The sequence below is a fragment of the Pseudomonas sp. B21-010 genome (genome assembly GCF_024749325.1).
GTDB lineage: Bacteria > Pseudomonadota > Gammaproteobacteria > Pseudomonadales > Pseudomonadaceae > Aquipseudomonas > Aquipseudomonas kilonensis.
Window position 1 is genome coordinate 3,898,030 of the sequence record NZ_CP087198.1, and the last position, 225,601, is coordinate 4,123,630.

223 protein-coding genes and 1 pseudogene (1 of these 224 cut by a window edge) are annotated in these 225,601 nt (G+C 60.6%); 132 read left to right on the top strand and 92 right to left on the bottom strand.

What is annotated here, in order from left to right; all coding sequences use genetic code 11:
* Positions 1 to 2: 2 nt before the first annotated feature.
* Complete coding sequence (gene hppD, locus LOY50_RS16975; RefSeq protein WP_258688580.1) at positions 3 to 1,079, bottom strand: 4-hydroxyphenylpyruvate dioxygenase; 1,077 nt, start codon at positions 1,077 to 1,079, stop codon at positions 3 to 5.
* 250 nt (positions 1,080 to 1,329) lie between these two features.
* Complete coding sequence (locus LOY50_RS16980) at positions 1,330 to 2,274, bottom strand: DMT family transporter (protein WP_258688581.1); 945 nt, start codon at positions 2,272 to 2,274, stop codon at positions 1,330 to 1,332.
* 278 nt (positions 2,275 to 2,552) lie between these two features.
* On the opposite strand from LOY50_RS16980, the gene LOY50_RS16985 reads away from it, so the two are divergent.
* The 3 genes from LOY50_RS16985 (at position 2,553) to LOY50_RS16995 (ending at position 5,670) form a co-directional block, all read left to right on the top strand.
* On the top strand, positions 2,553 to 3,416 hold the full coding sequence (locus LOY50_RS16985) for a LysR family transcriptional regulator (protein WP_214511982.1): 864 nt from the start codon (positions 2,553 to 2,555) through the stop codon (positions 3,414 to 3,416).
* Between the two features lie 132 nt (positions 3,417 to 3,548).
* Complete coding sequence (locus LOY50_RS16990; protein WP_258688591.1) at positions 3,549 to 5,093, top strand: EAL domain-containing protein; 1,545 nt, start codon at positions 3,549 to 3,551, stop codon at positions 5,091 to 5,093.
* Positions 5,094 to 5,304: 211 nt separating this feature from the next.
* Positions 5,305 to 5,670: a histone-like nucleoid-structuring protein, MvaT/MvaU family gene (locus LOY50_RS16995; RefSeq protein WP_013693615.1), complete on the top strand. Its 366-nt coding sequence runs from the start codon at positions 5,305 to 5,307 to the stop codon at positions 5,668 to 5,670.
* Between the two features lie 110 nt (positions 5,671 to 5,780).
* On the opposite strand, the gene LOY50_RS17000 is transcribed toward LOY50_RS16995, so the two are convergent.
* The gene (locus LOY50_RS17000) at positions 5,781 to 6,308 is read right to left on the bottom strand and encodes a DUF4946 domain-containing protein (RefSeq protein ID WP_258691251.1); all 528 of its coding nucleotides are present in this window, start codon (positions 6,306 to 6,308) and stop codon (positions 5,781 to 5,783) included.
* A gap of 195 nt (positions 6,309 to 6,503) precedes the next feature.
* Between LOY50_RS17000 and gloA the strand changes: the two genes are divergently transcribed.
* Positions 6,504 to 7,025: a lactoylglutathione lyase gene (gene gloA / locus LOY50_RS17005; RefSeq protein WP_253475902.1), complete on the top strand. Its 522-nt coding sequence runs from the start codon at positions 6,504 to 6,506 to the stop codon at positions 7,023 to 7,025.
* 240 nt (positions 7,026 to 7,265) lie between these two features.
* On the opposite strand, the gene ahpF is transcribed toward gloA, so the two are convergent.
* The 4 genes from ahpF to galU all read right to left on the bottom strand — a co-directional run bounded on the left by ahpF (position 7,266) and on the right by galU (position 12,308).
* Positions 7,266 to 8,828: an alkyl hydroperoxide reductase subunit F gene (gene ahpF, locus LOY50_RS17010; RefSeq protein ID WP_253475904.1), complete on the bottom strand. Its 1,563-nt coding sequence runs from the start codon at positions 8,826 to 8,828 to the stop codon at positions 7,266 to 7,268.
* A 125-nt stretch (positions 8,829 to 8,953) separates the two neighbouring features.
* Entirely contained in the window at positions 8,954 to 9,517 is a 564-nt protein-coding gene (ahpC, locus tag LOY50_RS17015; protein ID WP_024617781.1) for an alkyl hydroperoxide reductase subunit C, read from the bottom strand.
* Positions 9,518 to 9,811: 294 nt separating this feature from the next.
* Entirely contained in the window at positions 9,812 to 11,167 is a 1,356-nt protein-coding gene (gorA, locus tag LOY50_RS17020; protein WP_258688595.1) for a glutathione-disulfide reductase, read from the bottom strand.
* Positions 11,168 to 11,468: 301 nt separating this feature from the next.
* The gene (gene galU, locus LOY50_RS17025) at positions 11,469 to 12,308 is read right to left on the bottom strand and encodes a UTP--glucose-1-phosphate uridylyltransferase GalU (RefSeq protein ID WP_003182953.1); all 840 of its coding nucleotides are present in this window, start codon (positions 12,306 to 12,308) and stop codon (positions 11,469 to 11,471) included.
* A 234-nt stretch (positions 12,309 to 12,542) separates the two neighbouring features.
* On the opposite strand from galU, the gene LOY50_RS17030 reads away from it, so the two are divergent.
* Together LOY50_RS17030 and LOY50_RS17035 are read left to right on the top strand one after the other, a co-directional pair.
* Positions 12,543 to 12,758 carry a hypothetical protein gene (locus LOY50_RS17030; protein ID WP_214511978.1) on the top strand — a complete coding sequence of 72 codons (216 nt, stop codon included), beginning with the start codon at positions 12,543 to 12,545 and terminating at the stop codon, positions 12,756 to 12,758.
* Positions 12,759 to 12,873: 115 nt separating this feature from the next.
* Positions 12,874 to 13,155, top strand: coding sequence for a hypothetical protein (locus LOY50_RS17035; RefSeq protein ID WP_014337812.1), 282 nt, complete (start codon positions 12,874 to 12,876; stop codon positions 13,153 to 13,155).
* Here the strand turns inward: LOY50_RS17035 and LOY50_RS17040 are convergent, their stop codons facing one another.
* Together LOY50_RS17040 and LOY50_RS17045 are read right to left on the bottom strand one after the other, a co-directional pair.
* On the bottom strand, positions 13,156 to 13,386 hold the full coding sequence (locus LOY50_RS17040) for a hypothetical protein (RefSeq protein WP_018605985.1): 231 nt from the start codon (positions 13,384 to 13,386) through the stop codon (positions 13,156 to 13,158).
* A gap of 109 nt (positions 13,387 to 13,495) precedes the next feature.
* Positions 13,496 to 13,846 carry a hypothetical protein gene (locus LOY50_RS17045; protein ID WP_003203007.1) on the bottom strand — a complete coding sequence of 117 codons (351 nt, stop codon included), beginning with the start codon at positions 13,844 to 13,846 and terminating at the stop codon, positions 13,496 to 13,498.
* Between the two features lie 203 nt (positions 13,847 to 14,049).
* On the opposite strand from LOY50_RS17045, the gene LOY50_RS17050 reads away from it, so the two are divergent.
* From LOY50_RS17050 to ada, 5 genes are all read left to right on the top strand, one after another.
* Positions 14,050 to 14,352 carry a DUF1883 domain-containing protein gene (locus LOY50_RS17050; protein ID WP_014337810.1) on the top strand — a complete coding sequence of 101 codons (303 nt, stop codon included), beginning with the start codon at positions 14,050 to 14,052 and terminating at the stop codon, positions 14,350 to 14,352.
* Between the two features lie 29 nt (positions 14,353 to 14,381).
* Entirely contained in the window at positions 14,382 to 14,552 is a 171-nt protein-coding gene (locus LOY50_RS17055; protein WP_014337809.1) for a hypothetical protein, read from the top strand.
* A gap of 384 nt (positions 14,553 to 14,936) precedes the next feature.
* Positions 14,937 to 15,656, top strand: a complete 720-nt coding sequence (locus LOY50_RS17060) for a 2OG-Fe(II) oxygenase (RefSeq protein WP_258688596.1) — start codon at positions 14,937 to 14,939, stop codon at positions 15,654 to 15,656.
* Complete coding sequence (gene alkB, locus LOY50_RS17065; RefSeq protein ID WP_258688598.1) at positions 15,643 to 16,323, top strand: DNA oxidative demethylase AlkB; 681 nt, start codon at positions 15,643 to 15,645, stop codon at positions 16,321 to 16,323. The genes LOY50_RS17060 and alkB overlap by 14 nt, the downstream gene beginning before the upstream one ends.
* An 88-nt stretch (positions 16,324 to 16,411) precedes the next feature.
* Complete coding sequence (gene ada / locus LOY50_RS17070) at positions 16,412 to 17,485, top strand: bifunctional DNA-binding transcriptional regulator/O6-methylguanine-DNA methyltransferase Ada (RefSeq protein ID WP_003203015.1); 1,074 nt, start codon at positions 16,412 to 16,414, stop codon at positions 17,483 to 17,485.
* Here the strand turns inward: ada and LOY50_RS17075 are convergent.
* Positions 17,449 to 17,937, bottom strand: a complete 489-nt coding sequence (locus LOY50_RS17075) for a GyrI-like domain-containing protein (protein ID WP_258688601.1) — start codon at positions 17,935 to 17,937, stop codon at positions 17,449 to 17,451. The two genes, ada and LOY50_RS17075, sit on opposite strands and share 37 nt — an antisense overlap.
* 149 nt (positions 17,938 to 18,086) lie before the next feature.
* Between LOY50_RS17075 and LOY50_RS17080 the strand changes: the two genes are divergently transcribed.
* From LOY50_RS17080 to LOY50_RS17125, 10 genes are all read left to right on the top strand, one after another.
* Positions 18,087 to 19,157 (top strand): nitronate monooxygenase family protein, encoded by a 1,071-nt coding sequence (locus LOY50_RS17080; protein WP_258688603.1) that lies wholly within the window; start codon positions 18,087 to 18,089, stop codon positions 19,155 to 19,157.
* A 1,343-nt stretch (positions 19,158 to 20,500) separates the two neighbouring features.
* A complete protein-coding gene (gene modA / locus LOY50_RS17085) occupies positions 20,501 to 21,253 on the top strand; it encodes a molybdate ABC transporter substrate-binding protein (protein WP_258688607.1) in 753 nt (250 codons plus the stop codon).
* Positions 21,254 to 21,934 carry a molybdate ABC transporter permease subunit gene (gene modB / locus LOY50_RS17090; protein WP_014337803.1) on the top strand — a complete coding sequence of 227 codons (681 nt, stop codon included), beginning with the start codon at positions 21,254 to 21,256 and terminating at the stop codon, positions 21,932 to 21,934. It abuts the gene before it with no gap.
* A gap of 3 nt (positions 21,935 to 21,937) precedes the next feature.
* Positions 21,938 to 23,017: a molybdenum ABC transporter ATP-binding protein gene (gene modC / locus LOY50_RS17095; protein ID WP_214511971.1), complete on the top strand. Its 1,080-nt coding sequence runs from the start codon at positions 21,938 to 21,940 to the stop codon at positions 23,015 to 23,017.
* Between the two features lie 173 nt (positions 23,018 to 23,190).
* Positions 23,191 to 23,496 (top strand): transposase, encoded by a 306-nt coding sequence (locus LOY50_RS17100; protein ID WP_038858942.1) that lies wholly within the window; start codon positions 23,191 to 23,193, stop codon positions 23,494 to 23,496.
* Positions 23,493 to 24,329 (top strand): IS3 family transposase, encoded by an 837-nt coding sequence (locus tag LOY50_RS17105; protein ID WP_258688422.1) that lies wholly within the window; start codon positions 23,493 to 23,495, stop codon positions 24,327 to 24,329. Before LOY50_RS17100 ends, LOY50_RS17105 begins: the two co-directional genes overlap by 4 nt.
* A 182-nt stretch (positions 24,330 to 24,511) precedes the next feature.
* On the top strand, positions 24,512 to 25,567 hold the full coding sequence (locus tag LOY50_RS17110) for a DNA topoisomerase IB (RefSeq protein WP_253475924.1): 1,056 nt from the start codon (positions 24,512 to 24,514) through the stop codon (positions 25,565 to 25,567).
* A 116-nt stretch (positions 25,568 to 25,683) separates the two neighbouring features.
* Complete coding sequence (locus LOY50_RS17115) at positions 25,684 to 26,247, top strand: ATP-dependent Clp protease proteolytic subunit (RefSeq protein WP_014337800.1); 564 nt, start codon at positions 25,684 to 25,686, stop codon at positions 26,245 to 26,247.
* A gap of 128 nt (positions 26,248 to 26,375) precedes the next feature.
* The gene (locus tag LOY50_RS17120) at positions 26,376 to 26,555 is read left to right on the top strand and encodes a general stress protein (protein WP_003203031.1); all 180 of its coding nucleotides are present in this window, start codon (positions 26,376 to 26,378) and stop codon (positions 26,553 to 26,555) included.
* Positions 26,556 to 26,696: 141 nt separating this feature from the next.
* On the top strand, positions 26,697 to 27,167 hold the full coding sequence (locus tag LOY50_RS17125; RefSeq protein WP_253475927.1) for an arsenate reductase ArsC: 471 nt from the start codon (positions 26,697 to 26,699) through the stop codon (positions 27,165 to 27,167).
* A 4-nt stretch (positions 27,168 to 27,171) separates the two neighbouring features.
* On the opposite strand, the gene LOY50_RS17130 is transcribed toward LOY50_RS17125, so the two are convergent.
* Complete coding sequence (locus LOY50_RS17130; RefSeq protein WP_214511968.1) at positions 27,172 to 27,705, bottom strand: DUF3087 family protein; 534 nt, start codon at positions 27,703 to 27,705, stop codon at positions 27,172 to 27,174.
* Between the two features lie 217 nt (positions 27,706 to 27,922).
* Between LOY50_RS17130 and ppnN the strand changes: the two genes are divergently transcribed.
* The gene (gene ppnN / locus LOY50_RS17135; protein ID WP_253475930.1) at positions 27,923 to 29,296 is read left to right on the top strand and encodes a nucleotide 5'-monophosphate nucleosidase PpnN; all 1,374 of its coding nucleotides are present in this window, start codon (positions 27,923 to 27,925) and stop codon (positions 29,294 to 29,296) included.
* Between the two features lie 129 nt (positions 29,297 to 29,425).
* On the opposite strand, the gene LOY50_RS17140 is transcribed toward ppnN, so the two are convergent.
* Together LOY50_RS17140 and LOY50_RS17145 are read right to left on the bottom strand one after the other, a co-directional pair.
* Positions 29,426 to 30,094, bottom strand: coding sequence for an HAD-IA family hydrolase (locus LOY50_RS17140; RefSeq protein WP_258688618.1), 669 nt, complete (start codon positions 30,092 to 30,094; stop codon positions 29,426 to 29,428).
* 171 nt (positions 30,095 to 30,265) lie between these two features.
* A complete protein-coding gene (locus LOY50_RS17145) occupies positions 30,266 to 31,612 on the bottom strand; it encodes an MATE family efflux transporter (RefSeq protein ID WP_214511966.1) in 1,347 nt (448 codons plus the stop codon).
* 504 nt (positions 31,613 to 32,116) lie between these two features.
* On the opposite strand from LOY50_RS17145, the gene LOY50_RS17150 reads away from it, so the two are divergent.
* Genes LOY50_RS17150 through LOY50_RS17190 form a run of 9 tightly spaced genes read left to right on the top strand, consistent with a single transcriptional unit; the run spans position 32,117 to position 40,824 of the window.
* Positions 32,117 to 33,334, top strand: a complete 1,218-nt coding sequence (locus LOY50_RS17150) for a methyl-accepting chemotaxis protein (RefSeq protein WP_258688620.1) — start codon at positions 32,117 to 32,119, stop codon at positions 33,332 to 33,334.
* A gap of 11 nt (positions 33,335 to 33,345) precedes the next feature.
* Positions 33,346 to 33,714, top strand: a complete 369-nt coding sequence (locus tag LOY50_RS17155; protein ID WP_003203044.1) for a response regulator — start codon at positions 33,346 to 33,348, stop codon at positions 33,712 to 33,714.
* A 15-nt stretch (positions 33,715 to 33,729) separates the two neighbouring features.
* On the top strand, positions 33,730 to 34,014 hold the full coding sequence (locus LOY50_RS17160) for a lipid asymmetry maintenance protein MlaB (protein WP_258688622.1): 285 nt from the start codon (positions 33,730 to 33,732) through the stop codon (positions 34,012 to 34,014).
* 39 nt (positions 34,015 to 34,053) lie between these two features.
* Positions 34,054 to 36,153: a chemotaxis protein CheA gene (locus LOY50_RS17165; RefSeq protein ID WP_258688624.1), complete on the top strand. Its 2,100-nt coding sequence runs from the start codon at positions 34,054 to 34,056 to the stop codon at positions 36,151 to 36,153.
* Between the two features lie 33 nt (positions 36,154 to 36,186).
* Positions 36,187 to 37,845 (top strand): methyl-accepting chemotaxis protein, encoded by a 1,659-nt coding sequence (locus tag LOY50_RS17170; RefSeq protein WP_258688626.1) that lies wholly within the window; start codon positions 36,187 to 36,189, stop codon positions 37,843 to 37,845.
* A gap of 39 nt (positions 37,846 to 37,884) precedes the next feature.
* Positions 37,885 to 38,421 (top strand): chemotaxis protein CheW, encoded by a 537-nt coding sequence (locus LOY50_RS17175; protein WP_258688631.1) that lies wholly within the window; start codon positions 37,885 to 37,887, stop codon positions 38,419 to 38,421.
* The gene (locus LOY50_RS17180) at positions 38,418 to 39,254 is read left to right on the top strand and encodes a protein-glutamate O-methyltransferase CheR (RefSeq protein ID WP_258688633.1); all 837 of its coding nucleotides are present in this window, start codon (positions 38,418 to 38,420) and stop codon (positions 39,252 to 39,254) included. Before LOY50_RS17175 ends, LOY50_RS17180 begins: the two co-directional genes overlap by 4 nt.
* A complete protein-coding gene (cheD, locus tag LOY50_RS17185) occupies positions 39,251 to 39,748 on the top strand; it encodes a chemoreceptor glutamine deamidase CheD (protein WP_258688634.1) in 498 nt (165 codons plus the stop codon). Before LOY50_RS17180 ends, cheD begins: the two co-directional genes overlap by 4 nt.
* 2 nt (positions 39,749 to 39,750) lie before the next feature.
* A complete protein-coding gene (locus LOY50_RS17190; RefSeq protein ID WP_214511958.1) occupies positions 39,751 to 40,824 on the top strand; it encodes a chemotaxis response regulator protein-glutamate methylesterase in 1,074 nt (357 codons plus the stop codon).
* Between the two features lie 475 nt (positions 40,825 to 41,299).
* Here LOY50_RS17190 and LOY50_RS17195 read toward each other — a convergent pair whose 3' ends face one another.
* Complete coding sequence (locus tag LOY50_RS17195) at positions 41,300 to 41,833, bottom strand: REP-associated tyrosine transposase (protein WP_258688635.1); 534 nt, start codon at positions 41,831 to 41,833, stop codon at positions 41,300 to 41,302.
* A 502-nt stretch (positions 41,834 to 42,335) separates the two neighbouring features.
* Positions 42,336 to 42,569, bottom strand: a complete 234-nt coding sequence (locus tag LOY50_RS17200; protein WP_258688636.1) for a hypothetical protein — start codon at positions 42,567 to 42,569, stop codon at positions 42,336 to 42,338.
* Between LOY50_RS17200 and LOY50_RS17205 the strand changes: the two genes are divergently transcribed.
* The 6 genes from LOY50_RS17205 to LOY50_RS17230 all read left to right on the top strand — a co-directional run bounded on the left by LOY50_RS17205 (position 42,568) and on the right by LOY50_RS17230 (position 48,398).
* Positions 42,568 to 44,316: an ABC transporter permease gene (locus LOY50_RS17205; protein WP_408980814.1), complete on the top strand. Its 1,749-nt coding sequence runs from the start codon at positions 42,568 to 42,570 to the stop codon at positions 44,314 to 44,316. The genes LOY50_RS17200 and LOY50_RS17205 overlap by 2 nt on opposite strands.
* Before the next feature lie 11 nt (positions 44,317 to 44,327).
* Positions 44,328 to 45,632: an AAA-associated domain-containing protein gene (locus tag LOY50_RS17210; protein WP_258688638.1), complete on the top strand. Its 1,305-nt coding sequence runs from the start codon at positions 44,328 to 44,330 to the stop codon at positions 45,630 to 45,632.
* A 46-nt stretch (positions 45,633 to 45,678) separates the two neighbouring features.
* The gene (locus tag LOY50_RS17215; protein WP_258688639.1) at positions 45,679 to 46,755 is read left to right on the top strand and encodes a sensor histidine kinase; all 1,077 of its coding nucleotides are present in this window, start codon (positions 45,679 to 45,681) and stop codon (positions 46,753 to 46,755) included.
* Complete coding sequence (locus tag LOY50_RS17220; protein ID WP_258688640.1) at positions 46,742 to 47,380, top strand: response regulator transcription factor; 639 nt, start codon at positions 46,742 to 46,744, stop codon at positions 47,378 to 47,380. Before LOY50_RS17215 ends, LOY50_RS17220 begins: the two co-directional genes overlap by 14 nt.
* Before the next feature lie 77 nt (positions 47,381 to 47,457).
* The gene (locus tag LOY50_RS17225; protein WP_258688641.1) at positions 47,458 to 48,000 is read left to right on the top strand and encodes a hypothetical protein; all 543 of its coding nucleotides are present in this window, start codon (positions 47,458 to 47,460) and stop codon (positions 47,998 to 48,000) included.
* A 38-nt stretch (positions 48,001 to 48,038) separates the two neighbouring features.
* Entirely contained in the window at positions 48,039 to 48,398 is a 360-nt protein-coding gene (locus LOY50_RS17230; RefSeq protein WP_258688642.1) for a hypothetical protein, read from the top strand.
* Positions 48,399 to 48,481: 83 nt separating this feature from the next.
* On the opposite strand, the gene LOY50_RS17235 is transcribed toward LOY50_RS17230, so the two are convergent.
* Together LOY50_RS17235 and LOY50_RS17240 are read right to left on the bottom strand one after the other, a co-directional pair.
* Positions 48,482 to 48,679, bottom strand: a complete 198-nt coding sequence (locus LOY50_RS17235) for an MbcA/ParS/Xre antitoxin family protein (RefSeq protein WP_253475968.1) — start codon at positions 48,677 to 48,679, stop codon at positions 48,482 to 48,484.
* Between the two features lie 237 nt (positions 48,680 to 48,916).
* On the bottom strand, positions 48,917 to 49,807 hold the full coding sequence (locus LOY50_RS17240) for a DMT family transporter (RefSeq protein ID WP_258688643.1): 891 nt from the start codon (positions 49,805 to 49,807) through the stop codon (positions 48,917 to 48,919).
* A 102-nt stretch (positions 49,808 to 49,909) separates the two neighbouring features.
* On the opposite strand from LOY50_RS17240, the gene LOY50_RS17245 reads away from it, so the two are divergent.
* Together LOY50_RS17245 and LOY50_RS17250 are read left to right on the top strand one after the other, a co-directional pair.
* Positions 49,910 to 50,776, top strand: coding sequence for a LysR family transcriptional regulator (locus LOY50_RS17245; protein WP_258688644.1), 867 nt, complete (start codon positions 49,910 to 49,912; stop codon positions 50,774 to 50,776).
* 113 nt (positions 50,777 to 50,889) lie between these two features.
* Complete coding sequence (locus LOY50_RS17250) at positions 50,890 to 51,411, top strand: HIT family protein (protein ID WP_258688645.1); 522 nt, start codon at positions 50,890 to 50,892, stop codon at positions 51,409 to 51,411.
* On the opposite strand, the gene LOY50_RS17255 is transcribed toward LOY50_RS17250, so the two are convergent.
* Positions 51,365 to 52,036 (bottom strand): DUF2268 domain-containing protein, encoded by a 672-nt coding sequence (locus LOY50_RS17255; RefSeq protein WP_258688646.1) that lies wholly within the window; start codon positions 52,034 to 52,036, stop codon positions 51,365 to 51,367. The two genes, LOY50_RS17250 and LOY50_RS17255, sit on opposite strands and share 47 nt — an antisense overlap.
* A 287-nt stretch (positions 52,037 to 52,323) precedes the next feature.
* Here LOY50_RS17255 and LOY50_RS17260 point away from each other — a divergent pair, with 287 nt between their 5' ends.
* Positions 52,324 to 52,596 (top strand): hypothetical protein, encoded by a 273-nt coding sequence (locus tag LOY50_RS17260; protein ID WP_018601122.1) that lies wholly within the window; start codon positions 52,324 to 52,326, stop codon positions 52,594 to 52,596.
* Between the two features lie 145 nt (positions 52,597 to 52,741).
* On the opposite strand, the gene LOY50_RS17265 is transcribed toward LOY50_RS17260, so the two are convergent.
* From LOY50_RS17265 to LOY50_RS17285, 5 genes and pseudogenes are all read right to left on the bottom strand, one after another.
* Entirely contained in the window at positions 52,742 to 53,053 is a 312-nt protein-coding gene (locus tag LOY50_RS17265) for a hypothetical protein (RefSeq protein WP_018601124.1), read from the bottom strand.
* Positions 53,054 to 53,165: 112 nt separating this feature from the next.
* Positions 53,166 to 53,786, bottom strand: a pseudogene (locus LOY50_RS17270) (tyrosine-type recombinase/integrase).
* A gap of 154 nt (positions 53,787 to 53,940) precedes the next feature.
* Positions 53,941 to 54,114, bottom strand: coding sequence for a hypothetical protein (locus tag LOY50_RS17275; RefSeq protein WP_258688648.1), 174 nt, complete (start codon positions 54,112 to 54,114; stop codon positions 53,941 to 53,943).
* Positions 54,115 to 54,269: 155 nt separating this feature from the next.
* Positions 54,270 to 54,602: a hypothetical protein gene (locus LOY50_RS17280; RefSeq protein ID WP_258688649.1), complete on the bottom strand. Its 333-nt coding sequence runs from the start codon at positions 54,600 to 54,602 to the stop codon at positions 54,270 to 54,272.
* A gap of 313 nt (positions 54,603 to 54,915) precedes the next feature.
* The gene (locus LOY50_RS17285; protein ID WP_258688650.1) at positions 54,916 to 58,734 is read right to left on the bottom strand and encodes a CHAT domain-containing protein; all 3,819 of its coding nucleotides are present in this window, start codon (positions 58,732 to 58,734) and stop codon (positions 54,916 to 54,918) included.
* 752 nt (positions 58,735 to 59,486) lie between these two features.
* Between LOY50_RS17285 and LOY50_RS17290 the strand changes: the two genes are divergently transcribed.
* Complete coding sequence (locus tag LOY50_RS17290; protein WP_258688651.1) at positions 59,487 to 59,915, top strand: hypothetical protein; 429 nt, start codon at positions 59,487 to 59,489, stop codon at positions 59,913 to 59,915.
* Between the two features lie 115 nt (positions 59,916 to 60,030).
* Complete coding sequence (locus LOY50_RS17295; RefSeq protein WP_258688652.1) at positions 60,031 to 60,498, top strand: DUF6678 family protein; 468 nt, start codon at positions 60,031 to 60,033, stop codon at positions 60,496 to 60,498.
* 267 nt (positions 60,499 to 60,765) lie between these two features.
* Here LOY50_RS17295 and LOY50_RS17300 read toward each other — a convergent pair whose 3' ends face one another.
* Positions 60,766 to 61,557 carry an NAD(P)H-dependent oxidoreductase gene (locus LOY50_RS17300; protein WP_258688653.1) on the bottom strand — a complete coding sequence of 264 codons (792 nt, stop codon included), beginning with the start codon at positions 61,555 to 61,557 and terminating at the stop codon, positions 60,766 to 60,768.
* An 85-nt stretch (positions 61,558 to 61,642) separates the two neighbouring features.
* Here LOY50_RS17300 and LOY50_RS17305 point away from each other — a divergent pair, with 85 nt between their 5' ends.
* From LOY50_RS17305 to LOY50_RS17320, 4 genes are all read left to right on the top strand, one after another.
* Positions 61,643 to 62,560 (top strand): LysR family transcriptional regulator, encoded by a 918-nt coding sequence (locus LOY50_RS17305; RefSeq protein ID WP_258688654.1) that lies wholly within the window; start codon positions 61,643 to 61,645, stop codon positions 62,558 to 62,560.
* 82 nt (positions 62,561 to 62,642) lie between these two features.
* Entirely contained in the window at positions 62,643 to 62,897 is a 255-nt protein-coding gene (locus tag LOY50_RS17310; protein WP_053180412.1) for a hypothetical protein, read from the top strand.
* Positions 62,898 to 62,941: 44 nt separating this feature from the next.
* Positions 62,942 to 63,328, top strand: coding sequence for a hypothetical protein (locus LOY50_RS17315; RefSeq protein ID WP_258688655.1), 387 nt, complete (start codon positions 62,942 to 62,944; stop codon positions 63,326 to 63,328).
* 168 nt (positions 63,329 to 63,496) lie between these two features.
* A complete protein-coding gene (locus tag LOY50_RS17320) occupies positions 63,497 to 63,982 on the top strand; it encodes a GNAT family N-acetyltransferase (RefSeq protein WP_077508705.1) in 486 nt (161 codons plus the stop codon).
* 259 nt (positions 63,983 to 64,241) lie between these two features.
* Here the strand turns inward: LOY50_RS17320 and LOY50_RS17325 are convergent, their stop codons facing one another.
* Positions 64,242 to 64,826, bottom strand: coding sequence for a DUF805 domain-containing protein (locus LOY50_RS17325; protein WP_253476000.1), 585 nt, complete (start codon positions 64,824 to 64,826; stop codon positions 64,242 to 64,244).
* Between the two features lie 296 nt (positions 64,827 to 65,122).
* Here LOY50_RS17325 and LOY50_RS17330 point away from each other — a divergent pair, with 296 nt between their 5' ends.
* Positions 65,123 to 65,884, top strand: a complete 762-nt coding sequence (locus tag LOY50_RS17330; RefSeq protein ID WP_258688656.1) for an SDR family NAD(P)-dependent oxidoreductase — start codon at positions 65,123 to 65,125, stop codon at positions 65,882 to 65,884.
* Positions 65,885 to 65,969: 85 nt separating this feature from the next.
* Positions 65,970 to 66,665, top strand: coding sequence for an HAD family hydrolase (locus LOY50_RS17335; RefSeq protein ID WP_258688657.1), 696 nt, complete (start codon positions 65,970 to 65,972; stop codon positions 66,663 to 66,665).
* A 14-nt stretch (positions 66,666 to 66,679) separates the two neighbouring features.
* Here LOY50_RS17335 and LOY50_RS17340 read toward each other — a convergent pair whose 3' ends face one another.
* Positions 66,680 to 67,573: a LysR family transcriptional regulator gene (locus LOY50_RS17340; RefSeq protein ID WP_214511932.1), complete on the bottom strand. Its 894-nt coding sequence runs from the start codon at positions 67,571 to 67,573 to the stop codon at positions 66,680 to 66,682.
* Positions 67,574 to 67,667: 94 nt separating this feature from the next.
* Between LOY50_RS17340 and LOY50_RS17345 the strand changes: the two genes are divergently transcribed.
* Complete coding sequence (locus LOY50_RS17345) at positions 67,668 to 68,834, top strand: MFS transporter (RefSeq protein WP_258688659.1); 1,167 nt, start codon at positions 67,668 to 67,670, stop codon at positions 68,832 to 68,834.
* Positions 68,835 to 68,897: 63 nt separating this feature from the next.
* On the opposite strand, the gene LOY50_RS17350 is transcribed toward LOY50_RS17345, so the two are convergent.
* Positions 68,898 to 69,752, bottom strand: a complete 855-nt coding sequence (locus LOY50_RS17350; RefSeq protein WP_003203143.1) for a LysR substrate-binding domain-containing protein — start codon at positions 69,750 to 69,752, stop codon at positions 68,898 to 68,900.
* A gap of 101 nt (positions 69,753 to 69,853) precedes the next feature.
* On the opposite strand from LOY50_RS17350, the gene LOY50_RS17355 reads away from it, so the two are divergent.
* Positions 69,854 to 70,498: an FMN-dependent NADH-azoreductase gene (locus LOY50_RS17355; RefSeq protein ID WP_258688661.1), complete on the top strand. Its 645-nt coding sequence runs from the start codon at positions 69,854 to 69,856 to the stop codon at positions 70,496 to 70,498.
* An 85-nt stretch (positions 70,499 to 70,583) separates the two neighbouring features.
* Here the strand turns inward: LOY50_RS17355 and LOY50_RS17360 are convergent, their stop codons facing one another.
* Positions 70,584 to 70,928, bottom strand: coding sequence for a cupin domain-containing protein (locus LOY50_RS17360; RefSeq protein ID WP_013693659.1), 345 nt, complete (start codon positions 70,926 to 70,928; stop codon positions 70,584 to 70,586).
* A gap of 191 nt (positions 70,929 to 71,119) precedes the next feature.
* On the opposite strand from LOY50_RS17360, the gene LOY50_RS17365 reads away from it, so the two are divergent.
* The gene (locus LOY50_RS17365) at positions 71,120 to 71,569 is read left to right on the top strand and encodes a GNAT family acetyltransferase (protein ID WP_258688663.1); all 450 of its coding nucleotides are present in this window, start codon (positions 71,120 to 71,122) and stop codon (positions 71,567 to 71,569) included.
* 103 nt (positions 71,570 to 71,672) lie between these two features.
* On the opposite strand, the gene LOY50_RS17370 is transcribed toward LOY50_RS17365, so the two are convergent.
* Positions 71,673 to 72,560 (bottom strand): LysR substrate-binding domain-containing protein, encoded by an 888-nt coding sequence (locus tag LOY50_RS17370; RefSeq protein WP_258688664.1) that lies wholly within the window; start codon positions 72,558 to 72,560, stop codon positions 71,673 to 71,675.
* A 108-nt stretch (positions 72,561 to 72,668) separates the two neighbouring features.
* Between LOY50_RS17370 and LOY50_RS17375 the strand changes: the two genes are divergently transcribed.
* The gene (locus LOY50_RS17375) at positions 72,669 to 73,043 is read left to right on the top strand and encodes a tautomerase family protein (protein ID WP_258688666.1); all 375 of its coding nucleotides are present in this window, start codon (positions 72,669 to 72,671) and stop codon (positions 73,041 to 73,043) included.
* 164 nt (positions 73,044 to 73,207) lie between these two features.
* Positions 73,208 to 75,376, top strand: coding sequence for a TonB-dependent siderophore receptor (locus LOY50_RS17380; RefSeq protein WP_258688670.1), 2,169 nt, complete (start codon positions 73,208 to 73,210; stop codon positions 75,374 to 75,376).
* A gap of 107 nt (positions 75,377 to 75,483) precedes the next feature.
* On the opposite strand, the gene LOY50_RS17385 is transcribed toward LOY50_RS17380, so the two are convergent.
* Genes LOY50_RS17385 through LOY50_RS17400 form a run of 4 tightly spaced genes read right to left on the bottom strand, consistent with a single transcriptional unit; the run spans position 75,484 to position 79,543 of the window.
* Positions 75,484 to 75,888: a thioesterase family protein gene (locus tag LOY50_RS17385; protein ID WP_018601181.1), complete on the bottom strand. Its 405-nt coding sequence runs from the start codon at positions 75,886 to 75,888 to the stop codon at positions 75,484 to 75,486.
* Between the two features lie 54 nt (positions 75,889 to 75,942).
* Positions 75,943 to 77,028 carry an aromatic ring-hydroxylating dioxygenase subunit alpha gene (locus tag LOY50_RS17390; protein WP_253476032.1) on the bottom strand — a complete coding sequence of 362 codons (1,086 nt, stop codon included), beginning with the start codon at positions 77,026 to 77,028 and terminating at the stop codon, positions 75,943 to 75,945.
* A complete protein-coding gene (locus tag LOY50_RS17395) occupies positions 77,013 to 78,614 on the bottom strand; it encodes a GH3 auxin-responsive promoter family protein (RefSeq protein ID WP_258688671.1) in 1,602 nt (533 codons plus the stop codon). The genes LOY50_RS17390 and LOY50_RS17395 overlap by 16 nt, the downstream gene beginning before the upstream one ends.
* Positions 78,614 to 79,543: a fatty acid desaturase gene (locus LOY50_RS17400; RefSeq protein WP_258688672.1), complete on the bottom strand. Its 930-nt coding sequence runs from the start codon at positions 79,541 to 79,543 to the stop codon at positions 78,614 to 78,616. Before LOY50_RS17400 ends, LOY50_RS17395 begins: the two co-directional genes overlap by 1 nt.
* A gap of 89 nt (positions 79,544 to 79,632) precedes the next feature.
* Between LOY50_RS17400 and LOY50_RS17405 the strand changes: the two genes are divergently transcribed.
* Positions 79,633 to 80,511, top strand: a complete 879-nt coding sequence (locus tag LOY50_RS17405) for a metal-dependent hydrolase (RefSeq protein WP_253476038.1) — start codon at positions 79,633 to 79,635, stop codon at positions 80,509 to 80,511.
* Entirely contained in the window at positions 80,508 to 81,434 is a 927-nt protein-coding gene (locus tag LOY50_RS17410) for a hypothetical protein (protein WP_258688673.1), read from the top strand. The genes LOY50_RS17405 and LOY50_RS17410 overlap by 4 nt, the downstream gene beginning before the upstream one ends.
* Here LOY50_RS17410 and LOY50_RS17415 read toward each other — a convergent pair.
* A complete protein-coding gene (locus tag LOY50_RS17415) occupies positions 81,422 to 82,537 on the bottom strand; it encodes a hypothetical protein (protein WP_258688675.1) in 1,116 nt (371 codons plus the stop codon). The genes LOY50_RS17410 and LOY50_RS17415 overlap by 13 nt on opposite strands.
* The gene (locus LOY50_RS17420; RefSeq protein WP_258691252.1) at positions 82,531 to 83,196 is read right to left on the bottom strand and encodes a hypothetical protein; all 666 of its coding nucleotides are present in this window, start codon (positions 83,194 to 83,196) and stop codon (positions 82,531 to 82,533) included. Before LOY50_RS17420 ends, LOY50_RS17415 begins: the two co-directional genes overlap by 7 nt.
* A gap of 171 nt (positions 83,197 to 83,367) precedes the next feature.
* Here LOY50_RS17420 and LOY50_RS17425 point away from each other — a divergent pair, with 171 nt between their 5' ends.
* From LOY50_RS17425 to LOY50_RS17440, 4 genes are all read left to right on the top strand, one after another.
* Positions 83,368 to 84,828 carry a fatty acid desaturase gene (locus LOY50_RS17425; protein ID WP_258688679.1) on the top strand — a complete coding sequence of 487 codons (1,461 nt, stop codon included), beginning with the start codon at positions 83,368 to 83,370 and terminating at the stop codon, positions 84,826 to 84,828.
* 896 nt (positions 84,829 to 85,724) lie between these two features.
* A complete protein-coding gene (locus LOY50_RS17430) occupies positions 85,725 to 86,039 on the top strand; it encodes a type II toxin-antitoxin system RelE/ParE family toxin (RefSeq protein WP_408980870.1) in 315 nt (104 codons plus the stop codon).
* Between the two features lies 1 nt (position 86,040).
* Positions 86,041 to 86,535, top strand: a complete 495-nt coding sequence (locus LOY50_RS17435) for an addiction module antidote protein (RefSeq protein WP_258688681.1) — start codon at positions 86,041 to 86,043, stop codon at positions 86,533 to 86,535.
* A gap of 715 nt (positions 86,536 to 87,250) precedes the next feature.
* Positions 87,251 to 87,823 carry a hypothetical protein gene (locus LOY50_RS17440; protein ID WP_258688682.1) on the top strand — a complete coding sequence of 191 codons (573 nt, stop codon included), beginning with the start codon at positions 87,251 to 87,253 and terminating at the stop codon, positions 87,821 to 87,823.
* Between the two features lie 60 nt (positions 87,824 to 87,883).
* Here LOY50_RS17440 and LOY50_RS17445 read toward each other — a convergent pair whose 3' ends face one another.
* Together LOY50_RS17445 and LOY50_RS17450 are read right to left on the bottom strand one after the other, a co-directional pair.
* Complete coding sequence (locus LOY50_RS17445) at positions 87,884 to 90,583, bottom strand: EAL domain-containing protein (RefSeq protein ID WP_258688683.1); 2,700 nt, start codon at positions 90,581 to 90,583, stop codon at positions 87,884 to 87,886.
* Between the two features lie 114 nt (positions 90,584 to 90,697).
* Positions 90,698 to 91,447 (bottom strand): ABC transporter substrate-binding protein, encoded by a 750-nt coding sequence (locus LOY50_RS17450; RefSeq protein ID WP_258688684.1) that lies wholly within the window; start codon positions 91,445 to 91,447, stop codon positions 90,698 to 90,700.
* A gap of 217 nt (positions 91,448 to 91,664) precedes the next feature.
* On the opposite strand from LOY50_RS17450, the gene LOY50_RS17455 reads away from it, so the two are divergent.
* The 4 genes from LOY50_RS17455 (at position 91,665) to LOY50_RS17470 (ending at position 94,632) form a co-directional block, all read left to right on the top strand.
* A complete protein-coding gene (locus LOY50_RS17455) occupies positions 91,665 to 92,465 on the top strand; it encodes a hypothetical protein (RefSeq protein ID WP_258688686.1) in 801 nt (266 codons plus the stop codon).
* 161 nt (positions 92,466 to 92,626) lie between these two features.
* Positions 92,627 to 92,779, top strand: coding sequence for a hypothetical protein (locus LOY50_RS17460; protein WP_258688688.1), 153 nt, complete (start codon positions 92,627 to 92,629; stop codon positions 92,777 to 92,779).
* Positions 92,780 to 92,818: 39 nt separating this feature from the next.
* On the top strand, positions 92,819 to 93,466 hold the full coding sequence (locus tag LOY50_RS17465; protein WP_258688689.1) for a VOC family protein: 648 nt from the start codon (positions 92,819 to 92,821) through the stop codon (positions 93,464 to 93,466).
* A 212-nt stretch (positions 93,467 to 93,678) separates the two neighbouring features.
* Positions 93,679 to 94,632, top strand: coding sequence for an alpha/beta fold hydrolase (locus LOY50_RS17470; RefSeq protein ID WP_258688691.1), 954 nt, complete (start codon positions 93,679 to 93,681; stop codon positions 94,630 to 94,632).
* Between the two features lie 263 nt (positions 94,633 to 94,895).
* Here the strand turns inward: LOY50_RS17470 and LOY50_RS17475 are convergent, their stop codons facing one another.
* From LOY50_RS17475 to gabT, 3 genes are all read right to left on the bottom strand, one after another.
* Complete coding sequence (locus tag LOY50_RS17475; RefSeq protein WP_003203167.1) at positions 94,896 to 95,384, bottom strand: Lrp/AsnC family transcriptional regulator; 489 nt, start codon at positions 95,382 to 95,384, stop codon at positions 94,896 to 94,898.
* Between the two features lie 45 nt (positions 95,385 to 95,429).
* Positions 95,430 to 96,086, bottom strand: a complete 657-nt coding sequence (locus LOY50_RS17480; protein ID WP_018601222.1) for a hypothetical protein — start codon at positions 96,084 to 96,086, stop codon at positions 95,430 to 95,432.
* Between the two features lie 87 nt (positions 96,087 to 96,173).
* On the bottom strand, positions 96,174 to 97,466 hold the full coding sequence (gene gabT, locus LOY50_RS17485) for a 4-aminobutyrate--2-oxoglutarate transaminase (protein ID WP_253476082.1): 1,293 nt from the start codon (positions 97,464 to 97,466) through the stop codon (positions 96,174 to 96,176).
* Positions 97,467 to 97,754: 288 nt separating this feature from the next.
* Here gabT and LOY50_RS17490 point away from each other — a divergent pair, with 288 nt between their 5' ends.
* From LOY50_RS17490 to LOY50_RS17510, 5 genes are all read left to right on the top strand, one after another.
* Positions 97,755 to 98,681, top strand: a complete 927-nt coding sequence (locus LOY50_RS17490) for a glyoxylate/hydroxypyruvate reductase A (RefSeq protein ID WP_258688695.1) — start codon at positions 97,755 to 97,757, stop codon at positions 98,679 to 98,681.
* 131 nt (positions 98,682 to 98,812) lie between these two features.
* Positions 98,813 to 99,919: a hypothetical protein gene (locus LOY50_RS17495; protein ID WP_258688697.1), complete on the top strand. Its 1,107-nt coding sequence runs from the start codon at positions 98,813 to 98,815 to the stop codon at positions 99,917 to 99,919.
* Positions 99,916 to 101,004 carry a DUF6161 domain-containing protein gene (locus tag LOY50_RS17500; RefSeq protein WP_053177693.1) on the top strand — a complete coding sequence of 363 codons (1,089 nt, stop codon included), beginning with the start codon at positions 99,916 to 99,918 and terminating at the stop codon, positions 101,002 to 101,004. Before LOY50_RS17495 ends, LOY50_RS17500 begins: the two co-directional genes overlap by 4 nt.
* 260 nt (positions 101,005 to 101,264) lie before the next feature.
* Positions 101,265 to 102,122, top strand: a complete 858-nt coding sequence (locus LOY50_RS17505; protein ID WP_258688701.1) for a GNAT family N-acetyltransferase — start codon at positions 101,265 to 101,267, stop codon at positions 102,120 to 102,122.
* Between the two features lie 43 nt (positions 102,123 to 102,165).
* Positions 102,166 to 102,873 (top strand): cupin domain-containing protein, encoded by a 708-nt coding sequence (locus LOY50_RS17510; RefSeq protein WP_258688704.1) that lies wholly within the window; start codon positions 102,166 to 102,168, stop codon positions 102,871 to 102,873.
* A 269-nt stretch (positions 102,874 to 103,142) separates the two neighbouring features.
* Here the strand turns inward: LOY50_RS17510 and LOY50_RS17515 are convergent, their stop codons facing one another.
* The 15 genes from LOY50_RS17515 to LOY50_RS17585 all read right to left on the bottom strand — a co-directional run bounded on the left by LOY50_RS17515 (position 103,143) and on the right by LOY50_RS17585 (position 120,174).
* The gene (locus LOY50_RS17515) at positions 103,143 to 104,222 is read right to left on the bottom strand and encodes a tartrate dehydrogenase (protein ID WP_253476096.1); all 1,080 of its coding nucleotides are present in this window, start codon (positions 104,220 to 104,222) and stop codon (positions 103,143 to 103,145) included.
* Between the two features lie 40 nt (positions 104,223 to 104,262).
* Entirely contained in the window at positions 104,263 to 105,720 is a 1,458-nt protein-coding gene (locus LOY50_RS17520) for an NAD-dependent succinate-semialdehyde dehydrogenase (protein ID WP_053177699.1), read from the bottom strand.
* A gap of 374 nt (positions 105,721 to 106,094) precedes the next feature.
* Entirely contained in the window at positions 106,095 to 106,931 is an 837-nt protein-coding gene (locus LOY50_RS17525; RefSeq protein WP_258688422.1) for an IS3 family transposase, read from the bottom strand.
* Positions 106,928 to 107,233 carry a transposase gene (locus LOY50_RS17530; protein WP_038858942.1) on the bottom strand — a complete coding sequence of 102 codons (306 nt, stop codon included), beginning with the start codon at positions 107,231 to 107,233 and terminating at the stop codon, positions 106,928 to 106,930. Before LOY50_RS17530 ends, LOY50_RS17525 begins: the two co-directional genes overlap by 4 nt.
* A gap of 167 nt (positions 107,234 to 107,400) precedes the next feature.
* Positions 107,401 to 108,558, bottom strand: coding sequence for an acetylornithine deacetylase (gene argE, locus LOY50_RS17535; RefSeq protein WP_258688705.1), 1,158 nt, complete (start codon positions 108,556 to 108,558; stop codon positions 107,401 to 107,403).
* On the bottom strand, positions 108,555 to 109,709 hold the full coding sequence (locus LOY50_RS17540) for an FAD-binding oxidoreductase (protein WP_258688707.1): 1,155 nt from the start codon (positions 109,707 to 109,709) through the stop codon (positions 108,555 to 108,557). The genes argE and LOY50_RS17540 overlap by 4 nt, the downstream gene beginning before the upstream one ends.
* Positions 109,706 to 111,082 carry an NAD(P)/FAD-dependent oxidoreductase gene (locus tag LOY50_RS17545; RefSeq protein ID WP_258688709.1) on the bottom strand — a complete coding sequence of 459 codons (1,377 nt, stop codon included), beginning with the start codon at positions 111,080 to 111,082 and terminating at the stop codon, positions 109,706 to 109,708. The genes LOY50_RS17540 and LOY50_RS17545 overlap by 4 nt, the downstream gene beginning before the upstream one ends.
* Positions 111,064 to 111,372, bottom strand: a complete 309-nt coding sequence (locus LOY50_RS17550; protein ID WP_258688710.1) for a (2Fe-2S)-binding protein — start codon at positions 111,370 to 111,372, stop codon at positions 111,064 to 111,066. The genes LOY50_RS17545 and LOY50_RS17550 overlap by 19 nt, the downstream gene beginning before the upstream one ends.
* A complete protein-coding gene (locus LOY50_RS17555) occupies positions 111,369 to 113,213 on the bottom strand; it encodes an ABC transporter ATP-binding protein (RefSeq protein WP_214511900.1) in 1,845 nt (614 codons plus the stop codon). The genes LOY50_RS17550 and LOY50_RS17555 overlap by 4 nt, the downstream gene beginning before the upstream one ends.
* 1 nt (position 113,214) lies before the next feature.
* Positions 113,215 to 114,090, bottom strand: a complete 876-nt coding sequence (locus LOY50_RS17560; protein ID WP_014337748.1) for an ABC transporter permease — start codon at positions 114,088 to 114,090, stop codon at positions 113,215 to 113,217.
* Positions 114,087 to 115,043, bottom strand: coding sequence for an ABC transporter permease (locus tag LOY50_RS17565; RefSeq protein ID WP_003203201.1), 957 nt, complete (start codon positions 115,041 to 115,043; stop codon positions 114,087 to 114,089). Before LOY50_RS17565 ends, LOY50_RS17560 begins: the two co-directional genes overlap by 4 nt.
* A gap of 43 nt (positions 115,044 to 115,086) precedes the next feature.
* On the bottom strand, positions 115,087 to 116,730 hold the full coding sequence (locus tag LOY50_RS17570; RefSeq protein WP_258688713.1) for an ABC transporter substrate-binding protein: 1,644 nt from the start codon (positions 116,728 to 116,730) through the stop codon (positions 115,087 to 115,089).
* 85 nt (positions 116,731 to 116,815) lie between these two features.
* Entirely contained in the window at positions 116,816 to 118,090 is a 1,275-nt protein-coding gene (locus LOY50_RS17575) for an FAD-binding oxidoreductase (protein ID WP_258688715.1), read from the bottom strand.
* Positions 118,091 to 118,126: 36 nt separating this feature from the next.
* Positions 118,127 to 118,795, bottom strand: a complete 669-nt coding sequence (locus LOY50_RS17580) for a haloacid dehalogenase type II (protein ID WP_003203206.1) — start codon at positions 118,793 to 118,795, stop codon at positions 118,127 to 118,129.
* Positions 118,796 to 119,289: 494 nt separating this feature from the next.
* A complete protein-coding gene (locus tag LOY50_RS17585) occupies positions 119,290 to 120,174 on the bottom strand; it encodes a LysR family transcriptional regulator (RefSeq protein WP_258688717.1) in 885 nt (294 codons plus the stop codon).
* A 95-nt stretch (positions 120,175 to 120,269) separates the two neighbouring features.
* On the opposite strand from LOY50_RS17585, the gene LOY50_RS17590 reads away from it, so the two are divergent.
* The 5 genes from LOY50_RS17590 (at position 120,270) to LOY50_RS17610 (ending at position 125,406) form a co-directional block, all read left to right on the top strand.
* Positions 120,270 to 121,406 (top strand): DSD1 family PLP-dependent enzyme, encoded by a 1,137-nt coding sequence (locus LOY50_RS17590; protein ID WP_253476125.1) that lies wholly within the window; start codon positions 120,270 to 120,272, stop codon positions 121,404 to 121,406.
* The gene (locus LOY50_RS17595) at positions 121,396 to 121,800 is read left to right on the top strand and encodes a RidA family protein (protein ID WP_258688720.1); all 405 of its coding nucleotides are present in this window, start codon (positions 121,396 to 121,398) and stop codon (positions 121,798 to 121,800) included. The genes LOY50_RS17590 and LOY50_RS17595 overlap by 11 nt, the downstream gene beginning before the upstream one ends.
* Positions 121,801 to 121,966: 166 nt before the next feature.
* Positions 121,967 to 123,148, top strand: a complete 1,182-nt coding sequence (locus LOY50_RS17600; RefSeq protein WP_258688721.1) for an FAD-binding oxidoreductase — start codon at positions 121,967 to 121,969, stop codon at positions 123,146 to 123,148.
* A gap of 204 nt (positions 123,149 to 123,352) precedes the next feature.
* A complete protein-coding gene (locus LOY50_RS17605; RefSeq protein WP_258688723.1) occupies positions 123,353 to 124,801 on the top strand; it encodes an aldehyde dehydrogenase family protein in 1,449 nt (482 codons plus the stop codon).
* Positions 124,802 to 124,908: 107 nt separating this feature from the next.
* On the top strand, positions 124,909 to 125,406 hold the full coding sequence (locus LOY50_RS17610; protein WP_214511892.1) for a DUF3916 domain-containing protein: 498 nt from the start codon (positions 124,909 to 124,911) through the stop codon (positions 125,404 to 125,406).
* A gap of 25 nt (positions 125,407 to 125,431) precedes the next feature.
* Here LOY50_RS17610 and LOY50_RS17615 read toward each other — a convergent pair whose 3' ends face one another.
* From LOY50_RS17615 to LOY50_RS17625, 3 genes are all read right to left on the bottom strand, one after another.
* On the bottom strand, positions 125,432 to 125,824 hold the full coding sequence (locus LOY50_RS17615; RefSeq protein WP_258688727.1) for a GFA family protein: 393 nt from the start codon (positions 125,822 to 125,824) through the stop codon (positions 125,432 to 125,434).
* A 74-nt stretch (positions 125,825 to 125,898) separates the two neighbouring features.
* Positions 125,899 to 126,633, bottom strand: a complete 735-nt coding sequence (locus LOY50_RS17620) for a CPBP family intramembrane glutamic endopeptidase (protein WP_258688728.1) — start codon at positions 126,631 to 126,633, stop codon at positions 125,899 to 125,901.
* On the bottom strand, positions 126,630 to 127,559 hold the full coding sequence (locus LOY50_RS17625) for a LysR family transcriptional regulator (protein WP_258688730.1): 930 nt from the start codon (positions 127,557 to 127,559) through the stop codon (positions 126,630 to 126,632). The genes LOY50_RS17620 and LOY50_RS17625 overlap by 4 nt, the downstream gene beginning before the upstream one ends.
* Positions 127,560 to 127,691: 132 nt before the next feature.
* Between LOY50_RS17625 and LOY50_RS17630 the strand changes: the two genes are divergently transcribed.
* Positions 127,692 to 128,093, top strand: coding sequence for a RidA family protein (locus LOY50_RS17630; RefSeq protein ID WP_253476139.1), 402 nt, complete (start codon positions 127,692 to 127,694; stop codon positions 128,091 to 128,093).
* Between the two features lie 217 nt (positions 128,094 to 128,310).
* Here the strand turns inward: LOY50_RS17630 and LOY50_RS17635 are convergent, their stop codons facing one another.
* The 4 genes from LOY50_RS17635 to LOY50_RS17650 all read right to left on the bottom strand — a co-directional run bounded on the left by LOY50_RS17635 (position 128,311) and on the right by LOY50_RS17650 (position 131,332).
* Positions 128,311 to 128,790, bottom strand: coding sequence for a VOC family protein (locus LOY50_RS17635; protein ID WP_258688733.1), 480 nt, complete (start codon positions 128,788 to 128,790; stop codon positions 128,311 to 128,313).
* 69 nt (positions 128,791 to 128,859) lie between these two features.
* A complete protein-coding gene (locus LOY50_RS17640) occupies positions 128,860 to 130,161 on the bottom strand; it encodes an Nramp family divalent metal transporter (RefSeq protein ID WP_258688736.1) in 1,302 nt (433 codons plus the stop codon).
* Between the two features lie 153 nt (positions 130,162 to 130,314).
* Positions 130,315 to 130,551, bottom strand: a complete 237-nt coding sequence (locus tag LOY50_RS17645; RefSeq protein WP_253476145.1) for a hypothetical protein — start codon at positions 130,549 to 130,551, stop codon at positions 130,315 to 130,317.
* Entirely contained in the window at positions 130,544 to 131,332 is a 789-nt protein-coding gene (locus LOY50_RS17650) for a VacJ family lipoprotein (RefSeq protein WP_258688741.1), read from the bottom strand. The genes LOY50_RS17645 and LOY50_RS17650 overlap by 8 nt, the downstream gene beginning before the upstream one ends.
* 380 nt (positions 131,333 to 131,712) lie before the next feature.
* On the opposite strand from LOY50_RS17650, the gene LOY50_RS17655 reads away from it, so the two are divergent.
* The 4 genes from LOY50_RS17655 to kefC all read left to right on the top strand — a co-directional run bounded on the left by LOY50_RS17655 (position 131,713) and on the right by kefC (position 136,428).
* Complete coding sequence (locus LOY50_RS17655; protein ID WP_253476149.1) at positions 131,713 to 132,423, top strand: response regulator; 711 nt, start codon at positions 131,713 to 131,715, stop codon at positions 132,421 to 132,423.
* Positions 132,420 to 133,766, top strand: coding sequence for a cell wall metabolism sensor histidine kinase WalK (locus LOY50_RS17660; RefSeq protein WP_258688742.1), 1,347 nt, complete (start codon positions 132,420 to 132,422; stop codon positions 133,764 to 133,766). The genes LOY50_RS17655 and LOY50_RS17660 overlap by 4 nt, the downstream gene beginning before the upstream one ends.
* A 312-nt stretch (positions 133,767 to 134,078) precedes the next feature.
* The gene (gene kefF / locus LOY50_RS17665) at positions 134,079 to 134,600 is read left to right on the top strand and encodes a glutathione-regulated potassium-efflux system oxidoreductase KefF (protein WP_258688743.1); all 522 of its coding nucleotides are present in this window, start codon (positions 134,079 to 134,081) and stop codon (positions 134,598 to 134,600) included.
* 1 nt (position 134,601) lies between these two features.
* The gene (gene kefC / locus LOY50_RS17670) at positions 134,602 to 136,428 is read left to right on the top strand and encodes a glutathione-regulated potassium-efflux system protein KefC (RefSeq protein WP_253476155.1); all 1,827 of its coding nucleotides are present in this window, start codon (positions 134,602 to 134,604) and stop codon (positions 136,426 to 136,428) included.
* Positions 136,429 to 136,434: 6 nt separating this feature from the next.
* Here kefC and LOY50_RS17675 read toward each other — a convergent pair whose 3' ends face one another.
* Positions 136,435 to 137,403, bottom strand: coding sequence for a GlxA family transcriptional regulator (locus tag LOY50_RS17675; protein WP_253476157.1), 969 nt, complete (start codon positions 137,401 to 137,403; stop codon positions 136,435 to 136,437).
* A gap of 91 nt (positions 137,404 to 137,494) precedes the next feature.
* Between LOY50_RS17675 and LOY50_RS17680 the strand changes: the two genes are divergently transcribed.
* On the top strand, positions 137,495 to 138,277 hold the full coding sequence (locus LOY50_RS17680) for an MBL fold metallo-hydrolase (protein WP_253476159.1): 783 nt from the start codon (positions 137,495 to 137,497) through the stop codon (positions 138,275 to 138,277).
* On the opposite strand, the gene LOY50_RS17685 is transcribed toward LOY50_RS17680, so the two are convergent.
* The gene (locus LOY50_RS17685; protein WP_258688744.1) at positions 138,274 to 139,137 is read right to left on the bottom strand and encodes an aldo/keto reductase family oxidoreductase; all 864 of its coding nucleotides are present in this window, start codon (positions 139,135 to 139,137) and stop codon (positions 138,274 to 138,276) included. The genes LOY50_RS17680 and LOY50_RS17685 overlap by 4 nt on opposite strands.
* 100 nt (positions 139,138 to 139,237) lie before the next feature.
* On the opposite strand from LOY50_RS17685, the gene LOY50_RS17690 reads away from it, so the two are divergent.
* From LOY50_RS17690 to LOY50_RS17715, 6 genes are all read left to right on the top strand, one after another.
* The gene (locus LOY50_RS17690) at positions 139,238 to 140,191 is read left to right on the top strand and encodes a LysR family transcriptional regulator (RefSeq protein WP_258688745.1); all 954 of its coding nucleotides are present in this window, start codon (positions 139,238 to 139,240) and stop codon (positions 140,189 to 140,191) included.
* A 289-nt stretch (positions 140,192 to 140,480) separates the two neighbouring features.
* The gene (locus tag LOY50_RS17695; RefSeq protein ID WP_258688746.1) at positions 140,481 to 141,164 is read left to right on the top strand and encodes an SOS response-associated peptidase family protein; all 684 of its coding nucleotides are present in this window, start codon (positions 140,481 to 140,483) and stop codon (positions 141,162 to 141,164) included.
* 17 nt (positions 141,165 to 141,181) lie between these two features.
* Positions 141,182 to 142,060: an NmrA family NAD(P)-binding protein gene (locus LOY50_RS17700; RefSeq protein ID WP_253476165.1), complete on the top strand. Its 879-nt coding sequence runs from the start codon at positions 141,182 to 141,184 to the stop codon at positions 142,058 to 142,060.
* Between the two features lie 74 nt (positions 142,061 to 142,134).
* Positions 142,135 to 142,515, top strand: a complete 381-nt coding sequence (locus LOY50_RS17705) for a RidA family protein (protein WP_253476167.1) — start codon at positions 142,135 to 142,137, stop codon at positions 142,513 to 142,515.
* A gap of 615 nt (positions 142,516 to 143,130) precedes the next feature.
* The gene (locus LOY50_RS17710; protein ID WP_258688747.1) at positions 143,131 to 143,475 is read left to right on the top strand and encodes a DUF6124 family protein; all 345 of its coding nucleotides are present in this window, start codon (positions 143,131 to 143,133) and stop codon (positions 143,473 to 143,475) included.
* A gap of 231 nt (positions 143,476 to 143,706) precedes the next feature.
* Complete coding sequence (locus LOY50_RS17715) at positions 143,707 to 145,470, top strand: L-lactate permease (RefSeq protein WP_253476171.1); 1,764 nt, start codon at positions 143,707 to 143,709, stop codon at positions 145,468 to 145,470.
* Between the two features lie 167 nt (positions 145,471 to 145,637).
* Here LOY50_RS17715 and LOY50_RS17720 read toward each other — a convergent pair whose 3' ends face one another.
* A complete protein-coding gene (locus LOY50_RS17720) occupies positions 145,638 to 145,973 on the bottom strand; it encodes a hypothetical protein (protein WP_100264074.1) in 336 nt (111 codons plus the stop codon).
* A 245-nt stretch (positions 145,974 to 146,218) separates the two neighbouring features.
* Between LOY50_RS17720 and LOY50_RS17725 the strand changes: the two genes are divergently transcribed.
* Entirely contained in the window at positions 146,219 to 146,875 is a 657-nt protein-coding gene (locus LOY50_RS17725) for a polysaccharide lyase family 7 protein (protein ID WP_253476173.1), read from the top strand.
* Positions 146,876 to 146,899: 24 nt separating this feature from the next.
* Here the strand turns inward: LOY50_RS17725 and LOY50_RS17730 are convergent, their stop codons facing one another.
* The 3 genes from LOY50_RS17730 to LOY50_RS17740 form a co-directional block, all read right to left on the bottom strand.
* On the bottom strand, positions 146,900 to 148,132 hold the full coding sequence (locus LOY50_RS17730) for a nucleoside permease (RefSeq protein ID WP_258688748.1): 1,233 nt from the start codon (positions 148,130 to 148,132) through the stop codon (positions 146,900 to 146,902).
* A gap of 265 nt (positions 148,133 to 148,397) precedes the next feature.
* On the bottom strand, positions 148,398 to 149,477 hold the full coding sequence (locus LOY50_RS17735) for a sugar phosphate isomerase/epimerase (RefSeq protein ID WP_258688750.1): 1,080 nt from the start codon (positions 149,475 to 149,477) through the stop codon (positions 148,398 to 148,400).
* Positions 149,474 to 150,649, bottom strand: coding sequence for a Gfo/Idh/MocA family protein (locus tag LOY50_RS17740; protein WP_253476179.1), 1,176 nt, complete (start codon positions 150,647 to 150,649; stop codon positions 149,474 to 149,476). The genes LOY50_RS17735 and LOY50_RS17740 overlap by 4 nt, the downstream gene beginning before the upstream one ends.
* Positions 150,650 to 150,815: 166 nt before the next feature.
* On the opposite strand from LOY50_RS17740, the gene LOY50_RS17745 reads away from it, so the two are divergent.
* Positions 150,816 to 151,820, top strand: coding sequence for a LacI family DNA-binding transcriptional regulator (locus LOY50_RS17745; protein ID WP_253476181.1), 1,005 nt, complete (start codon positions 150,816 to 150,818; stop codon positions 151,818 to 151,820).
* A gap of 212 nt (positions 151,821 to 152,032) precedes the next feature.
* Here LOY50_RS17745 and LOY50_RS17750 read toward each other — a convergent pair whose 3' ends face one another.
* Positions 152,033 to 153,124: an SMP-30/gluconolactonase/LRE family protein gene (locus LOY50_RS17750; RefSeq protein ID WP_253476183.1), complete on the bottom strand. Its 1,092-nt coding sequence runs from the start codon at positions 153,122 to 153,124 to the stop codon at positions 152,033 to 152,035.
* Between the two features lie 96 nt (positions 153,125 to 153,220).
* Positions 153,221 to 154,351, bottom strand: a complete 1,131-nt coding sequence (locus LOY50_RS17755; RefSeq protein WP_253476185.1) for a sensor histidine kinase — start codon at positions 154,349 to 154,351, stop codon at positions 153,221 to 153,223.
* A 1,267-nt stretch (positions 154,352 to 155,618) separates the two neighbouring features.
* On the opposite strand from LOY50_RS17755, the gene LOY50_RS17760 reads away from it, so the two are divergent.
* Together LOY50_RS17760 and LOY50_RS17765 are read left to right on the top strand one after the other, a co-directional pair.
* Positions 155,619 to 156,584 carry a DMT family transporter gene (locus LOY50_RS17760; RefSeq protein ID WP_253476189.1) on the top strand — a complete coding sequence of 322 codons (966 nt, stop codon included), beginning with the start codon at positions 155,619 to 155,621 and terminating at the stop codon, positions 156,582 to 156,584.
* A gap of 295 nt (positions 156,585 to 156,879) precedes the next feature.
* On the top strand, positions 156,880 to 157,740 hold the full coding sequence (locus LOY50_RS17765) for a CAP domain-containing protein (RefSeq protein WP_258688753.1): 861 nt from the start codon (positions 156,880 to 156,882) through the stop codon (positions 157,738 to 157,740).
* Between the two features lie 152 nt (positions 157,741 to 157,892).
* On the opposite strand, the gene LOY50_RS17770 is transcribed toward LOY50_RS17765, so the two are convergent.
* The 4 genes from LOY50_RS17770 to ggt form a co-directional block, all read right to left on the bottom strand.
* Entirely contained in the window at positions 157,893 to 158,525 is a 633-nt protein-coding gene (locus tag LOY50_RS17770) for a DUF5074 domain-containing protein (RefSeq protein WP_024616063.1), read from the bottom strand.
* Positions 158,526 to 158,559: 34 nt separating this feature from the next.
* The gene (locus LOY50_RS17775; RefSeq protein WP_253476193.1) at positions 158,560 to 159,780 is read right to left on the bottom strand and encodes a helix-turn-helix domain-containing protein; all 1,221 of its coding nucleotides are present in this window, start codon (positions 159,778 to 159,780) and stop codon (positions 158,560 to 158,562) included.
* Positions 159,781 to 159,952: 172 nt separating this feature from the next.
* Positions 159,953 to 160,486 (bottom strand): cysteine hydrolase family protein, encoded by a 534-nt coding sequence (locus LOY50_RS17780; protein WP_253476195.1) that lies wholly within the window; start codon positions 160,484 to 160,486, stop codon positions 159,953 to 159,955.
* A 40-nt stretch (positions 160,487 to 160,526) separates the two neighbouring features.
* Positions 160,527 to 162,254: a gamma-glutamyltransferase gene (gene ggt / locus LOY50_RS17785; protein WP_258688754.1), complete on the bottom strand. Its 1,728-nt coding sequence runs from the start codon at positions 162,252 to 162,254 to the stop codon at positions 160,527 to 160,529.
* Between the two features lie 164 nt (positions 162,255 to 162,418).
* On the opposite strand from ggt, the gene LOY50_RS17790 reads away from it, so the two are divergent.
* The gene (locus LOY50_RS17790; RefSeq protein ID WP_258688755.1) at positions 162,419 to 162,850 is read left to right on the top strand and encodes a GNAT family N-acetyltransferase; all 432 of its coding nucleotides are present in this window, start codon (positions 162,419 to 162,421) and stop codon (positions 162,848 to 162,850) included.
* Positions 162,851 to 162,955: 105 nt separating this feature from the next.
* On the opposite strand, the gene LOY50_RS17795 is transcribed toward LOY50_RS17790, so the two are convergent.
* Complete coding sequence (locus tag LOY50_RS17795; RefSeq protein WP_013693699.1) at positions 162,956 to 163,306, bottom strand: hypothetical protein; 351 nt, start codon at positions 163,304 to 163,306, stop codon at positions 162,956 to 162,958.
* A gap of 142 nt (positions 163,307 to 163,448) precedes the next feature.
* Between LOY50_RS17795 and LOY50_RS17800 the strand changes: the two genes are divergently transcribed.
* The 8 genes from LOY50_RS17800 to LOY50_RS17835 all read left to right on the top strand — a co-directional run bounded on the left by LOY50_RS17800 (position 163,449) and on the right by LOY50_RS17835 (position 167,742).
* Positions 163,449 to 163,709, top strand: a complete 261-nt coding sequence (locus tag LOY50_RS17800) for a hypothetical protein (RefSeq protein WP_014337702.1) — start codon at positions 163,449 to 163,451, stop codon at positions 163,707 to 163,709.
* 2 nt (positions 163,710 to 163,711) lie between these two features.
* Positions 163,712 to 164,047: a DUF6388 family protein gene (locus LOY50_RS17805; protein ID WP_258688756.1), complete on the top strand. Its 336-nt coding sequence runs from the start codon at positions 163,712 to 163,714 to the stop codon at positions 164,045 to 164,047.
* 230 nt (positions 164,048 to 164,277) lie between these two features.
* Positions 164,278 to 164,670 (top strand): sulfurtransferase complex subunit TusD, encoded by a 393-nt coding sequence (gene tusD / locus LOY50_RS17810; protein ID WP_258688757.1) that lies wholly within the window; start codon positions 164,278 to 164,280, stop codon positions 164,668 to 164,670.
* A complete protein-coding gene (gene tusC, locus LOY50_RS17815) occupies positions 164,670 to 165,032 on the top strand; it encodes a sulfurtransferase complex subunit TusC (RefSeq protein ID WP_014337699.1) in 363 nt (120 codons plus the stop codon). Before tusD ends, tusC begins: the two co-directional genes overlap by 1 nt.
* Positions 165,032 to 165,325, top strand: a complete 294-nt coding sequence (gene tusB / locus LOY50_RS17820; RefSeq protein ID WP_003203312.1) for a sulfurtransferase complex subunit TusB — start codon at positions 165,032 to 165,034, stop codon at positions 165,323 to 165,325. The genes tusC and tusB overlap by 1 nt, the downstream gene beginning before the upstream one ends.
* Complete coding sequence (locus LOY50_RS17825) at positions 165,322 to 165,657, top strand: TusE/DsrC/DsvC family sulfur relay protein (protein WP_253476205.1); 336 nt, start codon at positions 165,322 to 165,324, stop codon at positions 165,655 to 165,657. The genes tusB and LOY50_RS17825 overlap by 4 nt, the downstream gene beginning before the upstream one ends.
* Positions 165,654 to 166,655 (top strand): glycosyl transferase family protein, encoded by a 1,002-nt coding sequence (locus LOY50_RS17830; protein ID WP_258688758.1) that lies wholly within the window; start codon positions 165,654 to 165,656, stop codon positions 166,653 to 166,655. Before LOY50_RS17825 ends, LOY50_RS17830 begins: the two co-directional genes overlap by 4 nt.
* A gap of 88 nt (positions 166,656 to 166,743) precedes the next feature.
* On the top strand, positions 166,744 to 167,742 hold the full coding sequence (locus LOY50_RS17835) for a glutathione S-transferase family protein (RefSeq protein WP_258688759.1): 999 nt from the start codon (positions 166,744 to 166,746) through the stop codon (positions 167,740 to 167,742).
* 68 nt (positions 167,743 to 167,810) lie between these two features.
* Here LOY50_RS17835 and cysG read toward each other — a convergent pair whose 3' ends face one another.
* The 6 genes from cysG to LOY50_RS17865 form a co-directional block, all read right to left on the bottom strand.
* Entirely contained in the window at positions 167,811 to 169,205 is a 1,395-nt protein-coding gene (gene cysG / locus LOY50_RS17840; RefSeq protein WP_063320496.1) for a siroheme synthase CysG, read from the bottom strand.
* Positions 169,206 to 170,486 carry a serine--tRNA ligase gene (gene serS, locus LOY50_RS17845; RefSeq protein ID WP_003203323.1) on the bottom strand — a complete coding sequence of 427 codons (1,281 nt, stop codon included), beginning with the start codon at positions 170,484 to 170,486 and terminating at the stop codon, positions 169,206 to 169,208.
* A 15-nt stretch (positions 170,487 to 170,501) separates the two neighbouring features.
* Positions 170,502 to 170,876: a fluoride efflux transporter CrcB gene (gene crcB / locus LOY50_RS17850; protein WP_013693703.1), complete on the bottom strand. Its 375-nt coding sequence runs from the start codon at positions 170,874 to 170,876 to the stop codon at positions 170,502 to 170,504.
* On the bottom strand, positions 170,873 to 172,198 hold the full coding sequence (locus LOY50_RS17855) for a replication-associated recombination protein A (RefSeq protein WP_024619721.1): 1,326 nt from the start codon (positions 172,196 to 172,198) through the stop codon (positions 170,873 to 170,875). The genes crcB and LOY50_RS17855 overlap by 4 nt, the downstream gene beginning before the upstream one ends.
* 199 nt (positions 172,199 to 172,397) lie before the next feature.
* Complete coding sequence (lolA, locus tag LOY50_RS17860; protein ID WP_123341670.1) at positions 172,398 to 173,021, bottom strand: outer membrane lipoprotein chaperone LolA; 624 nt, start codon at positions 173,019 to 173,021, stop codon at positions 172,398 to 172,400.
* A 57-nt stretch (positions 173,022 to 173,078) separates the two neighbouring features.
* Positions 173,079 to 175,484, bottom strand: a complete 2,406-nt coding sequence (locus LOY50_RS17865) for a DNA translocase FtsK (protein WP_003203332.1) — start codon at positions 175,482 to 175,484, stop codon at positions 173,079 to 173,081.
* A gap of 308 nt (positions 175,485 to 175,792) precedes the next feature.
* Between LOY50_RS17865 and trxB the strand changes: the two genes are divergently transcribed.
* The 4 genes from trxB (at position 175,793) to infA (ending at position 178,621) form a co-directional block, all read left to right on the top strand.
* Positions 175,793 to 176,752: a thioredoxin-disulfide reductase gene (gene trxB, locus LOY50_RS17870; RefSeq protein WP_018608516.1), complete on the top strand. Its 960-nt coding sequence runs from the start codon at positions 175,793 to 175,795 to the stop codon at positions 176,750 to 176,752.
* A gap of 81 nt (positions 176,753 to 176,833) precedes the next feature.
* Entirely contained in the window at positions 176,834 to 177,514 is a 681-nt protein-coding gene (aat, locus tag LOY50_RS17875; protein WP_214511858.1) for a leucyl/phenylalanyl-tRNA--protein transferase, read from the top strand.
* A 57-nt stretch (positions 177,515 to 177,571) separates the two neighbouring features.
* Positions 177,572 to 178,279 (top strand): arginyltransferase, encoded by a 708-nt coding sequence (locus LOY50_RS17880; protein ID WP_014337689.1) that lies wholly within the window; start codon positions 177,572 to 177,574, stop codon positions 178,277 to 178,279.
* Between the two features lie 123 nt (positions 178,280 to 178,402).
* Positions 178,403 to 178,621, top strand: a complete 219-nt coding sequence (gene infA / locus LOY50_RS17885; protein ID WP_002553999.1) for a translation initiation factor IF-1 — start codon at positions 178,403 to 178,405, stop codon at positions 178,619 to 178,621.
* A gap of 545 nt (positions 178,622 to 179,166) precedes the next feature.
* On the opposite strand, the gene clpA is transcribed toward infA, so the two are convergent.
* Both clpA and clpS read right to left on the bottom strand, forming a co-directional pair.
* The gene (gene clpA / locus LOY50_RS17890) at positions 179,167 to 181,437 is read right to left on the bottom strand and encodes an ATP-dependent Clp protease ATP-binding subunit ClpA (RefSeq protein WP_053123178.1); all 2,271 of its coding nucleotides are present in this window, start codon (positions 181,435 to 181,437) and stop codon (positions 179,167 to 179,169) included.
* Positions 181,438 to 181,466: 29 nt separating this feature from the next.
* Positions 181,467 to 181,829: an ATP-dependent Clp protease adapter ClpS gene (gene clpS / locus LOY50_RS17895; protein ID WP_003180089.1), complete on the bottom strand. Its 363-nt coding sequence runs from the start codon at positions 181,827 to 181,829 to the stop codon at positions 181,467 to 181,469.
* 226 nt (positions 181,830 to 182,055) lie between these two features.
* Between clpS and LOY50_RS17900 the strand changes: the two genes are divergently transcribed.
* Positions 182,056 to 182,325, top strand: a complete 270-nt coding sequence (locus LOY50_RS17900) for a cold shock domain-containing protein (RefSeq protein ID WP_253476213.1) — start codon at positions 182,056 to 182,058, stop codon at positions 182,323 to 182,325.
* A 77-nt stretch (positions 182,326 to 182,402) separates the two neighbouring features.
* Here LOY50_RS17900 and icd read toward each other — a convergent pair whose 3' ends face one another.
* Positions 182,403 to 183,659 carry an NADP-dependent isocitrate dehydrogenase gene (gene icd / locus LOY50_RS17905; RefSeq protein ID WP_018609234.1) on the bottom strand — a complete coding sequence of 419 codons (1,257 nt, stop codon included), beginning with the start codon at positions 183,657 to 183,659 and terminating at the stop codon, positions 182,403 to 182,405.
* A gap of 482 nt (positions 183,660 to 184,141) precedes the next feature.
* On the opposite strand from icd, the gene LOY50_RS17910 reads away from it, so the two are divergent.
* The 22 genes from LOY50_RS17910 (at position 184,142) to nuoN (ending at position 210,993) form a co-directional block, all read left to right on the top strand.
* Positions 184,142 to 186,367, top strand: a complete 2,226-nt coding sequence (locus LOY50_RS17910; RefSeq protein WP_253476215.1) for an NADP-dependent isocitrate dehydrogenase — start codon at positions 184,142 to 184,144, stop codon at positions 186,365 to 186,367.
* Between the two features lie 568 nt (positions 186,368 to 186,935).
* Entirely contained in the window at positions 186,936 to 187,382 is a 447-nt protein-coding gene (locus LOY50_RS17915; protein WP_258688761.1) for an NUDIX hydrolase, read from the top strand.
* 59 nt (positions 187,383 to 187,441) lie between these two features.
* On the top strand, positions 187,442 to 188,566 hold the full coding sequence (gene mnmA, locus LOY50_RS17920; RefSeq protein ID WP_057450008.1) for a tRNA 2-thiouridine(34) synthase MnmA: 1,125 nt from the start codon (positions 187,442 to 187,444) through the stop codon (positions 188,564 to 188,566).
* Positions 188,563 to 189,186 (top strand): high frequency lysogenization protein HflD, encoded by a 624-nt coding sequence (hflD, locus tag LOY50_RS17925; protein ID WP_214512763.1) that lies wholly within the window; start codon positions 188,563 to 188,565, stop codon positions 189,184 to 189,186. The genes mnmA and hflD overlap by 4 nt, the downstream gene beginning before the upstream one ends.
* A gap of 330 nt (positions 189,187 to 189,516) precedes the next feature.
* Positions 189,517 to 190,887, top strand: coding sequence for an adenylosuccinate lyase (gene purB, locus LOY50_RS17930; RefSeq protein ID WP_258688764.1), 1,371 nt, complete (start codon positions 189,517 to 189,519; stop codon positions 190,885 to 190,887).
* A gap of 84 nt (positions 190,888 to 190,971) precedes the next feature.
* Positions 190,972 to 192,138, top strand: coding sequence for a cupin domain-containing protein (locus LOY50_RS17935; protein ID WP_003203358.1), 1,167 nt, complete (start codon positions 190,972 to 190,974; stop codon positions 192,136 to 192,138).
* A complete protein-coding gene (locus tag LOY50_RS17940) occupies positions 192,131 to 192,556 on the top strand; it encodes a GNAT family N-acetyltransferase (protein WP_214512765.1) in 426 nt (141 codons plus the stop codon). Before LOY50_RS17935 ends, LOY50_RS17940 begins: the two co-directional genes overlap by 8 nt.
* 192 nt (positions 192,557 to 192,748) lie before the next feature.
* Entirely contained in the window at positions 192,749 to 193,510 is a 762-nt protein-coding gene (locus LOY50_RS17945) for a secretin N-terminal domain-containing protein (protein WP_253476221.1), read from the top strand.
* 455 nt (positions 193,511 to 193,965) lie between these two features.
* Positions 193,966 to 195,291 carry an isocitrate lyase gene (aceA, locus tag LOY50_RS17950; protein WP_053123202.1) on the top strand — a complete coding sequence of 442 codons (1,326 nt, stop codon included), beginning with the start codon at positions 193,966 to 193,968 and terminating at the stop codon, positions 195,289 to 195,291.
* A 760-nt stretch (positions 195,292 to 196,051) separates the two neighbouring features.
* Positions 196,052 to 196,465, top strand: coding sequence for an NADH-quinone oxidoreductase subunit A (locus tag LOY50_RS17955; protein ID WP_003203367.1), 414 nt, complete (start codon positions 196,052 to 196,054; stop codon positions 196,463 to 196,465).
* Positions 196,466 to 196,475: 10 nt separating this feature from the next.
* A complete protein-coding gene (locus LOY50_RS17960; protein ID WP_013693708.1) occupies positions 196,476 to 197,150 on the top strand; it encodes an NADH-quinone oxidoreductase subunit B family protein in 675 nt (224 codons plus the stop codon).
* 73 nt (positions 197,151 to 197,223) lie between these two features.
* Positions 197,224 to 199,008 (top strand): NADH-quinone oxidoreductase subunit C/D, encoded by a 1,785-nt coding sequence (gene nuoC, locus LOY50_RS17965; RefSeq protein WP_214512768.1) that lies wholly within the window; start codon positions 197,224 to 197,226, stop codon positions 199,006 to 199,008.
* A 2-nt stretch (positions 199,009 to 199,010) separates the two neighbouring features.
* Positions 199,011 to 199,508: an NADH-quinone oxidoreductase subunit NuoE gene (gene nuoE / locus LOY50_RS17970; RefSeq protein WP_214512769.1), complete on the top strand. Its 498-nt coding sequence runs from the start codon at positions 199,011 to 199,013 to the stop codon at positions 199,506 to 199,508.
* On the top strand, positions 199,505 to 200,860 hold the full coding sequence (gene nuoF, locus LOY50_RS17975) for an NADH-quinone oxidoreductase subunit NuoF (protein ID WP_003203373.1): 1,356 nt from the start codon (positions 199,505 to 199,507) through the stop codon (positions 200,858 to 200,860). The genes nuoE and nuoF overlap by 4 nt, the downstream gene beginning before the upstream one ends.
* Positions 200,861 to 200,998: 138 nt before the next feature.
* The gene (nuoG, locus tag LOY50_RS17980) at positions 200,999 to 203,713 is read left to right on the top strand and encodes an NADH-quinone oxidoreductase subunit NuoG (protein WP_258688766.1); all 2,715 of its coding nucleotides are present in this window, start codon (positions 200,999 to 201,001) and stop codon (positions 203,711 to 203,713) included.
* Positions 203,710 to 204,717, top strand: coding sequence for an NADH-quinone oxidoreductase subunit NuoH (gene nuoH, locus LOY50_RS17985; protein ID WP_253476225.1), 1,008 nt, complete (start codon positions 203,710 to 203,712; stop codon positions 204,715 to 204,717). Before nuoG ends, nuoH begins: the two co-directional genes overlap by 4 nt.
* An 11-nt stretch (positions 204,718 to 204,728) precedes the next feature.
* Positions 204,729 to 205,277, top strand: coding sequence for an NADH-quinone oxidoreductase subunit NuoI (gene nuoI / locus LOY50_RS17990; RefSeq protein WP_003180051.1), 549 nt, complete (start codon positions 204,729 to 204,731; stop codon positions 205,275 to 205,277).
* Between the two features lie 9 nt (positions 205,278 to 205,286).
* A complete protein-coding gene (gene nuoJ, locus LOY50_RS17995; RefSeq protein WP_003203382.1) occupies positions 205,287 to 205,787 on the top strand; it encodes an NADH-quinone oxidoreductase subunit J in 501 nt (166 codons plus the stop codon).
* A gap of 4 nt (positions 205,788 to 205,791) precedes the next feature.
* A complete protein-coding gene (nuoK, locus tag LOY50_RS18000; protein ID WP_003180046.1) occupies positions 205,792 to 206,100 on the top strand; it encodes an NADH-quinone oxidoreductase subunit NuoK in 309 nt (102 codons plus the stop codon).
* Positions 206,097 to 207,950 (top strand): NADH-quinone oxidoreductase subunit L, encoded by a 1,854-nt coding sequence (nuoL, locus tag LOY50_RS18005; protein ID WP_253476227.1) that lies wholly within the window; start codon positions 206,097 to 206,099, stop codon positions 207,948 to 207,950. Before nuoK ends, nuoL begins: the two co-directional genes overlap by 4 nt.
* A gap of 39 nt (positions 207,951 to 207,989) precedes the next feature.
* Positions 207,990 to 209,522 (top strand): NADH-quinone oxidoreductase subunit M, encoded by a 1,533-nt coding sequence (nuoM, locus tag LOY50_RS18010; protein WP_253476229.1) that lies wholly within the window; start codon positions 207,990 to 207,992, stop codon positions 209,520 to 209,522.
* 7 nt (positions 209,523 to 209,529) lie between these two features.
* A complete protein-coding gene (gene nuoN / locus LOY50_RS18015; protein ID WP_253476231.1) occupies positions 209,530 to 210,993 on the top strand; it encodes an NADH-quinone oxidoreductase subunit NuoN in 1,464 nt (487 codons plus the stop codon).
* 77 nt (positions 210,994 to 211,070) lie between these two features.
* Here the strand turns inward: nuoN and LOY50_RS18020 are convergent, their stop codons facing one another.
* Positions 211,071 to 211,631, bottom strand: a complete 561-nt coding sequence (locus LOY50_RS18020; RefSeq protein WP_258688767.1) for a TetR/AcrR family transcriptional regulator — start codon at positions 211,629 to 211,631, stop codon at positions 211,071 to 211,073.
* A gap of 126 nt (positions 211,632 to 211,757) precedes the next feature.
* Between LOY50_RS18020 and LOY50_RS18025 the strand changes: the two genes are divergently transcribed.
* From LOY50_RS18025 to LOY50_RS18050, 6 genes are all read left to right on the top strand, one after another.
* Positions 211,758 to 212,402 carry a DJ-1/PfpI family protein gene (locus tag LOY50_RS18025; protein ID WP_214512773.1) on the top strand — a complete coding sequence of 215 codons (645 nt, stop codon included), beginning with the start codon at positions 211,758 to 211,760 and terminating at the stop codon, positions 212,400 to 212,402.
* Between the two features lie 24 nt (positions 212,403 to 212,426).
* Complete coding sequence (locus LOY50_RS18030) at positions 212,427 to 212,963, top strand: DUF2867 domain-containing protein (protein WP_214512774.1); 537 nt, start codon at positions 212,427 to 212,429, stop codon at positions 212,961 to 212,963.
* Positions 212,964 to 213,166: 203 nt separating this feature from the next.
* Positions 213,167 to 213,439 carry a CopG family ribbon-helix-helix protein gene (locus tag LOY50_RS18035; protein WP_014337668.1) on the top strand — a complete coding sequence of 91 codons (273 nt, stop codon included), beginning with the start codon at positions 213,167 to 213,169 and terminating at the stop codon, positions 213,437 to 213,439.
* On the top strand, positions 213,439 to 213,714 hold the full coding sequence (locus tag LOY50_RS18040) for a type II toxin-antitoxin system RelE/ParE family toxin (RefSeq protein WP_258688768.1): 276 nt from the start codon (positions 213,439 to 213,441) through the stop codon (positions 213,712 to 213,714). The genes LOY50_RS18035 and LOY50_RS18040 overlap by 1 nt, the downstream gene beginning before the upstream one ends.
* 63 nt (positions 213,715 to 213,777) lie before the next feature.
* Complete coding sequence (locus LOY50_RS18045; protein ID WP_258688769.1) at positions 213,778 to 214,887, top strand: NAD(P)/FAD-dependent oxidoreductase; 1,110 nt, start codon at positions 213,778 to 213,780, stop codon at positions 214,885 to 214,887.
* 197 nt (positions 214,888 to 215,084) lie between these two features.
* Positions 215,085 to 215,561, top strand: a complete 477-nt coding sequence (locus tag LOY50_RS18050) for a hemerythrin domain-containing protein (RefSeq protein WP_003203396.1) — start codon at positions 215,085 to 215,087, stop codon at positions 215,559 to 215,561.
* 56 nt (positions 215,562 to 215,617) lie between these two features.
* On the opposite strand, the gene LOY50_RS18055 is transcribed toward LOY50_RS18050, so the two are convergent.
* From LOY50_RS18055 to LOY50_RS18085, 7 genes are all read right to left on the bottom strand, one after another.
* On the bottom strand, positions 215,618 to 216,496 hold the full coding sequence (locus LOY50_RS18055; protein WP_013693714.1) for a LysR family transcriptional regulator: 879 nt from the start codon (positions 216,494 to 216,496) through the stop codon (positions 215,618 to 215,620).
* A gap of 245 nt (positions 216,497 to 216,741) precedes the next feature.
* The gene (gene ycaC, locus LOY50_RS18060; protein WP_030141308.1) at positions 216,742 to 217,371 is read right to left on the bottom strand and encodes an isochorismate family cysteine hydrolase YcaC; all 630 of its coding nucleotides are present in this window, start codon (positions 217,369 to 217,371) and stop codon (positions 216,742 to 216,744) included.
* Between the two features lie 145 nt (positions 217,372 to 217,516).
* Positions 217,517 to 219,355, bottom strand: a complete 1,839-nt coding sequence (locus LOY50_RS18065; RefSeq protein ID WP_253476251.1) for an amidohydrolase — start codon at positions 219,353 to 219,355, stop codon at positions 217,517 to 217,519.
* Between the two features lie 158 nt (positions 219,356 to 219,513).
* Positions 219,514 to 220,140 (bottom strand): antibiotic biosynthesis monooxygenase, encoded by a 627-nt coding sequence (locus tag LOY50_RS18070; RefSeq protein ID WP_253476253.1) that lies wholly within the window; start codon positions 220,138 to 220,140, stop codon positions 219,514 to 219,516.
* Entirely contained in the window at positions 220,133 to 220,546 is a 414-nt protein-coding gene (locus LOY50_RS18075; protein WP_253476255.1) for a DoxX family protein, read from the bottom strand. Before LOY50_RS18075 ends, LOY50_RS18070 begins: the two co-directional genes overlap by 8 nt.
* Positions 220,543 to 221,490 carry a LysR family transcriptional regulator gene (locus LOY50_RS18080; RefSeq protein WP_253476257.1) on the bottom strand — a complete coding sequence of 316 codons (948 nt, stop codon included), beginning with the start codon at positions 221,488 to 221,490 and terminating at the stop codon, positions 220,543 to 220,545. The genes LOY50_RS18075 and LOY50_RS18080 overlap by 4 nt, the downstream gene beginning before the upstream one ends.
* A 140-nt stretch (positions 221,491 to 221,630) precedes the next feature.
* A complete protein-coding gene (locus tag LOY50_RS18085; RefSeq protein WP_253476259.1) occupies positions 221,631 to 222,452 on the bottom strand; it encodes an alpha/beta fold hydrolase in 822 nt (273 codons plus the stop codon).
* 412 nt (positions 222,453 to 222,864) lie between these two features.
* Here LOY50_RS18085 and LOY50_RS18090 point away from each other — a divergent pair, with 412 nt between their 5' ends.
* On the top strand, positions 222,865 to 225,601 hold the 5' portion of the coding sequence (locus LOY50_RS18090) for a helix-turn-helix transcriptional regulator (protein ID WP_258688770.1). The gene runs 53 nt beyond the window's last position; the window shows 2,737 of its 2,790 coding nt (coding positions 1-2,737); it begins with the start codon at positions 222,865 to 222,867; its stop codon lies beyond the right edge, outside the window.

Here is a 225,601-nt window from a genome sequence, read left to right on the forward strand (position 1 = left end):
CCTTACTCGGTCGCCAGCACACCACGACGCACCTGGTCGCGCTCGATGGATTCGAACAGCGCCTTGAAGTTACCTTCGCCGAAACCATCGTCGCCCTTGCGCTGGATGAATTCGAAGAACACCGGCCCCATCAGGGTTTCCGAGAAGATCTGCAGCAGCAGGCGCTTGTCGCCCTGCTCGGAAGCACCGTCCAGCAGAATGCCCCGCGATTGCAGTTCATCCACCGGTTCGCCGTGGTTTGGCAGGCGGCCTTCGAGCATTTCGTAGTAGGTGTCCGGCGGCGCGGTCATGAAGCGCATGCCGATGCTTTTCAGGTGATCCCAGGTCTTGATCAGGTCGTCGGTGAGGAAGGCCACGTGCTGGATGCCTTCGCCGTTGAACTGCATCAGGAACTCTTCGATCTGCCCGGCGCCCTTGGACGACTCTTCGTTCAACGGGATACGGATCATGCCATCCGGGGCGGTCATGGCCTTGGAGGTCAGGCCGGTGTATTCGCCCTTGATGTCGAAGTAACGGATTTCGCGGAAGTTGAACAGCTTCTCGTAGAAGCCGGCCCAGTAGGCCATGCGCCCGCGATAGACGTTGTGGGTCAGGTGGTCGATGATTTTCAGGCCCGCGCCCACCGGGTTGCGGTCAACGCCCTCGAGGAACACGAAGTCGATGTCATAGATCGAGCTGCCTTCGCCAAAACGGTCGATCAGGTACAGCGGCGCGCCACCGATGCCTTTGATCGCCGGCAGGTTCAGCTCCATCGGGCCGGTCTCGATGTGGATCGGCTGGGCGCCGAGTTCCAGGGCACGCTTGTAGGCCTGTTGCGAATCCTTGACCCGGAACGCCATGCCGCACACCGACGGACCGTGCTCGGCGGCAAAGTACGACGCCACGCTGTGGGGTTCGTTGTTGAGGATCAGGTTGATCGCGCCCTGGCGATACAGGTGCACGTTTTTGGAGCGGTGGGTGGCCACTTTGGTGAAGCCCATGATCTCGAAGATCGGCTCCAGGATGTTGGGGGTCGGGGATGCGAATTCAATGAATTCGAAGCCCATCAGGCCCATGGGGTTTTCGTATAGATCTGCCATGTCGGCGCCTCATCAGTCGGGTCAATTAACAAAAAACGTTAGTTGCTGGCGATGCTGAGGACACGGGGCGGCGCGCAGGAAATGCCACGAACGCTGCGGGCGAGGAAATCGCCATAGATCAGTTGAAACCCAAGTATCTTCATTGTCGACCCAAGGCTCTTGCGGGCGAGGCTTCTGCTGCCAGAAGACGTTATTCTTATATGCGTAACTCGATTCTACACAGCGTAACCAGGTTTGTCCGCCTTCTGTATCAAATCGCCTTTTCCTTCGACCGCGCAAGGGGTTTGTTGCACAGGAAAATGCCCACCAGGATCACGCCCCCGCCGACACACATCAAGGCCGTGAGCCGTTCGTCCAGCAGCAGCGCCCCCAATAGCACCGCCGTCAGCGGATTAAGCGCGATGAACACCCCGGAACGGGTCGCGCCAATCCGACGAATGCCGTCATACCAGGCGATATAGGCCAGGGCCGAGCCCAGCACGCCGAGGTACAACAGGCTCAGCCATTGCTCCACGTCCAGCGCGCGCAGGGCTTGGACACGAATCTCGCCCGCCGCCGCGCAGGCCAGCCACAACATCAGCGTGCCCAGCAGAATCGACCAGGTCACGGTCTGCAAGGGGCCGAGACTGTCATTCAAACGCCTGGAAAACAGCGAATAGATGCCCCAGCCCAGCACGCAGCCAAAAATCAGCAGGTCGCCGATCCAACCCTGCGCTGCGCCTTGCAACAAGGACGGATCACGACTGACGATCACCAACCCCGCCCCACCGATGCAGAGCACGATGCCCGCCACTTTCAAGCGGCTCAGCCGCTCCTTGAACAACCACCAGGACGCCAGCCCGATCACCGCCGGGTTCAAGGCCACGATCAGCGAGGCGCGCGAGGCATTGATGTACTGCAAGCCATAGAAGAAGCACAGGTTATAGAAAAAGATGCCGAAGAACCCCAGCGCGGCCAATTGCAGCCCCTGCTTCACACTGGGCCTGACCAACGGGATCCCGGCCAGGGCGAGAAACGCCAGCAGCGCGATACTCGCCAGCAGGAACCGCAGGCTGGCGGCAAACATCGGCGCCAGGGCATCGGCAAGGATCCGGCCGGCGACGAAGGTCCCGCCCCAGATCATGGTGACCATGGCGAGCTTCAAGTAGACCGGCAGGTCTGACGGGGTTGGGAGGGTTTGTTCGAGGGTTTTCATGGTTCACCACATTGAAATAAGACGAATTACCTGTGGCGAAGGAGCTTGCTCCCGCTGGACCTGTAGGAGCTGTCGAGCGAAGCGAGGCTGCGATCTTTCCCCAGACACTTGAGTCTCAAGCGAAAGATCAAAAGATCGCAGGCTTCGCCAGCTCCTACAGAACCCAGCGGGAGCAAGCTCCCTCGCCACAGAAAAGCACCTGGGCCACGGTTCCGTGCACGGTTGAGATGTCGTATTGTTCGCCTCATGTTTGATCATCGTAAAATGAGCAATCCCTCATGACTCTCACCCAACTCGAAATCTTCTCCCTGGTCGCCGAGCTGCGGGGGTTCACGGCGGCGGCAACGCGCCTGGGCATCGGCCAGTCAGCGGTATCCCACGCCATCAAGTCCCTGGAACAAGAATTGGGCGTGGAATTGCTCAGGCGTCATCAATCCCAGGTGGAACTCAGCGATATTGGTCAGCAATTGCTGCTGCGGGCCCGGGCCATGCTCGGGCTGGCCAACACCTTGCGCCAGGAAGCCGCCGATGCCCGGGGCATGCGCCGCGGCACCTTGCGCATCGGCTCGTTCGGGCCAACGTCATCGATGAAACTGTTGCCCGGTATCCTGCGGCGCTATCGAGACTTGCACCCGGGCATCGAAGTGCACATCGACGAAGGGCCCGACAGGCAGGTCCTCCAATGGCTGGACGAACGGCGGATCGACGTCGGCTTCGTGGTGCTGCCCGAGGAGCGTTTCGATACGTTCATGCTGATGGAAGATCAGATGGTCGCCCTCCTGCCCACTAACCATCCCCTCGCCGCCCAGGCCAGCCTGAGCCTCAAGGACCTGTGCAACGACCCCTTCGTGCACACCGAGGCCGGATCGTCGGAGCTGGTTTCGCGCCTGTTCAATGCCGCCCGGCTGACCCCGAACGTGCGTTTTCGTTGTTCGCAACTGCTCAGCACCCTGGACGTCGTCAGGCGCGGTGAGGCGGTGAGCGTGGTGTCCGAAGGTTCGTTGCCGGAGGGCGAAAGCCTGGGTTTCGTCGCGCGCCCCTTGTCGCCGCGGGTGCCGCGCCAGATTGGCCTGGCAGTCCTGGACAGCCGCCAGGCCTCGCCCGCCACCCTGGCGTTTATCGAGCTGGCCCGGCAGTCATGAGCCTGGCATTGAACCTATGGGAGCAAAGCTTGCTCCCATAGTCACGCTGCGATCAGCAAGCACCCGGCAAGCCATCTATCATGGTCGGCATCCGACGTTTCCCCTCACCCCTTTTCCTCTCAGGTTGTGCCGATGCCCTTGACCGCCACCCGCTCGCACACCCGGCCCCGTCGCTATCTCGTCACCCTGCTGTGCGGCCTGGTACCGATGCTCTCAGGGCTGACCATTTTGTACATGCAGGCCGAGCGGACGCTGGCGCAACACACCCGGCAGACCGCCGAGGAGCTGGTCAGGCAGATCGAGCTGATGCTCGACAACACCGCCTTGGCGGCCCGTGAACTATTACCCCTGGCCGGCCAGCCCTGCGAAGCGGTGAAGCTGGCCTTACGCGAACAAGTGACGCGCCGGCCCTTTGTCCGTTCGACCAACCTTATCTGGGACAACAACCTGTATTGCAGCTCGCTGTTCGGTGCCTTCGAGGAACGCGTCAACCCGAGCGACTACCATCAAGACAGCTTGTGGCTCATGGGCGGCAACCCGGTCACGCCGGACACCGCGCTGCTGATTTACCGGCTCAACGAGGGCCATCAAGGCGCCCTGGCTACGCTCAACGGGTACCACCTGACGAACGTCTTGCGCTTGATCGGCCGCCAGACCCGGCTAAGGCTGCAAGTCGGGACGAACTGGCTGGCGGCGGACGGCAAGGTCCGGCCAGCGCCCATGCCCGGGCTGCCGGTCGCCCAGAATGAGCTGGGGTCATCGCGCTATGCCTTCAATGTAGAAGCCGGCTTCGACGAGGGCGAGACCTGGCGCTACATGGCCAGGGAATATCCGCCGCTGTTCAGCTTGCTGATCTTCTTCGGCGTCGTGGCCGGGACCCTCGGGCACTGGCTGCAAAAGCGCGCCTCCTCGCCCAGTCGTGAACTGCAACGGGCCCTGGAAGCCGGCGAGTTCGTGCCCTATCTGCAACCGGTCGTACACAGCGACAGCAAACGCAGGGCCGGCGTCGAAGTGCTGATGCGCTGGAACCACCCCAAGGAAGGCCTCGTTTGCCCGGACCTGTTCATTCCATTCGCCGAACACAGCGGCCTGATCGTACCGATGACCCGGGCGCTGATGCAGCAGACCATGCACCTGCTGGCACCGCTGGCGCCTCAACTCGAAGTGCCGTTTCATGTTGGCATCAACATCACCGCCCGCCACTGCCAGGATCTGGCGCTGGTGGACGATTGCCGCGAATTTCTCGCCGCCTTCGCGCCCGGTACGATTGCCCTGGCGCTGGAGTTGACCGAGCGCGAGTTGATCGAACCTACGCCCGTTACCCGGCAACTGTTCGACCAGCTGCGGGAGCTGGGCGTCAAGATCGCCCTCGACGATTTCGGCACGGGTCATTCCAGCTTGGCGTACGTGCGCCAGTTCAACGTGGACCTTTTGAAGATCGACCAGAGTTTTGTCGCGAGGATCGGTGCCGATACGCTGTCACGGCACCTGCTCGACAGCATCATCGAACTGTCAGGCAAGCTGGGCCTGGACATGGTGGCCGAGGGCGTCGAAACCGTCGAGCAAAGTGACTACCTGAGCGCCCATGGGGTGAACTTTCTACAGGGTTATCTATTTGGTCGACCGATTAGCGGGCAGGCGTTCATTGAGACCTTGACCGACCTTAATGGCAGTTAACCGCCGCCGATCTATTGACGACGATGCCCAACTGATAAAAAATTTTGCTGTTGTTACATAACGAAAAAGTTACGATTTACACTTCCCGGATTAACTACTACAATTTTTCTACCTGTGCCAGATAGCAGGAGAGTCATTAACACCAAGGCGCTCGGCTTATAGCTTTGTTTGCGGTTGGTATCAGCCAAATATTTTGAATGGAGTAACGATTTTGTCCAGACTCGCTGAATTTCGTGCAGCCGAAAAGGCCCTTCAAGAACAGCTCAAGCAGTTGGAATCACTGAAGAACGATGCCGGGCTCAAGAAGGAAATCGAATTCGAGGAAAAGCTCCAGGGACTGATGAAAACCTACGGCAAGAGCCTGCGCGACATCGTCGCGATCCTCGACCCGAACCCGTCCAAGGCGAGCCTGCAATCGAGCAAACCCATCAAGACCCGCCGTGCGCGAGTGGTAAAGGTTTACCAGAACCCGCACACCGGCGAGTTGATCGAGACCAAGGGCGGCAATCACCGCGGCCTGAAAGCCTGGAAAGAACAGTACGGTGCAGCTACCGTCGACTCCTGGTTGCGTGGTTGACACGTGCGCGGTTGACAGCGTCCATGATGCAAAAAAGCCCTGAATACACTCAGGGCTTTTTTATGGGCTAAACTTTTGGAGTAAACCCCGAGCGTATTACGCTGACGGCGTTATAGTTTCAAACTGTTTCGCACCGACTGTATTTCATCCTGGCTTTCAACAAACACCTGCGCCTGCCCTGCATAGGACAGCACATAAGCCTTGCCCTCATTTAGTGCCGCGACGAGTGCCTGAGACAATACATGTCGTCCGTTTTGCGTGATCGTGCAAGTGGTTTCCAATGCAGTTACGCCGCCCAACATGGAAGCATGGATCTTATTGCACACACTTTGGTAACCGCCCTGGAAGAAATCCTTCTGGATCGATTTGCGCATTTCCAGCAACACGCCTTGCAAGTTGACCTGGTGACCGGGTTCGACGGTAGTCGTGGTCAACTCCATGACCATCACGGCATTGCCTGCCGAATCGCTCTTGGTTGCACGTTGTCGCAAGGGGCCCGGTGCCGCGGCGTCGGCGGGCAGTGGCTCGACAACCCAACCTTGGGGCCAGGCGATCTGCGGTTCGTCCGCCTGGACGCCGCCGACACTCGCAATGCCGGCAAACAGCAGGACAAACAACGAAAGGAACGGTCGAATCATTGCGTTGGCACTCAAGGGCGAATCGTAAAGTCTGAAGCCCGAGACAGAAGCAGGCAATAGCCACACGCGGTTTGGCGACACCGCGTCCCTTGCGTATCATGCTCGCACCTGCAAGGAAGCCGTCTGACGCAAGCCCAGGAACCGTCGCAACCACACTTGCGACGCCGTTTGCCCCACTTATTTTCCGGAGGGCCCATGAGCCTGCACGAACTCAACACTTTCCCTGGCGTCACCGCACAACCTGATGCCGCCACGGCCAAGTTCGTCTTCAACCACACCATGCTGCGCGTCAAGGACATCACCCGGTCCCTGGATTTCTACACCCGCGTGCTGGGTTTCTCGCTGGTGGAGAAACGCGACTTCCCGGAAGCCGAGTTCAGCCTGTATTTCCTGGCGCTGGTGGACAAGCACCAGATCCCGGCGGACGCGGCGGCGCGGACCGAATGGATGAAGTCGATCCCGGGCATCCTGGAACTGACCCACAACCACGGCACCGAAAGCGACCCGGCCTTCGCCTACCATAACGGCAACACCGACCCACGCGGCTTCGGCCATATCTGCATCTCGGTACCGGACGTCGCCGCCGCCTGCGAGCGCTTCGAAGCACTGGGCTGCGATTTCCAGAAACGCCTGAACGACGGGCGCATGAAAAGCCTGGCCTTCATCAAGGACCCGGATGGCTACTGGGTTGAAATCATCCAGCCTGCGCCGCTGTAAACCTCACCATAGCTCCCATATTTGATTGTCAGTGACGTGGATTTTTCGCCCAGCACAAATCCCCTGTGGGAGCGAGCCTGCTCGCGATGACGGCGGCACATTCAGCATTGATGCTGGCTGATCCACCGCTATCGCGAGCAGGCTCGCTCCCACATTGGTTAGTGGTGAGTGCGTGAAATAGCCAATAAAAAACCCCATGAGCCAGGCTCATGGGGTTCTGTTTTTTCCGCTATCGGCTATTCAGGCCGGCGCAGAGGTACGGATCAGGTGGTCGAAGGCACTCAGCGAAGCCTTGGCGCCCTCGCCTACGGCAATCACGATCTGCTTGTACGGCACGGTGGTCACGTCACCGGCGGCGAACACGCCAGGGATCGAGGTTTCACCCCGGGCATCGACGATAATTTCACCCCGCGGCGACAGCTCGACGGTGCCTTTGAGCCAATCGGTGTTGGGCAACAGGCCGATCTGCACGAAGATCCCCTCCAACTCCACATCCCGCACGTCACCGCTCGGACGGTCCTTGTAGCGCAAGCCATTGACCTTCTGACCGTCTCCGGTCACTTCGGTGGTCTGGGCGTTGGTAATCACCGTCACGTTCGGCAGGCTGTGCAGTTTGCGCTGCAATACCGCGTCGGCACGCAATTGCACATCGAACTCCAGCAACGTGACGTGGGCGACGATACCGGCCAGGTCGATGGCCGCCTCGACGCCGGAGTTACCACCGCCGATCACCGCCACGCGCTTGCCTTTGAACAGCGGACCGTCGCAGTGCGGGCAGTACGCCACGCCCTTGTTGCGATACTGCTGCTCGCCCGGCACGTTCATTTCACGCCAGCGGGCACCGGTCGCCAGGATCACGGTCCTGGCCTTGAGGCTCGCACCGCTGGCGAACTTGATTTCATGCAACCCGCCGTCCTTGCCCGGCACCAGGCCGTCGGCACGTTGCAGGTTCATGATGTCCACGTCGTACTGCTTGACGTGTTCTTCCAGGGCGACGGCCAGTTTCGGCCCTTCGGTTTCCTGGACCGAAATGAAGTTCTCGATGGCCATGGTATCGAGCACCTGGCCGCCGAAACGTTCGGCCGCCACGCCAGTGCGGATGCCTTTACGGGCCGCGTAGATCGCCGCCGAAGCGCCGGCCGGGCCACCGCCGACCACCAGCACATCAAAGGCATCCTTGGCGCTGATTTTCTCGGCCTGGCGTTCGATGCCGCTGGTGTCGATCTTGGCGAGAATCTCTTCCAGGCCCATGCGGCCCTGGCCGAAGTTCACACCGTTGAGGTACACACTCGGCACGGCCATGATCTGGCGTTCATCAACTTCGGCCTGGAACAGCGCGCCGTCGATGGCGACGTGACGAATGTTCGGGTTCAGCACCGCCATCAGGTTCAGCGCCTGGACCACGTCCGGGCAGTTCTGGCACGACAGCGAGAAATAGGTCTCGAAGTTGAACTCGCCCTTGAGGGAACGGACCTGTTCGATGACGTCGACACTGGCCTTCGAAGGGTGACCGCCCACTTGCAGCAAGGCCAACACCAGCGAAGTGAATTCGTGGCCCATGGGAATGCCGGCAAAACGCAGGCTGATATCGGCTCCCGGGCGGTTCAACGAAAACGAAGGCTTGCGCGCATCGCTGCCGTTGTCGAGCAAGGTAATCTGGTGGGAAAGACTGGCAACGTCCTGGAGTAACGCGAGCATTTCCTGGGATTTCGCACCGTCGTCAAGGGAAGCGACGATCTCGATCGGCTGGGTGACCCGTTCCAGGTATGACTTCAACTGAGCTTTAAGATTGGCGTCCAACATACGGGCGATTTCCATTTTTTGAATTTCAGAAAAAACAACGCCCGAGCGAATCTCGCCCAGGCGTTTTTTTGGGGCGAAGCGGCTTACTTGATTAAGAGCGGATCGCCCTCGGATGACTCACAGACTTAGATCTTGCCGACCAGGTCCAGGGACGGAGCCAGGGTGGCCTCGCCTTCTTTCCACTTGGCTGGGCAGACTTCGCCTGGGTGAGCGGCAACGTACTGAGCGGCCTTGACCTTGCGCAGCAGTTCGGAAGCGTCACGGCCTACACCGCCGTCGTTGATTTCAACGATCTTGATCTGGCCTTCCGGGTTGATCACGAAAGTGCCGCGGTCAGCCAGGCCAACTTCTTCGATCAGCACGTCGAAGTTGCGGGAGATAACGTGGGTTGGGTCGCCGATCATGGTGTACTGGATCTTGCCGATGGCTGGCGAAGTGTTGTGCCAGGCCGCATGGGCAAAGTGGGTGTCGGTCGATACGCTGTAGATCTCGACGCCCAGTTTCTTGAATTCGGCGTAGTTGTCAGCCAGGTCTTCCAGCTCGGTTGGGCAAACGAAGGTGAAGTCGGCTGGGTAGAAGAACACGACAGACCACTTGCCTTTCAGATCGGCGTCCGATACCGGAACGAATTCGCCGTTTTTGAAAGCGGTAGCGTTGAACGGTTTAACTTGGCTGTTGATGATAGGCATCGATGTTTCTCCATCAGGGTTGAAAAGTTGATGGAGGGAATCTTAACCACTCGTCCCCGGGCTGGCTCATTGGCAAACCTGATGTGAATGATTGGTTTTGGCTATCAGGAATCTATATAGATAGAAAAAATCTGTAGGAGCTGGCGAAGCCTGCGATCTTTGGATCTTTCTTTTGATCTTTCTTTTGATCTTTCGCTTGAGATTCAAGTGTCTGGGGAAAGATCGCAGCCTCGTTGCACTCGACAGCTCCTACACAGCTCCTACACAGCTCTTACGCAGCTCTTACGGGTAGCTTCAGGCGACGGGCGTACGCATCGTCACGAACTCTTCGGCGGCGGTCGGATGCACGCCGATGGTTTCGTCGAAATCGCGCTTGGTGGCGCCAGCCTTGAGCGCAATGGCCAGGCCCTGGACGATTTCCCCGGCATCCGGTCCAACCATGTGGCAACCCAGTACCTTGTCAGTCCGGGCATCCACCACCAGTTTCATCAGTGTGCGCTCCTGGCATTCGGTCAAGCTCAGTTTCATCGGCCGGAAGCGGCTTTCGAAAATCTCAACCTCATGGCCCTCCTCCTTGGCCTGCTCTTCCGTCAGACCCACCGTGCCGATGTTCGGCAGGCTGAACACGGCGGTGGGAATCATCCGGTAATCCACCAGGCGATATTGCTCGGGCTTGAACAGACGTCGCGCAACCGCCATGCCCTCGGCCAGGGCAACGGGGGTAAGCTGCACACGACCGATCACATCGCCAATGGCGAGGATCGACGGTTCAGCGGTCTCGTATTTTTCGTTGACCTGGACAAAGCCCTTCTCATCCAGCGTGACACCGGTGGTTTCCAGGCCCAGGTTGTCGAGCATCGGCCGCCGACCGGTGGCGTAGAACACGCAATCGGTGATCAACGTCTTGCCATCCTTGAGCTCTACCCTGAGGCTGCCATCGTCGAGTTTTTCGATGGATTTGATGTCCGCGTTGAATTGCAGATCCAGGCCACGCCGAGTCAGTTCTTCCGCCAGGTGCTTGCGCACTGCACCGTCAAAGCCGCGCAGGAACAGCTCACCGCGATAGAGCAAGGACGTCTGCGCACCCATGCCGTGGAAGATCCCGGCGAACTCCACCGCAATGTAGCCACCGCCCACCACGATGACGCGCTTGGGCAGTTCCTTGAGAAAGAACGCCTCGTTGGAGCTGATGGCATGCTCGCGCCCCGGAATGTCCGGGATCACCGGCCAGCCGCCGGTGGCGATCATGATGTGCTTGGCGGTGTAGCGCTGGTCGTTGATCTCGACCTCATGGGGCCCGGTGATTTTCGCGTGACCTTCGTGCAGCACAACGCCGCTGTTGACCAGCAGGTTGCGGTAGATGCCGTTGAGGCGATTGATTTCCCGGTCCTTGTTGGCGATCAACGTGGCCCAGTCGAAACTCGCCTCGCCCGCCGTCCAGCCATAGGCCGATGCCTGCTCGAAGTCCTCGGCGTAGTGCGCGCCGTAGACCAGCAGTTTTTTCGGCACGCAGCCCACGTTCACGCAGGTCCCGCCCAGGTAACGGCTTTCCGCCACGGCCACCTTGGCCCCGAAACCGGCGGCAAACCGCGCAGCCCGCACACCACCGGAACCGGCGCCAACCACATACAAGTCAAAATCGTAGGCCATTTTCTATCTCCTTCGGCAGGTCATCAGCATACCTGCTGTTTTCACCTGAGGCAGCGTTGCAGCGCAATTCCTGTGGGAGCGAGCTTGCTCGCGATAGCGTCGGCACATTCAGCACCGATGCAAGCTGACCCACCGCCATCGCGAGCAAGCTCGCTCCCACAGTTGTTTTGGGGTGGGCTCAGGATTTTCATACCCCACAGGGTTTTGTTTGTGTGATTGGGGCGTTGCGAGAGACTTTTCCGCGAGCCAAAAAAAACGCCCCGAACCAGTCGGGGCGTTTTTCAAGGCGTGGCGCAGGCTATCAGTAAGCCTTGCCCGTCTTGTAGAAGTTCTCGAAGCAGAAGTTGGTCGCGTCGATGTAGCCTTCGGCGCCACCGCAGTCGAAACGCTTGCCTTTGAACTTGTAGGCCATGACGCAGCCGTTCTGGGCCTGTTTCATCAGGGCGTCGGTGATCTGGATTTCGCCGCCCTTGCCTGGCTCGGTCTGTTCGATCAGGTCGAAGATGTCTGGGGTCAGGATGTAGCGACCGATGATCGCCAGGTTCGACGGTGCGTCTTCAGGTTTTGGTTTTTCAACCATGCTGTGAACGCGGTAGATGTCGTCGCGGATCATTTCGCCGGCAATCACGCCGTACTTGTTGGTTTCCTGCGGATCGACTTCCTGGATCGCCACGATGGAGCAGCGGAACTGCTTGTACAGCTTGACCATCTGGGTCAGTACGCCGTCGCCTTCGAGGTTGACGCACAGGTCGTCCGCCAGGACCACGGCGAACGGTTCGTCACCGATCAGTGGGCGGCCGGTCAGGATCGCGTGGCCCAGGCCTTTCATTTCGGTCTGGCGGGTGTAGGAGAACGAGCACTCATCCAGCAGTTTGCGGATACCGACCAGGTATTTTTCCTTGTCGGTGCCCTTGATCTGGTTTTCCAGCTCGTAGCTGATGTCGAAATGGTCTTCCAGGGCGCGTTTGCCGCGGCCGGTGACGATGGAGATTTCCGTCAGGCCCGCATCGAGGGCTTCTTCGACGCCGTACTGGATCAGTGGCTTGTTCACCACCGGCAGCATTTCTTTGGGCATGGCTTTAGTCGCTGGCAGGAAGCGAGTACCGTAACCGGCTGCTGGGAACAAGCATTTCTTGATCATATAAGTCCTTGAAAAGGCGGTGTGTACAAGTTTCGGCGCAGTCTAATCAGGCGACGGGCACCTTACAATGCCCGCACTGGCCAACCGGTGCCATCATAGAGAAATAAAAAACGGCAGATAGTTCAATCGCCTTTCGTTTCGATGGCTGCAGCGGACCCACTGTACGCCAGTAGGCGCTGTTTGCGAGCATTTGACGTATCATGGTGCCCTTGATCACGCCAATGAGGCAGCTAGATGTCGGCAACAAGAAACGCAAACGGTTATTCGGTCAGCCAGGGCAAGGACGGCCAGTGGTGGATTATCAACTACCACGGCGAGCAGGTCGCCGGTCCCTTGCCCAGCAAGGCCATGGCGGTGGAAGTGGCCGCGGTATTCCAGGATGAGCGCGCTGCCCCGGCGGAGAAAGAACGCGCCACAGCTCCCGCACGCAGCCCCCGCCGCAAGAAATAACCAGACGAGCCTCTAGTAAATGTCTCCCCGGCATTGAGCGAGGCTGGTTTAGCTGTACCGCAATGGCCATTCGCTATAATCTCGCCGTTGCCCTTCCCTCCTTGATGACGATCCCATGAAGACACTTCTGGCACTGTTTACAGTCCTGGCCTTGGCGGGCTGTGCCTCGGCCGAAAAAACCTACCTGAACAACGGCGAGCAAGGCCTGGCCATTGACTGCTCGGGTGAGGCCAACTCCTGGGCGACGTGCTACGAAAAGGCTGACGCTTCCTGTGCCGGCACCGGCTACCGCATCGTCGGCACCGACGGCACGCCCCAGGCCAAGGAAAGCGAGAAGACCCTGGGCGTCGACGTCGGCAACTTCACCAGCCGCAGTGTCGTGGTGGTCTGCAAGTAATCAAATGTGGATCTCGGCAAACTTGATACCCAGCCCGCGCAAGGTTTCGATCAGTTCATCGAGACGGGCGAAGGACTCGACTTCGTCCAGGTCATCCACCAGGAAAAAACTGCGCCCGGCGCTTTTCTTGAAGAACACGATCCATTCGCCCGGGCTCGCCGGGTTCTGAATCACGTGGGTGGCACAGATAAGACCTTCTGCATGGCGCTCGCGCACCTGCTCGCGTTTCATCGACTGGCTCCATAAATGACAATGCCGCCAACGTGAACCGTGGCGGCATTTTTTGTCGAGGGCAGTAGTTTAGCCGATGCCCGGTCCGCTCGTCAGGCGCGCAATGTGATCAGCCGGAAATGCAGGCGTTGGCCGCATCCTGCACGTCGCCCGGACGCACCGGTACATTGGACATGCTTTCGTGCAGCTTGATGCTGCTGCCGCTGGAGCGTTCGTCAATGTCGAACACCGCCGCCGGCAGGGTCGACAGTTTGCCCGGGACGATCAATCGGACGCCATTCTTGTGTGGCTCCACTTGCAGCGGACCACGGCTTTTGGCCAGTTTGTCGGAAACACACTTGGCATATTCGTGAGGTTTCTTTCCGGAGATGACGCTCATGGTGGGGGGCGTCTGGTTGATGTCCGATACCGATGCACATCCACTCATGGCCAATGCCAACACCCACACGCTGCGCTTCATATGATTCCTCCAATAAAGATCCTCCGACAGTGCAGGCACCGTTTTTCTCCGGCGCCACACCGCTTTATTTTTCCCGCAACCTGCAATAAATGAACAAAGCCTGGAGCGCGGGCCGGATATTAACACTCGGGGCTGATAAACTGCGCATCATTGCCCCTTGCTATCGTTTTGATTTTGTAGAAAAAGCCCTTCTGGAGGCGCCCATGAAATTCATCCACCAGCGCGAGCACCTGAACGAAGACGACATTGTCGTCATCGAATGCTCCCAAATGTGCAACATCCGTTTGATGAACGACGCCAACTTCCGTAGCTTCAAGAACGGCGGCCGGCACACGTATCACGGCGGCGCGTTCGACACCTTCCCGGCCCGGATCACTGCCCCTAGCACCGGTTTCTGGAACATCACCATCGACACCGTCAGCCACCGTGCAATCAGCGTCACGCGCAAGCCGACCCTGACCCACAAGATCAAAATCATCCGGCGTTCCAGCTCGAAACTGAGCTGAATCGCCCCTTATTCAAGACAGGCAAAACCGTGGCCCAGACGACCAAATACGTCATCAAGTACAAGCTCAACGACGAACGCCGCTTCGAATTCGCGCAACTGGAAACCGGCACCGAGGAAGAAGCCAGGGCCGCATTGCAAAAGCTGCACGGCGAAACTGACGATGTGATCAGCGACGTCAAGGTCAGCAAGGCGCTGTAACAACACACCCTGATTGTTTTTTGTGGCACCGAGGTGAGCGCGATGCTCTTGTGGCGAGGGAGCTTGCTCCCGCTCGGCTCTGTAGGAGCTGTGTAGGAGCTGTGTAGGAGCTGTGTAGGAGCTGTCGAGTGCAACGAGGCTGCGATCTTTCCCCAGACATTTGAGTCTCAAGCGAAAGATCAAGATCAAGATCAAGATCAAGATCAAGATCAAGATCAAGATCAAGATCAAGATCAAGATCAAGATCAAGATCAAGATCAAAAGATCGCAGGCTTCGCCAGCTCCTACAGAGCCCACAGGGATGGCTGCGTACCGCAAGAATCGGGGTGCCCTGCAACGCAGCACTGCGCAGACTGAACAGTCCTTCCAACAAGGATTGCCATCGTGCCCCCTACGCCTTCCCTGCCCCAACACCTCGCCAACCTTGACTGGCCCACCCTGGAGCAAAATCTCGATCAGAACGGCAGCGCCATCATCCGCGACCTGCTACCGGCCACGCCGTGTCGCGAACTCAGTGGCTTGTACGCCGAACCCGGGCTTTTTCGTTCGCGGGTGATCATGGCCCGCCATGGGTTCGGGCGCGGCGAGTATCAGTATTTTCGCTATCCGCTGCCCGACCTCATCCAGCAGTTGCGCCAGTCGTTGTATCCGGCGTTGGTACCGCTGGCGAACCGCTGGAATGAACACATGGGTATTGAAGTGCGCTACCCCCACGAACACCCTGACTTCATCCGGCGCTGTCACGCCGCCGGGCAATCGCGACCTACGCCGTTGTTGCTGCAATACGGTCCGCAGGACTACAACTGTCTGCATCAGGATCTGTATGGCGAACAGGTGTTCCCACTGCAGGTGGCGATCCTGCTGTCGGAACCGGGCCGGGATTTTACCGGCGGCGAATTTGTCCTCACCGAACAGCGCCCGCGCATGCAATCGCGGCCCCAGGTCTTCGATCTGAAACAGGGCGATGCCGTGGTGTTTGCCGTGCACCAGCGGCCCGTCAAAGGCGTTCGCGGGTATTATCGGGTGAACATGCGCCATGGCGTCAGCTGCGTGCACAGCGGCAGGCGACACACCTTGGGAATCATTTTTCATGATGCGCAGTAATGACACACCGCTCACATTGGACCTGTTCGCCGACCATGCACCCACCACGCCTGGCCAGGTCGAGCAGATCGGCCAGCAAGCGTATGTGCTGCGCGGCTTCGCCCTGCCCTGGCTCGAACGCTTGCTGCCGGCGCTGGAAAGCGTCTTGCAGGCGGCGCCGTTCCGGCAAATGGTCACGCCCGGCGGCTTTACCATGTCGGTGGCCTTGAGCAGTTGCGGTGCGCTGGGCTGGACCACCGACCGCAGCGGCTATCGCTACACCGCCCACGACCCGCAGACCGGCCAACCCTGGCCCGACATGCCGGCGGTGTTTCGCGAACTGGCCCAGGCCGCCGCCCGGCAGGCGCACTTCGAGCATTTCGAGCCCGACGCCTGCCTGATCAACCGCTACGTGCCCGGCGCGCGGATGTCGCTGCACCAGGACAAGAACGAACGCTCCCTCGCCGCCCCCATCGTCTCGATGTCCCTGGGCTTGCCGGCGGTGTTCCAGTTCGGCGGCTTCGAGCGCAGCGACAAAAGCCTGCGCATCCCATTGTTCCATGGCGACATCGTGGTCTGGGGCGGCGTCGACCGGTTGCGCTACCACGGCGTGTTGCCGCTCAAGGAAGGCCAGCACCCGCGCCTGGGCGCCCAGCGGATCAACCTGACGTTTCGCACCGCCGGGTGAAGGTGCAGAATTCAACCGCAAGACCCGGAGTGTCGTCACTTGGATGGCTCGCTACTGTAGCCAAAACGGGCCAATGGACATAACGACCATGAACAGCACTTCGAACAATCTCGCCCCTGAACTGGATCCTCGCTGGGCCGCCGTGCTCGCCCGCGATCCACGCGCCGACGGTACCTTCGTCTATGGCGTGAAAACCACCGGCATCTATTGCCATCCCAGCAGCCTGTCACGCCTGCCCAACCCACGTAACGTCGAGTTCTTCGACACGCCGGAACAGGCCCAGGCAGCCGGTTACCGGCCCAGCAAGCGCGTGGCCCGCGACCAGACCCAGATCGCCGCCCAACAAGCGGCACGGGTTGCCGCCGCCTGCCGGCAGATCGAGGCGGCTGAGGAACTGCCTGGCCTGAATGAACTGGCAGAAAGCGCGGGCTTGAGCCCCTTCCATTTTCATCGGGTCTTCAAGGCAGTCACCGGCCTGACCCCCAAGGGTTATGCCGCCGCCCACCGCTCACGCAAGGTGCGCGAACGCCTGGCCGATGGCGGCACGATCACCGAGGCGCTGTACGACGCCGGTTTCAACTCCAACAGCCGCTTTTATGAGGCAGCCGACAAGGTGTTGGGCATGAAACCCGCCGACTACCGCGCCGCCGGGCAGAACACCGACATCCGTTTCGCCGTCGGCCAATGCTCCCTCGGGGCAATCCTGGTGGCGCAAAGCGAGCGTGGCGTGTGCGCGATCCTGCTGGGGGACGACCCGGACGCGTTGGTGCGCGACCTGCAAGACAAATTCCGCCGGGCCAACCTGATCGGCGCCGACCGCGAGTTCGAGCAATTGATCGCCCAGGTGGTTGGCTTCATCGAAGCGCCGGCCCTGGGCCTGGACCTGCCCTTGGACCTGCGCGGCACCGCCTTCCAGGAGCGGGTCTGGCAAGCGTTGCGGGACATTCCCGCGGGCAGCACCGCCAGCTACGCCGAGATCGCCCAGCGCATCGGCATGCCCAAGGCCGTGCGCGCCGTGGCCCAGGCCTGCGGCGCCAACAGCCTGGCGGTGGCGATCCCTTGCCACCGGGTGGTACGCAGCGACGGCAACCTGTCGGGCTATCGCTGGGGCGTGGAGCGCAAGCGTCAGTTGCTGGCGCTGGAACGCTCGTCCGGGGATTGAATGCCGATGTAGATCGCCACCGAATCGGGGCCACTGTAGACCTCGAAATCGGTGGTGAAACGCCGCACAGCTTGCGGGTTGTCGGCGAAGTACGCCCAGATCAGGCCCCAGGTCTGGATCACGCAGTCGGGCATCGGCCCCTTGGCCGCAAACATCAGGTAATCCCCGCCCTCGATGTCCACGGCGGGATAGCCTGCGCTGGTCGCATCCACCTGCACCCCGGCCGTCACATCGAAGTGGCCGGTGGCATCGGACTCGTAATTGGAATACACCCCGTAGACGAACGACTCCGACTGCCGGGCCGGAATCGTGTCGAACAGCCCTTCGTTGAAGAACTGCTGCCACATCGGGCCGATCCGGGCGGTGTCGGGCTGCTGCTCGTCGGTGTTGCGGGTGCGCACCTGCAAACCGGCCACGGTGAAGGGTTCGACGGTCTTGAGTTTCACGTCCATGGGTTGGGCTCCTTTATGTATGAAGCGCGCATGGTAACCCTCCCACCGTCGGGATCAAGTCGCAGCGCTCGATTGAAAAACTCGACTGGCCCTCGCCGGCCCACACCTGCTAAAAACGCTGTTTCCTTCTGCCGTCGGAGACCCCGCACATGAGCCAGTGGCCAGACACTCGCATTCTTGACCTGCTTGGTATCGAGCTGCCCATCATCCAGGGGCCGCTGGCCGGGGTGACCGGGCCGGCCATGGTGGTCGCGACGTGCAATGCCGGCGGGCTGGGTTCGATGCCGGCAGCGATGCTCGATGTCGAGCAACTGCGCCAGGCGCTGACGACCATCGGCGAACAGACCGACAAACCGTTCAATGTGAATTTTTTCTGTCACCAGCCGCCGGCCTTCGACGAACAGCGGGCCGCGGCCTGGAAGCAACGGCTCAAGCCGTACTACCAGGAACTGGGCGTCGACTTCGAGGCGCCGACCCCGGTGTCCAACCGCACGCCCTTCGATGATGCCGCCTGCCGGGTGCTGGAAGAGATGCGTCCCAAAGTGGTCAGTTTCCATTTCGGCCTGCCGGAAAAATCCTTGCTGGATCGGGTGAAGGCCACTGGCGCGAAAATCCTTTCCTCGGCCACCACCGTCGAGGAGGCCATCTGGCTGGAACAGCATGGTTGCGACGCGATCATTGCCATGGGTTACGAAGCCGGTGGTCATCGCGGGATGTTCCTCAGCGACGACCTCAACACCCAAGTCGGGCTGTTTGCCTTGCTGCCGCAGGTGGTGGATGCAGTGAAGGTGCCGGTGATCGCCACCGGCGGCATTGGCGATGCGCGGGGGATCGTCGCGGCGTTCGCCCTGGGAGCCTCGGCGGTGCAACTGGGCAGCGCCTACCTGTTCACCCCCGAGGCGAAGATCAGCGCTTCCCATCAGCGCGCGTTGCGCACGGCCAAGGAAAGCCAGACCGCTGTGACCAACCTGTTCACCGGTCGCCCGGCCCGAGGCATCGTCAACCGGGTGATGCGCGAAGTGGGCCCGATGAGCCCACTGGCCCCGGCATTCCCCCTGGCGGGCGGCGCGTTGATGCCGTTGCGCGCCAAGGGCGAAGCAGACTTCAGCAACCTCTGGGCCGGCCAGGCCTTCCCGCTGGGCCGCGAACTGTCGACGGCCGAGCTGACGCGGCGGCTGGCCGAAGAGGCGTTGGCCCGACTCCACAAAACAGACTCCTGAAAACTTTCATCGCCTGATCGGACGCTATCGCGAGCAAGCTCGCTCCCACAAGGTTCGGTGGTGAACATAAATCCGGCGACCACCTCAGGCCCCATGTGGGAGCGAGCTTGCTCGCGATGGCGGTAGCACATTCAAAATGGATGCAAGCTGACCCACCGCCATCGCGAGCAAGCTTGGCTCCCACAGGGAATAGGGGGCAACCGGCACATCCAGGCACACCACCGGACCTGTGGGAGCTGAGCTTGCTCGCGATGGCGGCAGCACATTCAAAATGGATACCAGCTGACCCACCGCCATCGCGAGCAAGCTTGGCTCCCACAGGAAATAGGGGGCAACCGGCACATCCAGGCACACCACCGGACCTGTGGGAGCTGAGCTTGCTCGCGATGGCGGCAGCACTTTCGAAATGGATGCAAGCTGACCCACCGTCATCGCGAGCAGGCTCGCTCCCACAGGGAATAGGGGGCAACCGGCACATCCGGGTACACCACTGGACCTGTGGGAGCTGAGCTTGCTCGCGATAGCGGTAGCACATTCAAAATGGATGCAAGCTGACCCACCGTCATCGCGAGCAAGCTCGCTCCCACAGGGAATGGGGGCAACCGGCACATCCGGGTACACCACTGGACCTGTGGGAGCCGAGCTTGCTCGCGATGGCGGCAGCACATTCAAAATGGATACCAGCTGACCCACCGTCATCGCGAGCAAGCTTGGCTCCCACAGGGAATAAGGGGCAACCGGCACATCCGGGTACACCACTGGACCTGGGGGAGCCGAGCTTGCTCGCGATGGCGGCAGCACATTCAAAATGGATGCAAGCTGACCCACCGTCATCGCGAGCAAGCTTGGCTCCCACAGGGAATAGGGGGCAACCGGCACATCCGGGTACACCACTGGACCTGTGGGAGCTGAGCTTGCTCGCGATGGCGGCAGCACATTCAAAATGGATGCAAGCTGACCCACCGTCATCGCGAGCAAGCTTGGCTTCCACAGGGAATAAGGGGCAACCGGCACATCCGGGTACACCACTGGACCTGGGGGAGCCGAGCTTGCTCGCGATAGCGATAGCACATTCAAAATGGATGCCAGCTGACCCACCGTCATCGCGAGCAAGCTTGGCTCCCACAGGGAATAGGGGGCAACCGGCACATCCGGGTACACCACAGGGGGCCTGAGGTGGCAGCAGGATTTATGTTCACCACAGAACTCTGTGGGAGCGAGCCTGCTCGCGATGGGGCCAGCCCCTGCATCCACACTCCCCAGGCAAAATGCCGCGTTCCGTTTGTCGGTCATTCGCTATATATTCCGGTATATAGCGAACCTGACCCCACGGAGCCTCACCCATGCCCCTCACCCGTTTCGCACCGTTGCTGCTGACCACGCTCTTCACCGTTGGCGCCGTCCAGGCCGCTGAGGTGCAGGTGGCGGTCGCTGCCAATTTCACCGCGCCGATCCAGGCCATCGCCGCCGATTTCGAAAAAGACACCGGGCACAAGCTGGTGGCGGCTTACGGGGCCACCGGGCAGTTCTACACCCAGATCAAGAACGGCGCGCCATTCGAAGTCTTCCTCGCCGCCGACGACACCACCCCGGCCAAACTCGAAAGCGAAGGCGACACCGTCAAGGGCTCGCGTTTCACCTACGCGGTCGGCACCCTGGCGCTGTGGTCAGCCAAGGACGGTTATGTCGACAGCCAGGGCCAGGTGCTCAAGCGCAACGACTTCCAGCACCTGTCCATCGCCAACCCGAAAGCCGCACCCTACGGCCTGGCCGCGACTCAGGTGCTGGACAAGCTCGGCTTGAGCGCGCAGGTGAAAAGCAAGCTCGTCGAAGGCCAGAACATCACCCAGGCCTATCAATTCGTCTCCACCGGTAACGCCGAACTCGGTTTCGTCGCCTTGTCCCAGGTGTACAAGGACGGCAAAGTGACGGGCGGCTCGGCGTGGATCGTCCCGGCTGAACTGCACGACCCGATCAAACAGGACGCGGTGATTCTCAACAAGGGCCGGGACAACCCCGCTGCCGCGGCCCTGGTGGATTACCTCAAGGGCCCGAAAGCCGCCGCCATCATCCAAACCTACGGTTACCAACGCTAAATGCCACTGACCAGCGCCGACTATGCCGCCATCTGGCTGACCCTGAAACTGGCGTCATTGACCACGGTGATCCTGCTGCTCATCGGCACGCCCATCGCATTGTGGCTGTCGCGCACCCGCTCCTGGCTACGCGGGCCGGTGGGTGCGGTGGTGGCGTTGCCGTTGGTGCTGCCGCCCACGGTGATCGGTTTTTACCTGTTGCTAGCGCTGGGGCCGAACGGCTGGATCGGCCAGTTCACCCAAGCCCTCGGGTTGGGCACCCTCACCTTCAGCTTCACCGGGCTGGTGATCGGCTCGGTGATCTATTCCATGCCGTTTGTGGTGCAGCCGTTGCAGAACGCCTTTGCCGCCATCGGCAGTCGCCCCCTGGAAGTCGCCGCCACCCTGCGGGCCGGGCCTTGGGATACGTTTTTCAGCGTCATCCTGCCCCTGGCCCGCCCCGGCTTCATCACCGCGGCGATTCTCGGCTTTGCCCACACCGTCGGCGAATTCGGCGTGGTGCTGATGATCGGCGGCAACATCCCGGAGAAAACCCGGGTGGTGTCGGTGCAGATCTACGACCATGTCGAAGCCCTGGAATATGCCCAGGCCCACTGGCTGGCCGCGGCGATGCTGGTGTTTTCATTCCTGGTGCTGCTGGCGCTGTACTCCAGCCGTCGAACCCGTGCCGGTTGGAGCTGATCGATGATTCACGCGCGTTTTCAGCTCGACCACGGGGCTTTTTCCCTGGACCTGGATGTGCAACTGCCGGGCCGTGGCGTGACCGCCCTGTACGGGCCTTCCGGCTCCGGCAAAACCACCTGCCTGCGCTGCATTGCCGGATTGGAGCGGCCGGCCCGGGGTTTTATCGAGGTCAACGGCCAAGTCTGGCAAGACAGTGAGCACGGCGTGTTCGTGCCGCCTCATAAACGGTCGGTGGGGTATGTGTTCCAGGAGGCAAGCCTGTTCGCCCATCTGTCGGTACGGGCCAACCTGGCGTTCGGCCTCAAGCGCATCGCGCCGGCACAACGGCGGGTGGACATGCAACAGGCGACCGAACTGCTGGGCATCGGGCACTTGCTCGATCGGCAGCCGCACAACCTGTCCGGCGGCGAACGCCAACGGGTGGGCATCGCCCGCGCCCTGCTCACCAGCCCGCAACTGCTGCTGATGGATGAGCCGCTGGCGGCGCTCGATACCCGGCGCAAAAACGAAATCCTGCCGTACCTGCAACGGCTCCACGATGAGCTGGACATCCCGGTGCTGTATGTCAGCCATTCCCAGGACGAAGTGGCGCGCCTGGCCGATCATATCGTGCTGCTCGACGGCGGCCGCGCGCTAGCCAGTGGGCCGATCGGCGAAACCCTGGCCCGGCTCGACCTGCCATTGGCCCTGGGGGATGACGCCGGAGTGGTGATCGAGGGCAAGGTCAGCGGTTATGACCCGGCTTATCAATTGCTGACCCTGAATCTGCCCGACAGCCAACTGAACGTACGCGTGGCCCACACCTCCCTGGCCCTCGGCCAGCCGCTGCGTTTCAAGGTCCAGGCCCGGGATGTCAGCCTCAGCCTGGCGAACGATGCCCAGACCAGCATCCTCAATCGCCTGCCGGTCACCGTGGTCAGCGAACAGGCGGCCGACAACGCCGCCCATGTGCTGATCCGCCTGGAAGCCGCCGGCACCCCGCTGCTGGCGCGCATCACCCGCTATTCGCGCGATCAGCTGAAATTGCATCCAGGGCAGGTGTTATGGGCGCAGATCAAGGCGGTGGCGGTGTTGGCGTAGGATTCGAGCTTCTCAGGTGACCCCAAACCTGTGGGAGCGAGCTTGCTCGCGATAGCGGTGAGTCAGCTTGCATAAAGGTTGAATGTGCCGGCGCCATCGCGAGCAAGCTGAACTGGCCTAATAATTCCGGACACCTCTTAAGGGCGATATGATTTCGCCAATTTGGAGGTTCCATGAAAGAAAGAAGAGTCTTTTCCCGCGAGTTCAAACATCGTGCGGCCAGCATGGTGATTGATGACAACTGTTCAGTACAGGAAGTCTGCGCGTCGCTGGACATCAGTGCTACCGCGTTACGACGGTGGGTGGACCAGGTTCGCAAGGAACAAAAAGGTCAGCCAGTTCAAGGCACCAAGGCCATTACTGAGGATCAACGGCAGATTCAGGATCTGAAAGCCAAGATCAAACGCATGGAAATGGAAGCCGAAATCTTAAAAAAGGCTACCGCTCTCTTGATGTCGGATCCCGATCGTTTTCGATGATCGCGGAGCTAAGAGAGTCATTCCCGACCGCCATCCTGTGTCGCGTTTTCGATGTGAAGCGCAGCAGCTTTTACGAGTGGCTACAGCGGCTCTCGCGGCCTAAGATCGAGCGCGAAGAACTCAAGGGGAAGGTGGTTGAACTGCACAGCGAAAGCCGGGAAGCCATGGGGTCCAGAACGATCAGCAAGCATCTGAAGGCCCAAAACATAGCGGTCGGCAGAAGCCTTGTTAGAACACTGATGAGGGAAGCCAACATTGTCAGTAAACAACGCCAGCCTCATCCATTCAGGTCCAAAGGAGTTGAAGCATTTGTCGCACCCAATCTGCTCAAGCGTAATTTCAAGCCGACCGTGGTCAATCAGGTCTGGTGTGGCGACGTTACAAGCTTGATGGTGGGTAAACGCTGGGTTCATCTGGCCATCGTTATCGACTTGTTTGCTCGCCGGGTCATTGGTTGGGCATTTTCGCTGATCAATGACGCCAACCTGGTCAGCAAGGCGTTACGCATGGCGATAGAGCTTCGAACATGCCCACCTGGATTGATGTTTCATTCGGATCAGGGCTGTCAGTACACCAGCCGCAAGTTTCAAGAAGAGTTGATGCGCAATGGCATTTTGCAAAGCATGAGTCATCGCGGGCAGTGCTGGGACAATGCTCCAACAGAACGTTTTTTCGGCACCCTGAAGTCAGAATGGGTCCCTCGCAACGGTTACAGCACGAGCGAGGAAGCACAAACCGATATGGTGCGCTTCTTCATGTACTACAACCGCACCAGGCTCCACAGCTACAACGACTACCTATCGCCAATAGCCATGGAGCAAAAAGCAGCATAAACACCGTAACTGGTGTCCGGATTTACTTGACCAGTTCAAGCTCGCTCCCACAGGTTCGGTGGGGACAGCCCCAGAATCTCCCACAGGTTCGGCGGCGGCAGCCTCAGAATCTTGGCACGACGGCAACAGCCTGCGGTCAATGAATTCACAGGCCACCGGATTCGTTGCCAAGGACTCTTTTCATGCCCGACACCCTGCCGCCGGATGCGCTGCCGGCCGACCTGCATTATGTCGATGACACGGCCCCGGGCATCACCCGCAAAAAGCAGCGGGGCAAATTCTGTTATTTCGACCCACAGGGCCAGCGCATCACCGACGCGGCCGAGATCCAGCGCATCAATGCCCTGGCGGTGCCACCGGCCTACACCGATGTCTGGATCTGCACCGACCCGCGCGGCCATCTCCAAGCCACCGGGCGCGATGCCCGCGGGCGCAAGCAGTACCGTTACCACGCGCGCTGGCGTGAGGTCCGTGATGCGGACAAGTATTCGCGGATGCTGGAATTCGGACGAGCCCTGCCGCGCTTGCGCAAACGCTTGGAGGAAATCCTCGCCACGCCCGGGTTCAGCCGCGACAAAGTCATGGCCACGGTCATCACCCTGCTGGACGTGACCCTGATCCGCGTCGGCAACAGCCAATACGCCCGGGACAATCGCTCCTATGGCCTGACGACCCTGCGCAACAAGCATGTCGAGGTCAACGGCAGCGCCATCGCCTTCCAGTTCCGCGGCAAGAGCGGCATCGAGCACCAGATCACCGTGAAGGACCGGCGCCTGGCGCGGATCATCAAGCGCTGCCAGGAGATCCCCGGGCAAAATCTGTTCCAGTACCTGGACGAACACGGCGAGCGCCACGCCATCAGTTCTTCGGACATCAACGCCTACCTCAAGACCCTCACTGGCGCTGACTTCACCGCCAAGGACTACCGCACCTGGGCCGGCAGTGCTGCCGCTCTGGCCGGGTTGCGGACGCTGCGCTGGGAAACCGAAAGCGAGGCCAAAAGGCATGTCGCCGAGATGGTCAGGCAAGTCGCCCGACAGCTGGGCAACACGCCGACCGTCTGTCGCAAGTGCTACATTCATCCTGCGGTGGTGGAGGGTTTCCTGCTCGGTGCCCTGACCCAGTTGCCCAAACCCCGGGCACGTAAAGGCCTCAGCGCAGAAGAAGCCGGGCTGACGCTATTTCTGCAGCGCATGACCCAAGCCGCCCAGAAATGCGAACAACAGCAACCGGCTTGATGCGCTCACCGGCAGCCAGCCACGGATGAGGAACATCCGCAGACCGCTGGACTCCCAACTGTACGGCACAGCCGATCCGCAGGCACTTCAAAGGGTGAAGTCGACAGGAGTTTCAGATGTCCGAACACATTGTCCATTTTCATTGCCAGATCGATCAGGGCACCACCGAACGCTTTCGCGACAACTGCCTGGAGGCCATTGAGAAAGGCGCCGACTCGCTGATGCTCAATCTCTCCACAGTCGGCGGCAGTACCAACTTCGGTTTCACCCTCTACACCTTCATCAAGTCCCTGCCGGTACCGGTACGTGCGGTGAACGCCGGCAACATCGAGTCGATGGGCATCGTCATGTACCTGGCCGCCAGCGACCGCACCACCACCCCGCATTCGCGGTTCCTGATTCATCCGATGAACTGGTACTTCGGCCAGAAATCCGTGGACCACTCACGCTTGCGCGAGTACCTGTCCAGCCTGGACAACGACGTGGCGCGCTACGTGGAAATCTACGTCAAGGAAACCGCTGGCGCGGCGACGCAGCTGGATATCTTCAAATGCCTGTGCGCCGAAGAGCGGGTGATTCCGGCGGAAAACTCCCTGGCTTTCGGCATTGCCCATCGGGTCGAGCAAGTGGTATTCCCGGCAGATGCCAAGCATTGGAAAGTCAGCGGCGGCGAGGATTAGAAGTGAAGTCGGGCGGCCGACCATTCGTCGCCAGCAAGCGGTTTTTTTTTAAACTTCCCCCGGCCAATTTCTTTCCCAACTAATGCGAGGCACGTTGCTCGCTCAACCAAAAATGAGGATTCTCGAAAATGGCCAGTAGCGGAAACAAAAACCCAGGCAACTTCGCAAATGATCGTGAAAAAGCATCGGAAGCCGGCAAGAAAGGCGGACAGGCGTCGGGCGGCAACGTTGCCAACGACCGGCAAAAAGGCACTGGAGCCGGTAACAAAGGTAGCGAACGCAGCCAAGGCGGCGGCAGAAAATCGTAACCACCCAGATCGTTGGGGCGCAGACGTACTGCGCCCCGGCGCTATCCGCTCTCGCCCTCGCTACAAATACGAAATTCCATATATTCGATTGTCCGCATATACTCCGGCGCAGCCCAACCTTGCGCTTATCGGAGCCGATCGATGAAAGTCCTCTTCATGTGCACAGCCAACAGTTGCCGCAGCATTCTCAGCGAAGCGATGTTCAACCATCTGGCCCCGGCCGGGTTCGAGGCCGTCAGTGCCGGCAGTTTCCCCAAGGGCCACGTGCTGCCGCGCAGCCTGAGCACCTTGCAAGAAGCCGGTATCAGCATAAAAGGCTTGCGCAGCAAGGGTAACGACGCGTTCGAGGACAGCCCGCCGGACATCGTCATCACCGTGTGCGACAGCGCCGCCCGCGATGCGTGCCCGGTGTACTTCGGCCCGGCCATCAAGGCCCACTGGGGCCTGGTCGATCCATCGAACGTCAGAGGCAGCGACGATCAGATCGGCCAGGCCTTCCATGCCACCCTGGATCGTATCGAAAGCCGCTGCCGGGCCTTTTTTGCCCTGCCCTTCGACCAGCTCGATGCCCAGGCCCTGAAAGCCGAACTCGACCGCATCGGCACCCTCTGACCGCTCAACCTGCGCGATAGGCCTGCTTCACCGTCTCGATCCAGCTCGCCTCCAGGCGCGACTGTTCGGTGTCCAGGCCCAGCGCCTGCATCTTCGCCAGGTGCGCGTCGGCCTCTCGCGCCAGGGAGCCCTGGGCGCTGGAGTTGGCGTCCAGCTGATGCATCTGGGCCAGCCCCAGGTGATAGAAACGCAGCAGCTTCATGGCGATGGGGTCCTGGGCCTGCACGCCAGCTGTCACCTGGTGCATCACGTTGGTGATTTTCATCAGGCTGCGCTTGAGCTGCCAGCCGTACACGGCAGCGGCCATCCACGGCTGCGACCAGAAATACAGGCGCATCAGCGCAGCCATCGCCAGCACCGCGACAATCACCCCGCCGAGATTGAAACGAAAGTTATCGCCCCCGGGCGTGCCCAGCAGCATCACGCTCAGGCTGGACAGCAGCATCGCCAGGGCCAGGAACACCACTGCGATGATCAGGGTGCTGCGGCGAGTCTGCTTGCGGTACGTGTCGCCATCCCACGGTTTGATCTCGAACATCGCGGTGCAATTTCCTTGTACGGCATCAAAAGAGTCACGCATTATCGCCTGCCCGGTCGATTTAGCTATGCTGGAGCTCATTTTGTAGCGCAACCGACTCGCCGGGTCCGGATCAAAGTCCATGGCGATAGCGCAAGGATCGTGCGATCTTTCTACGTGGACGTTTTTTTCAAGATGCCGTCGTTGTGTGCATGGCATCGTTTTCAAGGAAAGCTGAATGACTCAAAGACATGTAATCAACGCCTCGGTAAGCCCCAAAGGCAGCCTGGAGACCTTGTCCCAGCGCGAAGTCCAGCAATTGAGCGAAGCCGGTTCCGGCAGTATCTATACCCTCTTCCGCCAGTGCGCCCTGGCCATCCTCAACACCGGCGCCCATGTTGATAACGCCAAGACCATCCTGGAAGCCTACAAGGACTTCGAAATCCGTATTCACCAGCAGGACCGGGGCGTGCGCCTGGAGCTGCTGAACGCGCCGGCCGACGCGTTCGTCGACGGCGAAATGATCGCCAGCACCCGGGAAATGCTGTTCAGCGCCCTGCGCGACATCGTCTACACCGAGAACGAGCTGGACAGCCAGCGCATCGACCTCAGCTCGTCCCAGGGCATCAGCGACTACGTGTTCCACCTGCTGCGCAACGCCCGCACCTTGCGTCCAGGCGTGGAGCCGAAAATCGTCGTGTGCTGGGGCGGTCACTCGATCAACACCGAAGAATACAAATACACCAAGAAAGTCGGCCACGAACTGGGCCTGCGCAGCCTGGACATCTGCACCGGTTGCGGCCCTGGCGTGATGAAAGGCCCGATGAAAGGCGCCACCATTGCCCATGCCAAGCAGCGCATCCACGGCGGTCGCTACCTGGGCCTGACGGAACCGGGCATCATCGCCGCCGAGGCGCCGAACCCGATCGTCAATGAGCTGGTGATCCTGCCGGACATCGAGAAACGCCTCGAGGCTTTCGTACGTGTCGGTCACGGCATCATCATCTTCCCGGGTGGCGCTGGTACGGCGGAAGAGTTCCTCTACCTGCTGGGTATCCTGATGCACCCGGCCAACCAGGACCTGCCGTTCCCGGTGGTTCTCACCGGGCCGAAAAGCGCCGCGCCGTACCTCGATCAGTTGCATGCGTTTGTCGGTGCGACCCTGGGTGAGGCGGCGCAGAAGCACTATCAGATCATCATCGACGACCCGGCCGAAGTGGCGCGGCAGATGACCCAGGGGCTCAAGGAGGTCAAGCAGTTCCGCCGCGAGCGCAACGACGCCTTCCACTTCAACTGGCTGCTGAAGATCGACGAGGGCTTCCAGCGCCCGTTCGACCCGACCCACGCCAACATGGCCAGCCTGGGCCTGAGCCGCGACCTGCCCGCCCACGAACTGGCCGCCAACCTGCGCCGGGCGTTCTCGGGGATCGTGGCCGGTAACGTCAAGGACAAGGGCATCCGCCTGATCGAAGAACACGGCCCGTACGAGATCCACGGCGACACCGCCATCATGGAACCCCTCGACCGCCTGCTCCAGGCCTTCGTCGCCCAGCACCGCATGAAACTGCCGGGTGGCGCGGCGTATGTGCCGTGCTATCGCGTGGTGACCTGACCTATCTGAGGACTACAAATCCAATGTGGGAGCGAGCTTGCTCGCGATGACAGCGGCACATTCAGCACAGATGCAAGCTGAACCACCGCTATCGCGAGCAAGCTCGCTCCCACAGGAGTTCTGCTGTGGTCACAGAGTCGGGGTCAGCCGCATCAGGCCGGCTTCATCCACTTCAATGCCGAGCCCAAGGTAATCCTTGATCTGCGGATGAAGGGTGACCACCGGGTGCGTATGCGTCGCCGTCACCACCAGCACATCCGCCTCGGCCGCCTCGCCTGCCTGGATGCCCGCCTCTGCGTCTTCAAAGACCAGGCATTCCTGCGGTGCCACTTGCAAGCGCTCGGCGGCCAGGCGATAGCAGGCGGGGTTGGGCTTGCCGTCGCTGACGTCTTCGGCCGTGACCATGACCAAAGGGCGTGGAATTGCGGCGGCTTCCATGCGGCGCAAGGCCAATGCCATGGGCGCTGAGGTGACGATTGCCCAGCGCTCTGGCGGCAGGCTGTTCAGAAAGGCCTGCGCACCGAGCACCTGCACCACCCCTTCAACGTCTTCGATTTCCTCGCGGGTAATCTGCTCGGCCTCGGCCTGGGCATCCACCCCCGGCAAGCGCTGGCGGGCGATGGTGTCGATGGCGCGCACGCCATGGATCGTCGGCAGGAACGTCGCCACGTCCACGCCATGGCGCAGGGCCCAGCGCGTCCAGATCCGCTCGGCGGCGGCGATGGAATTGAGCAGAGTGCCGTCCATGTCGAACAGGAAGGCGCGGTAGGCAATGTGGGTGGGGAGACTGGCAGGCATCGGATCCTCGGTGGCGGCGTGGCGGGTGATGGCCACTGTAACATCGCCAGAACCCAATCCCCTGTGGGAGCGAGCTTGCTCGCGATAGCGGTGGGTCAGCTTGCATCGATGCTGGATGTGCCGGCGCTATCGCGAGCAAGCTCGCTCCCACAGGGTTTAGTGGTGGGTGGGTTACACCAGCCGCTCGATCGACTGATGCTGCCACACCCGCTTGTAGTACAGCGTCTGCAACAGCAGCATGCTCAAGTAGGCCACCGGGAACGCCATCCACACCCCTTGCAGCCCGAAGTGAGCGTCCAGCAGATACGCCGCCGGCACTTGCACGGCGACGATGCAGAAGATCGAGATGGCGACCGGCACCAGCACCGTGCCGCTGGCGCGCATGATGCCGCCGACGATCGCCTGGAAGCCGAACACCAGCAGGCTCCAGAGCATGATGTGCAGCAGGTGTTCGGCCTGGACCCGTGCCGCCGGATCGGTGATGAACAACCCCAGCAGCCAGTGGGACAACAGATAACCCAGGACCACCAGCCCACCGGTAAGCCAGAGGTTGATCAACAACCCCGTGCGCAGGATCGGCCCCAGGCGCTCCAGGCGTCCGGCACCGATGGCCTGGGCGCCGAGGATCGAAGCGGTGATGGCGATCGACAGCGCCGGAAACTGCACGTAGTTGACGATCTGCGTCACCGCGCCGTAGGCCGCCGTGGCCTGGGAGCCATGGCTATTGACCAGCGTCAGGATGACCAACTCGGACAACGAGATCACCACCATCTGCAACCCGGTGGGCAAGCCAATGCGCAGCACTTTGCCAAGGATCTCCGTGTCCAGGCGCATCGCCGCGAACAACGCCCGGTCCGGTGCCAGGGCATGCTCGCGACGGTTCAGGCGCCACGCCAGCATGGCCATGGCCGAGGCCGTCCCCACCAACCCCGCCAGCGCCGCGCTCTGGATGCCCATCGGCGGCAACCCCAGCCAGCCACGAATCAATGCCGGCGTGAGCAGCAGCCCGACACTGGTGGAAATCAGCAGCGCCAACATCGGTGACACCGTATCGCTCACCCCGCGCAGCAGCTGGGTAAACAGCACAAATACCAGCAACATCGGCAGGATCCACATCATGACCCGGGCATAGGAAACGGCGTCCTCCAGCACATCGGCCGGCGTGCCGAGCCCCTGCAACGCCTGGCGCGCAAAGACACTGCCAAGCACCGCCGCCGTCAGGCCGATGATCGCCCCCAACAACAACGTCGAACCGGCAATCGCCTTCACCGTGCCGGTTTCTCCGGCACCGTAGGCCTGCCCGATCAACACCCCCGCCCCCGCGCCGAGGCCAATCACCAAGGCGATAAAGAAAAACACGATGGGAAACATGCCCGACACCGCCGCCAAGGCCTGGGTACCGAGCATCTGGCCGATGTAGATGCTGTTGAATGTGCCAGACATGGACTGCAGGAAATTGGACAGGACCATGGGGGCCAGGAACAGGAGATAGGTTTTCCAGAGGGGCTGGGTGGGCATGGGGGCTCTGATGGCAGGTTCGAAAATCCAATGCGGGGTAATTTAGCGCAATCCATTCAGTCTGTTTCAGAAGAATCAGCGCGCACCGGCCTTTGTGGCGAGGGAGCTTGCTCCCGCTGGGCTGCATTGTAGGAGCTGCCGAGCGAAGCGAGACTGCGATCTTCCAAAGGCCAGTTGAGTCGCAAGTGAACGATCAAAAGATCGCAGCCTTCGGCAGCTCCTACAGAGCCGCGCGGGAGCAAGCTCCCTCGCCACAAAGGCCGGTGCGCCATCCACAAAGGCCCGTGCGCCATCTCCCTCGCCATGCGGCTTATACCTTCGTCGGGTGCATTCGACATTTCACAGACTGCGTCTAATCTGAAGTAGCACAGTGCCACGCGCTGTGTAGGCCAATGCCTACAGCAATACCGGTATCGGACAGCCGGTCTTAAAGTCCGAGTAGGGGTCGCAGATAACCAGTTATTCGCAAATAACCTGTTAGCAACACTGTTCAAGGACCGAACCATGACGTCGTACTCTCACGGTCATTCCCTTTCCCAAGCCCAACCCCGCATCCTCTGGAATGCCGTGCTGGTGGCCGTTGCCGCGAGCATCGGCGTGCTGGCGCTCAATGGTGCGAGCGCACAAAACATCGGTTTGAGTGTGGCGATCCTGGCCGCAGGCGTCGGTGCCGGCGTATGGGGTGCGCGTTCGCAACGCCGGCAGTTCGACAGCGCCATCGCCGCCGCCCTGGCCCGCCACGACCTGCAAGCCGGCGAGCACCTGGCCCATAAAACCCGCGAGCAACTCAACGAAGTCATTCTTGGTGCCATGCCGATCTGGGCCAAGCAGGTCGAAAGCTCCCGACAGCAGACCGAAACCGCAATCGTCTCGCTGACCAGCCGCTTCACCGGCATTTCTTCGCGCCTGGAAGAAACCGTGCAAGCCTCGCAACTGGCCGCCGGTGAGTTGGCCGGCAGCAGCAGTGGCGGAGCCGTGCAGGTGCTGGCCAAGAGCGAAAGTGAACTGGTCAAGGTCATCGATTCGCTGAAGGCCACCCAGGCCAGCCGCGATGAAACCCTGGCCCAGGTACGCAACCTGACGGCCTATACCGGCGAGCTGCGGACCATGGCCGCCGATGTCGCGGCGATTGCCGCGCAGACCAACCTGCTGGCCCTCAACGCCGCCATCGAAGCCGCCCGTGCCGGCGAGGCCGGGCGTGGGTTTGCCGTGGTGGCCGACGCCGTGCGCAGTCTCTCGAGCAAGTCCAGCGAGACCGGCCAGCAGATGTCGGCCAAGGTCGACATCATCAACACCGCCATCACCCAACTGGTGCATGCCGCCTCCAGCGGCGCGGACCAGGACAGCCATTCGGTCACTGCCTCCGAGCAAAGCATCCAGCAGGTGCTGGAGCGCTTCAAGAGTGTCACCGGCAGCTTGGCCGACTCGGCCGACATGCTGCAGCGCGAGAGCTTCGGCATCCGCGATGAACTCACCGAGGTGCTGGTCAGCCTGCAATTCCAGGATCGGGTCAGCCAGATCCTCAGCCACGTGCGCGACAACATCGAGGACCTGCATGTGCACATGCAGCAGGCCAACCAGTCGCCCGAACAGGCTGTTTCCATCGACGCCCGCCAATGGCTGGCGCGCATGGAAACCACCTACGCCACCGACGAGCAACGCCGTAATCACCACGGCGACTCGAGCGCGCAACAGACTTCACAGGAAATTACCTTCTTTTAGGAGCGCCGTTCATGGCTAAAAGTGTATTGGTTGTCGACGACTCCGCGAGCGTTCGACAGGTGGTCGGCATCGCGTTGAAAAGTGCCGGCTATGACGTGATCGAAGCCAGCGATGGCAAGGACGCACTGGGCAAGCTCAATGGCCAGAAAGTGCACCTGATCATCAGTGACGTGAACATGCCCAACATGGACGGCATCACCTTCGTCAAGGAGGTCAAGAAGCTGGCCAGCTACAAGTTCACGCCGATCATCATGCTCACCACCGAATCCCAGGAATCGAAGAAACAGGAAGGCCAGGCCGCCGGAGCCAAGGCCTGGGTGGTCAAGCCGTTCCAGCCAGCGCAAATGCTGGCGGCGGTATCCAAGCTGATTCTTCCTTGATCGCCGGAGGCTCCCATGCCGTTGCAATACGAGACACACGATGACACCGCCCAGGTGCACATCGACGGCGAGCTGACGATCTACACCGCCGCCGACCTGGCCGCGCAATGGTTGCCGCACCTGGGCGCAACGCCGCGGATGGCCCTTGATCTGTCGCAGATCACCGAGATGGACGGCGCCGGCCTGCAACTGCTGCTGATGGTACAGCGCGAGGCCGCCAAGGCCGGCACCCAACTGACATTGACCGGCCAAAGCAAAGCCGTCACGGAAACACTTGCCCTGTGCAACCTGCTTGCCTAGGGCTGTTGCAATACGTCGGACACGACAAAGGATATGAGCGTGAGCATCAATCTCGATCAGGCACAACAGACCTTCATCGTCGAGGCACGGGAACAGTTGCAGGCGATGGAAGAGTCGCTGCTGCAACTGGAAACCGACCCCGGTGACGATGACGCCATTGGCGCGATCTTCCGGGCGGCGCACACGATCAAGGGTTCGGCCGGATTGTTCGGCCTGGAACCGATCGTCAGCTTCACCCACATCGTCGAAGACGTGCTCGATCGCCTGCGCAACGGCAGCGTCGAGGTGGACGCCGGCCTGATCGCGGTGCTGCTCAAGTCCAGCGATCACATGCTGGAACTGATCAACGTGGCCGCCAACCAGGGCGGAGCGCTACCGCCACCGGCCCTGCAACGGGAAGTGGAACTGTGCCAGATCCTGCAGGAGTACCAGGCGCCCTCGCCCGCTGCGGCCCCGACGCCAGCCCCTGAAACCAACACCCGCGAACCCGGCGAAACACGCCTCTGGCACATCTCCCTGCGCTTCGGCCAGGACGTGTTCCGCAACGGCATGGACCCGCTGTCGTTCCTGCGCTATCTGCAAACCCTGGGTGACATCGTCGACCTCACCACCCTGATCGACGCCCTGCCCGCCGCCGACGCCTGGGACGCCGAATCCTGCTACCTGGGCTTCGACATCGAATTTCGCTCGACCGCCAGCCACGGGGCGATCAACGAAGTATTCGATTTCGTCCGCGAAGATTGCGAGATCGAGATCGTTGCCCTGGATGACGACATCGCCCCCGCGGCAAACACTGGCCTGGTTGCCACGTCGCCGGAACCGGCCGAGGAAAACACCGCACTGGTCACCACCGGCGAGTTGCTGTCCGACCAGCGCAAGACCCCGCGCGTGCCCGCCCAGATCGCCAGCGACAAACAAGCGGTGACCAGCGACAAGGCCAAGGACGGCACCTATGTGCGGGTCAATGCCGACAAGCTCGACGAGTTGATCAACCTCGTGGGCGAACTGGTCATCGCCAGTGCCGGCGCCAGCCTGCTGGCCCGCACCTGCAACAACGATCCATTGCAGGAATCCACTTCGACGGTGTCGTCATTGGTGGAGGAAATCCTCGACGGTGCCCTGCGCCTGCGCATGATCCCCATCGGCGAAACCTTCAACCGCTTCCGTCGGGTGGTGCGCGATGTCAGCCAGGAACTGGGCAAGGACATCGACCTGATCATCAGCGGTGCGGAGACCGAGCTGGACAAGACCGTGGTGGAAAAAATCGGCGACCCGCTCATGCACTTGCTGCGCAACGCCATGGACCACGGCATTGAAACTGCTGAGGCGCGCCTGGCCGCCGGTAAGCCGGCCAAGGGGCATCTGCACCTCAACGCCTATCACGACTCGGGCAGCATCGTGCTGGAAATCGCCGACGATGGCGCCGGCCTGAACCGCGACCGGATCCTGGAAAAAGCCCAGGAACGTGGCCTGGTGACACCCGGCGCAAACCCGACCGACCAGGAAATCTACAACCTGATCTTCGAACCTGGCTTCTCCACCGCCCAGGCCGTGACCAACCTTTCGGGGCGTGGCGTAGGCATGGACGTGGTCAAGCGCAACATCACCCTGCTGCGCGGCACCGTCGACCTGGACAGCCAGCCCGGCAAGGGCACCGTGGTGCGCATCCGCCTGCCGCTGACCCTGGCGATCATCAATGGTTTTCTGGTGGGCATCGGTCAGTCGACCTATGTCATTCCGCTGGACATGGTCCAGGAATGCATCGAGCTGAGCGAAGACGATGGGCTCGCCAGCCGCGAACAAGGCTACCTCGACCTGCGCGGCGAGGTGCTGCCGCTGGTCTACCTGCGCGATCACTTCAGCCACGAAGGCCCGGCCGCGCGCCGGCAGAACGTGGTGGTGGTGCGCTACGCCGAACTCAAGGCCGGGCTGGTGGTGGATGATTTGCTAGGTGAATTCCAGACCGTGATCAAGCCGCTGGGCAAGCTGTTTGGCGCCCTTCGCGGCATCAGTGGCTCGACCATCCTGGGCAGTGGCGCCGTGGCGTTGATTCTCGACGTGCCAGCGCTGCTCACCCAGATCACCCAAGTGGAAAACCGCTACACACCGACTCAATTCCAACAAGCCAACGCTCGCTGACGCTTTAGCAATTCCATGGAGAGGTACTTCCCAATGAAATGGTTCTACGATCTTAGAATCGCCACCAAACTGATCACTTCATTTCTTGTGGTGCTGGCGCTGACAGCCGTCATGGGGGTGTTCTCGATCATCCAACTGGGCCAGGTGAACGGCACCACCATTGAGATCCGGGAAAACTGGATGCCTTCGATGCGTGCGGCGTCGGGCATGCGCTTCTACGGGGCGAACTATCGCCTCAAGGAAAACCGCCATATTACCGCTGACTCCGAGCAAGAGCGCGCCACCACCGAGCAAGAAGCCGACGAGGCCAAGAAAGCCTTTGAAACGCGCCTGGCGACCTACGAAAAACTGCTGTCCAACGCCGAAGACCGTCAACTGTTCGAAACCACCCGCAATGACTGGAACGCCTACCTCGCGGTGAGCAAGGACCTGCTTGCACTGTCTCGGCAAAACCTGACCGAACAAGCCCATGCCCTGCTCAAAGGCGAGTCCAAGCGTCGATTCGACCTGGTAACCAGCGACCTGCAAAAGCTGGTGGAACTCAATGATGTCGGGGCCGGTGCGGCCAGCGAACGTGGTACGGCACTGTTTGAAAACGCACGCCTGTCGATCATTGTCGCGCTGGTTGCCGCCCTGCTGGTGGGCCTGGGCCTGGCGCTGTTCATTTCGCGGATCATCTCCCGCCCATTGAAACAGGCCGCGACCGTCGCCGAGCAATTGGCCGAAGGCAACCTGAACGCCAAAATCGAGAGTGGCTCCAAGGACGAAACCGGCATGGTGCTCAATGCCATGCAGAACATGGTCGGCAAGCTCTCGCACATCATCGGTGAAGTGCGCAACGCGGCGGACAACCTGGCCAGCGCCTCCGAAGAAGTCAGCGCCACCGCGCAATCGATGAGCCAGGCCACCAGCGAACAGGCGGCCAGCGTCGAGGAAACCAGCGCCTCCATCGAGCAGATGAGCGCCAGCATCAACCAGAACACCGAGAACGCCAAGGTCACCGACGGCATGGCCAGCAAGGCCGCCAAGGAAGCCACCGACGGCGGCGAATCGGTGCAGCAGACCGTGGTGGCGATGAAGAAAATCGCCCAACGCATCAGCATCATCGACGACATCGCCTACCAGACCAACCTGCTGGCGCTCAACGCTGCCATCGAGGCCGCCCGCGCCGGTGAACACGGCAAAGGTTTCGCGGTGGTCGCCGCCGAAGTACGCAAGCTGGCCGAACGCAGCCAGGTGGCCGCCCAGGAAATCGGCGAGCTGTCGTCCAGCAGCGTCGACATGGCCGAGAAGGCCGGGAACCTGCTCAACGAGATGGTCCCGTCGATCAACAAGACCTCGGACCTGGTGCAGGAAATCAGCGCCGCCTCCGAAGAACAGGCCGCCGGTGTGGCGCAGATCAACACCGCCATGACCCAGCTCAACCAGGTGACCCAGCAAAACGCCTCCAGCAGCGAAGAACTGGCCGCTACCGCCGAGGAAATGAGCAGCCAGGCCGAGCAACTGCAGCAGGCCATGAGTTTCTTCACCTTGGACACGCCGCCCAAATCCGCCGTCCAGGTCGCTCGGGGCGACAACACCCCCGGCCCGTCCAGCCGCAAACCGGCCCGGACTCCGGCACCGGTCATGCCCAAGGCGTTTGCCTACAACATGGCCAGCGCCCCGGACGAATCGGAATTCACCCGGTTCTGATGGCCCGGATCCACTGGCTTGCTTAAAGGAGAAAAAGCAATGGGCGCCATCGCGACCACCCGTCAAACCGCCATCGCGGTCGAGGAAGAAGCGCAATACCTGACGTTCATGCTCGGCACGGAGATGTTTGCCATCGGCATCCTGTGCATCAAGGAAATCATCGAATACGGCAACCTGACCGTGGTGCCGATGATGCCGGCCTTCGTGCGCGGGGTGATCAACCTGCGTGGCGCGGTCGTGCCGGTGGTGGACCTGTCGGCCCGTTTCGGCCGGCCGAATTCGGCGATCAGCCGCCGCAGCTGCGTGGTGATCATCGAGGCGGCCGGCGCCGACGGCCAGGCCCAGGACATTGGCCTGCTGGTGGACACGGTGTCGGCGGTGCTGGAAATCCCGGCCTCGCAGATCGAGCCGCCACCGAGCTTCGGCGCGAAGATCCGTGCCGATTTCATCAGTGGCATGGCCAAGGTCGATGGCAAGTTCGTCATCGTGCTGGAGGTGGGCCGCGTGCTGTCCATCGACGAAATGTCCCAACTCGCAGAAACCAGCCCGAGTGCGCTGGAAATGGATGCCCCGTGAACGCCGATAGCTGCAAGGAACGCACGGTCAATTCACTGGCGCTCACTGACCGAGAGTTCGGTCAGTTCCAGTCCTGGCTGTACCAGGCCGCCGGCATCAGCCTGTCAGAGGCCAAGAAAGCCCTGGTGGCCGGGCGTTTGTTCAAGCGCCTCAAGCACTACGGGCTGGACAGCTATGGCGAGTATTTCAAGCTGATCATGAACGGCCAGCGCACCGATGAGTTGCAGGTGGCGCTGGACCTGTTGACGACCAACGAGACCTACTTTTTCCGCGAGCCCAAGCATTTCGATTTCCTGCGCCAACACGTGCTGCCCCACGCGACACCGGGCAAGACCTTCCGCCTGTGGAGCGCGGCCAGTTCATCGGGGGAAGAACCCTACAGCCTGGCCATGACCCTGGCCGAAGGGCTGGGCACCACGCCCTGGGAAGTCATCGGTTCGGACATCAGCAGCCAGGTGCTGGCCAAGGCGCGCGCCGGGCATTACCCGATGGAACGCGCCCGCACCCTGCCCCAGCCGCTGCTGGTGAAATATTGCCTCAAGGGCACCGGCAGCCAGCAAGGCACGTTCCTCATCGACCGGGCATTGCGCAACCGGGTCAATTTCATCCAGGTCAACCTCAACGACACCCTGCCGGAGCTGGGGGAGTTCGATGTGATCTTCCTGCGCAACGTCATGATCTATTTCGACCAGCCCACCAAAAGCAAAGTGGTTGCCCGCTTGTTCCCCCGGCTCAAGCCCGGCGGGTATTTCATCATCAGCCACTCGGAAAGCCTCAACGGTGTGTCCGACGCATTGAAACTGGTGACGCCATCGATTTACCGCAAACCATGAACACCGCCATCAGGGAAGTGGCCGAGGTGTACCTGGCGCCCGGGGAGTTTCGTTTCGCCACCTGCCCGACGCGCCTGCGCACGATCCTCGGTTCTTGCGTGGCGATCACGCTGTGGCATCCGGAACGCAGGATCGGCGCCATGTGCCATTTCATGTTGCCCAGTCGAGTGCGCTGCTCCACCGCACTGAACGGCCTCTATGCCGACGAAGCCATCGAACTGTTCATCCGCCAGGCCCGGGCCCACCACACCGAACCCGAGGATTACCAACTCAAGCTGTTCGGCGGCGGCGAGATGTTCCCCGAGCTGCAACGCCACGTGCCCTACGGCGATGTGGCGCGGCTGAACGTCAATGCCGCGCTGGAAATTGCCGCCCTCTATCGCCTCGACCTGATCGCCCAGGACATGGGCAGCACTGGCCACCGCAGCATCATCTTCGACCTTTGCAGCGGCGATGTGTGGGTCAGGCACCAACCTATAAGGACCCGGCACTGACTATGTCAAAAAAGATCAATGTACTGCTGGTGGATGACTCTGCCGTGGTTCGCCAGGTGTTGCTGGCGATCCTCAGCGACACACCGGACATCCACGTCATGGGCGCGGCGTCCGACCCGATTTTCGCCATGGACAAACTGGCCAAGGAATGGCCCGACGTAATCGTGCTGGACGTGGAAATGCCGCGCATGGACGGCATCACGTTCCTGAAAAAAATCATGAGCGAGCGCCCCACACCGGTGGTGATCTGCTCGTCCCTGACGCCCCGGGGCGCGGAAACCACCTTGCAGGCGATGGCCGCCGGCGCGGTGGAAATCATCACCAAGCCCACCACCGGCCTGAAGAATTTTCTGTTGGAGTCGGCGCCGGAACTGGTGTCGGCGATCCGTGCCGCCGCCCAGGTCAACGTGCGCAACCTGGGCAAGCGCCCTGCCCCGACCGCGCTGACGCCCGCGACCAAACTCACCGCCGACGCCATGCTGCCCGCCGCCAACGGCCACGCCATGGCGCAGACCACCGAACGCATCGTCGCCCTGGGCACCTCCACCGGTGGCACCCAGGCCCTGGAAGCGGTGCTCACCGCTCTACCGCGAGTGTGCCCGGGCATCGTCATCGTCCAGCACATGCCGGAAAAATTCACCGCCTCGTTCGCCGCACGGCTCAACAGCCTGTGCCAGATCGAAGTGCGCGAGGCCCGCAACAACGACCGCATCCACCCGGGCCTGGCGCTCATCGCACCGGGCGGCAAGCACATGATGGTGACCCGCAGCGGCGCGTTCTATCACGTGCAGGTGGTGGACGGCCCACTGGTCAACCGCCATCGCCCTTCGGTGGATGTGCTGTTCCGCTCCGTAGCCAAATTCGCCGGCCGCAACGCCACCGGCATCATCATGACCGGCATGGGCGACGACGGCGCCCGCGGCCTGAAGGAAATGCTCGACGCCGGCAGCACCACCGTGGCCCAGGACGAAGCCAGCTGCGTGGTCTTCGGCATGCCCAAGGAAGCGATCAAGCTCAATGCTGCGCAACGGGTGATGGGGTTGCAGGAGATTGCGCAGGTGATTTTGCACAAGTAACAAGAACCGACCCCACAGTGGCGCTCGATCAGGGCGGTGAAGATCGTTCCTCACGCTCCGCGTGGGAATGCCGCCAGGGACGCTCCGCGTTCCGCTTCTGGACGGTGACGCAGAGCGTCACGGGATGCATGCCCACGCAGAGCGTGGGAACGATCAGCGTGTGGAGGCCGGAAGATCGTTCCTCACGCTCCGCGTGGGAATGCCGCCAGGGACGCTCCGCGTTCCGCTTCTGGACGGTGACGCAGAACGTCACGGGATGCATGCCCACGCGGAGCGTGGGAACGATCAGGTTGCGGGGGCTGGAAGATCGTTCCTCACGCTCCGCGTGGGAATGCCGCCAGGGACGCTCTGCGTTCCGCTTCTGGACGGTGACGCAGAGCGTCACGGGATGCATGCCCACGCAGAGCGTGGGAACGATCAGGTTGTGGAGGCCGGAAGATCGTTCCTCACGCTCTGCGTCCCAGCTTCGCCGCGGTCAATACCATCGCTGGATCTCAATCAACCCTTCCATCCCTGCATAATTGCGTGCACTGGAGTAGCGCCAATGCTCCGGTAACTCCACATACCCGCGCTTCACTGGGTTGAAATGGATGTAATCCAATTTCTGGCGCATGACCGCTTCACTATAGATTTGCTCCGCATGTGAGCCTTCTTGCCATAGCTGATAGACCCGGTCCTGCTTATGCGCTCGCTTGCTGAACCGCAGGCGTTGCAATGCCCGCTCAGCACCCTTGCTTTGTAGATCGTTGATGATCTGACGCGCCGTAAAGGATTTGAACTGACGCAAGCACGTGCTCAGATTCGGCGCTTGGGCAACGAAATGCAGATGGTTTTCCAGAACGACATAACCGAACAACTGCAAGTTTTGATGGATTTGCTGATAGCGCCAGCACCCAAGCAGGTGGTCAACGAGATAGGGCCGTATGAACAGCGGCAACCACTCCATCAATGTGCAGGTGAGAAAGTGGGGTTTTTCGGGTTCGGTGATGACGTAGCGGCTCCGGCCCATGGGATGCCTTCCTTTGCGGCGTGGGGAATGACCATGCTGCCGGTTTCGAGGCGTTTGGGGATAGACGAACAGGACTCGGAGCGTGTGGGAAGGGTCGGTAAACCTTCGATGATCGTTCCCACGCTCTGCGTGGGAATGCAGTCTGGGATGCTCTGCGTCCCTTCAAGAGCCGAACGCGGAGCGTCCGTGGAGGCATTCCCACGCAGAGCGTGGGAACGATCAACAGTGGAGTTGTGGCAGGGATGAATTCCTCGCCACAGTTGCTTCATCAGCTTGTGCCTATACCGGTGAAATCGTCGCCAACACGCCGATCAACAGGGTCAGTGCCAAAAACCCACCCAAAAAAATCGCCATCTTCGCCATGAGCACTCCTGGACCAAAAAATTGCAGTACACGGGCCGTCCGATAGGCAAACCGCGTGATTATTCTGGGGTGGGGCCCGGGTTCATGACAGAGGCACCTGACGCAGGAAAATACGGATCAGACGAACGCCCTCCCGCCTTCATCGCGCAACTTTCAATAGGCGACAAATACGGCGAAGTTCTTTCATCGAAGGGAAACGGATATACCAAAGTATATTTTCATGTCCCAAGTCAGCATGGTCTTCAGCCCAGGCAGCACTTAATCTTGCCGGGCATTTAACGCCCCCGTTCAAGTGCGCTTCAACTTCATGACAGCCAATGATCGCAAGTGTGGTCGCAGCCCTGGTTTTCAAAGAGTAATAGAGGTGATCCATGCGCCCTTCTTTCCTTGCACCTGTATTGACGCCCTTCAAAAACCGGGAACAACTTCCTGCTAATTCCTGGCGGGCCGATATAGCGCTGCTGGGCCTTCTGGTGCTCTTGACTGCATTTGTCTTCCATGGCCTGGATCAAATGAACCAGCCCCTCGGCGTGCTTGATGCTTCACCGCTGTCCCTTGATCTGGTGCACCTGCCGGAATATACCTTGCGCACGACGTTGCGCATGTTCATCGCCTTGTTCGCTTCGTTTGTTTTTTCCTTGGTCGTCGCCACGTTGGCCGCCAAAAGCCGCAAGGCTGCAATCGTTATCCTGCCCGCCTTGGATATTCTCCAATCCGTGCCAGTCCTTGGCTTTCTTACGTTTACCGTGGTGTTCTTCATGGGACTTTTCCCGGGCAAGGAAACCGGTGTGGAGTGCGCGGCCATCTTCGCCATCTTCACCAGTCAAGTCTGGAACATGACTTTCAGCTTCTATCAATCGCTGAGAACCGTGCCCAACGATCTCTACGACGTCAGCCGACAGTTCGCGTTTTCGCCATGGCAACGCTTCATCAGGCTGGAACTGCCCTTCGCCACGCCGGGCCTGGTGTGGAACATGATGATGTCGATGTCGGGCGGCTGGTTTTTCGTGGTCGCGTCCGAGGCCATCACCGTCGGCGACACCACCGTCAGCCTGCCGGGGATCGGCTCATGGCTGGCGCTGGCGATCGAGCAGCAAAACATCGCCGCGATTGCTTGGGCGGTGCTGGCCATGGTCGCGGTGATCATCGCCTATGACCTGCTGTTTTTCCGACCTATCGTCGCCTGGGCGGATAAATTCCGCTTCGAGCAGACCGCCTCCCAGAAACGCCCACGGTCGAGGGTCTACGACCTGCTGCGCTCGACGCGCCTGGTGCCCTTGTTGCTGCTGGCGCTGGGCAGCATCAAGGCCTCGTTATTCCTGGAGAAACTCCCCCGGCTGCCGTCCATCCGCTTCAAGACCAGTGCCCGCGTCAGCCGCGCAGCCGACCGGGTCTGGCTCGCCCTGGTCGCCGCTGCCTGCATCGCCGGCATCCTGCAGTTGTCGCGGTTCATCGGCAGCACGTTAGGTTGGGAGGACGTGGCCAGTACGTTTGGCCTGGGCCTGATCACCCTGGTGCGAGTCAGCGTGCTGATCGTGCTGGCCAGCGTGGTGTGGGTGCCCATCGGCGTCTGGATCGGCTTGAACCCGCGCTGGGCCGAGCGCCTGCAACCCATCGCGCAGTTACTGGCAGCCTTCCCGGCCAACGTGCTGTTTCCGTTCGCGGTGATCGCCATCGTCGCCCTGAAACTCAACCCCGATGTCTGGCTCTCGCCGCTGATGATCCTGGGCACCCAGTGGTACATCCTGTTCAACGTGATTGCCGGCGCCAGCGCCCTGCCGACTGATTTGCGAGAAGCGGCGCGCAGCTTCCACATACGCGGCTGGCAGTGGTGGCGCCAGGTCGCGCTGCCCGGCGTCTTCCCTTACTACGTCACCGGCGCCCTCACGGCAGCGGGTGGCTCATGGAACGCCAGCATCGTCGCCGAGGCGGTGTCCTGGGGCGACCACCATTTGTACGCGTCCGGCTTGGGCGCCTTCATTGCCCAGGCGACCACGGCCGGGGATCTGCAACGAGTGGCGCTGGGCGTCGTGGTCATGTCGATTTTCGTGGTGGGTTTCAACCGGCTGCTGTGGCGCCCGCTGTACGGTTTCGCCGAGCGTCGGCTTCGAATTGATTGAGGGGTGATCCAATGCAAGTGATGGACAAACGCTGCCTCGTGGATGTGCAGCAAGTCGGCCACGTCTACGGCACGGCTGGCGTCGCCGAGCGCCGGGTTCTGGACAATGTCTGCATGCGCCTGGACGAGGGCGAAATCGTCGGCCTGCTCGGGCGCTCGGGCTCCGGCAAATCGACCTTGCTGCGCTCCATCGCCGGCCTGATTTCGCCCACCAGCGGCGTGGTGGATTTTCCGGCCAATGCCCAAGGGCTGGCGAGCTCGGTGCGCATGGTGTTCCAGAGCTTCGCCCTGTTCCCCTGGCTGACGGTGCTGCAAAACGTCGAGGTCGGCCTCGAGGCCCTCGGCGTGGCGGCACCTGAGCGACGTCGGCGGGCGCTGGCCGCCATCGACATGATTGGCCTCGACGGCTTCGAAAGCGCCTTCCCCAAAGAACTGTCGGGCGGCATGCGCCAGCGCGTCGGCCTGGCCCGTGCGTTGGTGGTCAACCCGGACGTGTTGTTGATGGACGAGCCGTTTTCCGCGCTGGACGTGCTGACCGCCGAAACGCTGCGCACCGACCTGCTGGACTTGTGGCGCGAGGGGCGCATGCCGATCCGGTCGATCCTGATGGTCACCCATAACATCGAAGAAGCCGTGCTGATGTGTGACCGGATACTGATTTTCTCCTCCAACCCGGGGCGGGTCATGAGCGAGATCAGCGTGGACCTCAGCCAGCCGCGCAATCGCGCCGACCCGGCGTTCCAAGCCCTGGTCGAGCACATTTACGTGCAGATGGCCGGCGGCGCGAATGCCGGCTCCGCACGCCAGGAAACCTTTGCCGGCAGCGGTGTGGGCATGGTCCTGCCATCGATTTCCAGCAATGCCCTGGCCGGGCTGATCGAAGCGGTGCAGGACCAGCCGTTTGCCGGCCAAGCGGACTTGCGCGAGCTCGCCAGTGCATTGCGCTATACCGCCAGTGACCTGTTGCCGGTCGCCGAGGTGCTGCAACTCATGCGCCTGGCCGACCTGCAGGACGGCCACATCACCCTCCTGCCGGCCGGGCAGCGCTACGCCGATTCAGCGGTGGATGAGCGCAAGCAACTGTTTGCCCAGCACCTGCTTAAATACGTGCCGTTGGTGGGGCATGTGCGCCGGGTGCTGGACGACCGCCCTACCCGCACCGCACCGGCCAGGCGTTTCCGTGACCAACTGGAAGATTTCATGTCCGAGCACGACGCCGCCATTACGCTGGACTGTGTCACGCAATGGGGCCGCTACGCCGAGTTGTTCGCCTACGACGAAGTGGCCGATCAGTTCAGCCTGGACAATCCATCCTGAGACGCTGCGGTATAAACTGCGTGGATCAGGCCTGGTCGTTGGAGCAATGCGCGATGGACATTCAATGAGAAGAACGGCGTTGACCCTGCGTCTACTGCTTCTGCTGGGGCTGGCCCTGGGCATCGCGGCAATCGACACCGTCACCGACCTGGAAATCGCGGTCGGGGTCTTCCAGATCGTGGTGGTGCTGATCGCCGTGAGAATCCTGCCGGCACGCGCCGTGGCCGGGGTCTCGGTCCTCTGCATGGTCCTGACGATCCTCAGCTATCGCTTCACTCGTTTTGGCGACACAGAGGCCGGGTTGATCAACGTGCTGATCAGCCTCGCCGCCATCGCCGGCACCACGTACCTGGCGCTGCGTCTCTCGGCCGCCGTGCGCACGGTGCATCAGACCCGCGCCCACCTGGCGCACATCGCCCGCATCAACATGCTCGGCGAACTCGCCGCCTCGATTGCCCACGAAGTCAACCAACCGCTGGCCGCCGTTGCCGCCAGCGGCAGTGCCAGCCTGCGCTGGATGGCCACCGAGCCGCCCAACCTGCCCAAGGCCCGGCAGGCGGTGGAGCGGATCATCGCCGACACCCATCGAGCCAGCGACATCATTGCCCGGCTGCGCGGCATGGCCCGGCATCAAGCGCCGACGAAGCAGTGGCTGAACGTCGCCGACACGGTCCATGCCGCGCTGCGACTGTTGGCCGGAGAGCTGAACGAGCAGAACATCACCTTGCGCGTACAGGTCCAGGACGGGCTGCCGCCGATGCTGGCGGATGAAGTGCAAATCCAACAAGTGCTCCTGAACCTGGCGATGAACGCGCTCGACGCCATGCGCCAGGTTGACGTCGATCAGCGGATTCTGCAGTTTCAGGTGACGCTTGAGTCGCCCCAGCAACTGCTCTTTTCGGTGTCCGACCAGGGCAACGGCTTGTCGGCAAGCGACCGCGAACGGGTGTTCGACGCCTTCTACAGCACCAAGCAGGACGGCATGGGGATGGGGTTGGCCATCAGCCGCTCGATCATCGAGGCCCATGACGGGCGGATCTGGGCCGCCAGCAATCCACCGTCCGGCTCGACGTTTCACTTCACCCTGCCCGCCGTTACAAGGGAATCCGATGAGCCAAACTGACATTCATGACCAGGCCGATTCGATGATCTATATCGTCGACGATGACCACTCGGTGCGTGCCTCACTGCAAGACCTGCTGGCCTCCGTGGGCCTGGCAAGCATGGCATTCGGCTCGGCCCGTGAGTTCATCGACGCCCAGCGGCCGGACGTCCCGGCGTGCCTGATTCTGGATGTGCGCATGCCGGGCTTGAATGGGCTGGACTTCCAGCAGGAAATGGCCCGCTTGAACATCCTGGTCCCGGTGGTGTTCATCACCGCCCATGGCGACATCCCCATGTCCGTCAAAGCCATGAAGGCCGGGGCGCTGGAGTTCCTGACCAAGCCATTTCGCGAACAGGACCTGCTCGATGCCATCACCCAGGGCCTGAACCGCGACCAGGAACGGCGCAAGGCCGCAGCGAGTATCGAGGAGTTGAAACGCCGGTATGACACCCTGACCGACGGCGAACGCGAGGTGATGGACTTGGTCGTGTCAGGGCTGCTGAACAAGCAGGTGGCCGGCCAACTGGGTTTGAGCGAAGTGACCGTGAAAGTGCGCCGCGGGTCGTTGATGCGCAAGATGAATGCGGACTCGTTGGCAACGCTGGTGAAGATGTCGGAAAAACTCAAAGAGGTAAATCGCTAACGGTCCTCGATCACGGCTATCATTGCCGCTCGCCCTTCTGACAGGCGATGTCGCAGGCCACCCTCAAGGATCCAGGTATGACTTTTCTGCCGTCACGCTCCACCCTCTTCGTCTCCAGCCTCCTGCTCAGCGCCCTGTGCTTTGCCGAAGGCGAGCCAACCGACGGCAGCCTCATCAAGGACTCGACCAAGGCAGCCGTTTCAACCTTCATTACCGCCGGCAAGAACCTGCTGGGCGGTGTCAGTGAAGGCGTGCTCGATGGCCGCGAGTCGGCCCAAGGCACCGATGGCGCCGCGATCATTTCCTCCAACGAGCAAATGAAAGACCGCATCGCCGTTGAAGTGCTGAAGCTCGAACCCGGCGACGACAACGTCAGCATCACCCTCGGCTTCAAGAACAGCACCGACACCCAACTGCGCGTGGTCAACCTCGGCCAGACAGGCGTACTGCTGGCCATTGACCAGGCGGGCTACTCCAACCGCCTCACCGGCCTGGGCAACCCGGATGAAGTCACCATTCCGGCGAAGACCGCCGTGCGCCAGAAGTTCGTGTTTGAAGGCATGAACGAGGCGGTCAGCACGGTACGGGTGTGGGGGCAGGATTATCCGGTCAAGAAGTAGTGCGGCAGCGTGTCTGGCAAACGTGCCTGGTTCTCGCCATGGGCACGCTAGCGGCTTGCGAGTACGGCTCAGAGCCAGACCCGCTAAAAACCGCACTGCTCGACGCGCCACCTGAGCTCGTTTTCAAGGGACTGCTTGCAGGGCAGTTTGCTCACTTGGTTGTTCACGATTGTGCGGTTTACAAGATCGAGGGCCAGTCCGCGAAAGACATGGCCTGGACCGTGGTGCTGGAAACGGAGCCCTACCCTTTTTTCACCAGTTGCGATCGGCAGTCGCTGAGCAAGGGAAAGGAAACTGTCACGGTTGAGCTGGGGCGCATGGCATTTGGAGCCGGAGGATGCTGCGCCACTGGGGGAACCTACCGCACGACCGATGGCCGTGGATGGAAAAAGTTGTAGGTGTAAACGCAACCTGTGGCGAGGGAGCTTGCTCCCGCTGGGCTGCGCAGCAGCCCCAAAAACCGCGCAGTAGAACACAGGATTCATTGATAAACCCCAAGCTCAACCCGGGTCAGGTATTCCTCTACTAACTTGAAGCCCTGCGCGTTATCGATCAGTTCCAATGGCACCTTCCCGTCCAGGTACATGCAGGGTTTTCTCAACCAGTCTTCAGCCAACTGCTGGCTGCCGAAAACATTGGCGGCGTGTTCCAAGGCCTTGGCGTATGGGGCTCCAGGCATCGATCTGTCCTCACGATATAAAACCAAGCTGAGCGCGCCGGATGCCACGCTGAGCACTGAGACAATCCAGATCGTAAGGCCGGTACTTCCGAAGGCCAACCCTAAAAAGTTGTCAGAGACTTCTGTGATTTATCCCAAAGCGGTCACCTTTCTGTAGGACGGTGTTTCGTTGCCCCCCATCCAACCTCATTGCCGACACCCACAACAGAATCAACCGACTTTTGCCCCACTCCCCGGCTAAAGCCTCAACGCCAGCACACTCACCAACACAATCGCCGCCCCAACAATAACCATCGCTGACGGGCGCTCGGCCAGCACCAAAGAAGCCATCAACATCGCCGTGGGCGGTATCAGGTAAAGCGCCATGGAAGCGCGGCTCACGTTGCTGTGCGCCAGCACGTAAGCCCAAGCAAGGTACGCCAGCGCGCTAGGAAAAATACCCAGAACCAATACCGCCAGATTCACCGAAGCCGAAGCCTGTCGCGCCGCGCTCAACATCCCTGGCGCAAAAATGAACAACAGAATCGTGCCCGACCAAACGGTGTAACAAACCAGGGTCAAACCGTCATAACGATGGGCATGGCGCTTCTGCAAAGCGAAATACAAACTCCAGGACAGCGCCGCCAACAGGATCAATAGCCCATGGGCGTCCATGCCACCCAAGCCACGATCCCCCGCGACCATCACGCCTGCGCCAAGCAAGCCGCACAGCACACACCCCCACTGCCAACCACTGACCCTGTCCTTGAAGACAAAATGCGCCAGCAGCGTGCTGAACAACGGCGTGGACTGGGCCAGCACACTGGCCGCCCCGGCGCTGACGCCCCGCTGACCGTAATTGAGGGCGATGTGATGCAGGCTGACGGCAAAGAAACCCAACACCGCCAGCAACGGCAAATCCCTGAGACGCGGCCAGGAAATACCCTTCACCATCGCAACGAGGGCCATGAACACTGAAGCGATGAGAAAACGCACCAACGCCAGGTGACCGGGTTCGTAAGCCTGCAGGCCAATGCGAATACCAATCGGCGAATAGGCCCAGCAAACGATCACCAACAGCGTCGCCAGGATAACCTTCACACCGGTTTTGCCGGAGGAACCTTCAACCAGCGCAAAACGCGTTTCCATCTAAAGTTCCTGCTCACTGGCCGATTTGCCTCGAAGTATCGAAACCACCCCACCTCAGCACAAGTGACTTAAACTCAGTCAACCATTCACTTTTGGTGAGCCATGGAACTGTCCCAACTGCGCATGCTCAAGACAGTCTGCGAAACTGGCAGCATCGCCCGCGCCGCCGAAGTGCTGCACTGCGTGCCGTCCAACATCACCGCACGCCTCAAGTCCCTGGAACGAGAACTCGGCACGCCGCTGTTTTTCCGCGAAGGCCGCGGGCTGCGGGTCAGCCCAGCGGGCGAAGTGTTTCTGGAGTACGCGACAAAAATACTGAGCCTGACAGAAGAGGCCCGCCGCGCGGTCGCCCCCACCCGCGCACCGAGTGGCCCACTGCGCATAGGCGCAATCGAGTCCAGCGCCACCGGGCGCCTGCCGCAGTTGCTCGCCAAATACCACGCGCAGTATCCGCAAGTGTCGCTGGAACTGAGCACCGGAACCTGGGCGCAGTTGCTGGACGATATCCAGCATCACCGGCTCGACGGCGTGATCGTGGCGGTGGACATCGAACGGCCTGGACTCAAGCGAGCCGTGATGTACCGCGAAGACCTGGTGCTCATCGCCTCCGAGTCCCACGGCCCGCTGCGCAGCGCCGCCGATTTGCAAGGCAAGGCAATCTTCATGTGGCCCACGGGCTGTCCGTACCGCTTGGCGCTGGAACAGTGGCTGCTGCGTCATGGTCAGGTGCAACCGATCACCAGCATCGCCAGTTATGGCGCCATCGTTGGTTGTGTCAGTGCGGGTGCTGGCGTCTCACTGGTGCCCCGAGGGATCTATGAGCAATATCGCCAGGGCGCTGGTTGGACAGGGTATGAGTTTCCCGAGCTGACGGGCATCGATAACCTTTTCTACTGGCATGAAAACGCTGGGAGGCATCCTGCCAGAGAGGCGTTTTTGGCGATGCTGCAAACGGAGTTCGAAGGCTAGTTGCGCCCCTCTCCCCTGTGGCGAGGGAGCTTGCTCCCGCTGGGCTGCGAAGCAGTCCCAATACCCGATCATCCTGATAAACGAAGATTCCAATCATTAACAAGGAGTCCGCTTTGGAATTACTCCCCCACTTCATCCTCCACGAAACCACCCACTGGCTAGTCAACCACCACCTGGCATCCGCCCTGCCCGGCTACCTCATGCTCGGCTCCAAGCACCACGTTAACTCACTGGCCCAATTGCCCGAACTCGCACTCGCGGAGCTGGGCAGCCTGATGGCAAACATCCAGAGCGTCGTTGAAACACAACTGAACCCCAAATGGCTGTACATCAGCCGCTTCGGCCATGATCCCCGCTACCCCATCCACTTCCATTTCATCCCGGTGTACGACTGGGTCGAGGCACTGTTCTGGAAAGATGCGCGGTACAGGCTGCTGGAGACCTTTGGCACTCAAGAGAACGCCCAGACATTGACCGATGGCGCAGAGCTGACGTTGTTCATCTGGCGTGAATTCGGTGAGAGCCCGATGCCGCCAGCAACCCAAGGGCCTTCTATCAGCCAGGTAATTGAAAAGTTGCGGCAAGCGTTCAGGACTCAGCCAATACCAAACCTTCCTCCAGCGCGTTGGCCATGATGTCTGCTGCAGGTGCGTTGACCCAGGTCGAAATATCAGTTTCGCCCCTCGACGCAAGCCAACGTCCGACCATTTGATAGCCCAACGAGTAACCGAGCCATTTGGGTTTGTCGCCAAAACCAAAGAACCACTCGTTGTGATCGTAATACCTCGACTCGATAATTTGCAGTCCAACCGGTGAGCGCAATAGATCAGCAGATGCGATGGCATGCTCCCAAGGCTCCGGATCGCTACCAAGCACACGCCGAACAAACTGACCGGCAAGCCCTTCGCTGACCAACGCCTCGCCTAACGTCCAGCCATAACCAGGACCGCCCATGCGCAGGCAATGGTGAACCTCATGAACAACCTGTCGACGCAGTGCGCCGGTGCGCAGGCTGGAAAAGAAATTCGGATTGTCGGGATCAAGGGTCATGGTAAACATGGAACTGCGATACGCCCGCCCTACCAGACCCATTTCCGGAATGGTTTCGCCCGGTAGCCGCTGAATCAGGACATCGAGTCGCGGCGGGGTCATTAGGCAAGCAATAGCCTCGTAAGCGGCGTCAAACTCATCAACCAGCTCGCGGCGAAGCTCGGCAAGACTCCCCGAGGCCTCCAGCCAGTGCAGCGTCCATTTCTCCATGTCCCCTCTCCTTTATTAATCAAATCACCTGGCTCGATGACTCCGGGCCGCTCGCGACGGTAGATCCCCGCCGGGCAACTGTCCAGTGTCGATCAGGTTTGACTGCGCCTCTGTCTGCCCGGTTATCTCTGGCAAAAAACTGTCTCGATTCCTACAAGGCTCTCGGAAACAGGTGTCTTGCCCGTCGTGTCTGGTGAAATCTATAGTCATTCCCATCGCCGAATAGGGTGATCAGGTTTGGCGACCTGCGTATCGGATCAGCCCTTTAAATTAATTGGAGCAATCCCATGCAAAGATACACACCCATCACCGGCATCGACTGCACTCCCGCTTCCCTGCTCATCGACACCCAAGCCCCGCTTGACGTACTACACGCCACAGCTGATTACCGCATCCGTGTGGTGACTCAGGTACTTGAGAACATTGCGTTTCGCTCTGAAATCACCAGCGATACGGTTGTGCTTTCGGACTTTGCACAGCTTTTGGTGATTCCGTTGCGGGATGGGTGCGATTTGCTGGAGGTGATTGGTCGGCGGCTTCAGGCGCAGGTTGAAAGCTGATGGAATGACGGGCGCCTGAAAGCGCCCGTTTTACGTAATTCAAGATGGTATCTGCGCCGAACCTCAAATCTGGCTACCTAGTTCAAAGGTTCCAACCGGCAGAGATCGGCCAGAATCTGCCTCCCAGAAAGCTGATGCTTAGCGGTCACTCGTCAAACAAGGTCCAGCCATGGCAAATGCCGACAAAGTCTTTTGCCGTAAAAAATAATGTCAGTTCCTCTGGGTCAAATTCTTTGTAGAGCCAGTGCCCAGGAACTGGGCCTCTCGTTATCACGTATTCCAAGCGGTATTTTTGAACAGGTCCAAAACTGAAGGAGCGTGAGTTCAACTCAAACCTGTCACCTCTGTTGAGCGCCCATAGCTTTTCAACAAGGCAATCATCAAGCACCACCTCTCCCGCTATCTCAATGAGATGCTTTGAATGAAGTTTCTTTTGAAGCCTAACGCTTCTGGCCATATATAAGCCTACCTATGAACAGTCCGGGCATCGGCATAATAATACTGGAACATGATGCTGACCAATTTGGGTCGGTTAGCGACGGCCTGACTTCGACCGTCGCTATGCATAGTCAAACCTCAGTCTGTTCCGCCATCTCCAGGGCGTCATCGACCTCAATCCCTAGATATCGAACGGTGCTTTCCAGCTTCGTATGGCCGAGCAGCAGCTGATCCGCCCGCAGGTTCTTCGTCCTGCGATAGATGATGATGCCTTGGTACGTCTCATTGTGTGAGTGCCATACATGGCTGGATCAAGGCCAACGGCTTTCACGCAGTCTTTGACGATACGAGCGTATTGACGAGTGAATAGATGGTTTGAGGTATGCAGCCGGCTGGGAAAAAGACAGTCCTCGCTGCGTAGCTGGGCCTGATGTATCTAGGCCGTGAGAGACATACCGTGTCTGCTCAGTGATCTCGAATTGCACTGGCCGCTGCGTTTTCTGCTGCATCACCATGGCTCGTGATGATATGTACTCACCATGGGCAATGTCGCGCACGCGGAGCTTGGTTAAGTCGCAGGCTCGAAGCTTGCTGTCGATGGCCAGATCGAAAAGAGCTAGATCCCGGGTTCTTTTTGCGATTTGAAGCCTTACTCGGATGGCCCAGATATCTCTCAGTCGTAGCGGGGGTTTCTGCCCGACCAATTTTTCTTTGTTCCAGGGCTGACGGCTGCGGGTAGCGATGATGTTCATGACATGTCCACGTGTGGAAGGACAAGGATCGCTAACCAGAGCGGTCGCTAACCGGCCAAAAGTGGTCCCGCGAGCTATGCCTGCATGCGAAGCATGTCCATGAACATCGGACCTGAGAGATCACGTATCTCTCCGTCGTCAGCAACCAAGCAACCTAAGGCAGGGATGGGGCAGTCTTGTGGTGCAAGGCATACCACTCGCCGACCTGCCGCATCTGGTCTTCACTGGCGCCAGTTTCAGCCAACGGCGCCGACCAAGTGTCGAATGCGCTCTTGGGGACCTGTTCCTTCTCAGGGAAGCTGCTCAGGCAGGCTGCGAACGCTTTCACCAGCTGGTAACCAGCCAAGCTCACGGGCTCATCGAAGATATTTAATTGGTGGTCCTCACTTCACAAATTCGGTATTTCGGAAAACCCAGGTGCGCTTCTAATGGCTCAGCCCGCTCGACGGCGAGCTTGCCCGGCCAAGCCACCAGCGAGACTGATCAGACAGCAATTTTGGCCAACGCCTTACCGATGCTAAAGATGGAGCGCTCACCAGAAGGAGAAACAACTGCGAACGTTTTCGTTTGAGCATATTGACCTGGCCCACGTGGCCTGTTGTCCCAGACTGCAACCACATCAACAGCGTCTTTCACCTCACCACCCCAACTGTCCAATTGGCAATACCGATGATAGACGTCGAGTACGTCAGACCGATCAGGATCTGAGAGCTTGTGTTCAATGCCCGTACCCTCTCGTAAAGCGTCGAAGTAAGCTTGAGCAGCGCCGAGGGTGTTATAAACCGTACCGCTTTTCACAACGACTTTCTTTGCCATGCTGATTTTTCCACTGTGTTTGTGACTGTCGGCAGACGCCCCGCTGAATCGGTTCTCGACATGCCCGCTAGCGGGCATGCAACAACTATTCTTTGATCAACGCACCTAGAGCTTCTCAGCAGTTACCCGCATATTTACCTTGCCCGCAGCGCTAGGCAAGACCAGAGACAAATACTGTCGCGCCTCGAAGTCAGAAAGCTCGATCCATGCGCCGGTTTGCTTGGCGAAAGTGAGTCCGTTGATGATGGTATTAGTCAACACCTCCAGGTCGGTCCACACGGTATCAGGAACCACCTAGACCTTACCGAATCGTTCACTTAGTAAGCAAAACATCTCCATATGCAGTCATTCCAAGCGAATATTGCGGACGCTCACCTAGCCTATGAGCGACCTCCTCGTTAGCCTTTTTTGTCGCTTGAAGAACTGTCGAACCTGCCTCCCACTCCCGAAGGAATGGCTCAAGCCAGTTGTAGGTCACTTTTACATCCAGTGGCCAAGGCGAAGCGATAACTGCACGGCAGCCTTTGTCCAAAAGCAGCTTAGGCAGACCTACAGTTGTATTTCCCCACGGATGCTTGTCAATTCGGCCTCCGCTGCATACGAAGAGAATCACCACCTCCACCCCTGCAAGCGCAGCGGCGAGTGCTGTAGGTGCCTCGAAGAGGCAATCCTCATCTCGAATACTGTGGATGTACCGCCCCTCTGCGGTCAGTCCGCCATGCGCAGTAATCACCGCAAGATTTGCATCAGACATGTCAGGCGGCAACTGCCGTCCATTATCGACGGTGAATCCAAACTCATCGAAGGTCCCGCCAAGTCTTTCCAGCGCCCTGCCCAGTGTACCGTTTGCCTCAGGGCCTTCTTGAGTAGAGATCCAAGCTCTATAGGCTGTTTTGCCACTGCGTTCACTGGCCCGGGCCATTGAGAGCCAGGTGAGCGAAGGCATCATCCCTACCGCTGTTGTGGTGCCCAAGAGATATGGGAATCCCCCCTCCTCGGGAGTTACTAGCCCGAGATTCATGGTCAATTGCTGTAACAACGGCTCTGCTATAACTAGGAGCGATTCAGGGGCAGGAAGCCGCACATCTAAACGCTCCATCGTGATAAAGAACTCATCATCTCCGTCCTCGGCATCAATATAGCCATATTGACGAGGATAATCCTCCAGCCACCTCAGCATCCGCAAACGGAAGGAACGGTCATGGCGAGGTTGCTCAATGGACTGAGCGTGTCCGTTAGAAACGTGTGTTACGACCAGCTCGTCGGCACTGTCCAGCCCCATGAAAACCACATCTATTCCCGCGTTGTTAAGCGATTTTGAGTAGTAGACCGGCCAACCGACTTGAATGGCAGGCGGGGGCTTTGGCAATGCAACAGCGTGATCGGCGAGAATCTCGACGGCTAGCGCTTTATCCTCAGCAGAGGCAGGTTGTCCTACCTGGTCATTCAATAGACGACGAGCCGCCACTCCAACAAATTCAAAATCACCGGCGACATCCGCTGCGTAGAGCGCTCGCTGTACTTGATTGAACATCGCGGTAACGTTCGCTGCAGATGGCGCGTCAGTTGAGACAGTGTCCACCAATTGAGACGCCTGTCGTCCTAACAACGCGAGCCCGGTCTTAAGCAGGTCAAGAGTGCTTTCGTCCACATGTACAGCTGCTGCTTTGGCTTTCTGAACTGCCTGTCCCAACATGATTATTAAGGGAAGTAGCAAGCTTCGGTCAGTCATGGCGCGCCCACAACCGTCAGACAATCCACTAACAATCGCTGCGATTTCGTCATGCTGGTTGCTACTGACCTCCATTAGTCGGAGGCTCATTTCAGCTGCGACGATTCGCGGATCGTTCTCCGCATCAAGGCCCAGATCGCTAGCTAGCTTTTTCAGTGTTGGCAGAAAATCATGTGCTATTTGGAATAGCCCAAGGTCACGTAGAACTCGGATTGCAGCATAAATCTCTTGCCATAGATCGGCCTTGCTCACCGGAGCATCGGTTGCCAAGGCACATGCGAGTCCGACTAATGCCTCCGTCATATTGCGGCAGCGGTGATAGGTATCTGCGAAACCCAGCCAAGCCAGCCTCTGGCGAAGCGGATTCCCCTGCCCTATCACTAGAATTTGCTCGGCTAGATTTCGAGCTCGTTGAAACTGCCCCGCTACAGCACAATTTCCTGCTACGAGTCGCATGGCACGCAGATCTTCATCTCGCGCACTCATTGCATGCGGACTTATCGCACAAACCAGCATGGCTAAGAGCTCCAAGAATCTTAGATCGACGTCCTCCCCCTTCGGTGCACTCATGAGAATCATCCGGACAAGATAGCGGATCGTTATGTCGGGATGAGGCACCAATTCCGCAGGTAGGACGGTCACCCCGTACTCCGCAGCACCATGGGCTCCCAGCCACTTCAGTCCACTCTCGATAGACGCTTTAATTTCGTTCTCGTCCGGTTCGACGCTGCCACCCTGATCGCGATCTGGCGTATGCGCCTCTTCATCAAATGTGGCAAGCCTCGCACCGTCCTCGGCGATATCCAACATCGTTGTGGCAACCATGGGAATCCCGATATCTCCGCAGGAGTCCACAGAGAGCAGTCGTGAAAGTTGAGATCTTATGCTTCCGTCCTCTGGATGGAGGGCCAGGAAACGTATCGCCGCCTGCAGTGGGGCACGATAATAATCTCGGTCGTTCCGACTAACCTGTTCCTTCAGCATCAAGGAACGTACCGACCACATTACAACCTGAGTGGCTTGACGACCGTACAGATCAGAAGTTGTAATTTGCCTCGCAATGTCAGCCGCATACCGGGACTGACCGATGCTCCACGCATGCACGGAACAGCAGATTGCAGCGAGTTCCAACCAGTCCGCACCCCATTCCCTAGCCTGCTCTATGATCCGCTCGTAGTCTGGATTCTGAGACATAACGGCGCTCAGTATTCCCAGGTGTTTTTCAGTGAAGCCAGCTGTAGTAAAGGCCAGCCCCTCTTCCTCTGTTTTCGAGGAGCAGTTCCACAGCAATCGGCGATCACGATTCTCTCGTAAGCGATCCGAACCTGGATACATCTGGGCGAGACGTGCGTCGTAACGCTCGATCAGATTGCTATCCTCAATAACCGTCGCTAACTCAAGTCCTTGCTCGATCCAAATGACGCTAGATACGAGCTCAGCATCGTCGGGCAAGAATTTCAGTGCGAGCGAGTCGTCCCCGCTCTTGTGAGCTAACCACGCCAACTGGACCAGGCTCGATGGATCCAAGGCCGAAGTATGTGGCAGTAGCTGTGTGATTGCGGCGATTGCATCGTCATGCATTGCCGCCCGAGAAAACAGCTGAGCACGCACGTGGTACCGATTTATCTCAGACAACTGAAGGCTATCGATCTCAGTGATAGCTACCGAAATATCCCCGCCCAGCGCGAGGGCAAGCCACCTATGTGCACGACGACCAACCTCTTCCTTTTCATCGTGATCGATTGCTAAGCAAGCGACGTAGCAACCATCAATTGCAACTAGCTGCTCAGTATTGTGCGGCCGAGTCGCAGTGGGCTCTTCAACATGAATTAAGGAATATCCGTCCATGCCCTTCACAGCAGCCACGCACCGCCGACATAGAGAAGCCACATGAGGAACCCAAAGATCCTCTGATGTCAGAACAGCTGAGACCCCAAACGCGCCTGGAGACTCTATGTCCAGGTCTCGATAAATACTGGCTGAGGCAACCGCCACTAGCCGGCGCGCCCCCTGCCTCAGGACGAACGCTTCAAGATCGGCCGTATCAAGAGTGGGGCAATTCAGGATGCGTACTCGCCGCCTCAAGTACTTGAGTTCCTGCGCACTTGGTTCAGAACCACGCAAAAATTTAGTACCAGCAACCAGAGCGTCAAAAACAGCTACGTCATTCAAGCTGGTCGCCGAGGCAGGCGGCAAAATGACGGTGACACCAGAAAACGGTCTTTTGCCGTTTGCATCGGTCAGCCCCATCAAGAGAGCGATGACTGTTCGCCCAATCACCTCTGAAAACGAGCCTCCTTGTATGAGGTCTGCGGTCCCGAGGTTAAAGCCTTTGGCGAATAGCTCTCTAGGGTCATATCCCTGGACGTTTGTTGCCTGTGACATGTTCGACTCATCCATAACCCGCTTCCTTGATACGACGATGCAGAGCATTAATACTGATCCCAGTTAATGCAATCACCCACATGACTTCGAGGTACTTAATGGCTGCTTTTGGCCGATTGTGTTGAAAAAGTCGGTTTTTCCAGGCAGCCCGCGTACTGACTGGTGAAAACGCCTTTCTTACGCGTAGCTACGTGAAATCTGAGCCCGTAACCTTCTGCTCAAAATAAAGATTTCAATCTGAGGCGCGTACTTTTCTGCTGTGGAAGCGGTGGTGGGCTTTTTCAACACAATCGGCCGATTGCGGACATTCAGTGTAGCCAAGGATAGGGCGGCCTCTCTATTTCATATTCAGAAAGTGCAGCAGCGACACAACATCGTTCCCCCAAGTGCGGTAGCCCACTCCCATCCGCCTTTGGCCGGACATCAAAAACCTGCACAATTGCCGACTTTTTCGCGATAGGAAGTTCCCATGCAACGGATTGTGATTCTGGGCAATACCAGTAGCGGCAAATCTCCCCGCGTCCGCCTCCTCGGCAAGCGCCTGAGCTGCGCCTGTCCATAGGACCGGACATTCCCTCTGTGCATTTGCGCGGCAGTCGGCAGGTTGCAGCATTTCTCAATAGCATGCCCCCAACGTCTCAAGTCTGCTTTGAGTAAGGTGAATGCCATCCCGGCAGTCGAACCGCGCATTGAGCGTTAGCCCAGTGCCTGGGGCTCAAGAGTGGGAAGAACAACTTCAAATGCGAGTTACCGATAGGTCTGCGAAGATGAAGAAACTAACCCGGCTCCCAACGTTAGCCCTCATTGGACTCGTGTTCTGCGCGGCGCTATGGGCCGTTTCACAGTGGTGGGAAAAGGCTCTGGCGAAGCCCGTCGGCGCCGCTAGGATCAGCCCCAACGGCTGCTACCGAGTTCAGGAGTTCCAACCTTTTTGGTTACTGCCCGGCCTCTTTCACCCCCAGTCGCCCCCGGATGAACCAGAGCAGCTACAGTGGTTTGCTCGCTGGGAGATTCCAGCCTTTTTTCGCTTGTACGATAATCGCAACGGCCAGCTGATTGGCGAAAGCGCGATCTACGATCTGGTGAATTATGGGGGTCCTCTGTCTTGGGGCTTCGGTAACCACCCTACAGTTTCCGTCGAAATGATCACGATTGGCACCGACCTGCCTGCCTGTGCAGGTAATCAGCCGGACTAGCGGGGCGGAATGAATCGCCTCCGCGTTTGTATAAATACATTGGAACGTTTGCTTCTGGCCGATAACTGCCGGTGTCGGCCGGTTGCATCCACATCCGAAAAACAGGCATTCATTCTTGAAGACCAAAAAATCGATAGGACTGAATATGAGCGAGCTACCGAGGTCCGGCGCGGGCCATGATGATGCAACACGGAAGAAAATCCATGCTGCCGTTGCGACGAGAAACTTGGCAAGTGCATCGAACAATACCAAGTGGGATGAGCTGATCAACCATTTTCGTCAGCGTCAGGGTTGGCGTCCGTCTTACCGCTCCAAGTCCGTCACTGGATATGTCTCAGAGTGGGATGTCGAGTGGTTTTACCATCTGCCGTTTCCATTTGCGTCTGTCGAATGGTTCGACATTGGCTTGTCAGAAACCGCCCCCTCAAAAGGAAGGTTGCTTACACGTACAACCATTGACCATACAGAAGAAATATCAAAGGTAGTCGCACAAATTGGATTCGAGTTTGAGGTGCGCGCTGACGTTCTGAGAATTTGGGGATACTTCCCAAAATCGTATGAAGATTTTCCGCCGGTACAATAGCCTGAGATCGGTCAGCCGCCGCCGCGCATGAACAACTGCTTCTGAAATGAATAATGGCAGGGCCAATTGCTGGTTATATGACCGACTGGCAGCTTTCGACAAAAAGGACAAAAAGGGGACGGATCTATTTAAGCAAATAAATCCGTCCCTTTTCTCGTTCTGAGCATCGCCGGGACCGTCATTACTGACATCCAGGAATGATTAATCCCGAGGCGCACGACCCGACTACCAGCACCTTTGGGCTCAAGCCTCCGATCGAGTTTCACCTCAAACCCTCTCACCGTCACTGACATGAATACCAAGATCGCAACGCCCAGCCGCAAGATGCGATTTAAGCGTCAACGCCGGGATTTCGTAATCGCCGTGATTCTGGCGACGAAATGGCAAGGGTTGATCACTGAAGAGCGTATTCAAGCGAGCGGCATAAGCCGTGCAAATGGATTGGAACCGGGCGGCGTCCATCTTGCTGGTCTTGTAGATTGGGAAGGCCGGCATGACCGTGAAGCCAGGATAGAAAAGCACCCCATGCTGGATAGGAAATAGCAGGTCATCCAACGCGCCGTTCACCCCTCGGCCACTGTAGTGGGATTCCCAACCGCCCATTGTGACCACCAACATGGCGCGCTTGCCGGTCATGCTGCCTTCGCCGTAGCGATCGCCCCAGTGGTTTTCGCTATGTTCGCCGACACCATAGGCAAACCCGTAAGCGTAGACGCGTTCGATCCAGCCCTTGAGAATCGCGGGCATCGAGAACCACCACAGCGGAAATTGAAAGATGACGGCATCGGCCCAGAGCAATTTGGCCTGCTCTGCCTGGATGTCCGCCGGTTGGCTGTCAGCGGCAAATACACGCTGGGATTCAAGCGCCGGGTTGAAAGGCGTTTCTGCGTCATAACCTGGGGCGTCGTCTGGATCGAGGGATGCTTTCCACCGCATGCCGTAGAGATCTGAAACTTTGACCTCGTGGCCTGCTGTTTCCAGGTGAGTGATCGCAAAGTCCTTGAGCGCGCCATTGAGCGAACGAGGTTCGGGGTGGGCGTAGATCAGCAGTATTTTCATGAGGGTCTCCGTGTTGAATGTGTCCCTCACCGTAAGCTTGCATCCGCTATGATAGAAATGAATTCCCGAAACACATGGTATTGGCATGCACAATAGCTTGCGCCGTCTGGATCTTAATTTGCTGGTCACATTGGATGCCTTGCTGGCCGAGCAGAATGTGACGCGGGCAGCGCGCTTGCTCAATCTCGCGCAACCGACCGTCAGCCTGCAACTGGGCAGGCTGAGGGATCTTCTTGATGATCCGCTTTTGCTGCCTGGCCCCCGAGGGATGTCGCCCACCGAGCGTGCTCGCGAATTGCAGGGGCCCCTGCGTGACGCGTTGGCCGCGCTGGAAAGCGCACTGAGTCCTGTTGCCGCTTTTGAACCCGGACGGTCCCATCAAACGTGGAAGATCGCTGCCAGTGATTATGCGACGACTGCCTTGATCTGGCCGTCGCTCTCGCGGCTCAGGCGCCTGGCCCCATACACGCGGTTGGCGCTTATGAATAAACCGACTGTCGACTTTGCCAAGGATCTGGAAAACGGCCTTATCGATCTGGCGCTGCACACCCGCGATGAAGCGCCGCCCAAGTTGCGTCAGCGCTCCTTGATTCACGAACGCTATGTGCTGGCGGCGCGGCGCAGCCATCCCGCGCTGGCAACCAAACTGTCGCTCAAAGCGTTCTGCGCGCTTGAACATGCGGTCATGTCACCAGATGGCGCCGGCTTCGTTGGCAGTACCGACCACGCGCTGGCAGCTGAAGGTCTGGAACGGCGAGTGGTATTGTCCGTGTCCAATTTCAACTCGCTGGTCTCAGCATTGGTGCACAGCGATTTGGTTGCGGTGGTGCCGGAAAGGCTGGTGAAACATGAGCCAGCGCTTCACGTCCAGGCACCTCCGCTGACCATTCCCGGGTTTGAAATGCTGATGTTATGGCCCGAGCGACTGCATCGCGATCCTGCCCATATGTGGCTACGCGACCTTATTGCTTCGACGTTGGAAACAACCGGCACGCAGAAATAAATGGACCGGACCATGAAACGATGACGACGCCCCTGCCCCGTGTCCCGTTAATAATGTCCAATTCACTCCAAGGAAGAAGCTAATGTCCTCCGATCCCCTATGCCTGGTTTTCGTACCCGCCCTTGCAGCTGTACTCACAGCAGCCGAGTCCAAAAAAGGCGCCCCACTCACCGAACTCGAAGTCTGCAACATCCGAGACCAAGCCACCTGCATTGCAGTCACCTTTGCCACCGCACTGGCGATGGAACAAGAGCGGGGCTATGCGGATATCGTTGCCGAGGATTGCTGGAATGAGTGGCAACGGTTACGCCTCTCGATTCAACAAAGCCCACGTTGAGGGGCTGACACCTCAGCCATTGAACACCCCGCCTGGAGCCTTTTATGCCACCCACCTCACGTGACGACGCCCGTATTGAGCGTCGTCTCATCGCCACCCTGACCGAAGCCTGTGAAACCGCCAAAACTGAAATCCCGGGCTTCGCCTGGCTGACCCACACCGTCGACTATCGCGCCTTTCCTCAAAGCCTGCGCGTGATCTGGATTTTCGACAGCCGCGCCAGCCAGGAACACGCCCTCTCAACGGGGGCAGACAAACGCATGCGTGAGCTGACCGCCGCCGCCCTGAACGACGCCGACGTACACGTCCCCCATATGGCCCGCTGCGTCAGTTTCGACTCCGAAGAAGAATGCCGCCTCCGGCATGGCGGCGACTGGCGCCTGCGCCTGGCCAAAGTACACACGACCAACGCGCCTGCGGGCCATCGATGACTCACTGCTGTGGACTCATTCTCGACGGCATCCGAGAGGACATCCGGACAATCTTGCAAGCTGGAAGTCAGCTACGCCCGGAGTAACGGGTTGCTTTCGGCCAAAAGCGGACGATGTCTCCCCCCTTTTTTCTGATCACATGAGGCAGGCTTACAGCCAACACGACCGATGATTGTTTCCATTAGAAATTTCTTTCCAGAAGACAAGCCGCTGGTCGATCAGGTAGTGCGTGATGCCTGGATAGAGCTGGCCACCGCCATGCCGGGGTGGAATGAGCTCGCTCCGCGACTCGGGGCGCTTACCGCCAATGCTGCTCTCAGCGAAGTACTTGTCGCAGAACTGGACGGCGAAATAGTCGGCGCGGCCGGCTACGTCGGTCCAAACCAGCCCAAGCCCGACTTTTTTGCGCCCGAATGGCCGATAGTACGGTTGATGTCAGTTGTGCCGAAAGCACGGGGCCATGGCGTTGGCCAGGCTCTACTCGACGAATGCATCAACCGCGCGAAGCGCGATAGCACGACGTTAATCGCGTTACATACAACCCCGATAATGGAAGCTGCGCAGCACTTATACCAGCGAGCCGGCTTCGGGGTGGTACGTAATCTGCCAGACATGTTTGGCGTGCCTTATGTGCTGATGACCCGACTGTTTTGACCTGTTGGAATAGTCACGAAGTAGGTAAAAACGGCACGCTGCAAGGTCCGCAAGAGTCGATTGCAGCCCTTCGCGACAGGCAGAAATCGGCCAGGAGCGGACGTTTAGAGCAGAGAAATAAATCTGTTCTCTTTTCCCAATGGACATCACCGCGGCGTACGCAGGGCTATCGCGTGGTGCGCGCAGCGCTCTCTACAAAGGCACCTGAGCACTTGGCGCCGCGCAATGAGGTGAAGCATGGACTTCGCGTACGCTAATGTTATGCCTGAACCAATGCATTAAAGAACCACTTGTAGAGTTCCGGTGGGTGGTATTGGGGAAAATACGCAACTAGCACGGTTGAAGTTACAAGCACCAGCACCACCAACAGCGCGGTAAGTAGCTTTACCAACGTCGAGAGAGGTGGATTGGGCGGGCCGTATTTATTGATCGCTTTACGCCCCGGCAGCATGATGAGCGGAAGCGTTATCACAAAGCCGATAACAGGGAACACGAAGAGAATTCCCCATATCGGACTCCAGCCTAGATCACGTGCCCTGCGTACCAGTAGAGACACATCGAGCAGGATGGCAGGAACGACAACGGTGACACCGACTATCAGCAAAACCACCAGTTGATGGCGCAACCCCACCATAAAGAACCACAGCAAAATGCCCGGAAGAACCAGCACCAAGGGCACACGAATCAGCCAGAAGCGCGTCAGAGAAATACGCCCGGAAAAATCCAAAATCTTGGGGTTTGAAAACGTGACAACCTCGTCGTCAATCAGTTGAGCGTCGCCCAGTTGGTATGGGTTTTCGATTTCGCTGCTGATACTGCCGAAAACGGGTTCTATCCTGGCCATTTAGTGCTATTCCCTTGTGTTTGATGGTGCTATTCACGTCACAACGTTTTCGCCTCATATCTAATCGAAGGCCGGCATCAAACTCAAGGGAAAAGACGCTATCGTGTAAGGGGGGCTGTGTGCACCACAGCATGTGTGGGTCTGTCGCATGGTGCGCACAGTACACCTGATGAAGTGTTTTGCCGCTAGTAAGAAGGCGGGTCATGTCCCAACTCTGAACGACGGCTTCTGGCCCAAAGCCACCAGTCACGAACGGCACCGTGATGGCTTTCTAGCAACCAAGTCGAGATATCCATATGAAACCCAATCCGACAATCGATAACGTATTACGCGTCGCGTTGGTGACAGGATCCACTTCCGGTATCGGCGCAGCCATTGCACGTGTACTAAGCCGGGCAGGCTATGCCGTGGTGCTCCATTCGCGAAATTCCGCAGATACAGGACGCGCTATGGCTGCCGACATGAAGCAGGCTATTTACGTGCAAGCTGATCTTGCTTTAGAAGCTGACAGGGTCAGGCTTATTAACGAGGCGATCGCCGCGTGGGGGCAGCTCGACGTATTGGTCAATAATGCCGGTATTAGCAGAGTCATTCCGCACAGCGACCTTGCCTCGGCCAACTCGACGGTGTGGCACGAACTTAACGAGGTTAATGTCGTGGCGCCGTTCCACCTGGTCGCATTGGCCGAGTCGGCATTGCGCGATGCCGCCCGTTACCGTCGAGCAGGTTGCGTCGTAAACATCAGTTCCCATGCCGGTATCCGTCCTAAGGGCGCATCGATTCCCTATGCGGTAAGTAAAGCTGCGCTTAATCACATGACCCGCTTGCTCGCGGTATCGCTGGGGCCAGAAATTCGCGTAAACGCTGTGGCGCCTGGCTTGGTCGACACGCCTCTGACCGCAGAGTGGACAGGTGCCCAAGAGTTGTGGCGAACTCGCGCACCTATGCGCAGGGCCGCTAGCCCAGACGACATCGCAAAAGCTGTTGTCATGCTGGTCGAGTCGGACTACTTGACCGGCGAGATACTCCTCTCAGACGGCGGGTTGAATCTGACCTAGGCTAGCGTGCTGCGGTGTAGCAGGTGAGAAGACGGGTCACTCTGTAATCAAGTTAGCCAATGCATCGTGATCGCTGGGAGGGAACTTGGCACCGAAAGCTATTCTGTTCGATCTGGACAACACACTCACCCATCGCGCGCTCAGCATTGACCGCTACGCTGAGCGGTTTCTGCATGAGTTCAAGATTGAAATCGCTGAGGCAGACGCCCGTCAGATCTCTCATCTGATCGCGCGCATCGACAACGGTGGATATTTGCGACCGGAATCGGAATATTCTTCCATCCGTGAGGCGGTTGGGTACACGTTAGCCCAGGGGCTGAAGTGGACTGGGCCAGTCGATCCCAAGCGATTAATTGCACACTGGATGGATCACTTCCCGAGCGCTGCGGTTGAAATGCCAGGCGCTAGCGCGATGGTTCAAGCGCTGCATCGCAAGGGTATCGCCATGGGCGTCATTTCCAACGGCGCCGAGCATTCGCGACGGCAGACTTTGGCGGCACTACCTTTCGGCGAAACCATTGAAACGATGATTTGCTCTGAGGCGTGCGGCATTGCGAAACCGAAGTCTGAGATATTCCATCTGGGAGCCCAGGCGCTGGGCGCTCGTCCTGAGCATTGCTGGTTCGTCGGTGATCACCCACAGAATGATTACCTGGGTGCTACAGCCGCCGGAATGCTTGCTGTCTGGTTGAGTGGATTCCATCCGTGGCCAGCGAGCATAACGCCAGCGGAGCGGTCCATTAAAACATTGGAAGGACTCCTGGACATGCTTGCAACCTAGCAACGGTCCATCCCTCACATCCGATGATGCTCCAGCAAAAAATCCACAAACAACCGCACCCGCGCCGGCATTGCCGAGCCCCCTACGAACACCGCATGAATCGGTTCCCGATCACCGGGGTTCCACTCTTCCAGCAGCCGTACCAGATCGCCGCGCTTTAGGTCCTCGCTCACGGTGAACTCGCCGATACGCGCAATGCCGGCACCGACTCGCGCGAGTTGTGCCAGCGCTTCACCGCTGCTGCATTCGATGTTGCCACTGACCTTCAGGGAGAACTCTCGTCCGTCGCGGATGAACGGCCAGTTGGGTTCGGCACGCCGGAAGTTGAAGCGTAGGCAGTTGTGCCGCAGCAGGTCTTCCGGTTCCTGGGGAGTGCCGTGGCGTTGCAGATAGTCGGGCGATGCCACCACTACCTGGCCGGTGTCGCCGATCCTGCGCGCGGTCAGCGGGCTGTCGGGCAGATGACCAAAGCGCACCGCCACGTCGGCCTGGCCGCCGAGGATGTCGACCACTTCGTCGCCGAGAGTGAGGTCGACGACGATGTTCGGGTAACGGGCGCTGAATGCGGCTACCAAGGGAACGATGGCCAGCCGCCCATGGCCAAGGGCCGCGCTGACCCGCAAGCGGCCCCTGGGTACGCCCTGGTCGGCGATGGCTTCTTCGACCTCGGCCATGTCGGCCAGGATACGCCGGGCGCCGCGCAGGAACGCCTCGCCCTCGGCGGTGAAGGTGATCGCTCGGGTGGTGCGCAGCAACAGGCGGGTGCCAAGGCGTTGTTCGGTACGCGCGATGATCCGACTGACCGCCGAGGGTGTCAGCCCCAATGCACGCGCGGCGGCTGAAAGGCTGCCTTCCTGCGCCACGGTGGCGAACACGCTCATTTCACCTGACCTGCCGTTGAAGTCCATTTGTGCCTCTTACGCAAAGGTGATTGCCAAAAATGCTATCTACCGCCTGAAAAAGTTGGATCGTAGCATTGGCGGCATAGATAAGGAGCCTTCCATGCGTATCAATCCACCACTTGTCGCACTCGCCATTGGTGCCTTTGGCATCGGCGTTACCGAGTTCGCCCCCATGGGCATGTTGCCGGGCATCGCTGCGGATCTCGGCGTTTCCATTCCCGCTGCGGGCCTGTTGGTCAGCGCTTACGCCCTGGGCGTGCTGCTTGGCGCGCCGCTGATGACCCTGACCACCGGCAGGATTCCCCGGCGCTATCTGCTGATCGGGCTCATGGCGATTTTCACCCTGGGTAACCTGATGTCAGCCTTGGCGACCGATTACTACAGCCTCATGGTCGCCAGGGTGGTGACCTCACTGAACCACGGTGCGTTCTTTGGCGTTGGCTCGATCGTCGCCGCCAGCGTGGTCGCCCCAGAGAAGCGTGCCGGGGCGGTCGCGGCCATGTTCATGGGTCTGACCCTGGCGACCATCGGCGGTGTGCCACTGGCCGCCTGGTTTGGCGAACTGTTCGGCTGGCGCACCGCTTTCTGGGGTATTACCGGCCTCGGCGTGGCGACCATGGCCGCGTTGTGGTTCGCCCTGCCCAACCTGCCGGCACCGCAAAGCGCCGGTGTACTGGCCGAAATTCGGGTACTGGGCCGTGGTCCGGTGCTGGGGGCGTTGGCCCTGACCGTCGTCGGCTCGGGTGCCATGTTTACCGTCTTCACCTATATCGCGCCGATCCTCAGCAGCGAGACCCACGCGTCCACCGCCTACATCACGGCCATGCTGGTGCTGTTCGGTGTGGGGTTGACGCTGGGCAACATGTGGGGCGGCAAGGCCGCCGACCGCTCGATCGATCGCACCCTGATCGTTTCACTGAGCGTGCTGATTCTTGTCTTGCTGGCGTTCACCGTACTGATGCGTTGGCCGCTGCCGGCCGCCGTGGCCATCCTGATATGGGGTATCGCCAGCTTCGCCCTGGTGCCGCCGCTGCAGATGCGCGTCATGGAAGCAGCCAAGGACGCGCCCAACCTGGCCTCGGCGGTGAACATCGGCGCCTTCAACCTCGGTAACGCGATTGGTGCGGCGCTCGGGGGTGCGGTGATCAATGCCGGGCTGGGTTATCCGGCGATTTCCCTGGCCGGGGCGGCAATGGCGGGGTTGGGTTTGCTGATGGTGGTGGCTTTTGCCTGGCGCTCCAGAGCGATTGCAGCTGCGGTGGTGTGAGGATGATGTGAGGGGGCTGTTAGTCGCCATTGAGGCGCTCAAGCAGCCCCTTTGAAATGACAATCAAGCCCTGCGCTTGGCGCAATACTCCAGCATGAGCTGAGTGACCGCTGCCACAATCGTCTGATCCGCATCGGGCGAGGTGAACAGCCGACATTGGGCATCCGGCAAATCCGGCAACCCATGTTCGACCCCAATGACCGCCAATCCTTGCCCCAACTGACTCAGTGGCATGGGCGCTACCGCGAAGCCTGCCAAGGCCGACGCCCGTAACCCGGCCGTGCTGCTGCACAACATCACTGTGCGTTGGGCGATCCCCGCCTGCGCCAGCCTTGTCAGCGCGGCCTCGCGATAAGGGCACGGCTCGGGGAACAGGGCCAGCGGCAACGGCGTGGGTAACCGCGCGACGGGTTGCGCCGACCAGGCCCACACCAGCGGCTCTTGCCATAGCAACAGCCCTGCTTCGCTGGTTTCGCACAGCGAACCGATGACCACCTCCAGATGCCCTTGCTTCATCAGCGCCAGTAACGTCCCCGGAATGTTTACCTGCACCTCGATCTCCATCCCGGGGTACTGCGCCGCAAAATCCTGAACAGTGCGCAGTAATCGAGCCTCGACAAAATCTTCGGACACCCCGATCCGCAGCCGTCCATGAAACGGCGTGCGTGTCAGGTCTGTCCAGGCATCACGGTTGAGCGCGAGGATCGTGCGCGCGTAAGAGACCAGACGCTCGCCATCGGCCGTCAGTTGCTGGGAACGGGTGGTGCGCGTCAACAGGGGTTTACCAATCTGTTCTTCCAATCGCCGCACGTGGCCACTGACCGCAGATTGAGTCAGGTGCAGCTTCTGGGCGGCGCGGCTGAAGCCGTCTTCATCGACGACCGTGACCAATGTCTTGAGCAGCAGAGCATCGAACATAGTTTTATACGTGATCAATTGAGCTGTAATTTACGATTTATATTTCAATTACAACTATGTTGCAATGCTCCCACCTGCCCTGCCCTCATTCAAGGTGCGTCATGACGACTCTTCTCCATATTCAGTGCTCTCCACGCAAGCAGCGTTCGGCCTCCCTTGAAGTCGCGCGCAGCTTCATTGCGCGTTATCAAGCCAACACCCCGGACACCGAGATCATCACCCTCGACCTCTGGGACATGGCCCTGCCGGAATTCGATGATCTGGCCATGGAGGCCAAATACGCCGGGCTCAATGGCACGCCGTTGACCACCGCACAACAAGAGGCCTGGAACACCTTAGAAACGTTGGCAAGTCAGCTGCACCGTGCGGATGTTCTGGTGATGTCCGTACCGCTGTGGAATTTCAGCATCCCGTACAAACTCAAGCACTTCATCGACCTGGTATCGCAGAAAGACATCCTGTTCAGCGTTGACCCGCAACGCGGTCTGGAAGGCATGTTGCACAATAAACTCGCCGTGGTGATGTACGCCCGCGGCCTGGATTTTTCGGCGCAGTCGAGCACACCGGCGGAGCGCTTCGACTTCCAGAAGCCCTACGTGGAAGCCTGGCTGAAATTTATCGGCGTCACGGATGTGCATTCGGTGATTGTGGAGAAAACCATCCTGGGGGAAGACGTCGATCGGCACGCGCGTGAGGCCGCGACTCAGCAGGCCAGGGACCTGGCAGACAGCTTTATCAGCACCTGATGATCGATGAGAAGAAGGCTGAAGATCCGGCGTGCGGGCGTTTGAAGGATTGGCTGGTTGCTCAGTTCAAGTGAAGTCAATGAACTTACCCTTGCCTGACAATATCCACCGAGATCTCCACCGCCGCAATCGTGCCTCTGTTCTCAAGCCAGTGCGTGGTGTTCCTGTCCTCGGGCCAGCCCACTCCCGGCCCGTAATCCGTGGCGACGCCATTTCGATGGTCGGTGATCGTGCCTTGCAGGATGTAGACGGTGCCTGGTCTGTCGACATGGTTGTGGATCGGCCCGAAGACGCCTCCAGGCTCTATGGTCACCCTGCGCATCCTGAGTTGGCGCCCTGCCATACCCTCGATCTCAGGCCCCAGGTCAATCGTCGACAGTAACGTCACCGTCACCCCTTTCGTCTCAGGCGCCACCTGTTCGTTGCTCATCGCGCGCTCCCAACTTTACCTTCAGGGCCTAACTGGAAGTAAAGACCCTGAAAGGTGTGATCAGTTGGAAGGCGACAAAGGGTATCCTTGCTTTGAAGTCCGCGTCGCTACGAGAACTCGCCAAAAGAAGACAATGGACAGCACCCTCGACTGGGAGATAGCGTCAGCCACTTCAATTCGGGAGCTGCGCCATGGATGCCATTGCCAATTATTCAAACGAACGCCATCGGCTTTCCGTCATGCAACTATGGGAAACCGTATTCGGTTACGAAACCGCCCATAACACCCCCAGCCTGGCTATCGACAAGAAGCTGGCCGTATCCGATGGCCTCTTTTTTGTTGCTCTGGCTGGAGAGGAAGTTGTCGGCACCGTTCTAGCCGGGTACGACGGCCATCGGGGATGGCTGTACTCGGTGGCGGTGCATCCTGCGCATCGTAGAAAAGGCTTAGGGGCAAACCTGGTCCGTCATGCCGAGGGCGCGTTGACTGCCCGAGGGTGCATGAAGATCAACCTGCAGATTGTCAGCGCAAATGAGAACGTCAAAACGTTCTATGAGTCGCTGGGCTACTCGGTCGAGCCACGCCTCAGCATGGGGAAGAAAATCGAATCGAATATCGTGATGCCTGGCGGACAGTCCTGAAGGAATATCCGCCAGGAGTTCAGAGTGCATTCCCGCGATACCCCACTTCGCGTCGACCACTACTTTTGACCTGTGTATCAGGTCCCCAATCTGATACCTCCAACTACTGCGCAACCGAAAAATCGAACGTGTGCTCTTGCAGGCTCGTTTTGATCAACTCGGCCAGTTGCTGGATGGCAGGCGTCGAGTCTTCTCCACTGCGGTGAAGCACATAGCCAAGGCTTGGTACGGCCGGCAAGCCGGAAACGACGGCGAGATGACTCGGCAGCCCGATGCGAGTTCGCAGCGTCAAGCCCAAGCCGGCGGCGACGGCCGCCCAGATACTCGCGACGCTGGGGCTGGTCAGGGCGATTCGCCAGGGAATTTGCGCGGCATCCAATGCCTGTGTGGCAGCGCTACGCAATACGCAAGGCGCGTCGAACATGATCAATGGCAGCGGTGAATCAGCAAGGCGGGTCAGTGACGGCATGTCACGGGCCCCGATCCAGTGCATCTGTGTTTCGCCCAGCCGCGTGGCATAGGGCGACGTATGCCCTGTGTCCCATGTCAGGGCCAAGTCCAGACCAGCACTTTCGACCAACGCAAGCAGTTCGGCGTTGCGCGCGATCCTGACCTCGAGAATCACCATCGGGTACGTCTGGACGAAGCGTCGAAGGATCTCGCTCAGTAAATGTTCCCCAAAGTCTTCTTGAAGCCCGAGGCGAATTGTCCCCGCGGCTTGGCTTTCATGCAGGGCCTGGAAAATGCCGTCGTTCAGTTCCAGTAACCGACGGGCATGACTGAGCAGTGATTCACCTACGGGCGTCAAGACTAACCCTCGACCGGATTTGGCCAGCACCGGAGTACCGATCTGCTCCTCAAGCTTCTTCAATTGAGCGCTCACGGCAGAAGTCGATCGGCCGAGACGATCCGCCGCTTTGGCAAAGCTGTTGAACTCCACGCCGGTGACGAACGTACGCAATACATCAAGATCGAAGGTCGGACGGCGCATTGAATAGTCCACTAATTTGGGATGATCAACCCTATTAAATCTGATATTCGGAACTATCGCGACTTGATAGTTTTCCCCCCTGTCGCTTTAGCCATGGGAGTAACTGTTATGCCGTTTTCACGTATTTCACTGCACCGGGGGAAGTCGGCCGAGTATCTACAAGCATTGTCCCAAGGGCTGCACGATGCCTTGGTTGATAGCTTCGAGGTGCCGAAGACCGATCGCTTCCAGGTCATCCACCAACATGAAGTGGGCGAGTTGATATTTGATCCCGACTACCTGGGCGGACCGCGTAGCCATGACTTTGTGCTGATCACGATTACCGCCGGCCGCCCTCGAAGCGTCGAGACGAAACAGCGTTTCTACCGCGATCTGGTCGAGAAATTGGGGCGGGCGCCAGGTCTCGACGCGGAGGATGTCATGGTGGTGATCACCACTACGGCCAGCGATGAATGGTCGTTTGGTGGTGGCCGGGGGAACTAGCCTTCAGGTTTGTGCTGGGTACGACGGTCATCGTGGATGGCTGTACGGTGGCGGTGCACCCTGCGCATCGCCTACTCCAACCGCAACAAACTTTATCGCCCAGATGAATCTTGTGATACTTAATGCGAATCACTCTCACAAGCATTAGTATCTAAGGACTATTCATGTCGACTTGTGCCACCCCGCCACGTCATTTCACCCCTGCCCGCAATCTTCTAGCCATGGCCATCTGCATGATCTCCATGGCCCCCGCCTACGCCGATGACAACAGCACCACCCCACCCGCCACCCTGGAACTAGACGCAACCGAGGTCTCCGGGAGCGGCCAACTGGGGAGTACCACGGAAGGCACCGAGTCCTACACCACCGGCGCGATGTCGACCGCGACCAAACTCCCGCTGACGATGCGTGAAACCCCACAAGCCGTCACCGTCATTACGCGCCAGCGCATGGATGACCAGGCGATGACCGACATCAACGACGTGGTCAAGGCGACGCCCGGTTTGTTCCTGGACTTTTCCTCCGGTCCTGGCCGGCAGACCTACAAGGCACGCGGTTTTGAAATCGACAACTTGATGTATGACGGCATCCCGAGTGGCTACGACGGCGTTAACGTCGGCTCCCAGCCTAACTTGGCGATGTTTGATCGAGTCGAGGTGGTGCGCGGTGCCACCGGCCTGGTGACGGGTGCAGGCAACCCTTCGGCCGCCATCAACCTGATCCGCAAGCGGCCATTGGCCGAGCAGAAAGTCACCCTGACCGGTGCTGCCGGCAGTTGGGACGACTACCGTGGCGAGGTCGATGCCTCCAGCCCGCTCAACGACAGTGGCACGTTGCGCGGCCGGGTCGTGACCTCTTACCAGGACGCCAACAGCTTCATCGACAATGTCAAGGAGGATCATGGCCTGTTCTATGCGGTCACCGAAGCGGACTTGAACGAAGACACCACCCTGACCCTGGGGTTTTCCCACCAGAAGGACAAGACCAATTACTTCTGGGGCTCTTCGATGATCGGCCAGGACGGCCATCATCTGGACCTGCCACGTTCCTACAATCCGGGCACGGATTGGGAGAACAAGGATCAGGAGATCAACACCGTATTCGCCGAAGTCCGTCATCACCTGGCCAACGACTGGAACCTTCAGGTCAACGCCAACTACTCCGAACAGAACGCGTTGTTCTCCGGCTCTTATCAATCGCGCTGGGACAACAACACCCTGGCCCGCACGGTTTACCAAGCCGACTTCGATGAAAACCAGACCGGCGTAGACGCCTTTGCCAGTGGGCCCTTCGAGGCGTTCGGGCGCAGCCATGAACTGGTGGTGGGCGCCAGCAAGCGCATCTACGACATGACCACCCACAACTACAGCCCGTACGACATGAACTGGCCGATCAATGGGGGTAAACCGAACTTCGTCCACACCAACAACCAGCGCGAAGTGACCACCCAGGACGGCGTCTACCTCACCACACGCCTGAGCCTGGCCGACCCGTTGAAGTTGATCCTCGGCGGACGCCTGGACTGGTACGACTACGATAACCGCGATGGCGACACCGACTACAAGGTCACCCGTAACCTCACCCGTTACGCCGGCTTGATCTATGACCTGGACGACCACCACTCGGTCTACGTCAGCTACAGCGATATCTTCACGCCGCAGCGCGAAAAGGATACCTCGGGTAGCCCGGTCAAGCCGATTGTCGGCAAGAACTACGAGGTCGGCATCAAGGGCGAATATTTTGATGGCGCGCTGAACGCGAGCGTGGCGCTGTTCCGCGTCGATCAAGAGAACCGCGCGGTGAAGATCCCCCCGGCAGACTGCCCACAGGCAGAATGCTACGAAGCCTCCGGCGAGATTCGCAGCCAGGGTATCGACTTCGAATTGCAAGGTGCCTTGACCGAAAACTGGCAAGTCGGCGGTGGCTACACCTACGCGCGAACACACACCATCAAGGATGCCGCCAACCCGCAGAACGTAAACAAGCAGTTCGACACCGACACGCCGGAGCATCTGTTCAAGCTGACCACCAGCTACCACTTCCAGGGCCCGCTGGAAAAACTGCGCGTGGGCGGCAACGTCTCCTGGCAGAGCCGCCTGTACAACGACATCCCGCTGGCTGATGGCAGCAAATACCGCCTCGAACAGGGCAGCTACGCGATCACCGACCTGATGGCCGGCTACCGGGTCAGCCAGAACCTGGACTTGCAGGTCAACGCCAACAACATCTTCGACCGCCGGTACTACTCGACCATCGCCAACTCCGTGAGCTACGGCGGTGATTCCTACGGCAGCCCACGCAACATGCTGCTGACTGCCGAGTACAGTTTCTAAGAAGAGCGGATTTGTCTGGTCTTGAACCAGGTTCATGCCTGTTTCAGGGCCAGGCCCAGCACATGAAATCTCTCTTTCTCTGTCCGGACGAAGGTCTTTCCAGCGGGTTATGAAAGAAGCGCTCTCAGTTGTGCTGGAACGGCGACCACCTCTTTGGTTTCCGGCGAGACACATACATGAGTGACATTTGCCACAAAAGATAAGGGCCCATCAACAACAAACCCTTCGACCAGAAACGTGAACGAATGGACGCCCACCTTCGCCACACTGACTTTGATAGATAACTCATCATCCCACGTCAAAGGCACCAGAAACTCCATTGACATGGCGCGTACCGGCGGCAATATTTCAAAGCCCATGAGTGTTCTGAGCCCGGGCGTGCCCAGCCACTTATCAAGTGCTACGTAGATGGCCTCTACTGAAAAATACGAAAATCTCGGCGTGTAAACCACGCCTGCCGGATCACAGTCGCCAAATAAAATCGTTCTACTGACGAAAACCGCATGAGGCATTGGTCTCTTTCCCTTTAGTTATTCGAGCCTTGGTACGTATTTTTGTCGCCGCCATCAAAGCTCAAACCGTATCCGGCTCTCACGACGCTGTGCCGGTGGCAAATCCTCGCCTAGCCTTACCGCCGCCAGTAGCTGCTCGACACCGACATGTATGGCATCCGCTTGCACATTGGATGGCTTGAAGTCCGGTGCGTTATCAAGGCCTTGGCGGTGTGCTTGAATGATCTTCACGTCTTGGCGAATGACGATGCGGGTGTACAGATGGATGAACGGACGCAACATCCGCAGTACCCAGCGGGGTAACCGGAAGCGGTAAGCGATGTAGGTATAGACGCGCGACTGACGTGAATCGATTGGCGTAATTTGACTGATGATCAAAAAAGCCGAACGCTCGCCCCACTGGTAGTCGCAGCGCGTGACGTTGGGCGCAAAAAAACGATCGGTGTGAACCAGCGGTTCGCCGTCGGGATTACTCAGCCAGTTCATGACACCAATCTTGTCCCCGTCATCGTGATAGGTCACTTCAATGCTCCGCGCTTTACACGCGAGCGTGGCGTCCATCGAACGACCGGTGCTGGATCTGAAGATGCCCTCGTGCACGAATACGGTATGCGGCACGTCCATGAAGTTCTGCACCAGGCTGCCTACGTCGGCCTCAAAGGTGTTGATCATGAAATAGCTCTGCCAGCGCTGGTCAGCGTAAGCCGGCAGCCTGAACAGGGGCTTGGCCTGCGGGTCACCTGCACCGGTGTATACCCAGATCAAGCCATCAAGTTCCTGCACGGCAAAATGACGCTGTTTGTACCGATACTCGCCTGATGGCGATGAGCACTGTTTATCGCCAACACTGGGGATATGAACCACGTGCCCTTGAGCATCGTAGCGCCAGCCATGGTAGGGACAGACGAGGCAATTATCGGAAACTTTGCCGGCGGACAATCGGGTTCCCCGATGCACGCATTGGTCCAGCAACGCCGCTACCTGCCCATCACCCTGACGAAAAAGCACCAGGTTCAGTCCGAGGATTTTTGCCCTGTAAGGTGTGTTCTTACGCAGTTCTTTCTGCGCGCAAGCCACATACCATTGTTCGAGGGTTGCATCGCAAGGGGTCTCGAAGGTGGTATTTAAAGATGCCGACATGAGCTTTCCGTTAGCGCGAGAATGGCATCGGCTGTCTCGAGCCGATTGATAAGTGGGCGCGGTTTGACGTCACCGGCGCGGATACCGCTTAACTCCGCCGCCTGTTGCAGTACTTGAGCCAGCACATCAGCGCTGCCTTTGAGCAAGCGAACCCGAAGAGGCCCCAACTGCCCAAGCCTGCGTGCCTGGTTGTAATGAAAGGCGTTGGACAACTCCGCCTCGACCGCCAGCGCCAGCGCGCTTGCATCCAGGTCTTCAGATGTCGCCACCAGCGCGAGGTAATGCGGTGGCATCGCCGAAGCATTGGGGATCAGGCAAGCAGCCCCTGTCGTGGTGATGCAACGGTCAAATATGCTCTGCACGATGTGCTCATCAAGCTTTTCTCCGACCAGATCACTGGTCACCGCAGTACGCCCCACAAACTCTACACGCGGAGTAGCCGCCAGCATTCCGACGACTCGGACCCGGTCGCCCAATGCGTAGCGATACAAGCCGCCACCGGTTGTCAGCAGCACTTGCGCGCTTTCGCCCATGCGCAGGGAGTGGGCATTGCGTAGCGAACCGTCTTCGCAGAGAAACTCGAGATAATGGCTGCCAATCGCCAAGGGACACCCCGGCCCGTCACCAAATGGCACGCTCACCACACCTTCGGTGGCAAAAAGCCCTTTGGGTAACCATTGCACCTGAGGGAAGCGCGCCGCCAATTGCCTGTAGTAGTTGCGGCTGGGGCCATCCATCCAGCAACTGACGGCAGCCAGCCGTGGCCATAACTCGGTGCAGACACCTTGGGATCGCGCTCGGCGCAACGCAGACCTGCGGGCGGCGGGAAGCGCATCGCCCAGCCATGCAAACGTCTGCTCATGCTCAGCGCTTTCGCCATCGAAAATTGGCTGTAACAGACTGGTCAAGAACGTAGGACTCCAGACACTGATAAAACTCAAATCAGCGTCTGCCACCAACGCCAGGAGGGTCTGTCTACGCCAGTTGGACAGATCGCCGGCAAACTCCGGAATCAACAACGTCCCGGCCAACCCGGCAATGCTGCTGCCGCTCAAGTACTCCAGGTCACTGGCTGAACCAACGGCAATACCATTGGGGCCCGTCACCGGCACTTGCAAGGGGGGTGACATTGACCAATAGCCTGAGCCATGGCTGATCCCGGGGACTTGACGGTGCATATCCGCCAGCCAGACGCCTAAAGCACTGTGCATTTCAGAGAGAAAGTCGCGTGTATAAGGAATCGCTTTGTGCAGCGCACTGCTACCGCTTGTACGTTCAAAGAACAGTGGCGGGCGGGAGGTCAAAATCGGTTCCGATTCCTGTTGAGCTCGCTGTATCCAGGGATGCAGTTGCGAGTAAGCGTGAATCGGGACGTTGGCGCGAAACTGCGTTGAATCAGCGATACGCGCAAAGTGGTGGGCACGCCCGAACGCACAATCACTGTTGGCCTTTAGCAATCGCTGCAATAGGCGTTCTTGCGTCAGTTCTGGTTGCTCAAGTTGCTCGTGCCACCGATCAAGCGTGGGTTGGGCACTGTCTATAAAACGTTTCCACAGCGCGCGTCTGACGCCATTGTTGGCACTCATCAGAAGTAGGTCTTGTCGAGTTGCGTCACGTCATCCGGTAAACGCTGGGGCGGCAAGAAAACCTGTAGCCAGCCAAACCACAATGGCCGGGTTTCCTTCAGGTTCGAGGCCCGGTGCATCTGCTGCCAATGCAGTTGTGATTGACGATGATGGGTGAGGTTGTAGTTGAAGTTCAAAAATGCCCAGCGGACCAGCCGCGGCGCCCTCATGTTGTAGGCCCCCTCCACCACGTCCAACGGTGTGCGCATGTGGTAGACCCACTGCAGCGAAGACCAGGAAAAAGCAAAAGCGATGTAGGTAGCCAGGACGACAGGCCACTTCCATCCCAACACTATCCCGGCCGATAACCACACCGCGACACTGGCGATCACCTCCAGCCGGATACGGCTGAAATCGCTTTTTGAAAAGTCCTTGAAGGCGGCCGCATACGTATTGACCTCTGCGGTTTGCGACCACCGGTCAGTGATACGTGCCGGCAGCAACGGCAACAAAAGACTGCCGATAAATGCTGCGAACCAGATCCCCCCCAGAATCGCGAAATAGTATTCGACGCGCTTGCGCAGCAACGATTCGTTTGCGCTGGCAAAATCAGCCAGCTCTGCTCGGGTGCGATTACGCGTGTGGTGCCCCAGATGGTTGATATGGATGAGCGTGGCCGATGCACCAAACAGGGTTGAAGCCCACCACATGACGAAGTAATTCAACTTTTTTTGACTATGGGCCAGCCCATGAAAGGCCTCGTGCATCATCGAAAAGACGCCTTGCATGACCAGGCAAAAAGGCATCAGCACAAGCCACTTGGGCCAACCCGCATCCGTGTGTGACAACCAGGTCAGCGTCGCCCCCCAAACCAATGTCTGCAGCATCAGTACACACAGATTGGCCACGTCGTAACGACTAGAGGATGAAATGTCACCGGAACTGCGCATTAAGAGGCCCCATGGAAAGTCGGATATCCATTTACACGATCAGTGACAAAAGAGATAGCCTATAGTTTTTCAGGGCCGCACCCGCTGATATGTCGTATCTCAAAGCCCTCTTGTCCTGGTGCTCGGCGGCAAAACCACCTGCCGCAAAAATTCTCCGCCGCAACGTACGCTTTGCTCTCGATGAGCGTATTCCCCGTTATTGGTACCGTGACTGGCCTCACGTCACGCGTTTTTTTGATGGCCTGTCGATCATGTTTCCACTCGGCGAAAAGCTGTTCATTGATAGCGTCACGCACTTTCGTACCGAGATAGAAACCGATCTTTCGCTGTGCAACGCGGTTGAAGCGTTTGTTTATCAGGAGGCGGCGCATATTCGTGAGCACAGGCTGTATAACCAGCTACTCGCGGCACAAGGCGCGCCTGTTGAGGCACTGGAAAAACTGCTGCTGCGCCGACAAGAGGTTGGCAATCGATTTACGCCAGCGACTCGTCTGGCCATGACCGCCAGCCTGGAGCATTTCACGGCCATTCTCTCTGATCAGCTTTTGCGAAATCCCGCTGTTCTCAACGGTGCCGATTCGAGGATGGCCATGCTCTGGCGTTGGCATGCCATAGAAGAAACCGAACACAAGGCCGTCGCCTACGACGTGTTGTGCCTGGTTGTGCGCAATCCACTTTGGCGATACCTGATGCGATGCGGGGTCATGCTGATAATGACCGCGTACTTCGCCGTCGATGTGCTGTATTTCATTTACCAACTTGCAGGGACTGATGGGCAACGCCGTAACTGGCGAGGGTGGGCGCGCTTGCAATGGTGGTTGTTTGTGAATCCTGGCCCGCTGACCCGTGCATTTCCGAGCTGGCTGGCGTGGTTCATTCCTGGTTTTCACCCCGATAAGCTCGACAACAGTGAAGCCTTGGAAGCGGCCCGCCGAAGACTGGATGAATTCGCTGAGCCCAAGCCATGAGCCCATCCTTGCCGGGAAAAAAAACCTGGATACCAGAAGGCTTTGACGAATGGCCACTTCACTTTCCAGCAACGCAATTGGCGAGACCTGCTGCACACCTTGATTGGACAGAGCAATTTATCTCGTGCTGGCATGCCCCCGTGCCACGTCTTCCTCGAAGTACGTTGGTGGTGCTGGTTGCCGGGCTGTTTTCCGAATGGTTGCCACGTTGTTTTCAAGATTGCGCCCAGACGTTACGGCGCTCGAACTATCAGGTCCTGCGCATGCCCGTGCGTTCTTCGCGTGGGGTGATGGCTCAAGGAACGTCTATCAACAAGGTACTGACTGCCGAACTCAAGCCAGGCCAGCGATTTGTTGTGTTGGCGCACAGTAAGGGGGGGCTCGATGCACTTGCAGCCATCCTGCAGAGCAGCGTCTTGAGTGAGGCGTGCGACGGCGTGGCGTTGGTGCAACCGCCGGCAGGCCCGTCGACGGTCATGGATGAGGTGCTGGGTTGCAGCACGTGGCAACCGGCCCAACGATATCCTCTAGATCGCCTTCGTCGAGTGTTTGCAAAAATGCCGTGGGTGGCCGATGGCACACGAGACATCAGCCGCCTGCGCGACCCGCACGTTGTTCACATGCTCAATCATCTGGGCCCTGACCTGCATTGCGCGCATGTCGTCAGTTGGAGCTGCGCGCCCAGCTCTGGTTTTGACACGCATCACGCACGCCTCAATGCACTGCGACCCGGCTGGGCGCATGACGGTCAGTTTTACCTCGACCATCAGCGACTCGATGGCATGCCGCAGATTTGCCTGCCGCACCTCGATCACGGCCAACCTGTTTTGGGCGGTGGTGGATTTGACGCGACCCGTTTCTGGTTGGCGCTGTTGAACGTCTTGCACCAGACCAAGCCCGGCCGGGGCAATCAGACGAGATAGATCTCAAACCCCGGAATACGCGCCGCATCCACCGGTGCCAGTGCTGACGCACTGCCGACGCAGGGCGCCGTATACAGGTCCATGGGAATGGTGACGCTACGATAACGGTTCATGGCGGCCCAAAGCGGGTCATTGTCATACAAGCACATTTGCATCAACGCGTACTGACTGCGAACGCGCACCCAAGCGGCATCCAGCAGCGCAGCGAAAATGTGCGGATCTCGCTGCCGCACCTGTAAATGAGTCAGGTAGATGTCCTGCAGCGCCTCGCCAGGTGCAGCGATTGCAGGGCGCCCCAAGACTGGCGCACAAGCATTGAAAGCCAGGCGAAGCGCCTGGTGCGACAAGGGCAGCTTTTCCAGCACCACCCGCTTGATACGCCCGGCATCCCAAGGGGCAACACAACCGAGCACATTGTTACGGGCATCCAAGGCCAGGAGAAATGACTCGATACCGAAGTCCGGCCAGGTGTCCAGGCGTCGGGAAAACTGCGCTTCACTGAAGACGCAACCAAAAGGCTGGCCTGCCGACTCGCTGTCGAGAAACGCTCGCAGTGCATCCGTATGGGCCGGCTGGGCTCGAACGATGCGGACGTTTTCCAGCGTTCTTGGCGCGCTGCTCCATCCGCGCTGACCATACACGGAGACATTGCTATAGCCACGCCAGTGCGAAAGCATCAGCGGATTGGCTCGCCGTCCCCCCAGAAGCGAGTGAGCCGCAAGCCTATTGCCACGAATGACACAGCAATAAGCCTGCTGCGCACCGGTTTCATGGGCCAACGCTTCGAGCCGCACCTTGACCTCGGCCATCCACGACTTTGACAAGCGCCGGTCGGGCACCAGCCGCAGGTCCCCCAGATAGGCCACCGGCTCGATACCGCCATTAAGGTAGCCATCGCGGACCACCAGGCTGGCGATGCCTTTCAGTTCGCCCACCTCGCTTTCCGCTATCCAGGTTCGATGGTCCATGGCGTGACAACGATGCAGCGCGAAATAGTCCGGCCCACGGTCAAACCGCATCGGCAAGCCACCCTGCATCGCCCGCTGCGCCTGAAAGTCGAGTAATTTCAGGTTGTCCGCGGCGCTTGCCTGGCGGATCAGCATGGCGATGGTTGAGCGCCAGCAAACAAGCGCAGCACCATCGGCCGTAAATTATTGGGGTGCAGCTCGCACAAACAGACCAACTCATCACCCAATGCGTAAAAAGGATTTCTTTCCAGAAAATACAATACGTTTGCCAGACGCAGGTGAGGCGCAGGAACCTGTGCCAACTCCGCGCTCAGCCGACCTTGTGGAACCTTGAAGGACAGGACACCCGTTTTCCGATCATAGGCCTCACCAAAACGATCGATCGCCAAGTGGTCCATCAGCGCCTGGACGCCAGCATCCGTCATCGCCCCGGCTCGGGGTGAATAGTTCAACGCCATGGCGCCTAAATAACGGTACGTTCGGTGCCCCTTGCAGATCAGAAACCAATAGAGAGGGATTTCAGGCTGCTCCTGCCAGATTTCCCCCGCCAGTCGCATCCAGGCGAAGGCCAGTTGCTGGCTCCCCCAGTGTTCACGATCAATGATGGTATCGCCCGAAAAAATCACCCTGATCGGTTTGCCAGACCAGGTTTTTTCATAAAGTTTGAGCGTGGTAAATCCAACGATTACTTCACCCGCATCCCGTAATACGATGCAGTGGGTTTTTTCCTTGAAATCCTGATCGAACCTTGCTCGCGAGGTGTCGTCGTAGGACGCAGCATAAATCTCGAACATCCGATCAATTTCATTCAGATGCAGATGGGCGCATTCAACGGAGGTTGCACTCAAACTCATGGAGACCTTCAGCATCGCAAGCAAGGGGGGACGGATATTGGCCAGATCAATCGGCCAATGCAACGTAGACTTCCATTCATCGCCCTCCTCGTTTACCCAGGCCTCTTGATCATGTCATCCACTGTCGCACACCATCCTGTCAATGCCTCAAGGGTGACCCGCCCCGTCAGTTGGCTGCTGGCCTACACCGTTGTGACGGGGGTCCTGTATTTTCTCGTCACGCACTTCCCGATGGGGCCGGTACGGGTTATTCAACCCGGCAGTATCGATGCGCACGTTGCGCAACTGCCCTACACACTCCCCTTGTACCTTAGCTATTTATTGATCATGCCCGCGCTGGTGTTTCTAGGGCGTCGCTGCGACTGGCTGCTACCGGTTTTTTTTGCCGGGGCCCTGGCCTCTGGAACATGCCTGGTGAGCCACCTGTTCTGGCCAACCCTTATAGAGCGCCCGGAGAGCCCGTCGCAGTGGCTAACGTGGTTCTACAGCATTGACTCACCGCTAGCGGCGTCACCCAGTGGACATGTGGCGTTGCCGGTGGCCATCAGCGTTGTGCTGGGTTATCTGCGTGTCCGCCTGGCATGGATCTTCGCGCTGTGGAGCCTGATGCTGGCAATCACCGTGTTGACGACAGGCCAGCATGTACTGCTCGATGTGGTCTATGGAGCAGCCATTGGCGCAGCAGCAGGTTTGATAACAATCACGCTGAGTCGCCTCAAGGTGGATTTGCGCACCCTGGCGGCCATCCTGCTTGAATGGTTGTGCATCATCGTGACGTTGCGCATTGCGCTGTATGTCTCGGACTGGCGTCTATATTGCCTGGCGTTTGTCATCATTGCCGCGCGCCAACATGCACTGTTCATTCTTTACCACGACGCGACTCACTATCACCTGACTCGTCATCGCGGTATCAATGACTTTTTGATCAACGTGGCCATCGGTGTTCCGGGTACGGTGCCCATTGAATTCTATCGGCCACTGCACCTTGAGCATCATCAGCACACGGGATCAACGAAAGACCCGGAGCGGCGCTTTCTTTATCACCAGCAGCCGTGGAAATTCCGACCCCTGTCCGGGAAATTATTGCTCAGGCAATTGCTGGGGGATCTGTTCGTTATCAATACGCTGCGCAATCTGCGTGCTTACAGAGATGCGGGCGGAGCATCACCGAAGATGACCCGGTCGATCGCCGCTGCGGGCATTATCTGGCTCGCCCTCTTGTCGTTCATCGCCTGGCAAACCAGCGCCCAGACAATGATGCTTATCGTGCTGTTATGGTTTTTGCCACTCGCCACTTTGGGAACGCTACTACAGAAAATCCGTAGCATCGCCGAACACAGTGGCGGACCTGATGTAACCCCAGGCTGGCCGCAATGGACTTACGCATGGAAAGTGGGGTGTGTCGGAAGGTTTTTCATTTGGCCTTATCACATCAATCTGCATCTGCATCATCATCGCAGCGCCAACCATCCATGGCATGCTCTTCCAGGCCTGCTGAGTACCGACGAGCGCCTAATGGACTCGCGTACGCTGCTTTCCCTGCTCTGGTCTGGGTCGAAGCAAAAAAGCTGATTCAACCCTCTTTCGATTGTTTAACGCTCGGTGTCGCCTTTCGGAATTCCCACGCGAACATAGCTGTGCAACAGCAGCCTGATCAGCACTTGCGCCCCTTCTCATGGTCTACCGCAAGCCACCAATGGCACCACACGCACACATCCACCCCGGAGACACCCTCACATGAGAATGGCTGCCATGTTTGTACTCACCTGGATTGGCTTCACCTCAGCCGGTGCATTTGCCGGTGATCGGAACCAGGACTATCGAGAGGCAAACAGGCGCCACTGGGAACACCAGCGCGAAATGGATAGAGCACAAGACAGGAAACACCGCGATCGCCATGAAGAGAGGGAGCGGGACGAGCGCAAGCATTATGAGGAAATGGAGCGGGACGAGGCCAGGCGTAGAGAGCAGTACTATCGAGAGCGGTAGAAAGCCTCCCCTCAGGGTCAAACCACAATTGATAACCATGGCCTGACCCTGATTTTGTGCCGATTTTGTGACCCCGATTTTGATTATCCGCCTGCCTCGCCCCCCCGAAATCAGTCGATACGCCTTTTCCTCGCACAGCTATCACAATTCCTACAAAAGCGTGGGAATCCCTCACCTTGTACGCCAGCGTCGGTGAAATCTATAGTCGTTCCCGTCGCCCAAATGGCGATCAGGTTTGACGACCTGCGGATCCGATTAGCCCATTAATCTGATCGGAGCAACCCCATGGAAAGATACGCCCCCATCACCAGCATCGACTGCACTCCCACTTCACTGCTTATCGATACTCAAACCCCCAGCGAGTAGTGGTTACTGCCAGCCAGGGCGACACCATCAGCTTCATGACCGATGAAAGACACCCTTTACCTGCATTCAACCTCGCACCCGTCAGGAGTAGCCATATGGCTACAATTGGGACTATGATCAATAAGAAAATAAACGAGATCCACCAGACGTCCTATTTTGAGAATTGGCTCGACAGTGTGAAGGATGCTCAAGGGAAATCGGCCATCTTGGCCCGTCTGGATCGAGCCGCAGACGGCAACTTTGGTGATTGCGAACCCGTTGGCGATGGGGTGAGCGAAATGCGTGTTTTTATTGGACCGGGGTACAGAATTTACTTTGTGCGCTCGGGGATCGCAGAGTATTTGATGCTCAGTGGAAGCGATAAAACAGATCAAAAACGAGGTATTAAGAAAGCCAAAGCGATCCTTGATGCCCTGAGAGGTAAATGACATGAGCGAGAAATTCAACCCTGAGGATATGCCGGTCCTTAACCTAAACACGACGGGTACGACTCGTTATGAGGCTTCGCGCTTTCTCGATAGCCCGGAGGCTATAGCGGCATATTTGGCTGAAAGTATGAAAGCTGATGATACGGAAAGTCTTATTCACGCTTTGGCCGAAGTCGCAAAAGCCAAAGGTGTTAATAAAGTCGCCAAGGATGCCGGGGTTAATCGCGAAAGCCTTTATAAGGTGCTGAAATCAGGTGCAAAAACGCGGTTTGAAACTATCAAGAAACTGATGACCGCGATCGGTGTAGAACTCACCGTACAACCGATTGCAACATTAGCAGCGGCTTCCAAAGCAACTGCTCCAAAGGCTCGCAAACCATCGGTAGCGGCGGCCAAACCTACCGCGAAATCCGCTGCAAAAAAACCAGTGGCAGCAGCGGCTAAACCAAGCGCAAAACCTGCTGCGAGAAAGGTAAAAGCCGCTGTGCAGCAGTAAGTCGCCGTTGGCTTCGTGGATTCCAGACAAACACGAATTGGCCAAGCCCCCCTGCCCCTGTTGATCCCTTCCACGCTCGCGGTCAGCACAGAGAACCTGGAGCCTTTTTCACATGAAACTACGCGCCCCACAGGCATATCACCTTGAACTCTTTGACGAAGGACCCTACCGGCTTTCTCTGGACGGGGTGAAATGCACCTTTTCTAAACCCGCAAGCACACATCAGCATCCAAAGCTGTACACACTAAGTGGAAAAATCTGAGACACAGGTTGGCTCTGAGCATATGGACTGCCGAACATGAAGGAGCGCCCACGACTCTAAGAGATTTGGAGACAGTTGAGGCTGAAGTCGCATTTCTCTGCAGGCAGCAATCGGGTCAATGGCCGGAATTCCAGCACGAAATCCACTTCTACCCTTCGTTTTGCGTCCATAGGGAAGCAGCCCAGGAGATTTACGCCCATGCCATCCTGCGAAGCTCCTGACGCGAACGTCCGTTGAGCCCTCGCGTCCCCCCTTAATAGCCGTGATCTGACCCGATCTTCCCCACCCCGCCTCCCTCAATGGACTTACCGGAAACATCTGTGCAACGCCTGCGCCAGGCCAACAGCCACCGGCCGATAAGCAAGCCACCCTTCACGTACCAAAGCACCGATCGCGGCGGATGCCCTGCCCGACATCAACCCCGGAGTGTTGAGGAGCATTGAGCAACTGCACATGCCGGCCCCGGCCAAGACGCTGACTTATATTGAGTTGGCAGGCACCGCCAGTCATTCCCAAGAGAGTTGGCCGGAGCGTACTGAGTATTTTCTGTCCACTGACCCTGTGAGCGGGCAGCTGCGCATTGTTCACAAAAGCGAAAACCTCAATGGTCGCCAGATCAACTGGCGCGGCCTGATCAGACTATCAGGCACAGAGCAGGCCACGCGCTCCGAGAACACCGAGGTGGTCGACAGCCTGAGTTTCCGTGGCGATTGGCAGCGTATGCCTGTGGGCAGTCAGCTGGGCTTCACCCGCCAGGGCAGCCTCACCAGCAATCTGATCGGCACCGTGGGCAAGGAACCGAAAACCTTCGACTGCACCGTCGACAGTGAAGGGCCAGCCAAACGACTGAACCCAGCCTTGAGCGGTAACGCCAAGGCGTTGAGCTGCCGTGAACAGCGCCCAAGCTCAACAGTCGTGCCGCTGAAGCACTATTACTACTTGGTTGACTATGGTTTCTTCTATCACGCCAGTACTGACAAAAATGACTCGGTATCCATCGACATGCATGTGCAGAGCGTGAAGTGAGTGAAGGTCTGCGGGACCGGCTTTCGCCGGTTCCGCGGGATATCGGGCGGACGGTCACCCTCACACAGTCCAACCGTTGCTGTATTCACGAATAAACGTAGCCAGTTGTTCTTCCTGCATCGGCTTGGCAATGAGGTATCCCTGCACTTCATCACATTCCAACTGTTGCAAGCATGCAAGCGTCGCTTCGTCTTCGACGCCTTCGGCTATCGTGCGAAGGTTAAGTGCGTGAGCCATCTGGATGATTGCACGCACGATTGTTTTGTCATTGGTGTTCTGACACAGGTCGCGCACGAAGGCCTGGTCAATCTTCAACTTGTCGACGTCAAAGCGCTGGAGATAAGCCAAGCTGGAGTAACCGGTGCCGAAATCGTCCACGGAAACCATCACGCCAAGCTGCTTAAGACGCTGGACGGTGTTAAGCACTTGTTCAGTGTTGCGAATGAGCACCGACTCCGTAAGTTCAAGTTCGAGAAAGTTGGGATCAAACCCAGACTCGATCAAAGCACGTCGGATCGTCCCTTCAACGTCGCTGTGACTGAATTGCACGGCCGACAGGTTGAACGCAATTCGTACAGGTGCAATACCCGCTTCGCGCCACACTTGCCCCTGTCGGCAGCATTCGCTTATGACCCATTCACCGATGGGCACGATAAGACCACTTTGCTCAGCGATCTGAATAAACTGCCCGGGGAGCACCAACCCTTGCTCGGGATGCCGCCAGCGCAACAACGCTTCGACCCCCTGTACAAGACCACTTCGAAGGTCAATTTGCGGTTGATAATGTAATTCGAATTCACCCTTTGCCAGGGCCCTGCGCAATCCAACCTCCGTACGAAGGCTGGCCGTCGCTTCGCGGTCAAGCCCATCGTCGAAAAAACGACACGAGCCTCGACCGTCACCTTTGGCCCGAGACATCGCGGCGGCGGCCTTGCGTAAAATCGTCTCGAAATCCTCACCATCCTCCGGATACAGGGCTACCCCCATCGTCGCAGACGTATAAATTTCCTCACCCTGGATATTCATGACGCAGGACACGCTGGACTTAAGCTCATGCAGAACCGCCTGAATTTGCGCCAGGCCATCCATACCGATCAGCAGCAGGAGGAACTCATCGCCACCCTGGCGACTTACCGTGTCGGAGTCACGTACACATTCTGTCAGGCGCTTGGCGACGACTCGGAGCACGGCGTCACCTGCGGCATGTCCAAGCGACTCGTTGATGGTCTTGAAGTTGTTCAGGTTGAGCATGACGAATACCAACCTAGGACATTGGTCCCCCCCGGATCCTTTGGCATGTTCAAAGCGGTCGCGCAACATCGACCAGTTCGGCAGCCCCGTCAACGCGTCCCTTGAGGCGAGGTACTCCACCTTGGCTTCAGCGTCCTTGCGCCGAGTGATGTCCATCGCCATCGTCAGGTAACCGGTGACCGCACCACTTGCATCACGCAGCGGCGCCTGTGTAGCGCTGATATTGACGGGATGCCGGTCGCGGTGCGAACGCGTTATTTCCCGGTCTACCACGGTTTCACCCGTGAACGTCTTATGGTGGGGATAGGCGATCTCTGCGGCCATGTCGGGAAGCAGGTTCTCTAGCGTTTGCCCCACGAGTGCGTCGGCGGGCCATCCCAGCAGTTTCTCCGCGGCCTCATTTACCAACGTGATAACGCCTTCAATGTCACGCGTCACGACAGCAATAGGCGACTCATCAATAATGACTTGGTTAAATCGATGTTCAGCGTCCCTGACCTGATAGGCAGCTTGCTCGGCGTTCATGGCGTCGAGTTGCCTACACCACGCCCGGTAGGTCAGATACCACAACAGCAAGGTAAACAAAGTAAATAGCGCAACGGAGCCAACGATCATGCGCCGCTCGGCAACCCAGGGGGCGAGATAGGCTTCAAGCCCGACCCCCACCAGAATGCAAATCGGCTGCGTCGCCATGCAGCGATACCCATAAGAGCGCAATACTCCATCTTGCGGCGCGACATTGACGAAGGTTCCAGACAGCCGGGAAATTCGTCGAGCAACAAACATTGGAGCATCTTTACGAACGATTAGAGGTTCTCCCGGGGCAATGACCCCTTCGGGGTACCGCGTAATAAACCTCAAACTCTGGTCATTAAAGATGGCGAAAATATCAGTTGATCCGTTGGAAAGAGTCGCAAAGCGTTCGTTTAGCGAACTGATTGGAAGGACAAGCGTCACAATGCCGGCAAACTCGCCTTGCGGTGTGTGGATGGCTCTGGCAAAGACAATGTCCCATGTTTTGCTTATTCGGCCCAAAACCGGATGGCTGATGACCATGCCCTTCTTAGGATCATCACGTAATTGCTGAAAGTACTCACGGTCGGTAACAAAAACCTGGGATTCCCCACTGGCACCGAAGACAATCTCGCCGACGGCGTTCACCACTCGCATACCTGACATCGATGGGAGCACGAAGAGGTGTTGGCTCAAGACCGGTTCGACGAGCTCAGGGCGCAGTTCTCCGAATGTCTCTTGGCGCTCGATTTCATGAGCCACTGCGCTCAGCGTACGGTCGATACTCTCAAGTCGGCCATTAAAGTCTGAATGGAGCAGCAGCGACAGGTTGTCTGCCTGAATAGAGGCCTTCGCCTCGAACTGCTTGCGAGTTACATCCAACCATCTCCATGCGCCAGCCCATACGATCAAATCGAGAAATAACAGACCCAGTATCAGCAGTACGCCGGCACGATTTATGCTCAAGATCATCCCCACTGCCAGTTGATTTATCATTGTTCACCGGACTGATTCGGCTCGCTCGATAAAACAAACCAGGTCATCTCCAGTTAGCAATCACTCAAGCAAAAACACTCCGTGCAAAGTGGCACGAGGCCTACCCCTTTTTCCTCACCGCCCAACCGCCCCCTCATACCGCCGCTGAATCCGCTCCAACTCCCCTGAACGCCGCAACTTCTCCAACGCACTTGCCCACGCCGCCACCACTTCATCCTCACTGTCAGGGCTGAAGGCGATGTACAACGATGAGCGATACAGTTCGATAGGGATCCGTCGCAGGGTGCCCGGCGCGATGTTCAACTGACGGCTGTAATAAGCCACGCCAGCATCGGTGTCACCGACGATGATGTCGGTGCGTCTGGCAAGCAGCATGCGGTAAAGCAGCTTGCTCTCGGTGGCGCTTTTATCCAGGTTGTTGAAGCCCAGCGACTGCAACATCTGCGGCACCAGGCCGGCGTGGCGGGTGGTGATCTGCGGGGCATGCAGCAGTTGTTCCAGGGAGTTCACCGGCGGCGTACTGGCCAGTTGATAGGGGTGAATGGATTCCTCCACGATCGGTCCGACCCATTTGTATAACGGCTCGCGCTCCGGTGTGCGGAACAGGGAGTACATGATGGTCTTGGGCCGCGTCTTCAGTACCTGGGTGGCTCGCATACTCGGCTGCAACAGGACCTCGAAGTCATTCCCGGTGAGCGCCATGATGGCCCGGACGATCTCGGTGGTCATGCCGGTGAGCTGATTGTTTTCCTGATAGTTGTACGGCGCCCACTCTTCGGTGATGACTTGATACTCCTCGGCCCCGGCATCAACCGTGCCGAGCAATAGGCAGAGCAGCGCTGCAGCCGGTGTCGAATGTCTCACGTGTTCTCCCGCCGGATTGTTCGGTGTTTGTGCATGGATGGAGCCTGATTCAAAGGGGGCAAGGTAAGCATAGACCCAAACACACGCCCGACAGTTGAAGCAGTCCACATTCCGCCCCTTAGCAACCCCCAGGCCTTGGTGTACGATCAGCGCGAACCGGATATCGGCCAGCGTACACGGCGCTTCCCTTTCGCCCTTCTCCCTGTGACCCGCCCACATGAATCCGATCGACCCACTGTTGTTTCAACGCATCATCACCGCCCATGGCCACGTCGAAGGCGCGGCGTATTTCGACGCTGAGGAAAGCCTCGCCCATGAGGTGTTTGCTGACCGCATCGTTTTCCAGACCAACTACCTGGATTACCGCAGCTATGAGGTCGATCTCGCCGAGGGCCGCGTACGCGTGCGCAAGACGCGGCTGGATAACTACTCGCGCGGCCATAAGGCACAGGTGATCGATGACGACATGGATGACGAGGACTGGGCCGAGCTGGGCAGTCTGTGGCAGCGCTTGAGCCACGATCTGGACACCCAGGGGCAAGGGCCGCAGCCCGATTTGGCCGATACCCTGGCCGATCTGTTTGATTGTTTGTTCGACGAGGCGCGCGCGCAGGCGCTCATTCAAAACATGCCGGCGCCTACCGGGCAATGGGATTGGGCTTGGACGCAGGTCGAGTCAGCGCTCACCGAGGCGAATCAGTTGGCGGGGTTCGAATGGAAGGAGTGGTCGTCCTACGGGATCGATGCCGTCAATGCCCTCGCCCCGCTGCGACAGTTGGGCATTGAAATCCCTGCGCCGGAGCGTAAAGCCATCGATGCCATCAACCGCGCCAACAATTGGGAGCGTGCGCTCCTGCAGTATTTCAACGCACAGCTGGAGGCTCATGACTTGAAGCTGTTGGCCATCGGCACGCACTTCAATGAATACCAGGCCTTCGCCTGCCTGCCCATGAACGGCCTGGGCCTGATCAATGCCTTGGAGATCATGGGAAGGCTGGGCATCGTCTACAAATATTAAGCGACTGGCGCCACGCGCTTTCGGTTCGCTTTTACCAGCCCATAAAGGGCTGCCCCTCCTTTGAGCCTCGAAGTGACGACATGACAAACTGTGATCAATGCGGATCCGTCCTCCCTTACGACACCGCTGCTTGCCCGCGATGCGCCGGGGAAATTCGGCACATGGTAGAGGCGCACGCGCCAAGCTCCGAGCCGTCGAAAGGGCAGAAAATCCTGAAATGGGTGCTGATCGGCATTGTGGTCGCGGTGCTGGCAGCAGTGGCGGCGGTCATGTGGATCTTGCACTCGCTGGGGCCGATGCCTTCTTTTGGTTGATGGCTACAGATACTTCCCAACCCACGGATGGATGAACACATGAAAACCACCCTTGATCACCTCGTCATCGTGGCAACGGACCTCGATACCGGCTGCGCGTTCGTGACTGACGCGCTGGGCGTCGACCTTCAGCCGGGTGGCGTCCATTCACGCATGGGCACCCATAACAGGCTGCTGCACCTTGGCCCCGGGCTCTACCTCGAAGTGATTGCCGTGGACCCGTCCGCCCTACGTCCGGACCGGGCACGCTGGTTCGGCCTTGATCAATTGGCCCCCCATTCGCCGGCACGCCTGGCGACCTGGGTGGCACGCACTGATGATATCCATACCGCTCGTGATGCCTGCCCTGGCCTTGTCGGGGATGTCGAACCCATGACGAGAGGAACATTGAATTGGCAAATAACCATACCGGCTGATGGAAGCCTTCCCATGGATGGATCAGTCCCCACCCTCATTCAATGGGCGCCTGGGCTTCATCCGGCGGACACGCTCCAGGACAAGGGTTGTGCGCTATTGGCACTGGATGTCTTTCATACGGATCCGGAAAAGATCAAAGCGATCCTGACGGCCATGAATTTTTCTGGCCGGATTCATCTTCACGCACTGCAAGCGCCTTCGGCTCCCTATCTGCTTGCGCATATTCAAACGCCAAATGGGTTGAAGACACTGCCGCTTTTACACGTGTGACCGTTTGGGGCGGCTTCGCCACCCAGCGGGAGCAAGCTCCCTCGCCACGAGTATTCACTTCGTAACCGAAGCGAAACGCAGCTATCCGATTTTCCCATAGTTGCTATCGATACCGGCGCCGTTCTCGTCCTCGGCCTCTCTCTCTAATCTGCCCACCAACGCGATCGACGACGATCGCCGCAGATCAAACCGACCTTATGGAGAGAGAAACGATGAACACCTTCAACCGCACCCTCGCTGTCGCCACCCTGGCATTGGCCACCCTCAGCGCCGAAGCCGCGTCGCCTGGCCAGGCCGCTGCCAGCGCGTCTGCTGTCGGCAGCGTGGTCCAGTCCGCCAGCTACATCACCACCAAGGATGGCGTGCAGCTGTATTACAAGGACTGGGGCCCGCGCGATGGTCAGGTCGTGACCTTCAGCCACGGCTGGCCACTGGACTCCGACAGCTGGGAAGGCCAGATGATGTTCCTCGCCTCGAAGGGTTATCGCGTGGTGGCTCATGACCGTCGCGGCCACGGTCGCTCCAGCCAGCCTTGGGAAGGCAACGACATGGATCACTACGCCGATGACCTGGCGGCGGTGATTGAAGCGCTAGACCTGAAGGCTGTCACCCTGGTGGGCTTCTCGACGGGGGGCGGTGAAGTGGCTCGCTACATCGGCCGTCACGGCACCGCTCGAGTGAAGAAAGCCGTGCTGGTGTCCTCTGTCCCGCCATTGATGCTCAAGACCGACACCAACCCCGGTGGCTTGCCTATCGAGGTGTTCGATGGCCTGCGCAAGGCGTCCCTGGAGAACCGCTCGCAGCTGTACCTGGACATTGCCTCCGGCCCGTTCTACGGCTACAACCGCAAGGGCGCCAAGCCATCCCAAGGGCTGATCCAGTCGTTCTGGGTGCAGGGCATGCAGGGTGGCAGCAAGAATACCTATGACTCGATCGCGGCATTCTCGGCGACCGACTTCCGCGGCGATTTGAAGAAGTTCGATGTGCCGACGCTGGTGATCCACGGCGATGACGACCAGATCGTGCCTATCGACGCTTCAGGCCGGGCCTCGGCGGCGCTGATCAAGGGCGCTCGACTGATCGTCTACCCTGGTGCACCGCACGGCTTGACCGAGACGCACAAGGATCGCCTCAATCAGGATCTGCTGACCTTCCTCAAGGAATAAAAGCCCAGATCTCTTGTGGGAGCGAGCTTGCTCGCGATGGCGGTGGATCAGCTTGCCTCAATGCTGAATCTGCCGACGCCATCGCGAGCAAGCTCGCTCCCACAGGGGGTTTGGGGTGGATTCGGCGCTTGTGTGCACTCAAGATCAATTGTGGGAGCGAGCTTGCTCGCGATGGCGGTGGGTCAGCTTGCCTCAATGCTGAATCTACCGACGCCATCGCGAGCAAGCTCGCTCCCACAGTTGTTTTAGGATGGATCACGAATTCAATGCCGCAACAACTTACGCAATGGAATCTCATCCTTGCGCACCGGTGACTTGATGACGATGTAGCTGAAGTACTTGGAGATGCCGATGTTCTTGTCCAGCAGGCTTTCCATCACGTCCTGATAGTCCTGGATGCTGCGGGTCATGAAGCGCACCAGGTAGTCGTAGCCGCCGCTGATGAGGTGGCATTCGAGTACTTCATCCACCAGCCGGATGTTGGATTCGAACTTGGCGAAGTCCTCACGCTTGTGGTCGCTGAGGGTAACTTCGGTGAAGACCGTCACCGAATCGGTAATCTTGGCCAGGTTCAGATGGGCCTTGTAGCTGGAAATGTACCCCAACGATTCCAGTCGTTTGACCCGCTGAAGGCACGGGCTGGCGGACAAGCCCACGGCATCGGCCAGGCTGACGTTGGTCATGCGGCCATCTTTTTGAAGCTCTACCAAAATGCTGATGTCGATCCGGTCCAGTTTCGCTAAACCTTCCATCGCATACCTCTTGCCTGCCGTTTGTAAGACAATCTTCTAACAAAATCAGCGTCGTAAGGACAGCTGATGCTGAGCGACCAGATCAGCCATGCTGTTGATGCAATAGTCCGCCGCACAGGGCGCGGGAGACATATCGGCGTTGCGGCAGATCAGGCAGACAGCCCCAACCGACCGTGGGCGGGCGCCGGGACGGGTCACCTGGAGAATAGACTCGGCGCTCAGGCCATTGGCCGCCAGCCAATCGTGATCCTGCAACGGGTCGCTCGCCAGCGAAATAAAATCATCAGGCTCGATGCCCAGGCGCTCGCACAACACGCCCCGGTCCTCGGCATCGCGATCCCCTTGCACCAACAACCGATAGAACTTGCGCAGGTAGAGCATCGCACCCGGCGCATCCTCGAACAGCGTCCAACCGGCAGCCGAGCGGGCGAAGCTCATGCCCTCCTCCCAACTGACCTTGAGCTTCCAGCGCTCGGCCAATTGACGGTGGGCGAAACACAGCAAGCCGCTGAAGCCCAATTCGCCGAAACGCGGATATAAGGCTTGCAGCACTTCGTCAAAATCGGCGAGCACCTGTGCTTTGTCCAACGGCTCGCCATGGTTTTCCAGCAGCGGCTGCAACGCCGTCCAGACGCCGGAGTCCCGATCCACCAGGACCTCATCGCAATCGATCAACAACGCCCGATATTCAGTCAGCCTCATCTGTAAAGCCTCCGATGATGTCCCATCGATCAACGCTCCATTAATCGCCACTGACGCTTGCCCGGGCAAACGTCATGAACGCAGGCATCAGCCGAGGACGCGTGCCAAGGCGCCGTCGAGAATCTGCAACGCTTCGTCGATCTGCGCTTCGCTGGTCACCAGCGGCGCCAGGAAGCGCAAGACGTTGCGGTACACCCCGCACTTGATCACCAGCAAACCGCCGGCCCGGGCTTCGTCGATCAGGCGTTGGTTCAGGTCGGCGTCCGGGGTGCGCGCGTCGTCATGCTTGATCAGTTCGATCGCCAGCATGAAGCCGCTGCCGCGCACGTCGCCGATCTGCGGGTAACGGGTTTGCAGGTGCAGCAGGCCCTGGCGCAAGCGCTTACCCAGGACTTCACCACGGGCCAGCAGCTGTTCTTGCTCGTACGCCTCGATCACCGCCAGCGCCGCCGCGCACGACAGCGCATTACCGCCGTACGTACCGCCCAGGCCACCCGGCAGTGGAGCGTCCATGATCTCGGCCTTGCCGACCACACCCGACAACGGCAAGCCACCGGCGAGGCTCTTGGCGACCGTGACCAGGTCCGGCTGGATGCCGGCGTGCTGGAAACCGAACCATTTACCGGTGCGACCGAAACCGGTCTGGATTTCATCGAGAATCAACACAATGCCATGCTTTTGCGTCAATGCGCGCAGGCCCTGCAAAAACTCGGCGGGGGCCGACAGGAAACCGCCATCGCCCTGCACCGGCTCGATGATGATGGCCGCGACCCGCTCAGGTGCCACTTGGGTGGCCAACAGCTCGTCCAGCGCCTGGAGCGCCATTGCGCTGGTGACGCCGCGATAGGCATTCGGATACGGCGTGTGGAAGACCTCCGGGGCGAACGGGCCGAAGTTCTGTTTGTACGGCTGGCTCATGCCGGTCAGCGTGGTGCCGAGCAAGGTCCGGCCATGGAACCCGCCGCGAAAGGCAATCACGGCCGAGCGGTTGGTGTGGGCCCGGGCGATCTTCACGGCGTTTTCCACCGCTTCGGCACCCGAGGTGAAAAATGCCGCTTTATAGGCGTGCTGGCCGCCGATCATTTCGCACAGGCGCTGGGCCAGGTCCAGGTAGGGCTTGTAGGCCACGACCTGGAAACAGGCATGGGAGATCTTCTGCAACTGGGCCTGCACGGCCGCGATGACCTTGGGGTGATTGTGGCCGATGTTCAACACACCGATGCCGCCGACGAAGTCCAGGTAACGCTTGCCGTCCACGTCCCATAATTCCGAGCCCTGGGCCCGATCGATCACCAACGGGTGCGCGGTGACCAAACCACGTGGCACGAATTGATCACGCTGACGGAGCAAACTTGGGGTTTCTTCGACTTTACTGTTCATTGGCATTTCCCATCGTGAGCCTCGCACCCAGGAAGCGGCTGCGGTGTGTTCACAGGTTAAGCGTTCGACGCGATTGTCTAAGCCGAACTTGGTCGTTGAGAAATTCGGATCGACTGTTTACACCCCGGCAAACAGCAGAATCCTCCAGAGGCATTCCAGCCCCATGGAATCTGCCGCAAGAGGCACCTTGCAACGCAGTGCGATGCTGCTACGCCGGCCCTTTCGACAGATCCTGCTCTGGCGTTGAGGCATGCTAGGGGCTCCTTGATTTCAGGCGAGAAGTGACCCATGGCCCTGCTCTATAAAGCTGACCCGGTACGCGGCGAACACTGGCGGCGCCTGTTCGCCGAACACGCGCCGGACATTGAATGGCGTGCCTGGCCAGACATCGGCGACCCGCGGGATATCCAGTATCTGGCGGCCTGGCAAGCGCCGGACGACGTCGAAACGCTGTTGCCGAATCTGCAGGTGCTGTTCGCCTTGTCGGCCGGCGTGGATCAACTCGACCTTGGCCGCTTGCCAACGACGCTGCCAGTGGTGCGCTTGCTCGACCCCGGCATCAGCCAGGGCATGTGCGAGTACGCCAGTTTCGCCGTGCTCAGCCTGCACCGGGACATGTTGCGCTATCGCCAGCAACAGGCCGAACGCTGCTGGCAAGCGCACCGGCTGATGCCCGCCGGGCAACGCCGGGTGGGCGTCATGGGCCTGGGTTTGCAGGCACGGCAGATACTCGCCAGCTTGAAGACCTTTGGTTTTGCCTTGTCGGGCTGGGCCCGCAGCGAACATGACATTGATGGGGTCGCGTGCTTTGCTGGCGACGAGCAACTGCCGGCGTTTCTCGGTCAATGCGACATCGTGCTGTGCGTCCTGCCGTTGACCGAGCAGACCCGAGGGATCCTCAACCGCCAGCTGTTCCAACACCTGCCCAAGGGCGCAGCGTTGGTCAACATGGGCCGGGGTGGACACCTGGTGGAAGCGGACCTGCTTGAAGCCCTTGCCGACGGCCAGCTCAGCGCCGCGGTGCTGGACGTGCTGGAGCAGGAACCGGCGCCGATGGATCATCCCTTCTGGCACCATCCACAGATACTGTTGACGCCGCACATCGCGGCGATGACCCAGCCTGAAAGTGCCTCTGGCGTGTTGCTGGAGAACATCCGCCGGCATCAACGGGGAGAATCGATGCTGGGCCTGGTTGATCGTGAGCGCAGCTATTGAACGCTCGAATAGCATGCTCCCCGTCACACCTCATCATGCGGTGTCGTGCTGCTGTCTTTTTATAAAACAGCAGCTATGACGCTTACCAGGTGATAGCATTTGGCCTTCAACTATCTGAAGGATCAGCATGCATGAAGCAGAACGTAAGGACACAACGACTGGATAAGCTTCATAAGCTTGTGACTGCCTACACCGCCGAAGCTCATGAGGAAAAACTGCTACCTGCCGATCACCCTGCACTCGCCTGGTTCACCCCATTCAAATACCTGAATCCAGTTAGCTGGGCACTTGCCCCAAATAAAATCCCCTACGTAGCGGCCACTGCGTTGGTTGACAGTTATTCCTGCCTGCCGCGAAGACCAGACATGGCGTTTACCTATCTGTGGACGGCTACCAACAGTTGCTACAACGATCTCTATATGAAGTCATCTGCCCATGCGGAAAGCTTGGGAGACTCGAAAGCCATTGAGAAATCCCTGATTGAAATCAACAAGATCATGCAGTCCCAAATCGCCTTGCCAACCGCCTCCACGCAGGGTCCCGATTTCAGCACCCCTCAAGAAATAATATTGGATTTCGCCCACCGCCTACCTGACAAGACACTGCATTTCGTCGCGTCTTACATCCTCAAGGGTATGGCTATCGAAAAACACAATGAGTTCGTCATAAAAAAAGCAAACAAAACCGGAAAAAAAGCAGACACCATCAGAAAAATTCATATCTCATCATCATACAAATCGTTTAAAACCAAGTTCAAGGCAATGTTCAATCATTTCTACTGGACCTACGGTGAGGCCTATTCCGCCCTATGTACGATTACCGAGAATCCGGACAAAACGGATGTAAGCTTCGGAATAGTCGAAAACGAAAAATCTCGAAAAATCACCCATGCGCTTGGAAAAGAGATAAAAACAATACTCATCAAGATACCTGCCATCGACCAATTCGATGACCTCGGCAAGCCCACCGTAAAAACCCCGGCCCTCTATTCAGACACCCAGAGACTAGAATTTCTCGTGTTTTGCCTTCTCTACGCCACCAGAAACAATAACGCGCACGGAAATGTAGCATCCAGGGTCGGCAGTATATTTTCAGACAGTCAAAGCATCGTTGCCGCTACTTGGATTTTTTTGTTTGGCTATTTCTACCTTTCATTGATTCTCCTGTGCTTAGGTTCTATTGAACCCGATGACCTGCATATTCATTCACTCAACGCCTCCTTATTAGATAAAAAATGACTAAACCCGAATTCAAGGCATTAAGCGGTGAGATTTTCGACTTTGAAAATCTCACCGACAGAAATGACTTCATGCAGAATGAAGTGAGCTTTTGGAAGCCAAAACTCAAAAGTCTCAAAAAACACGACACATCGAATGTTCACCAGGCCCTGACGAATATAGCGGCCTGCGTGGAGATTTTTGAATATCACATCGCCATGGAAGAGCAATATTTTCTCGACGAAGAAGCGCCAGAAGAGGAGCTTTCGGACGTCTGGATCTATAGCAACTCACCCGCCACGATCAAATGGCTGGAGATTTATTCGAATGAACCCGCTATTGCCGGAGGTTTCTACGATGCAATTTTTCTAGGCAAAAGTGATAACCCAGGCTCATTTAACGACTTCAGCGGATACCTGGCCGCGTATGAATTCAAACTTCCCCTGCAAAACTCTTTCGCACAGCGTTCCACTTCAGAAGCGGCGGTGATACGTGGAATTCACTCAAACTTCTTCAAGATCAAATACAGGCTCGTAAAAAAAGCAAGAAAAGAAATGAACCTGTTTGCCCAATGGCAAAAGCAGGAAGAGGAGGCCTGGGCAACGCGCCTTGAGACGCTAGAGTCAACATATAAAGAGAAGCTTCGGCTGGAAGGCCCCGCGACCTATTGGGCAAAAAAAGCCAGTGAACACCAGACACGTGGTTATATCTGGACAGGCGTACTCAGCGTCACCTTGTTTTTCTCCGTCATCGGCCTATGGACATCCTTCAATCTATGGCTGAGTGGTGACCGCACACCGATTGCCCTCAATCAGATCGAGGGTGCGCTCATTTTCGTAACCCTTATCTCAACGTTGGCCTTTACCGTCAAAACACTCTCAAAGCTGGTTTTCAGCGCATTCCACCTTCAACGCGATGCAGAAGAACGAGAGCAGCTTACCCACTTGTATCTGACATTGAGCAAAGACACCCAAGTAGACGAGGAATCGAGAAAAATAATCCTCCAGTCGCTGTTCAGCCGCTCGGAGACAGGACTTATCTCTAATGAATCCGGACCAACCATGCCCGGACTGACGGACCTGCTGTCTGCTTTCAAAAAAGGCTGACAGCCACTGAAAGGTTATTCGCGCAGCACCTGCATACTTATCTATCGCGCTTTCGCGTCGGCCCAAGCCTGAAATCCGGCCCGGTATTTACTGCTGGCCGAGCAGCTGATTTGAGCAAGAAATGTGGTCGGCAAAGCCGTTGCTGACGGAACATACCGAATCAATTGGCGGCCCTTGCCAGGCCTCGTTGCAGGTGAGATACACACGCTTTCAGCGGATAAAACCGTCCGATCAAGCGCCTCTTTCAATGGTGATCTGCCATGTCCATTTCGCAACGCCCTACTTACTTCTATCGCGCCATGACCGCCACCGACGTGCCTGCGGCCCATGCCTTGTCCGTGCAGTTGAAATGGCCCCATCGCCTGGAAGACTGGGCGATGTTGCAACGCGTCGCCCAAGGGTTTGTCGTGGAAGACCAGGGTCGTTTGATTGGAACGGCGTTCACCTGCGCCCAGGGGGACTACGCCACCATCGGCCTGGTGATTGTCGACGATGAGTATCAGGGCCAGGGGATCGGTCGCAAACTGATGGAACTGGCGATCGAGGCTTGCGGCTCGCGGACCGCCGTGCTCAATGCGACGCTGGCCGGTGCCCCGCTGTATGCCAGCCAGGGCTTCGTTGATTTTGGGCATATCCAGCAGCATCAAGGGCAAGCGCTGGTGCCGGCCCTGCAAGCACTGGCCGCCGGCGAGCACTGCCGCGAGCTGGGCGAAGCCGATCATGCCGAGCTGATCAAACTGGCCAATGCCGGGAGCGGGCTGGAGCGGAGCGCTGTGCTCAATGATCTGTTCGAGGTCGTTGAACATTCAGTGGGTATCGAGCGCGACGGTCACTTGTGCGCCTTCGCCCTGCTGCGCCCCTTCGGCCGTGGGCGCTGCATTGGCCCGCTCATCGCCCAGAGCCTGGAACAGGCCCAGCACTTGATCGCCGTGCTGCTGGCTCAAGTGCCGGACGCATTCGTTCGCATCGACATCCCTTCAAACAGCGGCCTGGCCCCTTGGCTGGAAAAGGCCGGGCTCAAGCAGGTCGACACCGTCGCCCAAATGGCACGGGGCACGCCTCCGCAAGCGACCGGCGCAGTTCGGCAATTTGCGCCGGTGACCCAGGCCATTGGCTGAAAACCCCGCACTCCCCTCAACGCTTCCCTGGAGAATCATCTTCATGCTCGAACCCACTGCAGTGCTGTTGGCACACGCCGATGGCCGCCTTGCCTCAACCCCGTTCACCCCGGGTTCGCTGGGCGCCAAGGATCCGTTCGACCGCCTCATCGCCTATGACGGGGCGGATGGCATGGCTGCCGGCGTGGTCCGGGCGAGCGGGCTGTTCAGCGTCGATGCATACCCCTTCAGTGAGACGCTTGTGGTGCATGCCGGCGCAGTGACGCTGCGCAGCCAGGGACAGACGCTGCAGCTCAAGCCAGGTGAAAGCGCGGTGATCGGGCGGGGGACGGCGCTTGAGGTCGAGGCGCAATCTGGCTCGCTCTGGGCCTTCTGTGCCGATACCCAGCGTATCGAAGCGCACCTTCCCGGGCTGACGGCACTCCCCGCCCACACCCTGCTCTCGCCTTCCGCAGCCCCGGATGACGAGATCCTGCTCAGCCCGCCGCCGCAATGTAGCTCGCACAATTTGTTTGTCGAGCAAGCGAGCAACCTGCGCATCGGTATCTGGGACTCGACGCCCTACACTCGCAAGTCACGACCGCACAAACTGCATGAGCTGATGCACCTGCTCGAAGGCAGCGTCACCTTGCAGGCAGCCGATGGCAGCGACTTGACGGTCAACACCGGCGATACCGTATTCGTCCCGCTGAATGCACCGTGTGCCTGGAAAAGCAGCGTTTATGTGCGCAAGGTGTACGTCGTCAAATAATCCGGTGTATGGCAGCTCCACCGCTATCGCGAGCAAGCTTTGCTCCCACAACGGGTTGCGGGTGGATGTGAATCTTGCCGCCAACCGAGGGCCCCATGTGGGAGCGAGCTTGCTCGCGATGGCGGCGGCACAGCCAACATCATCGCAAGCTGATCCACCGCTATCAGAGCAAGCTCGCTCCCACAAGGGGTTGTGGTGGGGGGGGGCAGATCAGCCAAAAAAAGCCCGCAGTGTGAGCGGGCAAAAGGTGTCGCAGGTTGGATCAAGCCTCAGAGCGCGGCGGCGATGGCCTGGCCAACATCCTGGGTCGAGCCTTGCCCACCCAGGTCGGGGGTGATGGGGCCTTCGGCGATGACTTGTTCGATGGCCTTGAGAATCCCATCGTGGGCCGCGCGGTAGCGTTCATCGCCGTTACCCAAGAAGTCGAGCATCAAGGCGCCGGACCAGATCATCGCGATCGGGTTGGCGATGTTCTGCCCATAGATATCGGGCGCTGAGCCATGCACCGGTTCGAACAGCGACGGGTAGCGGCGCTCCGGATCGAGGTTGGCCGACGGTGCGATGCCGATGGTGCCGGCGCAGGCCGGGCCCAGGTCAGAGAGGATGTCGCCGAACAGGTTCGACGCCACCACCACATCAAACCGGTCAGGCTGCAAAACAAAGCGAGCGCACAGGATGTCGATGTGTTGCTTGTCCCACTTCACGTCCGGGTACTGCTCGGCCATCAATGCCGTGCGCTCGTCCCAATACGGCATGCTGATGGAAATGCCGTTGGACTTGGTGGCCGCGGTCAAGCGTTTGCGCGGTCGGGTCTGGGCCAGGTCGAAAGCGAACTTCAGGATCCGGTCGACCCCACGCCGGGTGAACACCGACTCCTGCAGCACGAACTCATGCTCGGTGCCTTCGAACATCTTGCCGCCGATGGAAGAGTATTCCCCCTCGGTGTTCTCGCGGATCACCACGAAGTCGATGTCCCCCGCCTTGCGCCCGGCCAACGGACACGGCACCCCCGGAAACAGCCGCACCGGGCGGATGTTCACGTACTGGTCGAAGTCGCGACGGAACTTGAGCAACGAGCCCCACAGGGAAATATGATCCGGCACCTTGTCCGGCCAACCCACGGCGCCGAAGTAGATCGCGTCGAAGCCCTTGAGTTGTTCGAACCAGTCGGCGGGCATCATCTGCCCGTGCTCCAGGTAGTAATCGCAATGGGCCCAATCGAGCACTTCGATGTCCAGCGACAACTGCCACTTTTTCGCGGCTTGCTCCAGTACTCGCAGCCCTTCAGGCAAGACTTCCTTGCCGATGCCATCGCCGGCAATGGCAGCGATTCGAAATGGTTTGCTCATCAATCGTGGCTCCCGGGTGTCTGTTCAAATGACGGTCGCATCACAGCCCACCGATGTGGAAGGCTTTGACTTCAAGGTATTCGTCCAGGCCGTACTTACTGCCTTCGCGCCCCAGGCCCGACTGCTTGATGCCGCCGAAGGGCGCGACTTCCATGGAGATAAGCCCGGTATTGAGCCCGACCATGCCGAACTCCAGTGCCTCGCCGAAACGCCATGAGCGGCGCAGGTCCTGGGTGAAGTAATAAGCGCCCAGGCCATACGGCGTGGCATTGGCCAGGGCCAGGGCCTGCTCTTCAGTAGTAAAGCGCATCAGCGGCGCCACCGGGCCGAAGGTTTCTTCGTTGGCCAGCAACATCCCGGCGTGGGCCTCGCCCAATACCGTTGGCTGGACAAACTGACTGTCGCCCTCGGGAACACCGCCACACAGCAGGCGCGCGCCCTGGCTCAACGCATCGTCGATGTGCCGGGCGACTTTGTTCACCGCCGCGAGGTTGATCAGCGGGCCGATCATCACGTCAGCCTCCAGCCCATTGCCGACCTTGAGCTTGCCCACCTCTTCCACCAGCCGTGCGGCGAAGCGTTCGTAGATACCGTCCTGCACCAGGATGCGGTTGGCGCAGACGCAGGTCTGGCCGGCGTTGCGAAACTTGCTGAGCATGATGCCGGCGACGGCTTGCTCCAGGTCCGCATCGTCAAACACGATGAACGGCGCGTTGCCGCCCAGCTCCAGGCTCAAGCGCTTGATGTGCTCGGCGCTCTGGCGCATCAGCAGGCGCCCGACCGCCGTCGAACCGGTAAAGGAAATCTTGCGCACCGTCGGGTTACCGGTCAGTTCTTCGCCGATACCGGCAGGCATACCCGTCACGACATTGAACACCCCGGCCGGAATCCCGACCCGCTCGGCCAACACCGCCAGGGCCAAGGCCGACAAGGGGGTTAGGTCCGAGGGTTTGACGATGACCGGGCAGCCGGCCGCCAAGGCCGGTGCGCACTTGCGGGTGATCATCGCATTGGGGAAATTCCAGGGGGTGATCGCGGCACAGACACCCACCGGCTGCTTGAGCGTGAGCAGGCGTCGGTCGCCGCTGGGCGCCGGGATGGTCTCGCCATAGACCCGCCGGGCCTCTTCGGCAAACCATTTGGCGAAACCGGCCCCGTAGCGGATTTCGCCTTTGGCTTCGTTCAACGGTTTGCCCTGTTCACAGGTCATGATCAGCGCGAGGTCGTCGAGGTTGTCCATCATGGCTTGATACCAGCGCTCCAACAGCGCTGCCCTTTCGGCCGCCGGACGCGCGCGCCACGCTGGCCAGGCGCGCTCGGCGGCCTCGATGGCACGCCGGGTTTCCACGCCTTGCATAGCCGGTACCCGGGCGAGCACCTGGCCGGTGGCCGGGTCGATGACGTCAAGGGTGGCGGCGTTGTCGGCGCCGATCCACTGACCGTCGACGTAAGCGAGTTCTGCCAACAGGCTGGGGTCTTTCAATCGATTCTTGAGCATGGTCGCGTCCTGTTCCGAGGTGATTCCAGTCTAAGGAGATGCCACGGGGCAGGATGCTGAAAGCGGGGTTTGGGCAGTGTTGGATGCTGAAGTTTCGAGGTGGGACGGCAGGCTCTACCGAGGCCCCAGGCTAAACACTGAACATGAACATGAACATGAACATGAACATGAACATGAACATGAGCATGAGCATGAGCATGAGCATGAGCATGAGCATGAGCATGAACATGAACATGAACATGAACATTGAACACTGTGGGAGCAAAGCTTGCTCGCGATGGCGGTGGATCAGGCGACATCGATCAAGACCGTGTCATCGTTCATCGCGAGCAAGGTTGAACTGGTCAAGTAAATCCGGACACCAGTTACGGTGTTTATGCTGCTTTTTGCTCCATGGCTATTGGCGATAGGTAGTCGTTGTAGCTGTGGAGCCTGGTGCGGTTGTAGTACATGAAGAAGCGCACCATATCGGTTTGTGCTTCCTCGCTCGTGCTGTAACCGTTGCGAGGGACCCATTCTGACTTCAGGGTGCCGAAAAAACGTTCTGTTGGAGCATTGTCCCAGCACTGCCCGCGATGACTCATGCTTTGCAAAATGCCATTGCGCATCAACTCTTCTTGAAACTTGCGGCTGGTGTACTGACAGCCCTGATCCGAATGAAACATCAATCCAGGTGGGCATGTTCGAAGCTCTATCGCCATGCGTAACGCCTTGCTGACCAGGTTGGCGTCATTGATCAGCGAAAATGCCCAACCAATGACCCGGCGAGCAAACAAGTCGATAACGATGGCCAGATGAACCCAGCGTTTACCCACCATCAAGCTTGTAACGTCGCCACACCAGACCTGATTGACCACGGTCGGCTTGAAATTACGCTTGAGCAGATTGGGTGCGACAAATGCTTCAACTCCTTTGGACCTGAATGGATGAGGCTGGCGTTGTTTACTGACAATGTTGGCTTCCCTCATCAGTGTTCTAACAAGGCTTCTGCCGACCGCTATGTTTTGGGCCTTCAGATGCTTGCTGATCGTTCTGGACCCCATGGCTTCCCGGCTTTCGCTGTGCAGTTCAACCACCTTCCCCTTGAGTTCTTCGCGCTCGATCTTAGGCCGCGAGAGCCGCTGTAGCCACTCGTAAAAGCTGCTGCGCTTCACATCGAAAACGCGACACAGGATGGCGGTCGGGAATGACTCTCTTAGCTCCGCGATCATCGAAAACGATCGGGATCCGACATCAAGAGAGCGGTAGCCTTTTTTAAGATTTCGGCTTCCATTTCCATGCGTTTGATCTTGGCTTTCAGATCCTGAATCTGCCGTTGATCCTCAGTAATGGCCTTGGTGCCTTGAACTGGCTGACCTTTTTGTTCCTTGCGAACCTGGTCCACCCACCGTCGTAACGCGGTAGCACTGATGTCCAGCGACGCGCAGACTTCCTGTACTGAACAGTTGTCATCAATCACCATGCTGGCCGCACGATGTTTGAACTCGCGGGAAAAGACTCTTCTTTCTTTCATGGAACCTCCAAATTGGCGAAATCATATCGCCCTTAAGAGGTGTCCGGAATTATTAGGCCAGTTCAGGTGTGCTCCCACAGGTGTGTTCCCATAGATGTGTTCCCACAGGTGTGCTCCTACAGGTGTGTTCCCATAGGTGTGTTCCCACCTTTTGTTTTGTGCAGGGCTTAGATTTTCAGGGAGCCGAGCAACCCTTCCAGAAACCGCTCCCCCGCGTCCATCTGGCTGATCTCGATGAACTCGTCAGGCTTGTGCGCCTGTTCGATCGAGCCTGGGCCGCAGACCACCACGGGTACATCCAGGCGCTGCTTGAACAGGCCGCCCTCGGTGCCAAAGGAGACCTTGGTGGTGCCGGTGTCCGGGGTGGCAAAGTTTTTCAGGAAGCGCACGGCTTCGACACTCGGATGGGTGTCGAGGCCCGGATAGACGTTGAGGGTTTCGATCTCGATGTCCGCGATGCTGGAGAGTTTTTTCGCCTCGCGCACGATCACCTCGGCGCGCTCGCGCAGTTGCTCCAGGAACAGGTCCAGATCGTCGTCCGGCAAGTTGCGCACTTCGAAATCCAGGGTGCACAGGTTCGGCACGATGTTCAGTGCCTTGCCGCCGACAATCTGCCCGACATGCACGGTGCTGTAGGGCACGTCGTAATCCGCATCCTGGGCACCTTGCTCCTGCAATTGCTGCTGGCTCAGGCGCAACGCCGCGATGAAATCGCAGGCGACGTGAATCGCATTGACCGAGCGCGGCGCCAGCGATGAGTGCGCTTCCAGGCCGCGACAGTAGGTGCGATAGGAACCCTTGCCCTTGTGGCCGAGCACGAACTGCATGTTGGTCGGCTCGCCGATCACGCACAAAAATGGCCGCACCGGCGCCAGGTGCAGCACGTCGAGCAAGCGCCGCACCCCCACGCAACCGATCTCTTCGTCGTGGGAAAGCGCCAGTTGCAATGGCCGGTTCAACGAATGGTCGGCGGCATCGAGCATGGCGTCGATGGCCAGCGCAATGAAACCTTTCATGTCACAACTGCCGCGCCCGTAGACCCGTCCATCGCGCACAGTCGCCTGGAACGCCGGAACGGTCCAGGCCTGCCCCGCCGCCGGCACTACGTCGGTGTGGCCGGATAGCAGGACCCCGGGCAACTCACGCGGGCCGGTGCTGGCGAACAGGTTGGCCTTCTTGCCGCTCTCATCCTTGACGATCAGCGACTCGATGCCCTTGCTCAGCAACAGCTCGCGCACGTACTCGATCAGGGCCAGGTTCGATTCTGAAGAGACCGTTTCAAACGCCAGCAGGCGTTCGAAAATGGCTAGCACGCGGGGTTTCATGAGGCCTTGCTCCGTTGTTCGGCACAAAGGGCGAACCGGCGGATGGAAAACGGCTCGATGAAGGTTCGAGTGCTGCCGGTGCTGATCAGTTCAGCCATGACATCGCCAACGCCCGGACCGAGCTGGAAGCCATGGCCGCTGAAGCCGAACGCATAGTACAAGCCATCGACGTTGCCACTGGGCCCCATCACCGGCAGGGAATCGGGCAGGTAGCCTTCGATGCCGCTCCACACGCGGATGATGTTGAGATTGCCGACGCCCGGCAGCAGCCGACGCATCTGGTCCAGTTGGTTGAGGATGCTGCGCGGCTCGACATAGGCCCGGCGGTTGAGCATGTCCGGCTTGCTGCGATAGCCGCCGCCGATGATGATATTGCCCCGGGGAATCTGGCGGAAATAGATCACTTCTTCAGGAATCTTGGTGTACACGCCGATCACCGTCGGCAAGGCGTACGGCACCGGTTCGGTGACGGCCATCTGCGGGCCGTTGGTCTCCAGCGGCACCGGCTCGCCGAACTGCGCCGAGAGCTTCTGGCCCCAAGCGCCTGCGGTAATCAACAGTTGCGCGGCGCTGAACTGGCGACCATCGGTGGTGCTGATGCTGAACCCGTCACCGACCTTCTGCACCTCGGCCACTTCGCAGCGCTCCTCGATGCGTGCCCCGAGCCGCCGCGCCGCCCGAGCAAATGCCGGGGCTGCCAGACGCGGGTTGGCGTGACCGTCGTGAGGTGCATAGGAGCCGCCCTTGACGTCCTTGCCGAGAAACGGAAATCGCGCGTGCAGCTCGCTGCCGCGATAGATCTTCAAGTCCAGTTGCGCCGCTTCGGGGGCGGCCGCATAAGCCTCGAGTTCGGGAATTTCATCCTCGCGATAACACACGCGCATGTGCCCGCTGGCGATGAACTCCAGGTCGTCGTCGATCAGCTCCGGCAGACGCTTCCATAGCGCCCACGAGCGGTTGGCCAGTTCCAGTTGCCCGAGAAAACGCCCTTGGCGCCGCACGTTGCCGAAGTTGACGCCGCTGGCGTACTGGCCGATCTGGTCACGCTCCAGCAAGATCACCGACTGCCCCCTCTGGCGCAGGAAAAACGCTGCCGCCGAGCCCATCAGGCCGCCGCCGACAATTACCACATCGGCTTTATTTTCCGTCATGGCGTCACCTCCCGAGTGAGCATCGACAGTGGTTTGACCGGCGCCTGACCGCGCTGGCGGCCCACCTCCTGCACCTGGACACCCGCTGCTGCTGCAATCACTTCGGCCCCGGCCTGGGAGCAATAACGTCCCTGGCAGCGGCCCATGCCGACCCGGCTGAACGCCTTGGCCCGATTGACTTCACAGGCACCCTTTTCGCTGACCGTGCGGCGTAGTTCGCCGGCGCTGATCATCTCGCAGCGGCAGACGATGGCCTCGTCCGGCAAGGCCTTGGCTTGCGCCGCTGGCCAGGGAAACGCCTGGGCCAGGCCGAGGCGAAACGCGTCCATCACCTTGAGCGCCTGGCGCTGTTCGGCGACGAGCGCGGCGTCTACCGGCTGCTGCAGATCGCTCAACAACGCCAAGGCGACCAGGCGCCCGGCATGCTCGGCGGCATCGGCGCCACGGATCTTCGAACCATCACCAGCGGCGTAGACACCGCTGACCGAGGTCCGTCCCTCTTCGTCCGTGTCCAGCAGCCATTGGCTGGAGGCCTCGTCAAAGCGCAGGCGGCAGCCCGCCAGGTCGGCCAGTTGGGTTTCCGGGCGCAAGTGATAACCCAGCGCCACCGCATCGCACGCCACCGTCAAGGTTTCCCCGCTCGCGGTACGAACCAGCACGCCACTGACACCGGCGCTCGCTTCTCCCAGAATCTGCAGCGGCGAAATACCCAGGTGCACGGCAATCTTCGCCCGATACAACTGCGCCAACAGCTTCATGCCGGTGAACAGCAAGCCCGGGCGCGCCATGAGTTTGGGCAAGGCCTTGATGCGCTGGCCCAGCGGCGATGTGTCCAGCACCGCCGCGACATTGGCGCCGGCCTTGAGGTATTGGCTGGCGACCAGATACAGCAACGGCCCGCTGCCCATGAACACCACCCGGTGGCCGATGGAAACCGCCTGGGCCTTCAACGCGATCTGCGCGCCGCCGAGGCTGTAGGTACCGCCCAACTGCCAGCCCTCGATGGGCATCAGGCGGTCGGTGGCGCCGGTGCAGAGGATCAGCGCGTCGTAATCCACCGTCGTATGCTGGCCCTGGCTGACGCAGCACAACTGCCCGGGTGTCAGGTTCCACACCAGGGTGTCCGGACGGTAGTCGATCTGCGGGCGCAAGCGGTCGAAGCTTTCGTGCAGGTCACGGGCCTTGTCCGCTTCGGTGCCGTACAGCGTGGCGTAGGTGCGGGTGAACCCTTCGGGCTGACGCCGGTAGATCTGCCCGCCATCGCGACGGTTTTCGTCGATCAGGGTCGGCTTGAAGCCCGCTGCGACCAGGGCCTGCGCGCAACGGATACCCGCCGGTCCAGCGCCTACAATGACTATCCGCGCAGCGGCCATATCGCCTCCGGTTGTTGAGTAATGATGTCCAGCCCTTCGCGTACTTCATTGGAGCAGGCTCGCAGGCGTTCGCCGCTGCGGGTCCAGACCCAGCAATCCTGGCAGGCGCCCATCAGGCAGAAACCGGCTCGGCTGCCCGGATCGAATTCCGACTGGCGCAACGCCGGGCCGTGGGTCAGCAATGCGACCATCAACGTGTCGCCCTGCAACGCCTCGACCGGGACGCCATCCACTTTCAATTTGACGACGAGTCGGCCCTGTTCGGCCAACCTCACGAAACGCGCGTTCATGCGTAAGCTCCCACGATCATGCTGTTTGAATCCTGTTGGCGCTTGAGCAGCTCGGCACTGTCGTGATGACAGAGCACCTCGCTGCCGCCGTCGATGATCCGCCGGGGCGGCGCGGTGTGGTTGCACAGGCCGTCGACCCGCACCGGGCAGCGATTGAGGAAGGTGCACAGCTCCGGCACCTCGGCGCGCGCGCCCAACGCCGGCAGCGTGCCGCACGTCGTGGTGCCACAACTTTCCAGCCAGCCCTGGCGCAACTCCGGCACCGAGTGGATCAACAGGTCGGTGTAGGGATGGAACGGCGCCTGGGCGAACGATTGCCGGCTGCCCTCTTGAACCTTGTGGCCGCTGTACATCACCACGATATCGTCGCACAGCGCCCGCACCGTGGAGATGTCGTGGCTGATGAACAGGTAGGACACCCCCAGTTGCTGGCGCAGGTCGCGCAGCAGTTCAAGGATCGCCGCGCCGACCACCGTGTCCAGCGCCGAGGTCACTTCATCGCACAGGATCAGGTCCGGCTTGGCCGCCAGTGCCCGGGCCAGGTTGACCCGCTGTTTCTGTCCGCCGGAGAGTTCGCTCGGGCGGCGCTCGGCCATGTCCCGTGGCAGACGCACCAGGTCGAGCAATTCGCCGATACGCTCACGCAGCGCCGCGCCCTTGAGGCCGAAATACATCTTCAACGGCCGGCTCAGGATGGTGCTGATGCTGTGCATCGGGTTGAGCGCGGTGTCGGCATTCTGGAACACCATCTGGATGCGTCGGAACTGTTCGTCCGTGCGTTCGGACAGGCTGCCACCCAGTGGCTGGCCGTCAAATGTCAGCCCGCCCAGGGCCGGGGTCAACAGCCCGGCCACCACCCGCGCCAAGGTCGATTTGCCCGAGCCTGACTCACCGATCACCCCGATGGCCTGGCCCCTGCGCACGGTCAGGTCGATGTCTTCGAGCACCCGGATCGCCGGCATGCCGTGCTGGTTCTTGTTGCCGTAGCCGGCGGTCAGGCCCTTGATGGTCAACAGCGGCGTGTCTTCGGCTACGCCGCACGGCGGGCGAATCGTCGTGTCTGGCCGTGCCGCCGCCAGCAGGCTGCGGGTGTAGGCGTGAGCCGGGCCCTTGAGCAGCGGCGCGGTGGCGCTCTGTTCGAAGATCTGCCCGCCGTTGAGCACCACGATCTGGTCGGCCATCTGCGCCACGACAGCCAGGTCGTGGGAGACGTAGACCGCCGTCGCGCCACGTTCACGCACCACCCGCTTGAAGGCGCGCAGCACGTCGATCTGGGTCGTCACATCGAGGGCCGTGGTCGGCTCATCGAGCACCACCAGCAGCGGATCGCTGATCAGCGCCATGGCCGCCATCACCCGCTGCAATTGCCCGCCAGACACTTGATGGGGATAGCGTTGACCGATGCCTTCGGGGTTGGGCAGCGCCAGGTCGCGGAACAGTTCGATGGCCTTGGCTTCGAGCACGGCCCGGCTGCCCAGGCCATGGATCAACGCCCCTTCCACCACTTGGTCGATGAGTTTCTTGGCCGGGTTGAACGCCGCCGCGGCGCTTTGGGCAATGTACGACACCCGATTGCCGCGCAGGCCTTGCAGCTCGCGCTCACTCAAGGCGAGCATGTCGTGCTCGCCAATCTGCACCACGCCGCCAGCCAGGCGACAACCGCGTCGGGCATAACCGAGCAGTGCCAGGGCGATGGTGGTCTTGCCCGAACCGGACTCGCCGATCAGCGCCAGCACTTCACCTTTCTCCAGGGAGAAACTCACACCCTTGACGATCTCCACCTCGCTGCGCTCGCCACAGGCGACCACGCGCAGGTTCTCGACTCGGATCAATTGGCTCATATCAATGGCCTCCCGTACGTCGGTTGCGCCGCGAAGACAAGCGGTCGATAAACAGATTGACGCCAATGGTCAGGGTGCCGATGGCCAGGGCTGGAATCACGATGGCCGGCGCGCCTTGGTTGAGGCCGCCAATGTTTTCCCGCACCAGCGAGCCCAGGTCGGCATCCGGCGGCTGCACACCCAGGCCGAGGAAGCTCATGCCGCTGAGCAGCAGGACGATGAAACCGAAACGCAGGCCCAGGTCGGTCAGCACCGGGTTGAGCATGTTCGGCAGGATTTCCACACAGGCGATGTACAGCCGGCGTTCGCCACGGGTGCGGGCCACTTGCACGTATTCCAGGGCCTCGATGTTCACCGCCATGCTGCGGGCGATACGAAACGCCCCCGGGGTGAAACTGAGCACCGCCGTGCAGATCAGCAGGGTCACCGACGAGCCGAACGCCGAGACCATGATCAGCGCGAGCATCTTGCTCGGGATTGAAATGAAGGCGTCCATCAGGCGGCTGATCAGCTCGTCCAGCCACTTCGGCGAAACCACCGACAGCAGCGCGCAACCGGTGCCCAGCCCACTGGCCAGTACTGCCGCCACCAACGCCAGGCCCACCGTGAAGCGCGCGCCCACGAGAATGCGGCTGAGCATGTCGCGACCCAAGTAATCGGTGCCCAACGGATACGTGGCGCTGAGGTTGTCGAAGACGTTGTCGGAGACCACTTCCCCCACCGGGTGCGGCGCCAGCCATGGCCCGAAGATCGCCACCAGCAACCAGATCACGCACATCGCGGCGCCGATCAGGCCGAGCCAGGGGGTTTTGCGCGACACCTTGCCCAAGGCCAGTTCGGGCGCCGCAGGCGGGGATTTCACAATGAGATTGTTCATTGGTTTCTCAGCCTCGGATTGGACAGGATCGCGCACAGGTCAGCCACCAGCACCAACACCAGGTACGCCGTACAAAACAGCATGGTGCAGGCCTGGACCAACGCCATGTCGCGGTTGGTCACGGCATCGACCATCAGGCTGGCGATGCCGGGATAGTTGAAGATCGTCTCGACGATCACCACCCCACCCAACAGGTAGGACAGGCTCAGGGCGATGGCATTGGCAATCGGCCCGATGGCATTGGGCAAGGCATGGCGCAGCACCACCCGCACCGGGCTCACGCCCTTGAGACGGGCCATTTCCACGTAGGGGCTGTCGAGTTGATCGATCACCGCCGCCCGGGTCATGCGCGCCATCTGCGCAACGATGACGCAGCACAGGGTCATCACCGGCAAGGCATAGGTGCGCATGAATTGCAGCGGCGAAGTGATCTCGCTGGAATAGGACAGCGCCGAAAGCCAGCCCAGGTTCACCGCGAAAATCAGCACGGCAAGGGTGGCGACCAGGAACTCCGGCACCGCCACCATCGTCAGGGTGAAGAAGCTCAGGAAGCCATCGATGCGGCCCCCTCGCCCCATCGCCGAGCCAATGCCCAGGATCAACGCCACCGGCACCGACACCAGCGCCGTGGCCGCCGCCAGCATCAGCGTGTTGGGGACCCGGCCAGCCATCAACTCGCTGACCGGCGTAGCGTTGGAGATCGACACGCCCATGTCACCGCTGAGCAGGCTCATCAACCAGTGCAGGTAGCGCAACACACCCGGTTGGTCCAGGCCCATCTTCACCCGCAGCGCCGCCACTTGCTCAGGCGTGGCGAACTGTCCAAGGGACTGTTGCGCCGCGTCTCCCGGCAACACCGCCGTAATGGCGAACACCACCATCGATACGATCAACAGGGTCACGACCGCAGCGCCCAGGCGCCGGCCGATCAACCAAAGTGTGTTGCTATTCATCGCCCTACCCCTTGTGCCATGTCACGCCGCCAGACAACACGCATCAAGCCTCAAGCCAGATTTGCTCAGCGAACATATAGCCCATGAAACCGCCCAGCGGGTTGGTGCCATAACCTTTGACGCGTTGGTCGACGCCATCGATGTTGCTGATGAACACCGGGATGCCGATGCCGCTGTGGTCATGCACCAGGGTCTGCATGTCGGCATACATCTGCCCGCGCTTGGCCTCATCGGTTTCACCGCGAGCCTGGATCAGCAACTGGTCGAACTGCGGGTTTTTCCAGCCGGATTCGTTCCACGGCGCCGTGGACTGGAAGAACTGCGAGAACAACATGTCCGCGTTAGGCCGCGGGTTGATGTTGCCGAAGCTCAGCGGGTGCTTGGCCCAGTGGTTGGACCAGTAGCCGTCGCTCGGCAGCCGATTGACGTTGAGCTTGAGCCCGGCCTCCTTGGCCGATTGCTGCAGCAGCACGGCAACGTCGACCGAACCGGTGGCGGCTGGCGAGCACATCACCGGCATGCTGATGCTTTCCATGCCGGCCTTTTTCAGCAGGAAACGAGCCTTCTCCGGATCGTAGGTCCGTTGCGGCAGGTCGGCGTTGTAGAAACGGGAGCCGGGTGCAATCGGGTGGTCGTTACCGACCCTGGCAAACCCACGGAAGATCGCCGACTTGACCTGTTCGCGGTCCAGTAGCAGTTTCATCGCCTCGGTGAACTCCGGGCTCTGGCCGGGCATCTGGTCCTGGCGAATGATCAGGTCGGTGTAGTTGCCCGACGGCGAGTCCACCACGCGATGGGTGGTGCTGTCCTTGATGCGCGTGGTCGAGCGCGGGTTGACCTCGTTGATGATCTGCACGTCGCCCGACAGCAACGCGTTGACCCGTGACGGCTCGTCACCGATGCCGATGAATTCGATTTCGTCCAGGTACGGCAGGCCAGGCTTCCAGTAGTTGGTATTGCGCGCACCGATGGAGCGCACCCCAGGCTTGAACTCCTTGACCTTGAACGGACCGGTGCCGATGCCCTGGTTGAAGTCGCTGGTGCCCTCGGGGACGATCAACAGGTGGGACACGGCAAGGATCGACGGCAGCTCGGCATTCGGGCCGCTCAGGCGGATCTGCACTTCATGGGTGCCGGTGGCCTTGACCTCGGCAAACTGCTCGGCCAGCGGCAGGACCTTGGAACCGGTAATCGGGTCTTTGTGACGCATCAGGGAAAACACCACGTCGGCGGCGGTGAGGCCCTTGCCGTTGTGGAAGGTCACTTCCTTGCGCAGGGTAATCACCCAGAGCGTGGCGTCGGTGGTGTCCATGCGTTCGGCCAGTTCCAGTTGCGGCACCATGTGGCTGTCGAAACGCGTCAGGCCGTTGTAGAACATGTAGTGACGCACGTAGTCCGTGGAAGATGAGCCTTTGGCCGGGTCCAGGGTATCGGCGGTGGAACTGGAGATACCGGCGACCCGGATACGCCCGCCCGGCTTGCCTTTGCCGGGGGTTGCCGACTCATCGGCAAGCAGCTTGCCGGCGGCGCCGAACAGGCTGCCGGCACCCGCCGCGGCCACCCCGGCCAGCCCGAGCATCTGCAATGCATGGCGGCGCGACATGCCGCGGTTGAGCCCTTCGAAAACACGCAGACTTTCTGTACCGGTGATCAACTGGTCTTTGATGCCGTTTTTAGTGTCACTCATGTCAGTTCTACCTTTCGGAAAATGATAGGGCTCGATTACGTGCGTTAACGCAACGTGGTTGAAACGCCAAACAACGCGGTGAAACTCAGTGCAGGTAGTCCTGCAAGCGGTAATACGCGCCGACCAGCGGCAAAAACCAAGGCTTGCCGAAGTGCCCGGGAATGGCCGGCCAGTCCAGTTCGCGCCAAGGGTTGGCCTCGACCTTGCCGGCCATGACCTCGGCCATCACCTGCCCCATGTGCACCGACATCTGCACGCCGTGGCCGCTGTAGCCCATGGAGTGATAAACCCCGCCATGCTGGCCGGCCCGGGGCAGGCGATCGGAGGTCATGTCCACCAGGCCGCCCCAGCAATAGTCGATCCGAGTGTTCGCCAATTGCGGGAACATCTGCACCATCGCCGCTTGCAGCACCTTGCCGCTCTTGGCGTCGGACACGCTGTCGGACATGGCGAACCGCGCACGGCCGCCAAACAGCAGGCGGTTGTCCGGGGTCAGGCGAAAGTAGTTACCGATCATGCGGCTGGTGACATAGGAGCGCCGGGCCGGCAGCAAGCTGTCGATCAGTGCCTGGGGCAGGACCTCGGTGGCGATCACGAAACTGCCCACCGGCACGATCCGCCGCCGATACCAGCCCAGGCCACCCTGCTGACAGGTACCGGTCGCCAGCAGGATCTGCGAGGCTTGCAGCGCCCCTTTGCTGGTGTTGACTCGATAACCGCCGGCACTGGCCTTCCAGTCCTGCACCACCACGCCCTGGAAGATCAACGCACCGTGACGGGCGGCCGCCTCGGCCAGGCCGACGCCGAAACGCCCGACATGCATCTGCACGCCATTGCGCTGCAGCAGGCCACCGTGAAACTGCGCCGAATTGACTTCCTCCCGCGTCTCCTGGGCCGAGAGCAGCTCGACCTCGGCATCGACTTCCTTGCGGATCAATTCACAGGTGCGCGCCAACCCTTCGTAGTGCATCGGCTTGGCAGCCAGCTTGAGCTTGCCGTTGCGCTTGAGGTCGCAAGCAATCTGCTCTTGCTCCACCAGCGTCACGACGCTCCGCACGGCGCTTTCATAGGCTTGGTAATACGCCCGAGCCTTGTCGGCACCGAGGCTGGCGGTGAGTGCCGCGTAATCCTGGGCCACGCCGGTACTGCAATGCCCGCCGTTGCGCCCTGACGCCTCGCCAATCACCCTGCCCGCTTCCAGCACCGCCACGCTGGCCCCCTTCAAGGCCAGGGCCCGCGCCGCCGCCAGACCGGTGAAGCCGCCACCGACGATGGCGACATCGACCTGCCCGGGCAATCCGCCGAGCTGAGCACCGGTGAACGCCGGTGCGGTGTCGAGCCAATAGGACTCACTGCCCATGTCTAACCCCTTTCGCCTTCAAGCGTGCGTCGAGACTCAGAGCCCGACCAGCGCGGGCAACCCGCCGATGTCCGGGATCTGGTGATAGCCAAAGGCAGCGTTGGCCGGGTGTTCATGACCGCGGGCGACGAAGGCTTTGTGCTTGATCTTCATGTCGTGGGCCGACATCAGGTCGTAGCGGAAGCTCGACGACACATGCAGGACGTCTTCCGGTCCGCAGCCAAGGTTATCGAGCATGAATTCGAAGGCGGCCAGGCGCGGCTTGTAGGCCTGGGCCTGCTGGGCCGTGAAGACTTTATGGAAAGGTGCGCCGAGCTTGTCGACGTTGGACATGATCTGCTCGTCCATCGCGTTGGAAAAAATCACCAGGGGGATCTTGTCGGCGATTTTCGACAGGCCCGCCGGTACATCGGCGTGGGGGCCCCAGGTTGGCACGGCGTCGTAATAGAGCTGGCCTTCGCCACGATATTCGACGCCCCAACGCTTGCAGACCCGCATCAGGGAGGTCTTGATGATTTCATCATAGGGCCGCCAGTCCCCCATCACCTGGTCCAGGCGATAAGCGGAGAAATCCTTGACGAACTGGTCCATCTGCCCGGCATCGACACGGTCGGCGAACAGCTCGCGGGTCATGGTGCCCATCTGGAAATTGGTCAACGTGCCGTAGCAGTCGAAGGTGATGTACTTGGGTCGAAGAAAGCTCATGAGTGCGGTCCTGGATTGTTGTTGAAGGCTCGACGAGGCGAACGATGGCGCCTTTCGTGAGGCATCGGTGCAACGCTGCATCACGTTTTCATTACAACACCATGAGACCGTGGATAAATCGTTAAAAATACCGGCCGCTTGGTACAAACCACCGTTTTGCGGGGCTCGCTCAGCAGACTTTGCGGGATGCTCCAGGCGCGGGCGTCGCGCCGTGTTTCTTTGGGTTTGCGGGCAGTTATGGTGCGCCAAACGGCTCTGCAAAGCGTTGTTTTCGGCAGAATCTACGCTTGGCGCAGCAGCTCAGCATCCGTGGTGAATGGGCTGGCGTCATCGCGAGCAGGCTCGCTCCCACAGGGGGGTGGTGGTGGACACAGGTTCAAGGACCGCCGCAGATCCATTGTGGGAGCGAGCTTGCTCGCGAAAGCGGTGGGTCTGCTTGCAGGTGTGGTGAATGGGCTCGCGATGGCGGTGGGTCGGTAGGTGCAGTGGCCTATTCAGACCTTCAGTTCGGCCTCCAGGAAACCCACCAACGCCTGCACCCGCGCGCTGCGCAGTTTGCGCGAGGGCACCAGGAGGTTGATTGGGGCGCTGTCGAATTGCCAATCGGCGAGCACCCGTACCAGGCGGCCGTCGGCGATGGCTTTGCTGACGTCCCATTGCGAGCGCAGCACCAGCCCCAGGCCCTGTTCAGCCCAGCGTCGGGCCACGCTGCCATCGTTGCTCAACAACGCAGGCTTGATCCGCAGGGTCTTGCGCCCGTGCGCATTGCGCAGGTGCCACAGGGTGACATCTTCATCGTTTTCACGAATACAGATGCAGCGATGCTCGGCGAGTTGCTCCGGCGCCAGCGGTGTGCCGTTCTGCTCCAGGTAAGCGGGACTCGCGCACAGCCATCGGTCATTTTGCGTGAGGGGCCGGGCGACCCACTGGCTGTCGCTCAGGTGACCGATGTGTATCACCGCATCGCTGTCATGACGGTCAGGCCAGGGTGTTTCCCGGAGATCCAGATGCAGGCACAGCTGCGGATGCAACCTGGCAAAACGGGCCAGCAGCGGCGCGAGGCGTTGGCGTCCATAGCCGAACGGTGCCGCCAGCCTGAGGGTGCCGACCAGTTGATCGTCTTGCTGCCTGAACGATTCGGGAAGCGCTTCCAGCTGTTCCAGCAACAGCGCACTCTGGCGCGAGAAACGCTCGCCGTCGGCGGTCAGGCTCAGCCGCCGGGCGTCGCGATTGGCCAAGGTCAGGCCCAGGAGCGTCTCCAGTTTGCGTAGGCGCATGGACAGCGCCGGTGGCGAGACATTGAGGGCCCTGGCAGCGGCGCTCAACGATTCGCAGCGTGCCAGCGTCACGGCCATGCGCAGGTCTTCGAGGCTGATCATTCAGTTCAACTTAATGATTGATGACAGCGCATTGAACCACGGCTTTACGATGACTGAGTAGAGTCGAGCCTGTCTTTCACCCGCGAGCCTCGTTCATGCCAGTCTCAATTGCTTCCCTCGATACCCCGGTCGCGCTCATCGATGTACCGCGGATGCAGCGCAATATCCAACGCATGCAACACCGCATGGACGCCTTGGGGGTGCGTTTGCGCCCGCACATCAAGACCAGCAAATGCCTGCCGGTGGTTCAGGCGCAGCTTGCAGCAGGCGCCAGCGCCATCACCGTGTCGACCCTTAAGGAAGCCGAGCATTGCTTCGCCGCCGGCATCCACGACATCTTTTATGCCGTGTCCATGGCGCCCGGCAAACTGGCCCAGGCCCTGACGCTGCGGCGCAAGGGCTGTCGCTTGAGCATCTTGACCGACAGCCTGGCGGCGACGCAGGCCATCGTCGATTTCGGCAGGCAGCACGACGAACGCTTCGAAGTCTGGATCGAAATCGATTGCGATGGCCATCGTTCCGGCGTGCGCGTTGAAGACGATGCACTTGTCGACATCGCCCGGCGACTCAGCGAAGGCGACATGCAGCTTTGCGGCGTCATGACCCACGCCGGGTCCAGCTACGAGCTCGACACACCCCAAGCGCTGCAAGCCTTGGCCGAACAAGAACGCCATCTCTGCGTCAGCGCCGCCCAACGCATCCGTGCAGCCGGGCTGGCCTGCCCCGAGGTCAGCATCGGCTCCACACCCACGGCACTTTCGGCACAAAGCCTGGAAGGCGTCACTGAAGTGCGCGCCGGCGTCTATGTGTTCTTCGACCTGGTGATGCACAACATCGGTGTTTGCCAGGCGGACGAGCTGGCCCTGAGCGTGCTGACCACCGTGATCGGCCATCAGCCGGACAAAGGCTGGATCATCACCGATGCCGGCTGGATGGCCATGAGTCGTGATCGGGGTACGCAGCGCCAGCAGCGGGATTTCGGCTATGGGCAAGTGTGCAGCGAAGCCGGCGACTGGATCGAGGGCGCCCTGCTCTCCAGCGCCAACCAGGAACACGGCATCGTCACCCTTTCCAGCCCCGGGGACATCGATATCACCGAGCGGTTTCCCATCGGCAGTCGCCTGCGCATCCTGCCCAACCACGCCTGCGCCACCGGTGCGCAATTCCCTGATTACCGCGCCTGCGATGCCTCGGGCGCGGTGCACACCTGGAGTCGTCTGCATGGCTGGTGAAATCGAGTTGATTCACACAACCCAGGCGGCCGCTGCGGGTGGACATTACGCCCAGGCGGTCTTGCACCAGGGCGTCTTGTACGTGTCCGGGCAACTGCCGGTACGCGCCGATGGCAGCCACAGCGTCGACCAACCGTTCGAAGTGCAAGCCGCCATCGTCCTGGACAACCTGATGGCGATTCTCGGCGCGGCGGGCCGCAGCCCCAGCGACCTGTTGAAAGTGACGGTCTATGTCGCCGGCATCGAACACTGGCCGGCTTTCGACCGGATCTACGCCCGCTATCTCGGCGAACACCGGCCTGCGCGCGCGGTGGTGCCCGTCCCGGCCTTGCACCATGGGTACCTGATCGAAATCGAAGCGCTGGCCCGTGCGCGCCCCTTCCCAACGGTATAGATAAACCTGTGGCGAGGGAGCTTGCTCCCGCTTGAGTGCGAAGCGCTCAGCGCTTTTTTGGGGCCGCTGCGCGACCCAGCGGGAGCAAGCTCCCTCGCCACAGGGGGGGTTGGGCCAGGTCTTGTATTGCAATTGAACCGCTGTCGAGGATTTTCGAGGGAATATCATGAAGCCAGAAAAAAGCGACGTCTTGATTATCGGCGGCGGCATCATGGGGTCGGCGTCGGCGTTTTTCCTGCGCCAGCGTGGGCACTCGGTGACCCTGCTGGAACGCGACCTGATCGGCCAATACGCCAGTGGCGTGAATTTCGGCAACGTGCGGCGCCAAGGGCGATTCCTCGGCCAACTGGAGTTGTCGAATCGCTCGTACGGGTTGTGGAAACGGCTCCCCGAGTTGATCGGCGATGACCTGGAGTTCATCCCCAGCGGCCATATGCGCGTCTGTTATCGCGAGGACGAAATCGCCGAGCTTGAAGCCTACGCCGCCGCCCCCGAAGCCCGCGAATTGGACTTGCAAATCATCACCGGCAAGGCGTTGCACGCACGTTTCCCGTTCCTCGGCGCGCAGGTCAAGGGCGGCTCGTACGCCCCTCACGACGGCCACGCCAACCCACGCCTGGCCGCCCCGGCATTTGCCCGCGCGGCGACACGGGCCGGGGCCAGCATCCGCGAGCGAACAGAGGTCGCCGCGGTACAAAAGGTGAATGACCAATTCCACGTGACCACCACCGACGGCCAGCTATTCATTGCAGAGCAACTGCTGATCACGGCGGGGGCGTGGGGGGCGAAGCTGTCCGAACAATTCGACGAAGCGGTACCGTTGGAAGCCAATGGCCCACAGATGTCGGTCACCGAACCTGTGCCCTACGCCTTGCCGACCGTGATCGGCGTGTTCACCAAGATAAAGGAAGAGGTGATTTATTTCCGGCAGATCCCCCGAGGCAACCTCATCATCGGCGGCGGCAACCGCTGCAAACCGGACATGATCAACCGTCGCGCCTACTTCAAGCCCGAGAGCCTGCTCAACCAGATGCAGCAGATGAGCCGCCTGCTGCCCGGGGTGGCGAACCTCAACATCATCCGGGTGTGGAGCGGCATCGAAAGCTATACGCCAGACTCGCTGCCGATCATGGGCCCAAGCGGCAAGGTCAAGGGCTTGTTCTATGCCTTTGGGTTCTGCGGGCATGGCTTCCAGCTCGGCCCCGGCGTCGGCGACGTCATGGCCGAGCTGATCAGCACCGGCAGCACTGGCACCCTGATCAGCCCTTTTGATATTCGCAGGTTTACCGAACCGACCGCCCTGACAATGCCTCAGATGAGCACGCCTGGCACTGGCAGACTCATTTGATACAAGCGACTGGGCGTCCTTTTTGCCCTGGACGGATGCTGCCACTTTTTTCGCGAAGTTAACCCGGCAGATACAGCAGATTCTTCTTTGCCAGGCTTGAGAACGGCATATCCCATCCGGGCCGCTTTGTTAGTTTATCGAGAAGATAACGGCTTCAGGATCTGTCGCCGGCAGTGCTATCACCGCTCTATGGGAGCCCGTTGGATGACCACCCCTTTTTTGAACACCCCGCCTACGTCCCAGCAGTTCTATATCAACGGTGACTGGCAGTCTCCGGCATACCCGGCCACGCTGCCCGTGGTCAATCCCGCCACCGAGCAAGTCATTGCCGAGGTCGCCCGAGGGTCCGGCGAAGACGTTGACCGCGCCGTCGCCGCGGCTCGCGCAGCATTTCCCGACTGGTCGGCGACCCCGGTGGAAGCACGCGTGGCGATCCTGGGAAAGATCCATGCGCTGATCCTTGAACGCAAAGAAGAACTGGCCCAGGCGCTCTCGCTGGAGATGGGCGCGGCCATCGGCTTCGCACGGGCCATGCAAGTGCCGCTCGCCGCCGAACACGTTCGGGTGGCCCGCGATGTGCTGTCCACTTACACCTTCCAGAAGATTGAGCATGGCACGGCCATTCAACGCGAACCCATTGGCGTCTGCGGCCTCATTACGCCGTGGAACTGGCCGCTGTATCAAATCACCGCCAAAGTCGCCCCGGCGATTGCCGCCGGTTGCACGGTGGTGTTGAAACCCAGCGAACTGTCGCCCCTGAGCGCTCTTCTCTTCGCACAATTGGTGCATGACGCAGGCCTGCCTGCCGGCGTCTTCAACCTGGTGAACGGCAGCGGCGCCGAGGTCGGCGCGGCCATGGCGGCGCATCCCGACATCGACCTGATCTCCATCACCGGCTCGAACCGCGCTGGCGCACTGGTGGCCCAGGCGGCCGCCCCTACGGTCAAGCGCGTTACCCAAGAGTTGGGCGGCAAGTCCCCGAACGTGCTGTTGCCCGACGCCGACTTCGCCAAGGCCGTACCGCCGGGCGTGATGTCTGCATTTCGCAACGTCGGCCAATCGTGCAGCGCACCGACCCGAATGATCGTGCCAAGGAACCGCCTGGCGGAAGTCGAGGCGTTGGCTGCCGCCACCGCCAACGCGATCATCGTCGGTGTTCCACAATCGGAAGAAACGATCCTCGGCCCCATCGCCAACGAGGCCCAGTTCAATCGCGTGCAAGCCATGATCGAAGTGGGCATGAATGAAGGTGCCAAGCTTGTGTGCGGTGGCCCAGGGCGCCCGGAGGGTTTTGAACAAGGCTTCTACACCCGCCCCACGGTTTTCTCGCAGGTCGACAGCGCCATGCGCATCGCCCAGGAAGAAATTTTCGGCCCGGTGCTGTGCATCATTGCCTATGACACGGTGGATGAAGCCGTCGCCATCGCCAACGACACCGTCTATGGGCTGGGCGCGCATGTCCAGGGCCGGGATCTTGAGCTTGCGCGCGCCGTTGCGTCGCGTATTCGCGCAGGGCAAGTGCTGTTGAACTACCCGGCGTGGAACCCGATGGCACCGTTCGGTGGGTACAAGCGTTCGGGCAATGGCCGTGAGTATGGGGTTCACGGGTTTGAGGAGTATCTGGAGATCAAGGCGATTGTGGGGTTTGAGTGATTCCAAAAACCGCTGTCATCAAATGACACGAAACCCACCAGGGTCATCCTTGGATTGCCGCGTCACTGCCCGGAGAATGGCCGGACCTCACATGGCAGGAAACATCAATGCGGCAAATCAGCATCAATGACAAACCCCTCAGGGGCCTCCATCGCCGCCTTCGTTCCATAGAGCGCTGGGCATCAAGTTTTCAAGACAACTTTTACCCAAGGCCTGGTGACAGGAAATATGCAAACTGGAAGATTCCTGTTCATGAGGCCTTGGTCGAAGGCCCTCAGGCCCGGATTGAAGTCCAGGCCTTCTGTATCCAACAATTGCTTGAAGCGGCAACCCATCTATCCAATGCAGCTGATCGCTCACAGGGCTACTACCGGGTCGCGTGCCTGCTGACGTGGCCATGGGTACATCAGAGTGAGGTCACCCTCTTCTATGATCAGGACTATTACCTACGGTTTCTCGGCGAAACCAATGCACTCAAACCGCAACTGCTCAGCCAGACACTCGCGTTACACACCCCGGCGCACTTCATAGAGCACGGGCATGATGTGACTCAGGCGGACGACGAAATCGCAGTTCAATGGTGGTGCATAGGCGAACCGGCCTGAAGTCGCTCGTAATCGCAGGCTGGCCTCAGTCCTCGAACCGCCCCGTACCCTTGCGATCATGCTCGTAGTGTCGGGTGAGCGGAAACGCCGGCAGCCAGGCCTCACGGCGCACGGTCCAGCTTTCGTAGGTGGGCATCAGTTGATCGGGGGCGTCCAGCGTGCCGAGGTGCACTTCTATTTCGTCACCCGAGCGGGCGAACAGCGACGAGCCGCAGCGGGGACAGAAAAAGCGTCCGGCGTAGTCCCGTGTTTCACCTTCGATCGTCACGGCATCCTGGGGAAACACGGCGGCAGCGTAGAAGAGCGCGCCGTGATGCTTGCGACAGTCGAGGCAGTGGCAGAGGCCTACGCGATACGGACGGCCTGAGGCTTGGATACGAACGTTGCCGCACAGGCATCCGCCGGTGAATCGGTCCATGGTGGGACTCCTCTGTCGTTGACCGATCGAGATACAACCTTCGACCGCTTCTACCTGTTTCTGGTTTAACTCATTCAACCCACCATCGGCACCGCAATCAGCAATATCGCCGTCCCATGGGTAGCGGTCGATGCCACGACGCCGTAGCGCATACAAATGAGCCCGCAGGCCAGGCCCTCTATCAGCGTAAACAGCAACACGGGCCAACCGAGTTGGGTAACGCTCAAGGCGAGAAAAGCATGCAACGCAGAAAACGCCACGGCACTGATCAGCGCTGCTCGCAGGGCGCTGACATGCAGTTCGAGGTAACCCTGCAAGAAGCCACGAAACAGCACTTCTTCCAGCGCGTTAGCGCCATAGGCCAGCACCGCCATGCCGAGTAGCCAGGGCCAATAACCTGGAATCACCGTTTCAGCCCCTTGATAAAGCCGCAACGGCAAACCGATCAGGCAGCCCACGGCGATGCCCAGGACCAGGCCAACCAGTCGATTGCCTTTGAATAGCACCACCAGTTGCCACAAGTCTGGCAACAGGCGCGCGCTCAACGCGACCAACAGCAGCGACGAAACACCCAACATCGCCAGCACGAACGGGTTGGCCAGAAAACCAATCTGCAGATCGCCGTTCAGGGACCACATGTGCAAGGGCGTCATGGCGTCGCGCATCAACACGAATGCCAATAGCACAGTCACAATACGCAACGCTGTCTGGGTCTTGGGCGTCAACGCGAACCAGAGGCCGAAGAGCGCCAGGCCCGGCAGCAGATACAGGGTGTAGTCCAGCAGTACAACGAGTCCTTCGGCAATCATCGCACTCTTCCCTTGGCGTCAACCGGCGCATGTTGCGCCATCAGTTCCACGACCCAATCGATGAACACCCGCAACTTGGCGCTGATGTGCCGGTTCGGGGGATAGGCCACATACAGCGGCATCGGCTCGAGGTGCCAGTCTTCGAACAGCGGCACCAACCCGCCCTGCGCTTCATGAGGCCTGGACATGTACTTGGGCAGCCAGAGCACGCCCAGCCCAGCCAAACCGGCCGCGAGGTAGGCGTTGCCGTCGTCGATGGCCAGCGCGTAGCGCCCTTTGACGTGAAGCAGCTCACCGTCACGGCGCATGGCGTAGGGCAAGGATTTGCCGGTGCGGGCCCACAGGAAACCCACGGTGCGGTGGTGCGAGCCTTCCAATTCTCGCGGATGCGCGGGCAGGCCAAATCGTGCCAGGTAACTCGGCGCGGCGAAAACGCCGAGGGCGAGATCGCCAACGCGTCGGGCGACCAGCGACTGATCCCTCAACTCACCGCCCCGCACCACGCAATCGACGTTTTCATCGAGCATGTCGACGATGCGATCACTGACGCCCATGTCGATCTGGATGTCCGGGTATCGCGCGTAGAACGTTGGCAAGGCCGGTATCAGGATCATCGAAGCCAGCGGGCTCGGCACGTCCACCCGCAGTCGCCCGCGAGGTAACGCCTGGGCGCCGGACACGCTGGTCTCGGCATCGTCCATGTCGGCCAGCAGCCGGATCACTCGTTCGTAATAGACGGCGCCGTCGGCGGTGACGTTGACCTTGCGCGTGGTGCGGTTGAGCAACTTGACCCGCAACCGTGCCTCGAGCTGCTGCACCAATTGGGTCACGGTGGTCTTGCTCATGTGCAGGGTTTCAGCCGCCTTGGTGAAGCTGCCCGCCTCCACGACTCGAACGAACGCTTGCATCGCATCAAAACGATCCATCTGTGCCTCGGCTGTCGATCCGATTGTTTGGATTCTACAAACAGTGATCGCCAAGGTTGCTCGTTTATCGCCAGGACACAAGCCCCTAGAGTGAGTTCATCGTTTGGAACCCACTCTTTGATGGAGGTACTCATGACACAGCGCGACGTGGTTTTCCCGCCTGGACGCCAGGCACTCTATGAGCGCAATCGCTATTCGCCGGCGATTCGGTCCAATGGTTTTCTGTTCGTCTCGGGACAGGTTGGTAGCACCGAAAACGGTTCGCCAGAGCCCGACCTGGAAGCTCAGGTTCGGCTGGCGTTCAACAACCTGAAGGCGATTCTTGCTGCCGCCGATTGCAGTTTTGATGATGTGGTGGACGTCACGGTCTTCATGGTCGACCCCGAATCGATCTTCGAACGGGTCTGGAGCGTCGTGCCCGAGTTCTGGGGCAACGCACCGCATCCGACGCTGACGGCGGTGGGCGTGACATGGCTGTATGGGTTTCAGTTCGAGATCAAGGTGATTGCCAAGTTGCCTGAAACCACCCTATAGGTCAGCTTGCATCAATGTGGCTGTGCCGCCGCCATCGCGAGCAGGCTCGCTCCCACAGGGGGACCTGTGCTGGTCGGGAATTCGAAGTCACCACAAATCAAATGTGGGAGCGAGCTTGCTCGCGATGGCGCCGGATCAGCTTGCATCAATGTGGCTGTGCCGCCGTCATCGCGAGCAAGCTCGCTCCCACAGGGGAATGATGGTGGTGATTCGCCGGCTAGCCTTTTACCGCGGCCTCAATCGCGGCAATGTCGATCTTGGTCATCGTCATCATGGCCTCGAAGGCACGCTTGGCGGCGGCTTTGTCGGCACTGGCGACCGCTTCAAGCAACACGCGAGGGCTGATCTGCCACGACAACCCCCACTTGTCCTTGCACCAGCCGCAGACGCTCGCCTCGCCGCCGTTGTCGATGATCGCGTTCCACAAACGGTCTGTTTCGGCCTGGTCTTCAGTTGCGATCTGAAATGAAAAAGCCTCGCTGTGCTTGAACGCCGACCCGCCGTTGAGGCCGACGCAAGGGATGCCGATCACCGTGAATTCCACGGTGATCACGTCGCCCTGCTTGCCCGACGGATAATCGCCCGGGGCATGATGGATAGCGCTCACCGCACTGTCGGGAAAGGTTTTTGCGTAGAACTCCGCCGCTTCCTGGGCGGTGCCGTCGTACCAGAGACAAATCCTGTTTTTATTATTCATTCCGGTTCTCCGAAAGGGACTGGACGATAAAGTCTAGCAGCCCCTCCGAAAGTTACAGATGACCGGCCCTCAGGTGAACAGATCAACCCCCAACTGGAACGCAACCCACAATGCCAGGCCTGTGGCAAACATCAACGCGATGTTCTCGAACAGGTTATTGCGGTATTCCTTGCCCAGCAGGGACTTCTGGTTGGACATGATCAACAGGCCCAGGGAAATCACCGGCAAGCCGATGATGTTCAGCGCATTGACGCCGATGGTCAGCGTGACGAAGTCCGGCATGCCCGGGAGCGACCAGATCAATGGTGTCACGAGGATGAACAGCATGAACCATTTGTGCATCGGGTCGCGGTGGAACTCTTTGCCGTAACGCTCCCGGCGCCCGGGCCGTACATGCTGGAAGGCGTCGGTGATGAGCATCGGGAACGCCGTGGTCTTGCCGGAGATGCTGGCGAACAGCGTGGCAAACACACCGATAAAGAACACGTACCAACCGATCGAACCGAAGAACATTTCAAGGGCCTTGCCCAAATCGCCCAGGGTTTTGACCTCGATGCCGTTGGGTCGCAGGATTTCCGCACCGACGATCCAGATGGCCAGGTTGATGATGATCCCGACAAACACCGCAAACAGCAGGTCGTTACGCTGGATACGCTTGTGTTCTGGTCCCACCCAGCCCTTCTGGCGCATGACATACGGATGAACGAAGTTGGCGATGGAACCGGCCACCGCACCGATCACCGAAACGGCCACCAGCAACGAGCCGTGCACCCCTTCATCGGGCGGGATACTGAAGCCGATGGTGCCTCTGACGATGCCGGCGACATCCGGGCCGGACATCACCGCCAGGGCCAGGAACGCCAGGGTCATGATCGCCAGCAGCCCTTTCATCACGCCTTCGATCATTGAATAGATATTGCGCCCGACGAGCATCCACACCGCCAACACCACTGCCACCGAACACAGCAGTGGATAGTCGACCTTGAGCAACATGGCCAAGGCTTCGCCAGCCCCCTTGATCATGTAGGCGTTCATCAGGTGCCCCATGAGCAACGCATACACCAGCAGGAACCAGGCGAAAAACGGATTGAGCTGGGCATAACCTTGCAGGATGGTCATGCCCTGGTTATTGCAGAGCTGGAAGCGCGCGATGATGTTGACGATCAGGTAACGCAGCAGCAGAGAGACCGCCAGCACCCACATCATCGCGTAGCCATAATTCGCGCCAGCCACGGATGAAGTGATCAAATCGCCGGCACCCAGCCAGGAAAGGACCGCGATGATGCCGGGGCCGAGAAGCTTGAGCAGGCGTACGAAACGGCCTTGCGTGGACGCCGCAGCCTGGCCTTCAGCGGAAGGAATGCTCGTCATGGATGGAATCTCCGTTATTTTTTTTGTGAGAAACGGCCACAGTCGAACATATTAGATACGACGTCGTACAACCATTATTAATGCGTAATTATGTAGAAATGTTTCATGGCATCCGCTCCCAAGATGCCGTTGTAGTCCAGGAGCAAATTGCCACTAACCCCTCACCTGTTCGCCGTTATCGACCATCCAGCGCACCATCCGCGCCAACGGCACCCGATGCTGCTGGATGGCGCACCAACTGACGTGTTCATGGCGATACAACTCGACATAACGGTTGAGCAGCACATGGCGACCGTCCTCGGCCAAGCGCAATTCAACTTCACGACAGTGCAATACATCCGGCTCGAACGAGCGCATTCGCCGATGCAGGACCAACACCTCGCTACTCATCAGCAGCGGCTCCGTCCTGGCATTGCGGATGGTCCTGCACCACCGCCCCCAACTTCCCTTGCGCGACAAAATCGGCACGCTGCTGCGCCGTTGCATCGCGTAGCGCCGCGTAGTAATCCGCTTGAGTCTGCAACTGGTCGGTCAGTGGCAATGCCTCGGCACGGCCATCGACAACGCCGCCGACGGTGTTGATCGTACCCAGGGTGTCGACGGTGCTGCTGTTGTCGCCAAACGGGTCGACGGCAAAACTCAGCACTTTGCCCGTCGCGTCCCGCAGGTTGGCGCTGCCCAGCAGGGGCAGTTCCACGACAGGTCCGGGGGCGACGTTCCAGACGCCGAAGGTCTGGCCGAAATCGGCCTCGTGGCGCTCGATGCCCAGCTTGCCCGACACGTCGATCAGCCCGACGATGCCCGCCGTGGTATTGATGACGAACCGCCCCAGTGTGTTGACCGAGCGCTGGGCATTGCCTTGTAGCAAGTCGTTGATGAACACCTTAGGCTCACCGAAGTTCGCCACGAAGTTGTGGACGCCGGCCTGGAACATCTCCGGCAACTTGAGATAACCACGGGCCACTGGGGCCAGCGCGTAGTCATCCACGGTTCGGTTGAAGGCGAAGATGCCGCGGTTGACCGGTTCTGCGGGATCGTGAACGGTATAGGCCGCGCTTTCACACGACCCCGGCGTTGCCGCCGGCGTGCTGGAGCAACCGCTGGCGAGTGCCGCCAGTACAACCACGACGGTGGATCGAACAAACAACGGGGCGGGTTTGGTGATCGGCATACAGGGGGATCTCGGCGAGGAATGGAGGCGATACCGATCAGCTAAAGAAACGGTGCCGGACACAGCTCTTGTGAAGAGGAGGACGCTTACTGTGGGAGCAAGGCTTGCCCGCGATGCAGGCGACGCGGACTTTCAAATATCGAGGCGTCTGTTTCGCGAGCAAGCTTTGCTCCCACAGAAATCCCCTCGCCACAGGTTTTGTGCAGGGCTGACTCGTTTTTAACTGACTGACATCGAGGGCCATCCTGCCGCTGTTCTTTTGCCTGGAGATTTCCAGAATATTGCCCGAGCGCAACTTTATTGCCGGATTGAAATATATGACGCAGGCCCTGGATTGACCCTAGTATCGCCTCCTGTATTCATTACCCTGCGTGCCCACCGTGAGCCATTTATTACTGGTGGACGATGACCTCGAAGTCCTCGCCCTCTTGCGCAAGTTCCTCGAACAACATGGCTACAGCGTGGATGTCGCCGCCGACGGCAACGCCTTGTGGCAGGCGGTGGAACGGCGGGTGCCGGACCTCATCATCCTCGACGTCATGCTGCCGGGCGACAACGGCCTGGTGCTCTGCCAGCGACTGCGGGCCGAGCACACGGTCGGCATCATCATGCTCACCGCCATGGGCGAATTGAGTGATCGCGTCGTCGGCCTGGAGCTGGGGGCGGACGATTACTTGACCAAGCCCTTCGACGCCCGGGAGCTGTTGGCCCGGGTGCGCGCCGTGCTGCGGCGCACCGGTGAAGCCAGGGACACGCTGAACGACGCCTCCCGGCCAATCCTGGAGTTCGAGAACTGGCAACTGGACGTTACCCGGCGCGAACTGCGCTCACCGGACAAGGTCATGATCCCGCTGTCCGCCGGAGAGTTCGAACTGCTGCTGGTGTTCGCCGAACACTCGCGCCGGGTGCTGACGCGCCAGCAGTTGCTGGACCTGGCCCGCGGCGAAACCTTCGAAGCGTTTGACCGCAGCATCGATGTCCAGGTCAGCCGCCTGCGGCGCAAGTTGGAGACCGACATCACCGGTACGTCGATGATCCGTACCGTGCGCAACAGCGGCTACCTGTTCAGCCCACACGTGGTGAAGCGATGAAACCCTCGCGCTCGGGCAATCATCAACCACGGGACACGGTAGCGCGCTGGATCGCCCTGACCACCATGATCGCCATGCTGACCTTGTTGGCCCTCAATGAGCTGTTCAGCCTGCTGGCCGGTGCCTGGGCGCGCCCTCCCCTGATGGAAACCGGCCTGATGGAAAAGGCCACCGCCATCACCCGCATCATTGACTCTGTCGCCCCCGAACAACGCCCCGCGATTGCCAAGGCCGCCAGCGACCAGGCATTCAACGCACAATGGCTGCAACGGCATGAAGACGCGCGGTTGCCGGTGATCGACAAGCCGGAGTTCAGTGAAGGTTCGGTGTTACTGCGCCAGCAGTTGGGCCGGCCGGACGCCAGGATCGAAGCCTACGAACCGGACGATTGGCCAGCCGATCAACCCGACGCACGCTACGCGGCGATCATCGAATTGGCCGACCATTCGTGGGTAATTTTCTCTGTGCCCTCGCGCAGTTGGGGGCTGGAGGAATGGGCGCGCAACGGGATCATCATCGCCCTGATCCTGCTCTCGACGTTGATCGTCGCGCTGATCGCCACACGGCACCTGGCCGCCCCGCTGGAACGTTTTGCCGAAGGCGCCCGGCGCTTCGGCGTCGACCACCAGGCGCCACCGATTCCGGTCATCGGCCCCCACGAAATCCGCCAGGCGATCCTCGCTTTCAATGCCATGCAGGCCCAGCTCAAGCATTTTCTACAGGACCGCACGCAGATGCTCGCCGCCATCTCCCATGACTTGCGCGCGCCGCTCACCCGCATGCGCTTGCGCGGGGAGTTCATCGAGGATGCCGAACAACAATCGCGATTGTTCAGGGACGTGGACGAAATGCAGGCGATGGTCAACTCAGCCCTGGAGTTCTTCCGCGACGATGCCCGCCTTGAACACGCCACCGCGTTCGACCTGGCTGAGTTGCTGCACACCATCGTCGATGACCTCAAGGACGCCGGCACCGAGGTCGCGTTCGAAGGTGCCCAGCGCTTGGTTTATGTCGGGCGTCCCATTGGCATCAAGCGCGCCTTGGTCAACCTGATCGACAACGCGATCAAATATGGCGGCGCGCCCACTGTTCGACTCGAGGCCGACGCCAATCGTGTGGACATTTGCATTCTGGATCGCGGACCCGGCATCGCCGCGCAACACCTTGAGCAGGTCTTCACGCCGTTCTTTCGCATCGAAAGCTCTCGCAACAAGCACACCGGCGGCGTGGGGCTGGGCCTGTCGGCGGCCCGGGCGACGGTGCTGGAACATGGCGGCACGCTGACCCTGAGGAATCGACGCGGTGGCGGGTTGGAGGCCAGGGTCTCGCTGCCGCTTGACTGAAGTGCCCGATGTACCGATCCGCGCTAAACAATCAGCGCCTTCCTCGGTAGGATGTCCGGCCTTTGCGACCTGGACCCTGCCCCCAGGAAGGCGCTCTTGTTTGTATCGCCCGACTCAATGCCATCGTTCGCGCTCATTGTAGGAGCTGCCGAGCGAAGCGAGGCTGCGATCGTTTGATCTTTCGCTTGAGATTCAAGTGCCTGGGGAAAGATCGCAGCCTCGCTTCGCTCGGCAGCTCCTACAGCGCCCCCTAGCGGGAGCAAGCTTCCTCGACAGACAGGAATCGACGGAGCCAAACCAAGGAATTCACCGATGATTCTTATCATTTATGCGCACCCCTACCCCGACAAATCGCGGGTCAACCAGCAGATGCTCAAGCGAGTGTCGACCAACCCGGACGTGGTCATACGTTCGCTCTATGATCTTTACCCCAACTTCGATATCGACGTCGAGGCGGAACAGCGAGCGGTGGAACAAGCAGAGCTGGTCGTCCTCCAGCACCCGATGTACTGGTACAGCACGCCGCCCCTGTTGAAACTGTGGATCGATAAGGTGTTCACCCACGGCTGGGCCTACGGCAAAGACACCGTCGCCCTCAAAGGCAAGCGCTTGCTGTGGGCCGTCACCACCGGTGGCGATCACGCGCATTTTGCGATCGGCGACTACCCCGATTTTTCGGCGCTGGCCCAACCTCTCCACGCCACGGCCATTTACTGCGGCATGCGCTGGCTGGAACCGGTGGTCGTGCATGGCGCCTATGCCGCCGACCCTGAGGCCCAACACGCACAAATCGAACACTATGGCGCTCGCCTGGCCGCCTGGAAGGAAGATTGAAATGGAGACGCACAGCCTGATTGAAATGCTGATCTACCTGGCCTCGGCGACGTTGATCGTGCCGATTGCCGTTCGGTTTGGCCTGGGCCCGGTGTTGGGTTACCTGCTGGCCGGGTGCATCATCGGCCCATGGGGGCTGAAGCTGATTACCGATGTGAAGGCCATTCTGGAATTCGCTGAAATCGGCGTGGTGCTGATGCTGTTCATCATCGGCCTTGAGCTCGACCCCAAGCGGCTCTGGGCCCTGCGCAAGATGGTGTTCGGTGGCGGTGCCCTGCAGATGCTCGCCTGTGGCGCTGCCATTGGCTTGTTCTGCACGGCCCTTGGCCTGAACTGGACGGCAGCGCTGCTGGTCGGCCTGACCCTGAGCCTGTCCTCCACGGCCATCGCCATGCAGGCCATGAGCGAACGCAACCTGACCGCCACCGCCGTCGGCCGCAGCAGCTTTGCCGTGCTGCTGTTCCAGGACATCGCGGCGATTCCGCTGGTGGCGATGATTCCGTTGTTGTCGGCCCACGGCGACACGCCTTCGGGCACGGCGCTGTTGCTATCGATTGGCAAAATCGTCGCCGCCATCGCCATCGTCGTGCTGTTGGGACGCTACGTGACGCGACCGCTGCTGCGCTTCGCAGCGCGGTCAGGCTTGCGCGAGATTTTCAGTGCCGTCGCACTTTTCCTGGTGTTCGGCTTCGGCTTCCTGCTGGAAGAAGCCGGCTTGTCGATGGCCATGGGCGCGTTCCTCGCCGGGGTCCTGCTGGCCAGCTCCGAATACCGCCATGCGCTGGAAAGCGACATTGAACCGTTCAAAGGCCTGCTGTTGGGTCTGTTCTTCATCGGTGTCGGCATGTCGATCGATTTCGGCACCCTGATCAACGCACCGCTGAAAGTCATCACCCTGACCCTGGGTTTCATCCTGATCAAGCTGCTGGTGATCAAGATGGCGGGCCGGTTCCTCAACGTCCCCGCCGGTCAGCGCTCCTGGCAGGCGGTGTTGCTGGGCCAGGGCAGCGAATTCGCCTTCGTGGTGTTTGGCGCGGCGACCGTGGCCGGCATCTTGACCGATCAATGGGGCAAGAGCCTGACCCTGGCGGTGGCCCTGTCCATGTGCCTGACGCCCTTGCTGATCGTGTTGCTGGATCGGTTCGAGTCCGTCGCCAAGAAAAACAAACGCGAATCCGACCTCGTCGACCAGCAGAATCCACGGGTGATCATCGCCGGGTTCGGGCGTTTCGGGCAGATCGCCGGACGGCTGTTGATGTCTTGCGGCGTCGAGGTGGTGGTATTGGATCACGACCCGGACAACATCGAGACGCTGCGTAAATTCGGCGTGAAAGTCTTTTATGGCGATGCCACGCGCCTCGATCTGCTGCACGCAGCCGGCGCGGCCCAAGCGGTGGTGCTGATCAATGCGATCGACGATCGGGAAGACAACCTGGCGCTGACCCGGCTGGCCCAGGAGCACTTCCCCGCGTTGCAGTTGATCGTGCGGGCGCGGGACATGGGGCACCTCATCACCCTTCGGCAGATGGGCGTGGAGGCGGCTGAACGGGAAACCTTCGAGAGTGCGCTGTCATTGGGTCGCAGTGCGCTGGAACACATGGGCGTCGGGGCTTACGAAGCGCGCGAGCGGGCGGATCAGTTCCGCCGGCTGAACCTCAAGATGCTGGAGGAAATCGTCGCCCAGCCGGAAGATGACCTCAAGTTCCGCCACGATGCCTACCGGCGCGCCAATGCGCTGCTCACGGACATGTTCAACGAAGACCGTGCCCGCCCCGTCGACAACTGGCAGGAACACCATCGCAACGAAACGGAAAAGACGCCCGGTTGACCGGCGTCACACACGCCCGAACTTGCGCCGGTACGCCACCGGCGTCAGCCCAGTCAGTGCCTTGAACATCCGTTGCAAGTTGGAGCTGCTGCTGAAACCCAGCTCGGCGCCGATGCTGGCGAGGGGCAGCGCCGTCAACGTCAGGCGTTCGCTGACCTGGTTCAACTTGATGCGTCGGGCGTAGGCCGCGACAGTCTCACCCGTTTCACGGCTGACCTTGCGCGCCAAGGTGCGCTCGGACACCGCCAACTGGCTCGCCAGTGCCTGGACGGTGATCCGCTCGGCCGGCATCTGTTCGATCAAGCCGTGCAACTGTCGCAGCCATCCGCTGGGTTGCTCGATCAGGGCCGCCCCCTGGAACGCCGCATGGGGAATGGCCGGGCGCGGTAGCACCATGAGCCGGGTAATGTCGCGCAACACGTCACTGCTGACGCTGCGTTCGATGAGTTTTTCGGCGATGGGCAGGTAGCCGTTCACCCCGGACGCCGTCGCCGTGCGCTCGTTGAACACGCAGTTCTGCTCGCTTTGCCAATGGACTTTTCGATACTGCTGCTGCATCGCTTGCGCCAGCCACCAGGTCACCGTCGCGCCCTGCCCGTTCAATCGACCGGCGGCGGCCAGCAGGCAGACACCGGTGCAATAGGACCAGAGCTGAAGCGATCGGGCATGCTTGGACAGCGCGCTCACGAGGGCTGTCTGTTCAGCCAACACCGCATTCACCTGCTCGGCCGATTCGGCCCAGAAGCCAGGAACCAGAACGGCATCCAAACCCGCGCTGCCCAACACCGCTTCCGCCTGCAGGGTCACGCCATGGGCACATACTACCGGCCCGGCCTGCAATGCGATGTAGCGAGCCTCGAACAGCGCCCGCCCTCCTCTGCGGTTGGCGGCATGCAGCAGATCGGCGAACGCGAACAGGCCGGCGGGCATGCAGCCGGGAAACAGGAGCAAACCGATGCGAAGTTTGTTGGTCATGGCCTGAAACGAATCAAAGATGTCAGATCCGGCCATTATGCACATGGGAACGGATCGGCACCATGAAGCGCTCGCTCAACAGGAATGCCTCATGAACATCCAGCAGATCCGTAACGCCACGATCATTCTTGAATTCGGCCCGTATCGCGTGCTCGTCGACCCGATGCTGGCTGGCAAGGGCACGCTGCCGCCGCTCCGACTGTTTGGTGCCACGCAGCGTAATCCACTGGTGGCGCTTGCGGCCTCGACAGCGCAGGCCCTCGAGACCGTCACCCATTGCTTGATCACCCACTGTCAGAAAGGCCATTTCGACCATCTGGATCGCGCAGCCAAGCAGTGGCTGAGGGAAAAGCAGATCCCGGTCATCTGCACACCCCATGACGCCCCCTACCTCACCAAGCGAGGCCTGAATGTCCAACCACTGGCCAAGGCGCATGACCAACCCAACCCATTCCTGGGCGGCACTATTCGCTCCGTTCGATGCACCCATGGGCTGGGTCTGGTGGGCAAGCTGATGGAGCATGGCGTCGGCTACCTGATCGAGCTGCCCGGCGAACCGAGCGTCTACCTCACCGGCGATACCGTGCTCACCCCCACCGTCTGCGAATTCGTCTTGCGCCACCAACCGCAGGTCAGCGTAGTTCCGGCAGGCGGGGCACGGTTCGATATCGGCGGCGACATCATCATGGGCATCGACGAGACACTGGAATTCACTCGCTTATCTCGCGGGACCGTGGTGGCCAATCACCTGGAAGCGATCAGCCACTGCCCGACGACACGCAAGGCCCTTGCCGAAGCCGCCGCGCTGGCCGGCGTCGCAGGCCGGCTGTTGATACCGGAGGATGGCGAGACGTTGGTCTTTCGGGCGGCCTAGGCCAATGCGTCCAGCTCGGCCAGCATCGGCGCAGGGATCTTCAGTTCACTCGCCGTGAGGTTTTCCCGCAGGTGCGCCAACGACGACGTACCGGGAATCAGCAGGATATTCGGCGCACGTTGCAGCAACCACGCCAGGGCCACGCACAGCGGTGATGCCTGCAAACGCGCCGCCACGCTGGAAAGGGTCTCCGATTGCAGCGGTGTGAAGCCGCCCAGGGGGAAGAACGGCACGTAGGCGATGCCCTGCCGGCCCAGGTCGGCAATGAGGTGTTCGTCGTCGCGATGGGTCAAGTTGTAGTGGTTCTGCACGCAGACCACCTGGGCAATGCCTTGGGCCTGCTTGACCTGCGCGGCCGTGACGTTGCTCAGGCCCAGGTGACGGATGAGGCCCTGGCGCTGCAGCTCGGCCAGTGTCGTGAACGATTCTTCGATGGAGTCTTCGGTGGGCGAATGCAGGTCGCCCCACACCCTAAGGTTGACCACGTCCAATACCTCCACGCCCAGGTTGCGCAGATTGTCGTGGACCGCACGGGTCAACTCGGCAGGGCTATGGGCCGGGTTCCAGGACGCGTCGGCACCACGAACGGCGCCGACCTTGGTGACGATGACCAGGTCCTGGGCGTAAGGGTGCAGCGCTTCGCGGATCAGCTGGTTGGTGACATGGGGCCCGTAGAAATCGGCGGTGTCGATGTGATTGACCCCGCTCGCCAATGCTTCGCGCAGCACGGCGACGGCGGCCGCCGGATCTTTCGGCGGTCCGAAGACCCGGGGCCCCGCCAACTGCATCGCGCCGTAGCCCATGCGATTGACCGTGCGATCGCCCAGTAAGAAGCTGCCTGCCTTGCCTGCAATGTTCATCTCGTCGCCCTCGGATCAATGTGAGTGGAGCGACTATAGGCGTTGACCATTCCCTTGATAATCAGGTGCAATCAGCACGGGTTGTACGGCGGAGAGAACAATGGCGACGGATATTCAAGACTTGCTGGCCTTTGTGGCCGTGGTCAATGCGAAGGGCTTTCGTGAAGGCGCGCGGCTGAGCGGCAAGTCTGCCTCAAGCCTCAGCGATGCCGTACGCCGAATGGAAAGCCGGCTCGGCGTACGCCTGCTCAACCGCACCACCCGCAGCGTGGTACCGACCGAGGCCGGTGCCCGGTTGATGGAACGCATCGTCCCGGCCCTGGGCGAGGTCGAGGCGGCGATGGACGTGGTCAACGACTTTCGCGACCGGCCTTCGGGCACCCTCAGGCTGAACGTGCCGGTCAGCGCGGCCCGCCTGGTGTTGCCGGCGATCATCACGCCGTTCCTGAAAAGCTATCCCGACATCCGCCTGGAAGTGGTCACCGAGGAGAGCTTCGTCGACATGCTCGCGGCCGGCTGTGACGCCGGCATTCGCTACGACGAGCGCTTGGAGCAGGACATGATCGCCATCCCCATCGGCCCACGGTTCCAGCGCTTCGCGACCGCCGCTTCACCCGCGTACCTCGATGCCAGGGGCCGGCCCGAACATCCACGGGACCTGCTTGGGCATGCCTGCCTGACGGGCAAGTTTCCCAGCGGCGCCCTGCCCCTGTGGGAATATGAACGTGACGGCGAAACGATGAGCGTCGACCCGAGCGGCCCGTTGATCGTGCGCATCGGCGGCGCGATGGACCTGGCAGTACAGGCTGCGGTGGATGGGCTGGGCATTGTCCATCTGTTCGAGGACTGGTTGCGGCCCCACCTGGACAGCGGCGCCCTCGAACCGGTACTCGAACCCTGGTGGCAGCGCTTTACCGGGCCGTTCCTCTACTACCCCGGCCGCCGCTACTTGCCTTCGCCGTTGAGGGCTTTTGTGGATTTCATCAATGCACAACAGTGTGTAAGCGAGCTTGCTCGCGAAGGCGTCGGCACAGCCAACTTCACTGCAAACTGACCCACCGCTATCGCGAGCAAGCTCGCTCCCACAAGGGCTCGGCGGCGTAGCTGAAAATCCTGACCCTTCACAAATCCATTGTGGGAGCGAGCCTGCTCGCGATAGCGGTAGTGCATTCACCCCATTGCCCACTCGTCTCCCCGCCGCAAGGATTTTCGAACCAAGCCATTCGCCACGGCTCGGACCTACATGACACCGCTGAAAGCCACGATGACGCGCTTCGACCGTCACGGCCTGAACGGCGGGTACATCAAGAATGCCTTGCGTTTCACTGCCGGGAGTTTTCGTTATGTGTGACGGTCTTGTTCAACACGTTTCTTCAAAAGACTCCCTGGCGTATTTCGCCCAGCGAGACACGCTCGGCAGCCGTTTCGGTGCTAGCGTGACGCCCTTGGACCTGTACGTGACAACGCCGCCCAAGGTCCTGGACCGCCAGAGCCTGATCAAGCCAAACATGCAGGTCAGCGCCATTCGTCGTCGCGGCGGGCACTTGGAGTGCATCAAGGTTCGCTGGGGTTGGTCGCCGATCTGGTCAGTCGGAACAATGCCGCCGCTGACCCATCTGCCCTTGCATCTGGTGATGCGTTCCAAGGTCTTCGACCCCATCAAGCACGAAGGCCGCGTACTGGTCGCCGTGGAGGGTTGGTATGAGTCGCAAGCCCCCGCCTCGCCCTCCCAGGCGCAACGTCTCACCTACACGACCGCCCGGCAGTCGGCCCCGATCTTCCTGGCCGCCCTGGCCCAGGCCAGCGAGACCCCGTTTGGCTGTGACGGCCTGGCCCTGGTGACGTATGGCGACATCGCCAACCAGCAGCAGCGGGTACTGGCCTTCGGTGCCGAAGATGCGCTCGACTGGCTGGAGCCCGCGCTGGGATGGGAACAGGCACAACAGCTGGCCGCGCGCCTGAACAGCGCGCAACCGCACCTTGAACCGGCAATGACAACCCAACGTCCGGCCCAGGGCGGACTTTGACTTAGGGAGATAAAGCCATGTACGTGATCATGGGCGCCACAGGCCACGTTGGCTCGGCCACGGCCCGAGCCTTGCTGGCGCCAGGGCATGCCGTGATTGTCATGACCCGCAACGCCACCCACGCCACCGAATGGCACGCCAGGGGCGCTCAAATCGTCGAAGCGGATGCTGAAAACGTCGAATCGTTGCGCGCCGCGTTTCGGCTCGGGCGCAGGGCGTTCATTCTCAACCCGTCGGCGGATCCCAGTACCGATACCGATGCGGTGGAACGGCGCACGGTGGCCAACATCCTGGCCGCCCTCGACGGATCGGGCCTTGAGAAAATCGTCGTGCAATCCACCGCCGGCGCCCAGCCCGGCGAGCGTATCGGCGATCTAAGCGTCTTGTGGGAGTTGGAAGACGGGCTGCGCAACCAGTCGATCCCGGCAGCGATCAATCGCGGCGCTTATTACATGAGCAACTGGGACAGCCTGCTCGATACCGTGCGCGAGACCGGCAAGTTACCGACGCTGTTTCCCGCCGACCTGGCCTTTCCCATGGTTGCGCCCCGGGACCTGGGCGAAGTGGCGGCCGCGCGGTTGCTATCCTCGGTTGACGACATTGGCGTGCGTAACGTGCAGGGGCCTCGCCTGTACTCGCCCAACGATGTGGCCCAGGCATTTTCCCAGGCGCTCGGCCGGCTGGTCGAGGTACAAGTGATCCCCAGGGATCAATGGGAAAACACCTTCCAGAGCCTCGGCTTCAGCCCCGCTGCGGCGCAATCCTATACACGCATGAGCGCCGTCAGCCTCGACAGCGGCTTCGACGTGGGCGACAACGCCTTGCACGGCACTATGACGCTTGAGGCCTACATCCAGGCGCTGGTGCAAAACAACGGGCTGGGAGCGCACGGATAAAGGAATGCAGGAACGGCGCGGCAATGGACGGTAAACTGCGGCGGTCCTTTTTCTTTTCCAGCATGAGGCTTTGCATGAGCAACCCAGATATCACGTTTATTCCAGATTCGGATGCGGACTCCATTTCCTCCGACGTCGCCGGTTTCGGCGGCCTGCTGGTTTCCACGCAAATCCCCACCCACGCCGACGGCAGCCTGGAACTGGGTGACATCACGCTGCAGAGCGAATGCACGCTGCAAGCCCTCAAGACTGCCCTGGAGGGCGCCGGCAGTTCCATGGACCGGGTCTTGCACCTGACCATCTACCTGACCGACATGGCTGACCGCGCCGCTTTCAACGAGGTCTACAAACGCTTCTTCGCCAAACCCTGGCCGGTTCGCGCCGCCGTGGGCGTGGCGTCGCTGGCGGTTGAAGGGATGAAAGTGGAGGTGACGGCGATGGCGGCGAAGGGCTGAGCGGGCCCACTGCACTTTTGTAGCGCTGCACTGCTTTTTGTGGCGAGGGAGCTTGCTCCCGCTGGACGCTGTAGGAGCTGACGAGTGCAACGAGGCTGCGATCTTGTCCCAGACAGTTGAGTCTCAAGCGAAAGATCAAGATCAAGATCAAGATCAAGATCAAGATCAAGATCAAAAGATCGCAGGCTTCGCCAGCTCCTACAGAACCCAGCGGGAGCAAGCTCCCTCGCCACAGGTGTTTTGTTAACCCAGGCTCCCAGTCCAGCAGCGGACCTTGTTTATCCAGATGTAGGAGCATTCGGGATCGGGCTACGTTGTCTTGCGCCGTTGCCTACAACTGCGCCAGAATCCGCCGGCTTGTGCGCCTTGGGCCAGGGCTCTATCGTTTCCGGGTCGCTGATTGAATCAGCGATCGGGTTTGGTAGCCCGGCTTTTGACTTGTCGCATAGCCCTTGTCATACAGTCCATTTCGGAACTGTTTTATGGCGGTCATGCGCAGGGCGTCTTCGGACGCGCCGGTTCTCCAAGTCACCGGTCTACCAACCCGCGTATGGCCGCCACCCTTCGTTTGGTAGCGAGAGTGATGGCTCCATTTTTCGATTTGGAGATTCAACCATGTTCAAACCAACACCCAACCCACCGGACACCGATCCAGCCAACTCAAAAGCGTTCGACAAAGCCGCCGACCGCATCCTCGATCACTACCTCAAGCCCAAACCCAACAAACCCGAGGCCGATCCAGGCCAACTCTTCACCGTCGCCCATGGCGTCGACACCGAAACCCTGCTCGCCAACCTCAGCGAAACCCTGGCCTCGGCCAATGCCATGGTCAGTGACCTGGCGTTCGACCAGGGAGGTCCCAGGCGCCACATTATCCTGGGTATCCAGCAACTGATCGAGCTGGGCGCATTGCTGGCGAACCGCGCGCTGGATAACGTCGAAGCACGCCCGTCGACATAGCGCATCCCCCTGAGCAGGAACACAGTCAAAAATGTGGGAGCGAGCTTGCTCGCGATAGCGGTGCTTCAGTCAATCATCACGCAACTGACCCACCGCTATCGCGAGCAAGCTCGCTCCCACACTAATAACCAGGACCATAAGGTCCCAATCCCGCTCCCCAATCCCCGCCTATACTTCTTTGCCAATCCCCCCGGGGCCTGCACTTCCAACAATAAAAAGCAGAGGTGGAACATGGTCTGGCAACAAGTCTACGATCCCTTCGGTAATGCAGTGCTGTCGACGCTCCTGGCGGCGGTTCCGGTGGTGGTGATGCTGGCGTCCCTGGCGTTCTTTCATGTCAAGGCGCACCTGGCGGCGTTGATGGCCTTGGCCTCGGCCTTGCTGATCGCGATCTTCGCCTTCGGCATGCCCGCCGGCATGGCCGGTTCGGCGGCACTTTATGGCGCGGCCAACGGGCTGCTGCCCATTGGCTGGATTGTCCTCAACATCATCTTTCTGCACCGGCTGACCACCGAGAACGGCTCGTTCAAGGTCTTGCAGGATTCCCTCGCACGCATCACCGACGACCGGCGCCTGCAATTGCTGCTGATCGCCTTTTGCTTCGGTGCGTTCTTCGAGGGCGCCGCGGGTTTCGGCACGCCGGTGGCGGTGACCGGGGCGATCCTGATCGGGCTGGGCTTCTCCCCCTTGGCCGCCTCGGGCCTGGCGCTGATCGCCAACACCGCGCCCGTGGCGTTCGGCGCCCTGGGCACGCCGATCATCACCCTGGCCAAGGTTACCGGGCTGGATGAAATGGAGTTGTCGATGATGGTCGGTCGGCAGTTACCGTTTTTTTCGGTGATCGTGCCGTTCTGGTTGATCTGGGCGTTTGCCGGGTGGCGCAAGATGCTGGAAATCTGGCCGGCGATTCTGGTGGCCGGTGTCAGCTTCGCCGTCCCGCAGTTCCTGGTGTCGAACTACCACGGGCCGATGCTGGTGGATGTGATTGCCGCGCTGATTTCCATGGCCTGCCTCACCGCTTTTCTCAAGGTCTGGAAACCGGCCACGGTGCATACGTCCGCAGCGTTGTCGGGACGGGTCGATGATTCGAAAATCGACGCCAGCGAAGATGAAAAACCGCAGGCCAGCGGCACCTTTTCCAGTGATGCGCAACCGGCTGTGCTACGGGCCTGGATGCCATGGATCATCCTTACGGTCTTCGTGTTCGCCTGGGGCACCCAGGGTTTCAAGAACCTGTTCGATACCCGCCCGGCGCTGGACCCGCAGACCCAATCGGCCAAGCTTGATCCCCAAGGCAAACCGATGCGTGAGGCCAACCCGATCTTCTCGCCCCTGGTGACCTTCGGCACCATCCACCAGCAGATCGAGAAAGTCCCGCCCGTGGTGCCCCAGCCTAAAACCGAGGAAGCGGTCTACAAGTTCAACTGGTTCACCGCCACTGGCAGCGGCATTTTCCTGGCGGCGATTCTCGGTGGCTTGCTGATGGGCTATTCCATCCCGCAACTGCTGCACCACTACGTGCGAACGCTCTGGGTGGTGCGCTACTCGCTGATTACCATCGTGGCGATGTTGGCCCTGGGATTTCTCACGCGCTACTCAGGCCTGGACGCGACCATGGGCCTGGCCTTCGCCGCCACCGGCATTTTCTACCCTATGTTCGGCACCTTGCTGGGCTGGCTCGGCGTGGCGCTGACCGGTTCGGACACGGCGTCCAACGTATTGTTTGGCGGCTTGCAACGAGTCACATCCGAGCAGTTGGGCCTGAGCCCGGTGTTGATGGCTGCGGCCAACAGTTCCGGCGGGGTCATGGGCAAGATGGTCGACGCCCAGTCGATCGTGGTCGCCTCCACCGCCACCCGTTGGTACGGTCACGAAGGCGAGATCCTGCGCTACGTGTTTTTCCACTCGGTGGTGCTGGCGATTCTGGTGGGCGGGCTGGTGACGTTGCAGGCGTATGTGGCGCCGTTCACGCATATGGTCGTCGGCGGACATTGATAGATAGGGACGTGAGGATGTGCTTTTGTGGCGAGGGAGCTTGCTCCCGCTCGGTTGCGCAGCGACCGCAAAAAACGGGGCCGCTGCGCGCCCCAGCGGGAGCAAGCTCCCTCGCCACAGGTGAACACCTTCAAAACCGATTGGCGCCCTACCTTTAAAGCAGGGTGTTACTGAACGTTTTTCAGCTTGACCACATCACCGGACACCGAGGTGGTGTAGCCGGTCAGGACCCAGGCCCAGAACCAGTTTTCCTGGACTTGGGTGTTGATCATGGCGTCGCCGCCCTTGGCCTTGATTGCCGCGTCCTGGGCACGCACGAAACGGTTGTTCTGGCGAATCGGGATCACGCCGAACAGCAGCAGGCCGGTGGCCTTGGCTTCGCTGTGGCCGACAACGGTGTATTGGCTGCTGTCGTATTGCTGGGTTTTCATCGGGGTGCCGGTGCAACCCGCCAGGGCCAGGCCGAACACTGCGCAGGCGACAACTTTGCTGATGTGGTTCATTGAATACTCCATGAGAAAACGCCCGGGATCCGTCTCTCGGGCGGCGCGTACTCTAACCGATCAGCAACAAATTGACATTATCCCCGCAATCCGCAAACCGCCTGTCAGGCTCACCCCAGAGCCATCCGTCAGATGTCCCTCCAGCGGAACAATTCCCTGTCGATACGCTGAAAACAGCGCCATGGACGGCTCGCGCACACCCCGGCTGAATGCGTACGAGCGCCAGCCCGCCAGAGCTTGTAACCATGATCGACCTGACCGTCTGGAACATCACGCTTCCTGTACAGACACCCGCCTTGACCGTTGCGACCAAGGCCGTTCCAACGCTGCGCAACCAGTACTTCACCAACACCGGGGACAAAATCGTGTTCTGGGCGCCGGTGACCGGTTCTCATACCGGCAAAAGCGAGTACCCACGCTCCGAGCTGCGGGAAACCTCGAAAGACGGCAAATTGCGCAACTGGCGTTACAACAGCGGCGTCAACACCCTCAAAGGCACCCTGGCCGTGAACCAGGTACCTTCCGCCGGTCGTGTGGTTGTCGCGCAGATCCATGCCAAGGATGCCCCCGCCCCCTTGCTGAAGCTGGTATACCGCTTTGCCAAGGGCAGCGGTAACCTGGACGTCGAATACCGGGTCAAACCCAAGGACCCGAAAAGCCCGGTGATCTTCACCGTGCCGAACGTGGCCTTGAACAAAGTCTTCACCTACTCCTTGCAGATGGACAAACAGGGCAAGCTCACGGTCCTGATCAACAACCTCGGCAAGCAAGTGAAGCTCGACCCGTCCTGGTACGGCTACAATTTCTATTTCAAAGCCGGCGTCTACACCCTGGACAACGTCGGCTATTCCAACGAAGGCGGAAAAGTGACCTACACCAAGCTGGACGTGAGCCATCAATGACTGACGCCCAGCCTCTCTTCTGCTTCAGGCCTTTGATGGCGCGTTAACCACCTGCCGGCCGCTGAAGGAAAACAGGAAACAGGCGAACACCACCAACGCGAAACCGGCCGGGAACAGCCAGATGCTTTTCCAATCGTGGCCGCCCTCCAGGACAAAGTGATCGGTCACCTGCCCCGCCACCCAGAAACCGATCAACATCCCCACGCCATAGGTCGCCAGGGTAATCAGGCCCTGGGCCGAACTGCGCAAATGCTTCGGCGCCTTGGCATCGGTGTAGATCTGCCCCGAGACAAAAAAGAAGTCGTAGCAGATGCCGTGCAGGGCAATGCCGGTAAACAGCATGAACGCCAGGTCGCTGTTATTGCCGTAGGCGAACAACAGGTAGCGCAGCGCCCACGCCAACATGCCCACCAACAGCGCCAGCTTGATGCCGAAGCGCTGGATGAACAGCGGCAACAGCAGCATGAACAACACTTCCGAGACCTGCCCGATGGCCATCTTCGCCGTTGGGTTGGTCATGCCGGTTTCGGCCAGGAACGGGTTGGCATTCTGGTAATAAAAGGCCAAGGGAATGCAGATCAGGATCGAGGCGATGAAGAACACCAGGTAGCTGCGGTCCTTCAACAGCCCCAATGCATCCAAGCCCAACAGCTGCTTGATGCCACCACCGCTCGCCTGCTCCTGGAGCGGCGCCGTGGCCGGCAGCGTGAAGCTGTAGAGCCCCAGGACCAGGGAAGCGACGGCCGCCATCAGGAACGTATTGCGCAAGCCGCCTGCCGAGATCGCTTCACGCGAATCCCAGGCGAACACAAAACTGATCACCACGCCCGCGACGATCCAGCCAATCGTGCCCCACACCCGGATGCGCGAGAACTCCAGCGCCGGGTCGCGCATTTGCCGGAACGCCACGGAATTGACCAGGGCCAGCGTCGGCATGTAGACCACCATGTACGCCAGTACATACGGGTAGAACACGCTGAAATCCGCCGCCGAATACAACTGATACAGCAACACCGCGCCCAGCAGGTGCAACACCGCCAGGATCCGTTCGGCATTGAAGTAGCGGTCGGCGATCAGGCCGATGACAAACGGCGCAATGATCGCCCCCCACGACTGAGTGGAAAACGCCATGCCGATCTGCCCGCCGCTGGCGCCCAGCGTGCTGGAGAGAAATGTCCCCAGGGTGACGAACCAGCCACCCCAGATAAAAAACTGCAGGAACATCATCACGCTGAGGCGTGCGTTCATCGTGGTCATGACAGTCACCGTTTTATTGTTGTTCTTGTGAAAATGAAAAACCTTGCGCCGCTTTTGTGGCCTGCTTTGTGGGCTGCCTGCTTTTGTGGCGAGGGAGCTTGCTCCCGCTCGGCTGCGCTGTAGGAGCTGCCGAAGGCTGCGATCTTTTGATCTTTCGCTTAAGGCTCATGTATCCGGGAAAGATCGCAGCCTCGCTTCGCTCGACAGCTCCTACAGGCCCAGCGGGAGCAAGCTCCCTCGCCACAGGGGCTTTGTGTTGCGCGGGCTACCTCAAAAGGCCCAACAACCGCCGATTGGAATCCTCATCCGCCGTGACGCTGGCGAAGTCATCGAACGCCTTGCCAGTCTTGCTGATCATGTGCCGCTGGATAAACGCAGCGCCTTCTGCCGCACCCTGTTGCGAATCCTTCAGGCAGCACTCCCACTCCAGGACCGCCCAACCGCTGAAATCGTATTGGGTCAGTTTGCTGAAGATCGATTTGAAATCGATCTGGCCATCGCCCAACGAACGGAACCGCCCGGGCCGATCGACCCAGCCCTGGTAACCGCCGTACACCCCGGAACGAGCATCGGGGCGGAATTCGGCGTCCTTGACGTGGAACATGCGGATGCGCGCGTGGTAGCGATCGATGAAACCCAGGTAGTCCATCTGTTGCAGCAGCAGATGGCTGGGGTCGTAGAGGATCGCCGCCCGTGGGTGGTGATCGACGGCCTCCAGGAAGCGCTCGAACGAGGCCCCGTCGTGGAGGTCTTCGCCGGAGTGGATCTCGTAGCACAGGTCCACCCCCGCCGCGTCGAAGCAGTCGAGAATCGGCAACCAGCGCCGGGCCAGTTCGGCGAACCCCTGCTCCACCAGGCCCGCCGGGCGCTGCGGCCAGGGATAGAGATACGGCCACAGCAGCGCGCCGGAAAACGTCGCATGGGCCTTGAGACCCAGCCGCTGGCTGGCGCGGGCGGCCAGCTTGAGTTGCTCGATCGACCACTCGGTGCGCGCCTGGGGCTGGCCGCGCAGATGGGCCGGGGCGAAGTCGTCGAACAGCGCGTCGAACGCCGGGTGCACCGCCACCAACTGGCCTTGCAGGTGCGTCGATAACTCGCTGATCTCGACACCGGCCTGGGCGCAGGTGGCCTTGAGTTCATCGCAATAATCCTGGCTCTCGGCGGCCCGGGCCAAGTCGATGTACTGCGTGCCCGACGTTGGCAGTTGAATGGCCTTGTAGCCTTGCGAAGCGGCCCACTGGGCGATGTTGGCCAGGGTGTCGAACGGCGCTTCGGCGGACATGAATTGCGCCAGGAAAATGCCTGGGCCACGCAGGCCGCTCGGTGTCTTGTCGAGGGTATTCACAACAGGGATGCTCCGGTTTGCACGGCGGTCCACTTCGTCTCGCCACGGTGGTTGAGGATGGCGGCCTCAATGAACGCCATGCCCCGCAAGCCGGTCTCGATGCCGGGTACTCCGGGGGCGTCGGGGCCTTCGACATGGCTGCGAATGGCCTGGGCGAAATCGCCGTAGAGGTTGGCCATGGCCTCCAGGTAGCCCTCGGGATGCCCGGCCGGCAGGCGCATACGCTGGGTGGCCGCCGCGCACAGCCACGGCTGGCCGACGCCGCTACGCAAGATGCGCAGAGGTTGGTCAACGGCGCGATGGATCAGGCTCGCCGGTTCTTCCTGGCGCCACTCCAAGGCGCCCTTGTCACCGTAGACGCGAATCTTCAGCGGGTTCTCTTCGCCGGTGCAGACCTGGCTCGCGATCAACACGCCGCTGGCACCGCCCGCCATCTTGAACAGCATCGCGGCGTCGTCATCCAATTGTCGGCCCGGGATGTGCGTACCCAAGACGGCGCATAGCTGTTGGATAGGCTGGTCTGCGACGAACTCGGCGAGGGAAAACGCGTGGGTGCCGATGTCGCCGATGCAACCGCCCAGGCCGGACTGCCCGGGGTCGTCGCGCCACTCGGCCTGTTTATTGCCCTGGGCGGCGACATCCTGGCTGAGCCAGCCTTGGGGGTACTCGACCAGCACTTTACGCACCTGGCCGATCTCGCCCGAACGCACCATCTCCCGCGCCTGCCAAACCATGGGATAGCCCAGGTAGGTGTGGGCCAGGCCGTAGAGGCAACGGCTGCCTTGCAGCACCTCCCTGAGGGCGAGCAACTCGTTGAGGTCCAGCGCAGCGGGTTTCTCGCTGAACACATGGAAACCGGCTTTCAAGGCCTGGCTGGCAATGGGCGCATGAAGATGATTGGGCGTGACGATCACCAGCAGTTCCATGCGTTGATCAAGCGGTAGCAGCGCTTCGGTGTCGAGCATCTGCTGCCAGTCGTGGTAGCAACGGGACCCGGCCAGGCCCAGGACCGCGCCGGTCTGCCGAGTGTTGCGAGGGTCGCGGCTGAATGCGCCGCAGACCAGTTCGAAACTGCCGTCCAGGCCCGCGGCCTGACGATGGGCCTGGCCGATGAACGCGCCCTCTCCACCGCCGACGAAGCCCATTCTTATTTTCGGTGCTACAGGATTCATCGCGATTGTCTTCCTGTCAGGATGATGATGTAACCGGTTACATCATGGCGGAAATCTAGGCTCAGTTTTCCTGCGTGTCAAACCCCACGAGGTTACGCATGAACATTTGTGAGGCGCCCAACCTGCGGTAAGCTCCCCAACCGTAGCCCCTGCCCCCGAGGTGATTTTGTCCAACATTCGTGAAGTGGCCCGGCTGGCCGGTGTTTCGGTGGCCACGGTGTCCAGAACCCTGAAATCGCCCGAGCGGGTGCTTCCCGAAACGCGGGACAAGGTCAACGCGGCGGTGGAACAGGCCGGCTATCGGCCCAACCTGATGGCGGTGCAATTTCGCTCCCGGCGCACCGGCAACCTGGTGATCCTGGTGCCGACCATCGCCAATACGTTTTTCGCCCGGGTCATCAGCGGCGCGCAGCAGGCCGCGCAGGCGGCGGGTTATCGATTGCTGCTGTGCGACACCCAGGGCCGCGCGCAGATCGAGCGGGAATTTGCCGCGCTGGTCTACGCCCACCAGGCCGACGGGGTGATTCAGTTGCGTGCCAGCGATCCTTTCGAATCGATGCCCGCAGGCGCCGAAAGCCTGCCGTTGGTCAACGCCTGCGAAGTGGTCAAGCACGCCCCCTACCCGACCATCAGCCTCGACAACCGCGCCGCCGCCCAGGCCATGACCGAGCACCTGATCGGCCTCGGCCATCGCCGCATCGGCATCATCAAGGGGCCACGCAGCAGCCCCTTGACCCTGGACCGCGTGGCCGGTTACCAGGATGCCCTGAACCAGGCCGATATCGCCGTCGACCCAAGCCTGATCTGCCATGGCGACTTCACGTTGAAGGCCGGTGATGACGGGGCCGGCGCGATGCTGGCGCTGGCCGACCGGCCCAGCGCGCTGTTCTGTGAAAACGACGAGATGGCCATCGGCGCGCTCAGGCGCATCAAGCAAATGGGCCTGCGGGTGCCCGAGGATATTTCCCTGGTGGGGTTTGACGACATCCCGTTCGCCGCCTATTGCGACCCGCCCCTGACCACCATTTCACAGCCTGCCGAAGTCTTTGGGGAAAAAGCGGTGCAGATGCTGATTGCTCTGATCGAGAAGAAGCCGATTGCCGAACGGCATGTGGTGTTGCCGTTTGAGTTGACGGTGCGTGGCAGTACGGCTCCTAGAACCAGACAGTGAGTGGAACCCGTGGCGAGGGAGCTTGCTCCCGCTGGGTCGCGCCTGTAGGAGCTGTCGAGTGCAACGAGGCTGCGATCTTTCCCAAGACACTTGAGTCTCAAGCGAAAGATCAAAATCAAAAGATCGCAGGCTTCGCCAGCTCCTACAGAGCCCAGCGGGAGCAAGCTCCCTCGCCACAAAATCCATTCATCCACCGAGCATGAGTGATTCACTCAGGCAAACGTCGCCCCCCGTGTATTCACAAACAGCGAATACAGCGAGTGGCTGCCAGCCATGAACAACCGATTGCCTTCCCTCCCGCCGAAGCAAACGTTGGGGCAGCGTTCCGGCAGGGAGATGTGCCCGATGGCCTTGCCTTCAGGGTTGAACACCCGCACGCCGTCGAGTTTCTCCAGGTCGGCCTTGGGGTCGCCATTGCCGCCCCAACCGCACCAGAGGTTGCCGCTTTCATCGCATTTGATTCCGTCGATCGCCGCGTAATCCAGGCCTTCGATGTGTTTGCGCCGCTCACCCAGCGTGCCGTCATCCTTGACCGTGATCGCCCAGATCAAGCGGTTGGGCTTGGCCCGGCCTTCGACCACGTAGAGGATTTTCTCATCCGGGGAAAAACACAGCCCGTTCGGCCCCGCCAGATCGTCGATGACCCGGGTGACCTTGCCCGTTTCGCCGTCGATGCGATACACCGCATGGGGCTGGACAGGCGTGACTTTGTGCCCCTCGTAGTTGTTGCCGGTCTGGAACGGTGGGTCGGTGAACCAGACCGAGCCATCGCGCTTGCACACGATGTCGTTGGGCGAGTTCAGCGGCTTGCCTTCGAAACTGTCCGCCAGCACGGTGATCGTGCCGTTGTGCTCGGTGCGGGTGATGCGTCGGCCTTCGCTGGCGGTGGTAGAGCCTTCGCACACCAGCAACCGCCCCTGGCGATCGCGGCACATGCCGTTGGAGAAGTTGGAATTCTCGCGGTAGACCGACAGGCCACCGGTAATTTCATCCCAGCGCACGATGCGGTTGTTGGGAATGTCGCTGACCAGCAGGTAACGACCGTCACCGACCCACACCGGCCCTTCTGCCCAACGCAGGCCGCTGGCGAGTTTCTCCACGCTGGCGTTGAAGATGCGCAAGTCCATGAAGCTGGGGTCAAGGATATTGATCAGCGGGTCTGGGTAACGCTGGCTCAAGGGCTCGGCCTGGGCGAGCCCGGGCAGGTTGCCAAGGGCGGCGGCAGCGGCCGAGACCACCAGGGATTTTTTCAGGAATACCCGGCGGCCCTGATCGGCGGCGGTTGCAGATTGCGAAGCATCCATCGTGCGTCTCCGTTAATTATTATTGGACGGGACGACTGTTTTACTACGTGATAAGACATCGTACAAGTATATGAGCCTGCTCTTGCAGACAGTCGATCAGGCCGGGTTCAGCGGTATACGAACGGTAAAGGTCGTGCCGACTTGCGCCTGCGAGTGGACCTTGATGGTGCCCTGATGGGCCGATACGATCGCCGAAGCGATGTGCAGACCAAGTCCGAGCCCAGCCGTGGAACCGTACTGCATTTCACCGCTGCACAGATTTCGGACCATTGGGTTGAAGATGTTGGCAATGGCCTCTTTCTCGATAGGCTTGCCCTGGTTGTTGATCGCGATCACGGCCATATCCTTTTCCACGCTCAACGAAACAGTCACCGGCGTGCCTTCGGCACCATGCTGGACGGCGTTGCCAATCAGGTTGGCGAATACCTGCTCCATGCGGGCCGGATCAAACAGCGCCTCCAGGGCACCGGTCGTTTCAAAGCGGATTTCGCTTTCCGGGTGATAGGCCCGCGCCTCCTCCACCATGCCTTCGCAGGCGGCCACCAGATCGCCGTTGAAACGCTGCACCGGAATACCCGAGCCAAGTTGGGTGCGGGTGAAATCCAGTAGATCGCCGACGATTTTGTTGGCCCGCTTGACGCTGGTGTAGATGCGCGACGTGATCTTGGTGGCCTTGGCGGGCAGGTCCCCCGCCCGCAGCAGCACTTCGGAACTCAGCAGGATCGCGCCCAAAGGGCTGCGCAGGTCATGCCCGAGAATCCCGAGGAAGATATTGCGCGACGCATCCACCGCCCCCGAGTAACTGACGACGGACTCGGCCAAGGCCTGGTCCACGGCTTCGTTGAATCGAATCAGATCGTCCATGACCTGCTTGTGATCCAACTGCGTATGCGGCATCCAGAGCATGAGCACGCTGGTGCGCAAAGCCCGATATTCGGAAACCATTTGTTCCACGGTGAAACCCGAGGACTGACGGATGACCGCATGGATTTCGGCGGCGGTTTCGGCATCAGCCGGCGGAGCCTCGCCGTGGGACTTGGCAATCGCCTCCTTGCGCGTTTGCGAGGTGCGCAGGTCAGCGGCGATGGTGCGCAGCATCTGCTCGGCATGGTCGCGCAGGGCCACGGAATCCATGTCAATGGACGCGGGGGTGATGGTTTTGGCGAAGTCTTCCCACGCCTGAAGAATCGGCTCGATATTGTCGAGGATGAAATCGGCCAGGCGCATGGGGGTTTTTCCGCAAGAAGGGCAATGCTGTGAACGACACAGCGGCCTGATTGTTGTACAGCAAAGCACTGGGCGATGTGCGTAATGCTGTTCATTTTTATTTGGTGTGTATATCCGTTATTTCGGTAACGGCTACTGGCGGTTCCGCTCTTACAGCGGGTCACTTTTGGAAGAGCGCCAAAAGTAACCAAAAGCGCTCTGCCCCACCACTCGGCACCTCGCCTAGGCTCGGTGTGCCCGAACGAAGGCATTGCTCCGTGGGCCGCCGCGAAGGGCCATCCATGGCCCAGCGCGGCTATCCCGGCATCCATGCCGGGATGCCCACTGCGCAATGCCTGCGTTCGGCCAGCGTGGTTTAACGGGGCGTCGAGATCAAAATCCAAAGCAAAGCAAAGCAAAGCAAAGCAAAGCAAAGCAAAGCAAAGCAAAGCAAGAGCGCGACACGTCCAGCATCTATGTAGCTGAACCACCGCCATCGCGAGCAAGCCCGCTCCCACAATGGCCTGCGGTGAACACAAGACTCATGGACACCCAGAATTCCCTGTGGGAGCGAGCTTGCTCGCGATGAGGCCGGCACATCCAACCTCTTCATCGACTGTGACACCGCCATCGCGAGCAAGCTCGCTCCCACAATGGCCTGCAGTGAACACAAGACTCATGGACACCCAGAATCACCTGTGGGAGCGAGCTTGCTCGCGATGAGGCCGGCCCATCCAACATCACCGCAAACTGACCCTCCGCCTTCGCGAGCAAGCCCGCTCCCACAGGGGAAACGCGGTCTCCACCCAGAACCAGGTCGGCTGTTAGGCCGCCTCGCGGTGGACGTTGATCTCGGCGCCCCGTTAACCACGATGGCTGAACGCAGGTATTGCGTAGTGGGCACCTCGGCATGGATGCCGAGGTAGCCGCGCTGGGCCATGGATGGCCCTTCGCGGCGGCCCACGGAGCAATGCCGGAGTGAGGGCACACCGAGCCTAAGCGAGGTGCCGAGTGGTGGGGCATAAGCGTTTTGCTTACTTTTGCGCGCTTCAAAAGTGAGCCGCTGTAAGAGCGGAACCATAAGCAGCCGTTACCGAAATAACGGATATACACACCAAAGCAAGTAAACACCGAGGCGACCACCCCCATGCACCAGAACCCACAGGCCTGCGCACCCTGTCCCTTGCACTCCACGAGGTAAAAATCTTAAAGTCATACGACAACCTATAACAAAAACCAACCGATCCGGGGCCTTTTTGCCTTGGCGGTCGCCTTCGAGACACCTGCCATGACCCGCCCCATCGCTGCACCTGACACCCCCACGCCGCTACCCCGCCACCTCGCGGTGCTCGTCCTGCTGTGCATGGGCTGTGCCTTCGCCGGCAACCACGTCGCCGCGCGGGCCGCGTTCGACGACGGTGCCGGTGTGCTGCTGGCGATCTTGCTGCGCTCGGGCGGGACGCTGCTGGTGCTGGCTGCGATGGTGCTCTGGCAACGACAGAGCCTGCGCTTGCCGCCCGGTGCGTGGCGTTGGCAATTGACGTTGGGGCTGTTGATCGGCGCCCAGAGCCTGTGCCTGTACTCCGCCGTGGCCCGGGTGCCAGTGGCATTGGCGTTGCTGGTGGGCAACGTGTTTCCAATCCTGCTGGCCTTGCTGACCTGGGCCCTGGGCGGGCCACGTCCGACGGCGCGTACCGCCGCGTTAATGGGCATGATCCTGGTGGGCCTGGTGTTCGTGCTGGAAGTGCCGGCGCGGTTATCGTCCGGGCAAGGCGTCGGCCCGCAATGGCTGCTGGGGGTGGGCCTGGCCTTTTGCGCTGCTTGCGCCTTTGCCTGCGCACTGTGGATCACCGATCACAAGTTGTCCCAGGTGCGCGGCTCGGTCCGCAGCCTGCTGACGATCTTCATCGTGTTCAGCAGCGTCAACCTCGCTGGCCTGACCGGCGCCCTGCCCGGTGGTTTCGACCTGCCAGCCAGCAGCACCGGCTGGTTCGCCCTGGCGACCCTGGTGGTGCTCTACGGCACCGGGTTCACTGTGCTGTTCATTTCCGTGCCCCGCCTGGACATGCCGCGCAACGCCCCGGTGATGAACATCGAACCGCTGGCCACGCTGCTGATCGGCTGGCTGGTGCTGGACCAAATGCTCAACCCGGGCCAGGTGATGGGTGGCGCGATTGTGGTGACGGGCATCGTGCTGCTGACCTATCGCAAGGTTGAGCGGGTCAAGGCGCCTGTGGCCGAAGCGGCGAATTGAACCGACTGAACACCGTTGTGACGAGGGAGCTTGCTCCCGCTCGACCGGGCTGGCGCTCCAGCGCGAAGCGGTCGCAAATGCGTTGGGCCTGCTTCGCAGGCCAGCGGGAGCAAGCTCCCTCGCCACAATGGTGTTGTGCCAGTTCGTAGATAGTCTTCGTCCTCGGAAACTTGTTTCCAAACCGACAGTCCTACCCCAGCCGTGAAAACCCCGCCGATCTGCAGCGACGGGGTTTCCAGCTGATCGGCGCCAAGCCTGGCGCTATGGCAACTCCCCCTCTTGAGCCGTTCGCCCCATGCGCCACCCTGTTCGCTCTTGCCGTTTCGTTTCGCTGTGCTTGCTTGCCCTGTTTCCCTTATTTGCCAGCCCTGCCCACGCCCGCGGCGAAAGGCAGCTGGTGGACGCCATCAACGATTTCCGTAGCCAATCACGCCGCTGTGAATGGCGCACGGTGCGTGCCACGCCGCCGCTGGTGCTGCGTTCGAACCTGGGCTTGCCGATGGGCTTTCGTGGTGGCCTGCGGGAAACCTTGAAAGACGCCGGCTATCAAGCCCGGGCCGTGCGCAGCATCCGCCTGACCGATGCGCGGGACGCCGAAGAAGCCTTCGACATGTTGGCCGATGAACATTGCACAGCGCTGCTGGACAACCAATACGCCGACATCGGCGTCAATCGGGTCGGTGATGAATGGCGTGTGGTGCTCGCGCAGCCCATGGCTGGCACGCGGATAAACGACGCGGGGGCGACGGACAAGTCGCTGCTGGCCCAGGTCAACGCCGCCAGGGCCAGGCCGCGGATGTGCGGGCGCCAGCGCTTCGCGGCGGCCCGGCCGCTGAGCTGGAACGCCGCGTTGGGAACCGCCGCCCAAGGCCACAGCCGGTCGATGGCCCGCGAGAATTATTTCGCCCATCGCGACCCGGACGGTCGCTCCTCTTCCGATCGCGCCAAGAGCGCCGGCTTTCGCGGGCATAAACTGGGCGAGAACATCGCCGCCGGTCAACGCTCGCCGAGCCAGGCCATGCAAGACTGGCTGGCCAGCCCGGGGCACTGCGCCAACCTGATGAACCCGATGTTCACCCAGATGGGCGCAGCTTCCGCCAGCGATTCGCGCAGTGATGCGGGGGTGTACTGGACGATGGTGCTTGGCGCGCCGTGAAACACCATTCCCAGCGCTGAGCCATCCGCTGTTGTGGCGAGGGAGCTTGCTCCCGTTGGACTGCGAAGCAGGCCCAAGGCATTGGCGACCGCTTCGCGGTCGAGCGGGAGCAAGCTCCCTCGCCACCAGGGCTACGGCGAATCCGCCAACGCTCACGCCGGCCGACGCACCGCCCTCACCTTGCCACTGCCACCGCCGCCACAGAAAAACCGGTCAGCCCCGTCGGACTCCAGCCCCGACACACCGATCCCAGGCGGCATCGTCACGCTTTCCAGCACTTGTGCCGTTTGCGGATCGATACGCCGCAGGTCGCTCTCGTCGTTTTCCCAGGTGCCGTGCCAAAGCTCTCCGTCGACCCAGGTCACGCCCGTGACAAAGCGGTTGGATTCAATGGTGCGCAGGACCCTTCCATCGGCGGGATCGATCTGCAGTATCTTGCGCGCCTTGTACTGACCGACCCAGAGCGATCCTTCGGCCCACGCCAGGCCGGAATCATCACCGCTGTTGGGGGCCGGAATCGTCGCCAATACCTGACCGGTGCGTGGATCAATCTTGCGGATGCTGTCGCCGGCGATCTGGAATAAGTGCTCACCGTCGAACGCCGTGCCCGCATTCGCCGGGACATCGAGCGAATGCACGGTCTGGCCGCTGGCGGGATCGAGGGCATGCAGCTTGTCGCCTGAAGCGAACCAGACGCGCTCGCCGTCATGGCTCACGCCGTGCACGCAATCGACGCCCGGGAAAGGACCGTATTCACGCAGGATCTGTGCCTCTGAACGTTTCATCTCACTCGCCTCATCAGTGGTGTGTGACTGCAGCCTAATCCTCCGATGGCAGCGCAGTGAGTAACAATACCGTCGCGAATCCAGGCATCGGTGGCGCCAGCCAGCGACGGGCCCTGGCGCGCCCGAACGACTGCGCCTTACCGGCGGCGGCCAGCGTTTCCAAGGCCCGCTGCACGCTACGCTGACTGATGTCCAGGGCCAGCGCCAGGGCTGAACTGGACCAGGCCTCACCGTCGGCCAGCAATGCCAGCACCGCTCCATAGGGCTCCTCGACCACTCGCGCCAGCACCACAACCTCATCGGCATATCGCGGCATCAGGGTAAAACCGCGCTGGGTTGCCCTCACGCCAGCCAACGGACGAAGCGTGGCACGCAACCGCCCCATCTCGACCCGCAGCCGGGCGCGATGGGATTCATCCGTCAGTTTCAAGCCGAAGGCCTGGGTCATGAGCGTTTCCCTCGACACATCGCCAGGCCAGGCTTGCGCCAGCCCTCGCGCCAGGGCGAACAATACCGGACGCCGGGCAAGGCTGACCTGAATGCCGGCACCGCTGATCCCGTAGCGGCACGCGTCCACCACCAACGCCGGCCCGGCCAACAGCGCTTGCACCTCTTCCAGCAGGAGCAAGCGCTCTTCGCCTCGGGCGATCAGCCGCGCGGCGGGGGTGCGCAGTAGCCGCCAGGCGCTTTCAATTTCGGCGCTCAGCGCGCCGATTCCCGCTTGCCCTGCGGCTTGCCCGGCCCGATCGAGGGCGGCGTGGGCGGCCTGTGTTTGCAGGCGCCGCATGGCGATTCCCGCAGCCACTAACTCGCAAGCCGCCCGTGATGCCAAGGGCAGGCAGGCAAGCTCCAGGTCAACGAGCCTGCGTTCGGCCGCGTCGAGCCGACCGATCAACAGCAGCCGACGGATTTCGATCGTGTGGGCATGCGCAACGTTCGCCCGGTCGCCGTGGGTTTCAAGCACCGCCCGCGCGGCGGCGAGGCGCTTCATCGGCCAAGCCAGGTCACGGGACGCCAGGGCGATTTCGCCTTCGGCGACCACACAGCGCGCCCGTGCCACGGCCTCCTTGGGCCCGAAGGCCGCGCCCGCCCGACGCATCAGGGCCCTGGCCCGAACCAGATCCCCCAACTGCGCCATGGCAATGCCGCGAAGCGCGAGGGCCGGGGCATCGTTGCGCAGCGCTACGCGACTGAGCGCAGCGACAGGGTCGCCCGCTGCCAGTGCGCGCGCTGCCGTGGTGATCTCGTGATCCATGAACGATGACCTTTGTGGCGAGGGAACTTGCTCCCGCTGGACGCTGTAGGAGCTGACGAGTGTAACGAGGCTGCGATCTTTCCAGCGCTCATTGAGTCGAGAGCGAAAGATAAGATCAAAAGATCGCAGGCTTCGCCAGCTCCTACAGCCCAATCCAAGCAATGGGTATCGGCTACAAGCGAATGTCAGCCGCCGCCACCACATCGATCCGCGATACCGCACTACTCAGCCGTCCCAATCGGTTGTTGTGATTGGCGATGATCTGCTCGGCGGCCATGCTGCCGTTGTCCACCGTGGAGTGGGCATCGGCCGCCAGAACCACGTCGTACCCCAGGGCATGGGCCTGGCGCACGGTGGCGTTGACGCAATAGTCGGTTTGCAGCCCGCAGATCACCAGGCGGTCGATGCCTCGGGCCTGCAACAACGGTTGCAGGTCGGTCTGGTAGAAGGCATCGGGGGTGGTCTTGCGCACCCGCAGGTCATCGGCAGCGGTCAACAGGTCGGCGGCCAGTTGCCAGGCGGCAGAACCATACGTCAGCGAACCTTCCAACTCTTCGTGCTGGATCAGGATCACCGTCAAGCCCAGGGCCCGGCTTTTGGCCGCCAGCTCGTTGATGGTCCGGATGATGCGCTGGCTGTCGAAGCATTCCTCTTCGCCTGAGCACAGCGCGTTCTGGACATCGATGATCAGCAATGCGGTGTTCATGACCTTCCCTCTTCAAACGATATCGGAGCCGCGCGATGACTCAATACCCCAGCGACAACCCAGTGTTGCGACGGGGGTCGTTGGCGCCATAGAAGCGGTTCTTGCCCACCGGCTTGCCGCCCAACGACGGCGCACCGACCAGGATCGCGGCAATGTGGTTGGGGTCCTGCGGGCCGGCAAACTTGTGCCCCCAGCTCTCCAGCAGCTTGCGGGTATCCGGGCTGGCCGCAAAGGTCTCCAGGTTGGTTTCCTCCGGCATCCACTGCTGGTGGAAACGCGGTGCGTCGACCGCCTCCTGGAGGTTCATGCCGTAGTCGATCACATTGAGGATAGTCAGCAACGTCGCGGTGATGATCCGGCTGCCGCCCGGGGTACCCACCACCATGACCGTCTTGCCGTCCTTGGTGACAATGGTCGGGCTCATGGACGACAGCGGCGCCTTGCCCGGCGCGATGGCGTTGGCTTCGCCCTGCACCAGGCCGTACATGTTGGGCACGCCGACCTTGGCGGTGAAGTCGTCCATTTCATCGTTGAGAATCACCCCGGTCTTGCTCGCCATGACACCGGCACCGAACCAGTCGTTCAGGGTGTAGGTGACCGAAACAGCATTGCCCCACTTGTCGACAATGGAGTAATGGGTGGTGTTGCTGCCCTCATGGGGCGCCACGCCGGGCTTGATCTTCTGCGAGTCGCCGGCCTTTTGCGGTTCGATCGCGGCCCGCAGTTTGGCGGCGTAGTTTTTATCCAGCAGATGGTCGATGGGGTTCTTCACGAAGTCCGGGTCACCCAGGTAACTGTTGCGGTCCACGTAGGCGTGGCGCATGGCTTCGATCTGATAGTGCATGCCCTGGGCCGAATGGAACCCCAGGTCCTTCATCGGATAACCGTCGAGGATGTTCATGATCTGGCACAGCACCACCCCGCCGGAACTGGGCGGCGGCGCCGAGATGATGTGATAGCCGCGGTAGTCGCACTCCACCGGAGCCAGTTCGCGGGTCTTGTACTTGTCCAGGTCGGCCTGGGTGATGATGCCTTTGTTGGCCTGGCTGGAGGTGACCAGGGCATCGGCGACCCAGCCCTTGTAGAAGCCGTCGGCGCCCTTGGCGGAGATTTCCCGCAGGGTCTTGGCGAGGTCTTTTTGCACCAGTTTCTGGCCGACCTGCATGGGCTCGCCGTTGTGCAGGAAAATCGCCCCGGAGTCACGCATGTCCTTCTTGAACACATCGGTGGCAGTTTCCAGCAGATCGACATCGCCCTGCTCCAGGGTGAAACCTTCGTCGGCGAACTTGATCGCCGGAGCGATCAGTTCCGCCCGCGGTTTACTGCCGTACTTCTTCAGCGCCAACTCCATGCCGGACACGGTACCAGGCACGCCTACCGCCAGATGGCCGCGAGTACTGAGTTCGGGCACGACGTTGCCGTCCTTGTCCAGGTACATGTTGGCGGTGGCGGCCAGGGGGGCCTTTTCGCGGAAATCCAGGAACGTCTTGCGGCCATCGGCCAGTTGCAGGGTCATGAACCCACCCCCGCCCAGATTACCCGCCGCCGGATACACCACCGCCAGGGCATACCCCACCGCCACCGCCGCATCCACGGCATTGCCGCCGTTCTTGAGCACATCGACACCCACGTGGGTCGCCAGGTGCTGGGCGGTGACCACCATGCCGTTCTCGGCGGCCACTGGCGCCTGGGAGGCGGCCTGGGCATACAAACAGCTGAGGGTCAGGGTGGTGGCAACGAGGGTCCGGGCAAAGGATTCGAACTTCATGAGTCGGCCTCTTCTTGTTTTAAAAAGTCGGGGATCGCATCAAGCAACTAGCTAGTATGGCCCGGTTTGCGTAATGCGCCTGTTTCCCCGTCGACCGGGTGACGCCACGGTAGCCTTTGCGATAGGCTCCTGCGGTTCATCTTGACTGCATAAGGACATCGCCGATGACGCTACGAATCGAACGCACGGACACGCCCACCGACGAAGAACGCCAAGCCATCATCGCCCCGCTACGCGCCTATAACACGGCCAAGACCGGCGGGACGGTACCTGAACTGGTCGCGTGGCTGGTGCGGGACGAACAGGACGAAATTGTCGGAGGACTCTATGGCCGGGTGTTTTTCCGCTGGCTGTATATCGAGCTGCTGGTGGTGCCGGAACAGGCCCGGGGCCAGGGCACAGGCTCGACCCTGATGCAGATGGCCGAAGAACTGGCCCGGGAGAAAAACTGCGTGGGCATCTGGCTGGACACCTTCGACTTCCAGGCGCCGGAGTTCTACCGCAAACACGGCTTCACGGAAATCGGCCAGATCGACGACTACCCGCCAGGCCACCAGCACTTCTTCTTCCAGAAACGCCTGACGCCCTCTGACTAAAAACCAGCCCCTGTGGGGGTTGCGGTAGATGGCAATCTTTCGGCCACCCCCGGACCAGTGTGGGAGCGAGCTTGCTCGCGATGGCAGGCACCTCGGTCTATTGGCTTAAAGACACGTCGCCAACGCCGCCAACCGGCGCTTGGCCACGAAGTCGTCATGCTTGGCGTAATAACTCAACTCGGTGCCTGTCGCACCGGCATGCAAATCGACAAACGATTCGGCAGAGCGGGTGTAGACCGTCGAGCCGCCCTTCTTGCCCGGTTGCAGGTAGGCGCCGGCATCGACACCGAACACCGCTTCGTCCTGCCAGGAGAATTGCACGCACTGGGCCACGACCTGTTCGGGTTTGTCCGAGGTCAGGGTCTTGTAAGGGGCCTGGGTCCGGGCCTCGTTCATCGCAGAACCCGCGCAGCCGGCCAGCAAGGTTGCGGCCAGGGCCACGGTCAACATTCGCATTGCGTTCACTCATCAAGAAAAAAAACGGACTGTAGCACTGCGGCCCGGGCCTTCGTGCTGCTTTACTGAAATTTACACGGGACATCGGCCTGCGATTCGCGCACCCTGTCGCGCCATTGCCACCAGCCACGCGGAACACCCCATGACCCCCAACGCCGAATTCTACAAACCCACCGCCGAATACGCCGACAAACTGATCAGCCAGATCGGCCAGACACCGTCCTGGATCGCCAAGCGCATCGGCGTCACCGACAAGCGGATTCGCTACATCCTCGACGGCGAACGTACCGTCAAGGGCGAAACCACGCCGATCCAGATGACCTACACCGAACAGTTCGCCCTCGAATGCCTGGCGGCTGCGGCCAAGGCCAGCAAGAAGCAGTCTGCATCCCCCAAGGAGTGACCATGGCGGCAACCGAACAGCAACACGAACGAGCCCTGGAAAAATTCCTCGACGAGCGCCCCGAGCTGCGCGTCGAGTTGGACCACCTCAACCCGCTGCTGGCCCAGGCCAAGGGCGAGACCGCCGCGCAGTACCGCGCCGAGCGGTTGCATGAAGCCTTCGAAGCCGAGGCCGAGCGCCTGGGCCTGTTTGCCTGGGAACTGACCCTGCAACTGACCGCCGCCTCGCCCCAGGACTACCAGGCCCAGCGCCTGGAGGTGCACAAGGAAGTGGCGGATATGGCGGGGATGGAATGGGCGGAGTATTGCGAGTTGCATGGCCTAAAGGTTAAGCACTGACCCCCTGTGGCGAGGGAGCTTGCTCCCGCTGGGCTGCGAAGCAGCCCCCGTTCATTCTCCGTCGTTCGCCTGACACACTCCCTTGGCAGGTTTTGGGGCCGCTGCGCGACCCAGCGGGAGCAAGCTCCCTCGCCACAGGGTCAACCTCCAAAGATCTTGCCCGTTCCTCACAATCGCCCCACCGCCCATAAAGCTTTATCATGGCCGCAGTTTTGCTGATCGGGTCTGTCATGAAGTTCGCCATCGCGCTGTTTTCCGCCGCCCATGCGCCCTCCTCGCGCCGTGCCTTGCTATTTGCCCAGGCGGCGCTGGCGGGCGGGCATGAGATCGTGCGGCTGTTTTTCTATCAGGACGGCGTCTATAACGCCTGCGCCAGTGTCGTCACGCCCCAGGACGAACAAGACCTGCCCCAGCAGTGGCGTGCTTTTGTCAGCGACAACCAGCTCGACGGCGTGGTCTGCATCGCGGCGGCGTTGCGTCGTGGGGTGTTGAACGAGGAAGAGGCCCAGCGCTACCAGCGTTCGGCGGTTAGCGTCGAGGCGCCCTGGGCCTTGTCCGGGCTGGGCCAGTTGCACGATGCGATCCAGGACGCCGACCGTTTGATCTGCTTTGGAGGCGCGTGATGGCCAAGTCTTTATTGCTCATCAGCCGCCAGGCCCCATGGTCCGGCCCCGGTGCCCGGGAAGCGCTGGACATCGTCCTGGCCGGCGGTGCGTTCGACCTGCCCATCGGCCTGCTGTTTCTCGATGACGGAGTATTCCAGCTCACGGCCGGCCAAAACGCCAAGGCGGTCCAGCAAAAAGACCTGAGCGCCAACCTGCAGGCGTTGCCGATGTTCGGTGTCGAGGACCTGTTCCTCTGTGCCGACAGCGCCGCCGAACGAGGTATCGCCACCGATACCCTGGCGCTGGGCGACGTGAAAGCACTGACCGCGCCGCAAATCGCCGCGCTCATTGACCGTTACGACCAGGTGATCACCCTCTGATGTCGACTTTGCATGTGTTGTCTCATTCGCCCTTCGGCGATAACCGCCTCGCCAGTTGCCTGCGGGTGCTGGGCAATCAGGATGCGCTGCTGCTGTGCGGCGACGCGACGTACGCGTTGCAACCGGGCAGCCCACCGTTTGAAGTGCTGCAGGCCGCCGGTGTGAACCTGTTCGTGCTCGCCGAAGACCTCCAGGCTCGCGCCCTGGACACGCCAGACTGGGCCGAAGCCATCAACTACTCAGGTTTCGTCGAGCTGTCGATCGAACACGACAAGGTCAACACCTGGCTATGAAGACGCTGAACGTGGGCGACCGCGCCATCGCGCTGGACAAGGACGGCTACCTGGCCGACCTTGACGACTGGTCGGCCGAGGTCGCCACGGCCCTGGCCACCGCTGAGGACATCGAGTTGAGTCCCGAACACTGGGAAATCCTCGAACTGCTGCGCGGTTTCTACGACGAATTCCAGCTCTCCCCCGCGACCCGGCCGCTGATCAAGTACACGACGCTGAAACTGGGCGCGGACAAAGGCAACAGCCTGCACCTGAACCGATTGTTCAAAGGCACTCCCGCCAAACTCGCCGCCAAGCTGGCGGGCCTGCCCAAACCGACGAATTGCTTATGACCGACTTCCCATCGCTGACCCTTGAGACCCCGGCCGAACACCCGTTCGCCCAGTTCGTGCGCATCCTTGGCAAAGGCAAGCGCGGCGCCCGCAACCTGACCCGCGAAGAAGCTCGCGAGGCCATGGGCCTGGTGCTCGACGAAAAGGTCGAGGACACCCAGCTTGGCGCCTTCCTGATGCTGCTGCGACACAAGGAAGAAAGTGCCGAGGAGATGGCCGGTTTCACCGAGGCCCTGCGTGAACGCCTGGTGGTCCCGGCATTGGCGGTGGACCTCGACTGGCCGACCTACGCCGGCAAGAAGCGCCATTTGCCGTGGTACCTGCTGGCGGCCAAGTGCCTTGGGCAGAACGGCGTGCGGATCTTCATGCACGGCGGCGGCGCTCATACGGCAGGTCGGCTCTATACCGAACAATTGCTGGGCTTGTTGCAGATTCCGCTGTGCCGGGATTGGCAGCGGGTCGGCAGCGCGCTGGACAACGGCGGCCTGGCCTTCATGCCGCTGGTGGACTGGGCGCCGCAGATGCAGCGGATGATCGACCTGCGCAACACCCTGGGCCTGCGCTCGCCGATCCACTCCCTGGCACGCATCCTCAACCCGCTGGCCGCCCGTTGCGGCTTGCAAAGCATCTTCCACCCGGGCTATCAGGCCGTGCACCGCGATGCCAGCGGTTTGCTCGGTGATACCGCCATCGTCATCAAGGGCGACGGCGGCGAGATCGAGATCAACCCGGACGCCGACAGCCACCTGTACGGCACCACCGGCGGCGTCAGCTGGGACGAAGAATGGCCGCGACTGGCCGAGCAGCGCCACGTCAAACCGGAAAACCTCGATCCCGAGCACTTGAAAGCGATCTGGCGCGGTGACGTCGAAGACAGCTACCCGCAACTGGCGCTGATCGCCACCATGGCCCTGGCCTTGCGTGGCCTGGGCCTGGCTCGCGAAGAAGCGTTCGACAAAGCCCGGCAGTATTGGGATGCCCGGGATCGTTCGATTTAACCGATCATTAGCGCCCAACCTTTGCGCTTTTACTTCGAACCTATAGGAATAGACTCGCCTCCAATGACTATTGAGCGAGGACATCCAGATGGGTTTGTTGGTCGAGGGCCGCTGGCAGGACCAGTGGTATGAAAGCAAGGACGGCACCTTCCAGCGCGAACAGGCACAACGCCGCCACTGGGTGACCGCCGACGGCAGCGCCGGCCCCTCGGGCGACAGCGGTTTTGCCGCCGAGGCCGGACGCTACCATTTGTATGTCTCCCTGGCCTGCCCCTGGGCCCACCGCACGCTGATCTTGCGCAAGCTCAAGGGCCTGGAAGACTTGATCGATGTGTCGGTAGTCAGCTACCTGATGCTGGAAAACGGCTGGACCTTCGACAAGGCCCACGGCTCCACAGGCGACAAACTCGACAACCTGAGCTTCCTGCATCAGCGCTACACCGCCGACACAGCGGACTACACCGGCCGCGTCACCGTGCCGGTGCTGTGGGACAAACGCCAACAACGCATCGTCAACAATGAATCGGCGGAAATCATCCGCATGTTCAACAGTGCCTTCGACGGCTTGACCGGCAACGACCTGGACCTGTATCCCGAGCACCTGCGTCGCGATATCGACGCCTTGAACGAGCGGATCTACCCGGCGGTGAACAACGGTGTATACCGTGCCGGATTCGCCACGACCCAAACAGCGTATGAAGAAGCCTTCGACCGGCTATTTGCCGAGCTGGATTGGCTGGAAGCGTTACTGGCAACCCGCCGCTACCTGGCTGGCGAATACCTGACCGAGGCGGATATTCGCCTATTCACTACGATCATCCGCTTCGACGCGGTGTACTTCGGCCACTTCAAATGCAACCTGCGGCGCATCGCCGATTATCCGAACCTGTCGAACTGGCTGCGGGAGTTGTACCAGTGGCCAGGCATTGCCGAGACCGTGGATTTCGCCCACATCCAGGGCCATTACTACGGCAGCCACAAGACCATCAACCCGAATGGGATCGTGCCCAAGGGGCCGAAGCAGGACTTTACGGTCGCCCATGATCGGGGAAGGTTGAGTGGGAAAGGGATTTGGCAGCACCGATGAGAGCGGAACGCGGAGCGTCCCGGGCGGCGTTCCCACGCGGAGCGTGGGAACGATCAACAACGCGGTCTTCAGACCTGCCCCTGCGCCCCTTCAAACCACGCCAGCTTCTCGCGCAGTTGCACCACTTCCCCAACAATCACCAGGGTCGGCGCATGCACCTCGTGCTCCGCCACCAGCCGTGGCAAGTCCGCCAAAGTGCCGGTGAAGACCCGTTGGTTGGACGTCGTGCCCTGCTGGATCAACGCCGCTGGCGTATCAGCCGCACGGCCATGCTTGATCAGCTCGCTGCAGATCATCGGCAGGCCGACCAAGCCCATGTAGAACACCAGCGTCTGCGCCGGCGACACCAGGTCGGCCCATGGCAAGTCGCTGGTGCCGTCCTTGAGATGGCCGGTGATGAAACGCACCGATTGGGCGTAGTCGCGATGGGTCAGCGGGATCCCGGCGTAGGCCGCGCAACCACTGGCCGCGGTGATGCCCGGGACGACCTGGAACGGAATGCCATGGGCCGCCAGTTCTTCGATCTCCTCGCCGCCACGGCCGAAGATGAACGGATCACCGCCCTTCAACCGCACTACGCGCTTGCCTTGTCGGGCCAGGTCCACCAATTGCTGGTTGATCTGGTCCTGGGGCACGGCGTGTTCGGAGCGGCGCTTGCCGACGTAGATGCGCTCGGCGTCGCGCCGGCACAGTTCCAGGATCGCCGGCGCCACCAGGCGGTCGTACAGCACCACGTCCGCCTGCTGCATCAAGCGCAAGGCGCGGAAGGTCAACAGGTCCGGATCGCCCGGCCCGGCGCCCACCAGATAAACTTCGCCTGGCGCGTTCGGCGCCTGGCCATCGATTTTTTCCCGCAGCAGACGCTCGGCTTCAGCGCCCTGCCCGGCCAGTTGCCGGTCGGCGATAGGGCCCTGGAACACTTCTTCCCAGAACGCCCGTCGTTGCTGCACATCGGGAAACAAGCCCTTGACCTGGCTGCGAAAACGCGCCGCCAGCCCAGCCAACTGCCCGTAGGTCGACGGAATCCAGGTTTCCAGCTTGGCCCGGATCAGCCGCGCCAGCACCGGCGCGTCGCCGCCGCTGGACACCGCGATCACCAAGGGTGAACGGTCGACAATCGCCGGGAAGATCACGCTGCACAGCGCTGGCGCGTCCACCACGTTGACCGGCACACAACGCTTATGAGCATCGGCCGAGACCTGGGCATTGAGCGGTTCGTCGTCGGTAGCGGCGATGATCAGGCCGCAGCCATCCAGGTCCGCTTCGACGTAACCACGCAGGATGCATTCACCGCCGCTGCCACTGACCAATTCCCGCAACTGCGGTTCGATGTCGGGTGCGACCACCCGCAGCAACGCGCCGGCATCCGCCAGCAGGCGGGACTTGCGCAAGGCAATCTCCCCGCCGCCGACCACCAGCACGCGGCTGCCGCGCAGGTTGTGGAACAGTGGCAAATAGTCCATTCAGCCGATGACCTCGATGCCGCCCATGTAGGGCTTCAACACTTCAGGCACACGGATCGAACCGTCAGCCTGCTGGTAGTTTTCCAGCACCGCCACCAGGGTACGCCCCACCGCCAGGCCGGAGCCATTGAGGGTGTGGACCAGTTCCGGCTTGCCGGTTTCCGGGTTGCGGAAACGCGCCTGCATGCGACGGGCCTGGAAGTCGCCGCAGTTGGAGCACGAAGAAATCTCGCGGTACTTGTCCTGGCTCGGGATCCAGACTTCCAGGTCGTAGGTCTTGACCGCACTGAAGCCCATGTCACCGGTGCACAGCGCCAGGGTGCGATACGGCAGCTCCAGCAGTTGCAGGACCTTCTCGGCGTTGGCGGTCAGGCTTTCCAGCGCTTCCATGGACTTCGAAGGCTCGACGATCTGCACCATCTCGACCTTGTCGAACTGGTGCTGGCGGATCATGCCACGGGTGTCACGGCCCGACGCCCCGGCTTCACTGCGGAAGCACGGCGTGTGGGCAACGAACTTGATCGGCAGTTGCTTGGCGTCGACGATTTCGCCGGCCACGATGTTGGTCAGCGACACTTCGGCGGTCGGGATCAGGTACAGGTCGGCCTCGCCTTCGCGGCTGATCTTGAACAGGTCTTCCTCGAATTTCGGCAACTGGCCAGTGCCTTGCAGCGCCGGGGCCTGGACCAGGTACGGCGTGTAGGCTTCTTCGTAGCCGTGCTCGGTGACGTGCAGGTTGATCATGAACTGCGCCAGGGCCCGGTGCAGACGGGCAATCGGCCCGCGCAGCAAGGCAAAACGCGCGCCCGACAGCTTGGCGGCGGTTTCGAAGTCCAGCCAGCCGAATTTCTCGCCCAGGGCCACGTGGTCCTGCACCGGGAAATCGAAGGCTTTCGGCGTGCCCCAACGGCGCACTTCGACGTTGCCCTCTTCGTCTTCACCGACCGGCACCGATTCGTGAGGCAGGTTCGGGATGCCCAGCAGGATCGAATCCAGCTCGGTCTGGATCGCGTCCAGCTCGACCTTGCCGGCGCTCAACTCGCCCGCCATGCGCTCGACATCGGCCATCAGCGGCGCGATGTCTTCGCCGCGCTGCTTGGCCTGACCGATGGATTTGGAGCGCGCGTTACGTTCAGCCTGCAGGGCTTCGGTGCGGGTCTGGACGGTCTTGCGCTGTTCTTCCAGCGCTTCGATGCGCGCGACGTCCAGGGCAAAGCCACGGGAAGCCAGGCGGTCCGCTACGTCCTGAAGGTTGCTACGTAACAGTTTGGAATCGAGCATGTCGGTCTCTCGTTATCAAAGTTTGGTCAAGGACAGGCCAGCCCAGGTGGCGAGCAGCCCGCCGAATACGCTGATGGCCGCATAGCCCAGGGCCAGCGGCACTTGCCCGCTTTCCAGCAAGCGCACCGTATCCAGTGAAAAGGATGAAAAGGTCGTCAGGCCGCCAAGAAAGCCGACGATCAGGCCCGCACGCACCTCGATAGGCACTTCCGGGCGCATCAAAAACAGACCGTATAGAACACCGATCAGCAGACAGCCCACGATATTAACGGCCAGCGTCGCGGTATAGAAGTGCCGCGGCCAATTTGCGTTGATCCAATTGCCGGTCGCGAAGCGCACCAACGTACCCGCAACGCCACCGGCAGAAACAGCAAGAATCAAGGGGATCAAGGTTTTCTCCGCTGCCGTGGACTCAAGCGGTCCAGTTGCGCCAAGTGGTTGAGCTTCTCGCCGATCTTCAGCTCCAGGCCCCGGGGCACCGGCTGATAGAAGCGCTGGGGTTCGAGTTCATCGGGAAAATAGTCTTCGCCGGCGGCATAGGCGTCCGGCTCATCGTGGGCGTAACGGTATTCTTCGCCGTAACCCAGCTGCTTCATGAGTTTGGTCGGCGCGTTGCGCAGGTGCAGCGGCACTTCAAGGGAGCCATGCTCGGTAGCGCTGCGCATCGCCGCCTTGAAGCCCATGTACACGGCGTTGCTTTTCGGCGCGCAGGCCAGGTAGGTGATCGCCTGGGCTACGGCGAGTTCACCTTCCGGGCTGCCGAGGCGCTCCTGTACATCCCAGGCTGCCAGGCACAGGCTCAGGGCCCGCGGGTCGGCATTGCCGATGTCTTCGCTGGCCATGCGCACCACGCGCCGCGCCAGGTACAGCGGATCGCAGCCGCCGTCGATCATGCGCGCAAACCAGTACAAGGCCGCGTCAGGATTGGAACCGCGGATGGATTTGTGCAGCGCCGAAATCTGATCGTAGAACGCCTCGCCGCCCTTGTCGAAGCGCCGCCGGGTATCGCCCAGCAGGCTTTGCAGCAGCTCGACGCCAATCTCGCTGTCGTCTTCGGCCAGGTCCGAGGCGTTTTCCAACAGGTTGAGCAAGCGTCGGCCATCGCCATCGGCGGCTGAAAACAGGATCTGGAAGCCTTCATCGCTGAGGCTCAACTGCCGCTTGCCCAGGCCGCGCTCCTCGGTCAGCGCGCGATGCACCAGCTTGCGCATCGCGGCCTCGTCGAGGCTCTTGAGCACATAGACCCGCGCCCGCGACAGCAAGGCGTTGTTGAGTTCGAACGAAGGGTTTTCGGTGGTCGCGCCGATGAAAATCAGCGTGCCGTCTTCGACGTACGGCAGGAACGCGTCCTGCTGGGACTTGTTGAAACGGTGGACTTCGTCGACGAACAGGATCGTGCGCTTGCCGTATTGCCCGGCCTGCTGCTTGGCCACTTCCACCGCCTGGCGGATCTCCTTGACCCCGGCCAATACCGCCGACACCGTTTCGAAGTGGGCATCCGAGACTTCCGCCAGCAGTCGCGCCAGGGTGGTCTTGCCCACGCCCGGCGGCCCCCAGAAGATCATCGAGTGCAACGCACCCTGCTCCAAGGCCTCGCGCAGAGGCTTGCCGCGGGCGAGCACATGCTCCTGGCCGACGTACTCATCCAGGTTGGTCGCACGCAGGCGGGCGGCCAAGGGCTGGGCAATCGGGGCACTTCGAAACAGGTCCATGATTACTACAAAACCTCCGCTGGGTCCTGTTGCCGATTCTCTCTGCAGAAGCAGATCTATGGGAGCAGACCTGTGGGAGCAAGGCTTGCCCGCGATTGCATCGCCTCGGTCTACCAGATACACCGAGGTGTCTGTATCGCGGGCAAGCCTTGCTCCCACAGACCATTCCTACAGGCCATTTCCCACAGGAGTCTTGGGTTTATTCCTGGATCACGTCCGCACCCTTGGGGATGTCGAACTTGAACTTGGACGCGGCGATCGGCTCGTTGGCCTTGACCCCGGTGAACAGGATATTGGTGCGCTGGCCGACACTGTCGATCAGTTGCATGTCGTTGACCAGGCCGTTACGGAACGACAGGCGCAGGCTGTCGAACAGGCTGTCCTTGGTCTTGGGCTTGAGGGTGAAGTCAATCACGCCACCGGCTTCCTTGGCGCTGATGTCGAAGCTCTGGCTGATCTTGGAGATGTCACCCGAGAGCAGCAGCGCCGGGGTCTGGGTCAGGCGCTGGTCGAGGGTCTTGATGGTGACCTGCTCCAGGTCCGGGTCCCACAGGGAGACTTTCTTGCCATCGGAGACCATCAGCTGTTCGGCTGGCGCATCGGTGTGCCAGTAGAACAGGCCTGGGCGCTGCAGGGCCATGTCGCCGGCAGTTTCCTGCAACTGGGTGCCGCTGCCGTCGAGGGTCAGCTGGGAGAAACGTGCGGTCAGGGTCTGGGAGCGCTCCAGCAACTGGGTCAGGCGGGCCACGTCCTTTTCGTCGGCGTGGGCCGACAAGGTGGTCAGGGCCAGTACGGGCAACAGCAACATGCGAATCAGGCGCATGGGAGTCCTCATGAAGTCGTGGGGGTCGAGCGGCGTGTCAGCAGGCCGCCCGGGTCGTTAGTCGCGCATCGGGCCCGGCGCCAGTACTTCGCGCGAGCCGTTGGTGTTCATGGCCGTCACCACCCCGGCCATTTCCATGGCTTCGATCATGCGGGCGGCGCGGTTGTAGCCAATTTTCAGCTTGCGCTGAACGGCAGAAATCGAGGCCCGGCGGCTCTCCAGGACGAACTGCACCGCTTCATCGTAGAGCGCATCGGTTTCAGCATCGTCGTCACCGCCGCCACTGCTACCCTCGAAACCGCTGCCGGCTTCTTCGACACCGTTGAGGATGTCGTCGTTGTATTCAGGAGCGCCACGCAGTTTCCAGGCCTCCACCACACGGTGCACTTCGTCGTCGGAGACGAACGCGCCATGCACACGAATCGGCAGGCTGGTGCCCGGCGGCATGTAGAGCATGTCACCGTGACCAAGCAGTTGCTCGGCGCCACCCTGGTCGATGATGGTCCGCGAGTCGATCTTGCTCGACACCTGGAACGCCATGCGGGTCGGGATGTTGGCCTTGATCAGGCCAGTGATCACGTCCACCGACGGCCGCTGTGTAGCGAGGATCAGGTGGATACCGGCCGCACGAGCCTTCTGGGCAATACGGGCGATCAGCTCTTCGACCTTCTTGCCGACGATCATCATCATGTCGGCGAATTCGTCCACCACCACCACGATGGTCGGCAGCTTGTGCAGCAGCGGCGCCTCGTCGTGGATATTTTCGCGGTGATACAGCGGGTCGCTCAACGGCGTACCGGCCTCTTCGGCTTCCTTGACCTTGGCGTTGAAGCCCGACAGGTTGCGCACGCCCATCTTCGCCATCAGCTTGTAGCGGCGCTCCATCTCGGCGACGCTCCAGCGCAAGGCATTGGCGGCGTCCTTCATGTCGGTGACCACCGGGCACAGCAGGTGCGGGATGCCCTCGTAGATCGACAGCTCGAGCATTTTCGGGTCGATCATGATCAGCTTGGCGTCTTCGGGACCTGACTTGAACAGAATCGACAGGATCATCGCGTTCACACCCACCGACTTACCGGAGCCGGTGGTACCGGCCACCAGCAGGTGGGGCATTTTCGCCAGGTCAGTGATGACCGGCTTGCCGCCGATGTCGTGGCCCAGGGCCAGGGTGACCGGCGACTTGTGGTTGTCGTACTCAGGCGTCGACAGCACTTCGGAAAAGCGCACGATCTGCCGGTCTTCGTTGGGAATCTCGATGCCCACGGTGGTCTTGCCGGGAATCACTTCTACCACCCGCACGCTGGTCACGGCCAGGGAACGCGCCAAGTCCTTCGCGAGGTTGGAGATGCGACTGACCTTCACGCCAGCGGCCGGCTGGATTTCGTAGCGGGTGATGACCGGGCCCGGGTGGATCGAGTCTACCGAGACCTCGACCCCGAACTCCTTGAGCTTGATCTCCAGCAAATGGCCGACGGCCGCCAGGGATTCGGGGGAATAGTTGAGCTGTTTCTTCTCGGCCGGGTCCAGGATCGAGATCGGCGGCAAGGTGCCTTCCACCGCGCTGTCGACGAACAGCGGCGCCTGTTTCTCTTTCTGGACGCGCTTGCTTTGCTCGGGCGGCTTGGCCGGGGCCATGGTGATGACCGGCGGCACCTGTTTCTCGCGATCGGACATGTGCTTGCTCAGCGCCTGCTCACGCTCGATCAGGCGCTCCTTGACCTTGGCCTGCTCGCGTTTGTCCGGCGTCGTCGGGGCTACCACGTCGTGGACGCGGTCGTCGACTTCACGCAGTTGCGCCACCAGTTGCTTGCGCTCGGTGCGCGCCGCCCACCAGCGGTTCATGGCGCCCTGGATCAGTTCGATCAGGTCGAGGGTGATCTTGCCGGTGACGTCCATGACCTTGAACCACGACAGGTCGGTGAACACCGTCAGGCCGAACAGGAACAGGGCGATGAACAGCAGCGTGCTGCCCTGGATGTTCAGGGCGTTCCTGGCCAGGTCGCCGAGGCTTTCCCCCAGCGCCCCGCCCGCCCCGGCCGGCAAGCCGGTGGGCGCGTGGAAATGGATATGGGCCAACGCGGCCCCCGACAGCACCAGGAACACCAGGCCGATCAGCCGCCAGGAGAACAGCCAGCCGCTCCACTGCCACGGCTCGTGGCGCTGACGAAAGATCTGGTAGGCCTTGATCGCCAGCAGCAGCGGGAAGATGTAGGCGAAATAGCCCAGCACCATGAACAGGATGTCGGCGCTGTAGGAACCGGCCGGACCGCCGAAATTCTGCACGTCGTCGATCTTGCTGTTATGGCTCCAGCCCGGATCGTCCTTGCCGTAGGTCAGCAGGGCCATCATCAGGAACAGGCACAGGGCGCCGATGGCGATCAACGCACCTTCCTTGAGCCGGTAGTGCAATTGCTGGCGCCAGAGCGGAACGACTGGTTTGGGTGCTGCGGTGGATTTCTTCAAAACGCTTCTTTTCCTGCGCCAACGGCGCGTCCATCTGTTGAATGACTATAAAAAACTGCCCATGACGAGCAGGTAAAAAAGTGAATGTGCACAACCGGTACTACTTTTACCACTGTGGGGTGCATCCAGAAAACCGCAGGTGTTGCCGAAGATTTTGATCTTTAGCCCATCCTGCGTTCAAAACTCAAGCATTGTACGGGTTTGTCCGCGCCAAGGCATTGCCTGACAGCATAGCCGGATACAGGGTGTACACGCGCCAATTGGACCATGCATTCTCTTTTGTGACAAAGGCTTATGAGGTGTTTTTTATGAGCGAAGTGAAGCATTCACGCCTGATCATTCTCGGTTCCGGCCCTGCGGGGTACAGCGCGGCCGTCTATGCTGCCCGCGCCAACCTCAAACCCGTTGTCATTACCGGCCTGCAGGCCGGTGGCCAGCTCACCACCACGGTGGAAGTCGATAACTGGCCCGGCGACGTCGAAGGCCTGACGGGCCCGGTACTGATGGAACGCATGCAACGGCACGCCGAGCGCTTCGACACGCAGATCGTCTACGACCATGTCCACACCGCCAAGTTGCAACAGCGCCCATTCGAATTGATCGGCGACAGCGGCACCTACACCTGCGATGCGCTGATCATTGCCACCGGTGCCTCGGCCCAATACCTGGGGCTGCCCTCGGAAGAAAGCTTCGCCGGCAAAGGGGTTTCCGCGTGTGCGACCTGCGATGGCTTTTTCTATCGCAACCAGGTGGTGGCCGTGGTCGGCGGCGGCAATACCGCGGTCGAGGAAGCCCTGTACCTGTCGAACATCGCCAGGGAAGTACACCTGATCCACCGTCGCGACAAGCTGCGTTCAGAGAAGATCCTGCAGGACAAACTCTTCGAAAAGGCCGCCAGCGGCAATATCAAGCTGCATTGGAACCAGAACCTGGATGAAGTCCTGGGCGACGCCAGCGGCGTGACTGGCGCGCGCCTGCGCCACAGCGAGACCGGCGAAACCAGCACCTTGTCCCTGGCCGGCGTGTTCATTGCCATCGGCCATAAACCCAATACCGAGCTGTTCCAGGGCCAGTTGAAGATGCGCGACGGCTACCTGATCGTGCGCGGCGGCAGCGAGGGCAATGCCACCGCGACCGATATCGAAGGTGTGTTCGCCGCTGGCGATGTGGCCGACCACGTCTATCGCCAGGCAATTACCTCCGCCGGCGCCGGCTGCATGGCCGCACTCGACGCAGAGAAGTATCTCGATGACATCCCTGCCGTTTGACGGTTAACCTTCCAGGCGGGCGCTCGCCAATGGACGAGGCCCGCCACCTGCCGCCCTCCCCTTCTACTAAGCCGGACAACAATGCTGACCTGGTTACAACGCAACACCTTCGAGTTCCCGCCATTGGCAAAAGCCATGCGCGATCCCAACGGGTTATTGGCCGCCGGTGGCGATCTATCCGCCGACAGGCTGATCCAGGCCTATCGCCACGGTTGCTTCCCATGGTTTTCCGAGGGGCAACCGATCCTCTGGTGGTCGCCGGACCCGCGCACGGTGCTGTTTCCCGACGAACTGCACATATCCCGCAGCCTGGGCAAACTGCTGCGCAAGCAGCGTTATGAAGTGACGTTCGATCGGGATTTTGCGGCGGTCATCCAGGCCTGCGCCGCGCCGCGGGACTATGCCGAGGGCACCTGGATCACCGACGCCATGCAAACCGCTTATCTGGAACTGCACCGACGCGGTTTCGCCCATTCGGTGGAAGTGTGGGACCAAGGGGCGTTGGTGGGCGGCCTGTATGGCTTGGCCATGGGGCAGCTGTTTTTTGGCGAGTCCATGTTCAGCCGGGCCGACAATGCGTCGAAATTCGGCTTCGCGAGGCTGGTCCAACACCTCAAGGCCGCCGGTTTCGTGCTGATCGACTGCCAGATGCCCACCGAGCATCTGCACAGCCTGGGCGCCCGCTCGATTCCACGAGCTGAGTTTGCTGGCTATCTCAAGGCCCATCTGGATCAACCCAACCACGCAACCTGGGTTTGCTGAGCGACATTCGCGTGCGTGGCTTACACTTAAATTTAAAAGCTTATCCGAGGGTTGATCATGACCGAGTTGGCGCGCTTGAAGTTCTATGCCACTCAGCCCCACTCTTGCAGTTACCTGCCGGAGGAGCAGGCCACGACGCTGTTCCTCGACCCTAGCCAGCCCATGGATGTGCATGTCTACGCAGACCTGTCGGAAATGGGCTTTCGTCGTAGCGGCGACCACCTCTACCGGCCCCATTGCCAGCATTGCAACGCCTGTGTCCCGGCGCGCATCCCTGTGGCGCAATTTTTGCCCAATCGTCAGCAGAAACGCATTTTCAAGCGCAACGCCGACCTTCAGGTCCGCCCGGCCAAGCCGCAGTTCACCGAAGAATATTTCGACCTGTACCAGCGCTACATCGAACAACGCCATGCCGATGGCGACATGTACCCGCCCAGTCGGGATCAGTTCTCGACCTTCCTGGTGCGTGACCTGCCGTTTTCCCGCTTCTACGAGTTCCGACTGGACGGGCGCCTGGTCGCCATCGCCGTCACGGACTTGCTGCCCAATGGGCTTTCGGCGGTGTACACCTTCTACGAGCCGGACGAAGAACGGCGCAGCCTGGGACGGTTTGCCATTCTCTGGCAAATCAACGAAGCCCGGCGCCTGGGACTGGAAGCGGTGTACCTGGGCTACTGGATCAAGAACTGCAAGAAAATGAACTACAAGACCCAATATCGCCCCATTGAACTGCTGATTAACCAGCGGTGGGTTGTCCTGAGTTAGACCCCTTCGGCTTATAAAGCTAGAACCCCTTGGCTTGAACCCCCTTTTTCGGGCACAATGCACGCCGCTTTTGCCTGGCGCAGTTGCACCGGGCCATTCACTGGATACCGAGGGCTTTACTGCATGTCGAAAGAAGACAGCTTCGAAATGGAAGGCACTGTCGTCGACACCCTGCCCAACACCATGTTTCGTGTGGAGTTGGAAAATGGGCACGTCGTAACCGCGCATATCTCCGGCAAGATGCGCAAGAACTACATTCGTATTCTTACCGGTGACAAAGTGCGCGTCGAGCTGACGCCCTATGACTTGAGCAAAGGGCGCATCACTTACCGCGCTCGCTAACAAGTCAATACAAAACGCCCGGCTGATGCCGGGCGTTTTTGTTTGTGGGAGCCAAGCTTGCTCCCACAGGGAATTGGCAGTGAGACTCAATCTTGTGCCTTGCCCAAGACAAACTGCGGGAGCGAGCTTGCTCGCGATAGCGGTGGGTCAGCTAGCATCGATGCCGAATGTGCCGCCGCCATCGCGAGCAAGCTCGGCTCCCACAGGGATTGGCGGCGCTGCTCAATCTTGTGCCTTGCCCAAAACAAACTGTGGGAGCGAGCTTGCTCGCGATAGCGGTGGGTCAGCTTGCATCGATGCCGAATGTGCCGCCGCCATCGCGAGCAAGCTCGGCTCCCACAGAGATTGGCGGCGCTGCTCAATCTTGTGCCTTGCCCAAGACAAACTGTGGGAGCGAGCTTGCTCGCGATAGCGGTGGGTCAGCTTGCATCGATGCCGAATGTGCCGCCGCCATCGCGAGCAAGCTCGGCTCCCACAGGGGGTGGTGTGGGGCTGGATAGCAAAAAGGCGCCTTTCGGCGCCTTTTGCTTTGTTGCGACTAATGGTCAGGCCATTTCGGCCGTGGTTTCGAAGTCGAAGGTCAGTTCGCCGTCCTTGATGTCGATGTGCACCACACCGCCATGCTCGGCCAGTTCGCCAAAGAGGATTTCCTCGGCCAGCGGACGCTTGATCTTGTCCTGGATCAAGCGAGCCATCGGCCGCGCGCCCATCGTCACATCGTAACCACCTTCTGCCAGCCAACTGCGGGCCGCATCGGTGACTTCCAGCAATACACGCTTGTCTTCGAGCTGCGCCTGAAGTTCGGTAAGGAACTTGTCCACCACGCTCTTGATGACTTCATGGCTGAGGCGACCAAACTGGATAATGGTATCCAGGCGGTTGCGGAATTCAGGCGTGAAGCTCTTCTTGATCACTTCCATCGCATCGGACGAGTGGTCCTGATGGGTGAAACCGATCGAAGCGCGAGCTGCGGTTTCGGCACCGGCGTTCGTGGTCATGATGACGATCACGTTGCGGAAGTCCGCCTTGCGCCCGTTGTTATCGGTCAGCGTACCGTGGTCCATGACCTGCAGGAGCAGATTGAAGACTTCCGGGTGCGCCTTCTCGATCTCGTCGAGCAGCAATACGCAGTGCGGTTGCTTGGTGATGGCTTCGGTCAACAGGCCGCCCTGGTCGAAACCGACATAGCCTGGAGGCGCACCGATCAGACGCGATACGGTGTGGCGCTCCATGTACTCGGACATGTCGAAGCGAACCAGTTCGATACCCATTGCCTTGGCCAGTTGCCGCGCGGCCTCGGTCTTGCCGACACCGGTAGGACCGGCGAACAGGAACGAACCCACAGGCTTGTCCGGCGACTTGAGACCGGCACGGGACAGCTTGATGGCGGTCGACAGCGAGTCGATGGCCGCATCCTGGCCGAACACGGTCAGCTTCAGGTCACGCTCCAGGTTACGCAGCAACTCCTTGTCGGAACTGGTGACGTGTTTAGGCGGAATACGCGCGATTTTCGCCACGATGTCCTCGACCTGAGGCACTTCGATGCGCTTGACGCGTTTCTCCAGCGGTTGCAGGCGCTGGTAGGCACCCGCCTCGTCGATGACGTCGATGGCCTTGTCCGGCATGTGCCGGTCGTTGATGTAGCGCGAGGCCAGCTCAGCCGCCGCGCGCAGGGCTTCATCGCTGTACTCGATGTTGTGGTGCAGCTCGAAACGCCCTTTCAGGCCGCGCAGGATACCAATGGTGTCCTCCACCGAAGGCTCCGACACATCGACCTTCTGGAAACGCCGGGCCAGGGCACGGTCTTTCTCGAAGATCCCGCGGAACTCCTGGAACGTGGTCGAGCCGATGCAACGGATATCACCCGACGACAGCAATGGCTTGAGCAGGTTCGACGCATCCATGACCCCGCCCGACGCCGCCCCGGCACCAATAATGGTGTGGATTTCGTCGATGAACAGGATCGCTTGCGGACGTTTTTTCAACTCGCCGAGCAACGCCTTGAAGCGCTTCTCGAAATCGCCGCGGTACTTGGTACCGGCCAGCAAGGCACCCAGGTCGAGGGAATACACCACGCTGTTGGCCAGCAGGTCCGGCACCTGGTTGTCGACGATGCGCTTGGCCAGGCCTTCGGCGATTGCGGTCTTGCCCACGCCCGCCTCGCCCACCAGCAATGGGTTGTTCTTGCGACGCCGAGCCAGGATCTGGGCAACACGCTCGACTTCCGCTTCGCGCCCGACCAGCGGGTCAATGCGCCCCTGGCGTGCCAGTTCGTTCAGGTTGCTGGCATAGGCATCCAATGGGTTGCCTGAAGAAGAAGACTCACCGCCCTCGTCGTCCTGCATATCCTGCTCACCCTCGGAATGATCGCCATGCCCCGGCACCTTGGAGATGCCATGTGCGATGTAGTTGACGACATCGATACGCGCAACGCTCTGCTGCTTGAGCAGGAACACCGCCTGGCTTTCCTGCTCGCTGAAGATGGCAACCAGCACGTTGGCGCCGGTGACTTCACGCTTGCCCGAGCTCTGTACATGGAAGACAGCACGCTGCAGGACACGCTGGAAGCCCAGGGTTGGCTGGGTTTCGCGATCCTCGTCATGAACGGGGATCAGTGGCGTGGTGGAGTCGATGAACTCCTGCAGATCATGCTTGAGTTTATCGAGGTTCGCGCCGCAGGCACGCAAAACGGTGGCGGCAGCCTCGTTATCCAATAGGGCCAGCAGCAGGTGTTCGACGGTCATGAATTCATGACGCTTCGAACGAGCCTCCTTGAAGGCAAGATTGAGGGTGACTTCGAGCTCGCGGTTTAACATAGCTTCACCTCATACCCAAGTGGTCGGCGTTAACCGTCCTTCTCGATTTCACAGAGTAGCGGATGCTGGCTTTCCCGGGCGTACTGGTTGACCTGCATGGCCTTCGTCTCGGCGATGTCGCGGGTAAACACTCCACATACTGCCCGTCCCTCTGTATGGACGGCCAGCATGACCTTGGTCGCCAGCTCGCGATTCAGGTTAAAAAACACCTCGAGCACTTCGACGACGAAATCCATCGGTGTGTAGTCATCGTTGAACAAAACCACCTTGTACATCGGTGGCGCCTGTAATGCAGGCTTTGCCTCCTGAACAGCAATGCCTGCGGAATCGTCGTCGTGTAGATCCGGGCGATCCTGATTGAATGTTAGTCGAATCTGGCTGACTGCATGCATGGAAAGAAAGGTTCGTTTAGTTGGCGAATACAGTGATGGGGGCGCTTGTGGACGATTTCAACCACGACCACCCGGCCACCTTGACTATCGGCAAAACGGTGTTACAACCAATAGAGCCCATCGTGGGTTAAAAAGGTCCGTGGAATCTATCCTTACTTCAAGATTAGCCTGCGGATGGACTGGATGATACTCCAGTGATGGAGTGCGTTGCAGAGGGAAATGGGTTATGTCGGTAGTCAAGATGAATGGCAAGGTGAAATGGTTCAACAATGCCAAGGGCTACGGTTTCATTATCGCGGCCGGCAGGGATGATGAAGACCTTTTCGCCCATTACTCGGCCATCAACATGGAAGGCTATAAAACCCTGAAGGCCGGACAGCCTGTGACGTTCGACGTCATCCAGGGACCCAAGGGCCTGCACGCGGTCAACATCAGGCTTGTCACCGTCGAAGATGTACCCACCCCTGTCAATGTCAGGGTCACCGAGACTCATTGACCGGCCGCCGCACCGGACAAATGAAAATGCCCGGCTCGATCACTCGAGCCGGGCATTCGCGCTGAGCGCCGATCCGCTTACATGTGCGAGATCAGGGCATCGCCGAAGCCCGAGGACGACACCAGCTTGGCGCCCTCCATCAGACGTTCGAAGTCATAGGTCACGGTCTTGGCCGAAATCGCGCCATTGGTGCCTTTGATGATCAGGTCGGCCGCCTCGGTCCAACCCATGTGACGCAGCATCATTTCCGCCGACAGGATCAGCGAGCCCGGGTTGACCTGGTCCTTGCCGGCATACTTGGGCGCGGTACCGTGGGTGGCTTCGAACATTGCCACGGTGTCGGACAGGTTGGCGCCCGGCGCAATACCGATACCGCCCACTTCCGCCGCCAGGGCGTCGGACAGGTAGTCACCGTTCAGGTTCAGGGTGGCGATCACGTCATATTCAGCCGGACGCAGCAGGATCTGCTGCAACATCGCATCGGCGATGGCGTCCTTGACGACGACATTCTTGCCAGTCTTCGGGTTCTTGAACTGCATCCACGGCCCGCCGTCGAGCAGGGTCGCGCCGAACTCCTCGGCTGCCACTTCGTAGGCCCATTCCTTGAAGGCACCTTCGGTGAACTTCATGATGTTGCCTTTATGCACGATGGTCAGCGAATCGCGGTCGTTGTCGACAACATATTGCAAAGCCTTGCGAGCCAGGCGCTGGGTGCCCTGCTTGGAAACCGGCTTGACGCCGATGCCGCAATCCTCGTCGAAACGGATCTTGGTCACGCCCATTTCTTCTTTCAGGAACTTGATGACCTTGGTGGCTTCGGCCGAACCGGCCTTCCACTCGATGCCAGCGTAGATGTCCTCGGAGTTCTCGCGGAAGATCGTCATGTCCACGTCGCCAGGCTTCTTGACCGGGCTTGGCACGCCTTCGAACCAGCGCACCGGACGCAGGCACACGTACAGGTCGAGCTGCTGGCGCAGGGCCACGTTCAGCGAACGGATACCACCGCCCACCGGCGTGGTCAGTGGGCCCTTGATGGAAACCACGTAATCCTTGACCGCGTCCAGGGTTTCCTGGGGCAGCCAAGTGTCCTGATCGTAGACTTGAGTCGCTTTCTCACCAGCATAGACTTCCATCCAGGAAATCTTGCGCTTGCCGCCATAGGCCTTCTGAACCGCAGCGTCCACAACCTTGATCATGACCGGACTGATATCGACGCCAATGCCGTCGCCTTCGATGAAGGGGATGATCGGGTTGTCGGGAACATTAAGAGAATGGTCTGCATTGACGGTGATTTTGTCACCGACGGCTGGAACCTGAATCTTTTGATACCCCATGCTGAACTCCATTGCTTGGATTGAACATCTGGCTGCGTTCGAGCGTACCCCACTTGAATCGGCGCGCAAACCCTACGTTAGGCTCATCCGGGGTAAAGCGTTGCAGTTCGCGGTGTACAACCCTGAAAACCAAGGGAAAAGCGCCAAACATGAGCATAGCCCGCTCCTTGGGTACTGCGACGTTTAGACCAATGGACGTGTACGGAAGTCCATGAACCATCGGCAGATTGCCAGCTACCTATGTATAATGCCGCCGCTGACCACAGGGTCACGTTGGCTGAGCGCTCTATCACAGGACTTTCCGCCAATTTAGAAGCCGGACCGTTACCGCGGCCCAACCGCTTGACGCTCGACTGATGCACCCAACATCACCGCGAAGAAACCTCGACATTCGGTTCACGGATGACTTTGAACGAACGCGCTTACCCGGCGCCCCTCGAGTTTCTGCGCATGCTTTAGCAAAGAAGAGAGTTAATCCGAATATGCCCACCCGCTCGAAGATCATCTATACCTTCACCGACGAAGCGCCCGCCCTCGCCACCTATTCGCTGCTGCCGATCGTCGAAGCCTTTACCGCTTCGGCCGATATCGCCGTGGAAACCCGCGATATCTCCCTCGCAGGGCGCATCCTGGCCAGCTTCCCCGAGCAACTGGGTGACAAAGCCGTAGCCGACCACCTCGCCGAACTGGGCGACCTGGCCGTTACGCCTGAAGCCAACATCATCAAGCTGCCGAACATCAGCGCCTCGGTACCGCAACTGCAGGCCGCGATCAAGGAATTGCAGGCCCAGGGCTACGCACTGCCGGACTACCCGGAAACCGTGGCCAGCGACGCCGAGAAAGACGCCCGCGCCCGCTACGACAAGATCAAGGGCAGCGCCGTGAACCCGGTCCTGCGCGAAGGCAACTCCGATCGTCGCGCGCCGCTGTCGGTCAAGAACTACGCCCGCAAGCACCCGCACAAAATGGGCGCCTGGGCAGCCGACTCCAAGTCCCACGTGGCCCACATGAGCACCGGTGATTTCTACGGCAGCGAAAAAGCCGCCCTGATCGACGCCGCCGGCAGCGTGAAAATCGAGCTGATCGCCCAGGACGGCACTGCCACTGTCCTGAAGGAAAAAACCACCGTACAAGCCGGTGAGATCCTCGACTGCGCCGTGATGAGCAAAAACGCCCTGCGCGACTTCATCGCCGCTGAAATCGAAGACGCCAAGCAAAAAGGCGTCCTGCTGTCGGTTCACCTCAAGGCCACCATGATGAAGGTCTCCGACCCGATCATGTTCGGCCAGATCGTTGCCGAGTTCTATAAAGACGCCCTGGCCAAGCACGCACAAGTGCTGGAGCAGATCGGCTTCAACCTGAACAACGGCATCGGCGACCTGTACGCCCGCATCAAGGCCCTGCCGGCCGAGCAGCAGGCGCAGATCGAAGCCGACATCCAGGCGGTCTACGCAGCGCGCCCATCCCTGGCGATGGTCAACTCCGACAAAGGCATCACCAACCTGCACGTGCCGAGCGACGTCATCGTCGACGCCTCGATGCCAGCCATGATCCGTGACTCCGGCAAGATGTGGGGCACCGACGGCCAACTGCACGACACCAAGGCCGTGATCCCGGATCGCTGCTACGCCACCATCTACCAGGCGGTGATCGAAGACTGCAAGCAACACGGCGCCTTCGACCCAACCACCATGGGCAGCGTGCCGAACGTTGGCCTGATGGCCAAGAAAGCCGAAGAGTACGGTTCCCACGACAAGACCTTCCAGATCAAGGTCGACGGCGTGGTCCGTGTTTCGGACAGCAACGGCCGCACCCTGTTGGAGCAGAGCGTCGAAGCTGGCGACATCTTCCGCATGTGCCAGACCAAGGACGCACCGATCCAGGACTGGGTCAAACTGGCCGTCAACCGCGCCCGCGCCAGCAGCACCCCGGCGATCTTCTGGCTGGACCCGATGCGCGCCCATGACGGCGTCGTGATCGAGAAAGTCCAGACCTACCTGAAGGACTACGACACTGCCGGCCTGGACATCCGCATCATGTCGCCGGTCGACGCAATGAAGTTCACCCTGGCCCGCACCCGCGAAGGCAAGGACACCATCTCGGTGACCGGCAACGTACTGCGCGACTACCTGACCGACCTGTTCCCGATCATGGAACTGGGCACCAGCGCGAAGATGCTGTCGATCGTGCCGCTGATGAACGGCGGTGGCCTGTTCGAAACCGGCGCTGGCGGCTCGGCCCCCAAACACGTGCAGCAGTTGCTGGAAGAAAACTTCCTGCGCTGGGATTCCCTGGGCGAGTTCCTGGCCCTGGCCGCGTCCCTCGAGCACCTGGGCGTGACCTACAACAACCCGAAAGCACTGGTGCTGGCCAAGACCCTGGACCAGGCTACCGGTGAGTTCCTGGACCGCAACAAATCGCCTTCGCGCAAGGTCGGCGGCATCGACAACCGCGGCAGCCACTTCTACCTGACCCTGTTCTGGGCCCAGGCACTGGCCGCTCAAGACGACGACGCAGCCCTCAAGGCTCAGTTCGCTTCCCTGGCCAAGACATTGACCGACAACGAAGAAAAAATCGTTGCCGAACTCAATGCCGTGCAAGGCAAGCCCATGGACATCGGCGGTTACTACTTCGCCAACCCGGAGCTGACCAGCAAGGCCATGCGCCCGAGCAACACCTTCAACGCGGCGATTGCTGCGCTGGTGTAAGGTTGTAGGCAGTACCACTAACCCCGGCCTTGTGCCGGGGTTTGTGTTTCTGGCATTTAGCCCCCACCCCTGTGGGAGCGAGCTTGCTCGCGATAGCAATTAATCATTCAATTCAAATATTGACTGACACACCGCTATCGCGAGCAAGCTCGCTCCCACAATAAGATCGGGGTACGGTCGGAGAGATAGGCCGGCTGTCAGGCCGCCTCGCGAGCAAGCTTTGCTCCCACAGATCTGACAGGTGTACGACCGGGCGAGCCAGGCCGGCCGTTAGGCCGCCTCGCTCTTGATCTTGATCTGGGGCGCCCCGTTAACCACGATGGCCGAACGCAGGTATTGCGCAGTGGGCCCACGGAGCAATGCCTGCGTTCGAGCATGCCGAGCCTAAGCGAGGCACCGAGTGGTGGGGCAAAGCGCTTTTGGTTACTTTTGGCGCTCTTCCAAAAGTGACCCGCTGTAAGAGCGGAACCATAGGCAGCCCTGACCGCAGCAACGGATATGTACTCAATCAACAAAACCCCAGCCAACTGCAAACCCCACATCCCAACCTGAAAAATAGAAGAACCCTATGAACTGGCAACCCCACATCACCGTCGCCACCATCGTCGAAGACAACGGCCGCTTCCTGATGGTGGAAGAATCCAAGGCCGGACGCGCAGTACTCAACCAGCCCGCCGGCCACCTGGACCCCAACGAAACCCTCATCGAAGCCGCCGTACGCGAAACCCTCGAAGAAACCGGCTGGGACGTCGAACCCACCAGCGTCACCGGCATCTACCTCTACACCGCCCCCAGCAACGGCGTGACCTACCAGCGCGTCTGTTTCGCCGCCAAGGCCCTGAAACACCACCCCGAGTATCAACTGGACGACGGCATCCTCGGCGCCAAATGGCTGACCCGCGACGAACTGCTAGAACAGCGCGAGCACTGGCGCAGCGAGCTGATCATCCGCTGCATCGACGATTATCTGGCCGGCCACTGCCACAGTCTGACGCTGATCCGTCCTTCTCTTTAGCCTTGTGCGCCCGGGCCTGATAGAATCGCGTCCTTTTTCAAGACACTCATTGAACTCCTATGCGTGATCCAGCTCCTTCTGACACATCCAAGAAGCGCGTCATTGTCGGCATGTCCGGCGGCGTGGACTCCTCCGTTTCCGCCCTTCTGCTGATCGAGCAGGGTTATGAGGTGGAAGGCCTGTTCATGAAGAACTGGGAAGAAGACGACGGCACCGAATACTGCACCGCCATGGACGACCTGGCGGACGCCCAGGCCGTGTGCGACAAGATCGGCATCAAGCTGCACACCGCCAACTTCGCCGCCGAGTACTGGGACAACGTGTTCGAGCACTTCCTGGCCGAATACAAGGCCGGCCGCACGCCGAACCCGGACATCCTCTGCAACCGCGAAATCAAGTTCAAGGCGTTCCTCGACTACGCCATGATGCTCGGCGCCGACCTGATCGCCACCGGTCACTACGTGCGCCGCCGCGACATCGACGGCCGCACCGAACTGCTCAAGGGCCTGGACCCGAACAAGGACCAGAGCTACTTCCTGCACGCCGTCGGCGGCGAGCAGATCGCCAAGACCCTGTTCCCGGTAGGCGAACTGGAAAAGCCCGAAGTGCGCGCGATCGCCGAGAAACACCAGCTCGCCACCGCCAAGAAAAAAGACTCCACCGGGATCTGCTTTATCGGTGAGCGCCGTTTCAGCGACTTCCTCAAGCAATACCTGCCGGCCCAACCGGGCGAGATCAAGACGACCGAAGGCGAAGTCATCGGCCGTCACCATGGCCTGATGTACCACACCATCGGCCAGCGCCAGGGCCTGGGCATCGGCGGCCTGAAAGACGCCGGGGAAGAGCCGTGGTACGTGCTGGTCAAGGACCTGGAGCACAACGAGCTGATCGTCGGCCAGGGCAACGACCACCCATGGTTGTTTTCCCGCGCCCTGCTCGCCTCCGACATCTATTGGGTCAACCCGATCGACCTCAGCGAACCACGCCGCCTGACGGCCAAGGTTCGCTACCGCCAGAGCGACCAGCCCTGCACCCTGGAAAAAACCGCCACGGGCTACCGTGCCACCTTCGATGACCCGCAGCGGGCGGTCACGCCCGGCCAGTCCGTGGTGTTCTATGACGGCGAAATATGCCTGGGCGGCGGCGTGATCGAAGTCGCAGAACCCTGGAGCAGCAAGGCATGAACCCCATCCAGGAACAACTGACGGCATTGGGCGGCGTATTTCTCGCCGCCGTGCTGGTGGACAGGATCGCCAAGACCGGCCAGGCCACCGAAGCGGGCGTGGCCTGCATGCTCGGCAGCCTGCTGGTTCGCGACCCCAAGGACACCCTGGAAGTCTACGGCGGCGACGACTTGAACCTGCGCGAAGGCTATCGTGCGCTGATCGGCGCCCTGGAGCGCGATCCCAGCGCCCTGCAACGCGAACCGCTGCGCTACGCCCTGTCGATGCTGGGCCTTGAGCGCCAGCTGGCCAAGCGCGACGACCTGCTGGAGACCATCGGCAAACGCTTGCCGCAGATCCAGTCCCAGGTCGAGCACTTCGGCCCGTCCCACGAAAACGTCGTCGCGGCTTGCGGCGCGCTGTACCAGGACACCCTGAGCACCTTGCGCCAGCGCATCCAGGTGCATGGCGACATGCGCAACCTGCAGCAACCGAGCAATGCCTCGAAGATCCGCGCCCTGTTGCTGGCCGGGATTCGTTCGGCACGGCTGTGGCGGCAGTTGGGCGGCCATCGCTGGCAACTGGTGATCAGCCGGCGCAAATTGCTGAAAGAGCTTTACCCGTTGATGCGCAACGAATAAGTCGCCTCGACCGTTTTTTTGTAGCAAGAGAGCTTGCCCCCTCTGGACCTGTAGGAGCTGTCGAGCGAAGCGAGGCTGCGATCTTTTGATCTTTTGATCTTTTGATCTTTCACTTGAGATTCAAGCGTCTGGGGAAAGATCGCAGCCTCGTTGCACTCGACAGCTCCTACACAGCTCCTACAGGCCCAGCGGGAGCAAGCTCCCTCGCCACAGGTATTAAAAGTTTTATCTCGTTACGCGTAACACGCCGGTCAGTTGGCGACGGACCGGCGATTGTTTTCATGTATGATACGCGCCCCATTTCGTTGCCCGACTGTCCGAGAACACCCCATGCAGCTCTCTTCGCTCACTGCGGTTTCCCCTGTTGACGGCCGCTACGCCGGCAAAACCCAGGCCCTGCGCCCGATTTTCAGCGAGTACGGCCTGATCCGTGCCCGCGTCCTGGTTGAAGTGCGCTGGCTCCAGCGCCTGGCCGCCCACCCTGCCATCCCTGAAGTCCCGGCGTTCTCCGCCGAAGCCAACGCGGTGCTCAACACCCTGGCGGACAACTTCGCGCTGGAGCACGCCGAGCGCGTCAAAGAGATCGAGCGCACCACCAACCACGACGTCAAGGCCATCGAATACCTGCTCAAGGAGCAGGCTGCCAAGCTGCCGGAGCTGGCCAATGTCAGCGAGTTCATCCACTTTGCCTGCACCAGCGAGGACATCAACAACCTGTCCCACGCCCTGATGCTGCGCGAAGGCCGTGATGAGGTAATGCTGCCCCTGATGCGCCAGACCGCCCAGGCCATCCGCGAGCTGGCGATCCGCTTCGCCGACGTGCCGATGCTGTCGCGCACCCACGGCCAACCGGCTTCGCCGACCACCCTGGGCAAGGAGCTGGCGAACGTGGTCTACCGCCTGGAGCGCCAGATCGCCCAGGCGGCCGCCGTGCCGCTGCTGGGCAAGATCAACGGCGCCGTGGGCAACTACAACGCCCACCTGTCGGCCTACCCGGACATCGACTGGGAAGCCAACGCCCGCGCCTTCATCGAAGACGAGCTGGGCCTGAGCTTCAACCCCTACACCACCCAGATCGAACCGCATGACTACATCGCCGAGCTGTTCGATGCGATCGCGCGCTTCAACACCATCCTGATCGACTTCGACCGTGACATCTGGGGCTACATTTCCCTGGGTTACTTCAAGCAGCGCACCATCGCCGGCGAAATCGGTTCCTCGACCATGCCGCACAAGGTCAACCCGATCGACTTCGAAAACTCCGAAGGCAACCTGGGCATCGCCAACGCGCTGTTCCAGCACCTGGCGAGCAAACTGCCGATCTCCCGCTGGCAGCGCGACCTGACCGACTCCACCGTGCTGCGCAACCTGGGCGTGGGTTTTGCCCACAGCGTCATTGCCTACGAAGCCAGCCTCAAGGGCATCAGCAAGCTGGAACTGAACGAGCAGAAGATCGCCGCCGACCTGGACGCCTGCTGGGAAGTCCTGGCCGAGCCGATCCAGACCGTGATGCGTCGCTACAACATCGAAAACCCGTATGAAAAGCTGAAAGAGCTGACCCGTGGCAAGGGCATCAGCCCTGAAGCGTTGCAGACTTTCATCGATGGCCTGGACATGCCTGCCGCGGCCCGCGCCGAGCTGAAAAAGCTCACGCCAGCCAGCTACATCGGCAACGCAGCGGCACAAGCCAAGCGCATCTGATCCACGGCTTTACCCTTGAGACGCCCGGCCGCGCCGGGCGTTTTTATTCGCGTCTGAAAAGTATATTTTTTCAATAGGTTACACATGAATCCTGACATTCCTCTGCAACTCCTGGGCGGCATCACGGCAAGGGAGTTCCTGCGCGACTACTGGCAGAAAAAACCCCTGCTGATCCGTCAGGCGATTCCTGACTTCCAAAGCCCGATCGATGCCGACGAACTGGCCGGCCTGGCCCTGGAAGAAGAAGTCGAATCGCGCCTGGTGATCGAGCACGGCGAGCGCCCCTGGGAATTGCGTCGCGGCCCGTTCGCCGAAGACGAATTCAGCAAGCTGCCAGAGCGCGAGTGGACCCTGCTGGTACAGGCGGTCGATCAGTTCGTACCGGAAGTCAGCGAGCTGCTGGAGAACTTCCGTTTCCTGCCGAGCTGGCGCATCGACGATGTGATGATCAGCTTCGCTGCACCCGGTGGCAGCGTGGGTCCGCATTTCGATAACTACGACGTGTTCCTGCTGCAGGGCCATGGCCAGCGCAACTGGAAAATCGGCCAGATGTGCGACTCCGAAAGCCCGCTGCTGCAGCACGCCGACCTGCGCATCCTCGCCGAATTCGAAGCCACCGACGAGTGGACCCTGGAACCGGGCGACATGCTCTACCTGCCGCCGCGCCTGGCCCACTGTGGCGTGGCCGTGGATGACTGCATGACCTACTCGGTGGGTTTCCGTGCGCCGAGCGCCGCTGAAGTGCTGACCCACTTCACCGACTTCCTCAGCCAGTTCCTGCCGGACGAAGAACGCTACACCGACGCCGACGCGCGCCCTGTAGCCGACCCGCACCAGATCCAGCAGGACGCCCTCGACCGCCTCAAGGGCTTGCTGGCCGAGCACATGAGCGACGAGCGCCTGCTGCTGACCTGGTTCGGCCAGTTCATGACCGAGCCGCGCTACCCGGAACTGGTGGTCGGCCCGGAACTGGAAGAAGACGACCTGCTGGCCAGCCTGGAACAAGGCGCCGTGATCATTCGCAACCCGAGCGCGCGCCTGGCCTGGTCGGAAGTCGATGACGACCTGCTGCTGTTCGCCAGCGGCCAGAGCCGTTACCTGCCGGGCAAGCTGCGCGAACTGCTGAAAATGATCTGCGCCGCCGACGCCCTGCACATCGAGAACCTCGGTCCGTGGCTGGCCGACGAAGACGGTCGCGGCCTGGTCTGCGAGCTGGTCAAGCAAGGCAGCCTGGGGTTCGCCGATGAATAAAATTCACGTTCGTGTCGCAGACTGGCAAAAGGATAACGCCGAGATCCGGCGCATTCGTGAGGCCGTGTTCATTGCCGAGCAATCCGTTCCGCCTGAACTGGAATGGGATGCCGACGACCAGAGCGCGGTGCATTTCCTGGCGTTTGAAGGCGACTTTCCCATCGGCACCGCCCGCCTGTTGACCGACGGCCATATCGGCCGTGTCTCGGTCCTCAAGGACTGGCGTGGCCTGAAGGTGGGCGATGCGCTGATGCACGCCGTGATCGCCGAAGCCGAGAAACGTGGGCTCCAGCAACAGATGCTCAGCGCCCAGGTGCATGCCACGCCGTTCTATGAGCGGCTGGGGTTTGCGGTGGTCAGCGAGGAGTTCCTGGAAGCCGGGATTCCTCATGTGGACATGGTGCGGCGCTCGGCCTGAACACCGCTGGAAGCAGCAACACAATACCCTGTGGCGAGGGAGCTTGCTCCCTCGCCACAAAAGCATCATGCAACGCCCAAAACGCCCCGCCATCCACCGATGCCGGGGCGTTTTGCCGTCTAACATTCAACTTGCGCCACCCGGGGCCGACAAACTGGCAATATCAGGCCTTTGTCTCATGGAGAAATGGACATGCTTCTACGCACCCTGCTGACCCTCTTGCTGCTTGGTAGCAGCCTGTCAGCCCTGGCCGATACGCAAGTCGTGCCGCTGAACTACCGCACCAGCGCCGACCTGCTGCCGGTGGCGCAGAATTTCATCGGTAAGGACGGCCAGGTCAGCGCCTACGGCAACCAACTGATCGTCAACGCCGAGCCCGGCAAGATCGAAGAACTCCGGCAATTCCTCGCGCAATTGGACACCGCGCCCAAGCGCCTGCTGATCACGGTCGACACCAACGAAAACAACCTGCAGGGCGACCAGGGTTACTCGATCAACGGTGCCGCGCCCAGCCAGACCCGCATCATCAACCGCAGCACCGCCAGCCGTGACGGCGGCGTGCAGCAGGTGCAAGCCAGCGAAGGCCAGCCGGCGCTGATCCAGGTCGGCCAGAGCGTGCCCTTCACCAGCAGCCAGACCGACAACTACGGCCGCCTGCAAAGCCAGACCGAATACCGCAACGTCACCCAGGGTTTTTATGTCACGGCGAGCGTCACCGGCGAGACCGTTCATCTCAGCATCAGTACCAACCGTGACCGCATGAGCCAGGAACGTCCCGATGTAGTGAACGTTCAGAGTACCGACACAACCGTCAGTGGCCGCCTGGGCGAATGGATCACCCTGGCCGGCGTCAATCGCCAGACTCAAGCCGACAAGCAGGGCCTGACCCGCAGCTACTCTACCCAGGGCCGCGACGACATGATTTTGCGGGTCAAGGTCGACACCCTGAACTGAAGCACCAAAAACTGACTGATGAGTCGTATTAGACCAAAGATGTAGTGCCACAAAAAAAGCACTACAAAACGTTTGACGAGCCAAAAAACCGAAGGCATGATGGCCTCGCTCCCGCTAATCAGGGGCCCTGGCAAGGGCCTTCGGGTCGACGCTTGCAACTACCCTGCGAGCCGATTCGTGTCTGTACCGCCCACAAGGTGTGTTTGACGAGGTTGCGACTGGAACGAAGTTGTCCCGAGGGACGGAAGCGTAACTAGGTAACCCGGCATCACTCTGAGTTCGTATGGAGGCCCACGACGCCCGAATGCGCCCGCAGTTCGCCCCTACCTGCTCACTTCCCCTCGAGCCCATCGTTCATCCCGTCGCCTCCCCGCCTGAACCGACTTGTACGCCAATCCCTGGTCGGCAGGAGCAAGGAATTTTCCACCAAGACCTATGCGACGAGGTTTATCTCCATGGCACTGACACGCGAACAGCAAATTGCAGCCCTTGAAAAAGACTGGGCTGAAAACCCGCGCTGGAAAGGCGTGAAGCGCAATTATTCCGCTGCTGACGTCGTCCGTCTGCGTGGCTCGGTTCAACCTGAGCACACCTTTGCGAAACTGGGCGCCGAGAAGCTTTGGAACCTGGTGACCCAGGGCGCCAAGCCAGCCTTCCGTCCCGAGAAAGATTTCGTCAACTGCATGGGTGCCCTGACCGGCGGCCAGGCTGTGCAGCAAGTCAAGGCCGGCATCCAGGCGATCTACCTGTCGGGCTGGCAAGTGGCCGCGGACAACAACTCCGCCGAGTCGATGTACCCCGACCAGTCGCTGTACCCGGTGGATTCGGTTCCAACCGTGGTCAAGCGCATCAACAACTCGTTCCGTCGCGCCGACCAGATCCAGTGGAAAGCCGGCAAGAACCCGGGCGACGAAGGCTACATCGACTACTTCGCGCCGATCGTGGCTGACGCTGAAGCCGGTTTCGGTGGCGTCCTGAACGCCTACGAGCTGATGAAGAGCATGATCGAGGCAGGCGCCGCCGGCGTTCACTTCGAAGACCAATTGGCTTCGGTGAAGAAATGCGGCCACATGGGCGGCAAGGTGCTGGTTCCAACCCAGGAAGCCGTGCAGAAGCTGACCGCTGCCCGCCTGGCTGCCGACGTTGCCGGTGTACCGACCATCATCCTGGCCCGTACCGACGCCAACGCCGCTGACCTGCTGACCTCCGACTGCGACCCGTACGACCAACCGTTCGTGACTGGCACTCGCACCCAGGAAGGCTTCTACAAGGTGCGCGCCGGTCTCGACCAGGCCATCGCCCGTGGCCTGGCCTACGCGCCGTACGCCGACCTGATCTGGTGCGAAACCGCCAAGCCGGACCTGGACGAGGCTCGTCGCTTCGCCGAAGCGATCAAGAAGGAATACCCGGACCAACTGCTGTCGTACAACTGCTCGCCTTCCTTCAACTGGAAGAAAAACCTGGACGACGCGACCATCGCCAAGTTCCAGCGCGAACTGTCCGCCATGGGCTACAAGCACCAGTTCATCACCCTGGCCGGCATTCACAACATGTGGCACAGCATGTTCAACCTGGCGCACGACTACGCCCGCAACGACATGACCGCCTACGTGAAGCTGCAAGAGCAAGAGTTCGCTGACGCCGCCAAGGGCTACACCTTCGTGGCTCACCAGCAGGAAGTGGGCACCGGCTACTTCGACGACATGACCACCGTGATCCAGGGCGGCACTTCGTCGGTGACCGCACTGACCGGTTCCACCGAAGAAGAACAGTTCCACTGATACACGCCGTAAAACGGCCCTTGCGGACCGAGTAAAAGCTAACCGCAAAGCCGATGATCTGACGCCCCGACTGGTTCGGGGCTTTTTTTTGCCGGCTTTTCCCGCTCCGTTTTTCACACCTTGAAGTGAATTGATCTGACGAGCCTGGTTTTTTCACGCGTTTTTTTGAAGCAACCTACGCTGTAAGAGCAAGCCTGCATCTGTGGGAGTCAGGCTCGCCCGCGATGAACGATTACGCTGTCTGCCTCGGGACCGCGTTGCCGGCATCGCGAGCAAGCCTGGCTCCCACAGGAGCAGTCCCCCACGCAGATCCCATCCTCACAGCCCCCTCCCCCCACAAAACTTCGGCGCCCGGCTAGAAAAATTGATCGAACGCAGTATTGGGCAGTCCGAAAAGGAGTAAAACGTGCGGCGCTGACAATTACAGTAGCGGCGATGTAAGACAGTCTTTCAGGCACAACACTAAGTGCACCGCAAAAAGGTCGCCACAGATAATAATAATTATCATTTGGAAGTCATTATCATTGTTACATTCCGCACGAAATATTATTGATGAATAGCCGGCCAACGCCCACCAGGCCTGGGCCGCAGGGTCCTGGAGGTGCGCTATGTCCTTATTCCAATAAATAATTTCGCTATAGGAATTTTACTTGCCCGGTGTTTAGCCATAAAATCACCGCGATTGATTGCTGCGACATATCGTCACTGCGTTATTTCATTCAAGCTCAGAGACCTTTGCTCTCTGTTAAGGATTTCCAGCATGTCCGAAGCGACAGGACTCATGGCCCACAATTGGGGCTTTGCCATTTTCCTTCTGGGCGTTGTTGGCCTGTGTGCTTTCATGCTCGGTGTATCGAGCCTGCTTGGGTCAAAAGCCTGGGGCCGCAGCAAAAATGAACCGTTCGAGTCCGGCATGCTACCTACCGGTGGTGCCCGCTTGCGGCTCTCAGCCAAATTCTATCTGGTCGCGATGCTCTTCGTGATCTTCGATATCGAAGCCCTCTTTCTCTTTGCATGGTCTGTGTCCGTCCGCGAAAGCGGCTGGACCGGATTCGTCGAAGCTCTCGTTTTCATAGCAATTCTGTTGGCAGGTCTTGTCTACCTTTACCGAGTGGGGGCGCTTGATTGGGCTCCGGAAGCTCGGCGCAAGCGGCAAGCGAAGCTGAAACAATGAGGCTTTGGCAATGCAATACAATCTCACCAGGATCGACCCCGATGCTCCTAACGAGCAGTATCCGATTGGCGAACGGGAAACCGTCGCCGATCCGTTAGAAGATCAAGTCCACAAAAACATCTTCATGGGCAAGCTCGAAGACGTGCTGAACAGCACGGTCAACTGGGGTCGCAAGAACTCCCTGTGGCCGTACAACTTCGGTCTTTCGTGCTGCTACGTGGAAATGACCACCGCCTTCACGGCGCCCCACGACATCGCGCGCTTTGGCGCCGAGGTGATCCGGGCATCGCCACGCCAGGCGGATTTCATGGTTATCGCCGGTACCTGCTTCATCAAGATGGCGCCGATCATCCAGCGTCTCTATGAGCAAATGCTCGAGCCGAAGTGGGTTATCTCCATGGGTTCGTGCGCCAACTCCGGTGGCATGTACGACATCTACTCCGTCGTTCAAGGGGTGGACAAGTTCCTGCCCGTGGACGTCTACGTGCCCGGCTGCCCGCCTCGCCCTGAAGCTTTCCTGCAAGGCCTGATGCTGTTGCAGGAGTCGATTGGCCAGGAGCGTCGCCCACTGTCCTGGGTCGTTGGCGATCAAGGCGTCTATCGCGCCGACATGCCATCGCAAAAGGAACAGCGCCGCGAACAGCGTATCGCAGTCACCAACCTGCGCAGCCCCGACGAAGTCTGATCCAGCTCTGTTCCTCTACAAGAAACGAGAACCTGGCTTCATTCTTTACGTTGACCGAAAGCGATAAATAACCATGACTACAGGCAGTGCTCTGTACATCCCGCCTTACAAGGCAGACGACCAGGATGTGGTCGTCGAACTGAACAACCGTTTTGGCCCCGAGGCGTTCACCGCCCAGCCGACCCGCACCGGCATGCCGGTGCTTTGGGTTGCCCGCGCCAAACTCGTCGAAGTCCTGACGTTCCTGCGCAACCTGCCCAAGCCGTACGTCATGCTCTATGACCTGCACGGCGTGGACGAGCGCCTGCGCACCAAGCGTCAAGGGCTGCCCGACGGCGTCGACTTCACCGTGTTCTATCACCTGATGTCGATCGAACGTAATAGTGACGTAATGATCAAGGTCGCCTTGTCCGAGAGCGACCTTAGCGTGCCGACCGTGACCGGTATCTGGCCGAACGCCAACTGGTACGAACGTGAAGTGTGGGACATGTTCGGGATCGATTTCCCCGGCCACCCTCACCTGTCGCGCATCATGATGCCGCCGACCTGGGAAGGTCACCCGCTGCGCAAGGACTTCCCGGCCCGTGCCACCGAGTTCGACCCATTCAGCCTGTCCCTGGCCAAGCAACAGCTCGAGGAAGAAGCCGCGCGCTTCAAGCCTGAAGACTGGGGCATGAAGCGTTCGGGCGCCAACGAGGACTACATGTTCCTCAACCTCGGCCCGAACCACCCTTCGGCCCACGGTGCGTTCCGTATCATCCTGCAACTGGACGGCGAAGAGATCGTCGACTGCGTGCCTGACATCGGCTACCACCACCGTGGCGCCGAGAAAATGGCCGAGCGCCAGTCCTGGCACAGCTTCATCCCGTACACCGACCGCATCGACTACCTCGGCGGCGTGATGAACAACCTGCCGTACGTGCTTTCGGTCGAGAAACTCGCCGGGATCAAGGTACCGGAGAAGGTCGACGTCATCCGCATCATGATGGCCGAGTTCTTCCGTATCACCAGCCACCTGCTGTTCCTGGGTACCTATATCCAGGACGTGGGGGCCATGACGCCGGTGTTCTTCACCTTCACCGACCGCCAGAAGGCCTACACGGTGATCGAAGCCATCACCGGTTTCCGCCTGCACCCGGCCTGGTACCGCATCGGTGGTGTTGCCCACGACCTGCCACGCGGCTGGGAAAAGCTGGTCAAGGACTTCGTCGAGTGGATGCCCAAGCGCCTGGACGAATACACCAAGGCCGCCCTGCAGAACAGCATCCTCAAGGGTCGTACCATCGGGGTCGCTGCCTACAACACCAAAGAGGCCCTGGAATGGGGCGTCACCGGTGCCGGCCTGCGTTCCACCGGTTGCGACTTCGACCTGCGCAAGGCGCGCCCTTACTCCGGCTACGAAAACTTCGAATTCGAAGTACCGCTGGCGGCCAATGGCGATGCCTACGACCGCTGCATGGTTCGCGTCGAGGAAATGCGCCAGAGCATCAAGATCATCGACCAATGCATGCGCAACATGCCGGAAGGCCCGTACAAAGCGGATCACCCGCTGACCACGCCGCCGCCAAAAGAGCGCACGCTGCAACACATCGAGACCCTGATCACGCACTTCCTGCAGGTTTCGTGGGGCCCGGTCATGCCGGCCAACGAGTCCTTCCAGATGATCGAAGCGACCAAGGGCATCAACAGTTATTACCTGACGAGCGACGGCGGCACCATGAGCTACCGCACCCGGATTCGCACCCCAAGCTTCCCACACCTGCAACAGATCCCTTCGGTGATCAAAGGCAGCATGGTCGCGGACATGATTGCGTACCTGGGTAGTATCGATTTCGTTATGGCCGACGTGGACCGCTAAGCATGAACAGCACGCTTATCCAGACTGACCGTTTCGCCCTGAGCGAAACCGAGCGCTCGGCCATCGAGCACGAGCTGCATCACTACGAAGACCCGCGCGCGGCGTCGATCGAAGCCCTGAAGATCGTCCAGAAGGAACGTGGCTGGGTGCCTGACGGCGCGCTCTACGCCATCGGCGAGATCCTCGGCATCCCGGCCAGCGACGTCGAAGGCGTGGCCACCTTCTACAGCCAGATTTTCCGCCAGCCAGTAGGCCGTCACATCATTCGTGTCTGCGACAGCATGGTCTGCTACATCGGTGGCCACGAATCGGTGGTCAGCGAGATCCAGGGCAAGCTGGGCATCGGCCTGGGCCAGACCACCGCCGACGGTCGCTTCACCCTGCTGCCGGTGTGCTGCCTGGGTAACTGCGACAAGGCACCGGCGCTGATGATCGACGACGACACCTTCGGTGACGTTACGCCTGACGGCGTCGCCAAATTGCTGGAGGGCTACGTATGACCCTGACTTCCTTCGGGCCCGCCAACCGCATCCAGCGTTCGGCCGAAACCCATCCCCTGACCTGGCGTCTGCGTGACGACGGCGAAGCGGTATGGCTGGACGAATACCAGGCCAAGAACGGCTACGCCGCCGCGCGCAAGGCGTTCAGCGACATGGCCCAGGACGACATCGTCCAGACCGTGAAAGACTCCGGCCTCAAGGGCCGTGGCGGCGCGGGTTTCCCCACGGGTGTGAAGTGGGGCCTGATGCCCAAGGACGAATCCATCAACATCCGCTACCTGCTGTGCAACGCGGATGAAATGGAGCCCAACACCTGGAAGGACCGCATGCTGATGGAGCAACTGCCCCATCTGCTGATCGAAGGCATGCTGATCAGCGCCCGCGCGCTGAAAACCTACCGTGGCTATATCTTCCTGCGTGGCGAGTACACCACCGCCGCCAAGCACCTGAACCGTGCCGTGGAAGAAGCCAAGGCCGCAGGCCTGCTGGGCAAGAACATCCTGGGCAGCGGTTTTGATTTCGAGCTGTTCGTCCACACCGGTGCCGGGCGCTACATCTGCGGTGAAGAAACCGCACTGATCAACTCCCTGGAAGGCCGTCGCGCCAACCCACGTTCCAAGCCGCCCTTCCCTGCCGCCGTAGGCGTGTGGGGCAAGCCGACCTGCGTGAACAACGTCGAGACCCTGTGCAACGTGCCGGCGATCATCGCCGACGGCGTGGACTGGTACAAATCCCTGGCCCGTGACGGCAGCGAAGACATGGGCACCAAGCTCATGGGCTTCTCCGGCAAGGTCAAGAACCCTGGCCTGTGGGAACTGCCGTTCGGCGTCACCGGCCGCGAACTGTTCGAAGACTACGCCGGCGGCATGCGCGACGGCTACAAGCTCAAGTGCTGGCAGCCTGGCGGCGCCGGTACCGGGTTCCTGTTGCCGGAACACCTGGACGCCCAAATGTACGCCGGCGGCATCGCCAAGGTCGGCACCCGCATGGGTACCGGCCTGGCGATGGCGGTGGACGACAGCGTCAACATGGTGTCGCTGCTGCGCAACATGGAAGAGTTCTTCTCCCGTGAGTCGTGCGGTTTCTGCACCCCTTGCCGCGATGGCCTGCCGTGGAGCGTCAAGCTGCTGCGGGCCCTTGAAAACGGCGAAGGCCAGGCCGGCGACATCGAGACCCTGTTGGGTCTGGTGGGTTTCCTCGGCCCAGGCAAGACCTTCTGTGCTCACGCACCGGGTGCCGTGGAGCCGTTGGGCAGCGCGATCAAATACTTCCGTCCAGAGTTCGAAGCCGGCATCGCGCCCACCAGCGCCGTCGTCCCGCCTCTGGCAAAGCCGATCGTAGTCGGCGCGTAAACGCTTAAAAAAGGCGAAGGGTCCGTGCCCTTCGTCTTCTCGTGTGATGACGCCGTAAACGGCTGTGTTGATTCACGCGAATAACAAGATTCCATTAGCCACGCCCGCTGACACCGGGCCAACGAAGAACTTTGAACCATGGCCACTATCCACGTAGACGGCAAAGAGCTCGAAGTCGATGGCGCAGACAACCTGTTACAGGCATGTCTGTCGCTGGGCCTCGACATTCCTTATTTCTGCTGGCACCCCGCCCTTGGCAGCGTTGGCGCTTGTCGCCAGTGCGCGGTCAAGCAGTACACCGACGAAAACGACAAGCGTGGTCGGATCGTCATGTCCTGCATGACCCCTGCCACCGACGGCAGCTGGATCTCCATCGACGACGAAGAAGCGAAAGTGTTTCGCGCCAGCGTCGTCGAATGGCTGATGACCAACCACCCTCACGACTGCCCGGTCTGTGAGGAAGGCGGCCACTGCCACCTGCAAGACATGACGGTGATGACCGGCCACAACGAGCGCCGTTATCGCTTCACCAAGCGCACTCACCAGAACCAGGACCTCGGCCCATTCATCTCCCACGAGATGAACCGCTGCATCGCCTGCTATCGCTGCGTGCGTTTCTACAAGGACTACGCCGGCGGCACCGACCTGGGCGTATTCGGCGCCCACGACAACGTGTACTTCGGTCGCGTTGAAGACGGCACCCTGGAAAGCGAGTTCTCCGGCAACCTCACCGAGGTCTGCCCGACCGGTGTGTTCACCGACAAGACTCACTCCGAGCGTTACAACCGCAAGTGGGACATGCAGTTCTCGCCGAGCATCTGCCATGGCTGCTCCAGCGGTTGCAACATCTCCCCGGGCGAGCGCTACGGTGAACTGCGTCGCATCGAAAACCGCTTCAACGGTTCGGTAAACCAGTACTTCCTGTGTGACCGTGGCCGCTTCGGCTATGGCTACGTCAACCGCAAGGATCGTCCACGCCAGCCGCATCTGGCGGGTGGCGCCAAGCTGAGCCTGGACCAAGCGCTGGACAAGGCCGCCGAGCTGCTGCGCGGTCGCAACATCGTCGGCATCGGTTCGCCACGGGCCAGCCTGGAAAGCAACTACGCGCTGCGTGAGCTGGTCGGCGCCGAGCACTTCTACAGTGGCATCGAAGCCGGTGAGCTGGAACGCATCCGCCTGGTGCTGCAAGTGCTCAAGGATAGCCCGCTGCCCGTGCCGAACATGCGCGACATCGAAGACCACGACGCGGTATTCGTCCTTGGCGAAGACCTGACCCAGACCGCCGCCCGCATGGCCCTGGCCCTGCGCCAGTCGGTCAAGGGCAAGGCCGAGGACATGGCCGACGCCATGCGCGTCCAGCCTTGGCTCGACGCCGCCGTGAAGAACATCGGCCAGCACGCGCTGAACCCGCTGTTCATCGCCAGCCTCGCTGAAACCAAGCTCGACGACGTGGCCGAAGAATGCGTCCACGCCGCCCCTGACGACCTGGCCCGCATCGGTTTCGCCGTGGCCCACGCCCTGGACGCCAGCGCCCCGGCCGTCGACGGCCTGGACAGCGAAGCGGCCGCCCTGGCCCAACGCATCGCCGACGCCCTGCTGGCGGCCAAGCGCCCACTGATCATCGCCGGCACCTCGTTGGGTTCCAAGGCGCTGATCGAAGCCGCGGCCAACATCGCCAAAGCCTTGAAGCTGCGCGAGAAGAACGGTTCCATCAGCCTGATCGTGCCGGAAGCCAACAGCCTCGGCCTGGCCATGCTCGGTGGCGAATCGGTGGACGCGGCCCTGCAAGCGGTGATCGACGGCAGCGCCGACGCCATCGTGGTGCTGGAGAACGACCTGTTCACCCGCACTGACAAGGCCAAGGTCGATGCCGCGCTGAACGCAGCCAAGGTTGTGATCGTCGCCGACCATCAGAAAACCGCCACCACCGACCGCGCCCACCTGGTGCTGCCAGCGGCAAGCTTCGCCGAAGGCGACGGTACGCTGGTCAGCCAGGAAGGTCGCGCCCAGCGCTTCTTCCAGGTCTTCGACCCGCAATACCTGGACGCCAGCATCCTGGTTCATGAAGGCTGGCGCTGGCTGCACGCCCTGCGCGCCACCCTGCTGGACCAGCCGATCGACTGGACGCAACTGGACCACGTTACCGCCGCCGTCGCTTCGAGCAGCCCGCAACTGGCCGCCATCGTCGACGCCGCACCGTCCGCCTCGTTCCGCATCAAAGGCCTGAAGCTGGCGCGCGAACCGCTGCGCTACTCCGGTCGCACCGCCATGCGCGCCGACATCAGCGTTCACGAACCGCGCACCTCCCAGGACAACGACACCGCGTTCTCGTTCTCCATGGAAGGCTACTCGGGCTCGACCGAACCGCGTTCCCAGGTGCCATTCGCCTGGTCGCCGGGCTGGAACTCGCCGCAAGCCTGGAACAAGTTCCAGGACGAAGTCGGTGGTCACCTGCGTGCAGGCGACCCGGGCACCCGCCTGATCGAAAGCCAGGGCGATGGCCTGAGCTGGTTCGCCAGCGTGCCGCGCGCCTTCAATCCGGCACCGGGCACCTGGCAGGTCGTGCCGTTCCATCACCTGTTCGGCAGCGAAGAGAACTCTTCCAAGGCCGCTCCGGTGCAGGAACGCATCCCGGCCGCCTACGTGTCGCTGGCCAAGTCCGAAGCCGACCGCCTGGGCGTCAACGACGGTGCCCTGCTGAGCCTGAGCGTGGCCGGCCAGACCTTGCGTCTGCCGCTGCGCATCAATGAAGAACTGGGCGCCGGCCTGGTGGCCCTGCCGGCCGGCCTGGCAGGCATCCCGCCAGCGATTTTCGGCAAAACCGTCGACGGTCTGCAGGAGGCAGCGCAATGAGCTGGTTCACCCCTGAAGTGATCGCTGTGATCCTGACGGTCCTCAAGGCCATCGTGATCCTGCTGGCCGTGGTGGTCTGCGGCGCGTTGCTGAGCTTTGTCGAACGTCGCCTGCTGGGCTGGTGGCAGGACCGCTACGGTCCGAACCGCGTCGGCCCGTTCGGCATGTTCCAGATCGCCGCCGACATGATCAAGATGTTCTTCAAGGAAGACTGGACGCCGCCGTTTGCCGACAAGGTGATCTTCACCCTGGCACCGGTGGTCGCCATGAGCGCCTTGCTGATCGCCTTCGCGATCATCCCGATCACCCCGACCTGGGGTGTGGCGGACCTGAACATCGGCCTGCTGTTCTTCTTCGCCATGGCTGGCCTGTCGGTGTATGCGGTGCTGTTCGCCGGCTGGTCGAGCAACAACAAGTTCGCCCTGCTGGGCAGCCTGCGGGCCTCGGCCCAGACCGTGTCCTACGAAGTGTTCATGGGCCTGTCGCTGATGGGCATCGTGATCCAGGCCGGCTCGTTCAACATGCGCGACATCGTCGAGTACCAGGCCCAGAACCTGTGGTTCATCATTCCGCAGTTCTTCGGTTTCTGTACCTTCTTCATCGCTGGCGTGGCCGTGACTCACCGTCACCCCTTCGACCAGCCGGAAGCGGAGCAGGAACTGGCCGACGGTTACCACATTGAATATGCCGGCATGAAATGGGGCATGTTCTTCGTCGGTGAATACATCGGCATCATCCTGATCTCGGCGCTGCTGGTAACGCTGTTCTTCGGTGGCTGGCACGGTCCGTTCGACATCCTGCCGCAACTGTCCTTCGTCTGGTTCGCCCTGAAGACCGCGTTCTTCATCATGCTGTTCGTCCTGCTGCGCGCCTCGATCCCGCGCCCACGCTACGACCAGGTGATGGACTTCAGCTGGAAATTCTGCCTGCCGCTGACCCTGATCAACATGCTGGTGACCGCTGCGATCGTTTTGATGAACGCGCCTGCGGCCGCGGTTCAGTGAGGATTTGACCCATGTTCAAATATATTGGCGACATCGTTAAGGGTACCGGTACCCAACTGCGAAGCCTGGTCATGATCTTCGGCCATGGCTTTCGCAAGCGTGACACCCTGCAATACCCGGAAGAGCCGGTCTACCTGGCACCGCGCTATCGTGGCCGCATCGTCCTGACCCGCGACCCCGACGGCGAAGAGCGCTGCGTGGCCTGCAACCTGTGCGCCGTGGCGTGCCCGGTGGGTTGCATCTCGCTGCAGAAAGCTGAAACCGAAGACGGTCGCTGGTACCCGGACTTCTTCCGCATCAACTTCTCGCGCTGCATTTTCTGCGGCCTCTGCGAGGAAGCCTGCCCGACCACCGCGATCCAGCTCACGCCGGATTTCGAAATGGCCGAGTTCAAACGTCAGGACCTGGTGTACGAGAAAGAAGATCTGCTGATTTCCGGTCCCGGTAAAAACCCTGATTACAACTTCTATCGTGTTGCAGGTATGGCCATTGCCGGTAAGCCAAAAGGCGCCGCGCAGAACGAAGCCGAACCGATCAACGTGAAGAGCTTGCTGCCTTAAGGAAGAAAGATGGAATTCGCTTTCTATTTCGCATCGGGTATCGCGGTGGTGTCCACGCTTCGTGTGGTCACCAACACCAACCCTGTGCACGCCCTGCTCTACCTGATCATTTCGCTGATCGCCGTGGCCATGACCTTCTTCGCCCTCGGTGCACCGTTCGCCGGTGCCCTGGAAGTGATCGCCTACGCCGGCGCCATCATGGTGCTGTTCGTGTTCGTGGTGATGATGCTCAACCTCGGCCCGGCAGCAGTCCAGCAGGAACGCTCCTGGCTCAAGCCCGGCATCTGGGCGGGACCGGTGATCCTGTCCGCCCTGCTGCTGGGTGAACTGCTGTATGTGCTGTTCGCTCACCAGAGCGGCCAGGCCATCGGCCACACCACCGTAGACGCCAAGGCCGTGGGCATCAGCCTGTTCGGTCCGTACCTGCTGGTGGTCGAACTCGCCTCGATGCTGCTGCTTGCCGCAGCCGTCACGGCGTTCCATTTGGGCCGTAACGAGGCGAAGGAGTAATCACATGCCTGCTATCCCTCTCGAGCATGGTCTGGCGGTTGCCGGCATCCTGTTCTGCCTCGGTCTGGTTGGCCTGATGGTCCGCCGCAACATTCTGTTCGTGCTGATGAGCCTGGAGGTCATGATGAATGCCTCCGCCCTGGCTTTCATCGTCGCGGGCGCTCGCTGGGCGCAGCCGGATGGACAGATCATGTTCATCCTGGTGATCAGCCTGGCAGCCGCCGAGGCCAGTATCGGCCTGGCGATCCTGTTGCAGCTGTATCGCCGCTTCCACACTCTCGATATCGACGCTGCCAGCGAGATGCGCGGATGAACCTGATCTTTCTGACTTTCGTATTCCCCCTCATTGGTTTCCTGCTGCTGTCGTTCTCCCGTGGACGCTGGTCGGAAAACCTTTCGGCGCTGGTTGGCGTGGGTTCCATCGGCCTGTCTGCCATCGTCACGGCCTACGTGATCTGGCAATTCAACGTCGCCCCGCCCGAAGGCGGTGTGTATGTGCAGGTGCTGTGGCGCTGGATGGCGGTAGAAGGCTTCACGCCGAACTTCGCCCTCTACCTGGACGGCCTGTCCATCACCATGCTCGGCGTGGTGGTCGGCGTGGGTTTCCTGATCCACCTGTTCGCCTCCTGGTACATGCGCGGTGAAGCCGGTTACTCGCGCTTCTTCGCCTACACCAACCTGTTCATCGCCAGCATGCTGTTCCTGGTGCTCGGCGATAACCTGTTGTTCCTGTACTTCGGCTGGGAAGGCGTGGGCCTGTGCTCGTACCTGTTGATCGGTTTCTACTACAGCAACCGCAACAACGGGAATGCCGCACTCAAGGCGTTCATCGTCACCCGGATCGGCGACGTGTTCATGGCCATCGGCCTGTTCATCCTGTTCCAGCAACTGGGCACGCTGAACATCCAGGAACTGTTGGTCAAGGCACCCGAGCACTTCAAGGTCGGTGACTTCTGGATCGTCCTGGCGACCCTGATGCTGCTGGGCGGCGCCGTTGGTAAATCCGCGCAACTGCCGCTGCAAACCTGGTTGGCGGACGCGATGGCCGGCCCTACCCCGGTCTCGGCACTGATCCACGCCGCGACCATGGTAACGGCGGGCGTCTACCTGATCGCCCGTACCCACGGCCTGTTCGCCCTGGCGCCGGACATCCTGCACCTGGTCGGCATCGTCGGCGGCGTGACCCTGGTACTGGCCGGTTTTGCCGCCCTGGTACAAACCGACATCAAGCGCATCCTCGCCTACTCGACCATGAGCCAGATCGGCTACATGTTCCTGGCCCTGGGCGTCGGTGCCTGGGAGGGCGCGATCTTCCACCTGATGACCCACGCCTTCTTCAAGGCGCTGCTGTTCCTTGCTTCCGGTGCGGTGATCGTTGCCTGCCACCACGAGCAGAACATCTTCAAGATGGGCGGCCTGTGGAAGAAACTGCCGTTGGCCTATGCCAGCTTCATCGTTGGCGGCGCGGCCCTGGCGGCCCTGCCACTGGTCACCGCCGGTTTCTACTCCAAGGACGAGATCCTCTGGGAAGCGTTCGCCAGCGGTAACCAGGCGCTGCTCTATGCCGGCCTGGTGGGTGCGTTCATGACCTCGCTGTACACCTTCCGCCTGATCTTCATCGCGTTCCATGGTGAAGCCAAGACCGAAGCCCATGCCGGCCATGGCATTGCTCACTGGCTGCCACTGTCGGTGCTGATCGTGCTGTCGACCTTCGTCGGCGCCATGATCACCCCACCGCTGGCCGATGTGCTGCCGCAAAGCGTCGGCCATGCCGGCGGCGAAGCCAAGCACAGCCTGGAAATCGCCTCGGGCGCCATTGCCCTGTCGGGTATCCTGCTGGCCGCCCTGCTGTTCCTGGGCAAGCGTCGTTTCGTCACGGCGATCGCCAACAGCGGCATCGGGCGATTCCTTTCGGCCTGGTGGTTCGCCGCCTGGGGCTTCGACTGGATCTACGACAAACTGTTCGTCAAGCCATACCTTGCGATCAGCCACATTCTGCGCAAAGACCCGCTCGACCAGACCATTGGCCTGATCCCGCGCATGGCCAAGGGCGGCCACACTGCCCTGAGCCGTACCGAGACCGGTCAACTGCGTTGGTATGCGGCTTCCATGGCGGCTGGCGCCGTGCTGGTTATCGGCGCCATCGTGCTGGTAGCGGTCTGATATGAACCTTGCGAACTTGCGAAAGGAAACGAGCCCGTCATGATTCTGCCCTGGCTAATCCTGATCCCCTTCATCGGCGGCCTGCTGTGCTGGATCGCGGAGCGCTCCAGCTCCACGCTCCCGCGCTGGATTGCGCTGCTGACCATGTCCCTGGAACTCGCGCTCGGCCTCTGGCTGTGGGCGACCGGCGACTATTCATTTGCTCCGGCTCCTGGCGCCGATCCGACCTGGGCGCTTGAATTCAAGCATGCCTGGATCGCGCGCTTCGGCATCAGCGTGCACCTGGCCCTCGACGGCCTGTCGCTGCTGATGATCCTGCTGACCGGCCTGCTGGGTATCCTCTCGGTACTCTGCTCGTGGAAAGAGATCCAGCGTCACGTGGGTTTCTTCCACCTGAATCTGATGTGGATCCTGGGCGGCGTCATCGGCGTGTTCCTGGCGCTGGACCTGTTCATGTTCTTCTTCTTCTGGGAAATGATGCTGGTGCCGATGTACTTCCTCATCGCGCTCTGGGGTCACAGTTCTTCGGACGGCAAGAAAACCCGGATCTACGCGGCGACCAAGTTCTTCATCTTCACCCAGGCTTCCGGCCTGATCATGTTGGTGGCGATCCTTGGCCTGGTGCTGGTCAACTTCAACAACACCGGCGTGATTACCTTCAACTACGCCGACCTGTTGAAAGTGCAGATGTCCAAGACCACCGAGTACGTGCTGATGCTCGGCTTCTTCATCGCCTTCGCGGTGAAGCTGCCAGTGGTGCCGTTCCACTCCTGGCTGCCGGACGCCCACGCCCAGGCGCCGACCGCAGGTTCCGTGGACCTGGCGGGTATCTTGCTCAAGACCGCGGCCTACGGCCTGCTGCGCTTTGCCCTGCCGCTGTTCCCCAATGCGTCGGCCGAGTTCGCGCCGATTGCCATGACCCTGGGCCTGATCGGGATTTTCTACGGTGCGTTCCTGGCGTTCGCCCAGACCGACATCAAGCGCCTGATCGCGTTCTCCAGCGTTTCGCACATGGGCTTCGTGCTGATCGGGATCTACTCCGGCAGCCAGCTCGCCCTGCAAGGCGCGGTGATCCAGATGCTGGCTCACGGCCTGTCGGCGGCAGCGCTGTTTATCCTCAGCGGCCAGTTGTACGAGCGTCTGCACACCCGGGACATGCGTGAGATGGGTGGCCTGTGGTCGCGCATCGCCTACCTGCCGGCCATCAGCCTGTTCTTCGCGGCCGCTTCCCTGGGCCTGCCGGGCACCGGCAACTTTGTCGGCGAGTTCCTGATCCTGATCGGTTCGTTCGTCAGTGCACCGTGGATCACCGCCATCGCCACTTCCGGCCTGGTGTTCGGTTCGGTCTACTCGCTGATCATGATCCACCGTGCCTACTTCGGCCCGACCAAGTCGGACGAAGTGCTGCGTGGCATGGACGGTCGCGAACTGATCATGGTGCTTGGCCTTGCGGTGCTGCTGGTTTACCTCGGCGTTTCCCCGCAACCGTTCCTCGACACCTCTGCCGCCACGATGCATGGCGTGCAGCAGTGGCTCGGCACCGCCTTCTCTCAACTCGCTTCGGCCCGGTAAGAGCGCTATGGAATTCACGATTCAACACTTTATCGCGCTTGCGCCGCTGTTGATCACCAGCGCCACGATCATCGTGGTGATGCTGGCGATCGCCTGGCGGCGCAATCACTCACAGACCTTCCTGCTGTCGGTGGCGGGGCTGAACCTGGCCCTGCTGTCGATCCTGCCGGCCCTGAAAGTCGCGCCCCTGGCGGTCACCCCGCTGATACAGATCGACAGCTTCGCCTGCCTGTACATGGCGTTGATCCTGGTCGCCACCCTGGCCTGCGTCACCCTCGCCCACGCCTACCTCGGCGATGGCGGTTCGGGTTACCCGGGCAACCGCGAAGAACTGTACCTGCTGATCCTGATGGCCGCCGCCGGTGGCCTGGTCCTGGTCAGCGCGCAGCACCTGGCCAGCCTGTTCATCGGCCTGGAACTGCTCTCGGTACCGGTCTACGGCCTGGTGGCCTACGCCTTCTTCAACAAGCGCTCCCTGGAAGCCGGCATCAAGTACATGGTGCTGTCGGCGGCCGGTTCCGCGTTCCTGTTGTTCGGCATGGCCCTGCTCTACGCCGAAGCCGGCACCCTGAGCTTCGTCGGCATTGGCCAGGCCCTGGCGGCCACCGGCCTGCCTAGCCCGATCGCGCAACTGGGCCTGGGCATGATGCTGATCGGCCTGGCGTTCAAACTGTCGCTGGTACCGTTCCACCTCTGGACCCCGGACGTCTACGAAGGCGCCCCGGCGCCAGTGGCGGCGTTCCTGGCCACCGCGTCGAAAGTGGCGGTGTTCGCGGTCATGGTGCGTCTGTTCCAGATCTCGCCAGTGGCCAGCAGCGGTGTGCTGAGCAACGTACTGACCATCATCGCCATCGCGTCGATCCTGTTCGGTAACCTGCTGGCACTGACCCAGAGCAACCTCAAGCGTCTGCTGGGTTATTCGTCCATCGCCCACTTCGGCTACCTGCTGATCGCCCTGATCGCCAGCAAGGGCCTGGCCATGGAAGCCATCGGCGTGTACCTGGTCACCTACGTGATCACCAGCCTCGGTGCGTTCGGCGTGATCACCCTGATGTCCTCGCCGTACAACGGCCGCGACGCCGACGCCCTGTATGAATACCGCGGCCTGTTCTGGCGCCGTCCGTACCTGACCGCCGTGCTGACCGTGATGATGCTGTCCCTGGCGGGCATCCCGCTGACCGCCGGCTTCATCGGCAAGTTCTACATCATCGCCACCGGCGTCGAGGCTCACCAATGGTGGCTGGTCGGCTCCCTGGTGCTGGGCAGTGCCATCGGCGTGTTCTACTACCTGCGCGTCATGGTCACGCTGTACCTGATGGAACCGAACCTGCGTCGCCACGACGCCGAGTTGCACTGGGAACAGAAGGCAGGCGGCGTGATGCTGCTGGCCATCGCCGCACTGGCGTTCTTCCTCGGTGTGTACCCGCAGCCGTTGCTGACCCTGGTTCAGCAGGCTGGCTTGACGGGCTGATCGCGTAGCGCTAGCTCGTAGAAAACAGAAACGGCACCTTCGGGTGCCGTTTTTTTATGCGTGTTGCCCGATTTAGCTCATGACCCAGCCCGCCACGGTGCCAGCGCCCCTTCGAAAAGTGAAAAGGCTCCATGCAGGAAACGGTTGAAGCGAGCGGCATCACGCCGCAGCCCAGCCTGTTGACCGCCAATCAGGCACAGATGAGCCACCTGACCAATCACTTCTGCTTCGCCTGGCATAGGGACCAAGCGGCGGCACGTCCGTATCGCGAAGTCCAGTCGTCTTGCGTCAACACGCTGCTGAAACTCGCCTACCAACGGATCGTGCAGCGACCAGGCTCGGATGGAAACTTCCCGCCCAGGTTGTTTCCCAGCGGCAATACTCAAATAGCGTTTCAGGATTTCGCCCGCGCTACTGCCCTGCCCCGCATAAGCGAGCATGCGCTCCGTGTAGTCTTCTTCCCAGGCGGCCAGCAGGCTGCGGACAAAATCTTCACGATTGCGGAAATGGTGATAGAACGATCCGCGGGTCACATTCAATCGGCGCGATAGACTCTCGGCCGAAACGCCGGTATGCCCTATTTGGTCGAGGGCCTCAAAACCAGCCGCGATCCAATGGTTACGAGTTAGCTTTCTCACCGATCATTTCGCTCCCTATTTAGCACCATACAGACTGTGTTTGGTGCGTAACCGATCGATACGCTGCGAACACCCGCAAAGATGGCCGTTGCGTTCTGCACGCCAGCACTTTTCATGGAGCTCGCCTTGAAGAAAATCGTTCTGGTTGCTTTCGACCAATTCACTGATATCGACCTATTCCTGATGTGGGACATCTTAGGCCGCAACACAGAGGACTGGCACGTCCGAATATTGGGTTCCAGCCCTGTCGTACGATCAGCGCACGGCCTGCCTGTTTCGGTACACGGTCCACTTTCAGAGGCCAACAGTGCCGACGCGGTATTGTTCGTCAGCGGCAAGGAAGGGATACCCGCTGCACTGGCCGCCCCGGATTTCCTGCCGTCGTTTGAACTTGACGCCAGACGCCAGCGAATCGGCTCCATATGCGCCGGCGCTTTCATTCTTCAACGGCTTGGGCTGCTCCGCGGCCAGGCAACAACACACCCGGATGCACGATCGGGCTTGCAAGCGCTGGGACTTGAGCCCGTGGACCAGCCTCTTGTATGCCAGGGCAACGTTGCAACCGCTGGCGGATGCCTTTCGGCGCTCTATCTGGTGGGATGGTTGGTTGAATCCTGGTTCGATGCCGACAAGCGCCGTGCGACGTTGCTCCCTGTTCTGCCGGCTGGACAGCAAGCGCTGTACGATGTGCTGATCGGGCTCAGTATCCGACAAGGAGAAGTTGGCGCCGCCCAACAAGAAACGCGACATGGCATGTCATCCAATTGGTAGTTAGAACTCAGGAAGAGATCCCCGATGCCCCGAGAATTTGAGCTCATTACGCCCGTGCCAGTCCCCTCGAGGTCCGGCATCACCCACCTTTACAAGTCGACGAACCTGGCGGACGCTTTTGCGATTCGGCTCCCTGCGGGCACATCCAGCGACCCAGACTTGCTTGCGCGATTCATCCTTTCCCACCAGCCATCCTGGATCGGATGGCTCATGAAAGTCCGAGACACTGTCGTTGCCTGTTTTGGTCTCAAGACAGCCAGACATCTGGCGACACTTGCTCATCGGATTCAGATCTTCAAGGTCTATAGCACGAACCAGACTGAAATCGTGTTGGGAGAGGACGACAAGCACCTCGACTTCCGGATATCGATCCTGTGTTCTGAAGAGGCAGAGCCAGAAGGCAGTCGCCAACTGGTTTTTTCAACCGTGGTCCAGTGCCACAACCGTCTAGGCCGGGCCTACATCTTCGTTATTGCGCCCTTTCACCGCATGGTCGTTAAAGCCAGCCTCCTGCGTGCAGCACGTGTCGGTTGGCCTCTGGCTACCAGCCCCCAAGGCTGAGAGCGTGAGCGATCAAATCAAACCTGCACTATAAAAGCCCCTTCACCATGGGAGTGCTTGACGCTACAACGTTATTCAATATGATTCATTCTTAATCATTTCGCTGAATAAATATTCAGTACTATTCACCGATAGTAAGTAGCCCCGGAAGCGGTTGCTCAGAAGACTGGCTTGTACTGCCAATTGCCTAAGAGAAATCCACCATGACAACCACCGCGAAAACCCGGTCGGTCACAGCTCACGTCCCGGTGCACCTGGCCGAAAAAGTCGACCTGATGGCCGAGCGCCTTGAGCGCTCCAGAAACTGGATCGTCAAACAAGCGCTATCTGCCTGGATCGAGCAGGAGGAGGAGCGAAGCCGCCTGACCCATGAGGCCTTGGCCGATGTTGACGCCGGCCGAGTGATTGACCACCAGGCTGTCCAGGCTTGGGCCGATAGTCTCAGCACCGACGCCCCGTTACCGGTACCGCGCTGATGGAGTTGAAGTGGACCAGCAAGGCGCTTTCCGACATTGCTCGACTTTATGAATTTCTGGCGGCGGTGAATCAACCCGCGGCCGCGCGAACAGTGCAACAACTCACGGCCGCGCCAACCTCTCTGCTGGCCAACCCGCGCATTGGTGAACGCCTGGAAGAGTTCGAACCTCGAGACGTACGCAGAATCCAAGTGGGGCGCTACGAAATGCGCTATGGAATAGCCGGTTCCACCCTTTACCTGCTACGCCTGTGGCACACACGTGAGGATCGATGACTTGGGCTCGAGCGGACTGACTGCCATCACGCAGAATCTTTTTTCATTCGACGACCGGCAGGGATGAGCGTCGATATCGAATGCGTGGTGGTCGGCGCAGGCGTCGTGGGCCTTGCCGTGGCACGGGAAATGGCCCGAGCCGGTCATGAAGTGCTGCTGATCGAAGCCGCCGAAGCCATCGGCATGAGCATCAGCTCGCGCAACTCCGAAGTCATCCACGCGGGCATCTATTATCCGCCGGGCAGTCTCAAGGCGCAGCTGTGCGTCGAAGGCCGGCACCGGCTGTACACCTATTGTGAAAGCCATGGCGTCGCCACCCGCCGGCTCGGCAAGTTGATCGTTGCCACGGATCAGGCGCAGGTGGCCGGACTCGAGACATTGCTTGAGCGGGGCTTGATGAACGGCGTGGACGACCTGCGCCTGCTCGACCAGGAACAGGCGCAGGCTTTGGAACCGGCCCTGGCCTGTGTCGCGGCGCTGTATTCGCCTTCCACCGGTATCGTCGATTCCCACGCTCTGATGCTGGCCTTGCTGGGTGACGCCGAAGCGGCCGGGGCGGACATTGCTTTCCACACGCCGTTACTGGGCGCTCGCGTCATCACTGGGGGGTTCATGCTGGAATTGGGCGGCACGGCGCAGATGACCCTGTCCTGTCGCCTGCTGATCAACGCCGCCGGCCTCCAGGCACCCGCCCTCGCCCGCCGCATCGAAGGCCTGGAGATGCAATCGGTGCCCGAAGACTTTTTGTGCAAAGGCAACTACTTCAGCCTCACCGGGCGGGCACCGTTCCGGCACTTGGTCTATCCCGCCCCGGAAGCCGCCGGCCTGGGCATCCACATGACGCTGGACCTGGCCGGCCAGGCGCGTTTCGGGCCGGACACCGAGTGGGTCGAGTGCGAGGACTACCGAGTGGATCCGGCCCGGGCCGAAGCGTTTTACCCGGCGATCCGCAATTATTGGCCGGGCCTGCCGGACCAGAGCCTGCAACCGGCCTACAGCGGCATCCGCCCGAAGATCTCCGCCCCCGGCGAACCGGCCCGCGACTTTGTCATCAGCAGCGAGGCCGAACACCGGGTGCCAGGGTTGATCAACCTGCTCGGGATCGAGTCGCCTGGGCTGACGTCCTGCCTGGCACTCGCCAGCCGGGTCCGAGAACGGATCGAAAATGTCTAGCCACCAGCGCAAAGTGCAACGCGTTTTGCACCCCGCTCATGCAGCTTGCACGACCCCCGAAATTATTATCCTTGCAACCTATTGTTTTTAAAGGATTTTAAATCGATCTTCGGCTGGCACAGCTGATGCAATTCAGCTCCTACGCGGCGTTGGCGCTCGAAGCCTGCCCGCATCCGTGTATTGCCGAGGAGCTACCTATGAATGCCATCGATCTGTTGAAAGCCGACCACGAACGCGTCAAAGCCATCCTGACTCAACTGAGCGAGTCGACCGAACGCGCCGTGAAAAAACGTACCGACCTGTTGGCGAAACTGGAAATGGAAATTTCCATCCACACCCGCCTGGAAGAAGAAATTCTTTATCCGGCTTTCAAGCAGGCTGGTGGCAAGGACGAGGCCGAAATGTATTACGAGGCCAAGGAAGAACACCGTACCGTCGACTCGCTGGTGCTGCCGGACCTGAAAGCCACCGATCCAACCCAGCCGGAATTCGCCGGTCGAGTGAAAGTGGTCAAGGAACTGCTTGAGCACCACATCGAGGAAGAAGAAAAGGAAATGTTCCCCCACGCGAAAAAACTGCTGGGCAAGGCCAAACTCGATGCCTTGGGTGCAGACATGGAAACCATGAAAGCGCAGTACAAAAAAGAACTGAGCAGCGCCAACCTCGCCGCCTGATCAAAGCGCCGTAGATGCTTCAGCCGTCATGTGACGGCTGAATGCGTTGCGACGCTTTATTGCATTTGTTCACGCAAGAATTCCACCAACGCCTGCACCGGGCGTGCACTTTGCCGATGCTGGGGATATACCGCCGACAGCGCCAGTGGTTCGGTCTCGAAGCCTTCCAGGACCTTGATCAGCCGCCCATCCTTCAACGCATCGCCGAGGATGAAAGCGGGCAGATAGGTGATGCCCATGCCGGCGATGGCCGCGTCCCTGAGCAAATCCCCGTTATTGGCGCGCATGCGTCCCGTAACCTCCAGGGTCAGCGGTTTGCCGGCCCCCACGAAACGCCACTGCACCTGACGGCTGTGACCATAGGGCAAGCAGTCGTGATTGCGCAGGTCTTCAGGCCGCGCGGGTGTGCCTTTTTGCGCCAGGTAGGTGGGGCTGGCGCAGTACACCCGCTCGATGGTCGCGATGCGCCGGGCAATCAGCGTCGAATCCTCCAACACGCCGATGCGCAGCGCCAGGTCGTAGCCCTCTCCCAGCAGATCCACCGAGCGGTCGCTCAGGTCCACCTCGACGCTGACACCCGGATAGCGCTGCAGAAACAACGGTAGCAGGCTGCCCAGGTGCGCCACGGCGAAGGACAGCGGTGCGCTGAGGCGAATGGTGCCGCGGGGCTCGCTGGTCTGGCCGCTGATGCCCTGCTCCACCTGTTCGACTTCATTGAGCAGGCGCAGCGCCGCTTCGTAATAGCGCTGGCCCAGCGGCGTGACGTCCAGCCGCCGGGTCGAGCGATTGAGCAGACGCACACCCAGGCGTTGTTCCAGTTCCATCAGCTTGCGGCTGACGAACTGCTTGGACAGCCCCAGTTTTTCCGCCGCGGCGGTGAAACTGCCCGACTCCATGACCTGGGCAAAGATGCGCATTTCTTCGAAGGGGTTCATTGTCATTCCAGGGGTGGACAGTCCGAGGGGTTTGGCTGGGCATTGTGGTCTTGGTGAGTCAGATTGCCTAGCTGTTGAATGTGCCACCGCTATCGCGAGCAAGCTCGCTCCCACAGGGTTCTTGTAATCACCAGGATCCCCTGTGGGAGCGAGCTTGCTCGCGATAGCGTCGGCACAACTTGCGAGGCGTTAACGCCAGACACAAAAACGCCCGCACAAGGCGGGCGTCATTCAGCATGGACCGCTTACTTGGCCGTCAGGGCCGAGTAGCTGTTCATCAGGTTGCGGTAGTTCGGAATGCGCTGGGACAGCAGGTTGCCCAGGCCTTCGATGTCGTTGCGCCAGTCGCGGTGCAGCTCACAGGCCACCGAGAACCAGTTCATCATCTGCGCGCCGGCAGCGGTCATGCGTACCCAGGCGGCCTGTTGCACGGTTTCGTTGAACGTACCCGAGGCGTCGGTCACGACGAACACGTCGAACCCTTCAGCCAGCGCCGACAGGGTCGGGAACGCCACGCAGACATCGGTGACCACGCCAGCGATGATCAGTTGCTTGCGGCCGGTGGCCTTGATCGCCTTGACGAAATCTTCGTTGTCCCAGGCATTGATCTGGCCTGGACGGGGGATGTACGGCGCGTCCGGGAACATTTCCTTGAGCTCCGGCACGATCGGGCCGTTGGGGCCTTGTTCGAAGCTGGTGGTCAGGATGGTCGGCAGCCCGAAGAACTTCGCCAGGTCAGCCAAGGCCAGCACGTTGTTCTTGAACTCGTTGGGCGAGAAGTCCTGGACCAGGGAAATCAGGCCGGTCTGGTGATCGACCAGCAGGACGACCGCGTCGTCTTTGTTCAGACGGTTGTAGGCGGGAACGTTGCTCATGGGATGACTCCTTTGGATGGTTTGTGACAAAACCCTGTGGGAGCGAGCTTGCTCGCGATAGCGGAGTGTCAGCTTGCGGCGATGTCGGGTGTGCCGACGTCTTCGCGAGCAAGCTCGCTCCCACAAGGGGAAATCCGCGTGTTAGTCAAAAGGCAAAGCAGGAACAGCCAAACGCGCCCCAGAAGCCTTGGAAATCGCTGACCGGGACGTTCGACAACCGCGCCCGTTCATGGCTGTGGGAGTGCACCGTGCACGGACCGCTGCACTGGTGGATCTGGGCCTGCAACGGTGACGCCGGGCGCCAGTGACCCGGGACCTTGACCACCGGCGACCAGTCGGGCAGCACCGGAACGCTGGCCGGCCCGAGTTTCTCGAAGTCGCCGGCGGCATACACCACCTTGCCGTCGACCACGGTCAGCACCGACTCGATCCACTTGATGGCTTCTTCCTCGACGCTGAAAAAGTCCGCGCTCAGGGCCGCCAGGTCTGCCAGTTGACCAACCTTGATCTGGCCTTTCTTGCCCTGCTCCGACGAGAACCAGGCACTGCCGTGGGTGAACAGTTCCAACGCGGTCAGGCGCGGCAAGCCCTCTTCGTGCAACGACAGGCCGCCGACCGTGCGCCCGCTGACCATCCAATACAACGAGGTCCACGGGTTGTAGCTGGAGACGCGGGTGGCGTCGGTGCCAGCGCCCACCGGCACGCCTTCAGCCAACATGCGCTTGATCGGCGGCGTGGCTTCGGCGGCCTTGGCGCCGTAGCGGTCGACGAAGTATTCACCCTGGAAGGCCATGCGATCCTGGATCGCAATCCCGCCGCCCAACGCCCGTACGCGCTCGATGTTCTTCGGCGTGATGGTCTCGGCGTGGTCGAAAAACCAGGGCAGGCCGTTGAACGGAATGTCGCGGTTGACCTTTTCGAACACATCGAGCATGCGGCTGATGGATTCGTCGTAGGTGGCATGCAGGCGGAACGGCCAGCGCTGCTCCACCAGGTGCCGGACCACCGGTTCCAGGTCTTGCTCCATGCCCGGAGGCAGGTCCGGGCGCGGCTCGAGGAAGTCCTCGAAATCCGCCGCCGAGAACACCAGCATTTCCCCGGCGCCGTTGTGCCGCAGGAAGTCATCGCCCTGGTGCAACTTGACGCTGCCGGTCCAGTTCTTGAAGTCGCTGAGTTCTTCCTTGGGCTTCTGGGTGAACAGGTTGTAGGCGATGCGCACCGTCAACTGCTGCTCACGGGCCAACTGCTCGATCACCGCATAGTCGTCCGGGTAATTCTGGAAGCCGCCGCCAGCATCGATGGCACTGGTCAGGCCCAGGCGATTGAGTTCACGCATGAACTGGCGAGTGGAGTTGACCTGGTACTCCAGCGGCAGTTTCGGCCCTTTCGCCAGCGTCGAGTAAAGGATCATCGCGTTGGGCCGCGCCACCAGCATGCCGGTGGGCTCGCCCTTGCTGTCACGCACGATCTCGCCACCCGGCGGGTTCGGCGTGTCACGGGTGTAGCCGGCCACCCGCAGCGCGGCACGGTTGAGCAAGGCACGGTCATACAGGTGCAGCACGAACACCGGCGTATCGGGAGCGGCCTGGTTGAGCTCTTCCAGGGTCGGCATGCGTTTTTCGGCGAACTGGAATTCGTTCCAGCCACCCACCACGCGTACCCATTGTGGCGTTGGCGTGCGGTCGGCCTGGTCCTTGAGCATGCGCAAGGCATCGGCCAGGGATGGCACGCCTTCCCAGCGCAGCTCCAGGTTGTAGTTCAGGCCGCCGCGGATCAGGTGCAAGTGCGAGTCGTTGAGCCCGGGAATGACGGTGCGGCCCTTGAGGTCGATGACCTGGGTGCCGCTACCACGCAAGGCCATGGCCTCGGCGTCGGTGCCGACCGCGACGAAGCGGCCCTGGCTGATGGCAACCGCGCTGGCGCGGGGCTTTTCACGGTCGACGGTATGGAACTGGCCATTGAACAGAATCAGATCGGCGTTCATCGGTTTTTCCTTCAACAATGGATATGCGGGCAAATCCGTGGCGAGGGAGCTTGCTCCCGCTGGGCTGCGAAGCGGCCCCAAAAAGAGCGGACGCTACGCGTCCAGCGGGAGCAAGCTCCCTCGCCACACAGTGCTTGTCACAAAAGCATCGGAGCTGCTTAGGGCTCCAGGTGCACGTGAGCTTTCGAGTCCTCAAGCCACGGCGCGAACAAACGGGTCGCCAGCGGCATGCACACGTACACCACCGAAAGCACGATGGTCAGGGTGATCAGGAACGTGGCCACCACGTAGTTGGAAAGAAAACTGTTGAGTTGCAGCAACGGCCCCCAGATCAGCGGCACCAGCAAGGTATGCGGCAGGATGACCAGCAGCGTCACCACGGCCTGCTTCCAGCGCGGCGGCGGTGTGGCCGCATCGGCCAGCGGGGTGAACCAGAATTCCTTGTGCGACCCGACTTCGGTCTGGTCACCGTCGGCCAGCAACGGCAGGGCCTCCTCCACCAGCTCGCGGCGCTCGGGCGAGTCCAACCAGCGCTGCATGGCCTCGGTGGAACAGAAACGCAGCACGCAAGTGAACAACGCTAGCCCGCCCTGCTTGCCCCTCACTACATCCACCCCCAAATGACCCGGCCACTGGCCGGCCACGCGCACCGTGCGACGCAACCAGGCCTCGTAGGCAGCCTCCTGGCCAACCTTGATCCGGTGCTTGACCACCAGGGTCACGATTTCATCGAAGCCGGGCCTGGCCGGGCTCGCGGTGGATTCAACGGTTTGAGACTCAGACATGGCGAAGCACTCCAACAAAACGCGTATTGATTGCCAGGCGTCCGGGCCCGGCGATAAACACACTGGTAAATATGATCAGCAGCAGCCAGCCGAACTGGCCTTCTTCAAGGCTCCATTGCGGGTGCACCAGCAGCAGCGCCACCGCCAGGAGCAACAGGATCGGCAGGCACGCCAGGCGCACCAACACACCGGCCATGATCAGCAGCGGACACAGCACCTCGGCGAAAATCGCCAAGATCAGGGTCGGTGCTGCGCCAAGGTGAAACGGGTCTTCGATGCGGGTCAGCTCGACGCTGTAGTGCAACAGCTTCGGCAGCCCATGGACCCACAGCAGAAATAGTCCGCCGCTCAAGCGCAGGAACAACAAGCCCAGGTCCTGCAGCGGGCGCTCATCGGTCATGTTCATCGGTGGGCTCCGTCCGCAGTGATCGAGGCCGCCGCTGGCAGCGGTTGGGACATGTGACTGGCAATGCGCGAACGCAGCCAGCGCTCGGCCGGGTCGTTGTCATGCACCCCGCTCCAGACCATCGACAGCTCGGCGGCATTGATATCGAACGGCGGGTCCTCGGCGCGCAGCGCGCAGCCTTCCACCAGCGCGCAGGCGGCATAGTCGGGCACGGTGGCGATCAACTCGGTGCCGGCCAGCAAGGCCCGCAGCCCACTGAATTGCGGCACCGCCAGCACCACTTTGCGGGTCCGGCCGATGCGGGCCAGGTCCAGGTCGATGTTGCCGCTCAGGTCGCCCGAAAACGAAACCATGGCGTGGGGCCGCGAACAGTATTCATCCAGGGTCAAAGGCCCCGGGCGCTTGTCGCCACGCAAGACTTTGCAAGGAATGTCCCGCAGTTTCTTGCGCTTGGCATTGGCCGGCAGATCGGTGGTGTAGCTGACACCGACGCTGATTTCACCGCTGGCCAGCAGCGACGACATCAGCAGGAAATTGGCCCGGCGCACCACCACGATGATCCCCGGCGCTTCTTCGCGCAGTTGGCTCAGCAACGGTGGAAACAGGCCGAATTCAGCGTCGTCGGACAGACCGATGCGAAACACGTCGCAACTGGTGGACGGATCGAACGCCTTGGCCCGGCTGACCGCGCCAGAGATGGTGTCCATGGCCGGTTGCAGCTCTTGCAGGATCGCCAGGGCCCGCGGCGTCGGCTCCATGCCGCGACCGTGGCGGATCAGCAACGGATCATCGAACAGATCCCGCAGCCGCCCCAGCGCCGCGCTCACCGCCGGCTGGCCCATGAACAGCTTTTCGGCGACGCGGGTCAGGTTTTTCTCGAACATCAGCGCCTCGAAGATCACCAGCAGGTTCATGTCGAGACGGCGTAAATCGTTGCGGTTCATGGGTGTGAGGTCCCGTTTTAACTGTGGGAGCGAGCTTGCTCCGGGCGGCGTTCCGACGATAGCGATGGGTCAGCTTGCATCGATGTTGAATGTAATGACGCCATCGCGAACAAGCTCGCTTCCACAGGTTTATGGCTTGATCAACCCTGGATGAATGCCAGCAGGTCCGCGTTCAGGCGGTCCTTGTGGGTGTCGGTCAGGCCGTGGGGGGCGCCGGGGTAGACCAGCAACTGCGAGTGCTTGAGCAACTTGGCGGCGGCAATGCCGGCAGCTTCGATGGGGACCATCTGGTCGTCATCGCCATGCACCACCAGGGTCGGCACGTCGATGTTGCGCAGGTCTTCGGAAAGATCGGTCTCCGAGAACGCCTTGATGCAGTCATAGGTGTTCTTGTGGCCGGCGAGCATGCCCTGCATCCAGAACCAGTCGATCATGCCTTGGGAGACTTTGGCGCCCGGACGGTTGGCACCGAAAAACGCGCTGGCCACATCTTTGTATAGCTGAGAACGGTCGGCCAGGGAGGCCTGGCGGAAACCGTCGAACACTTCCACAGGCAGACCGCCGGGGTTGGCCGGGGTCTTGAGCATCAGCGGCGTCACCGCCGAAATCAGGCCGAGCTTGGCGACACGGGCAGCGCCATGGCGGCCGATGTAGCGCGCCACTTCGCCACCGCCGGTGGAGAAGCCGAGCAACACCGCGTCCTTCAAGTCCAGCCGCTCGATCAGCTCGGCCAGGTCATCGGCGTAGGTGTCCATGTCGTTGCCGTCCCAGGGCTGGCTGGAGCGCCCGTGCCCACGACGGTCATGGGCGATCACCCGGTAGCCATTGGACGCCAGGAACATCATCTGCGCTTCCCAACTGTCCGAGTTCAGCGGCCAGCCGTGGCTGAAGACCACCGGTTGACCACTGCCCCAGTCCTTGTAGTAAATCTCGGTGCCGTCGCGGGTAATGAAGGTGCTCATGACGTGACTCCTTGAGGTGGGTGGATCGCTTTATGGTCCGGCCACGGGAGGCACCTGCGTGAGTTAAACGTTGTTAATTTTTTCGGAACCGGCGTGTTAAAAGCCTGCTTTTGTGGCGAGGGAGCTTGCTCCCGCTGGGCTGCACCCGTAGGAGCTGTGTAGGAGCTGTCGAGTGCAACGAGGCTGCGATCTTGTTCCAGACAATTGAATCGAGAGCGAAAGATCAAGATCAAGATCAAAAGATCGCAGGCTTCGCCAGCTCCTACAGAAGCCCAGCGGGAGCAAGCTCCCTCGCCACAGGTTCGGCGTCTGGAAGGCTGGAAGTAGAGCCTGCGCCGTTGCGCTTGACACAAAACCTGAGGAATATGCTCGGGTAAAGCCCAGGCACCGGGACCAGAACATTGAGAGCAACATGAGCCAATACCTCAGCCTGCCCGTCGAACAGACGGTGCATTTCGGCCCTTACCGGGTCCATCCTCGCCAGCGCCTGGTGCTCGAGGGTGGGCAACCGTTGCGCCTGGGCAGGCGGGCCGTGGAGATTCTGCTGGTGCTGCTCGAGCACGCTGGCGAGGTGGTGAGCAAGCAGCAACTGATCGCCCGGGTCTGGCCCAGGAGCGTGGTGGAAGACACCAACCTGCGCGTACACGTCGCGGCACTGCGCAAGGCCCTCGGGGATGGCCAGGCCGGGCAGCGCTACATCGTCACCGTGGCGCAGCGCGGCTACAGTTTTGTCGCGCCGCTGTCATTCGAACCGCTCGACCAATGGGCGCACATCCCTCATCCGTCTTTGACGCGCAACCTGCCGCTGCAACGCACGCGCATGATCGGACGCCAGGCCCTGGTGGAAAACCTGGTGGGCCAGCTACCGCGAAAACGCTTCATTACCCTGGTCGGTACCGGCGGCATCGGCAAGACCACCGTTGCCCTGCGGGTCGCTGAACGGCTGATCGGCCAGTACCGTGACGGCACTCATCTGCTGGACCTGGCATCGCTCAACGACGCGGCCATGATCGCCCCCAACCTGTGCGCATTGCTCGACCTGCCACTGCAGGACGGTGATCCGCTGGACGCCATCGCCCGGCAGCTCAAGGAGCGGCATCTGCTGCTGGTGATCGACAACTGCGAGCACCTGATCGACGCCATCGCCCTGCTCAGCGAAACCCTGCTGCGCGGCGCCCCTCACCTGCATATCCTGGCCACCAGCCGCGAAGGCCTGCGCGCCGAAGGCGAACACGTGCAGCGCCTGGACGCCCTGGCGTTCCCGCCTCGGGAGATGCCCATCGAGGGTTATCCCGCCCTGGAATACCCGGCGCTGCAACTGTTTGCCGAACGCGCGATGGCCAGCCGTGACGACTTCGAACTGACCGACCGCGAGGTGCCGTTGGTGATCGACATCTGCCAGCGGCTGGATGGCATTCCCCTGGCCATCGAACTGGCCGCTGGACAACTCGGCCGCTTCAGCCTGGAGGAACTTCACCGGCAACTGCAAGACAACGTCGCCCTGCTTCACAACGACACCGATGCCGCCCCGCGCCAGCAAACCCTGCGCGCCACGCTGGACTGGAGCTTCGCGTTGCTCACGACCTGCGAACAGACCTGCCTGCGGCGGCTGGCGGTGTTCATGGGCAGTTTCAACCTGGCTTCGGCCGCCGCAGTAATCGTCGGCCAGTATGTCGCGCCCGACCAGGTGCTGGTGTCGGTCAGCCAGTTGGTCGCCAAATCGTTGCTCAATGTAGAGATCGGCGATGAAGAGGTGCGCTATCGCCTGCTGGACACCACCCGCCGCTATGCCCTGGAGCAACTGGCCGAGGCCGGCGAGCTGGCGGCCAGCCAGGAACGCCACGCCGAGCGCTGCCTGGCGCTCATGGGACAAGCGGAAAGCGCTTGGGAAAACACCCCCACCCGACTGTGGATCGCCCGCTACGCCGACTATCGCGACGACATCCGCGCGGCGCTCGACCGAGGCTTGGGCCCGCAAGGTTCACACGCCGTCGCGATCCGCCTGACCGCCCGTACCCTGCCCCTCTGGCAGGAGCTGTCGCTGCTCAAGGAACACGGCCTCTACGTCAACAAAGCGCTGCAATTGTTGCGGGCCAGCCCCGCGCCATGCCCGCGCTTGACCCTGGCCCTGGAACTGGCCCACGCCAGTTTCAACTACCACACCGAGGGCGGCACGCCGGCCACTGTCCGCGCCTTCGCCACGGCCCGGCAACTGGCCCGGCAATGCCAGGACCTGGCCGGCGAACTGCGGGCCGTGTCCGGGCAAATGACCGTCGACCTCAGTTGCGGCGACTACCAACAGGCCCTGGCACACAGCCTGGATTTCGACCGGTTGGGCTTGCAGGGCGACCCGACCCTGTCCTTGAGCACCCAACGCCTGCGGGTGCTGGCGTTGCATTTCACCGGCGACCAGGGCGCGGCGCGGCGCGAAGCCGAACAGGTGATCCAGCGCCTGGCCCAGAGCGGTCACCTCAGCCGCTTCAGTCACGGCTTCGGCGTGCAATACGATCAGAGCGTGGCCGCGCTGACGGTTCTGGCGCGCATCCTCTGGCTGCAAGGTTTTGCCGAGAAAGCCCGGCGCACCGCCAACCTGGCGCTGCAGATCGCCTTACAGATCAACCACGGCATTTCGATCTGCTACACCTTGGCGCTGACCGGTTGCGTAATCGCCCACTACACCGGCGATCATTCGACTGCCCGGGAAAGGCTCGACCTGTTGAAGCAGCAAGCCAAGAAACATTCGGTGATGCTGTTCCATGACTGGGCTTGCCATTACGACCGCGCATTTGATGGCCAGCCCCTGGCAACACGCCCGACAAACGGCTTGGTCCAGGACATCGCCGTCACCCTGCGCAGCGACTTCGTCAGCCCGGCGCAAATCGAACGGGCGCGCAGCGGCGCCGCAGGCTGGTGTTCGGCGGAGATCCTGCGGGCCGATGCCGAGACCTTGCTGGCCCGCAACGAACCGTCTCTTGAAGAAGCAGCCGAAGCGCAACTACTTGCCGCCCTGGACATCGCCCGTCGTCACCAGGCCCTGGCCTGGGAACTGCGCAGCGCCACGTCCCTGACCCGTTTGTGGCAGCGCCAAGGGCAGGCGCAAGCTGCGCAGGCGCTGCTCGGCCCCGTCTATCGACGCTTCACCGAAGGTT

Bases quoted from the DNA above. Each gene is read 5' to 3' on its own strand.
- hppD (WP_258688580.1), bottom strand. From the start codon at position 1,079: ATGGCAGATCTATACGAAAACCCCATGGGCCTGATGGGCTTCGAATTC.
- LOY50_RS16980 (WP_258688581.1), bottom strand. From the start codon at position 2,274: ATGAAAACCCTCGAACAAACCCTCCCAACCCCGTCAGACCTGCCGGTC.
- LOY50_RS16985 (WP_214511982.1), top strand. From the start codon at position 2,553: ATGACTCTCACCCAACTCGAAATCTTCTCCCTGGTCGCCGAGCTGCGG.
- LOY50_RS16990 (WP_258688591.1), top strand. From the start codon at position 3,549: ATGCCCTTGACCGCCACCCGCTCGCACACCCGGCCCCGTCGCTATCTC.
- LOY50_RS17000 (WP_258691251.1), bottom strand. From the start codon at position 6,308: ATGATTCGACCGTTCCTTTCGTTGTTTGTCCTGCTGTTTGCCGGCATT.
- gloA (WP_253475902.1), top strand. From the start codon at position 6,504: ATGAGCCTGCACGAACTCAACACTTTCCCTGGCGTCACCGCACAACCT.
- ahpF (WP_253475904.1), bottom strand. From the start codon at position 8,828: ATGTTGGACGCCAATCTTAAAGCTCAGTTGAAGTCATACCTGGAACGG.
- ahpC (WP_024617781.1), bottom strand. From the start codon at position 9,517: ATGCCTATCATCAACAGCCAAGTTAAACCGTTCAACGCTACCGCTTTC.
- gorA (WP_258688595.1), bottom strand. From the start codon at position 11,167: ATGGCCTACGATTTTGACTTGTATGTGGTTGGCGCCGGTTCCGGTGGT.
- galU (WP_003182953.1), bottom strand. From the start codon at position 12,308: ATGATCAAGAAATGCTTGTTCCCAGCAGCCGGTTACGGTACTCGCTTC.
- LOY50_RS17030 (WP_214511978.1), top strand. From the start codon at position 12,543: ATGTCGGCAACAAGAAACGCAAACGGTTATTCGGTCAGCCAGGGCAAG.
- LOY50_RS17035 (WP_014337812.1), top strand. From the start codon at position 12,874: ATGAAGACACTTCTGGCACTGTTTACAGTCCTGGCCTTGGCGGGCTGT.
- LOY50_RS17040 (WP_018605985.1), bottom strand. From the start codon at position 13,386: ATGAAACGCGAGCAGGTGCGCGAGCGCCATGCAGAAGGTCTTATCTGT.
- LOY50_RS17045 (WP_003203007.1), bottom strand. From the start codon at position 13,846: ATGAAGCGCAGCGTGTGGGTGTTGGCATTGGCCATGAGTGGATGTGCA.
- LOY50_RS17050 (WP_014337810.1), top strand. From the start codon at position 14,050: ATGAAATTCATCCACCAGCGCGAGCACCTGAACGAAGACGACATTGTC.
- alkB (WP_258688598.1), top strand. From the start codon at position 15,643: ATGATGCGCAGTAATGACACACCGCTCACATTGGACCTGTTCGCCGAC.
- ada (WP_003203015.1), top strand. From the start codon at position 16,412: ATGAACAGCACTTCGAACAATCTCGCCCCTGAACTGGATCCTCGCTGG.
- LOY50_RS17075 (WP_258688601.1), bottom strand. From the start codon at position 17,937: ATGGACGTGAAACTCAAGACCGTCGAACCCTTCACCGTGGCCGGTTTG.
- LOY50_RS17080 (WP_258688603.1), top strand. From the start codon at position 18,087: ATGAGCCAGTGGCCAGACACTCGCATTCTTGACCTGCTTGGTATCGAG.
- modA (WP_258688607.1), top strand. From the start codon at position 20,501: ATGCCCCTCACCCGTTTCGCACCGTTGCTGCTGACCACGCTCTTCACC.
- modB (WP_014337803.1), top strand. From the start codon at position 21,254: ATGCCACTGACCAGCGCCGACTATGCCGCCATCTGGCTGACCCTGAAA.
- modC (WP_214511971.1), top strand. From the start codon at position 21,938: ATGATTCACGCGCGTTTTCAGCTCGACCACGGGGCTTTTTCCCTGGAC.
- LOY50_RS17100 (WP_038858942.1), top strand. From the start codon at position 23,191: ATGAAAGAAAGAAGAGTCTTTTCCCGCGAGTTCAAACATCGTGCGGCC.
- LOY50_RS17105 (WP_258688422.1), top strand. From the start codon at position 23,493: ATGATCGCGGAGCTAAGAGAGTCATTCCCGACCGCCATCCTGTGTCGC.
- LOY50_RS17110 (WP_253475924.1), top strand. From the start codon at position 24,512: ATGCCCGACACCCTGCCGCCGGATGCGCTGCCGGCCGACCTGCATTAT.
- LOY50_RS17115 (WP_014337800.1), top strand. From the start codon at position 25,684: ATGTCCGAACACATTGTCCATTTTCATTGCCAGATCGATCAGGGCACC.
- LOY50_RS17120 (WP_003203031.1), top strand. From the start codon at position 26,376: ATGGCCAGTAGCGGAAACAAAAACCCAGGCAACTTCGCAAATGATCGT.
- LOY50_RS17125 (WP_253475927.1), top strand. From the start codon at position 26,697: ATGAAAGTCCTCTTCATGTGCACAGCCAACAGTTGCCGCAGCATTCTC.
- LOY50_RS17130 (WP_214511968.1), bottom strand. From the start codon at position 27,705: ATGTTCGAGATCAAACCGTGGGATGGCGACACGTACCGCAAGCAGACT.
- ppnN (WP_253475930.1), top strand. From the start codon at position 27,923: ATGACTCAAAGACATGTAATCAACGCCTCGGTAAGCCCCAAAGGCAGC.
- LOY50_RS17140 (WP_258688618.1), bottom strand. From the start codon at position 30,094: ATGCCTGCCAGTCTCCCCACCCACATTGCCTACCGCGCCTTCCTGTTC.
- LOY50_RS17145 (WP_214511966.1), bottom strand. From the start codon at position 31,612: ATGCCCACCCAGCCCCTCTGGAAAACCTATCTCCTGTTCCTGGCCCCC.
- LOY50_RS17150 (WP_258688620.1), top strand. From the start codon at position 32,117: ATGACGTCGTACTCTCACGGTCATTCCCTTTCCCAAGCCCAACCCCGC.
- LOY50_RS17155 (WP_003203044.1), top strand. From the start codon at position 33,346: ATGGCTAAAAGTGTATTGGTTGTCGACGACTCCGCGAGCGTTCGACAG.
- LOY50_RS17160 (WP_258688622.1), top strand. From the start codon at position 33,730: ATGCCGTTGCAATACGAGACACACGATGACACCGCCCAGGTGCACATC.
- LOY50_RS17170 (WP_258688626.1), top strand. From the start codon at position 36,187: ATGAAATGGTTCTACGATCTTAGAATCGCCACCAAACTGATCACTTCA.
- LOY50_RS17175 (WP_258688631.1), top strand. From the start codon at position 37,885: ATGGGCGCCATCGCGACCACCCGTCAAACCGCCATCGCGGTCGAGGAA.
- cheD (WP_258688634.1), top strand. From the start codon at position 39,251: ATGAACACCGCCATCAGGGAAGTGGCCGAGGTGTACCTGGCGCCCGGG.
- LOY50_RS17190 (WP_214511958.1), top strand. From the start codon at position 39,751: ATGTCAAAAAAGATCAATGTACTGCTGGTGGATGACTCTGCCGTGGTT.
- LOY50_RS17195 (WP_258688635.1), bottom strand. From the start codon at position 41,833: ATGGGCCGGAGCCGCTACGTCATCACCGAACCCGAAAAACCCCACTTT.
- LOY50_RS17205 (WP_408980814.1), top strand. From the start codon at position 42,568: ATGCGCCCTTCTTTCCTTGCACCTGTATTGACGCCCTTCAAAAACCGG.
- LOY50_RS17200 (WP_258688636.1), bottom strand. From the start codon at position 42,569: ATGGATCACCTCTATTACTCTTTGAAAACCAGGGCTGCGACCACACTT.
- LOY50_RS17210 (WP_258688638.1), top strand. From the start codon at position 44,328: ATGCAAGTGATGGACAAACGCTGCCTCGTGGATGTGCAGCAAGTCGGC.
- LOY50_RS17215 (WP_258688639.1), top strand. From the start codon at position 45,679: ATGCGCGATGGACATTCAATGAGAAGAACGGCGTTGACCCTGCGTCTA.
- LOY50_RS17220 (WP_258688640.1), top strand. From the start codon at position 46,742: ATGAGCCAAACTGACATTCATGACCAGGCCGATTCGATGATCTATATC.
- LOY50_RS17225 (WP_258688641.1), top strand. From the start codon at position 47,458: ATGACTTTTCTGCCGTCACGCTCCACCCTCTTCGTCTCCAGCCTCCTG.
- LOY50_RS17230 (WP_258688642.1), top strand. From the start codon at position 48,039: ATGGGCACGCTAGCGGCTTGCGAGTACGGCTCAGAGCCAGACCCGCTA.
- LOY50_RS17235 (WP_253475968.1), bottom strand. From the start codon at position 48,679: ATGCCTGGAGCCCCATACGCCAAGGCCTTGGAACACGCCGCCAATGTT.
- LOY50_RS17240 (WP_258688643.1), bottom strand. From the start codon at position 49,807: ATGGAAACGCGTTTTGCGCTGGTTGAAGGTTCCTCCGGCAAAACCGGT.
- LOY50_RS17245 (WP_258688644.1), top strand. From the start codon at position 49,910: ATGGAACTGTCCCAACTGCGCATGCTCAAGACAGTCTGCGAAACTGGC.
- LOY50_RS17255 (WP_258688646.1), bottom strand. From the start codon at position 52,036: ATGGAGAAATGGACGCTGCACTGGCTGGAGGCCTCGGGGAGTCTTGCC.
- LOY50_RS17260 (WP_018601122.1), top strand. From the start codon at position 52,324: ATGCAAAGATACACACCCATCACCGGCATCGACTGCACTCCCGCTTCC.
- LOY50_RS17265 (WP_018601124.1), bottom strand. From the start codon at position 53,053: ATGGCCAGAAGCGTTAGGCTTCAAAAGAAACTTCATTCAAAGCATCTC.
- LOY50_RS17280 (WP_258688649.1), bottom strand. From the start codon at position 54,602: ATGGCAAAGAAAGTCGTTGTGAAAAGCGGTACGGTTTATAACACCCTC.
- LOY50_RS17285 (WP_258688650.1), bottom strand. From the start codon at position 58,734: ATGGATGAGTCGAACATGTCACAGGCAACAAACGTCCAGGGATATGAC.
- LOY50_RS17290 (WP_258688651.1), top strand. From the start codon at position 59,487: ATGAAGAAACTAACCCGGCTCCCAACGTTAGCCCTCATTGGACTCGTG.
- LOY50_RS17300 (WP_258688653.1), bottom strand. From the start codon at position 61,557: ATGAAAATACTGCTGATCTACGCCCACCCCGAACCTCGTTCGCTCAAT.
- LOY50_RS17305 (WP_258688654.1), top strand. From the start codon at position 61,643: ATGCACAATAGCTTGCGCCGTCTGGATCTTAATTTGCTGGTCACATTG.
- LOY50_RS17310 (WP_053180412.1), top strand. From the start codon at position 62,643: ATGTCCTCCGATCCCCTATGCCTGGTTTTCGTACCCGCCCTTGCAGCT.
- LOY50_RS17315 (WP_258688655.1), top strand. From the start codon at position 62,942: ATGCCACCCACCTCACGTGACGACGCCCGTATTGAGCGTCGTCTCATC.
- LOY50_RS17320 (WP_077508705.1), top strand. From the start codon at position 63,497: ATGATTGTTTCCATTAGAAATTTCTTTCCAGAAGACAAGCCGCTGGTC.
- LOY50_RS17325 (WP_253476000.1), bottom strand. From the start codon at position 64,826: ATGGCCAGGATAGAACCCGTTTTCGGCAGTATCAGCAGCGAAATCGAA.
- LOY50_RS17330 (WP_258688656.1), top strand. From the start codon at position 65,123: ATGAAACCCAATCCGACAATCGATAACGTATTACGCGTCGCGTTGGTG.
- LOY50_RS17340 (WP_214511932.1), bottom strand. From the start codon at position 67,573: ATGGACTTCAACGGCAGGTCAGGTGAAATGAGCGTGTTCGCCACCGTG.
- LOY50_RS17345 (WP_258688659.1), top strand. From the start codon at position 67,668: ATGCGTATCAATCCACCACTTGTCGCACTCGCCATTGGTGCCTTTGGC.
- LOY50_RS17350 (WP_003203143.1), bottom strand. From the start codon at position 69,752: ATGTTCGATGCTCTGCTGCTCAAGACATTGGTCACGGTCGTCGATGAA.
- LOY50_RS17355 (WP_258688661.1), top strand. From the start codon at position 69,854: ATGACGACTCTTCTCCATATTCAGTGCTCTCCACGCAAGCAGCGTTCG.
- LOY50_RS17360 (WP_013693659.1), bottom strand. From the start codon at position 70,928: ATGAGCAACGAACAGGTGGCGCCTGAGACGAAAGGGGTGACGGTGACG.
- LOY50_RS17365 (WP_258688663.1), top strand. From the start codon at position 71,120: ATGGATGCCATTGCCAATTATTCAAACGAACGCCATCGGCTTTCCGTC.
- LOY50_RS17370 (WP_258688664.1), bottom strand. From the start codon at position 72,560: ATGCGCCGTCCGACCTTCGATCTTGATGTATTGCGTACGTTCGTCACC.
- LOY50_RS17375 (WP_258688666.1), top strand. From the start codon at position 72,669: ATGCCGTTTTCACGTATTTCACTGCACCGGGGGAAGTCGGCCGAGTAT.
- LOY50_RS17380 (WP_258688670.1), top strand. From the start codon at position 73,208: ATGTCGACTTGTGCCACCCCGCCACGTCATTTCACCCCTGCCCGCAAT.
- LOY50_RS17385 (WP_018601181.1), bottom strand. From the start codon at position 75,888: ATGCCTCATGCGGTTTTCGTCAGTAGAACGATTTTATTTGGCGACTGT.
- LOY50_RS17390 (WP_253476032.1), bottom strand. From the start codon at position 77,028: ATGTCGGCATCTTTAAATACCACCTTCGAGACCCCTTGCGATGCAACC.
- LOY50_RS17395 (WP_258688671.1), bottom strand. From the start codon at position 78,614: ATGAGTGCCAACAATGGCGTCAGACGCGCGCTGTGGAAACGTTTTATA.
- LOY50_RS17400 (WP_258688672.1), bottom strand. From the start codon at position 79,543: ATGCGCAGTTCCGGTGACATTTCATCCTCTAGTCGTTACGACGTGGCC.
- LOY50_RS17405 (WP_253476038.1), top strand. From the start codon at position 79,633: ATGTCGTATCTCAAAGCCCTCTTGTCCTGGTGCTCGGCGGCAAAACCA.
- LOY50_RS17410 (WP_258688673.1), top strand. From the start codon at position 80,508: ATGAGCCCATCCTTGCCGGGAAAAAAAACCTGGATACCAGAAGGCTTT.
- LOY50_RS17415 (WP_258688675.1), bottom strand. From the start codon at position 82,537: ATGCTGATCCGCCAGGCAAGCGCCGCGGACAACCTGAAATTACTCGAC.
- LOY50_RS17420 (WP_258691252.1), bottom strand. From the start codon at position 83,196: ATGTTCGAGATTTATGCTGCGTCCTACGACGACACCTCGCGAGCAAGG.
- LOY50_RS17425 (WP_258688679.1), top strand. From the start codon at position 83,368: ATGTCATCCACTGTCGCACACCATCCTGTCAATGCCTCAAGGGTGACC.
- LOY50_RS17430 (WP_408980870.1), top strand. From the start codon at position 85,725: ATGATCAATAAGAAAATAAACGAGATCCACCAGACGTCCTATTTTGAG.
- LOY50_RS17435 (WP_258688681.1), top strand. From the start codon at position 86,041: ATGAGCGAGAAATTCAACCCTGAGGATATGCCGGTCCTTAACCTAAAC.
- LOY50_RS17440 (WP_258688682.1), top strand. From the start codon at position 87,251: ATGCCGGCCCCGGCCAAGACGCTGACTTATATTGAGTTGGCAGGCACC.
- LOY50_RS17445 (WP_258688683.1), bottom strand. From the start codon at position 90,583: ATGATAAATCAACTGGCAGTGGGGATGATCTTGAGCATAAATCGTGCC.
- LOY50_RS17455 (WP_258688686.1), top strand. From the start codon at position 91,665: ATGAATCCGATCGACCCACTGTTGTTTCAACGCATCATCACCGCCCAT.
- LOY50_RS17460 (WP_258688688.1), top strand. From the start codon at position 92,627: ATGGTAGAGGCGCACGCGCCAAGCTCCGAGCCGTCGAAAGGGCAGAAA.
- LOY50_RS17465 (WP_258688689.1), top strand. From the start codon at position 92,819: ATGAAAACCACCCTTGATCACCTCGTCATCGTGGCAACGGACCTCGAT.
- LOY50_RS17470 (WP_258688691.1), top strand. From the start codon at position 93,679: ATGAACACCTTCAACCGCACCCTCGCTGTCGCCACCCTGGCATTGGCC.
- LOY50_RS17475 (WP_003203167.1), bottom strand. From the start codon at position 95,384: ATGGAAGGTTTAGCGAAACTGGACCGGATCGACATCAGCATTTTGGTA.
- LOY50_RS17480 (WP_018601222.1), bottom strand. From the start codon at position 96,086: ATGAGGCTGACTGAATATCGGGCGTTGTTGATCGATTGCGATGAGGTC.
- gabT (WP_253476082.1), bottom strand. From the start codon at position 97,466: ATGAACAGTAAAGTCGAAGAAACCCCAAGTTTGCTCCGTCAGCGTGAT.
- LOY50_RS17490 (WP_258688695.1), top strand. From the start codon at position 97,755: ATGGCCCTGCTCTATAAAGCTGACCCGGTACGCGGCGAACACTGGCGG.
- LOY50_RS17495 (WP_258688697.1), top strand. From the start codon at position 98,813: ATGAAGCAGAACGTAAGGACACAACGACTGGATAAGCTTCATAAGCTT.
- LOY50_RS17500 (WP_053177693.1), top strand. From the start codon at position 99,916: ATGACTAAACCCGAATTCAAGGCATTAAGCGGTGAGATTTTCGACTTT.
- LOY50_RS17505 (WP_258688701.1), top strand. From the start codon at position 101,265: ATGTCCATTTCGCAACGCCCTACTTACTTCTATCGCGCCATGACCGCC.
- LOY50_RS17510 (WP_258688704.1), top strand. From the start codon at position 102,166: ATGCTCGAACCCACTGCAGTGCTGTTGGCACACGCCGATGGCCGCCTT.
- LOY50_RS17515 (WP_253476096.1), bottom strand. From the start codon at position 104,222: ATGAGCAAACCATTTCGAATCGCTGCCATTGCCGGCGATGGCATCGGC.
- LOY50_RS17520 (WP_053177699.1), bottom strand. From the start codon at position 105,720: ATGCTCAAGAATCGATTGAAAGACCCCAGCCTGTTGGCAGAACTCGCT.
- LOY50_RS17525 (WP_258688422.1), bottom strand. From the start codon at position 106,931: ATGATCGCGGAGCTAAGAGAGTCATTCCCGACCGCCATCCTGTGTCGC.
- LOY50_RS17530 (WP_038858942.1), bottom strand. From the start codon at position 107,233: ATGAAAGAAAGAAGAGTCTTTTCCCGCGAGTTCAAACATCGTGCGGCC.
- argE (WP_258688705.1), bottom strand. From the start codon at position 108,558: ATGAAACCCCGCGTGCTAGCCATTTTCGAACGCCTGCTGGCGTTTGAA.
- LOY50_RS17540 (WP_258688707.1), bottom strand. From the start codon at position 109,709: ATGACGGAAAATAAAGCCGATGTGGTAATTGTCGGCGGCGGCCTGATG.
- LOY50_RS17545 (WP_258688709.1), bottom strand. From the start codon at position 111,082: ATGGCCGCTGCGCGGATAGTCATTGTAGGCGCTGGACCGGCGGGTATC.
- LOY50_RS17550 (WP_258688710.1), bottom strand. From the start codon at position 111,372: ATGAACGCGCGTTTCGTGAGGTTGGCCGAACAGGGCCGACTCGTCGTC.
- LOY50_RS17555 (WP_214511900.1), bottom strand. From the start codon at position 113,213: ATGAGCCAATTGATCCGAGTCGAGAACCTGCGCGTGGTCGCCTGTGGC.
- LOY50_RS17560 (WP_014337748.1), bottom strand. From the start codon at position 114,090: ATGAACAATCTCATTGTGAAATCCCCGCCTGCGGCGCCCGAACTGGCC.
- LOY50_RS17565 (WP_003203201.1), bottom strand. From the start codon at position 115,043: ATGAATAGCAACACACTTTGGTTGATCGGCCGGCGCCTGGGCGCTGCG.
- LOY50_RS17570 (WP_258688713.1), bottom strand. From the start codon at position 116,730: ATGAGTGACACTAAAAACGGCATCAAAGACCAGTTGATCACCGGTACA.
- LOY50_RS17575 (WP_258688715.1), bottom strand. From the start codon at position 118,090: ATGGGCAGTGAGTCCTATTGGCTCGACACCGCACCGGCGTTCACCGGT.
- LOY50_RS17580 (WP_003203206.1), bottom strand. From the start codon at position 118,795: ATGAGCTTTCTTCGACCCAAGTACATCACCTTCGACTGCTACGGCACG.
- LOY50_RS17585 (WP_258688717.1), bottom strand. From the start codon at position 120,174: ATGATCAGCCTCGAAGACCTGCGCATGGCCGTGACGCTGGCACGCTGC.
- LOY50_RS17590 (WP_253476125.1), top strand. From the start codon at position 120,270: ATGCCAGTCTCAATTGCTTCCCTCGATACCCCGGTCGCGCTCATCGAT.
- LOY50_RS17595 (WP_258688720.1), top strand. From the start codon at position 121,396: ATGGCTGGTGAAATCGAGTTGATTCACACAACCCAGGCGGCCGCTGCG.
- LOY50_RS17600 (WP_258688721.1), top strand. From the start codon at position 121,967: ATGAAGCCAGAAAAAAGCGACGTCTTGATTATCGGCGGCGGCATCATG.
- LOY50_RS17605 (WP_258688723.1), top strand. From the start codon at position 123,353: ATGACCACCCCTTTTTTGAACACCCCGCCTACGTCCCAGCAGTTCTAT.
- LOY50_RS17610 (WP_214511892.1), top strand. From the start codon at position 124,909: ATGCGGCAAATCAGCATCAATGACAAACCCCTCAGGGGCCTCCATCGC.
- LOY50_RS17615 (WP_258688727.1), bottom strand. From the start codon at position 125,824: ATGGACCGATTCACCGGCGGATGCCTGTGCGGCAACGTTCGTATCCAA.
- LOY50_RS17620 (WP_258688728.1), bottom strand. From the start codon at position 126,633: ATGATTGCCGAAGGACTCGTTGTACTGCTGGACTACACCCTGTATCTG.
- LOY50_RS17625 (WP_258688730.1), bottom strand. From the start codon at position 127,559: ATGGATCGTTTTGATGCGATGCAAGCGTTCGTTCGAGTCGTGGAGGCG.
- LOY50_RS17630 (WP_253476139.1), top strand. From the start codon at position 127,692: ATGACACAGCGCGACGTGGTTTTCCCGCCTGGACGCCAGGCACTCTAT.
- LOY50_RS17635 (WP_258688733.1), bottom strand. From the start codon at position 128,790: ATGAATAATAAAAACAGGATTTGTCTCTGGTACGACGGCACCGCCCAG.
- LOY50_RS17640 (WP_258688736.1), bottom strand. From the start codon at position 130,161: ATGACGAGCATTCCTTCCGCTGAAGGCCAGGCTGCGGCGTCCACGCAA.
- LOY50_RS17645 (WP_253476145.1), bottom strand. From the start codon at position 130,551: ATGAGTAGCGAGGTGTTGGTCCTGCATCGGCGAATGCGCTCGTTCGAG.
- LOY50_RS17650 (WP_258688741.1), bottom strand. From the start codon at position 131,332: ATGCCGATCACCAAACCCGCCCCGTTGTTTGTTCGATCCACCGTCGTG.
- LOY50_RS17660 (WP_258688742.1), top strand. From the start codon at position 132,420: ATGAAACCCTCGCGCTCGGGCAATCATCAACCACGGGACACGGTAGCG.
- kefF (WP_258688743.1), top strand. From the start codon at position 134,079: ATGATTCTTATCATTTATGCGCACCCCTACCCCGACAAATCGCGGGTC.
- kefC (WP_253476155.1), top strand. From the start codon at position 134,602: ATGGAGACGCACAGCCTGATTGAAATGCTGATCTACCTGGCCTCGGCG.
- LOY50_RS17675 (WP_253476157.1), bottom strand. From the start codon at position 137,403: ATGACCAACAAACTTCGCATCGGTTTGCTCCTGTTTCCCGGCTGCATG.
- LOY50_RS17680 (WP_253476159.1), top strand. From the start codon at position 137,495: ATGAACATCCAGCAGATCCGTAACGCCACGATCATTCTTGAATTCGGC.
- LOY50_RS17685 (WP_258688744.1), bottom strand. From the start codon at position 139,137: ATGAACATTGCAGGCAAGGCAGGCAGCTTCTTACTGGGCGATCGCACG.
- LOY50_RS17690 (WP_258688745.1), top strand. From the start codon at position 139,238: ATGGCGACGGATATTCAAGACTTGCTGGCCTTTGTGGCCGTGGTCAAT.
- LOY50_RS17695 (WP_258688746.1), top strand. From the start codon at position 140,481: ATGTGTGACGGTCTTGTTCAACACGTTTCTTCAAAAGACTCCCTGGCG.
- LOY50_RS17700 (WP_253476165.1), top strand. From the start codon at position 141,182: ATGTACGTGATCATGGGCGCCACAGGCCACGTTGGCTCGGCCACGGCC.
- LOY50_RS17705 (WP_253476167.1), top strand. From the start codon at position 142,135: ATGAGCAACCCAGATATCACGTTTATTCCAGATTCGGATGCGGACTCC.
- LOY50_RS17710 (WP_258688747.1), top strand. From the start codon at position 143,131: ATGTTCAAACCAACACCCAACCCACCGGACACCGATCCAGCCAACTCA.
- LOY50_RS17715 (WP_253476171.1), top strand. From the start codon at position 143,707: ATGGTCTGGCAACAAGTCTACGATCCCTTCGGTAATGCAGTGCTGTCG.
- LOY50_RS17720 (WP_100264074.1), bottom strand. From the start codon at position 145,973: ATGAACCACATCAGCAAAGTTGTCGCCTGCGCAGTGTTCGGCCTGGCC.
- LOY50_RS17725 (WP_253476173.1), top strand. From the start codon at position 146,219: ATGATCGACCTGACCGTCTGGAACATCACGCTTCCTGTACAGACACCC.
- LOY50_RS17730 (WP_258688748.1), bottom strand. From the start codon at position 148,132: ATGACCACGATGAACGCACGCCTCAGCGTGATGATGTTCCTGCAGTTT.
- LOY50_RS17740 (WP_253476179.1), bottom strand. From the start codon at position 150,649: ATGAATCCTGTAGCACCGAAAATAAGAATGGGCTTCGTCGGCGGTGGA.
- LOY50_RS17750 (WP_253476183.1), bottom strand. From the start codon at position 153,124: ATGGATGCTTCGCAATCTGCAACCGCCGCCGATCAGGGCCGCCGGGTA.
- LOY50_RS17755 (WP_253476185.1), bottom strand. From the start codon at position 154,351: ATGCGCCTGGCCGATTTCATCCTCGACAATATCGAGCCGATTCTTCAG.
- LOY50_RS17760 (WP_253476189.1), top strand. From the start codon at position 155,619: ATGACCCGCCCCATCGCTGCACCTGACACCCCCACGCCGCTACCCCGC.
- LOY50_RS17765 (WP_258688753.1), top strand. From the start codon at position 156,880: ATGCGCCACCCTGTTCGCTCTTGCCGTTTCGTTTCGCTGTGCTTGCTT.
- LOY50_RS17770 (WP_024616063.1), bottom strand. From the start codon at position 158,525: ATGAAACGTTCAGAGGCACAGATCCTGCGTGAATACGGTCCTTTCCCG.
- LOY50_RS17775 (WP_253476193.1), bottom strand. From the start codon at position 159,780: ATGGATCACGAGATCACCACGGCAGCGCGCGCACTGGCAGCGGGCGAC.
- LOY50_RS17780 (WP_253476195.1), bottom strand. From the start codon at position 160,486: ATGAACACCGCATTGCTGATCATCGATGTCCAGAACGCGCTGTGCTCA.
- ggt (WP_258688754.1), bottom strand. From the start codon at position 162,254: ATGAAGTTCGAATCCTTTGCCCGGACCCTCGTTGCCACCACCCTGACC.
- LOY50_RS17790 (WP_258688755.1), top strand. From the start codon at position 162,419: ATGACGCTACGAATCGAACGCACGGACACGCCCACCGACGAAGAACGC.
- LOY50_RS17795 (WP_013693699.1), bottom strand. From the start codon at position 163,306: ATGCGAATGTTGACCGTGGCCCTGGCCGCAACCTTGCTGGCCGGCTGC.
- LOY50_RS17800 (WP_014337702.1), top strand. From the start codon at position 163,449: ATGACCCCCAACGCCGAATTCTACAAACCCACCGCCGAATACGCCGAC.
- LOY50_RS17805 (WP_258688756.1), top strand. From the start codon at position 163,712: ATGGCGGCAACCGAACAGCAACACGAACGAGCCCTGGAAAAATTCCTC.
- tusD (WP_258688757.1), top strand. From the start codon at position 164,278: ATGAAGTTCGCCATCGCGCTGTTTTCCGCCGCCCATGCGCCCTCCTCG.
- tusC (WP_014337699.1), top strand. From the start codon at position 164,670: ATGGCCAAGTCTTTATTGCTCATCAGCCGCCAGGCCCCATGGTCCGGC.
- tusB (WP_003203312.1), top strand. From the start codon at position 165,032: ATGTCGACTTTGCATGTGTTGTCTCATTCGCCCTTCGGCGATAACCGC.
- LOY50_RS17825 (WP_253476205.1), top strand. From the start codon at position 165,322: ATGAAGACGCTGAACGTGGGCGACCGCGCCATCGCGCTGGACAAGGAC.
- LOY50_RS17830 (WP_258688758.1), top strand. From the start codon at position 165,654: ATGACCGACTTCCCATCGCTGACCCTTGAGACCCCGGCCGAACACCCG.
- LOY50_RS17835 (WP_258688759.1), top strand. From the start codon at position 166,744: ATGGGTTTGTTGGTCGAGGGCCGCTGGCAGGACCAGTGGTATGAAAGC.
- cysG (WP_063320496.1), bottom strand. From the start codon at position 169,205: ATGGACTATTTGCCACTGTTCCACAACCTGCGCGGCAGCCGCGTGCTG.
- serS (WP_003203323.1), bottom strand. From the start codon at position 170,486: ATGCTCGATTCCAAACTGTTACGTAGCAACCTTCAGGACGTAGCGGAC.
- LOY50_RS17855 (WP_024619721.1), bottom strand. From the start codon at position 172,198: ATGGACCTGTTTCGAAGTGCCCCGATTGCCCAGCCCTTGGCCGCCCGC.
- lolA (WP_123341670.1), bottom strand. From the start codon at position 173,021: ATGCGCCTGATTCGCATGTTGCTGTTGCCCGTACTGGCCCTGACCACC.
- trxB (WP_018608516.1), top strand. From the start codon at position 175,793: ATGAGCGAAGTGAAGCATTCACGCCTGATCATTCTCGGTTCCGGCCCT.
- aat (WP_214511858.1), top strand. From the start codon at position 176,834: ATGCTGACCTGGTTACAACGCAACACCTTCGAGTTCCCGCCATTGGCA.
- LOY50_RS17880 (WP_014337689.1), top strand. From the start codon at position 177,572: ATGACCGAGTTGGCGCGCTTGAAGTTCTATGCCACTCAGCCCCACTCT.
- infA (WP_002553999.1), top strand. From the start codon at position 178,403: ATGTCGAAAGAAGACAGCTTCGAAATGGAAGGCACTGTCGTCGACACC.
- clpA (WP_053123178.1), bottom strand. From the start codon at position 181,437: ATGTTAAACCGCGAGCTCGAAGTCACCCTCAATCTTGCCTTCAAGGAG.
- clpS (WP_003180089.1), bottom strand. From the start codon at position 181,829: ATGCATGCAGTCAGCCAGATTCGACTAACATTCAATCAGGATCGCCCG.
- LOY50_RS17900 (WP_253476213.1), top strand. From the start codon at position 182,056: ATGTCGGTAGTCAAGATGAATGGCAAGGTGAAATGGTTCAACAATGCC.
- icd (WP_018609234.1), bottom strand. From the start codon at position 183,659: ATGGGGTATCAAAAGATTCAGGTTCCAGCCGTCGGTGACAAAATCACC.
- LOY50_RS17910 (WP_253476215.1), top strand. From the start codon at position 184,142: ATGCCCACCCGCTCGAAGATCATCTATACCTTCACCGACGAAGCGCCC.
- LOY50_RS17915 (WP_258688761.1), top strand. From the start codon at position 186,936: ATGAACTGGCAACCCCACATCACCGTCGCCACCATCGTCGAAGACAAC.
- mnmA (WP_057450008.1), top strand. From the start codon at position 187,442: ATGCGTGATCCAGCTCCTTCTGACACATCCAAGAAGCGCGTCATTGTC.
- hflD (WP_214512763.1), top strand. From the start codon at position 188,563: ATGAACCCCATCCAGGAACAACTGACGGCATTGGGCGGCGTATTTCTC.
- purB (WP_258688764.1), top strand. From the start codon at position 189,517: ATGCAGCTCTCTTCGCTCACTGCGGTTTCCCCTGTTGACGGCCGCTAC.
- LOY50_RS17935 (WP_003203358.1), top strand. From the start codon at position 190,972: ATGAATCCTGACATTCCTCTGCAACTCCTGGGCGGCATCACGGCAAGG.
- LOY50_RS17940 (WP_214512765.1), top strand. From the start codon at position 192,131: ATGAATAAAATTCACGTTCGTGTCGCAGACTGGCAAAAGGATAACGCC.
- LOY50_RS17945 (WP_253476221.1), top strand. From the start codon at position 192,749: ATGCTTCTACGCACCCTGCTGACCCTCTTGCTGCTTGGTAGCAGCCTG.
- aceA (WP_053123202.1), top strand. From the start codon at position 193,966: ATGGCACTGACACGCGAACAGCAAATTGCAGCCCTTGAAAAAGACTGG.
- LOY50_RS17955 (WP_003203367.1), top strand. From the start codon at position 196,052: ATGTCCGAAGCGACAGGACTCATGGCCCACAATTGGGGCTTTGCCATT.
- LOY50_RS17960 (WP_013693708.1), top strand. From the start codon at position 196,476: ATGCAATACAATCTCACCAGGATCGACCCCGATGCTCCTAACGAGCAG.
- nuoC (WP_214512768.1), top strand. From the start codon at position 197,224: ATGACTACAGGCAGTGCTCTGTACATCCCGCCTTACAAGGCAGACGAC.
- nuoE (WP_214512769.1), top strand. From the start codon at position 199,011: ATGAACAGCACGCTTATCCAGACTGACCGTTTCGCCCTGAGCGAAACC.
- nuoF (WP_003203373.1), top strand. From the start codon at position 199,505: ATGACCCTGACTTCCTTCGGGCCCGCCAACCGCATCCAGCGTTCGGCC.
- nuoG (WP_258688766.1), top strand. From the start codon at position 200,999: ATGGCCACTATCCACGTAGACGGCAAAGAGCTCGAAGTCGATGGCGCA.
- nuoH (WP_253476225.1), top strand. From the start codon at position 203,710: ATGAGCTGGTTCACCCCTGAAGTGATCGCTGTGATCCTGACGGTCCTC.
- nuoI (WP_003180051.1), top strand. From the start codon at position 204,729: ATGTTCAAATATATTGGCGACATCGTTAAGGGTACCGGTACCCAACTG.
- nuoJ (WP_003203382.1), top strand. From the start codon at position 205,287: ATGGAATTCGCTTTCTATTTCGCATCGGGTATCGCGGTGGTGTCCACG.
- nuoK (WP_003180046.1), top strand. From the start codon at position 205,792: ATGCCTGCTATCCCTCTCGAGCATGGTCTGGCGGTTGCCGGCATCCTG.
- nuoL (WP_253476227.1), top strand. From the start codon at position 206,097: ATGAACCTGATCTTTCTGACTTTCGTATTCCCCCTCATTGGTTTCCTG.
- nuoM (WP_253476229.1), top strand. From the start codon at position 207,990: ATGATTCTGCCCTGGCTAATCCTGATCCCCTTCATCGGCGGCCTGCTG.
- nuoN (WP_253476231.1), top strand. From the start codon at position 209,530: ATGGAATTCACGATTCAACACTTTATCGCGCTTGCGCCGCTGTTGATC.
- LOY50_RS18030 (WP_214512774.1), top strand. From the start codon at position 212,427: ATGCCCCGAGAATTTGAGCTCATTACGCCCGTGCCAGTCCCCTCGAGG.
- LOY50_RS18035 (WP_014337668.1), top strand. From the start codon at position 213,167: ATGACAACCACCGCGAAAACCCGGTCGGTCACAGCTCACGTCCCGGTG.
- LOY50_RS18040 (WP_258688768.1), top strand. From the start codon at position 213,439: ATGGAGTTGAAGTGGACCAGCAAGGCGCTTTCCGACATTGCTCGACTT.
- LOY50_RS18045 (WP_258688769.1), top strand. From the start codon at position 213,778: ATGAGCGTCGATATCGAATGCGTGGTGGTCGGCGCAGGCGTCGTGGGC.
- LOY50_RS18050 (WP_003203396.1), top strand. From the start codon at position 215,085: ATGAATGCCATCGATCTGTTGAAAGCCGACCACGAACGCGTCAAAGCC.
- LOY50_RS18055 (WP_013693714.1), bottom strand. From the start codon at position 216,496: ATGAACCCCTTCGAAGAAATGCGCATCTTTGCCCAGGTCATGGAGTCG.
- ycaC (WP_030141308.1), bottom strand. From the start codon at position 217,371: ATGAGCAACGTTCCCGCCTACAACCGTCTGAACAAAGACGACGCGGTC.
- LOY50_RS18065 (WP_253476251.1), bottom strand. From the start codon at position 219,355: ATGAACGCCGATCTGATTCTGTTCAATGGCCAGTTCCATACCGTCGAC.
- LOY50_RS18070 (WP_253476253.1), bottom strand. From the start codon at position 220,140: ATGTCTGAGTCTCAAACCGTTGAATCCACCGCGAGCCCGGCCAGGCCC.
- LOY50_RS18075 (WP_253476255.1), bottom strand. From the start codon at position 220,546: ATGAACATGACCGATGAGCGCCCGCTGCAGGACCTGGGCTTGTTGTTC.
- LOY50_RS18080 (WP_253476257.1), bottom strand. From the start codon at position 221,490: ATGAACCGCAACGATTTACGCCGTCTCGACATGAACCTGCTGGTGATC.
- LOY50_RS18085 (WP_253476259.1), bottom strand. From the start codon at position 222,452: ATGAGCACCTTCATTACCCGCGACGGCACCGAGATTTACTACAAGGAC.